This window comes from Flagellimonas profundi, assembly GCF_017313275.1.
Classification (GTDB): Bacteria; Bacteroidota; Bacteroidia; order Flavobacteriales; family Flavobacteriaceae; genus Flagellimonas; species Flagellimonas profundi.
Genome location: NZ_JAFLNM010000002.1, coordinates 1 through 230,686 on the forward strand (window position 1 = coordinate 1; position 230,686 = coordinate 230,686).

The 230,686-nt window shown below is 41.5% G+C and carries 215 protein-coding genes and 1 tRNA gene (1 of these 216 cut by a window edge); 113 read left to right on the forward strand and 103 right to left on the reverse strand.

All coding sequences use genetic code 11. From position 1 onward, the window contains the following. Window positions 1-676: phosphoenolpyruvate carboxykinase (ATP) (locus J0654_RS08915; RefSeq protein WP_207028066.1), on the reverse strand; the 676-nt coding region annotated here is incomplete at its 3' end. A gap of 63 nt (window positions 677-739) precedes the next feature. Next, the gene (locus J0654_RS08920; RefSeq protein WP_207028068.1) at window positions 740-1,132 is read right to left on the reverse strand and encodes a DUF423 domain-containing protein; all 393 of its coding nucleotides are present in this window, start codon (window positions 1,130-1,132) and stop codon (window positions 740-742) included. Between the two features lie 79 nt (window positions 1,133-1,211). Between J0654_RS08920 and J0654_RS08925 the strand changes: the two genes are divergently transcribed. From J0654_RS08925 to J0654_RS08940, 4 genes are all read left to right on the forward strand, one after another. After that, window positions 1,212-2,585 carry a saccharopine dehydrogenase family protein gene (locus J0654_RS08925; protein ID WP_207028071.1) on the forward strand — a complete coding sequence of 458 codons (1,374 nt, stop codon included), beginning with the start codon at window positions 1,212-1,214 and terminating at the stop codon, window positions 2,583-2,585. A gap of 48 nt (window positions 2,586-2,633) precedes the next feature. Beyond that, a complete protein-coding gene (locus J0654_RS08930; protein ID WP_207028072.1) occupies window positions 2,634-3,104 on the forward strand; it encodes an Lrp/AsnC ligand binding domain-containing protein in 471 nt (156 codons plus the stop codon). Window positions 3,105-3,143: 39 nt separating this feature from the next. Continuing rightward, entirely contained in the window at window positions 3,144-3,464 is a 321-nt protein-coding gene (locus tag J0654_RS08935) for a hypothetical protein (protein WP_207028075.1), read from the forward strand. 110 nt (window positions 3,465-3,574) lie between these two features. After that, complete coding sequence (locus J0654_RS08940) at window positions 3,575-4,093, forward strand: ferritin (RefSeq protein WP_207028076.1); 519 nt, start codon at window positions 3,575-3,577, stop codon at window positions 4,091-4,093. 77 nt (window positions 4,094-4,170) lie between these two features. On the opposite strand, the gene J0654_RS08945 is transcribed toward J0654_RS08940, so the two are convergent. The 3 genes from J0654_RS08945 to leuS form a co-directional block, all read right to left on the reverse strand. Next, entirely contained in the window at window positions 4,171-4,872 is a 702-nt protein-coding gene (locus tag J0654_RS08945) for a zinc metallopeptidase (RefSeq protein WP_207028078.1), read from the reverse strand. A gap of 92 nt (window positions 4,873-4,964) precedes the next feature. Next, window positions 4,965-6,065 (reverse strand): alanine dehydrogenase, encoded by a 1,101-nt coding sequence (gene ald / locus J0654_RS08950; RefSeq protein WP_207028080.1) that lies wholly within the window; start codon window positions 6,063-6,065, stop codon window positions 4,965-4,967. A gap of 286 nt (window positions 6,066-6,351) precedes the next feature. Beyond that, complete coding sequence (leuS, locus tag J0654_RS08955) at window positions 6,352-9,210, reverse strand: leucine--tRNA ligase (RefSeq protein WP_207028082.1); 2,859 nt, start codon at window positions 9,208-9,210, stop codon at window positions 6,352-6,354. Window positions 9,211-9,299: 89 nt separating this feature from the next. Here leuS and J0654_RS08960 point away from each other — a divergent pair, with 89 nt between their 5' ends. Genes J0654_RS08960 through J0654_RS08980 form a run of 5 tightly spaced genes read left to right on the forward strand, consistent with a single transcriptional unit; the run spans window position 9,300 to window position 12,752 of the window. Beyond that, window positions 9,300-10,178 carry a cell division protein FtsX gene (locus J0654_RS08960; RefSeq protein WP_207028084.1) on the forward strand — a complete coding sequence of 293 codons (879 nt, stop codon included), beginning with the start codon at window positions 9,300-9,302 and terminating at the stop codon, window positions 10,176-10,178. Window positions 10,179-10,187: 9 nt separating this feature from the next. After that, window positions 10,188-10,454, forward strand: a complete 267-nt coding sequence (locus J0654_RS08965; RefSeq protein ID WP_207028086.1) for a DUF3098 domain-containing protein — start codon at window positions 10,188-10,190, stop codon at window positions 10,452-10,454. Beyond that, complete coding sequence (locus J0654_RS08970) at window positions 10,455-11,249, forward strand: undecaprenyl-diphosphate phosphatase (protein WP_207028089.1); 795 nt, start codon at window positions 10,455-10,457, stop codon at window positions 11,247-11,249. Between the two features lie 30 nt (window positions 11,250-11,279). Continuing rightward, window positions 11,280-11,984, forward strand: coding sequence for a tRNA pseudouridine(55) synthase TruB (gene truB, locus J0654_RS08975; RefSeq protein ID WP_207028091.1), 705 nt, complete (start codon window positions 11,280-11,282; stop codon window positions 11,982-11,984). Window positions 11,985-12,032: 48 nt separating this feature from the next. Then, on the forward strand, window positions 12,033-12,752 hold the full coding sequence (locus J0654_RS08980) for an energy transducer TonB (protein WP_207028093.1): 720 nt from the start codon (window positions 12,033-12,035) through the stop codon (window positions 12,750-12,752). On the opposite strand, the gene J0654_RS08985 is transcribed toward J0654_RS08980, so the two are convergent. The 5 genes from J0654_RS08985 to J0654_RS09005 all read right to left on the reverse strand — a co-directional run bounded on the left by J0654_RS08985 (window position 12,735) and on the right by J0654_RS09005 (window position 18,542). Beyond that, window positions 12,735-13,355, reverse strand: a complete 621-nt coding sequence (locus J0654_RS08985; protein WP_237685943.1) for a thioredoxin family protein — start codon at window positions 13,353-13,355, stop codon at window positions 12,735-12,737. The two genes, J0654_RS08980 and J0654_RS08985, sit on opposite strands and share 18 nt — an antisense overlap. An 80-nt stretch (window positions 13,356-13,435) precedes the next feature. Continuing rightward, window positions 13,436-14,851 (reverse strand): TolC family protein, encoded by a 1,416-nt coding sequence (locus J0654_RS08990; protein WP_207028097.1) that lies wholly within the window; start codon window positions 14,849-14,851, stop codon window positions 13,436-13,438. Continuing rightward, window positions 14,835-16,190 (reverse strand): HlyD family secretion protein, encoded by a 1,356-nt coding sequence (locus tag J0654_RS08995; protein ID WP_207028099.1) that lies wholly within the window; start codon window positions 16,188-16,190, stop codon window positions 14,835-14,837. The genes J0654_RS08990 and J0654_RS08995 overlap by 17 nt, the downstream gene beginning before the upstream one ends. A 5-nt stretch (window positions 16,191-16,195) precedes the next feature. After that, window positions 16,196-17,863 carry a peptidase domain-containing ABC transporter gene (locus J0654_RS09000; protein WP_207028110.1) on the reverse strand — a complete coding sequence of 556 codons (1,668 nt, stop codon included), beginning with the start codon at window positions 17,861-17,863 and terminating at the stop codon, window positions 16,196-16,198. Continuing rightward, window positions 17,856-18,542: a TetR/AcrR family transcriptional regulator gene (locus tag J0654_RS09005; RefSeq protein WP_207028112.1), complete on the reverse strand. Its 687-nt coding sequence runs from the start codon at window positions 18,540-18,542 to the stop codon at window positions 17,856-17,858. The genes J0654_RS09000 and J0654_RS09005 overlap by 8 nt, the downstream gene beginning before the upstream one ends. Before the next feature lie 120 nt (window positions 18,543-18,662). On the opposite strand from J0654_RS09005, the gene J0654_RS09010 reads away from it, so the two are divergent. The 3 genes from J0654_RS09010 to J0654_RS09020 are packed head-to-tail and all read left to right on the forward strand — an operon-like array spanning window position 18,663 to window position 20,467. Next, window positions 18,663-19,226, forward strand: a complete 564-nt coding sequence (locus J0654_RS09010) for a DNA-3-methyladenine glycosylase I (protein WP_207028114.1) — start codon at window positions 18,663-18,665, stop codon at window positions 19,224-19,226. Then, window positions 19,216-19,797 carry a hypothetical protein gene (locus J0654_RS09015; RefSeq protein WP_207028116.1) on the forward strand — a complete coding sequence of 194 codons (582 nt, stop codon included), beginning with the start codon at window positions 19,216-19,218 and terminating at the stop codon, window positions 19,795-19,797. Before J0654_RS09010 ends, J0654_RS09015 begins: the two co-directional genes overlap by 11 nt. Beyond that, complete coding sequence (locus J0654_RS09020) at window positions 19,784-20,467, forward strand: DUF2490 domain-containing protein (protein WP_237685944.1); 684 nt, start codon at window positions 19,784-19,786, stop codon at window positions 20,465-20,467. The genes J0654_RS09015 and J0654_RS09020 overlap by 14 nt, the downstream gene beginning before the upstream one ends. Here the strand turns inward: J0654_RS09020 and aat are convergent. Both aat and J0654_RS09030 read right to left on the reverse strand, forming a co-directional pair. Beyond that, entirely contained in the window at window positions 20,438-21,082 is a 645-nt protein-coding gene (aat, locus tag J0654_RS09025; RefSeq protein WP_237685945.1) for a leucyl/phenylalanyl-tRNA--protein transferase, read from the reverse strand. The two genes, J0654_RS09020 and aat, sit on opposite strands and share 30 nt — an antisense overlap. A 123-nt stretch (window positions 21,083-21,205) precedes the next feature. Next, entirely contained in the window at window positions 21,206-21,586 is a 381-nt protein-coding gene (locus tag J0654_RS09030) for a DUF3127 domain-containing protein (RefSeq protein ID WP_207028120.1), read from the reverse strand. Between the two features lie 123 nt (window positions 21,587-21,709). Here J0654_RS09030 and J0654_RS09035 point away from each other — a divergent pair, with 123 nt between their 5' ends. Then, window positions 21,710-22,855 (forward strand): sensor histidine kinase, encoded by a 1,146-nt coding sequence (locus tag J0654_RS09035; protein ID WP_207028122.1) that lies wholly within the window; start codon window positions 21,710-21,712, stop codon window positions 22,853-22,855. 9 nt (window positions 22,856-22,864) lie between these two features. Beyond that, the gene (locus tag J0654_RS09040) at window positions 22,865-23,209 is read left to right on the forward strand and encodes a hypothetical protein (protein WP_207028125.1); all 345 of its coding nucleotides are present in this window, start codon (window positions 22,865-22,867) and stop codon (window positions 23,207-23,209) included. Here J0654_RS09040 and J0654_RS09045 read toward each other — a convergent pair. After that, a complete protein-coding gene (locus J0654_RS09045) occupies window positions 23,206-23,595 on the reverse strand; it encodes an HIT family protein (RefSeq protein WP_207028128.1) in 390 nt (129 codons plus the stop codon). The genes J0654_RS09040 and J0654_RS09045 overlap by 4 nt on opposite strands. Window positions 23,596-23,663: 68 nt before the next feature. Further along, window positions 23,664-24,140, reverse strand: coding sequence for a transcription elongation factor GreA (greA, locus tag J0654_RS09050; RefSeq protein WP_207028130.1), 477 nt, complete (start codon window positions 24,138-24,140; stop codon window positions 23,664-23,666). A gap of 187 nt (window positions 24,141-24,327) precedes the next feature. Here greA and J0654_RS09055 point away from each other — a divergent pair, with 187 nt between their 5' ends. Together J0654_RS09055 and J0654_RS09060 are read left to right on the forward strand one after the other, a co-directional pair. Then, window positions 24,328-24,762 (forward strand): Rieske (2Fe-2S) protein, encoded by a 435-nt coding sequence (locus J0654_RS09055; protein ID WP_207028132.1) that lies wholly within the window; start codon window positions 24,328-24,330, stop codon window positions 24,760-24,762. Between the two features lie 10 nt (window positions 24,763-24,772). After that, window positions 24,773-25,759 (forward strand): aldo/keto reductase, encoded by a 987-nt coding sequence (locus J0654_RS09060; protein WP_207028134.1) that lies wholly within the window; start codon window positions 24,773-24,775, stop codon window positions 25,757-25,759. A 4-nt stretch (window positions 25,760-25,763) separates the two neighbouring features. Here J0654_RS09060 and J0654_RS09065 read toward each other — a convergent pair whose 3' ends face one another. The 7 genes from J0654_RS09065 to J0654_RS09095 all read right to left on the reverse strand — a co-directional run bounded on the left by J0654_RS09065 (window position 25,764) and on the right by J0654_RS09095 (window position 33,430). Further along, window positions 25,764-26,765 carry a Gfo/Idh/MocA family protein gene (locus J0654_RS09065; RefSeq protein WP_207028136.1) on the reverse strand — a complete coding sequence of 334 codons (1,002 nt, stop codon included), beginning with the start codon at window positions 26,763-26,765 and terminating at the stop codon, window positions 25,764-25,766. 99 nt (window positions 26,766-26,864) lie between these two features. Continuing rightward, window positions 26,865-29,114 (reverse strand): TonB-dependent receptor, encoded by a 2,250-nt coding sequence (locus J0654_RS09070; RefSeq protein WP_237685946.1) that lies wholly within the window; start codon window positions 29,112-29,114, stop codon window positions 26,865-26,867. Window positions 29,115-29,809: 695 nt separating this feature from the next. After that, window positions 29,810-31,345, reverse strand: a complete 1,536-nt coding sequence (locus tag J0654_RS09075) for a DUF4301 family protein (RefSeq protein ID WP_207028138.1) — start codon at window positions 31,343-31,345, stop codon at window positions 29,810-29,812. Continuing rightward, window positions 31,326-31,907, reverse strand: coding sequence for an AAA family ATPase (locus J0654_RS09080; RefSeq protein WP_207028140.1), 582 nt, complete (start codon window positions 31,905-31,907; stop codon window positions 31,326-31,328). The genes J0654_RS09075 and J0654_RS09080 overlap by 20 nt, the downstream gene beginning before the upstream one ends. Then, a complete protein-coding gene (gene pnuC, locus J0654_RS09085; RefSeq protein ID WP_207028142.1) occupies window positions 31,868-32,503 on the reverse strand; it encodes a nicotinamide riboside transporter PnuC in 636 nt (211 codons plus the stop codon). The genes J0654_RS09080 and pnuC overlap by 40 nt, the downstream gene beginning before the upstream one ends. Further along, window positions 32,487-32,747 carry a YkoF family thiamine/hydroxymethylpyrimidine-binding protein gene (locus J0654_RS09090; RefSeq protein ID WP_207028144.1) on the reverse strand — a complete coding sequence of 87 codons (261 nt, stop codon included), beginning with the start codon at window positions 32,745-32,747 and terminating at the stop codon, window positions 32,487-32,489. The genes pnuC and J0654_RS09090 overlap by 17 nt, the downstream gene beginning before the upstream one ends. 41 nt (window positions 32,748-32,788) lie before the next feature. Beyond that, on the reverse strand, window positions 32,789-33,430 hold the full coding sequence (locus J0654_RS09095) for a 4'-phosphopantetheinyl transferase family protein (protein WP_207028146.1): 642 nt from the start codon (window positions 33,428-33,430) through the stop codon (window positions 32,789-32,791). 72 nt (window positions 33,431-33,502) lie between these two features. On the opposite strand from J0654_RS09095, the gene ahcY reads away from it, so the two are divergent. Continuing rightward, window positions 33,503-34,819 carry an adenosylhomocysteinase gene (gene ahcY, locus J0654_RS09100; protein ID WP_207028148.1) on the forward strand — a complete coding sequence of 439 codons (1,317 nt, stop codon included), beginning with the start codon at window positions 33,503-33,505 and terminating at the stop codon, window positions 34,817-34,819. Between the two features lie 70 nt (window positions 34,820-34,889). On the opposite strand, the gene J0654_RS09105 is transcribed toward ahcY, so the two are convergent. Then, window positions 34,890-35,468, reverse strand: a complete 579-nt coding sequence (locus tag J0654_RS09105; protein WP_207028150.1) for a DUF3332 domain-containing protein — start codon at window positions 35,466-35,468, stop codon at window positions 34,890-34,892. 114 nt (window positions 35,469-35,582) lie between these two features. On the opposite strand from J0654_RS09105, the gene J0654_RS09110 reads away from it, so the two are divergent. Further along, a complete protein-coding gene (locus J0654_RS09110) occupies window positions 35,583-36,692 on the forward strand; it encodes a D-TA family PLP-dependent enzyme (protein ID WP_207028152.1) in 1,110 nt (369 codons plus the stop codon). A 123-nt stretch (window positions 36,693-36,815) separates the two neighbouring features. On the opposite strand, the gene rpmA is transcribed toward J0654_RS09110, so the two are convergent. The 3 genes from rpmA to J0654_RS09125 all read right to left on the reverse strand — a co-directional run bounded on the left by rpmA (window position 36,816) and on the right by J0654_RS09125 (window position 38,191). Further along, window positions 36,816-37,076: a 50S ribosomal protein L27 gene (gene rpmA, locus J0654_RS09115; protein WP_207028154.1), complete on the reverse strand. Its 261-nt coding sequence runs from the start codon at window positions 37,074-37,076 to the stop codon at window positions 36,816-36,818. 24 nt (window positions 37,077-37,100) lie between these two features. Continuing rightward, window positions 37,101-37,640, reverse strand: a complete 540-nt coding sequence (gene rplU, locus J0654_RS09120) for a 50S ribosomal protein L21 (protein WP_207028155.1) — start codon at window positions 37,638-37,640, stop codon at window positions 37,101-37,103. 95 nt (window positions 37,641-37,735) lie between these two features. Continuing rightward, window positions 37,736-38,191, reverse strand: coding sequence for a DUF4199 domain-containing protein (locus J0654_RS09125; protein ID WP_207028157.1), 456 nt, complete (start codon window positions 38,189-38,191; stop codon window positions 37,736-37,738). A gap of 184 nt (window positions 38,192-38,375) precedes the next feature. Here J0654_RS09125 and J0654_RS09130 point away from each other — a divergent pair, with 184 nt between their 5' ends. Both J0654_RS09130 and J0654_RS09135 read left to right on the forward strand, forming a co-directional pair. Then, complete coding sequence (locus J0654_RS09130; protein WP_207028159.1) at window positions 38,376-39,698, forward strand: M16 family metallopeptidase; 1,323 nt, start codon at window positions 38,376-38,378, stop codon at window positions 39,696-39,698. Between the two features lies 1 nt (window position 39,699). Next, the gene (locus tag J0654_RS09135; RefSeq protein WP_207028161.1) at window positions 39,700-41,772 is read left to right on the forward strand and encodes a M16 family metallopeptidase; all 2,073 of its coding nucleotides are present in this window, start codon (window positions 39,700-39,702) and stop codon (window positions 41,770-41,772) included. A 65-nt stretch (window positions 41,773-41,837) separates the two neighbouring features. On the opposite strand, the gene J0654_RS09140 is transcribed toward J0654_RS09135, so the two are convergent. Together J0654_RS09140 and J0654_RS09145 are read right to left on the reverse strand one after the other, a co-directional pair. Then, on the reverse strand, window positions 41,838-43,949 hold the full coding sequence (locus tag J0654_RS09140; protein WP_237685947.1) for a TonB-dependent receptor domain-containing protein: 2,112 nt from the start codon (window positions 43,947-43,949) through the stop codon (window positions 41,838-41,840). A 62-nt stretch (window positions 43,950-44,011) separates the two neighbouring features. Next, on the reverse strand, window positions 44,012-44,356 hold the full coding sequence (locus J0654_RS09145) for a hypothetical protein (RefSeq protein ID WP_207028163.1): 345 nt from the start codon (window positions 44,354-44,356) through the stop codon (window positions 44,012-44,014). Window positions 44,357-44,587: 231 nt separating this feature from the next. Here J0654_RS09145 and J0654_RS09150 point away from each other — a divergent pair, with 231 nt between their 5' ends. Beyond that, a complete protein-coding gene (locus J0654_RS09150; protein WP_207028164.1) occupies window positions 44,588-45,034 on the forward strand; it encodes a hypothetical protein in 447 nt (148 codons plus the stop codon). Here J0654_RS09150 and gldD read toward each other — a convergent pair whose 3' ends face one another. The 4 genes from gldD to mutY are packed head-to-tail and all read right to left on the reverse strand — an operon-like array spanning window position 45,035 to window position 48,447. Then, complete coding sequence (gene gldD, locus J0654_RS09155) at window positions 45,035-45,592, reverse strand: gliding motility lipoprotein GldD (RefSeq protein ID WP_207028166.1); 558 nt, start codon at window positions 45,590-45,592, stop codon at window positions 45,035-45,037. Continuing rightward, on the reverse strand, window positions 45,582-46,892 hold the full coding sequence (locus tag J0654_RS09160) for a gliding motility-associated protein GldE (RefSeq protein ID WP_207028168.1): 1,311 nt from the start codon (window positions 46,890-46,892) through the stop codon (window positions 45,582-45,584). The genes gldD and J0654_RS09160 overlap by 11 nt, the downstream gene beginning before the upstream one ends. 28 nt (window positions 46,893-46,920) lie before the next feature. Next, the gene (locus J0654_RS09165) at window positions 46,921-47,385 is read right to left on the reverse strand and encodes a single-stranded DNA-binding protein (RefSeq protein ID WP_207028170.1); all 465 of its coding nucleotides are present in this window, start codon (window positions 47,383-47,385) and stop codon (window positions 46,921-46,923) included. 24 nt (window positions 47,386-47,409) lie between these two features. Next, on the reverse strand, window positions 47,410-48,447 hold the full coding sequence (gene mutY / locus J0654_RS09170) for an A/G-specific adenine glycosylase (protein ID WP_207028172.1): 1,038 nt from the start codon (window positions 48,445-48,447) through the stop codon (window positions 47,410-47,412). 124 nt (window positions 48,448-48,571) lie between these two features. Here mutY and J0654_RS09175 point away from each other — a divergent pair, with 124 nt between their 5' ends. The 4 genes from J0654_RS09175 (at window position 48,572) to J0654_RS09190 (ending at window position 53,636) form a co-directional block, all read left to right on the forward strand. Then, a complete protein-coding gene (locus tag J0654_RS09175) occupies window positions 48,572-48,862 on the forward strand; it encodes an HU family DNA-binding protein (RefSeq protein ID WP_014032385.1) in 291 nt (96 codons plus the stop codon). A gap of 271 nt (window positions 48,863-49,133) precedes the next feature. After that, entirely contained in the window at window positions 49,134-50,684 is a 1,551-nt protein-coding gene (locus J0654_RS09180; RefSeq protein ID WP_207028174.1) for an Rne/Rng family ribonuclease, read from the forward strand. Window positions 50,685-50,855: 171 nt separating this feature from the next. Further along, window positions 50,856-53,144 carry an alpha-L-rhamnosidase-related protein gene (locus tag J0654_RS09185; protein WP_237685949.1) on the forward strand — a complete coding sequence of 763 codons (2,289 nt, stop codon included), beginning with the start codon at window positions 50,856-50,858 and terminating at the stop codon, window positions 53,142-53,144. 6 nt (window positions 53,145-53,150) lie between these two features. Then, window positions 53,151-53,636 carry a regulatory protein RecX gene (locus J0654_RS09190; protein WP_207028178.1) on the forward strand — a complete coding sequence of 162 codons (486 nt, stop codon included), beginning with the start codon at window positions 53,151-53,153 and terminating at the stop codon, window positions 53,634-53,636. A gap of 1 nt (window position 53,637) precedes the next feature. Here J0654_RS09190 and J0654_RS09195 read toward each other — a convergent pair whose 3' ends face one another. Both J0654_RS09195 and J0654_RS09200 read right to left on the reverse strand, forming a co-directional pair. After that, entirely contained in the window at window positions 53,638-54,507 is an 870-nt protein-coding gene (locus tag J0654_RS09195; RefSeq protein WP_207028180.1) for a cupin-like domain-containing protein, read from the reverse strand. 253 nt (window positions 54,508-54,760) lie between these two features. Then, a complete protein-coding gene (locus J0654_RS09200; protein WP_207028182.1) occupies window positions 54,761-56,590 on the reverse strand; it encodes a TonB-dependent receptor plug domain-containing protein in 1,830 nt (609 codons plus the stop codon). 95 nt (window positions 56,591-56,685) lie between these two features. On the opposite strand from J0654_RS09200, the gene J0654_RS09205 reads away from it, so the two are divergent. Continuing rightward, window positions 56,686-58,182, forward strand: a complete 1,497-nt coding sequence (locus J0654_RS09205) for an aminotransferase-like domain-containing protein (protein WP_207028184.1) — start codon at window positions 56,686-56,688, stop codon at window positions 58,180-58,182. Between the two features lie 254 nt (window positions 58,183-58,436). After that, window positions 58,437-59,936 (forward strand): ArnT family glycosyltransferase, encoded by a 1,500-nt coding sequence (locus J0654_RS09210; RefSeq protein ID WP_207028186.1) that lies wholly within the window; start codon window positions 58,437-58,439, stop codon window positions 59,934-59,936. A 157-nt stretch (window positions 59,937-60,093) separates the two neighbouring features. Here the strand turns inward: J0654_RS09210 and J0654_RS09215 are convergent, their stop codons facing one another. Then, window positions 60,094-60,480, reverse strand: a complete 387-nt coding sequence (locus J0654_RS09215) for a putative signal transducing protein (RefSeq protein WP_207028188.1) — start codon at window positions 60,478-60,480, stop codon at window positions 60,094-60,096. A 366-nt stretch (window positions 60,481-60,846) separates the two neighbouring features. Between J0654_RS09215 and J0654_RS09220 the strand changes: the two genes are divergently transcribed. After that, window positions 60,847-62,643: a M61 family metallopeptidase gene (locus tag J0654_RS09220; protein ID WP_207028190.1), complete on the forward strand. Its 1,797-nt coding sequence runs from the start codon at window positions 60,847-60,849 to the stop codon at window positions 62,641-62,643. After that, entirely contained in the window at window positions 62,644-63,174 is a 531-nt protein-coding gene (locus tag J0654_RS09225; RefSeq protein ID WP_207028192.1) for a GNAT family N-acetyltransferase, read from the forward strand. A gap of 53 nt (window positions 63,175-63,227) precedes the next feature. On the opposite strand, the gene J0654_RS09230 is transcribed toward J0654_RS09225, so the two are convergent. From J0654_RS09230 to J0654_RS09255, 6 genes are all read right to left on the reverse strand, one after another. After that, window positions 63,228-63,506, reverse strand: coding sequence for a F0F1 ATP synthase subunit delta/epsilon (locus tag J0654_RS09230; RefSeq protein WP_207028194.1), 279 nt, complete (start codon window positions 63,504-63,506; stop codon window positions 63,228-63,230). Between the two features lie 85 nt (window positions 63,507-63,591). Further along, window positions 63,592-65,100 carry a F0F1 ATP synthase subunit beta gene (gene atpD, locus J0654_RS09235; RefSeq protein ID WP_207028196.1) on the reverse strand — a complete coding sequence of 503 codons (1,509 nt, stop codon included), beginning with the start codon at window positions 65,098-65,100 and terminating at the stop codon, window positions 63,592-63,594. A gap of 162 nt (window positions 65,101-65,262) precedes the next feature. Beyond that, entirely contained in the window at window positions 65,263-68,022 is a 2,760-nt protein-coding gene (locus J0654_RS09240; protein ID WP_207028198.1) for a TonB-dependent receptor, read from the reverse strand. 209 nt (window positions 68,023-68,231) lie between these two features. Further along, the gene (gene glmS / locus J0654_RS09245; protein WP_207028200.1) at window positions 68,232-70,079 is read right to left on the reverse strand and encodes a glutamine--fructose-6-phosphate transaminase (isomerizing); all 1,848 of its coding nucleotides are present in this window, start codon (window positions 70,077-70,079) and stop codon (window positions 68,232-68,234) included. 129 nt (window positions 70,080-70,208) lie between these two features. Further along, window positions 70,209-72,026 (reverse strand): DUF4270 domain-containing protein, encoded by a 1,818-nt coding sequence (locus J0654_RS09250; protein WP_207028201.1) that lies wholly within the window; start codon window positions 72,024-72,026, stop codon window positions 70,209-70,211. Window positions 72,027-72,031: 5 nt separating this feature from the next. Next, entirely contained in the window at window positions 72,032-72,841 is an 810-nt protein-coding gene (locus J0654_RS09255; protein ID WP_207028204.1) for a glycogen/starch synthase, read from the reverse strand. 102 nt (window positions 72,842-72,943) lie between these two features. Here J0654_RS09255 and panC point away from each other — a divergent pair, with 102 nt between their 5' ends. The 6 genes from panC to J0654_RS09285 all read left to right on the forward strand — a co-directional run bounded on the left by panC (window position 72,944) and on the right by J0654_RS09285 (window position 79,982). Further along, window positions 72,944-73,792 (forward strand): pantoate--beta-alanine ligase, encoded by an 849-nt coding sequence (gene panC / locus J0654_RS09260; protein ID WP_207028206.1) that lies wholly within the window; start codon window positions 72,944-72,946, stop codon window positions 73,790-73,792. Between the two features lie 12 nt (window positions 73,793-73,804). Then, window positions 73,805-74,155 carry an aspartate 1-decarboxylase gene (gene panD / locus J0654_RS09265; RefSeq protein WP_207028208.1) on the forward strand — a complete coding sequence of 117 codons (351 nt, stop codon included), beginning with the start codon at window positions 73,805-73,807 and terminating at the stop codon, window positions 74,153-74,155. A gap of 3 nt (window positions 74,156-74,158) precedes the next feature. After that, window positions 74,159-75,124 carry a lysylphosphatidylglycerol synthase transmembrane domain-containing protein gene (locus tag J0654_RS09270; protein ID WP_207028210.1) on the forward strand — a complete coding sequence of 322 codons (966 nt, stop codon included), beginning with the start codon at window positions 74,159-74,161 and terminating at the stop codon, window positions 75,122-75,124. Window positions 75,125-75,149: 25 nt separating this feature from the next. Beyond that, complete coding sequence (locus J0654_RS09275; protein WP_207028212.1) at window positions 75,150-76,292, forward strand: alpha/beta hydrolase; 1,143 nt, start codon at window positions 75,150-75,152, stop codon at window positions 76,290-76,292. A gap of 124 nt (window positions 76,293-76,416) precedes the next feature. Continuing rightward, complete coding sequence (radA, locus tag J0654_RS09280) at window positions 76,417-77,775, forward strand: DNA repair protein RadA (RefSeq protein WP_207028214.1); 1,359 nt, start codon at window positions 76,417-76,419, stop codon at window positions 77,773-77,775. 50 nt (window positions 77,776-77,825) lie between these two features. Next, complete coding sequence (locus J0654_RS09285; RefSeq protein ID WP_207028217.1) at window positions 77,826-79,982, forward strand: outer membrane protein assembly factor BamB family protein; 2,157 nt, start codon at window positions 77,826-77,828, stop codon at window positions 79,980-79,982. On the opposite strand, the gene J0654_RS09290 is transcribed toward J0654_RS09285, so the two are convergent. Both J0654_RS09290 and J0654_RS09295 read right to left on the reverse strand, forming a co-directional pair. Next, complete coding sequence (locus J0654_RS09290; RefSeq protein ID WP_207028219.1) at window positions 79,983-81,023, reverse strand: NADP(H)-dependent aldo-keto reductase; 1,041 nt, start codon at window positions 81,021-81,023, stop codon at window positions 79,983-79,985. It lies immediately after the preceding gene. A gap of 59 nt (window positions 81,024-81,082) precedes the next feature. Then, window positions 81,083-81,847 carry an exodeoxyribonuclease III gene (locus J0654_RS09295; RefSeq protein ID WP_207028220.1) on the reverse strand — a complete coding sequence of 255 codons (765 nt, stop codon included), beginning with the start codon at window positions 81,845-81,847 and terminating at the stop codon, window positions 81,083-81,085. A gap of 140 nt (window positions 81,848-81,987) precedes the next feature. Here J0654_RS09295 and J0654_RS09300 point away from each other — a divergent pair, with 140 nt between their 5' ends. The 6 genes from J0654_RS09300 (at window position 81,988) to J0654_RS09325 (ending at window position 88,044) form a co-directional block, all read left to right on the forward strand. Continuing rightward, complete coding sequence (locus J0654_RS09300; protein ID WP_207028221.1) at window positions 81,988-82,551, forward strand: cysteine hydrolase family protein; 564 nt, start codon at window positions 81,988-81,990, stop codon at window positions 82,549-82,551. After that, a complete protein-coding gene (locus J0654_RS09305; protein WP_207028223.1) occupies window positions 82,548-84,620 on the forward strand; it encodes a TonB-dependent receptor family protein in 2,073 nt (690 codons plus the stop codon). Before J0654_RS09300 ends, J0654_RS09305 begins: the two co-directional genes overlap by 4 nt. A 51-nt stretch (window positions 84,621-84,671) precedes the next feature. Further along, on the forward strand, window positions 84,672-85,019 hold the full coding sequence (locus J0654_RS09310; protein WP_207028225.1) for an iron chaperone: 348 nt from the start codon (window positions 84,672-84,674) through the stop codon (window positions 85,017-85,019). 6 nt (window positions 85,020-85,025) lie between these two features. Continuing rightward, window positions 85,026-85,508, forward strand: coding sequence for a GyrI-like domain-containing protein (locus J0654_RS09315; protein WP_207028227.1), 483 nt, complete (start codon window positions 85,026-85,028; stop codon window positions 85,506-85,508). A 115-nt stretch (window positions 85,509-85,623) separates the two neighbouring features. Next, on the forward strand, window positions 85,624-87,051 hold the full coding sequence (locus tag J0654_RS09320; protein WP_207028229.1) for an amidohydrolase: 1,428 nt from the start codon (window positions 85,624-85,626) through the stop codon (window positions 87,049-87,051). Between the two features lie 3 nt (window positions 87,052-87,054). Beyond that, a complete protein-coding gene (locus J0654_RS09325; protein ID WP_207028231.1) occupies window positions 87,055-88,044 on the forward strand; it encodes a metallophosphoesterase family protein in 990 nt (329 codons plus the stop codon). A 41-nt stretch (window positions 88,045-88,085) separates the two neighbouring features. On the opposite strand, the gene J0654_RS09330 is transcribed toward J0654_RS09325, so the two are convergent. After that, window positions 88,086-88,289 carry a hypothetical protein gene (locus J0654_RS09330; RefSeq protein ID WP_207029627.1) on the reverse strand — a complete coding sequence of 68 codons (204 nt, stop codon included), beginning with the start codon at window positions 88,287-88,289 and terminating at the stop codon, window positions 88,086-88,088. 98 nt (window positions 88,290-88,387) lie between these two features. Between J0654_RS09330 and J0654_RS09335 the strand changes: the two genes are divergently transcribed. The 3 genes from J0654_RS09335 (at window position 88,388) to J0654_RS09345 (ending at window position 90,993) form a co-directional block, all read left to right on the forward strand. Then, window positions 88,388-88,612, forward strand: coding sequence for a helix-turn-helix domain-containing protein (locus J0654_RS09335; RefSeq protein WP_207028233.1), 225 nt, complete (start codon window positions 88,388-88,390; stop codon window positions 88,610-88,612). Window positions 88,613-88,706: 94 nt separating this feature from the next. Continuing rightward, entirely contained in the window at window positions 88,707-89,219 is a 513-nt protein-coding gene (locus J0654_RS09340; protein WP_207028235.1) for a DUF3124 domain-containing protein, read from the forward strand. Between the two features lie 106 nt (window positions 89,220-89,325). Further along, window positions 89,326-90,993 carry a formate--tetrahydrofolate ligase gene (locus J0654_RS09345; protein ID WP_207028237.1) on the forward strand — a complete coding sequence of 556 codons (1,668 nt, stop codon included), beginning with the start codon at window positions 89,326-89,328 and terminating at the stop codon, window positions 90,991-90,993. A 3-nt stretch (window positions 90,994-90,996) separates the two neighbouring features. Here the strand turns inward: J0654_RS09345 and J0654_RS09350 are convergent, their stop codons facing one another. Together J0654_RS09350 and J0654_RS09355 are read right to left on the reverse strand one after the other, a co-directional pair. Then, window positions 90,997-92,538 carry a glycine--tRNA ligase gene (locus J0654_RS09350; protein WP_207028239.1) on the reverse strand — a complete coding sequence of 514 codons (1,542 nt, stop codon included), beginning with the start codon at window positions 92,536-92,538 and terminating at the stop codon, window positions 90,997-90,999. A gap of 36 nt (window positions 92,539-92,574) precedes the next feature. Further along, on the reverse strand, window positions 92,575-93,471 hold the full coding sequence (locus J0654_RS09355) for a coiled-coil domain-containing protein (protein WP_207028241.1): 897 nt from the start codon (window positions 93,469-93,471) through the stop codon (window positions 92,575-92,577). Window positions 93,472-93,519: 48 nt separating this feature from the next. Here J0654_RS09355 and J0654_RS09360 point away from each other — a divergent pair, with 48 nt between their 5' ends. Further along, window positions 93,520-94,218, forward strand: coding sequence for a ComF family protein (locus tag J0654_RS09360; protein WP_237685950.1), 699 nt, complete (start codon window positions 93,520-93,522; stop codon window positions 94,216-94,218). A 116-nt stretch (window positions 94,219-94,334) separates the two neighbouring features. Further along, on the forward strand, window positions 94,335-95,903 hold the full coding sequence (locus J0654_RS09365) for an Ig-like domain-containing protein (RefSeq protein ID WP_237685951.1): 1,569 nt from the start codon (window positions 94,335-94,337) through the stop codon (window positions 95,901-95,903). On the opposite strand, the gene J0654_RS09370 is transcribed toward J0654_RS09365, so the two are convergent. From J0654_RS09370 to katG, 3 genes are all read right to left on the reverse strand, one after another. Next, entirely contained in the window at window positions 95,887-96,663 is a 777-nt protein-coding gene (locus J0654_RS09370; RefSeq protein WP_207028248.1) for a nitrilase family protein, read from the reverse strand. The two genes, J0654_RS09365 and J0654_RS09370, sit on opposite strands and share 17 nt — an antisense overlap. Then, on the reverse strand, window positions 96,664-97,140 hold the full coding sequence (locus J0654_RS09375; RefSeq protein ID WP_207028249.1) for an ankyrin repeat domain-containing protein: 477 nt from the start codon (window positions 97,138-97,140) through the stop codon (window positions 96,664-96,666). Between the two features lie 98 nt (window positions 97,141-97,238). After that, the gene (gene katG / locus J0654_RS09380) at window positions 97,239-99,458 is read right to left on the reverse strand and encodes a catalase/peroxidase HPI (RefSeq protein WP_417948857.1); all 2,220 of its coding nucleotides are present in this window, start codon (window positions 99,456-99,458) and stop codon (window positions 97,239-97,241) included. Between the two features lie 235 nt (window positions 99,459-99,693). On the opposite strand from katG, the gene J0654_RS09385 reads away from it, so the two are divergent. After that, complete coding sequence (locus tag J0654_RS09385; RefSeq protein ID WP_207028252.1) at window positions 99,694-100,224, forward strand: lipid-binding SYLF domain-containing protein; 531 nt, start codon at window positions 99,694-99,696, stop codon at window positions 100,222-100,224. A 53-nt stretch (window positions 100,225-100,277) separates the two neighbouring features. Here J0654_RS09385 and J0654_RS09390 read toward each other — a convergent pair whose 3' ends face one another. The 5 genes from J0654_RS09390 to J0654_RS09410 all read right to left on the reverse strand — a co-directional run bounded on the left by J0654_RS09390 (window position 100,278) and on the right by J0654_RS09410 (window position 107,180). Further along, complete coding sequence (locus J0654_RS09390) at window positions 100,278-100,739, reverse strand: hypothetical protein (RefSeq protein WP_207028253.1); 462 nt, start codon at window positions 100,737-100,739, stop codon at window positions 100,278-100,280. A gap of 69 nt (window positions 100,740-100,808) precedes the next feature. Further along, complete coding sequence (locus J0654_RS09395; protein ID WP_207028255.1) at window positions 100,809-101,246, reverse strand: hypothetical protein; 438 nt, start codon at window positions 101,244-101,246, stop codon at window positions 100,809-100,811. Window positions 101,247-101,257: 11 nt separating this feature from the next. Beyond that, window positions 101,258-102,916, reverse strand: a complete 1,659-nt coding sequence (locus tag J0654_RS09400) for a hypothetical protein (protein WP_207028257.1) — start codon at window positions 102,914-102,916, stop codon at window positions 101,258-101,260. Between the two features lie 157 nt (window positions 102,917-103,073). After that, entirely contained in the window at window positions 103,074-104,438 is a 1,365-nt protein-coding gene (locus tag J0654_RS09405) for a DUF5689 domain-containing protein (RefSeq protein WP_207028259.1), read from the reverse strand. Window positions 104,439-104,447: 9 nt separating this feature from the next. Then, window positions 104,448-107,180, reverse strand: coding sequence for a TonB-dependent receptor (locus J0654_RS09410; protein ID WP_207028261.1), 2,733 nt, complete (start codon window positions 107,178-107,180; stop codon window positions 104,448-104,450). A 99-nt stretch (window positions 107,181-107,279) separates the two neighbouring features. Here J0654_RS09410 and J0654_RS09415 point away from each other — a divergent pair, with 99 nt between their 5' ends. Beyond that, the gene (locus tag J0654_RS09415) at window positions 107,280-108,317 is read left to right on the forward strand and encodes an endonuclease/exonuclease/phosphatase family protein (RefSeq protein WP_207028263.1); all 1,038 of its coding nucleotides are present in this window, start codon (window positions 107,280-107,282) and stop codon (window positions 108,315-108,317) included. Window positions 108,318-108,350: 33 nt separating this feature from the next. Next, a complete protein-coding gene (locus J0654_RS09420) occupies window positions 108,351-108,752 on the forward strand; it encodes a JAB domain-containing protein (RefSeq protein ID WP_207028264.1) in 402 nt (133 codons plus the stop codon). Between the two features lie 163 nt (window positions 108,753-108,915). On the opposite strand, the gene J0654_RS09425 is transcribed toward J0654_RS09420, so the two are convergent. The 8 genes from J0654_RS09425 to uvrC all read right to left on the reverse strand — a co-directional run bounded on the left by J0654_RS09425 (window position 108,916) and on the right by uvrC (window position 121,368). Beyond that, complete coding sequence (locus J0654_RS09425) at window positions 108,916-109,353, reverse strand: hypothetical protein (protein ID WP_207028266.1); 438 nt, start codon at window positions 109,351-109,353, stop codon at window positions 108,916-108,918. 99 nt (window positions 109,354-109,452) lie between these two features. After that, window positions 109,453-112,101 (reverse strand): TonB-dependent receptor, encoded by a 2,649-nt coding sequence (locus J0654_RS09430; RefSeq protein WP_207028268.1) that lies wholly within the window; start codon window positions 112,099-112,101, stop codon window positions 109,453-109,455. A 171-nt stretch (window positions 112,102-112,272) separates the two neighbouring features. Then, complete coding sequence (gene pgi, locus J0654_RS09435; protein WP_207028270.1) at window positions 112,273-113,910, reverse strand: glucose-6-phosphate isomerase; 1,638 nt, start codon at window positions 113,908-113,910, stop codon at window positions 112,273-112,275. After that, complete coding sequence (locus J0654_RS09440) at window positions 113,910-115,190, reverse strand: peptidoglycan DD-metalloendopeptidase family protein (RefSeq protein ID WP_207028272.1); 1,281 nt, start codon at window positions 115,188-115,190, stop codon at window positions 113,910-113,912. The genes pgi and J0654_RS09440 overlap by 1 nt, the downstream gene beginning before the upstream one ends. 19 nt (window positions 115,191-115,209) lie before the next feature. Then, entirely contained in the window at window positions 115,210-116,172 is a 963-nt protein-coding gene (locus tag J0654_RS09445) for a tryptophan 2,3-dioxygenase family protein (protein ID WP_207028274.1), read from the reverse strand. Between the two features lie 11 nt (window positions 116,173-116,183). Beyond that, on the reverse strand, window positions 116,184-116,966 hold the full coding sequence (locus tag J0654_RS09450; RefSeq protein ID WP_207028276.1) for a DUF3108 domain-containing protein: 783 nt from the start codon (window positions 116,964-116,966) through the stop codon (window positions 116,184-116,186). Window positions 116,967-117,303: 337 nt separating this feature from the next. Next, window positions 117,304-119,571 (reverse strand): patatin-like phospholipase family protein, encoded by a 2,268-nt coding sequence (locus tag J0654_RS09455; RefSeq protein WP_207028278.1) that lies wholly within the window; start codon window positions 119,569-119,571, stop codon window positions 117,304-117,306. Between the two features lie 3 nt (window positions 119,572-119,574). Beyond that, window positions 119,575-121,368 carry an excinuclease ABC subunit UvrC gene (gene uvrC / locus J0654_RS09460; protein WP_207028280.1) on the reverse strand — a complete coding sequence of 598 codons (1,794 nt, stop codon included), beginning with the start codon at window positions 121,366-121,368 and terminating at the stop codon, window positions 119,575-119,577. A gap of 481 nt (window positions 121,369-121,849) precedes the next feature. On the opposite strand from uvrC, the gene J0654_RS09465 reads away from it, so the two are divergent. After that, entirely contained in the window at window positions 121,850-122,413 is a 564-nt protein-coding gene (locus tag J0654_RS09465; protein WP_207028282.1) for a 5-formyltetrahydrofolate cyclo-ligase, read from the forward strand. Here the strand turns inward: J0654_RS09465 and J0654_RS09470 are convergent. The 4 genes from J0654_RS09470 to ileS all read right to left on the reverse strand — a co-directional run bounded on the left by J0654_RS09470 (window position 122,401) and on the right by ileS (window position 127,523). After that, on the reverse strand, window positions 122,401-123,051 hold the full coding sequence (locus J0654_RS09470; protein ID WP_207028284.1) for a lipoprotein signal peptidase: 651 nt from the start codon (window positions 123,049-123,051) through the stop codon (window positions 122,401-122,403). The genes J0654_RS09465 and J0654_RS09470 overlap by 13 nt on opposite strands. 33 nt (window positions 123,052-123,084) lie before the next feature. Further along, a complete protein-coding gene (locus J0654_RS09475) occupies window positions 123,085-123,666 on the reverse strand; it encodes a DUF4097 family beta strand repeat-containing protein (RefSeq protein WP_313783608.1) in 582 nt (193 codons plus the stop codon). Between the two features lie 67 nt (window positions 123,667-123,733). Next, window positions 123,734-124,117 carry a TraR/DksA family transcriptional regulator gene (locus J0654_RS09480; RefSeq protein ID WP_207028286.1) on the reverse strand — a complete coding sequence of 128 codons (384 nt, stop codon included), beginning with the start codon at window positions 124,115-124,117 and terminating at the stop codon, window positions 123,734-123,736. Window positions 124,118-124,121: 4 nt separating this feature from the next. Further along, window positions 124,122-127,523 carry an isoleucine--tRNA ligase gene (ileS, locus tag J0654_RS09485; RefSeq protein ID WP_207028288.1) on the reverse strand — a complete coding sequence of 1,134 codons (3,402 nt, stop codon included), beginning with the start codon at window positions 127,521-127,523 and terminating at the stop codon, window positions 124,122-124,124. A gap of 179 nt (window positions 127,524-127,702) precedes the next feature. Here ileS and J0654_RS09490 point away from each other — a divergent pair, with 179 nt between their 5' ends. Continuing rightward, a complete protein-coding gene (locus J0654_RS09490; protein WP_207028289.1) occupies window positions 127,703-128,017 on the forward strand; it encodes an Hsp70 family protein in 315 nt (104 codons plus the stop codon). A gap of 62 nt (window positions 128,018-128,079) precedes the next feature. Here the strand turns inward: J0654_RS09490 and J0654_RS09495 are convergent, their stop codons facing one another. From J0654_RS09495 to J0654_RS09510, 4 genes are all read right to left on the reverse strand, one after another. Further along, complete coding sequence (locus J0654_RS09495) at window positions 128,080-130,500, reverse strand: TonB-dependent receptor (protein WP_207028292.1); 2,421 nt, start codon at window positions 130,498-130,500, stop codon at window positions 128,080-128,082. 2 nt (window positions 130,501-130,502) lie between these two features. Beyond that, window positions 130,503-131,222, reverse strand: a complete 720-nt coding sequence (gene recO / locus J0654_RS09500; RefSeq protein WP_207028294.1) for a DNA repair protein RecO — start codon at window positions 131,220-131,222, stop codon at window positions 130,503-130,505. A gap of 88 nt (window positions 131,223-131,310) precedes the next feature. After that, the gene (gene gdhA / locus J0654_RS09505; protein WP_237685952.1) at window positions 131,311-132,663 is read right to left on the reverse strand and encodes an NADP-specific glutamate dehydrogenase; all 1,353 of its coding nucleotides are present in this window, start codon (window positions 132,661-132,663) and stop codon (window positions 131,311-131,313) included. Window positions 132,664-132,791: 128 nt separating this feature from the next. Further along, the gene (locus J0654_RS09510) at window positions 132,792-133,946 is read right to left on the reverse strand and encodes a cystathionine gamma-synthase (protein ID WP_207028296.1); all 1,155 of its coding nucleotides are present in this window, start codon (window positions 133,944-133,946) and stop codon (window positions 132,792-132,794) included. Between the two features lie 74 nt (window positions 133,947-134,020). Between J0654_RS09510 and J0654_RS09515 the strand changes: the two genes are divergently transcribed. Beyond that, complete coding sequence (locus J0654_RS09515) at window positions 134,021-134,758, forward strand: DUF3298 and DUF4163 domain-containing protein (protein ID WP_207028298.1); 738 nt, start codon at window positions 134,021-134,023, stop codon at window positions 134,756-134,758. Here the strand turns inward: J0654_RS09515 and J0654_RS09520 are convergent. Continuing rightward, window positions 134,755-135,219 carry a DinB family protein gene (locus tag J0654_RS09520; RefSeq protein ID WP_207028300.1) on the reverse strand — a complete coding sequence of 155 codons (465 nt, stop codon included), beginning with the start codon at window positions 135,217-135,219 and terminating at the stop codon, window positions 134,755-134,757. The genes J0654_RS09515 and J0654_RS09520 overlap by 4 nt on opposite strands. 175 nt (window positions 135,220-135,394) lie before the next feature. On the opposite strand from J0654_RS09520, the gene J0654_RS09525 reads away from it, so the two are divergent. The 3 genes from J0654_RS09525 to J0654_RS09535 all read left to right on the forward strand — a co-directional run bounded on the left by J0654_RS09525 (window position 135,395) and on the right by J0654_RS09535 (window position 137,482). Then, complete coding sequence (locus J0654_RS09525) at window positions 135,395-135,748, forward strand: arsenate reductase family protein (protein ID WP_207028302.1); 354 nt, start codon at window positions 135,395-135,397, stop codon at window positions 135,746-135,748. After that, window positions 135,745-136,644, forward strand: coding sequence for a DMT family transporter (locus tag J0654_RS09530; RefSeq protein WP_207028304.1), 900 nt, complete (start codon window positions 135,745-135,747; stop codon window positions 136,642-136,644). Before J0654_RS09525 ends, J0654_RS09530 begins: the two co-directional genes overlap by 4 nt. Window positions 136,645-136,807: 163 nt before the next feature. Further along, a complete protein-coding gene (locus J0654_RS09535) occupies window positions 136,808-137,482 on the forward strand; it encodes an SMI1/KNR4 family protein (protein WP_207028306.1) in 675 nt (224 codons plus the stop codon). 27 nt (window positions 137,483-137,509) lie between these two features. On the opposite strand, the gene J0654_RS09540 is transcribed toward J0654_RS09535, so the two are convergent. After that, a complete protein-coding gene (locus J0654_RS09540) occupies window positions 137,510-137,983 on the reverse strand; it encodes an acyl-CoA thioesterase (protein ID WP_207028309.1) in 474 nt (157 codons plus the stop codon). 117 nt (window positions 137,984-138,100) lie between these two features. Between J0654_RS09540 and J0654_RS09545 the strand changes: the two genes are divergently transcribed. From J0654_RS09545 to J0654_RS09575, 7 genes are all read left to right on the forward strand, one after another. Next, window positions 138,101-139,078, forward strand: a complete 978-nt coding sequence (locus J0654_RS09545; RefSeq protein ID WP_207028311.1) for an NAD(P)H-dependent flavin oxidoreductase — start codon at window positions 138,101-138,103, stop codon at window positions 139,076-139,078. A 3-nt stretch (window positions 139,079-139,081) separates the two neighbouring features. Beyond that, the gene (locus tag J0654_RS09550; protein WP_207028313.1) at window positions 139,082-140,041 is read left to right on the forward strand and encodes a YheT family hydrolase; all 960 of its coding nucleotides are present in this window, start codon (window positions 139,082-139,084) and stop codon (window positions 140,039-140,041) included. Window positions 140,042-140,156: 115 nt separating this feature from the next. Beyond that, entirely contained in the window at window positions 140,157-140,633 is a 477-nt protein-coding gene (locus tag J0654_RS09555) for a c-type cytochrome (protein WP_207028315.1), read from the forward strand. Between the two features lie 83 nt (window positions 140,634-140,716). Beyond that, on the forward strand, window positions 140,717-141,421 hold the full coding sequence (locus J0654_RS09560) for a membrane or secreted protein (protein ID WP_207028316.1): 705 nt from the start codon (window positions 140,717-140,719) through the stop codon (window positions 141,419-141,421). Window positions 141,422-141,519: 98 nt separating this feature from the next. Then, a complete protein-coding gene (locus J0654_RS09565) occupies window positions 141,520-141,939 on the forward strand; it encodes an META domain-containing protein (RefSeq protein WP_207028318.1) in 420 nt (139 codons plus the stop codon). After that, window positions 141,936-142,769: an META domain-containing protein gene (locus J0654_RS09570; protein WP_207028320.1), complete on the forward strand. Its 834-nt coding sequence runs from the start codon at window positions 141,936-141,938 to the stop codon at window positions 142,767-142,769. The genes J0654_RS09565 and J0654_RS09570 overlap by 4 nt, the downstream gene beginning before the upstream one ends. A gap of 2 nt (window positions 142,770-142,771) precedes the next feature. Continuing rightward, window positions 142,772-143,368, forward strand: a complete 597-nt coding sequence (locus J0654_RS09575) for a DinB family protein (protein ID WP_207028322.1) — start codon at window positions 142,772-142,774, stop codon at window positions 143,366-143,368. Between the two features lie 3 nt (window positions 143,369-143,371). Here the strand turns inward: J0654_RS09575 and J0654_RS09580 are convergent, their stop codons facing one another. Together J0654_RS09580 and J0654_RS09585 are read right to left on the reverse strand one after the other, a co-directional pair. Next, window positions 143,372-144,898: a SulP family inorganic anion transporter gene (locus J0654_RS09580; RefSeq protein WP_207028323.1), complete on the reverse strand. Its 1,527-nt coding sequence runs from the start codon at window positions 144,896-144,898 to the stop codon at window positions 143,372-143,374. 82 nt (window positions 144,899-144,980) lie between these two features. Then, window positions 144,981-145,946 carry a phytanoyl-CoA dioxygenase family protein gene (locus J0654_RS09585; RefSeq protein ID WP_207028325.1) on the reverse strand — a complete coding sequence of 322 codons (966 nt, stop codon included), beginning with the start codon at window positions 145,944-145,946 and terminating at the stop codon, window positions 144,981-144,983. A gap of 139 nt (window positions 145,947-146,085) precedes the next feature. On the opposite strand from J0654_RS09585, the gene J0654_RS09590 reads away from it, so the two are divergent. Beyond that, window positions 146,086-146,928: an AraC family transcriptional regulator gene (locus J0654_RS09590; protein ID WP_207028327.1), complete on the forward strand. Its 843-nt coding sequence runs from the start codon at window positions 146,086-146,088 to the stop codon at window positions 146,926-146,928. A gap of 96 nt (window positions 146,929-147,024) precedes the next feature. Here J0654_RS09590 and J0654_RS09595 read toward each other — a convergent pair whose 3' ends face one another. Next, window positions 147,025-147,945 (reverse strand): nicotinic acid mononucleotide adenyltransferase, encoded by a 921-nt coding sequence (locus J0654_RS09595; protein ID WP_207028329.1) that lies wholly within the window; start codon window positions 147,943-147,945, stop codon window positions 147,025-147,027. A 124-nt stretch (window positions 147,946-148,069) separates the two neighbouring features. Here J0654_RS09595 and J0654_RS09600 point away from each other — a divergent pair, with 124 nt between their 5' ends. Then, the gene (locus J0654_RS09600) at window positions 148,070-149,071 is read left to right on the forward strand and encodes an NAD(P)H-dependent glycerol-3-phosphate dehydrogenase (protein ID WP_207028331.1); all 1,002 of its coding nucleotides are present in this window, start codon (window positions 148,070-148,072) and stop codon (window positions 149,069-149,071) included. Window positions 149,072-149,135: 64 nt separating this feature from the next. Here J0654_RS09600 and J0654_RS09605 read toward each other — a convergent pair whose 3' ends face one another. The 10 genes from J0654_RS09605 to J0654_RS09650 form a co-directional block, all read right to left on the reverse strand. After that, window positions 149,136-149,786, reverse strand: coding sequence for a hypothetical protein (locus tag J0654_RS09605; protein WP_207028333.1), 651 nt, complete (start codon window positions 149,784-149,786; stop codon window positions 149,136-149,138). A gap of 6 nt (window positions 149,787-149,792) precedes the next feature. Further along, complete coding sequence (locus tag J0654_RS09610) at window positions 149,793-150,989, reverse strand: hypothetical protein (RefSeq protein ID WP_207028335.1); 1,197 nt, start codon at window positions 150,987-150,989, stop codon at window positions 149,793-149,795. Between the two features lie 179 nt (window positions 150,990-151,168). Then, window positions 151,169-153,841 carry a carboxypeptidase-like regulatory domain-containing protein gene (locus J0654_RS09615; RefSeq protein WP_207028337.1) on the reverse strand — a complete coding sequence of 891 codons (2,673 nt, stop codon included), beginning with the start codon at window positions 153,839-153,841 and terminating at the stop codon, window positions 151,169-151,171. Beyond that, the gene (locus J0654_RS09620) at window positions 153,838-154,557 is read right to left on the reverse strand and encodes a GLPGLI family protein (RefSeq protein WP_207028339.1); all 720 of its coding nucleotides are present in this window, start codon (window positions 154,555-154,557) and stop codon (window positions 153,838-153,840) included. The genes J0654_RS09615 and J0654_RS09620 overlap by 4 nt, the downstream gene beginning before the upstream one ends. Before the next feature lie 54 nt (window positions 154,558-154,611). Continuing rightward, window positions 154,612-154,806 carry a hypothetical protein gene (locus J0654_RS09625; RefSeq protein ID WP_207028341.1) on the reverse strand — a complete coding sequence of 65 codons (195 nt, stop codon included), beginning with the start codon at window positions 154,804-154,806 and terminating at the stop codon, window positions 154,612-154,614. Window positions 154,807-155,046: 240 nt separating this feature from the next. Then, complete coding sequence (locus tag J0654_RS09630; RefSeq protein ID WP_207028343.1) at window positions 155,047-155,784, reverse strand: GLPGLI family protein; 738 nt, start codon at window positions 155,782-155,784, stop codon at window positions 155,047-155,049. A gap of 70 nt (window positions 155,785-155,854) precedes the next feature. After that, window positions 155,855-156,058, reverse strand: coding sequence for a hypothetical protein (locus tag J0654_RS09635; protein ID WP_207028345.1), 204 nt, complete (start codon window positions 156,056-156,058; stop codon window positions 155,855-155,857). Window positions 156,059-156,358: 300 nt separating this feature from the next. Beyond that, window positions 156,359-158,026, reverse strand: coding sequence for a glycerol-3-phosphate dehydrogenase/oxidase (locus J0654_RS09640; RefSeq protein WP_207028347.1), 1,668 nt, complete (start codon window positions 158,024-158,026; stop codon window positions 156,359-156,361). Between the two features lie 4 nt (window positions 158,027-158,030). After that, window positions 158,031-158,339, reverse strand: a complete 309-nt coding sequence (locus J0654_RS09645; RefSeq protein WP_207028349.1) for an antibiotic biosynthesis monooxygenase family protein — start codon at window positions 158,337-158,339, stop codon at window positions 158,031-158,033. Next, window positions 158,340-158,696, reverse strand: coding sequence for a hypothetical protein (locus J0654_RS09650; RefSeq protein WP_207028351.1), 357 nt, complete (start codon window positions 158,694-158,696; stop codon window positions 158,340-158,342). A gap of 60 nt (window positions 158,697-158,756) precedes the next feature. Here J0654_RS09650 and J0654_RS09655 point away from each other — a divergent pair, with 60 nt between their 5' ends. The 6 genes from J0654_RS09655 (at window position 158,757) to J0654_RS09680 (ending at window position 163,556) form a co-directional block, all read left to right on the forward strand. Beyond that, entirely contained in the window at window positions 158,757-159,287 is a 531-nt protein-coding gene (locus J0654_RS09655) for a CvpA family protein (protein ID WP_207028353.1), read from the forward strand. Between the two features lie 190 nt (window positions 159,288-159,477). Further along, window positions 159,478-159,990, forward strand: coding sequence for a CAP domain-containing protein (locus J0654_RS09660; RefSeq protein ID WP_207028355.1), 513 nt, complete (start codon window positions 159,478-159,480; stop codon window positions 159,988-159,990). A gap of 107 nt (window positions 159,991-160,097) precedes the next feature. Beyond that, window positions 160,098-160,640, forward strand: coding sequence for a 3-hydroxyanthranilate 3,4-dioxygenase (locus tag J0654_RS09665; RefSeq protein WP_207028357.1), 543 nt, complete (start codon window positions 160,098-160,100; stop codon window positions 160,638-160,640). Next, the gene (locus J0654_RS09670) at window positions 160,637-161,011 is read left to right on the forward strand and encodes a DUF1304 domain-containing protein (RefSeq protein ID WP_207028359.1); all 375 of its coding nucleotides are present in this window, start codon (window positions 160,637-160,639) and stop codon (window positions 161,009-161,011) included. Before J0654_RS09665 ends, J0654_RS09670 begins: the two co-directional genes overlap by 4 nt. A 69-nt stretch (window positions 161,012-161,080) precedes the next feature. Further along, complete coding sequence (gene amaB / locus J0654_RS09675; RefSeq protein ID WP_207028361.1) at window positions 161,081-162,634, forward strand: L-piperidine-6-carboxylate dehydrogenase; 1,554 nt, start codon at window positions 161,081-161,083, stop codon at window positions 162,632-162,634. A 358-nt stretch (window positions 162,635-162,992) separates the two neighbouring features. After that, the gene (locus J0654_RS09680; RefSeq protein ID WP_207028363.1) at window positions 162,993-163,556 is read left to right on the forward strand and encodes a hypothetical protein; all 564 of its coding nucleotides are present in this window, start codon (window positions 162,993-162,995) and stop codon (window positions 163,554-163,556) included. A 15-nt stretch (window positions 163,557-163,571) separates the two neighbouring features. Here the strand turns inward: J0654_RS09680 and J0654_RS09685 are convergent, their stop codons facing one another. Beyond that, entirely contained in the window at window positions 163,572-164,567 is a 996-nt protein-coding gene (locus J0654_RS09685) for an acyl-ACP desaturase (protein WP_207028365.1), read from the reverse strand. 45 nt (window positions 164,568-164,612) lie between these two features. Beyond that, entirely contained in the window at window positions 164,613-165,338 is a 726-nt protein-coding gene (locus tag J0654_RS09690; protein ID WP_207028367.1) for a metallophosphoesterase family protein, read from the reverse strand. 141 nt (window positions 165,339-165,479) lie between these two features. On the opposite strand from J0654_RS09690, the gene J0654_RS09695 reads away from it, so the two are divergent. After that, a complete protein-coding gene (locus J0654_RS09695; RefSeq protein WP_207028369.1) occupies window positions 165,480-166,424 on the forward strand; it encodes a carbohydrate kinase family protein in 945 nt (314 codons plus the stop codon). Then, a complete protein-coding gene (locus J0654_RS09700; RefSeq protein WP_207028372.1) occupies window positions 166,425-168,344 on the forward strand; it encodes an amylosucrase in 1,920 nt (639 codons plus the stop codon). Here the strand turns inward: J0654_RS09700 and J0654_RS09705 are convergent. The 3 genes from J0654_RS09705 to J0654_RS09715 are packed head-to-tail and all read right to left on the reverse strand — an operon-like array spanning window position 168,341 to window position 171,117. Next, entirely contained in the window at window positions 168,341-169,477 is a 1,137-nt protein-coding gene (locus J0654_RS09705; RefSeq protein ID WP_207028374.1) for an ATP-binding protein, read from the reverse strand. The two genes, J0654_RS09700 and J0654_RS09705, sit on opposite strands and share 4 nt — an antisense overlap. After that, window positions 169,474-170,232 carry an SDR family NAD(P)-dependent oxidoreductase gene (locus J0654_RS09710; RefSeq protein WP_207028376.1) on the reverse strand — a complete coding sequence of 253 codons (759 nt, stop codon included), beginning with the start codon at window positions 170,230-170,232 and terminating at the stop codon, window positions 169,474-169,476. Before J0654_RS09710 ends, J0654_RS09705 begins: the two co-directional genes overlap by 4 nt. 12 nt (window positions 170,233-170,244) lie before the next feature. Further along, entirely contained in the window at window positions 170,245-171,117 is an 873-nt protein-coding gene (locus J0654_RS09715; protein WP_207028378.1) for an aldo/keto reductase, read from the reverse strand. Window positions 171,118-171,276: 159 nt separating this feature from the next. On the opposite strand from J0654_RS09715, the gene J0654_RS09720 reads away from it, so the two are divergent. The 22 genes from J0654_RS09720 to J0654_RS09825 all read left to right on the forward strand — a co-directional run bounded on the left by J0654_RS09720 (window position 171,277) and on the right by J0654_RS09825 (window position 196,012). Continuing rightward, window positions 171,277-172,278: an AAA family ATPase gene (locus J0654_RS09720; RefSeq protein WP_207028380.1), complete on the forward strand. Its 1,002-nt coding sequence runs from the start codon at window positions 171,277-171,279 to the stop codon at window positions 172,276-172,278. 69 nt (window positions 172,279-172,347) lie between these two features. Beyond that, window positions 172,348-173,214, forward strand: a complete 867-nt coding sequence (locus J0654_RS09725) for a DUF58 domain-containing protein (protein ID WP_207028383.1) — start codon at window positions 172,348-172,350, stop codon at window positions 173,212-173,214. A 5-nt stretch (window positions 173,215-173,219) separates the two neighbouring features. Further along, window positions 173,220-174,875, forward strand: coding sequence for a hypothetical protein (locus J0654_RS09730; protein WP_417949073.1), 1,656 nt, complete (start codon window positions 173,220-173,222; stop codon window positions 174,873-174,875). Then, entirely contained in the window at window positions 174,876-175,874 is a 999-nt protein-coding gene (locus J0654_RS09735; protein WP_207028386.1) for a vWA domain-containing protein, read from the forward strand. It abuts the gene before it with no gap. 3 nt (window positions 175,875-175,877) lie between these two features. After that, on the forward strand, window positions 175,878-176,924 hold the full coding sequence (locus J0654_RS09740) for a VWA domain-containing protein (RefSeq protein ID WP_207028388.1): 1,047 nt from the start codon (window positions 175,878-175,880) through the stop codon (window positions 176,922-176,924). Beyond that, window positions 176,917-177,810: a tetratricopeptide repeat protein gene (locus J0654_RS09745; RefSeq protein WP_207029584.1), complete on the forward strand. Its 894-nt coding sequence runs from the start codon at window positions 176,917-176,919 to the stop codon at window positions 177,808-177,810. Before J0654_RS09740 ends, J0654_RS09745 begins: the two co-directional genes overlap by 8 nt. Further along, the gene (locus J0654_RS09750; RefSeq protein WP_207028390.1) at window positions 177,810-179,594 is read left to right on the forward strand and encodes a BatD family protein; all 1,785 of its coding nucleotides are present in this window, start codon (window positions 177,810-177,812) and stop codon (window positions 179,592-179,594) included. Before J0654_RS09745 ends, J0654_RS09750 begins: the two co-directional genes overlap by 1 nt. Continuing rightward, window positions 179,591-180,355, forward strand: coding sequence for an SH3 domain-containing protein (locus tag J0654_RS09755; RefSeq protein WP_207028392.1), 765 nt, complete (start codon window positions 179,591-179,593; stop codon window positions 180,353-180,355). Before J0654_RS09750 ends, J0654_RS09755 begins: the two co-directional genes overlap by 4 nt. A gap of 58 nt (window positions 180,356-180,413) precedes the next feature. After that, a complete protein-coding gene (locus J0654_RS09760) occupies window positions 180,414-180,722 on the forward strand; it encodes a hypothetical protein (protein ID WP_207028394.1) in 309 nt (102 codons plus the stop codon). 82 nt (window positions 180,723-180,804) lie between these two features. Then, window positions 180,805-182,388 (forward strand): SulP family inorganic anion transporter, encoded by a 1,584-nt coding sequence (locus J0654_RS09765; RefSeq protein ID WP_207028396.1) that lies wholly within the window; start codon window positions 180,805-180,807, stop codon window positions 182,386-182,388. A 9-nt stretch (window positions 182,389-182,397) separates the two neighbouring features. Further along, window positions 182,398-183,024 (forward strand): carbonic anhydrase family protein, encoded by a 627-nt coding sequence (locus J0654_RS09770; RefSeq protein ID WP_207028398.1) that lies wholly within the window; start codon window positions 182,398-182,400, stop codon window positions 183,022-183,024. Between the two features lie 122 nt (window positions 183,025-183,146). Then, a complete protein-coding gene (locus J0654_RS09775; RefSeq protein ID WP_207028400.1) occupies window positions 183,147-183,839 on the forward strand; it encodes a hypothetical protein in 693 nt (230 codons plus the stop codon). Continuing rightward, a complete protein-coding gene (gene pheS, locus J0654_RS09780; RefSeq protein WP_207028401.1) occupies window positions 183,832-184,851 on the forward strand; it encodes a phenylalanine--tRNA ligase subunit alpha in 1,020 nt (339 codons plus the stop codon). Before J0654_RS09775 ends, pheS begins: the two co-directional genes overlap by 8 nt. 8 nt (window positions 184,852-184,859) lie before the next feature. Further along, window positions 184,860-185,258 (forward strand): hypothetical protein, encoded by a 399-nt coding sequence (locus J0654_RS09785; protein WP_207028404.1) that lies wholly within the window; start codon window positions 184,860-184,862, stop codon window positions 185,256-185,258. Between the two features lie 104 nt (window positions 185,259-185,362). Continuing rightward, the gene (locus tag J0654_RS09790) at window positions 185,363-185,860 is read left to right on the forward strand and encodes a GbsR/MarR family transcriptional regulator (protein ID WP_207028406.1); all 498 of its coding nucleotides are present in this window, start codon (window positions 185,363-185,365) and stop codon (window positions 185,858-185,860) included. A 22-nt stretch (window positions 185,861-185,882) separates the two neighbouring features. Continuing rightward, window positions 185,883-186,962, forward strand: coding sequence for an efflux RND transporter periplasmic adaptor subunit (locus tag J0654_RS09795; protein WP_207028408.1), 1,080 nt, complete (start codon window positions 185,883-185,885; stop codon window positions 186,960-186,962). A gap of 32 nt (window positions 186,963-186,994) precedes the next feature. Continuing rightward, a complete protein-coding gene (locus J0654_RS09800; protein ID WP_207028410.1) occupies window positions 186,995-190,141 on the forward strand; it encodes an efflux RND transporter permease subunit in 3,147 nt (1,048 codons plus the stop codon). 31 nt (window positions 190,142-190,172) lie between these two features. Beyond that, window positions 190,173-191,573: an efflux transporter outer membrane subunit gene (locus J0654_RS09805; protein ID WP_207029585.1), complete on the forward strand. Its 1,401-nt coding sequence runs from the start codon at window positions 190,173-190,175 to the stop codon at window positions 191,571-191,573. A gap of 4 nt (window positions 191,574-191,577) precedes the next feature. Then, the gene (locus tag J0654_RS09810; protein WP_207028412.1) at window positions 191,578-192,186 is read left to right on the forward strand and encodes a TetR/AcrR family transcriptional regulator; all 609 of its coding nucleotides are present in this window, start codon (window positions 191,578-191,580) and stop codon (window positions 192,184-192,186) included. Between the two features lie 137 nt (window positions 192,187-192,323). Next, a complete protein-coding gene (locus tag J0654_RS09815) occupies window positions 192,324-193,523 on the forward strand; it encodes a pyridoxal phosphate-dependent aminotransferase (protein ID WP_207028414.1) in 1,200 nt (399 codons plus the stop codon). Beyond that, window positions 193,523-194,662, forward strand: a complete 1,140-nt coding sequence (locus tag J0654_RS09820; protein WP_207028416.1) for an AEC family transporter — start codon at window positions 193,523-193,525, stop codon at window positions 194,660-194,662. Before J0654_RS09815 ends, J0654_RS09820 begins: the two co-directional genes overlap by 1 nt. 54 nt (window positions 194,663-194,716) lie before the next feature. Further along, a complete protein-coding gene (locus tag J0654_RS09825) occupies window positions 194,717-196,012 on the forward strand; it encodes a Zn-dependent hydrolase (RefSeq protein WP_207028418.1) in 1,296 nt (431 codons plus the stop codon). Window positions 196,013-196,017: 5 nt separating this feature from the next. Here the strand turns inward: J0654_RS09825 and J0654_RS09830 are convergent, their stop codons facing one another. Next, the gene (locus J0654_RS09830; protein WP_207028420.1) at window positions 196,018-196,692 is read right to left on the reverse strand and encodes a lysoplasmalogenase; all 675 of its coding nucleotides are present in this window, start codon (window positions 196,690-196,692) and stop codon (window positions 196,018-196,020) included. Beyond that, a complete protein-coding gene (locus tag J0654_RS09835) occupies window positions 196,686-197,159 on the reverse strand; it encodes a CYTH domain-containing protein (protein ID WP_207028422.1) in 474 nt (157 codons plus the stop codon). The genes J0654_RS09830 and J0654_RS09835 overlap by 7 nt, the downstream gene beginning before the upstream one ends. 27 nt (window positions 197,160-197,186) lie before the next feature. On the opposite strand from J0654_RS09835, the gene dinB reads away from it, so the two are divergent. Further along, window positions 197,187-198,287, forward strand: coding sequence for a DNA polymerase IV (dinB, locus tag J0654_RS09840; RefSeq protein WP_207028430.1), 1,101 nt, complete (start codon window positions 197,187-197,189; stop codon window positions 198,285-198,287). A gap of 35 nt (window positions 198,288-198,322) precedes the next feature. On the opposite strand, the gene J0654_RS09845 is transcribed toward dinB, so the two are convergent. After that, window positions 198,323-201,103 (reverse strand): M16 family metallopeptidase, encoded by a 2,781-nt coding sequence (locus tag J0654_RS09845; protein WP_207028432.1) that lies wholly within the window; start codon window positions 201,101-201,103, stop codon window positions 198,323-198,325. A 243-nt stretch (window positions 201,104-201,346) separates the two neighbouring features. On the opposite strand from J0654_RS09845, the gene J0654_RS09850 reads away from it, so the two are divergent. Further along, complete coding sequence (locus tag J0654_RS09850; protein ID WP_207028434.1) at window positions 201,347-201,925, forward strand: TetR/AcrR family transcriptional regulator; 579 nt, start codon at window positions 201,347-201,349, stop codon at window positions 201,923-201,925. Between the two features lie 55 nt (window positions 201,926-201,980). Here the strand turns inward: J0654_RS09850 and pyk are convergent, their stop codons facing one another. From pyk to J0654_RS09875, 5 genes are all read right to left on the reverse strand, one after another. After that, complete coding sequence (gene pyk / locus J0654_RS09855; protein WP_207028436.1) at window positions 201,981-203,423, reverse strand: pyruvate kinase; 1,443 nt, start codon at window positions 203,421-203,423, stop codon at window positions 201,981-201,983. Between the two features lie 2 nt (window positions 203,424-203,425). Beyond that, window positions 203,426-203,896, reverse strand: a complete 471-nt coding sequence (locus J0654_RS09860) for an IPExxxVDY family protein (protein ID WP_207028438.1) — start codon at window positions 203,894-203,896, stop codon at window positions 203,426-203,428. A gap of 105 nt (window positions 203,897-204,001) precedes the next feature. Continuing rightward, complete coding sequence (gene rnc, locus J0654_RS09865) at window positions 204,002-204,739, reverse strand: ribonuclease III (RefSeq protein WP_207028440.1); 738 nt, start codon at window positions 204,737-204,739, stop codon at window positions 204,002-204,004. Window positions 204,740-204,748: 9 nt separating this feature from the next. Then, window positions 204,749-205,999: a beta-ketoacyl-ACP synthase II gene (gene fabF, locus J0654_RS09870; RefSeq protein WP_207028443.1), complete on the reverse strand. Its 1,251-nt coding sequence runs from the start codon at window positions 205,997-205,999 to the stop codon at window positions 204,749-204,751. A gap of 101 nt (window positions 206,000-206,100) precedes the next feature. Then, the gene (locus J0654_RS09875; RefSeq protein WP_009778413.1) at window positions 206,101-206,334 is read right to left on the reverse strand and encodes an acyl carrier protein; all 234 of its coding nucleotides are present in this window, start codon (window positions 206,332-206,334) and stop codon (window positions 206,101-206,103) included. 162 nt (window positions 206,335-206,496) lie between these two features. On the opposite strand from J0654_RS09875, the gene purN reads away from it, so the two are divergent. The 6 genes from purN to J0654_RS09905 all read left to right on the forward strand — a co-directional run bounded on the left by purN (window position 206,497) and on the right by J0654_RS09905 (window position 213,104). Continuing rightward, window positions 206,497-207,060 carry a phosphoribosylglycinamide formyltransferase gene (purN, locus tag J0654_RS09880; protein WP_207028445.1) on the forward strand — a complete coding sequence of 188 codons (564 nt, stop codon included), beginning with the start codon at window positions 206,497-206,499 and terminating at the stop codon, window positions 207,058-207,060. Next, entirely contained in the window at window positions 207,060-207,695 is a 636-nt protein-coding gene (locus J0654_RS09885; RefSeq protein WP_207028448.1) for a ribonuclease H1 domain-containing protein, read from the forward strand. Before purN ends, J0654_RS09885 begins: the two co-directional genes overlap by 1 nt. A 179-nt stretch (window positions 207,696-207,874) precedes the next feature. Next, window positions 207,875-208,801: a PfkB family carbohydrate kinase gene (locus tag J0654_RS09890; protein ID WP_207028450.1), complete on the forward strand. Its 927-nt coding sequence runs from the start codon at window positions 207,875-207,877 to the stop codon at window positions 208,799-208,801. Between the two features lie 43 nt (window positions 208,802-208,844). Beyond that, on the forward strand, window positions 208,845-210,743 hold the full coding sequence (locus J0654_RS09895; protein WP_207028452.1) for an amidophosphoribosyltransferase: 1,899 nt from the start codon (window positions 208,845-208,847) through the stop codon (window positions 210,741-210,743). Between the two features lie 433 nt (window positions 210,744-211,176). Further along, window positions 211,177-212,748: a DUF6973 domain-containing protein gene (locus J0654_RS09900; protein WP_207028454.1), complete on the forward strand. Its 1,572-nt coding sequence runs from the start codon at window positions 211,177-211,179 to the stop codon at window positions 212,746-212,748. Between the two features lie 2 nt (window positions 212,749-212,750). Further along, window positions 212,751-213,104 (forward strand): hypothetical protein, encoded by a 354-nt coding sequence (locus J0654_RS09905; RefSeq protein WP_207028456.1) that lies wholly within the window; start codon window positions 212,751-212,753, stop codon window positions 213,102-213,104. Between the two features lie 547 nt (window positions 213,105-213,651). On the opposite strand, the gene J0654_RS09910 is transcribed toward J0654_RS09905, so the two are convergent. After that, entirely contained in the window at window positions 213,652-214,260 is a 609-nt protein-coding gene (locus J0654_RS09910; protein WP_207028458.1) for a superoxide dismutase, read from the reverse strand. Between the two features lie 121 nt (window positions 214,261-214,381). On the opposite strand from J0654_RS09910, the gene J0654_RS09915 reads away from it, so the two are divergent. The 4 genes from J0654_RS09915 to J0654_RS09930 all read left to right on the forward strand — a co-directional run bounded on the left by J0654_RS09915 (window position 214,382) and on the right by J0654_RS09930 (window position 222,994). Next, a complete protein-coding gene (locus J0654_RS09915; RefSeq protein WP_207028460.1) occupies window positions 214,382-217,507 on the forward strand; it encodes a UvrD-helicase domain-containing protein in 3,126 nt (1,041 codons plus the stop codon). Window positions 217,508-217,521: 14 nt separating this feature from the next. Then, window positions 217,522-218,715 (forward strand): glycine C-acetyltransferase, encoded by a 1,194-nt coding sequence (gene kbl, locus J0654_RS09920; RefSeq protein ID WP_207028462.1) that lies wholly within the window; start codon window positions 217,522-217,524, stop codon window positions 218,713-218,715. Window positions 218,716-218,838: 123 nt separating this feature from the next. After that, a complete protein-coding gene (locus J0654_RS09925; RefSeq protein WP_207028464.1) occupies window positions 218,839-220,197 on the forward strand; it encodes an OmpA family protein in 1,359 nt (452 codons plus the stop codon). Between the two features lie 64 nt (window positions 220,198-220,261). Further along, entirely contained in the window at window positions 220,262-222,994 is a 2,733-nt protein-coding gene (locus J0654_RS09930; protein WP_207028466.1) for a PD-(D/E)XK nuclease family protein, read from the forward strand. On the opposite strand, the gene J0654_RS09935 is transcribed toward J0654_RS09930, so the two are convergent. After that, complete coding sequence (locus tag J0654_RS09935; RefSeq protein ID WP_207028468.1) at window positions 222,995-223,705, reverse strand: SDR family oxidoreductase; 711 nt, start codon at window positions 223,703-223,705, stop codon at window positions 222,995-222,997. A 215-nt stretch (window positions 223,706-223,920) separates the two neighbouring features. Between J0654_RS09935 and J0654_RS09940 the strand changes: the two genes are divergently transcribed. The 6 genes from J0654_RS09940 to J0654_RS09965 all read left to right on the forward strand — a co-directional run bounded on the left by J0654_RS09940 (window position 223,921) and on the right by J0654_RS09965 (window position 228,309). Then, window positions 223,921-224,340, forward strand: a complete 420-nt coding sequence (locus J0654_RS09940) for a hypothetical protein (RefSeq protein ID WP_207028470.1) — start codon at window positions 223,921-223,923, stop codon at window positions 224,338-224,340. A 137-nt stretch (window positions 224,341-224,477) separates the two neighbouring features. Beyond that, window positions 224,478-225,275: an RluA family pseudouridine synthase gene (locus J0654_RS09945; RefSeq protein ID WP_313783640.1), complete on the forward strand. Its 798-nt coding sequence runs from the start codon at window positions 224,478-224,480 to the stop codon at window positions 225,273-225,275. A gap of 113 nt (window positions 225,276-225,388) precedes the next feature. Further along, window positions 225,389-225,832, forward strand: coding sequence for a hypothetical protein (locus J0654_RS09950; RefSeq protein WP_207028472.1), 444 nt, complete (start codon window positions 225,389-225,391; stop codon window positions 225,830-225,832). Between the two features lie 111 nt (window positions 225,833-225,943). Then, a complete protein-coding gene (locus tag J0654_RS09955; protein ID WP_207028473.1) occupies window positions 225,944-226,813 on the forward strand; it encodes a HEPN domain-containing protein in 870 nt (289 codons plus the stop codon). 100 nt (window positions 226,814-226,913) lie between these two features. After that, window positions 226,914-227,705, forward strand: a complete 792-nt coding sequence (locus J0654_RS09960; protein WP_207028476.1) for a hypothetical protein — start codon at window positions 226,914-226,916, stop codon at window positions 227,703-227,705. 85 nt (window positions 227,706-227,790) lie between these two features. After that, window positions 227,791-228,309, forward strand: a complete 519-nt coding sequence (locus tag J0654_RS09965) for a DUF4304 domain-containing protein (RefSeq protein WP_207028478.1) — start codon at window positions 227,791-227,793, stop codon at window positions 228,307-228,309. 47 nt (window positions 228,310-228,356) lie between these two features. Here the strand turns inward: J0654_RS09965 and J0654_RS18425 are convergent, their stop codons facing one another. The 4 genes from J0654_RS18425 to J0654_RS09985 form a co-directional block, all read right to left on the reverse strand. Continuing rightward, a complete protein-coding gene (locus J0654_RS18425) occupies window positions 228,357-228,596 on the reverse strand; it encodes a GIY-YIG nuclease family protein (RefSeq protein ID WP_207028479.1) in 240 nt (79 codons plus the stop codon). Window positions 228,597-228,830: 234 nt separating this feature from the next. Next, the gene (locus tag J0654_RS09975) at window positions 228,831-229,085 is read right to left on the reverse strand and encodes a GIY-YIG nuclease family protein (protein WP_207028481.1); all 255 of its coding nucleotides are present in this window, start codon (window positions 229,083-229,085) and stop codon (window positions 228,831-228,833) included. 193 nt (window positions 229,086-229,278) lie between these two features. After that, window positions 229,279-229,352, reverse strand: a tRNA-Ala gene (locus J0654_RS09980). Window positions 229,353-229,409: 57 nt separating this feature from the next. Further along, the gene (locus J0654_RS09985; protein WP_207028491.1) at window positions 229,410-230,207 is read right to left on the reverse strand and encodes a universal stress protein; all 798 of its coding nucleotides are present in this window, start codon (window positions 230,205-230,207) and stop codon (window positions 229,410-229,412) included. Window positions 230,208-230,260: 53 nt separating this feature from the next. Between J0654_RS09985 and J0654_RS09990 the strand changes: the two genes are divergently transcribed. After that, window positions 230,261-230,686, forward strand: partial view of a GNAT family N-acetyltransferase gene (locus J0654_RS09990; protein WP_207028493.1) — the 5' portion only. 75 nt of this gene lie beyond the right edge of the window; only the first 426 of its 501 coding nucleotides appear in the window; it begins with the start codon at window positions 230,261-230,263; the stop codon falls past the right edge of the window.

The window sequence follows — 230,686 nt, forward strand, 5'->3', positions numbered from 1 at the left end:
CATTGGCAGAGCAATGCATGGGCAAGGTGTTTTTGTAAACCGGTAAAATAAAATTGAGTGCGGAGAATATTCCCTTTTTAATCTCGCCCGTATATCCGGTCCCACCGATAAGGGCAATCTTTTTGCTAAAGTTAAGAATGGCAAAGTTATGCTGTCGTGTACCATCCACATTGGGGTCTGCCATAAAACCAGGGGCATTCACCACGGTCCACTCTGGATCAAAGTCATCCAACTCCGCATCGGTAGGGCGAAGGAACATATTGTAGGCGAACATATTCGACCATGGATATTCGTTGATTACCCGAATATTCAGTTTGTAGTCCGGGTCGGCACAGGCATACGAGTCCCTCACATAAAGCTCCTTTTCGTTCAGATAGGCAATGACCTTAGTATACAATGCATCGAACTTGTCACTATCAAAAGGGATATTGATATCGCCCCACCAGACCTTATCCTTGGTAATATCGTCCTTTACGATAAACCGGTCTTTGGGGGACCTGCCGGTGAACTCACCAGTATTGACGGCCAAAGCGCCCGAGGAGGCCTCTTTGCCCATACCTTTTTCAATGGTGATGTCCTGAAGTTCTTCCGGGGATAGTTGATAATGGATGTTGTCGTGGTCAATTCCGTAAGCATTTAACGAAATCGTTTTCGTAACTGAAACAGAATCCTTCATAGTTTAGTTTTTATGTTGGTACAAAACTAGAAAATATTCAGTTTTTGTCCTTTTAAAACCTGCTTAATCGGTCGCTTTTTGGGTTAAAATGTGATATCCCAAACAAATCCAAGCAGCGATCATCAAAACACCTCCTATTGGTGTTAAAAATCCGATAATTTTAAAATCGAAATCAGTCAACGTATTCAAAGCCAATACGTAAATAGAGCATGAAAACAATATAACCCCTAAAAGCACCAAAATAAGAACGGTTCTCTTAGCCTTCGGGTTGACTCCATTCAATATTCCTAAAAAAATAAGAAACAACGCATGGTACATCTGGTACCGAACACCCGTTTCAAAAGTAGCTACCGCTTCGGCATCTACCAATTTTTCAAGTCCATGGGCACCAAAAGCACCTAACATAATCGCCAGCATACCGATTACTATTCCAACTAACAAAATTGTTCTGTTCATAACTTTAGCGAGCTATTTTTTTAAAAATATAACATTTTAATACCTTAGTGATCGTTCAATTCAAAAGTAAATAAAACACATGATTCGTACTATTTTAGTTGTAGGAGCAGGTAAATCAACCTCATACCTTTTAGATTATTTCCTGAAAAAATCAGACGAAGAAAACATACATATAAAAATCGGGGATCTTCATCCCGAGAACATCCCGGATGATTTTGCCAAACATCCCAATTGTACCGTGTTCGAATTGGACATCTTTAATGAAGAGGAAAGGAAAAAAGCTGTTTCGGAAGCATCCATAGTGGTATCCATGCTGCCTGCACGTTTGCATATTAATGTTGCCCGCGATTGTATCGAATTTGAAAAACACTTTATCACTGCTTCTTATGTGAGTGATGAATTAAGGGAACTCGATGCTACAGTTAAAGAAAAAGGCCTTGTTTTTATGAACGAGATAGGCCTAGACCCCGGTATTGATCATATGAGTGCCATGGAGGTCATCGATAGGATCAGGGATGAGGGTGGTAAAATACTGTTGTTCGAATCCTTTACAGGTGGATTGGTAGCTCCGGAAAGCGATACCAATCTTTGGCACTACAAATTCACATGGAACCCAAGAAACGTAGTCTTGGCAGGTCAAGGTGGAGCAGCAAAATTTATACAAGAAGGAACCTATAAGTATATTCCTTATCAAAAACTATTTAGAAGAACAGAATTTTTAGAAATAGAGGATTACGGCTCTTTTGAAGTATATGCCAACAGAGATTCGTTAAAATACCGCGAGGCATACGGTTTGCAAGATGCCCTGACCCTTTACAGAGGTACCATGCGAAGAGTTGGTTTTTCCAAAGCTTGGCAAATGTTCGTAATTCTGGGTATGACGGACGACAGTTACACCATCGAAAATTCTGAAGGTATGTCTTACCGTGAATTCGTGAACCTGTTTCTTCCCTATTCCCCAACGGATTCGGTGGAATTAAAAATGAGACATTACCTAAAGATAGATCAGGACGATATTATGTGGGGAAAACTACTTGATCTGAACATTTTTGATGCTACCAAGAAAATTCCACTGAAAAATGCATCCCCTGCCCAAATGCTGCAATATATTTTAGAGGATAGCTGGACATTGAAAGAAGATGAGAAAGATATGATCGTGATGTACCACAAGTTTGGCTACGAACTGAACGGTGAGAAAAAACAAATTGATGCCAATATGGTGGTAATCGGAGAAAACAGAACCTACACGGCCATGTCCAAAACGGTAGGGTTACCTGTAGCCATGGCCACATTACAAATTCTCAACGGGAAGATTACCACTCCAGGGGTTCAAATTCCAATCAATAAGGAAGTTTACAAACCAATTCTGGATGAGTTAAAAAACAATGGCATTAAATTTAAGGAATATGAAAAGCCTTATTTAGGCTATAATCCCGACTCCGTTGCAGGTTAGTTTCTCTTGTATTTTCAATATCTTTAGCTTCAAATCTAAATCCAAGTTGTGAAAAACGATAACAATTCAGTTAAGATTGATGGGATTGACAAGAAAATCCTAAGATATCTTATGGAAGATGCGCGTAAACCTATCCTTGAAATTGCAAGAAATATCGGGATTTCCGGGGCGGCCATCCATCAAAGGCTGCGTAAACTGGAAAGTTCCGGTCTTATTGCCGGGTCCAAATTTGTTATCAATCCAAGGGTTTTGGGCTATTCCACCATGGCTTACATTGGTATTTATCTGGATAAGGCAATGGCCAACCCAAGGGCGGTAAAACAGCTTGAGCGTATTCCAGAGGTGTTGGAGTGCCATTACACCACAGGAAATTGGTCCATCCTCATAAAAGTACTTTGTAGGGACAACGAGCATTTGATGCAAGTATTGAACAAAAAAATACAGCAAATTGAAGGGGTTTCCCGTACCGAAACCTTTATTTCCCTGAACCAACAAATTGATCGTCAAATACAGATTTGATATTTGTATTAAATCTAAATAAATATTACATTTGACCCCATGAATGTAATATTCCAATCCACATATTACACCCTTTACCAGGCCAATAACGAGCGTTGTTTTTATCTTGATTTTGGTCAGAAAACGGTACGTATGTCCTTGTGCCAATTACTTTCACTACGGCATAAAATAATGGACATCCATATTGAAGACCACTTTGATGGTGATTTGAACAGCCATGGATTCGAGGTTTTGATGCTCTGTAACAAAGAACATCTCTTTATACTGAACACACTAGAAATACTGGACCTTAAAAACCTTATTGAAAATGGTTTTATGGCGATAGGTCTTTCCGCTAAATCCAAAGTGCTTATCCAGTAAGCAACCTTACTTTAATCCAAACTTAGTTGGTTTCTAAATTATGGGACTCCATATGTAAAACAGATTAAATTCTGTAACTTTATAGTACAATCACACTAGATATACACACCATGAAAGATATTGCAAGACAAAGTATGAGCATTAAAGTGGAATCCATGGATTTGCTCAACGGACAAATAAAAATCGAAGCCCATGCCTCTGCCACCTATTTGGCGATGGCCTCTTGGTGCGAACAGAACGGATTTTTTACCAGTGCCAAATTTTTCTTTAAACAAGCAGAAGAGGAGCGCGAGCACATGATGAAGATTTTCAACTTTTTGGTGGATACCGGAGGCAACCCAATTTCACCAGAAGTAACGGATATCAACCACGATTACTCCTCTATTACCGATATTTTTGAATCCACTTTGGAACACGAGGTAAAAGTGACAAAATCCATTCACAATATTGTGAAAAAAGCCAGGCAAGCGGGTGATATAGCAACCGAACGTTTCTTGGACTGGTTTGTTATGGAGCAGGTCGAGGAAGAAAACACCATTAGGGATATTCTGGATATGATCGAAGTTACGGGCACCGAAGGTGTTGGCCTTCAAATGATAGATAACCAAGTTGCCAATTGGATAGAATAGTTTGTTAAGTTTGTTACATGACATAAAATAAGAAAAGGGGCCAAATGGCCCCTTTTTTATATGGTGTCTAAAAAATCTTAGTCTCTACCTCCAAAAACTTGAACCGCCCAATACAATAGTGATGCCAATGCACCCAAGGCTGCCACCAAATAGGTTCTTGCGGCCCATTTCAGTGCGTCTTCCGCACCGGCATATTCTTGTTGGCTTACCATGTTCTTTTGTTTTAGCCAAACCAACGCTCTTTTACTAGCATCGTATTCCACGGGCAGGGTAATAAAACTGAACAAGGTCGCGAAGCCCATCATGATCAATCCAGCTACAGCGATGTAAAAACCAATACCACCTACGACTCCAGTGGCTGCCATAAGCATAATACCACCGAATACTATCCAGGTGGACATACCAGAGGTAACACTTACCACAGGGACCAATTTAGAACGCATGGTCAACCATTCATAAGCCTGCGCATGCTGTACCGCATGCCCGCATTCGTGGGCTGCCACTGCAGCTGCCGAGGCATTTCGTTGATTGTAAACCCCTTCACTAAGGTTTACCGTTTTGTTTTTAGGATTATAATGGTCCGTTAGCATCCCAGGGGTCGAAATTACCTTAACATCCCTAATTCCATGGTCATCAAGCATTTTCTGGGCAATTTCTGCACCGCTCATACCATTTCTTAAATGGACCTTTGAATATTTTTTGAATTTACTCTTCAATCGGTTGCTCACCATCCAACTGACCAGAGCAATTCCACCGATTAATATATAATATGTCATCATAGCATTATCTCTTTAATATAAATATACCACATAAAAGCAAAAACCCCGCCAAATTATGGCAGGGCTCCTTTACTGTCAAAATGTTAGTGTTTTTAGACCAGTACTGGCTCTAGCTTAAAGGTTTCAGCAATTTCTTTGTAAACTATTTCTCCTTCAACCACGTTCAATCCCTTTTCCAAGGATCCATCCAATTTGCAGGCGCTACGCCATCCCATGTTGGCCAATTTTAGCACATAGGGCAGTGTTACATTCGTCAAGGCAACAGTAGAAGTATAAGGCACTGCCCCTGGCATATTGGCTACACAGTAATGGACCACGTCATCAATAATATAAATGGGGTCCTCATGGGTTGTTGGCTTGGTGGTTTCCACGCATCCTCCTTGATCCACCGCTACATCGACTATAACAGTTCCCGGATGCATATCCTTGAGCATGTCCCTTGTGATCAAGTTAGGGGCTTTTGCTCCTTTTAGTAGGACACCACCAATAATCAAATCGTTTGTTTTTATATGCTTTCTGATATTGAACTCATTCGAAAAACCAGTCACCACATGGCTTGGCATAATATCGTTCACATATCTGAGACGTTTCATGTTTACATCCAAAATGGTTACTTGGGCACCCAATCCTGCTGCCATTTTAGCAGCCTGAATACCCACGGTGCCAGCTCCAAGCACCAAAACCCTGCCTGGTGACACTCCGGGAACTCCGCCCAAAAGCACTCCTTTTCCCTTCACAGGTTTCTCCAAGTATTTAGCGCCTTGTTGAATCGCCATTCTGCCAGCCACTTCGGACATTGGTGTTAACAGGGGAAGTGTGCCATCTTCGTCCTCTACGGTTTCATAAGCAATACAAATAGCTTTGCTTTTGATCATGGCATTCGTCAAAGCTTCACTGGATGCAAAATGAAAGTAGGTAAAGACAATTTGCCCTTCCTGTATCAAATTATATTCCTCTGCTATGGGTTCCTTCACCTTTACGATCATATCGCTCATGGCATATACCTGACCAATGGTATCCAAAATTGTGGCCCCGGCCTGTTGGTAATCCTGATTGAAAAATCCACTTCCCTCACCTGCGCCGGATTGCACATATACAGTGTGGTTGTTTTTTACCAATTCAAATACCCCGGCTGGCGTCATGCCAACCCGGCTCTCGTTGTTTTTGATTTCTTTAGGTATACCAACAGTCATAATGTTGTGTTTTTTGGTTTCTGGGGTCAAAGTTGAGCAAAAAAATTAGATTAAAACACAAAAACTCGATAAAAAATAGGGGTGTTGGGTTAAAATATTTATTTTTTAACATTTATACCCCTTTTTATGTAGGGGTTAAATCATTTTTTATTACTTTTTTAATAAGTACCCCTTATTTTTTAAGGGTAAACCTGTGTGAAAATAAAAAAGCATGCCAATCGGCATGCTTTTTTGGGGTATTTCTATAATATTCTTAACTAATTCGCCTAAGAATCCTGTTTTGAGACTATCCTACGATATTCACAATCTTTCCTGGCACCACAATAACTTTTTTAGGTGTTCTTCCTCCCAACTGGGCCTGTGTTTTTTCGTGGGCCAAAACAGCAGCCTCGATTTCATCTTTGCTCATATCCAATGGCAACTCCAATTTAAAACGCATTTTACCATTAAAAGATATCGGATACTCCTTACTGCTCTCTACCAAGTACTTTTCTTCAAACGTTGGGAATGGTGCTTCGGCAATAGAATCTGAATAACCCAAATGACTCCAAAGCTCTTCGGCAATGTGAGGTGCATAAGGCGATACCAAAATGGCCAATGGTTCCAAAACAGCTTTGCTGGTACATTTTTGTGAGGTCAATTCGTTGACACAGATCATAAAGGTGGAAACCGAAGTATTGAACGAGAAGTTCTCGATGTCCTCCTCTACCTTTTTAATGGTCTTGTGCAAAGTTTTCAAATTATCGGCGGTGGGTTCCGCTTCGGCTCCGCTCAGCGACCCATTTGTATACAACTTCCAAAGTTTCTTTAAAAAGGAATGTACACCCGTAATTCCCGCCGTGTTCCAAGGTTTGGATTGCTCCAAAGGACCCAAGAACATTTCGTACAAACGAAGCGAATCCGCCCCGTACTCCTCACAAATGGCATCTGGGTTGACGACATTATATTTGGATTTGGACATTTTTTCAACTTCGCGGCCAACAATGTATTTCCCATCTTCAAGAATGAATTCTGCATCTTTGTATTCTGGTTGCCATTCCTTAAATGCCTCAATATCCAGCTCATCCGATGCATTCACCAAAGAAACATCTGCGTGAATAGGAACAACATTCCTACCAGCAATCAAACCTTTCGAATACAATTTATTGGAATCCAGTTCTCGATACACAAAAGCACTTGTTCCCGTAATCATTCCTTGGTTGATCAACTTCTGGGCAAATTCGTCCTTGGGCACATAACCCATATCGAACATAAACTTCTGCCAAAAGCGGGAATACAACAAGTGGCCCGTAGCGTGCTCGCTACCTCCTATATATAAATCGACATCCTGCCAATAGTTGATGGCTTCTGGAGAGAAGATGGCCTCGTCGTTGCGTGGATCCATATACCTATTAAAGTATTGGGAACTTCCCGCCCAACCCGGCATCGTGTTCAACTCCAAAGGAAATACATTTTCATTATCGATGAGCTCATTGCTAACTACTTCCGCCTTGAGGCGGTCCCAAGCCCAAGTAGTGGCGTTGCCCAATGGTGGCTCGCCCGTTTCCGTGGGAAGGTATTTCTCCACTTCGGGTAGTTTTAAAGGCAAATGTTCCAAATCTATCATTTGCGGCATACCATCCACATAATACACTGGAAAGGGTTCGCCCCAATAACGCTGACGACTAAATACGGCATCGCGTAAACGGTAGTTCACTTTCCCTTCGCCGTGCCCGATTTTTTCCAACTCGTTAATGATTTTCTTCATCGCATCTTTATAAGGTAGACCGTTCAGAAAATCGGAGTTGGCAATTACCGTGGTTTCCTTATCGGCAAAAGCCTCTTCGGAAATATCCACCCCTTCAAAAATGTTGGGGATAGCTATATTGTAATGTTTTGCAAAATCGTAATCGCGTTGGTCTCCACAGGGCACCGCCATTACGGCTCCCGTTCCGTAACTGGCCAAAACATAGTCCCCAATCCAAATGGGAATCGGTTCCTTGGTGAACGGATGCTCTGCATAAGCTCCAGTAAATACACCCGAAATGGTTTTCACATCGGCCATACGGTCACGCTCGGAACGTTTTGCCGTGGCTTCCACGTAAGCTTCTACTTCTGCTTTTTGCTCTGGAGTTGTGATTTTTGCCACCAATTCGTGCTCCGGTGCCAAGGTCATAAAACTTACCCCGAAAATGGTATCGGGACGGGTGGTGAAGACTTCAATTTGATCTGGGTGATTGAGCGAAGTCGAAACCACATCTTCATCGCTTCGACTACGCTCAGCGTCCAATACATTAAAAGTAACCGATGCACCAACGGAACGTCCAATCCAGTTGGTTTGGGAATCTTTTAGTGGCTGTGGCCAATCAATTTTGTCCAATCCGTCCAACAAACGCTGTGCATATGCGGTAATGCGCATACTCCATTGCGTCATTTTTTTACGGACCACGGGATGACCTCCACGCTCGGAAACACCATTCACGATTTCATCATTGGCCAAAACAGTACCTAAAGCAGGACACCAATTTACTTCGGTATCCGCCAAATAGGTCAATCTATATTTTAAGAGGATTTCTTGCTTTTCTGTGTCGGAATAACCATTCCAAGTTGCAGCATCAAAGCTTGGGGTGTCATCATCACAAGAAGCTTCAACATTGGCATTTCCTTCTTTTTCAAAAATGGAAACCAAACTGGAAATATTTTCCGCTTTATCGGATTTCTTATTGTACCATGCATTGAACAATTGGATAAAGATCCATTGTGTCCATTTGTAATATTGTGGATTGGAGGTACGTACTTCGCGGCTCCAATCAAAAGAAAAACCAAGCTGGTCTAATTGCTCACGGTACCTGTTAATGTTGTTTTCCGTGGTAATTGCCGGATGCTGACCCGTTTGAATCGCATATTGCTCCGCTGGCAATCCGAAGGAATCGTAGCCCATGGGATGCAATACATTGAACCCTTTATGTCTTTTGTAACGCGAATAGATGTCCGTGGCAATGTATCCCAGCGGGTGCCCTACGTGCAACCCTGCCCCTGACGGGTAAGGGAACATCGACAATGCATAAAATTTAGGTTTATCCGAATCGTTGGATGCCTTAAAAGTTTCATTTTCTGCCCAATACTTCTGCCATTTGGCCTCAATCTCGCGGAAATCGTAATTCATTGTTAATCTTGTTCAATTTCGTGTGCAAAAATAGGTTTAATCCCCTAAATACAATTTACTTTTCTATTTTTACGTACTGATTCTACTATATGAGCCAATATATTGAACGATATCAGCGTCGAAAACTGATTTCCTCCTACTTTTCCGTGGCTTTGAGCATTGCCTTGGTACTGTTTCTTTTAGGTGTTTTGGGCCTTTTGGTGCTCAACACCAAAAAATTAGCAGATCACTTTAAGGAGCAGATCACCATTTCAGTGTTTTTAAAGGACAATGCAAAACCTGTGGAAATAGATCAATTGCAGAAAAGTTTGGCCCTTGCGGAATACACGAAGTCGGCCGAGTACATTTCCAAAGAAGATGCGGCAGAGCAATACAGTGAGGATATTGGTGAGAATTTTGAAGAGTTTTTGGGCTACAACCCTCTAAAAAATTCCATTGATGTGAATTTGAAGGCAGATTTTGTCTCTTCCCAACAAATTGATGAGATAGCAGAGGAATTGGCAGCCAAGGCCTACGTGGACGAGGTGAGCTACGATAAACCCCTGATTTCACTACTCAACAACAATGCTCGGAAAATCAGTTTGTGGATATTGGTGGCCAGCGCCATTTTTACGGTAATCGCAGTTTTGCTGATCAACAGTTCCATACGACTGTCCATCTATTCCAAAAGGTTTATCATTAAAACCATGCAGATGGTGGGCGCCACCAAAACCTTTATCCGAAGACCTTTTATATGGACCAACATTAAACTGGGCATGGTCGGAGCTGTAGTGGCATTGATCGGACTTGGCGTTTTAGTATACTATATCGATAAAAACTTCCCCGAACTGAATCTTTTGCAAGATTATATTGTTCTCATCATTTTATTCGTTAGCGTATTTGGTTTGGGCGTTATTATTTCCTGGGCCAGCACCCATTTTGCGACACAACGCTTTTTAAACCTGAGAACGGACGATCTTTATTATTAACTTTGCAGCATGAGCAAGAAAAACAACAACGGTCAAAAACCGGCCAAAGAGTTTGTTTTCCAAAAGAAAAACTATCTCTTTCTATTTATAGGTATTGCCTTTATTGCCCTCGGGTTTATTTTGATGAGTGGTGGCGGAAGCGACGACCCAGAAGTATTCAACCCCGAGATATACAATTTTAGAAGAATTCGTCTTGCACCGACCTTGATTCTTATCGGTCTTGGCATTCAGGTTTACGCCATTTTGTTGAATCCCCACAAGAAAAAGAAGGAATAATTGGAATTAATTGACGCCATAATCCTTGGAATTATTCAGGGATTGACCGAATTTTTACCTGTTTCCTCCAGCGGTCACTTGGAATTGGGAAAAGCAATTTTGGGAGCGCAGGCCGTTCCCGAAGAGAGTTTATTGTTCACGGTAGTGCTCCATTTTGCAACCGCGTTAAGTACCTTGGTGGTATTCCGCAAAGATGTTTATGGCATTCTGAAAGGCTTATTTCAGTTTAAATGGAACGAGGAAACCCAATTTTCTTTAAAAATCATCATCTCCATGATTCCTGCTGCTTTGGTAGGTCTTTTTTTGAATGACTTTATAGAAGTGTTTTTTGATGAGGCCATTGTGATTGTTGGAATTATGTTGGTGATCACAGCATTTTTGCTGTATTTGGCAGATTTGGCCAAGACCACCGATAAAAATGTATCGTTCCGCAGTGCTTTTGCCATCGGAATGGCTCAGGCTGTTGCCATATTGCCCGGTATTTCCCGAAGTGGGGCAACCATTTCTGCCGCCGTCCTTTTGGGAGTTGACAAAACAAAATCGGCCCGTTTTTCCTTTTTGATGGTGGTTCCGCTTATCTTGGGCAAAGTGGCCAAAGATTTGATGGGCGGAGAGATTTCTTTTCAAGGGGACCAGGCCGTGGCCATGGGTGCAGGATTTGCTGCTGCCTTTATCGCTGGACTTGCTGCATGTACCTGGATGATCAAACTGGTACGCCAAAGCAAGCTTACCTATTTTGCCATTTACTGTTTGATTGTGGGCCTAATCGCCCTTGCTTGGAGCATTTGGGGATAGATCAGTATATTTGCCCCAAACCCCAAGTTTTTGAACACCAAAGAAGATTTTTTAAACGGTCAAATCCTGTTAATTGACAAACCGCTGGAATGGACTTCGTTCCAAGCGGTGAACGCACTTAAATGGGCCATTCGTAAAAAATTTGACCTCAAAAAGATAAAAATCGGCCATGCAGGAACATTGGACCCCTTGGCCACAGGTCTATTGATAATCTGCACCGGAAAATTCACTAAAAAAATTCCAGAGTTGCAAGGACAGGTAAAAGAATATACCGGAACGTTCACGTTGGGTGCCACTACACCTTCTTATGATTTGGAGACTGAAGTGAACGAGACCTTTCCGACCGAACACATTACGGATGCATCCATCAAAGAAGCCACAACGAAATTCTTGGGCGAAATTGATCAAGTACCTCCCATTTTTTCAGCCCTAAAAAAAGATGGCAAGCGATTGTACGAACTTGCCCGTGAAGGCAAACAAGTCGAAATAAAATCAAGAAAAATAGAAATCCTGGAATTTGAGATTACCCGGACCGAACTCCCCAAAGTGGGCTTTCGGGTCGTGTGCAGTAAAGGGACCTACATCCGTTCCTTAGCGCACGATTTTGGGAAAGCTTTGGGCTCTGGAGCCTATTTATCCGAGCTCCGAAGAACCAAAATAGGGGATTTCAACGTAAATAATGCCACAAGCCCCAATGTTTTCAAGGAAAAGCTTGAAGCAAGTACCTCGACATAGGAAAGTTGGGATAAAATATTTTTGAAAAAAAGCGGTTATAGTAAAACCATGAACTTAAATAAGAGCCAGTTATCACTTTTGATTACTTTCTTCTCTATGTCCATAGTGATTTTATTGTTGTTCAATATTCACTTAGGAGGCATACAAGAGGATGAATACGTCATTGAAATGAGCTTGGCCGATGAAGATATTGAAAAACTTCTAGAAGAGGAAGAGGAACGATTGGAAGAAATGGAGGCCGCCAACGACCCCATTAAGAGCCACATGGCCGTGAATCAAACAGCCAAACCGAGTGTTGGTAATCCCGAACCTTTAAAAACTTTGGAAGAGCTCTTGGAAGAAAGGGCCATGAGCAGCGAAACAGGCGAATATGCCGACAACTCTGCTTTTGAAGAACAATTGAAGCAATTACGGGCCCAACGGGATGAGAAAAAGGAAAAATTGGGCGAACGCGATGCCCAAAAAGAAGAGTTTACCGACTATTTAAAAGACAGGCGCACCAGTATTTCCTATTCCTTAGTGGATAGAAATGCATATTATTTACCACCTCCTATCTACACCTGTATAGAAGGCGGTAAGGTTGTTGTCAATATTTCGGTGGACGACAATGGTTATGTTACCGAAGCAAGCTTTAACGACAAAAGTTCCGGAACGGACAACGGTTGTTTGGTGGACAATGCAATAGCCTATGCTTTAAAGGCGCGTTTTAGTCCAGATTCCAAGGTATCGCAAATTGGAACAATCACCTATTTATTCCAGAGCAAGTAATTTTAGGATATCCTCCAGAATATTTTGCCCTTTGTTTTTATTGTACCAAACTTGAAGCTCTTGTTTGAACTCATCGGTCAATTTACCGTGTTCCCTTTTGCAATCTTCCACCATTTGAGTGGCAATACTTGGTCTTGGGCCCCACTCGCCGATAATTTCATCATCAGCTTTGTCCAAAACAATCATTTTAGGAATGGAACGGGCGCCTTTGGTAAGGAAGGTATCCATCAAATCCAGACTTTCATCCCGCAGAACAACTTTTAGGGTTATGTTCGGGCTTGCTTCTGCAATTTTGTTCATGATGGGCAAACTTGCCGCCGCATCTCCACACCAGCTTTCGGTGAGCACCAAGAACACAAGCTCTCTGTCCAAGGAATCCAACTTTTGTTGTACCTCATCGTTGATTTTAAACGTTTTTTCCCACCGCACCATTCGGCGGTCACCAAGCTTGGTATAATTGACCATAGCTTCAGATTGGTTTGAACCCGTGGACTTACCCATTATCGCCAGTTGACGAACCAATTCAAGGTATTTCGGATAATCCATTGCCTTTGTTATGTACTCCTGTACCAATTCCAACCTGTTGCTCTCCAATACTTCCATAAAATTGTTTTTGCAAAAGTACCCAGGGCAATCTGCCCAATAGGTGACTTTTATCATTGGTAGTTTTTACAAGATATTCCTTACAGTGCTTTTGGGTTTATGGCCAAGCTCTTGAACAACATGGCCTTGGTGTAGAAAAATTTATTCTGCATTTCGTTTTGCTTCAGATAAGCATCGATGAGCTTGCTCTCCCTAGAATTGATCAAAAACAGGGAACTCTCCCCAAAACTGAACTTTCTTTCCTCAGCTTCCAACATCGTGGTATAATCCTTTACAATATTGGTTATCAACTGGTTTTGTTCGGTAAAGGAATCCAATTCATTATAAATGGCGATGACCTTATTCTGTATTTCTATCTGCGCGTTGTCCCTTTCGTATTCGGCATCCCTGAGTTTAAACTTGGCCAATTTTAAATCTCCTCGCTCTTTTCTGAGAAAAATGGGCATCTGCAGACTTAACCCTGCTTTGTAGTTCTCGGTTACAAAAGAGTTGATGTATTCTGGTGTTTCTGTGATAAAATTATATTCGGCCTCCAATTTTGGAAGCAGTTTGTTGGCCTTAAGTCTCTTGTCAACGGTAAGTCCTTCAATTTTATAGTCCAAGGATATGAGTTTAGGATGTGTTTCCAAATTGAAACTATCCAAAGGCACTCCTTCTATCTCCAAGGTCGAGTTGATGTCCATTTCCGGCTCTAAATTAGGGCTTACACCAGGCTGAAGCTCAACGGGCACATCCTCGATCCACAAAAAATTACTGAGTTCCAATGATTTTTTCATCAATTTCACCTTTGCCTGCTGATAGCCCAAATCTCTGTTTCGAACGGCAATTTTTGCCTCTACGGTATCAATCATGGCAATATCCCCTGCCAAGGCGCTCTCCTTTATCCCCTGAAAACGAATTTCCGCATTTTCCAAAAAATCTTTATACACTTCAGCATCCCGATAAGCCTTCAACCAATCAAAATAGGCCAATGATGCATTGTAAAGCACTTGGTTTACCTGTAGGTCTTGATCGGCTTTGGTCTGCTCCCTGAACAATTTGGCTTTTCGTAAAGTGGCCATACGCTCGTTGATCCAAAATCCTTGTAAAACGGACATGGAAACCCCTGCGCTGTACAAACCATCTTGAGGCAAGGTTTCGTCCGGGTTAATGAAAGTTCCTTCATCTTGCTGAAAATTCCCCTTGAACTCTATACCGAACCAGGTCGGAACCTTGAAAGTGGCATTTAATCGGTCCCAATATTGGGTTCCCTTAAACTCCTTTCTATCAAAATCCACTTCAACCTTTGGGTCAAAACCTCCCCTGGCCCTCATAAGTTCCGCCTGCCCTATGGCAATGTTCAACTGGGCCTGTTTGGCAACGGGGTGGTACTTTTTTACATAACCCAGGTACTCCTTAAACCCAAGCACAGAGGAATCTTGCTGAGCGTAAAAAAGGCTTACAGTAAAGAAAAAGAGGGTACAAAATAAAAGTAATCTTCTATTTCTTTGCGCCATCTGCACTATTGTTTTGAGGTTGATAATAATTCGGTGGAAAGCCGTTCAACTGCCTCCACAACTCGTACCAAATGGGAACATCTTCCAAAAGAGCCATTGTACTTGCGCCCGAACCGACTCTAATATCCTTGGGCCATGGTGCTTCTTCCTCATCGGGGGCCAACAGTATTCGGTATTTACCATTTGGGCTGATAAAATTTTCAATTGCGACCACTTTACCGCCAAAAGTTCCATAGGAAACGTTTGGCCATCCACTAAATATGATAGCAGGCCAGCCATCAAATTGAATACGCACCTTCTCATCTACATGAATCAATGGAAGATCAATGGGGTCCACATACGTTTCAACCGCTATATCGTAGTCCGAAGGCATTATCCCCACTAATTGAGCTCCTTCTTTAAAAGTTTCCCCAATTCCGGATTGGATGGCCTTTGTGATATAGCCATTCTGAGGGGCTCGTATATAGAGCATATTATTTCTAATTTCGTAGTTGGTGTACTGATTTTCCAACTTGGTCACCTGAGCCTCAGAATCAAACTGATTGGATTGCGCCGTATATAAGTCACTTTGCGCCTTAGAAATCTTATCGGTGTACTCGGCCTGTACCCTATTGATTTCAACTTGTGCATTGATCACGTCATTTTTACTGGCCAATAATTTATTTTCCTGACTTATTAGTTTTGCCTGTGTTTCTTGAAGTTTTAGGCGTTTTGCTTCCAAATCGGTAACCGCCTTTAAACCTTCTTCCTGGAGTTTTTCGGTACGATCGTACTGCCGTTGTGCAATGGTAATATTGGTCTTGGCAGCTTCCAAATCTATACTGTCGCTCTTGACCTTCAGCTTCGACTGCATTAATTTGTTCTTGGCTTGCTCCAGTTTCAAGCCAAGTTCTTGGTTAAGGGCTTTGATTTGCTGGTTCAAGGCCTTTACCTTCTCTTGATACGAAGTTACGGACATACTCTTTGCCTTGATCTGTTGCCCGGTACGCTCAATAAGATTGGGGTCAAAATATTCACTTTTGACCTCGGATATAAATAAGATGGTATCTCCCTTTTCCACGTAATCCCCTTCTCTTACATACCACTTCTCAATTCTTCCCGGTATTGGGGACTGAACGGTCTGTGGTCGTTGATCTGGGGTTAGAGTTGTTAAGTAACCTCTACCAGAAATATTCTGGGTCCAGGGCAAAAACATCATGAAAAGCACAATGATGGAAAAGGCGGCCAAAAAGCGGTTAAATTGCTTATAGTGCCTTTTATGAAAGACCTTCTTACCTGCTTCATAACCGGTAAGGTCTACCTTAGCGTTCAATTTATTATTTGAAGAAATATTTAGCATGAACTTTATTTTACATTGATCAATCTACCTTTTTCCATCCGGATTGTCTGGTTACAGCGACTTGCCCATTTCGGGTTCTCACTTACAACAACCAGAGCCCATCCATTTGCCGGGTCGGCCAAGAAATCCATCATTCTTTCTGTTCCCTCTTCATCGTATTGTTCCAAAGGATCTTTGAGGATCATAAGTTTAGGTCGTGTCACAACACTCCTGGCCAATACAATCTTTCGAGAAATAAAGTCCGGAATCTTTTTCCCTTCTGGATATAAAATGGTGTTTAGGCCATGGGGCTGCTCTTTTACAAACTCGGTTAAACTCACTTTTTCCAAGGCCCAGTAAACGTCTTCTATTGGAATATCTTTATTGCCGAAGGTAATGTTGTCCAACAAAGTCCCTTCAAAAGGGTACTCTTCGGTTAGCGAGTGCCCTAAATAAGATCGGTACTGACTTAATTTTATTCCCTGTAGTGCCACATTGTTGACATAGATTTTACCCGAATCGGGTTCTAAGATTCCCGCGATCATCCGTAAAAGGGTAGATCTTCCGGAGCCACTTTTACCTTGAACCAACAATCTAGTGCCGGGGTGGATAGCCAATGATACATGATCTATAATCTTTTTATCCAAACCAGGAACTTTATAGACGACATCTTCAAGTTCCACTGTTAAGCCCTCACTATCCTTAAATGGGGTTTCCCCAGTTTGTGGCTCAAGTTCTTTGTCCACAACTTGCCCCATTTTTTCCAGGGAGGTCAAGAGATCATAAAAAGTTTCAAGGCCTAAAATCATTTTCTCAACAGAGCTGATCACCAATAAAATAATGATTTCCGCAGCTACAAACTGACCTATGTTCATTTGTTGATCCAAAACCAGCAATCCACCAATCAACAATAATCCGGCAGTCACCAGAACTTTAAAGCCTATCATCTGGATAAACTGAAGTACCAATATTCTAAAATGGCTTTCCCTGGCCTCCAAATATTCTTCTACCAGTGTATCGTTCTTTTCCAAAGCATGGGATGTTTTGCCCGAAAGTTTAAAACTAACAATGGAGCGGGCAATTTCTTGCACCCAATGGGCAACCCTATACTTGATCTTGGACTCTTCCAAACTGGTATCCAGCCCCTTTTGAGCGGTGAACTTGAACACAATGTAAATAAGCAAGAGCAACAATAGGCCATAGATGATAAAAAATGGGTGATAAAAAGAAAGCAACAATAACCCAAAAACTATTTGCAGCAATGCAGCTGGGAAATCGATAAGTATTTTGGAAAGGGATTTTTGAACTGTAAGGGTATCAAAAAAACGGTTGGCCAACTCTGGCGGATAGTAATACCTAAGCTCACTCATTTTGATTTTTGGAAAACGATATGCAAACTCAAAAGATGACCTGGTAAAAATTTTCTGTTGAAGGTTTTCAATAATCCGTATTTGCATTAATTGAAGAACACCAACAAATGCAACTCCCAAAGTGACCAAGACCACAAGAACGATCCAAGATGTACTGACCCTTGCCCCCTGTATAAGGTTGATAATGGCCTGTATTCCCAATGGAAGGGAAAGGTTTACCACACCAGCAAAAATAGCGTAGTAAAATATTTGAAAGATGTCTTTTTTGTCCAAGGTCAACAGACCCATTAAACGTTGCCAAGCGGTTAGTATGTTTTTAGCCATTAGGTTTAAGGTTTAACGTGCGGAATATTAAGTCCGTAAAAAATTGGGTTGGTGTGATTTTTTGATTACAATCGGTAAGTTTTGGAAAGTGCTCTGCCAGAAAATATTGATGCAGCGTACCTTCCAAAATAGTACTGGCCAAACTCAAAGGATAAGGATAACTGCCATCCACTTCCTGAATCATTTTACTGATACGACTCACAATTCTCTTACTGATTGTAAAGTAACCATCCTTGTTTTCTTGATCAACCTCCTTTACCAAGTAGGATTTAGAATACTCATTGATTATCAATCTATTTAGAACCACCTCGTTCACATGTGAAAACGAACTGTCTTCCTCCACATTTTGTGTCAGCACTTCTATTGCTTTTTTAAGTTTTTTCTCAGGATTGGAAATGCCATTGGTAGCAAAAACCATCCGATACTCCATCCAACCCCAATACCATGAGGCCAAATAGAGCAACAACTTATGCTTGTTCTCAAAATATCGATAAATAGAGCTCTCATTGGATTGAATGCGAACCCCAAGCTTTTTAAACGTAAAGCATTCAAATCCGATTTCATCGATAAGCAGTATACTCTGCTCTACTATTTTCTTTCCCAAATCTGAAGATTCAGGGTCCTTTACATAGAGCTTTCCATTCATTTCCAATTTTACGGACTTCATCAAAATATCCATTCCATCCAATTTTTAAAATAGATTCTCGCGAATATAATAGTATTACTATCAACATATAACACTTTAACTTTCAATTAACGATTTCTTATTTTACTGTACTTTTGATAAAAACGGACAGATATGGATAAACACAGATGTGGTTGGTGTGTTGGCGACAGCCTTTATGAAGCCTATCATGACACCGAATGGGGCGTTCCCGTAAAGGACGACGAAACCTTGTTCGAATTCCTGATATTGGAGACCTTTCAGGCAGGTTTGAGTTGGATCACGGTATTAAGAAAACGTGAAAATTTTAGAAGAGCTTTTGACCATTTTAATTACGAAAAGATTGCAAACTACGACCAAAACAAGATTGACAACCTCTTGCAAGACCCTGGAATCATAAGAAATAAATTGAAAGTGAACGCTACGGTGTCCAATGCAAGGGCATTTATGGAGGTTCAAAAAGAATTTGGTAGTTTCTGTAGCTATATTTGGGATTTTGTGGATGACAAACCGATAAAAAATGCGTGGAAAAACTACAAGAATGCCCCTGCGACCACCGAATTATCGGACACCATTAGCAAAGATTTGAAAAAACGTGGATTCAAGTTTGTAGGAAGTACTGTGATTTATGCCCACATGCAGGCCACGGGCATGGTGAACGACCACGAAGTAAACTGTTTTAGATACCATGAAGTTTAAATACATCTTCTTTTTAATACTTGGAATCGCACAAATTACGTTAGCACAAAACAAGTACGAACAGGAATCTAGAATTGACAAAGACGATTTCCCACGTAATTCCTATCTCTTGATCGAAGATTATTTAGAAGATGCCAAACGTGTTCGCTTTTATCAAGAGTCGGACAGTACCAAGAAAAGCTACGAAGCCAAATTTAAAAAAAGGCGACTGCACTACAGTGTCGAGTTCGATCAAGAAGGGAAACTGGAAGATGTAGAATTCAAAATAAAGGAAAGGGACATCCCGAACGATTCTTGGGAAACCATACAGTTTTATCTGGAAAAAAACCATAAAAAGTACAGGGTAAAGAAAATTCAGCAGCAATACCCTACTCGCAAGGGACAGTCCCATGAAAAGACCTTGCACAACGCCTTCCAAAACTTGATATTGCCCGAAGTAAATTACGAACTGGTCTTTTCTGCCAAAGAAAGTGATGGTTTTCAGGAATACGAGGCGCTATTTGATTCCGAAGGACAACTAAAACGAATCCGTAAATCTTTTCCGCAAAGCTATGACCATGTCCTCTACTAAATGGTTTTTACTTGTTTCGTTTTTATTGTTCATGTTCTCTGTACATAGCCAAGAAAACCTGACAGGATATTGGCAGCCACAATTTGCCGTGAACTATCAAGTTACACGGGGTTATTCCCATAATTTTTCCATAGCCAACCGAAACTATATTTTTGATGATGAAGAATTCACCTTAAAAACGAGACAATTGGATATTGCCCATTTTTCCAAGTGGAATATCAGGGACAACCAAAGTATCGCTATGGGTATTCAATATAGATTCCGAAATAATTTTGAGGACAAAGGGAACGAACTTCGGCTTACCCAGCAGTACAACATTACCAATAAACCGTTTGCTGTTAGATTTGGACATAGGCTCCGTACCGAACAGCGTATCACAAACGCATTGACCATCCACAGGTTCCGATACCGATTTGCGCTGGATTTTCCTTTGGTCGGTGAAAAATTGGACCCTGGAGAACCTTATTTTGTGGGAAGCTTCGAAAACCTTTTGAGTGTAGCCAAACATAACGCTCCGCAATATGATGCGCGTTTAGCGGGACAAGTAGGCTGGCAATTGAATGATAGTATTAAATTTCAGGTGGGTGTGGAGTACCGAATGGAAGACTTTAGCTCGAGTATGCCACAGAACATTTTCCTTTTACTGACGAACGCCCAATTGACCCTGTAGAATTTTCACAAATTCCTTTCTGGGAATCAGCTCGGCGCCCAAGCTTTCCAAATGATCAGTGTGTACTTGACAATCTATAAGCTGATAACCTTTTTCCGCAAGTTCCTTAGCCATTTGTATAAATGCGAATTTTGAGGCATTGGCCCTCAAACTGAACATACTCTCCCCACAGAACACATGGCCAAGATCTACCCCGTACAAACCACCGACCAAATCCCCTTCTTCCCAAACCTCATAGGATTTGGCATACCCTTTTTTATAGAGGTTCATGTAAGCGGTTTTCATTTCGGGAGTGATCCAGGTACCATCTTGGCCTTTGCGCTCAATTTGGGCACAATAGTCCATCACCTGCTCAAAACAGGTGTTATGGGTAAGGGTAAACGAACCATCACGTATTACCTTTCGCATACTTTTGGACACTTTTACCTTTTCTGGAAAAAGCACCATTCGGGGATCGGGGGTCCACCACAAAATCAAAGAATCGTCATTGAACCAAGGGAAAATCCCATTTTTATATGCCAACAATAATCGCTCTGGGGATAGATCGCCACCAACGGCAAGCAGTCCATCTTCACTAGCGGTTTCAACAGGAGGAAATTCCAACCTCTTGTTCAAGAAATGTAAGGGCGTATTTTCCAAGCGCAATTTTTTTCTAAAAATACAAATCGGCCCAAAAACAAGAAAATCTGAACCCAAGGTCCAGATTTTTCCAGTTGATTTTATAAAATGGCTTTTCGTTTAGAACGGTAAATCATCATGGTCTTCCTCGTTAAGGTCATCCGCCGGTTCAAAAGCTTCCATCGGTGGAACAGGAGGCATATTGTCCGAACCAGGCTGTTCAGCCTGAAGGTTTTCGATTCTCCATCCTTGGATTGAGTTAAAGTATTTCGTTTCTCCTTGTGGGTTCACCCACTCTCTTCCTCTCAGGTTGATGCTGATCTTCACCATTTGCCCAACGCTGTAGTTGTTTAGCAAATCGCATTTATCCTGTACAAATTCGACCAATATATGTTGTGGATATTGCTCTTCAGTCGTCACGACCACCTCCCTTTTTCTGAAACCATTGTTGCCATACGTTTTGGTCTCATCTATCAATTTAATTCTTCCCTGAACTTCCATGCAATGTTAATTTTTGTTGAAAATTCAAAAGTACATAAAATGAATTCCATGGGCAGCCGTTATTTAAACTAACTATCAACATGTTTTCCAATTACCTATCTTTAAAACAGAATTCGACTACCAATGAACTTTAGCACCAAACGGAAAACCTCCAATATCATCTTGCTGATATCCGCATTCATCATTGTGAGTCTTATTTTATGGAACACCAATAGTTTTTTTAAAAAATTCAAGGAGGAGGAGCGTTTAAAAATGGAAATTTGGGCCACCGCCCAATTGGAACTCATCCAATCCTCCGTAGATCAAGAACTGGGCAACCTGACCCTAAAAGTGCTTGGAAACAATACCTCTACCCCCATGATCTTGGTGAATGAAGAGGGGTCTTATAAAACGCACAACATCCCAGAAGACAAGATTGCGGATAGTGCGTATATCCAAAAAAAGATAGCTCAGTTCAAAAGTGAGAACCAGCCCATAGAAATTATCCAGGAAGATGAATTACTGGAAACTCTTTACTACGGCAACTCCGAGGTTTTGAATAAATTAAAGTATTACCCCTTGGCATTGCTGCTGATCATTTTTCTGTTTGGAGCGGTAATCTTCTTTTTCTTCCGGACCAACAAAGCATCGGAACAGAACAAGCTTTGGGCGGGCATGGCCAAGGAAACGGCACATCAAATAGGTACACCGCTTACCTCACTCTTGGGTTGGAACGAATTGTTGAAGTCGGAGGACATCAATCCAGAGGTAACCCAAGAAATTGCAAAGGACATTGACCGATTGGAGACCATCACCGAACGTTTTTCCAAGATTGGTTCCGTGCCCGAATTACGGGAACATGATATTGTTTCCGAAACCAAAAAAGCCTATGATTACCTAAAGCAACGTAGCTCCAAATTGGTACATTTTTCTTTCAGCTCCAATGTGGATGAAGCCAAAGTGCTTATGAATCCGCCCTTGTACAACTGGAGCATCGAAAACTTGGTAAAAAATGGTATCGATGCCATGAAGGGCAAAGGGAACATTGCCATTCAAATTGAAAAGAAAGGTCAAAACATCCATATTTTGGTGTCGGACACCGGTCATGGCATACCGAAAAGTAACTTCCAGACCATTTTTAATCCAGGGGTAACTTCCAAACAAAGAGGCTGGGGTTTAGGCCTTTCGTTGGTAAAAAGAATCGTTGAAGAATACCATAAAGGAAAAATTAAAGTATTTTCGTCAAGTAAAGAAGGAACTATCATGCAGATTTCCCTACGCGCACAATAAAATTAAATTATGGCCAAGGAAAAACAACTTGTAATCCAAGAAGCTGATATTACCAACAATTGCCCCAAATGTTTTAATCAGGAACTTAAGATTACGTTCTATCAAAAACACACTTTTAACGCACTTTACCACAGGACAACCGGTGTTGTTACCAACGAGATAAAATGTAAAAAATGTGACTCGGTCATTTATCCGGTGGACTGGACTCCCGATATTGAGCGCGTTTATGACTACTACAACAAATTGGTGAAACCGGACAGGCCAGCTGTTCGTTTCACCATGCTATTCTTTATTATTTTAATTTTGATGTTGTGCCTGGCAGCAGCGGGAGTATACTTTTATCTAGAAAGTTAAAGCTTAGATTTTATGGCTTCGGCAACTTTTTCAAACTCTTCCGGCGTTAAGCTTTCCTTTTGTTGAAAAGTGGCGTTGGCCATACTGTTCAGCGGAATTAGATGTACATGCACATGTGGCACTTCGAGTCCGATCACCGACATTCCCACACGTTTGCAAGGAATAGCTTTTTCAATGGCAAGACCAACCTTTCTGGAAAAGGCCATCAATTTCATATAGGATTCCTCATCAAGGTCCATGATCTTGTCCACTTCTTTCTTGGGCACGCACAAGGTATGGCCTTTGGAGTTAGGGTTGATGTCCAAAAATGCATAGTTATCATCATCCTCCGCGATTTTATAGGAGGGTATTTCCCCGTTTATGATCTTTGTGAAGATACTGGCCATTTTGATTCGGTTTTAAAATAAAAAATCCCGTTGAACAACGGGATTAAATATAACCAATTTAGCTGCTATTACTCTCGAGTAATCTCTAAAATTTCAAATTTAAGGGTACCGTTCGGCACCTTGATCTCTGCCACGTCACCTACCTTTTTGCCCAACAATCCTTTTCCGATAGGAGATGTCACGGAAATCTTGCCTGTTTTCAGGTCTGCTTCGCTTTCTGCCACCAAGGTATACTTCATTTCCATTCCGTTGGCCTGGTTTTTAAGTTTTACGGTGGAAAGCACCAAGATTTTTGATGTATCCAGTTGCGATTCATCTATCAAACGGGCATTGGCCAAGGTTTCTTCCATTTTGGAAATCTTCATTTCCAAAAGGCCTTGGGCTTCTTTGGCAGCATCATATTCCGCGTTCTCGGAAAGATCGCCTTTATCCCTTGCTTCGGCAATGGCCTGAGATGCTTTGGGACGTTCCACATCTTTTAAGTGGTTCAACTCGTCCCTCAACTTCTTCAATCCTTCGGGTGTATAGTATGAAACTTTGCTCATATCGTTAATTTTTAATGCAAAGAGGCACTGAAGAAAATCGAAAAAATTTCCCCAATGTACTCTTCTCTACAAATACAAAAAATCCTCAACGATACCTATGACCTGCACGGTATTTTTGCGAGGATTTAACGCAAATATAGGCAAATTTTCATCAACTTTGTTCAAGAAACGTTTTCAAACATTGACCATGAAGCACTTCTGGACCATTGTAATTCTGGCACTTATTTTATCCTGCAGCTCGGATACTTCGAACCGAAATCCGTATTTACAGGAAGTACGATTTCGATTTGAATTGAACCTTAACCTCCCATTGTACAATAACCTACAAAACATCGGTAATCCTGTTTATGTGGGCAACAATGGGGTTGGTACTAGAGGTGCTTTTGTTATCAATACAGGGTCCAGTTTTATGGCATGGGAGGCCAGTTGCCCCAATCATGTTCCCAATGAATGTTCCACCATGACAATTGATGGGCAGAATGCAGTTTGTAGTTGTGAGGGATATACCTATAATCTATTTACGGGACAACAATTGGACAGGCCCGATGATGGAAACCGATATTACGACCTTCTATTCTACAGGGCCACCCAGAGCGGTAATGTTGTAATTATATCCAATTAATATTTTTTAAATGAAGTATAGAAAACTCGGAAGAACGAGAATAGAAGTATCCGAAATCTCATTGGGCACTTGGCAAGTAGGAGGAAAATGGGGTTCCGGTTTTGACGATGGTCTAGCGGAACATATTATCAATGAGGCTATAGATGAGGGCGTAAACTTTATAGATACCGCCGATGTTTACGAAGCTGGAGCAAGTGAAGCAGCTGTAGGCCGAGTAGTAAAATCCAGGTCGGAAGAGGTTTTTGTGGCCACCAAATGTGGTAGACAGATCAATCCGCATGTGAATGAAGGGTATACGGTGGAGGTACTGCGAAAATATGTGGAGGACAGCTTAAAAAATACTGGGCTGGATTGTTTGGATTTGATTCAACTGCACTGCCCACCTACCGATGTTTATTACAGACCCGAAATTTTTGAATTGTTCGATCGGTTAAAAGATGAAGGCAAGATAAAGAACCTCGGGGTAAGCGTGGAAAAAGTGGAAGAAGGCTTAAAAGCAATCGAATATCCGAATGTGAACACGGTTCAAATTATATTCAACATGTTTAGGCAACGCCCTTCGGAACTGTTTTTTGAACAGGTACGGAAAAAAGATATTGGTGTAATTGTGCGAGTACCGCTGGCCAGCGGATTGCTTACCGGAAAATTTACCCAAGACTCCACTTTTGAAAAAGATGACCATAGATTCTTTAACAGGGAAGGTGCAGCTTTTGATAAGGGCGAGACCTTTAGCGGCGTTCCTTTTGATATAGGTTTGCAAGCCGTGGATGAACTTAAAAAAGTATTCCCAAACAGAGAAAACCTTGCACCAATAGCGCTTCGTTGGATATTGGATTTCCCAGAGGTCAGTTGTATTATTCCGGGAGCATCCAAAGTAGCGCATCTAAAAAGTAATCTGGAAGCTGTGGAATTGCCATCACTCACCGAAGAAGAAAAAGCAGCTGTAAACCAAATTTATAAAAAGCACATAAAAAAGCACGTGCACCAACTTTGGTAAAAGATCATAGCGACCCCAAAATCTTATCCATTACCCAACTGGTATGTAGCCCCGTTTTTCCTGTAGATGGATGTTCCCCATTTCCCATTAAATGGTTTTTGACATTCTGCACATGAAACTCCTGAATATGCTCGGGATGTGGAATTTCAAGCACTTGATGTCCTGATGCGTTTTCAAGCTCAATGGGGGCCTCGTCCAAAACGGCAAATCGGATGCTGCCCTTGCAACCCAATATTTCAACCTTGTCCGTTCGATGATAGGTGCCAAAATTCCAATTTCCAGTTCCTGTGACACCTCCGGTGTGCACCCAATTGGCCGAAACTGCATCAAAAGCAGAATATAGCCCCAGTTGGTTGGCCGCAAAACCTTTCGCCTCAACTATATCGCCTAAAAGAAAGTTGAACAGGTCCAATCCATGACTGGCCAAATCATCAAAATAACCCCCTTTGGCAATAGCTGCATCGGTGCGCCAACTGTATTGTTTGCTCAAATCGATTTCGTTTGGAGCCTTGGTCTTTTGCCAATGTATATGCCTAACCTCGCCTATCCGACCATCATCCAGCCATTGCTTTATTTGTAAAAAACGGGGCAAAGAACGACGGTAGTATGCGACAAACAATGGGATTCCCTTTGCTTCAAATGCTTCATAAATGGCCAAACTGTCTACATAGTTGGGCGCCATTGGCTTTTCCACACAGCAAGGTTTTCCGGCTGCTGCTACCTTTAGTGCATAAAATTTATGGGTATCTGGCGGTGTTGCTATGTAAACGGCATCAATATTGGGATTATTGATTACCTCATCCGCATTGGTAGTCCATTCCGGTATATGGTGCCTTTTGGCATAATCCTCCGCCTTTTCGGAGCTGCGTCGCATTATCATATCCACATGGAATCCGAAATTGTTCTTGTATGCAGGCACACTCTTTTTTTCAGCTACGCTGCCACAACCGATTACACCCCACCGGAGGGGTTGCTCTTCAGAAAAATGAAAACGGGATTCTGCCATTGTGATAAATGTACAGAATCCCGTTAAAAGTTATTGGCCAAAAATACAGTTCCCTATGCAAAACCCTTCTAGGTTTTCCTCGAACTGATGCTTTTTCCTTTAAAAATTAACTGTTGCTCCCAACAAGAAGTTGATTCCTGCTTGAGGATAATATCCGGTACCTTCAATAGTTGTGATGGTTCCCGGATTTGACCAATTGTCATCATAGGTATAAAAATATCCATTAGAAACAATGTCGGCGTTAAAAATGTTGTTCACCAAACCAGATAGTACTATACTTTTTACAAATGAATTGGTGTTGATGGTGTACTGCACATTGAAATCCGTTTGTGTGTAGCTGTCCAAAACAGAGGTCTCGGAATCGATGTTTCCCATATATTGCTTGCCAACAAATTTTGACAGCAATGAGACTTGAAAGTTCTCCTTGGGCATATAAGAAATAACATTGCCCGCAATCAGTTGCGGTGAATAGGCAATATGTGTATTCCCCAAATTTTGAAGTTCTCCATCACGCTCAAAAAAGAAATCAATATTTCTGTTATCGCTCAAGGCAATGTTAGGCCTCCATTGGAACGAATTGGATATGTTCACATTAGCCTCGATTTCCAGACCCAAGCGATAACTGTCGCCCACATTGGACCTTAAAGGGGCACCCACATCGTTTAATTCCCCTGTCAGCACCAATTGATCTTTATAGCGCATGTAGTACACATTGGTGTTCAATTGAAAACTTGGTGAAACATATCTCCAACCCAACTCAAAATCGTTGAGTTTTTCCGGTTTTGGGCTTCCGCTCTCATAATCGTTGCGATTAGGCTCGCGATTGGCCCTTGCATAAGAGAAATAAAAATTGTTGTTACGGTTCAAATCGAAGGTAATACCGGCCTTTGGATTAAAAAAGTTGAACGAATCATCTACCAGTCCCGTGTCATCGCCATTGGCCTGGTAAGTAACCCCACGATATTGCACATCCCCGAACAAAGACCACTGATCCGTTAACTTAAAGTTGGCCTTGGTATACATGTTGAAATCCGTTTTGGTGGAAGTATCATCGTAATACCTGTCCCTGATTTCGCTGTTGCCGGCATACTCGGCCCAAATGATTTCACCAAAGTGATCTCCCTTGTACTCGTTATAACCACCTCCTAAAATCAGTTCCAGGTTGTCACTGTTGTAGGTTGCTGAAAAAATGGTTCCGTAAAAATCATTGTCCAACCATCGGCGACGTATCAAATCCGTGGTTTCCACGAAATCACCGTTTACCGTAATGGGTTCCAAACCATAGGTGGCAAAATCATCATCTTCCCTATATTGCTCAAAAAAGCCCCGACCTCGGGTGTAGTGCACTGCCAAATGGGTATCCCAAGCAGGGTTCCAAGTTTCATACCAATGCAGTTGAAAATGGTCTTGCTTGTAGTTGTCGACTTCGTTGTTGTAAAATTGTGTATTACCGTTATCATCGGTATAGGCCCCTGCCGAATTATAGGTGCGGTCGTTTTCCAATTGATCTGCTGTAATACCGTTCCACGCTTGATAGGTGATCTCGTGTCCTCCAAAAAGCAAAGCTTTAACCAAAGTGTTGTCATCATTATAAACACCTTGAAGAAAATAGCCGTCCAATTCTGAAGATGCCCTGTCCACATAACCATCGGAAGTTACCCGCGACAATCGCCCGGAAAACTCAAAATGGTCGTTCAACAAGCCAGTACTGAACTTTATATTGTTCCGTAACGTATTAAAACTGCCCACCGAAGACGAAATTGTGGCATAAGCCTCTTCTGAAAAGGCATCCGTTAGCATGTTTAAACTTGCCCCGAAGGCTCCTGCCCCATTAGTGGAAGTACCCACCCCACGCTGTAACTGCAAACTTTGTGTAGAGGAGGCAAAATCGGGCATGTTCACCCAAAAGGTTCCCTGCGATTCGGCATCGTTGTAAGGCACACCATTAATGGTCACATTTACCCTTGTGGCGTCGCTACCACGAACCCGAATACTCGTGTAGCCCACTCCTGCACCGGCATCTGAAGTGGTTACTACAGCTGGCATAAAATTCATTAGAATGGGTATATCTTGCCCTAGGTTACGTGGTGCCAGTTCCACCTTGTCCAAATCGGAAAAAGTAATCGGAAAATCCTTGGTCACCCTAACGGCCTGCACCAACACTTCATCAAGCACCACTTTTTCGCCTTCAAGGCTGTCAATGGGTTCTTCTTGTGCGCTGGTAGTCAATGCCACGCCCAACAGCGCCATTGTTGTGCATAAGGTTTTAATGTAATTCCGATGGTTGTTTTGCGTCGGTCGCAATAAGCCAGAAAAGGCTCTTTTTTGAATAATTGAATAGAGTTTCATCCGTAAAAAGGTTACGAATAAAAGGGGTCATTATTCTTTGTTAGTAATTGATTGTTGTTTCTAAAAGAAACATAGAAATTCCAAGATGCGGCTTGCGCATTCCCTTGGCAGCATTACCCGCCCAGGTTCATTGGGTATAATCTCAGCCTTTTTGGTAAAAAGCACCCCTTTGAGATACGACAAATGTAAGGTGCGCTAATTGATTTTCATAAAAAAATACACTAAAAAAAGAAAGGCTGCCGAAGCAGCCCTTCATTATTGCCAATAAATGGTCACAAGGAAAAAAGACCATGGTACAGATTGGCAGAAATGGATAATACGTGGTTAGTGTTTACATAGCATCATCCTGATTTTTTATATTCTTGTTCCTATTTCTGTTTCTCAAGTATGATATTAAAATATAAAGTGCCAATACCAACGATAACAGATTGAAAAACAGGACTATTTTATAAAACATATATATGCTGTTGCCTATCGTTTTCGGACCTTATGAAAAGAAAGCCGTACAAAATGCACGGCCTCTTACCAAATCAACCAACCTAGTTGAGACAACCCGCAAGGATCATCAAAATTTAATCATGTCATCGAAAACAATTCCGAATATACTTGTAAGACACACTTTTTATTAACAGGTCACATTTGGCAATAAAAAAACCCACTTAAGGAAGTGGGTTCAATTTATTGTTTCTTGGTTTTTACGCTTGATGCGTTGGTTTTAAAAGGTCGTTAACCGTTTTTACGGGGTTAAAGGTGACCAAGGGCACTTCCACAAAAATGGTATTCCAAAAAGCCATGGCACCGTTCCACAAACCTGGCAGCTCCAATGCTTTCAGTTCCTTTCCTTCTTTGGTTTTCCCAGTGATGAAACCTTGCTTAGGATCTACATAATCCAAAAGATTGAACTTTTCCCCTTTGTGGTTTCGAACCCCACATACCAAGTCTACAGGATTGAAATGTGTCGCATTTTGCATAATTGCAGCTTGTTCTTTATTGTCCATATCAATCTGTGCGGACTCAATTATTTGAAGGGAAATGTTGCCATCTGCATCTTTGATCCAAAAAGGACCTCCTCCGGGCTCTCCTTCGTTCTTTACCATGCCACAAATGCGAATGGGCCTGTTAATGCTGTCCTTCAAAACCGATTTTTGCTCATCTACACTTAAATCATCGTAATTATTGGGCATGCGCACATTGAGGTCTTTTTCTAAAAATGCCTTTATCTCATCAGCCTTTTCTATAGACACATCGCTTTCTAAAAGCTTGGCATATGCAAAGGCTTTATCCTGGACTTTTTTAAGAACGCCCGCCAACATTTTTTTACTGTTGGACACGGTCTCCAAATTTTTATCGATTACCACATTGTCTATATTCTTGATGAAGATGATATCAGCATCCTGATCGTTCAGGTTTTCAATCAGCGCCCCATGTCCTCCGGGACGGAACAAAATGGAACCATCGCTGTTTTTGAAGGGCTTGTTGTCCATATCCACCGCAATGGTATCGGTGGAAGGTTTTTGATTGGAGTAAGATATGTCGAACTTGGTATCTGTTTTCTTCGATACTTTTGGACCTACCAATGCTTCTTCTTTGGCAAACATCTCATCGTGCTGTTCCGATACGGTAAAATGAAGATTGGCTTTACCCTTTGTTTTGGCATAGAGAGCTGCTTCTTTTAAATGTTCCTCGAACGGGGTTGCCGTACCTGTATCATATTTATGGAATGGCAAAAGGCCTTTGGGATAAAATCCGTAGTTAAGACCGCTCTCCATCAACATTTCCTTTACAAAAAGATAGGCTTCTTCATCCTTGCTGGAGGCTTTGCCCTCTATTCTGGACATGATCAAATCATAAAAGGGAAAATCGGAAAGATTTTCAGTAAACTTTTTCGCATCGGTATCACCCGTGCGTTCTAGGTATTCGGATAGTTTTTCTTTTGATGGGTCATAGCTGTCCAGGAAATTGAACATCGCCTTGAACATCCTGGATGCCGCACCCGAAGCGGGCACAAACTTCAATAATTCAAGGTTTCCCCTATGGTCCTCAAAATATTGGAGAAGATCCAGCTGCTCCTTTTCGGAGAACCGAAGTATACCATTGCCTACCACCGCGGCCTGTGAAAGGGTTACAAAAGGGATACCTTCTTTGAATGTTTGTATTTGATTTTCTACTTTTTCTTTTGAAATTCCTTTGGAATCCAGTTGTTCCAAGTCTTTAGGACTTAATTCGATCATGTTTTTGGAGAAGTTTATCTATGTGTTCTATTGCTGTGGAAAGCCTTGACGCTTTATCCCCCCTTAAATTAATGAATTTCCTGTTATTTTTCTCCAATGCATCCTTGAAATGCGCAAACATTCGTTCTCTTTCGTCTGGTTTGTCGCGTAAATCGTCCGCGACCCAAGGCGTATCAATATAAGTTAAGAAGTATAGATCGTAGGTGTTTTGCAGGGCATATTTTTCTATAAGTGGGTCACAGGTGCTGTCGTAATATGCTTCGGAGTACACCTTGGTCTCCAAAAGATCGGTGTCGCAGATAAGCACTTTATTGGCTTTTTTTGCCAATTGGTTCTCCAACCGCATTTGTCCATAAGCAATGGGCAACAAATCGTTCGGCTCACAGGTTTTTTGCTCCCTATCCCATTTATCCTGAAGGTATTCTCGGGCATATTCGGGTACCCATTCGGTCCGGTAATGTTCCGCCAATTGTTTGGACAATGTTGTCTTGCCAGTTGATTCTGGTCCAAAAAGGACAACTTTTATGAGGTTTGTGGGCTGTTGGCCAAGTTTTTCTTCCATGCTAGATATCCCTGTATAGCTAGAACAGTAAAAATGAGGTATTGTAAAGAGAACATTCCCCATCCTCTATAGGCATACAAAGGTACGGTTATTAAATCACCCAAAATCCAAAGGGTCCAGTTTTCCAATTTTTTATTGGCCATATACCACATCGCCGTAAAGAAAACGCCCGAAGTAAAAATATCCACATAATTGGTAGGACCGATTTCTGCACCAAATGCTTTGTAAACCCCGTAGGTAACCAACATGGTAAGCAGGAAAAAGCCAAGACCCACCCATTTTTCCTTGGTACTGGTTCTTGAAACATGGACTATATGCTCCCTATTGTCTTTTCTTCTGGCCCAATTCCACCATCCGTAAATACTCATGATGGAATAGTAGAAGTTCATCATCATATCGCCGTAAAGGCGGTCCACAAGAAATATATAGGTGGTTATCACCGTAGCGACCAAACCTGTGGGATATACTAAAATATCTTCCCTTTTGGCGTATACTACACTGGCTATCCCGAAGAAGAAAGCCGTGGCCTCAAGAATGATCAGGGATAGTTCCCGGTCTTCGTAGGGACCGAGAAAAAAATCAAAAATGGGGTTCATATTCGCTTCGGTCGGATTTTACCACTTTCATGGTGAGTACCACATGGTCCAAGTTCTCAAAACTTTCTTTGATCTCGGAATTGAGCACTTCCATCACTTTATCGTAATCACCAAAAACCTGTGTGCTCAAGGGATTTTCCAAAATGGTAAGTCCTGAATCGCGCAACTTTTTGATAAAGTCAATAATTGGTGCTTCAAAATCGTCCTGAAGGGGAGACAAAGTAAGTTCAACGGATATTTTCATGGTCGGTTATAATTTCAGGGCAAAACTACGAAAAGGAATCATCATCCTCCCATCATTTTTAAGGCATACACACAAGTAAATCCTTCAAACTCCATGAATTGAACTTCGTAATGCGATTTTTTACCTTGATACATGATTTCCGCCACTGTTCTGGTATCCTCAAAAGAGAAGTCTATTACATTGATGTGCCTTAGAAAACTCAGTCCTCGTTGTGCATAAATCTTGTACAGGGACTCCTTGGCTCCCCAAACAATGGTCAATTTTCGCATCAAGGCCTCGGTATTGGCCAGGGTTTTGTATTCTTGAATCGGCGTAAATTTGTGGGCGATCCTAAGAATTTTATCTCGCTGCATTTCAATATCGATGCCTACCTCATCGGTTTCGCTTATAATTATGCCCGTAAAGTTGTGCGAATGTGTAATGGAAATATATTTCCCATCCTTAAGGTGCGGTTTTCCAAAGTCATCATAATACAAGTCGTGATCTACATAACCCGCCTCTGCCATAAGATGACGGATACTTAAAAAAGCCCTTCGGTGTGCTTCCGATTTCATCCCGTCCATACGGTTTTGACAGTGCTCCGTAAGCTCCACATCCTTAGCAAGTTCAATCTCTGGCTCGGTCACCTTCCAGATATAAACGGAAGTGGTCGGGGAAACTGTTATTGTTTTGTAAACGGGCATCAACAAAAGTTAAGTGAATTCGTATCTTTGTGCACTGTTTAAGCGAAGCTACAAAAGTAAATTATAAAAAGTATGAGCACAAAGACAATTCCGTATGTTCCTTACAAGGTTAAGGATATCTCACTTGCAGATTGGGGAAGGAAAGAAATTGAGCTTGCCGAGGCTGAAATGCCAGGGCTTATGGCCTTACGTGAAGAATACGGTAGCCAACAACCTTTAAAAGGTGCCAGGATTGCCGGTTGTCTTCACATGACCATTCAAACTGCAGTCTTGATCGAGACTTTGGTAGCCCTTGGAGCCGAAGTAACTTGGAGCTCCTGTAATATCTTTTCCACTCAAGACCATGCCGCAGCAGCAATCGCAGCAGCTGGCATTCCAGTCTACGCATGGAAAGGGATGAACGAGGAGGAATTTGATTGGTGTATTGAGCAAACATTGTTCTTTGGAGAGGACAGAAAGCCATTGAACATGATCTTGGACGATGGTGGTGACCTTACCAATATGGTTTTGGACCAATACCCAGAATTGGCAGCGGGCATTAAAGGACTTTCCGAGGAAACCACTACGGGGGTACACCGCTTGTACGAAAGAATGAAGAAAGGAACATTGCCCATGCCGGCCATTAACGTGAACGATTCCGTGACCAAATCCAAGTTTGACAACAAATATGGATGTCGTGAAAGTGCCGTGGATGCCATTCGAAGAGCAACCGATACTATGTTGGCAGGTAAGCGTGTGGTGGTTGCAGGTTATGGGGATGTTGGAAAAGGTACCGCAGCATCATTCCGTGGAGCAGGGGCCATTGTTACCGTTACGGAAATTGATCCTATTTGTGCCCTACAAGCCTGTATGGACGGGTTTGAAGTTAAAAAGTTGGAAACTGTGATCTCCAATGCTGATATTGTCATCACCTCAACAGGGAATAAGGACATTATCCGTGAAGAGCATTTCCGAGCCTTGAAGGATAAAGCCATTGTTTGTAATATCGGTCATTTTGATAATGAAATAGATATGGCTTGGTTGAACGGGAACTATGGCAACACCAAGGACGAAATTAAGCCACAAGTTGATAAATATACCATTGACGGCAAGGACGTAGTGATCTTGGCAGAAGGTAGATTGGTAAATCTTGGTTGTGCTACAGGGCACCCAAGTTTTGTAATGAGCAACTCCTTCACCAACCAGACCTTGGCCCAGATAGAGCTTTGGAACCACAACGAAAAATATGCCAATGAAGTTTATATGTTGCCCAAACATTTGGATGAAAAAGTGGCCAAATTGCACTTGTCGCGTTTAGGTGCCGAGTTGACCGAACTCAAGCAAGAACAAGCTGATTACATCGGAGTAAAAGTCGAAGGCCCTTTTAAGCCTGAGTACTACCGATACTAAGCACAAAGGTTTTAGAAAACAAAAAACCCATGGCCAAAACCATGGGTTTTTTTATTGGATATTAGTTGTATTAGTCGGCCAATAAGGTCTCGCCGTAGTAGCAAGTTTTGCTTTCCTGCAACAAAGCCAACCCTTCTTCCCTTGTACTCATTGGGTCTATTTTCACTTCTTCACCGTTTGGCATGTAAACAATGTAGAACCCTTCTTCAAAAGAGGATAGTTTTATAATTTCTCCATTAGGACGAACTGCATTCCAGGATTTTTCATCTGGTTTATAGACCAAATCTATCTTCTTACCTTTTTTAGGTCCTTCTACTACAGTTACCTGCATTCTGTTCTTGGTAGCGATCATCTCAAAAGTATTGCCATCATGTTCCACCATTTGCGTTTCAGACTCACCATCCTTCATGGCAATTGGATTAGATCCGGACCAGAACTCGATCACATTGAAGATAATCGTATCTCCCAAGAAAAATAATCCGTAAACAGGAACAATGTTAAGTCCCCAAAAAATAAGGTTGTCCAAAAATCTGCTATTCGTAAGCCCTTGGTTCCAATCCTTCAAACTATTGAAGGCGCTAAAAGACCCCAAACAACTTGAAAACAGGATAGAACAAGCCAACAACGAAGAAATAATGATTTTTTTCATGATAAAAGATTTATAGTTAGTGTTTTTAAAGCTACGAAAAAATCCGGTTGCAACTATTTTCAGACTTTTTCCGCTTTGATCACTACCTTTATTCCCGCTTGAATCCCAATAGACATGAAAAACTGGTACGAAATACAAAATATAGAAACGGTTGACTCCCCATCAATTGCTTTATATAAGGAACATGTGTCCTTTAACATCCAAAAGATGATTTCCTTGGTAGATGGCCAAACCAAACGCCTGATGCCACACATCAAAACAAACAAAATGCCCAAGGTAATGGAGCTGTTATTGGCTTCGGGCATCTCAAATTTTAAGGCCTCCACCATTGCCGAAGCAGAAATTGCCGCAGAAGTTGGGGCCAAATCCGTTTTGATCGCCCACCAATTGGTCGGTCCAAAAGTAGAACGATTCCTCGCTCTTGTAAAGCATTATCCCAAAACCCAATTTTCAACTATTTTGGACAATGTAGACAGTGCTGAACTTTTAAATCAAAAAGCATCGGAACTGGGACTTACCGCTGACGTTTATATTGATATCAACAACGGGATGAACCGTTCGGGTATTGAAATAGGCCCTGCGCTCGACGAATTAGTGGTTTATTTAAAAATATGCAAGTCTTTACATTTTAAAGGGTTACATGCATATGATGGACATTTAAGAGATAAGGATTTTACAACTAGACGTGAAAAAATAGAAAGAGGGGTAAAAGATGTAGAAACCTATTTTGAGGCACTAAGAGCGGATTATCCTGCGGCGGAATTGATATGTGGAGGAACTCCTTCCTTTACTTCGCACGCTTTACAGGAAAAAAGGATTACAAGCCCGGGAACCTGTGTACTTTGGGATTGGGGGTATGGTGAAAAGTTAACAGAGCAGGACTTTAAGCACGCCGCCCTTTTGGTTACCCGAATTATTTCCAAACCTACGGAAGGAATCATTACCATTGATTTAGGACATAAATCAGTTGCAGCGGAAAACCCCATTGACAAAAGGGTGAAATTCTTGAATCTTGATGGATATGAACTGCTTTCACAAAGTGAGGAACATGGAGTAATCCAAGTAAAGGAATGGGACAAATATAAAGTTGGCGATGTCCTATATGGCATTCCTTATCATATTTGCCCCACGATTAACCTTCATGATGAAGTTTCGGTAATCGAGAACGGTAAGAAAGTAGATACTTGGGAGATTACCGCCCGAAAACGAAAGCTTACGTTCTAGACCAAGTCCTGGAAAATTATACTCCCTCACTCCAATACCAACATTTATTTATGAAACCATAAAAAAATTGTAACAAAAAAGGCCTCGCAATGCGAGGCCTTTTTTAACTATTGTCGTTATTTATTAAGCTTCATAAGGCTCAATGGAAACAAAAGATTTTCCACCTACTTTCTTTTCAAACTTAACAATACCATCTACCTTGGCGTGCAAAGTATGGTCCTTTCCTGCATATACATTGTCGCCGGCATTGTGCTTGGTACCACGTTGTCTTACAATAATGTTACCAGCAGTTGCTGCCTGACCACCAAAAATCTTAACACCTAAGCGTTTCGATTCTGATTCTCTACCGTTTTTTGAACTACCTACACCTTTCTTGTGAGCCATGATATATAAATTTTAGTTCTTTTCTTATTTGCTTAACGCTTCGATCAACTCGGCTTTCTTCATTGAAGAGTAGCCGGTAATTTCCTTGGCTTTTGCCATTTCCTTCAACTCAGCAACCGTTTTGGAACTCAAATCCTCAGTTGCTTTTGGAGCTTCTTTTTTCGGAGCCGCCGCTTTTTTCTCTGCCTTTTTAGGTTCAGTAGCGGGTTTTGCTTCAGTTTTAGCTTTTGCAGGAGCCGCTTTCTTGGCGCCTTTGGCTACAATACCTTCAACAACAATCTCAGTCAAATATTGTCTGTGACCATTCTTCTTGCGGTAACCTTTACGTCTTTTCTTTTTAAAGACGATTACTTTATCTCCTTTAAGGTGTTTTACAACTTTGGCTTCAACAGCCGCACCTTCTATGACCGGGGCGCCAATAATTACGTTACCACCATCTTCCAAAAGAAGAACCTTATCGAAAGTAACTTTTTTACCTTCATCTTCTTGCAAACGGTGAACGTACACTTTTTGGTCTTTTGCAACTTTAAATTGCTGCCCTGCCATCTCTACAATTGCGTACATAATGCGTTAATTAGATTAAAATTACTGCGCTTTATCAAAATTAGCGGGTGCAAATATACTGCTAAATCCTTAATCTACAAGTATTCCTCCCTGATTTAACCCATTATTTTTTTGGAGTTGTTGCTCGTTTTAAAAAGTTGCATAAAGGATAGGGTCAAAACCAAGGTGGTCGCAAACCCCATAATGGCCACGGTAAAAAAGACAATGCCCTGGAAGTTTTTATAATCACTCGACCATGCGGTGGAAAGTTCATCTAAAAAAGTGGTATCCAATTCTGTCGCGTAAAAAGCAAAGAAAATGGTGAACAGCAATGTAGCGACAAAGCCAGTAGTGATGCCTGCCGTGAATCCCTTTCCATAACTAAAGTTCTTTCCTTGTTTAATTTTGGTATACTTAATGGTCTCGTATATACCAAAGCCGGTAATTACCCCATTAAATAAGCTGTAGAACACATTGGTATGTTTTCCCATCAAGGCCAAAATCAAAAAATACGCTATCAGTACAGCACTGGTGACTATACCGAAACGGATTGGAAGGGTTAAATTTTTCATATTCTCTTTTTTTGGTTTCATTGTATAATTTACTGAATGTTTGTGAATTATCCCATACATTAATTCTAAAGACTTTTTTAAAATTTATCTCTCGTAAGAAAATATTCTATATTTAACGTAACATCAATCGTTAAATCGATACCAACCTCTTAGCAACATCAATTTTTAAATACTGACTATTAACATGAAAAAACATTTGTTTTCTGCATTTGCAATGCTCTTTGGAGTAACGCTGCTTTCGGCACAGGAGGTAGTTTTTGAAGAGTATGATCTGGACAATGGGCTGCACGTGATCCTACACCAGGACAACTCGGCCCCAGTAGTAACCACTTCGGTAATGTACCACGTGGGATCCAAGGACGAAGACCCTGAGAAAACGGGTTTTGCCCACTTTTTTGAACATTTACTCTTCGAGGGGACCAAAAACATTGAACGCGGTGAGTGGGACCAAATTGTAGCTTCCAACGGAGGAAGGCACAATGCCAATACCTTTTTGGACCGCACCTATTATTATGAGGTCTTCCCATCCAATAGCTTGGAAGTTGGACTTTGGTTGGAATCCGAACGTTTGATGCACCCCATAATCGGACAAGTTGGGGTGGACACCCAAAAAGAGGTGGTACAAGAGGAAAAGAGACTTCGGGTAGATAACTCTCCCTACGGTGCCTTTTTTAATGAAATCCTGAAAAATCTATATACCAACCACCCATATCGCTGGGGAGTTATCGGATCTTTTGATCATTTGGCCAGTGCCACTTTGGAAGATTTTAAAAAATTCAACCAAACGTTTTACATGCCCAACAACGCTGTTTTGGTGGTAGCGGGTGACTTTGAAACCGATGGGACCAAGAAAATGATCGAGGATTATTTTGGGCCAATCCCAAGAGGTGCCGAAATAAAAAGACCCGATGTTAAAGAAGAGGCGATCACCAAAACCAAGTTTGCGAAATATTATGATCCCAACATCCAAATTCCTGCAATTCTGTTGGCATACAGAACACCAGGGCAAGGCCAGCGAGATGCTTATGTGATCAATATGATTTCCACCTATCTGAGCAGCGGAGAAAGCTCCAAACTTTACAAAAAATTGGTGGACGAGAAAAAAATGGCCCTGCAAATACTTTCTGTGCCCATCGATGCAGAAGATTACAGCTCTTATATTGTTGGGGGGCTTCCCGTTGGTGACAATTCCATCCAGGACATCAAAAAAGAGATCGACGAAGAAATTTTGAAGCTTCAAATGGAACTGATTTCCGAAAAAGATTACCAAAAGCTTCAAAACAAATTCGAAAACCAATTTGTGAACGCGAATAGCAGTGTAGAGGGTATCGCCAATTCTTTGGCGGAAAACTATATGCTGAAGGATGATACTGACCTCATAAATTCAGAAATAGACATTTACCGTTCTATTACCCGTGAAGAAATCATGGAAGTGGCCAAAAAATATTTGAAGGTGAACCAACGTATCGAATTGGAGTATTTACCAGAACAAAAAGACGCTAATTAAGATGAAAAAGTATTTAGTTTTAGCAGCGCTGTCTTTATTTATGACAGCCACATACGCACAAATAGACCGGAGTACACCGCCAGAACCAGGACCGGCTCCCAAAATCAACTTAAAGGAGCCCGCCCGTTTTGAACTAAAAAACGGTTTGAAGGTACTCGTGGTGGAAAACCACAAATTGCCAAGGGTTCGTATTCAGCTTTCCATTGACAACCCACCTATTTTGGAGGGTGACAAAGCTGGGGTATCCGCCCTTACCGGAAGTATGTTGGGCAAAGGGTCCAAAAACATTCCAAAAGATGAGTTTTACGAGGAAGTGGATTTTCTTGGTGCCAACATCTACATTGGGGAACAAAGTGCTTTTGCCAGTTCTCTGTCCAAATATTTTCCTCGAATTTTAGAGTTAATGGCCGATGCCGCGCTTAACCCTGACTTTCTTCAAGAAGAATTTGAAAAGGAAAAAGAAAAGCTGATCACTGGAATCAAATCCGAAGAAAAAGACGTTTCCGCCATTGCCAATAGAGTTCAAGCAGCCTTGGCCTATGGTAAAAACCACCCTTACGGCGAATTTATGACCGAGGAAACCGTAAATAATGTTTCCCTGCTTGATGTAGAGCAGTTCTACCGCTCTTATTTCGTACCTGCCAATGCTTATTTGGTAGTAATAGGTGACGTTGATTTTGAAACTGTGAAAGAGTTGGTCACCGAAGCCTTTACACCATGGTCCAAGGCAGTGCCTCCATCTATTTCCTACTCTGACCCAAAAGATGTACAGTATACTCAAATCAACTTTGTTGATGTGCCGAACGCTGTGCAATCGGAAGTTGCCGTGGAAAACATCACCAATTTAAAAATGAAGGATGAGGACTACCTGGATGCTCTTTTGGCCAACAGGATCTTAGGTGGTGGCGGACAGGCTCGCTTATTTCAAAATTTAAGAGAAGATAAAGGATATACCTATGGGTCTTACTCTGGAATCAGGGCCAACAAATACAGCCCAATGCGATTTAACGCTTATGCACAGGTAAGAAATGCTGTTACCGATAGCTCTGTGGTGGAAATTTTGAAAGAAATAGACAAGATCACTTCCGAGCCGGTTTCCGATGAAGAATTGGCAAACGCCAAGGCAAAATACGCAGGAAGCTTTGTAATGGCTCTGGAAAAACCCGAAACAGTGGCAAATTATGCCCTAAACATAGAAACGGAAGGCCTTCCAAAAGATTTTTATGAGACGTATTTGGAGCGATTGGATGCCATAACCAAGGAAGATGTACAAAAAGCCGCCCAAAAACACTTTTCCACTACCAATGCCCGTGTGGTGGTAACAGGAAAAGGTAGTGACGTTTTGGAAAACTTGGAAAAGGTCAGTTTCAATGGAAAAGATGTTCCTGTACTTTACTATGACAAGTATGCCAACAAAACGGAGAAACCTGATTATAATGCTGCCGTACCCGAAGGTGTGGACGCAACATCCGTATTGGAAAAATATATTGAGGCCATCGGCGGCAAATCGAAACTTGAAGGTGTGGATTCTTACTCCATGATGGCCGAAGCTGAAATGCAGGGCATGAAATTGGAACTTGAAATGAAGAAAACGTCTCAAGATCAGTTTATGCAAGACGTAAAAGTAATGGGCAACTCCATGCAAAAACAAGTATTGGATGGCGACTCAGGTTATATGGTAGTTCAAGGCCAACGTAAGGACCTTTCTCCTGAAGAGATTGCAAAAATAAAGGAAGAATCTGCCGCTTTCCCGGAACTCAACTACTTGGCAGCAGGAGATATTGCACTTGAAGGCATTGAGCCTGTGGGCGATAAAAAAGCCTATAAGTTGAAAATAAGTGATAGCAAAACTGCATTCTACGATGTGGAAACTGGACTCAAGGTACAGGAAATAAACACCCAAGAAGTTCAAGGCCAACAAATGACCAGCACGTTGGGGTATGGTGACTATCAAGAAGTATCCGGAATTAAATTTCCTTTCAAGTTAATGCAGACCATGGGACCTCAGAACATGGAGTTTATTGTAAAAGAAATCAAGGTTAACGAAGGAGTTGAGGCCTCTGATTTTAAATAATACTATTCTTTTTAAAGCAAAAAAGGCGCTCTAAACGAGCGCCTTTTTTATTGTTCTTCAAATTACTAAAAACTGTATTGTATAAATGCCGATAGATTTCTTCCTGGATCGTTAATGGGTACCCTGCCATAATCCGCTTGGTTCACAAAAGAAAAATTCAAGTGGTTGTTGTAGGTCACATCAAAAATATTGGATGCAGCAACCCCAAGCGTTAAGTGTTCAAAGGGCTTTGCTCCAAAACGCAAATCCATTACCCCATAGCCATCCGTTGTTTGTTCCCCAAAAGAAAGGGCAATATCCGATTGTTCAGAGGTAATGGTGTAGGTGGCCCTGGCCCATATTCTCTCTTTTTCAAAACTGAGGTTAAAACGTGTTACCAAAGGAGGGGTCAATGGAAGGGATTCATCCAAATCCTGATTTTTTGCATACACATAGGACAGTTCTGTTTTAAAGGCAAAATCTTCCAGGAAATCCAGTTCCCCGAATACTTCAAAACCCGTTTTATAGGCTTCATTTAGGTTTGTGAACCTTTTTACATCGGTAGGTTCGGCCATGGGCATGTACTTTTTATCCAATGATGGATCTATCACGGGAACAATGTAATTGTCGTAAATGGAATAATAAATCGACGCTCCATAATCCAGTCCATTGATTGCATAACCATCAAAATCCAAATTTGCCTTTGCCCCCAACTCAAATTGATTGTTCACTTCGGCATCCAAGTAAGGGTTGCCCACATATTCGTAGGGGTCTTGACCCACCGTAAAATGGTTGATGAATCTTTCTATCATGTTGGCAGACCGCACCCCTCTACCATAAGCCAATTCAAACAAAAGATTTGAGGTAGCCATGTATTTTACTGATGCTGTTGTACTAAAATTATGCTCTGTACGAGTATCCAAATCGGGATATTCGGCCACAAAATCATCGGCTGGCGCATCAATTTTTGAATGTACCCTATCGTACCTTGCCCCCACATTCAACAAAAACTTTTGCGATAAGGGGTATTTACCCTCCACAAATGCTCCATAATCATCAATTTGGGAATCTTGCCATACCTCATCCACAAATTCCATTGGGGCAGGCAATTGATCACCGTTCATGTTTCTTTTTACCAGACGTGTTCTATTTCCTGTTCTTCCTACGGAAAAAGCATCCAATCCGGTATACAATTTAAAATTGTCGATAGGTCTCCACTCCAGTTCCACCCTACCTCCAAGGGTTGTTGCATCCACTACGGAAACCGCCTCGGTCATCATAAAAGACGGCCTTAGCTCGTTCGTCATAACATGATCTACTTTGGAGCGATAGACTTTCGCGCTCAAGGTTTTTAATCCATCCGAAATATTGTCCCACTTATAATCTACAGAGAGTACGTTACTGTTATCTTCCTCTGTATCCATGGGCAGACCAGCATGCAGTACATCACGACCAAAAGATTGTCTAAACCCTATCTGGATTCTTTGGTTATCTGTTAGATCATATCCTAACCGAACCCCATAATCGGTGCTTTTAAACGATGACGGTATTTCGTTTCCATCACCATCTTCGTAGTTGCCAAAATCCCGGAATCCGAAATTGAGATTGGCATCAAAATCTTCACCAACATATGTAAGGTTGGCAAAACTAGTGATGGCATTACCGTTGTTCTCACCGCCAAAGTTGACTTTGCCATGATACCCCTTTTCTTGTTTTTCCACTTCTTGGGTCACCAAATTCACAATGCCGCCAAAGGTGGGCCCGTATCTAAAGGTATATGGCCCTTTAACTACTTCCACCCGCTCTATCTCCTCTGGGGTCACATGGGTGGTTATGGGGTCCATACGGTTGGGGCAGGCATGCATTACTTTGGTTCCTCCATTGAACTGAACATTTAACTGTTCGTATTGCGAAGCGCGGAACGAAGGGTCAATAGCATAGTTACCACGTTTGATCAGATTAAAGCCATTAATGTCCTTAAAAAGGTCGGCTACATTTTTGGATTGAACGATTTTCTTCTCCGGTTCACTTTTAAAAGTGGAAAAAACCGGGTCTGATTTACTTTTTCCTTCCACCAGTACCTCATCCAATTGTACCGGTTTTTTTGATAGGGAATCTTGCGCATTCGAAACCTGCGCGAAGGACACAGTGGTCCCAAAAAGCAAAACACAAAGTTTTGCCATTGCACTTTTATTCATTTTTGATGTTATGTTTAAGATTATACTTTAGGCCATGGGTATTGGCCGTTTTCGTGTGAATCTTAAATCATCGGAGGCTTGATAAGGGTACTGCTAAAGCTATAGGAATAAGAGTCTTTATAGTAGAAAGTATTGGTAGTTGCCCCAGTATCGTTGGGCAGGTTATAATCGGGCAAATCCATGAAAAACACCAACACCTCTTCCCAGCCTATCACGGGCATTGGCTCATCGTCCTCCGCTTGTGCACGGAGCATTTGCATTAACATACACTTACCATTACAATTTAGTTCAGGTTTGTCCTTGTTTTCGCAAAGTTGTTCTATAAACCCCTCCCTATCCAAACTGTAATACACGTACATGGACGAAAAACGGAGGTTGCCCACAAGTATCAAAACAATGAACAACAAAGAAAATCCAATTTGTCTACGTAAAGTATTTGAAGGGTTTTTCAATGTAATACTACTTCTAAATTAAATCAACCATCAAATTTAAGGCAGCCAAAATTATTGCTTTGTGACCAAAGTCACTTAAAAACCATCTCTATCGCAATATATTTGACTTTCCATTAATACTTATTAAAGTTCCATTATTGTTCAACTAAACTTTTCCTGTTTATTTTTGTTTTCAAATTAATGATCATGCGAAAAATATTTTCCATACTGCTTTGTACGATTTTGTTCCTAAGTTTTTCTTGTAAACAGAAACAAGATGACAAAGAAACCACTACAGAATCCACTGCCCAGATGGATAAAGTCATGGCAATTCATGACGAGGTGATGCCCAAAATGGGTACTATCGGTAAATTGGTGGGAGAACTGAAGCCTAAGGTGGATTCCACAGAAATGGGACGGCAATATGAAGTGGCGATGAAAGACCTACAAGACGCCAACACAGCGATGATGGATTGGATGAAAGACTTTGGAGACCGATTTAATCACGAAGAAATATTGGAGGGCAAAGCGCTTACCGAGGAAAAACAGCAGTGGCTGGACGAAGAGGAAGAAAAAGTAAAAGTGGTGAAGGAAAAAATCAATGGTAGTATTGCACGTGCCGAAGCACTTCTTGCCAAGGATACTGTACAATAATTACTTTTTCCATCGTAAACTTTCCATAATTCTTCTAATATCGTTCTGCAAGTACATGGCCGCAGGAAGAATGGAATCGTAATTGGGTTTAGCATAGAAATATAAAGAACCCGTCACAAAGTGATCGATGCTATCGGTGACATAAAACTGTGATTGTGATGCTGCATTGCCGCTTACTTCGTAGAACATTCCATAAACACCGTCTTCCTCATTAATAAAGGGCTGCTCCAAAATGTTATCGGCCTTCACCACATGTTCGTAGGATAGTTTTTGGGCATCCACAAGCAGTGTGTCCAAATTACCTTGAACAGGTTTGTAGGTAAGGTAAATGGAACCGTTCATCATCGGGTAATCCAATACCATGGAACAATCGTTGTTTTCTTTGATATTGGATAGTGTGTTCTTGTCAAAAGTATACATGCAGTCTGTCCCGGATTGCACGTACTCCGCTGTTGGATAATCCAATCGCAACATGGCCTTGGGCTTGGGCAAAACTTCATCTTTACAGCTTACTAAAAGTACCGCTACAGCTACGAAAAATACAATCCTATGCTTCATGGGGCAATGTTACTTTTATGCGTTTCAATCTTTTCTTGTCCATGCTTTCCACAATAAATTGATAGTCCTTGAACAATACCTTCTCTCCTATTTTTGGAAAACTCCCGGAGATTTCCAGTACGAACCCTGCAATGGTCTCAGATTCTCCTTTTTGGCCCTCAAACTCGTCCTCTTGTTCAATCTTCACCACACGATAGAAATCCTTTAACGCGGTTTTACCGTCAAATACATAATTATGGTCGTCCAATTTGGAGAAGACCAGGTCTTCGTCATCAAACTCATCGCTAATATCGCCGACAATTTCTTCAATAATGTCCTCCAAAGTGACTATTCCCGATGTACCTCCGTACTCATCCACCACAACGGCCAGGTGATTCTTCTTGTCCTGAAACTCCAACAGCAAATCATCCAACTTCTTGTTTTCTGGCACAAAGTAAGGCTCACGGATGAGCGACATCCAATTAAAACTCTTTCTATCTATATAAGGTAAAAGGTCTTTCACGTAAAGAACGCCCAAAACGTTGTCCATATTTTCCGAAAAAACAGGAATTCGGGAGTATCCATTCTTTTTTATGTCCTGCAACACTTCTGGGAATTTCATTTTTTCGTTTACGGCGAAAATATCTATCCGCGGACGCATCACCTGTTTGGTATCCGTGTTTCCAAAGGTTACGATGCCTTCTAGAATTTTTTGTTCTTCCTTGGTGGTATCCCCTTCCGAGGCCAGTTCAAGAGCTTGTGAAAGGTGATTTATACTCAAGTTGGATTTTTTCTTCCCCAATTTATCCTCCATAAAAAGCGTTACGGCACGCATTGGCGAACTTAAAGGGGAAAACAAATAGTTCAATACTTTTAGCGGAACTGCCATAAAATGCGAAAACTGTACTCGGTTGCGATTGGCGTATATCTTGGGCAAGATTTCCCCGAACATCAAAATCAAAAAGGTGGCTACCACTACTTCCAATAAAAAGCGGAAAGTTCCATCAATCCCTTCAAAAATGGTATTGCCGATTGAACTGAACAAAAGCACAATTCCAATATTGATGGCGTTGTTGGTAATTAGAATGGTTGCCAGCAATTTCTGAGGCTTATCCAGCAATTCCACGATCAACTTGCTGCGCGAAGAATTGTTCTCGTTCATTTCGTTCACGTCGGTCTGTGAAAGGCCAAAAAGAGCCACTTCCGCAGCTGAAATCAGTGCAGAGCAAGCCAGAAGAAGCACTAGCACAACAATTTTTAAAGTGAAGATTCCACTAAAAGTGGTAAGATAAAATGCCAAACAATGGGGCTCGGGATCCAATTTAATATTGCTTTTTAGTCTTTTTTATTTAGAATGGTAGGTCGTCATCCTCTTCCTCCGAATTATCGGTAGGAGCTGCGGGGCTCTCAGCCTTTGGCGGTTCTTGGTAATTGGCGGACGATGACCCCGACGATTGCGCATTGGCCATACTTTCCTTCTTGGTCGTCAAAAAGGTAAAATCCTGTACGTGCACTTCGGTAGTATATCGCATATTGCCATCCTCACCTTGCCATTGCCTGTTTTTTAAACGGCCCTCCACATAGACCTTATCTCCTTTACTGAGGTATTTTTCACAAATTTCAGCAGCTTTGTTGCGCACTACAATATTGTGCCAATCCGTATTGGTCACCCTTTCGCCCGTTTGCCTGTTGGTATAGGTCTCGTTGGTGGCCAAAGGGAATCTACCGATACAATTACCGCCCTCAAAATAGTGCATTTTCACTTCGTCTCCCAAATGCCCGATCAGCATTACTTTGTTCAATGTTCCGCTCATATCTCTCTTAATTAATCAAAAGTACTAAATTTTCAATGTCCTGATAAAATCTGCTATCAAAACTGGTACGGGAAAACCACCGATTTCTTTCCAGGGTGTTCCTTTCTCTAATATATCAGAAGTTTTTAGGATCCAAAATTGTGTGTGCAAATGTTGGTGCGACAGTTTGTGCACAATGGGTTCATTATTATATAATGATAAGGACGCTGTTTCGGGAACAACATCCTTTTTCTTGATCAAAGGTCTTAATTCTTCGGCCTGAAGCTGCTTTTCCGATTCAATAAGTGGAAACTGATATAAATTCCGCCAAATACCCTTGCCCGTTCGCTGTTCCAAAACGGTGTTGCGATCATCGTCAAGCAATACGATATAATTAAAGTATCGGTTCCGTACCTTGGTCTTGTTCAATTTTACAGGAAGTCGGTCTACCTTGTTTTCTTGGAGGGCCACACAACTTTCCTGGAGCGGGCATAATAAACAATATGGTTTTTTAGGCGCACATTGCACAGCCCCGAACTCCATTACCCCTTGATTATAGTCTCTAATGTTCGCAGGGTCCATTACTTCGCGGGCAAGTTCTTTAAAATATTTGATGCCCTGAGTGCTATTGATAGGTGTGTCGACCCCAAAATAACGCGACAAAACACGATATACATTCCCGTCCACAACGGGTTCTGGAATATCAAAACAGAAAGATGCGATGGCACTTGCGGTATAATCGCCCACCCCTTTCAACGATTTTAACTCTTTATAGGTATTGGGGAACTCCCCGTTAAAATCTTCCACTACCATTTTGGCCGTGGTGTGCAAATTGCGTGCCCGGGAATAATAGCCTAGTCCCTGCCACAACTTGAGCACCTGTTCTTCGGGCGCATCCGCCAAATCATAAACTGTGGGAAAAGCTTCCACAAACCTTAAATAATATGGCATTCCCTGGGCAACACGGGTCTGTTGCAGAATAATTTCCGACAGCCAAACTTTGTAGGGATCACGTGTTTCCCTCCAGGGAAGATTACGCTGATGTTCACGGTACCAATTCAGGATTTTAGGGGCAAAATTCATTAAAGAAAGTAATAAAGGTCAAATGTATCAGTTTATATACTTAAAATTAAAGGGTTAAAGGGAAAGATTAATTATAATGTTTATATTTGCAAGCCGAAAAAAATTAGAAAATTAATAAGACGAAATGACGAAAGCAGATATTGTAACTAGGATCTCAGAAAAACTAGGTATCGAAAAAGGAGACGTGCAAGCGACAGTAGAATCCTTTATGGAAGAGGTGAAATCATCCTTGGAGAATGGTGATAATGTTTATTTAAGAGGTTTTGGTAGTTTTATCATCAAGACCAGAGCGGAAAAAACAGGTAGAAACATCTCTAAGAACACTACCATCAAAATTCCTGCGCACAATATTCCTGCATTTAAGCCAGCCAAAGTTTTTGTGGAAGGCGTAAAAACTAATGTACAAGTAAAATAATATAATTAACAACACTAAAGCAAGAGCATATGCCGAGTGGAAAGAAAAGAAAAAGACATAAGGTAGCTACGCACAAGCGTAAGAAGCGCAGAAGAGCAAACCGACACAAGAAAAAGTAGTTGTTTCAACTACTTTTTCGTTTTACCCTATCACGTTCTTTGACATAGAGATTCAAGAAACGAATTTCAATCGGTTCGAAAAATAACCGATTCCATATATTGTTTAATCATTTATCCCAAAATTCATGTGGGATAAATAAAAATCGATTCAGGTGAATAGAGAATTAATCGTAAGATCTACTCCTGATGCAGTCGATTTTGCCTTATTAAAGGATGGAAAATTAGTAGAATTACACAAGGAAGAGGACAACAACAACTTTTCCGTAGGGGATATCTTCCTAGCCAAGATAAGAAAACCCGTTACAGGCCTAAATGCAGCATTTGTCAATGTAGGTTATGAAAAAGATGCATTCCTGCACTATCATGACCTGGGCCCGCAACTGTCCTCCATGTTGAAATTCATTAAACAAGCTAGAACAGGGAAACTAAAAGATTATTCCCTGAGAAATTTTCCGTTTGAAAAAGACATTGACAAGAATGGCAGTATCAACGATGTGTTGAAAGCCAATCAGTCACTACTGGTACAAATAGTAAAAGAACCCATTTCAACAAAGGGACCAAGAATCAGCTCTGAGCTTTCCATAGCCGGGCGCTTTCTGGTCATGGTACCTTTTTCCGATAGAGTCTCGGTATCACAAAAAATAGCGAGCAAGGAAGAAAAGGACAGACTTATTAGACTTGTAAAAAGTATTAAGCCCAAGGGATTTGGAGTAATTATACGTACCGTAGCAGAAGGCAAAAAAGTTGCAGAACTGGATAAAGATCTTCAGAACTTGTTTTCCAAATGGACAAACATGTGCAAGAAATTGCAGAGGGCGTCGCATCCATCCAAAGTTTTGGTGGAACTGAACAGGGCGTCATCCATCCTTAGGGATGTCTTCAACGATTCCTTTACCGGAATACATGTTGATGAAGAAACACTCTACAACCAAATCAAGGATTATTTGCATGAAATTGCACCACAAAAAGAATCCATTGTAAAGTTGTACACCGGTCCGGCACCAATTTTTGAAAAATTTGGGATAGAGCGTCAAATCAAGACCTCTTTTGGCCGAACAGCATCCATGAGCCGCGGGGCCTACCTTGTTATAGAGCATACCGAAGCTTTGCACGTAATAGATGTAAACAGCGGGAACCGCTCCAACAAGGCAAAAAACCAAGAAGATACCGCTTTAGAAGTCAACCTTTTAGCTGCCACCGAAATTGCACGACAATTACGGTTACGCGACATGGGAGGAATCATCGTGGTAGATTTTATTGATATGACCAAAGGCGACCATAGACGTAAATTGTTTGACCACCTTAGGGATGAAATGAAGGACGACCGGGCAAAACACAAAATTTTGCCCCCCAGTAAATTTGGCCTTGTTCAAATTACCAGACAACGTGTTCGTCCCGAAATGAATATCAAAACAAGTGAGGAAAACCCGAATGTATCAGGTGCCGAAGTAGAAGCTCCCATTGTCTTGATCGACAAGATTCAGGTAGATTTGGAGCGAATCCTTAAGCCAGGGCGCAAAAACAACGGTATTGTATTGAATATACACCCGTTTATTGCGGCTTATCTTACCAAGGGATTCCCTTCCATTCGTTCCAAGTGGTTCAAGACCTATAAAAAATGGGTCAAAATACAACCTAGGGATGCCTACAAATACCTTGAATATCACTTTAAGGACAAAGATGGCAAAACAATACGACCATAATAAAAAGCGACCCCGTTTCCGGGGTCGCTTTTTTTGTTTTTACCAGTTGGGTGCAAAGCAGTATTTTTGATCATCAAGCATCCTAAAGTAATGAAAACGACCAGGCTCTTCCTATTTACTATTTTAATCCTCGGGTGTTCCTCGCATGTGGAGAAACCTTTATCAAACCTATTGGAAAAATCTCCAAATATCAGTGGAAAGGAAACCTACTTGAACTCTCCCTATGTCACTGCTGGAAACAGAGTATATATGGTTGGTCACCAGGATGGGACCTTTCCAGAACTGGGGTGGCATATTAAGGGAGAAATGGGAGGGGTTTGGAACCATCCCATAAAACTTATGGATGGTTTTGAAGCAAAAGTAGTGGTCAATGGACAGGTTTTACCATTGAACAAGGCCTCCAAGTTTGTGAACTACCCATATGCAAATAAGCATATATTCGAATTTGAAAAAGAAGGTCTTACCATTGAGCGGATTCAATTTGTTCCTGATAATGCCCAAGGTGTTTTTGTACAGTTCCTTATCAAAAACAACACCCAAGAAAACATTGAGAGCAGTGTGGATTTTGTCGGTCATGCAAACTTGCGCCCAACTTGGTTGGGGGAGCGTTCAAACATGATAGACTCCAAAGATTCAGCCATATTCGAAGAAAAGTATTGGATAGCCAAGGATAGTTTAAATTCTTGGTATACAGTTTTTGGATCTGGCCAAACCCCTATTTCCTTCGAAGCGATAAAAGGGTCGGACAATAAAAACGGTACATCCCATGCACTTAAATATCTTGTTGAAATTCCCGCCAATTCCGAGAAAACACTAAATTTTGCTCTAGCCGGCTCATATATTTCCCGTGAAAATGCGCTTACTGCATACCATAACATTTTAGAGGACCCTGCAAAGTTGGCCAAAGCAAAAAAAGACCGTTACGAACAACTCGCCAACCGGTCCAAACTAACTATTCCCGACAAGCACTTACAAGAAACATTTGAATGGTTAAAATATAATTGTGATTGGCTTGTACGCACCGTACCCGAGATAGGAACAGGCATTGGCGCCGGTATACCGGATTACCCCTGGTGGTTCGGCGTGGACAGTGAATATGCCCTTAAAGGATACATGGCGGTTGGTCAGGAGAATATTGTCAGGAATACCATAAAACTTTTGGACAGTGTTTCTATGGCTGTCAATGGTAATGGTAGGATTCTTCATGAAATGTCCACCAATGGTGTTGTTTTTAATAAAGGAAATATTAATGAAACACCTCAATTTGCATCGTTGATATGGGAAGTTTATAAATGGAACGGGAATAAAGAATTTCTTGAAACATATTTTCCAACGGTCAAAAAAGGCTTAAACTGGCTTTTGGAAAAAAATGATGACAACCAAAACTTATTCCCAGATGGTTTTGGCATGATGGAGATACACGGCCTTGATAGTGAAATGATAGATGTTGCCTCCTATACGCAACGAGCATTTGCCGATGCCGCTCTTATGGCAGCAGAGCTGAACGAATTTGAATTGGCGCAGCGGTATCGAGAATTGGCAGATGAGCTTAGGCAAAAAATAAACACTGAATTTTGGTCCGATACTTTTGAATCCTATGCGGACTTTATTGGTTCTGATGAACAAGCACTGCATTTAATAGAAGACGCCTTGGTAAGGGCAGATACTTTGAACAAACCTTGGGCTATTGAGGAGCTTACAGCCACAAAGCAACAAATTTTACGCAATCCGTCCGATGAACCTAAGCCTTTTGTACTCTATCATAACTGGGTGGTGAATACCCCGATGGAAATGGGCATAGCGGATTCAACGAAAGCAATTTTGGCATTGGATAACGCAAAGAACTTTACAAATCCTTTTGGCGTGTTCGTAACGGGAATTGACCGGGACGAGACCGCCGGTAAAGACGAGGGAACTTTTAAAGGAAGTAAAGTGTTTTCGTATACAGGTGCCGTAATGACATTGCCCACTGGAGTACAGGCAGTCGCAGAAAATAATTATGGACGCCCCGACCAAGCACTTGATTATTTAAAAAGAATGTCACGTTCTTTTAGTTACGCACTGCCCGGAAGTATGTACGAGGTTTCCCCGGACTATGGGATGATGACGCAGGCTTGGAATATTTATGCCTTTGCAGTTCCCATTGTAAACCAGTTTTTCGGTATCCAACCATTGGCTCACAAAAAAACAGTGATTATTGAACCTCAGATGCCCACTGAGTGGAACAATGCCTCGTTGGAAAACGTAAGGATAAGAGATAACGAGATTTCGATATGGCATACAAAATCCGAGGAATCCCATCAAATTAAAGTACAACAACGAAAAAGTGACTGGAAAATTAAACTTATTTTACCTGAAGGCGAATATGAAATAACAGAAGGCACTGCGGAAACTGCAACGGAAAACGGTAAAACCACGCTCACTTTTTCGGATAATCTGATTACGGTAACAAAAAAGTAAACATAGATGGAATCCCGGTTTTCTTCCCAAAAATTTTACTCTGTCCAAGAGGCTACCAAAAAGATGGAACACTACTGTGCCTACCAGGAACGCTGCCACAAGGAAGTCACGGAAAAGTTAAGGGCCATGAACATGATTCCAGAGGCCATAGATCAAATCGTGGGACATCTGATCCAAGAGAATTTCCTTAACGAAGAACGTTTTGCAAAGGCCTTTGCAAGGGGTAAATTCAATATTAAAAAGTGGGGGAGCAATAGAATTACCAGGGAATTAAAGTTTCGTGGCATCTCTACTTACAACATTAAAAGTGCATTGGCGGAAATACAGAATGATGATTACCTAAATACTTTTGACGAACTCGCCAAAAAGAGATTAAGTCAAATAAAAGAGACGAATCCCTTCAAGAAAAAAAAGAAACTGTCCGATTACCTGCTATACCGAGGTTGGGAAAGTCATTTGGTATACGAAAAAACAAATGAACTTATCAAATAACTCAATCGTGCACTAATAGTTTCTGCGTTCGTTCCACAGCCTCTTCGTTTTTCCAATCGATCCATTCTTGTCCTTTGAGTTTGCGCATCAGGTTATCAAAATGGCGCATCACAAAAATATTGTAAACTGCCTTGCCCAGGTTTTTGGGTTTTCTCGCAATGGCCCGTAAACTCATCGAAAAACCAGCTGTTATATACTTCATGTGGTGCCAATACCCTTCGGGTATATAAAGTACATTCCCGTGTTCCAAATGCGTAATGTACCCTTTTGCCCGTTGCAGGGCGGGCCATTTTTGCAAATCGGGATCGGTAAAATCTATGTCTTCCCTAGTAATCAAGGAATGGGGTATCTTATATAAAAACTTGGTCTCGTCCTGTGAAAAAAGAATACATTGTTTTGTTCCTTCAAAATGAAAATGGAAAATATTGGCCAAATCAATATCGTAGTGCATAAACGTATGCGAATCTTTTCCTCCAAAAAACAGCATGGGCAACCCTTTCATAAGCCGTAATCCAAAATCTGGATAAGTATAGTCTTTTTGAAGTTCTGGAATTTCCTTTAAAATGTTCCAAAGAAAAATGCGGTATTTGGTAGGACCACTTTTTAAAAGCTCCACATAGTCCGCCATCTTCATTTTGGCATGCGGTTCGTTGAAGCCTTCATCATGCTTTACGGGGCGGTCATCATATAGGGGTACTTCCTTGTCCCCGGCAATTTCTTTCATGTAATCCAAGTTCCATTTGGAATAGGCTGGCCAATCCTCAATAAAGCGCTCGATTACAACAGGCTTCTGGGGCTTGAAATATTTTTGGATAAACTCCTGCTTCGTCAGGGTTTTCTCCCGAGGTATCTGTTCAAGATTCAGCTTCAAAATTTCAAGGACTTTGAAACCCTAAATTAATAAAAGGTTTTTATATAGTTCCGAAAACTACTCTTTGGCAACCATTTATCTTTCTCCTTGGCGGCCTCGCTTCGCTCTATTTTATGCTCTGGTCTGGAGCATTTTGGTTCTTCCCACAAAAAATTGCACCTGCGTTTGTGGCAACACTATTCAGGATGTGGCCACCATGTGTATCATCTCCAATATTATCCACGGGTTTTTAATATTCCATAGGTTGTTGTGCCTATTTAAAACTATATCGCAAGCCAAATAACACATTACTTGGCGGCATAGGTACAAAACCAGACTCGATGTAATCTGCATCGAAAATATTACTTGCAGTAATGGTAAACTCTGCCTGCTTTACTTTAATAGCCAATGATGCATCCCAAACATTATACGTTTGCCCCGTAGTACGTTCTGCATACTTATAAATTATATTCTGACGCACATTTTTGAACAATTGTGTGCTTAAGCGCGTGGTATATTGGTGTTTTAGGGTATTTAAAGAGTAACGGGATAATTCTTCGTTTTGATCCAAAATATTATCATCTAAAAAAGCATAGCCTACACTTAAGGTTTGCGTAAAGTCTTTGAACTTAAAATTATAAGCAGCATCCAATTCCAGGCCCTTGGTGTTTACCTCGGTGATGTTCGTTGCAACAAACACATCTTCAGAAACATCGTTTCGTACATAATCTATTAGATTATCCGCATCTCTATTAAAAATGGCAATGCTAGCATTAACTTTAGGCGTGGTATACTTTAAACCTAATTCTTGCGCAAAAGCCTCTTCTGGCTCCAAATCTGTGTTACCACTGGTAACTGGGTCGTTATAGAACAAATCCGTATAAGTCGGTATGCGGTAGGTATAACCAATATTACCATATACTTTAAAAGCATTGGTAAGGTTATAACCTATGTCCAATCCAGGAAATGCTTTGAACTTAAAATCGGAAAAATAGGTTAGCGCCACACCTGGAGTAATATCCAACTTATTGTCTGCAATGCTAAAACGATGTTCTAAAAACACATTGGACATAAAACGGTCTCGGTTACCTAAGTTGTTGCTCCTAAGGTATATTTTAGAAAGCTCCACCCCAAAACCAGTAATTCCTAATTTAGAAGCATAAGAGGCATTGGTTTCTACGCCTATTTTGTTAGAGATATGCATATTCCTGTAAAAACCAGGCTCATTTCGCCTCAAGAGAAACAAGTCTTGATTACGTTTCCAATAGATTCTTGGCTGTATTTTTAGCTTGTTTTTCCTAAAGGTGGTAGAAAACGCCAAAAGGCTATTTTGGGTTTCTTCGTACTCATGGAACGTAGGATTGGTAGTGTAAAAATTCTCAGCTCCAAAATTACGCTCCAAGAAAGAAGCTGTCATTTCAATTGGCTGCGCATTTTTATTAAAAATACTTTTTAAAAAGTAATTACCATTATCGTAATCCGAGTTATTTCTATACCCTTCAGATGTCATCCTTCCCACATGTATTATATGAGAGGAGTTTTCCTTATCGACACCTGCAGTTACGCTACCATTTAATTGACCAAAAGAACCCGCTTCTACGTTTAAAGAAATGGAATTATCCAGATTCTTCTTGGTAATGATATTGATGGCCCCAGCAAAAGCATTTTGTCCAAAAACCCGTGCTGCAGGACCTTTTATAATTTCTATCCTTTCTATAACCTCCAATGGCAAAGCTGCATTCATGGTATGGTGACCCGTTTGCGCATCATCCATTTTAACACCATCTATTAATAATAAGGTTTGGTCAAAACCACCTCCTCTTATATACAAATCCGCTTGGCTACCACCGGTACCACGTCTTCTTATATCAATACCCGCAACTTGTTGCAATAAATCCGCTACATTAATCGCTGCACTATTTTTAATATCATTGGAAGTGATGATATTAATGGTTCTCGAATTTTCCTTGAAAGGAAGGTTAATCCGGTTTGCGGTTACTACGACTTCACTTAACGAATCTACCTTAATGGGGTCGTCTTGTTGGGCTTGTAACTGAAAAGCACCAACTAGTAAAATCGCAGAAAATAAAATTGAGTTTTTCATTATATGAACTTGTAAGGTAAGTTTTTAAGTCAATTCATTATATGCTGCAAAAGTCCTAACTTTCCGGACGATTAAACTAGTCCACTTTTAAAACAATGAATAGTCCGGTTTTTGATTTGTTAGTCCAGCTAGTATCCATAGACAAGTCTATTGTGCAGCCTGTTTATGTGCAAGTGGCACAGCAAATCATGAACGCCATACAACGAGGCTATTTGGAAAAAGGCAGCAAACTGCCCGGGACACGGGTTTTAAGTGAGTTATTGAACGTTCACCGTAATACTGCCGTGGCCATCTATGATGAATTGGCCTCGCAAGGATGGGTAAACATTATTCCCAACAAAGGAACTTTTGTGGTGGTTCCGGAAGATTCCGATATAAAAATCAAGGCAAGTACACAGCACATCAATCAGGCATACGAGTATCCAAAAAGTCCAGGGTTCCCCTTTCAGCAATCTTTTAATTTGGCATCTACCAAGGAGGAAACCTCTTCTAAACATGCTATAAGTGATGGTAAGCCCGATTTGCGTTTACATCCTGTGCATCAATTTTCCAGGTGGTATAGTGCTGCAATGAAAAGAAAGTCACTGATTAACAAATGGAACAGAACAAGTGCTTCCATCCCTTCCGTTTTTAGCACGCAACTTTGCAATTACTTAAATGCCACACGAGGATTTCATATAAACCCAACCAATTTATTGAATACACGTAGTACGGAAATGAGCCTATATATCGTTTCACAGGTGCTAATTGATCCGGGCGATTTGGTGCTGGTTGGGCAACTGAGCAATTATGTGGCCAATATGATATTTCAGCAAGCGGGGGCTAAAATAAAAACCGTGCCCTTAGATGAGGAAGGTTTGGATATTGGGTACATAAATGAGCATTTTATACATAAGAACATTCGATGTATATATGTTTGCTCTAACCGGGACTATCCAACAACAATAACTTTAAGCACCAAAAGAAGGTTGCAGTTACTGCAATTGGCCAAAACCCATGGTTTTGCCATAATCGAAGACGATTATGACCACGACTTTCAGTTTGAAGGATCTTCCATGTTACCCATGGCCAGTGCAGATGCCGATGGAAACGTTATTTATTTGGGCAAACTAGGTCAGTCTTTATTCCCGAGTTTTCATACGGGTTTTGTAGTGGCTACAGAACAGGTAATTACTGAAGCCAAAAATTATTTACAATTATTGGATACCCAGGGAGATTTAATACAGGAACAAATGCTTTCTGAATTGATATCCGAAGGCGAAATATACCGCCTCAAGAAAAAAAATATAGTTACCTACAAACAACGTAGAGATGCTTTAAGCACTTTATTAAAACAGCACTTTGCCAATATTCTTGATTGGCAAATACCTTCTGGAGGGCTCGCCATGTGGCTGCAATTTAAAAATCCCGTATCACTGGTAAAACTAGCCGAAAAGGCAGAGCAATTAGATTTATTCCTACCTAAAACAATTCTTTATCAAGATAAAAAGACCTGCGCCATTCGTTTTGGATATGGACATTTAAACAAAGAGGAACTCCAAATAGTAATGGAAAAATTAAAACAAGCTTATCTACAGGTAATAGCTGTATAAAACAAAAAGAGACCATTTAATGATGGTCTCTTTAAAGGGTGTCTTATATAAACTATTCTTCTTCTGAAGTCTCTTGGTCCATTATTTTCCTGCTGTTCCTTGCTAGTCGCCCTTAGTTTTTCTCCTAGCGAAACTGGTCTTATGCTGCATCAAGGTATCTCAAAGGTATCTTTTATCCCTTTCCGATAATTTTCCAGCGGTTACAGAATCTCTCAAAACATTCAAATTTATCTATATTGCAAGGAGGATAATTAATGACCAAAAAGCTGAATACCGCCGTGCTTAAAAAATTACGTCCCCTTAGGTATCATGATCTGGACTGGAAAACGGTCCTCTTTATTTTGGTCGTGCTCTCGGTCTTTATTCGTTTCCCATTCTTTTTTAGGGATTATGTGGATCGCGATGAGAGTACTTTCATCCTTATGGGACAGTCTTGGGTAAACGGGCATTTACCCTACACCCAACTTTGGGACCTTAAACCACCTATTACCTTTCTTTATTTTGCCATCATTATCAAAGTTTTTGGAAAAAGCTTTTTTGCCATTCGATTTTTCGGGGCTCTGACGGTAGCATTGACAAGTTTGTTCACTTATGGCATTGCCACAAAGATCACTTCCAAAAAAATTGCTTTTTGGGTTGGCATTTTCTGTGTCTTTTTTCAAAGCCTGTTCGGGAGCCTACAAGGAGTAATGTCCGAACATATTTGCACCTTCTTTTTTGTTGCTGGACTGTATATTCTGTTTTTGAAGAATGACCGAAAGTGGTTCTTTACTTCTGGTCTCCTTTTGGGACTATCGGTTATGACGAAACTGAACATGGCCTATCCTGTTTTATTTATAGGATGCTACTTTTTATGGCAGGGATTTTATGAAAACCACGCTTGGAAGAACATTAAAAACTTGGTTTTTATGGGCTCAGGTTTTGTCTTGACCATTGCCTTCATCGCATTGCCGTATTACCTCCAAGGAGACCTACAAATTTGGTGGGAATCTATTTTTGAAGCGCCCTTGGCCTATTCTGAGGGAAAGTTCCACTCGCCTCTAAAGACCTTGCCCTTCGCAATCATCATTTTAGGCCTACTGATTACCGGGTTTACACTGAAAATAATTGATTGGAAAGACAAAAAGCTTCAAATTTTAACCGTAGCGGTTTTTGGTATCTTATTATCCTTTATGCAGGCTGGTAAAGTAAACGGGCACTACCTGATTCAACTCTATCCGTTTATATTGATTCCCTTGGGTATGGCAGTGGCCAAGCTTCCACAAATCCACAAAAAATATAGACCTATCATCATTATCCTGCTGATCTTGATTCCCATGGAATCTTATCTGGAATATGGCAATATCATATCCAACAAAACAAAAAAAGGTTCTTTTTATAATGGGGAGGGCGTTGATGTGCCAAGATATATTGAGGAACATGGGCTGGAAACCAAGAATATCTTTTTTACAGAGTATCATATTGGATATTGGGTCCTTGGTGAAACACCTCCTACAAAAGCTGCAACACATCCCAGTAATATTACCCGTGAGGAATTATTCCCATACATGGATAACCCAAGAGAAACAGGTATGGAAGAACTCCAATACATTATGGAAGTTATACAACCCAAAACCTTGGTAGCCAGAAAAGGAAAGGAAATCTTTGATAAAAAACTGGTGGATTACAACACCTACATTGATGAGCACCTAGAAAAGCACTACATTTTGGAAGCTAGCGTGGGGAGAGGACTTATCTACCAACGGTTAGAATGATTTCTTTAGTGGTGCGGTATGCATCACCACTAAAATAATATCGATTCCAACATTCTTTTGCTTAAGTTTTTCCATCGTCAATAAAGTGTGATTGATGCTCCCCAAACAGTGTCGGTATCGCTCAGGGGAACCAATGATCCGGCTGTTACAAATAGTTTTATCTAGAGGGTCTTGTAATAAAATTGCATTGCATGCATTGGTACTTTCTGGGCTCAAAAAAAGGAAACAGTTTATAGAAGACACTGCTTCTGGAATAATAAATTTCCGATTTGGTGGCCTTACAATTTGGGCAGACTACTGGATTACCAAAATCGTCGGTAGCGTAGTTACGAACTTCATCAAAAATTTCCTTGGCTTTTTCCTTATCGGTCGAATACACTTGTAGCTTAACTCCTCCCAATGCTGCACTGATCAGTGGGTCGGAATTGATGGTGGCCTCATCCCTTAAAAAAACAGGGATGCCCTCTGCTTCCAGTTTTCCTTTGATAACCACGGCATCTGCTGGAAACTCAAATGTTCCCAAGGTGTAAAATTCGGTTTTCATGCGTCCAAATATTTATTGAGCAACAGCAACACTTGTTTTATTCCTTCTTTCGTGTTAAAGGCATGCAAACAAAATCGCAATCGTTACTCACCTTCTTTTACGGTGGGTGAAAGAATAGGTTTTACATTAAAACCTTCTTGCTGCAATTGGTTTGCTATTCCTTTTTACTTCATCATTTCCTGAAACTAGCACACATTGGATGTCGGACTTACTCGCAATGAATTTATCAGCTATCTGCAATCGCTCAATTTTTTGTTTAAAATAGTCGATATTTTCAAATAGTTCATGAAAATTTTCTCCATAACACAAATGTAGCACTTACGGTGATTAAACAGTATCTTAGTCGTTCTTAAACCTTTTCCGAAAATGAAATTTACCATTTCCATTTTAGCACTTTTCTCAGGGCTCTTGATCACGGCCCAAACCAATACGTATCAAATTTCTTTTGACAATGCCATCCATCACGAGGCAGTTATTGAAGGGAGTTTTCCCGATTTAACTTCGGATACTGTGGAGTTCAGAATGAGCAGGACTTCTCCCGGACGGTATGCCCTTCACGAATTTGCCAAGAACGTTTATGGTTTTGAAGCTACGGACAGTAAAGGAAACGTTTTAACCGTTACCCGCCCCAATCCTTATGCCTGGAAAGTTAGCGGACACGATGGCACCATCAACATCAAATATATTTTGTTTGCCAACCGGGGCGGGGGAACTTATTCCCAAGTGGATGAAACACATGCCCATTTGAACATTCCCGCAACTTTTATGTTTGCCCCTGAATTGAGCGAGCGTAAAATAAAAGTGACTTTTAACGTTCGCGAAGATTTGGATTGGAAAGTGGCAACGCAACTTCCTTTGGTATCGGGCACCACCTATTCGGCGCCGGACCTTTATTATTTTATGGACAGCCCAACGGAAATCAGCAATTTTATGCTTCGTTCTTTTGAGATAGATGGAAAGACCATCAACCTTGCACTCCATCACAATGGCACAGAAGCGGAAGCCGATGAATATTTTGAAAAAGTAAAAAAAGTGGTGCTGGCCGAAAAAGCGGTCTATGGTGAACTGCCTGATTTTGATTATGGGAACTACACTTTCTTGGCCTGCTACATTCCCAATGCCTCTGGCGATGGTATGGAGCACCGTAATTCTACCATTTTGATGAGTACCCGCAGTTTGGCCAATGGAGGAATGGAACGCAATATCGGTACGGTATCACACGAATTTTTTCATGCGTGGAACGTAGAGCGTATTCGCCCCAAAACGTTGGAGCCATTTGATTTTGAAGCAGCCAATATGAGCGGGGCTCTTTGGTTTGCCGAAGGCTTTACAAGTTACTATACCGGTTTGATTTTATGCCGAGCCGGACTTTCCTCACCAAAAGATTACGTTGAAGGATTGGCCGGAACATTTAACTATGTTTGGAACTCCCCTGCCCGACAATTTTTTAACCCCATAGAAATGAGCTTTCAAGCTCCTTTTGTGGATGCGGCAACCTCCGTGGACCCCGTTAACCGAGAGAATATGTTTATTTCATATTACTCTTATGGAAGTGTTCTGGGCCTGGCCTTAGATCTTTCCCTACGTGAGAATGGATTGACATTGGATGATTTTATGAAGCTCGTTTGGAAAAAATATGGAGCTACAGAAATTCCATATACCCTTCAAAATCTTCATGATGCGTTAAAAGAATACGCAGGTGATACGTTTGGAGATAATTTTTTCAATAATTACATCTATAAAAGCAGTATGCCCGATTACCGAGCATTGGCTAAATCGGTCGGTGTTGTTTTGGAACAGCCTAAAACTTCACCCTATTTCGGGGCCTACGTTTCCATGAGTGCCGATAAATCCGGTTATATGATTCTCAGAAATACGAAAATGGACAGCCCTGCTTACAAGGCCGGTCTGGATAATGGAGATGTGATTCTGAGCATCAATGATAAGCCCTTTTCAGAGGACCAATCTTTTGATGATTACTTGGGGCAATTCAACCTAGGAGAAGCTTTACAGGTAAAATTCAAGAGGTATGGAGCGGAAAAGACCACAGAAATGGTTTTAACACCAAGTCCGGATTATACTTTTAGTTTGATGGAAGATAAGGATCAAAAACCATCAGAAGAGATGCTCCAACAGCGAAAAGAATGGCTTAAGGTGGAATAAATGGTTCTTTACAAACAAGCGGAAAACCTAGAAGAGCTGGAACAAATACTGGATCTTCAGCAACGTAATTTACCTAAAAACATAACTGAAGAAGAAAGCACAAAAGAGGGTTTTGTAACCGTGGAACACACGTTGGATGTACTCAAAGCCATGAACGAGGCGTGTGGACATATTATCGCTGTCGATAAAAATCAAGTTGTGGGTTACGCCCTTTGCATGCATCCCAAATTTGCGGAGTATATTGAAGTGCTGCGTCCTATGTTCCGTGAAATTGATAAAATTTTTGAAGGCAAGTTAAACTATATGGCCATGGGGCAAATTTGTGTGGCCAAAAGTCATCGGGGACAGGGTATTTTCCGAAAGCTATATCAAACAATGCAAGAAAAATTACCCAAAGGTTTTGATGTGATTGTCACGGAAGTGGACGGTAAGAACAAAAGGTCTTTGGCAGCGCATGCTACCATTGGTTTTGAAACATTGACCATATACCATTCAGGTGAAAAGGAATGGCATGTTATTGCTTTGAAATAAAAAAGGGCCGCTCCAATGGAAGCGGCCCTTTTTTGTGAATGAATTCATTTATTTTAATCGGCTAGGACGATTATTTTATTGTCTTTCATCTCCACTGTACCACTTGTAATTGCCAAAACAGTCTCTCCATTGTTTCCTTTGGAAAACTTATCGGCAAAATCCTCGTCAATGGTGATGTTACCTTTCACTTTAACGTTTCCAGCTTGCAATAGGGACACGATAGGTGCGTGGTTCTCCAACATCTGGAACTCACCATTTACTCCTGGCACGGTAACCGAGGTTACATCGCCTGAGAATAAAGTAGCTTCGGGTGATACTATTTCTAAATACATATTTTCTCTTGTCATTCCCGTGTAAACGGAAATATTTTAATTTTGACTTAATTAATAATGGACCCCTGCTTTCGCAGGAATGACATTATGCTTCGGCCAACATTTTTTCTCCAGCCTCGATAGCTTCCTCGATGGTACCTTTAAGGTTAAAGGCAGACTCTGGCAAGTGATCTAGTTCACCGTCCATAATCATGTTAAATCCTTTGATGGTCTCTTTGATATCAACCAATACCCCAGGAATACCAGTAAACTGCTCTGCTACGTGGAAAGGCTGAGACAAGAAACGCTGTACACGTCTTGCTCTACCAACGGCCAATTTATCTTCTTCAGAAAGTTCCTCCATACCCAAGATGGCAATAATATCCTGAAGCTCTTTATAGCGCTGCAACAACTCTTTTACACGTTGTGCACAATCGTAGTGTTCTTTACCCAAAATCTCAGGAGTCAAAATCCTAGAAGTCGAATCCAAAGGATCTACCGCAGGATAAATACCCAACTCGGCAATTTTACGGGAAAGTACGGTAGTTGCATCCAAGTGAGCAAATGTTGTCGCTGGTGCAGGGTCCGTCAAGTCATCCGCAGGTACGTAAACAGCCTGTACAGATGTAATGGAACCTCTTTTTGTTGATGTAATTCTTTCCTGCATGGCACCCATTTCTGTTGCCAATGTTGGTTGATAACCTACCGCAGATGGCATACGACCCAATAGTGCGGACACCTCGGAACCTGCCTGTGTAAAACGGAAAATGTTATCCACGAAGAAAAGAACGTCTTTTCCCTGTCCTTCTCCCGATCCATCACGGAAATACTCTGCAATGGTTAATCCAGACAATGCCACACGGGCACGTGCTCCTGGTGGTTCGTTCATCTGACCGAACACAAAGGTTGCTTTGGATTCCTTCATTGCTTTTTTGTCTACTTTGGACAAGTCCCATCCTCCTTCTTCCATGGAGTGCAAGAAATCATCACCATATTTTATAATACCGGACTCCAACATCTCACGAAGCAAATCGTTTCCTTCACGAGTACGCTCTCCAACACCTGCGAACACGGACAAACCACCGTGACCTTTTGCAATGTTGTTGATCAACTCCTGAATCAATACAGTTTTACCTACCCCGGCACCACCGAACAATCCAATCTTACCCCCTTTTGCATAAGGCTCAATAAGATCAATTACTTTAATACCTGTGAAAAGTACCTCAGTGGAAGTGGAAAGATCTTCGAATTTTGGTGCTTCCCTGTGAATGGGAAGTCCATTGTCTCCAGTTTTAGGCAATTCCTCCAAACCATCGATAGCATCACCGATCACATTGAATAGACGTCCGTAAACATCCTCGCCAATTGGCATTTGAATTGGATTTCCAGTAGCTACTACCTCTACACCTCTACTCAATCCATCGGTAGAGTCCATAGAAATGGTTCTTACGGTATTCTCACCAATGTGTGATTGTACTTCCAAAACCAATCTTGAGCCATCAGCTTTTGCAATTTCAAGGGAGTCATAAATTCTTGGGATCTCTACCCCTGATTCAAACTCAACATCAATGACCGGGCCTATAATTTGGGCAACCTTACCTGTTACTTTAGACATTAGTACGTTTATTTTTAATTGAATACGCGGAAACTAACCGCTATTTTTTCGGCTGCAAAGATATGCTTTTACATTCTTATTCAGAAACCGATTTTCAGTTTTTTTTAAAGAAAAAAGGCGTTGGATTTCCCAACGCCTATGCTTTTTCTTATTTACTGTTGTCTAAGGATTTATGGTCCAAGACAAATAGTAGATTGAACCAATAAAACCAGTTCCTATCGCTGTGTAGTACTCATCTCCCAATAGGTTGGAACCACCCGCCTTGAAAACAGACTTGATGGAAGGAACCGAATAGTTGATCTGTGCATCCAATACGGTGTATGCAGGAATCTCTCCATCAGCAAAAGAAGCTTCCCAGAAATAGCTATCGCTCCATCGGTAGTTTACGTTAAAACCAAAGTTTTTAAATAGTGCCGTATTTCCAAAGGAGGCCTTAACCTTATGCTTTGGTGTATTAAAGTTTGTTCTTACATCTGGATATTTACCTTCATCTATATCCAATTCTGCAAAGGTGTAGTTCACTCCTAAATCAAAGTTTCCAATTTTGGTATCCACACCAACTGTACCACCATAAGAATTAATTTCAGCCTCCGAGTTGGTGTATGTTTGATACACCTGATAATCTCCATTCTGCAATGCCAATAACGATAGACCTCCATCCCCTGCTTCTCCATAAAATGGAACTGCAGTAGTTGTGTTGGCCAAGAAATTAGTGTAACTATTGTAATAGCCACTTAAATCAACGGTAAACTTGCCTACTTGAGCTCTATACCCAGCCTCATAAGCTGTTATCTCTTCAGGCTGTACCAAGGGCGTATTTACTGCTTGAGGTGCTCCAGCTTGCAAAGAGCTTGTGGAATATGCATTTTCATAGGCATCGCGACCCACTAGTTGCACAGTGGATTGTCCGATAAGGGCTTGTCCGCTTTCACTCACATTGAATGTACGCACGTCCCTATCTAAGTTAGCAGGTGCCGAACCTACCAAAATGGCACGTCCTGCATTCAAGCCGATAAACAAATCTTGGGTAGTCGGGTTTCTAAATCCTTGTTGCACCGAAACCCTTAGGTTATGGTTTTTTTCTTCACCCAAGGTATAGGCAAATGAAACTCTTGGAGATACAAATCCATCAAAAAATTCATTTTTATCATAACGTGCAGAACCAGTGAACTTCAAACGATCGTCCAGAAATTTCTTTTGTACCTGAAGGTACACTCCATACTCGTTGTATTTGATCGGACCATCAATATCGGTAAAGATGGTTCCTTGAGAGTTCAACTCATATTCCCTAAATGAACCCCCTATTTGGATATCTGCCCAATCATCGATAAGGTGAGCGATATTGTAGTTACCGTTTACATGACGGAACTTGGTCTTATCAATAAATTTGGCTCCAGTGGTTAAATCCCCATTGTTTATTACGCTGTTAAAGGCCCTTTCAAAACCAGGCGTTCCAGGAACCAATCTTCCTTGGTCTGCTGCTTGTCTACCAGCAATGTGGGCTTGGGCAGAAGCCTGTTCTGGAGTAAGCCCTGCTCCCTGAATCCCTCCCAAATACGTTGGGATGTAAGCAGTGGCATAATCGGTGAACCATTGTGTATCCGATTTCCATGCCCTGTTTACATTAATTGCCGCAAAACGGGTATCATAAGCATCTCCTGAGTTTTCAGAGACAATATATCCTCTGACAAAAAAGTTGTCGTTCTTGATTTCCAATCGATGTTGCTGCATGGTAAACCCAGCTACGGCATAGCGGTTGGCTCCTTGATAGATCGTGGTACCTCTACCTATTCTGCTATTAAGGATAACTTCCAGGTCATTTGCAAATGGCCTGTAGTGCAATGCAAAATCTGCCTTAACACTTTCTGCATTATAGTTGGCCAAATCGGCTTCGTCATAACCAGTTCTAGATATAAAAGCAGAACCAACGGTTCCAGAAGGAAATCCTGCGGCAGCATCAAAATCCAATGTTGTAGCGACCTCATCCCCGTATACGTTTAATCCATCATAGCCTGGGTTAGAACGATCAGCTCCAGGATTGTTCAAATCCACTCGGCTGTTGGCATGCCAATCCTCACCTGTTAAAACAGATAAGTTTGCTTTAACAGCCAACTTATCGCTAAAGGCATGGGCGGCACGAACACCAAAATCTTTGTAAAAGTTGCTTCCAGCGGCATCTTGTGTAGTTACCCCACCTTTGGCATAAGCACTTATCCCTTGGAAATCGAATGGGTTTTTACTGGTCATGAACAAAATACCGTTAAAGGCACCTGCACCGTACAAAGCGGATGAAGCTCCCGGAAGAATCTCTACACTCTGCACATCCAGTTCGGACATCCCCACAAGGTTACCCAACACGAAGTTAAGTCCGGGCGCGGTATTGTCCATACCATCTACCAACTGCAAAAACCTGTTGTTGGCAAAGGTTGCAAAACCTCTTGTATTTATGGATTGAAAAGTTAAACTGTTCGTATTAATATCAACACCTTTCAAATTTTGAAGTCCACCATAAAAAGATTCTGCCGTAGTATTTTTGATTTCCCTCAATCCAAATCTTTCAACAGATACGGGAGATTCAAAAATACGCTCCGGTGTTCTTGACGCTGAAATCACAATTTCGTCCAACATGGTATTGGCTTCCGAAAGTGTTATGGTAAGCGTTTGATTATTTGAAGTCACATTGGCTGTAAAATTAGAGAAACCAATGCTGGAAAATTCTAGCTGAAACGGGGGCTCCTCATCAGTGTTAAAGGTGAAATTTCCATCAAAGTCCGTAGTGGTCCCTTCTGCTTTGCCCACCAATACAACGTTTGCTCCTGGTATGGGCTCATTATTTTCATCAACTACCTTTCCCTGTACGGTGGTCTGACCATAGGTTGCCAAACCCAACAGCATTAGGGAAACAAACATAAGTTTTTTCATTTGCTATGGATTAGAGTTAATTTAGTTTTTGCGCATGTTAAGTATCAGTCGGGAAGATACATTTTTTTTTATTTCAATTATACAAAATTGAAAAAAATTATGCATGCATAATACTTTTTTGATAAAAAATCCCACTCAAATATAAGTTTTCAACAAAAAAGGCACCAAAATTGGTGCCTTTTTTGTTCAATTATATGTTTTATATATCATTATTCTACCGTAACCGACTTTGCCAAGTTTCTTGGTTGATCTACATTACAACCTCTCATTACTGCGATATGGTAGGATAACAATTGTAATGGAATTGTTGTCAATAAAGGGGAAAGACTTTCCGAAGTATCAGGAACCTCGATTACATGGTCCGCCAACTCTTTTACGGTTTCGTCTCCCTCTGTTACCACAGCAATAATTCTACCTTTTCTTGATTTTATTTCTTGGATGTTACTGACCACTTTTTCGTAATGTCCTTTTTTAGTTGCAATTACAACCACAGGCATTTGCTCATCAATCAGTGCAATGGGTCCGTGTTTCATCTCAGCAGCTGGATACCCCTCTGCATGAATGTAGCTTATTTCCTTTAACTTTAGCGCTCCTTCCAAAGCTACCGGGAAATTATATCCTCTCCCCAGGTATAGGCAATTGGACGAATCTTTGTAGGTCTCGGATATTCCCTCCACCAAAGTATTGGACAACAATGCCTTTTCCACTTTGGCAGGAACTGCTTCCAACTCTGCTAAAAATTCTTGATATTTAGATTGGGACAATGTTCCTTTTTCTTGCGCCAATTTTAAGGCTATCAAGGTTAAAACTGTAATCTGTGTTGTAAACGCTTTGGTCGATGCCACCCCAATTTCTGGTCCGGCATGGGTATAAGCACCCGCATGTGTTTCCCTTGCTATGGAAGAACCCACTACATTGCAAACCCCAAATACAAATGCCCCCCTTTCTTTGGCCAGTTTAATAGCTGCAAGCGTATCTGCCGTTTCTCCTGATTGGGAAATAGCTATCAAAACATCATTTTCTGTAATTACCGGGTTTCTATACCTAAATTCCGAGGCATATTCTACCTCCACAGGAATCCTAGCCATATCTTCAAAGATATATTCAGCTACAAGCCCAGCATGCCAAGAAGTACCACAGGCAACAATAATGATTCTATTGGCATTTAAAAATTTTTCCAGGTTTTGATCAATCCCTGCCATTTTTATAATTCCCTTGTCGGCCAACAAACGCCCTCTGTAGGTATCCATAATGGCCTTGGGTTGCTCATATATTTCCTTGAGCATAAAATGATCGTACCCGCCTTTTTCTATCTCTTCCAGATTAAGCTGAAGCTCCAAAATATTCGGGTAGGCAATGGCATCATCCTTTATTTTGCGAAGTTTGATTTCCTTGCCGATTCTTACGATGGCCATTTCCTCATCTTCCAGATAAACTGCATTATTGGTGAACTCTATAAAAGGTGATGCGTCTGAAGCAATAAAATATTCGTTTTCACCTATTCCGATGGCAAGGGGGCTACCTAACTTAGCAACCACGATTTCATCTGGTTTATTTTTATCGAAAACAGCTATCGCATATGCCCCAACAACTTGGTTCAGTGCAATTTGAACAGCTTTACCCAGTTTAACACCTTCTTTGTTCTTAACCTCTTCTATTAGATTTACAAGTACTTCAGTATCGGTATCCGACTCAAAAGTGTATCCTCTTTTTACCAGTGCTTGTTTAATGGATTCATAGTTTTCTATGATTCCATTGTGTATAATTACCAAATCACCTGAATTGGAATAATGTGGATGAGAGTTTACATCATTAGGGACCCCATGGGTTGCCCATCGTGTATGTCCCAAACCTAATTTTCCATTTGTGGGAATGGAGGTCTCTACTTTGCTCTTTAAATCTTCTACCTTTCCCTTGGTTTTGGCAAGATGGATATCCTCTCCATCAAAAAGGGTTACCCCTGCACTATCGTAACCTCGGTATTCGAGTCTTTGCAAGCCTTTAATAATAACCGGGTAGGCATCTCTATGACCAATGTAACCAACTATTCCACACATAAGATACTTTTTTAGTTAAAAACCATTTGGGGGGTTTGGTATTCAAATTTAAAGGCTATAGGTTAAAAAGTGTAGTTATGGTTCTTTAAAACGATAAAAGTTCAAAAAACTACGATAAGTCCACGCTTTCTAGTTGGCCTCGGTATAGTAAATCTCCAATTTGAGTTTTTTCTCTTCTTCCTCACCGCTTACATTGCTTCCATAAAGAACTGTTCCCAATGGACTTACGGCAGCAGCAACTGGATAATCGACTCCTTCAGCATTGCTCCCGATAGCTTCTTGAAGCAGCGTGATACCAATATTTGGTGTTAATGTTAGGCCCAACTTAGCATTTACAGAATCACGAACAATAATATTATTGATATGTTCCGTTATTCGTATGGTATATTTTAAACCTAAGTCACCGTCTTTTTCCAACAACCCATCATGATTTGGAAAATACCTCAATGGGTTGGTTCCTGAATTTGATGTAACGATTTCATTTGAAGCATCGAACAAAGGTCGATTGTTCTCTGCATTGTAAAGGTAAAGTCTAGGTGGTTCAACAACCGAGGCATCCACAGCTTGGCGATCAACATAAAAAACCAAATTAGCTTCATTTACAATCCAGTTTTTCTGTTTTATCTGATTAATGATACCCGAACCACCGTTCTCGGTTTCATCAAAAAGCCTCACCTCCGCAAGAGTGGCCCCTCCTTTCACATAAATTCTAGAAGCATTTTCGTTGTTGTCGATTGCATTTACAACTTCTGGAGGTAACATTTCATTTTCAAAGACATTTACGGCATTGCCCGTAATTCCCGCAGAAGTTCCTACCAAGAAATTTAGGGTGAAATCCCTTTCGGACTTCACCACATCATCGGCCTCTGCATCATAATCATCATACTCGTAGGTAATGGTAATGTTAGCTTGTGTCAAATCCAGAAGGAACATAAGTTCATCCATATCGGTGCCGGACAAATGTATTCCTCTGAAAAAGTTTTTAAAATTGGATTGACTCAGTAATTCTGGCTGCCCTTCTTTATCCAATATGTTTTCTTGGAAAAAATCAGGATTTAATGCAATTCGTATACCTGGATTGAGTCTATTGGTCACTTCTAGGGATTCATCAATATTTTCCGTGTCCGGATCGTCTTCATTCTCCCGGAACAGCAGTTCCTCATCATCAATGGTAACTTCACCATTAAAAAGTGTCTCACCAATAAAACTGGAAAAATCTTGATTGGAATAATATTCCTGGGCTTCTGCAAAATTTGAATTTGGGTCAAGCTCTCGAAGAAAATAATTGGACCTCGAAACAATCAGGTTAAAAGGCTGCGACCTATCACCATAAATACTGTCCAAATCAAACCTGTTTGGGTAGGAATTAGCCACAAAGTCATCTCCGGTTCCATCTTCATCCGGGTCAAAAGGATTGGAGCCTTGGATCCGTTCTTGGTTATCGCTTACGCCATCCCCATCAAAATCCGAATTTGGGTCATTCACATCATCACCGCTTTCGAACTCGTCATCCACACCATCTCCATCGGTATCCGACGAAGGGGGCAATTGGAAGGGAATATACAAATAGACTTCCTTGACCGTTTCGTTCTCTTGAATGGTAGATTCATTATCGTCCGAATCTGCTTCGTCTTCGCTCGACTGTGTTAAATCACCAAAGGTTGGTGAAACACTGGGCAGTGACAATTGGGAAATTATACTTGCCTTCCTTTTTCCATAAATGGGGTCGTTGAAAGTACCCAATTGATATAAGGGTAACCTGTTGGTCTGTACGGCAGTTATTCCTTTATTGTAGGCAAAAACATCATACTCCACCTTGCCGGTCGTAAAGGGCTCTCCTGAAATAACACCTTCACCTATGGTGTCCAATTCGTCTTCACAAGAGGCAAGCAGTAAAAACAAAGTCCCAACCAATGCCGAAACTTTGAAAATCTTGGAAAATCTCATTCAATCTATTTTAAAACCTCTGTATTATAGAAATTTATGTATGCCTCTTCTGCTTCCTGCAGGGAAACGTAAGGCAGTACCGGTACGGAAAGATTATCAATATGACTTTTAAGGTCATCGGACAAATCCTCCGCGGCTAAAATAACGGCATCGGAATGATCTACGGCAACCTTTAACAAATTATTATACTCGGGATGGGCAAGTGAGGAAATCTCTTCTTTATCAATGCCATCAAAAGCAATTTTATCTATCATGGCACTATCCAATTCTCCCTCAAAATCTTTACCATAAACCGAGGTAACTATTTTACTTTCGGAAAACAACGGCTCATCCGCGTAGTATTTTCTCAAATAGAGCGGTACCATGGAGGCCATCCAGCCATGTACATGGATAATATCTGGAGACCAATTTAATTTTTTCACTGTTTCCACCACTCCTTTTGCAAAGAAGATGGCACGCTCGTCATTGTCGGGGAACAAATTCCCATCGGCATCGGCAAATGTGGCCTTTCTTTTAAAATATTCATCGTTGTCTATAAAATAGACTTGGATTCTTTCTTTTGGTATGGATGCCACCTTTATGATCAAGGGCATATCCATGTCGTTGATCACCAGGTTCATCCCCGATAAACGTATTACCTCATGTAATTGATGCCTTCTTTCATTGATGTTTCCGTACCTTGGCATAAATATGCGGATTTGCCCACCGTTACTGTTCACCATTCTAGGCGCTTCGTACGACATTAAGGAAACAGGATTCTCTGGGAGGTAGGGAACTAATTCAGAAGATACAAACAATACCTTTTTACCATTCATAAACACTTTCTTTTGTTTATCTGAAAAACATAGCTGCAAAAGTACAAAAATTATGCTGATTAGCAGTATTTATAGTATTTTTGCACCCTTTTGTACCTGTATATGAAGATATTCGACCGTAAAAAAGAACTTAACAACTTCACTTCGGAGGAGCGTAAAAAAGACCGTACCATTGGTCTGGTGCCCACAATGGGCGCGCTTCACACAGGTCATATCTCCTTGGTAAAAAAAGCACTTTTGGAAAACGACCTGGTCGTAGTGAGCATTTTTGTGAACCCTACCCAATTTGATAAAAAGGACGACCTTGAAAAATATCCGCGCACTTTTGAGAAGGATATTGAACTTTTGAAACAGGTTTCGGACAATATTGTGGTTTTTGCTCCTACAGTTGATGAAATTTATGAGGGGAAACTTGAATCTGAATCCTATGAGTTCGATGGTCTTGACAAAGTAATGGAAGGAGAGTTCAGAACTGGTCATTTTGATGGCGTTGGTACTATTGTGGAGCTATTGTTAAGAACCGTGGCCCCGGACAGAGCCTATTTTGGTGAAAAAGATTTTCAGCAATTGCAGATTATCCGGAAAATGGCCGAAATCAAGAACTTGCCGTATGAAATTATCGGATGTCCAATAGAAAGGGAACCACAGGGTTTGGCCATGAGTTCCCGCAACGAAAGACTCTCTAAAGAAACCCGCAAAAAAGCTGGCTTTATATACGATACACTACAAGCTGCCAAAACCGATTTTGGCACGAAAAGTGCTGCTTATGTAAAGGATTGGGTGAAATCCGAATTTGAACAACATCCTTTGTTTGATCTGGAATATTTCGAAATCGCGGACGAGAACACATTGACTCCTGCTTTAAAAATACAGGACAACCAAAAATACAGGGCGTTTATAGCCGTTTACGCAGACGGCGTACGCTTAATTGATAATCTAAGATTGAATTGATAATTTTGCACCATGCAAGTAGAAGTCGTAAAATCTAAAATTCACCGTGTAAAAGTTACCGGAGCGGATCTTAATTATATAGGTAGCATTACCATAGACGAAGATCTTATGGATGCCGCCAATATTATTAGGGGCGAAAAAGTGCAGATTGTGAACAACAACAACGGTGAGCGATTGGAAACTTATGCCATTCCGGGCCCTAGAGGTTCTGGAGAGCTGACCCTGAACGGTGCCGCCGCCAGAAAAGTGGCCGTCGGAGACGTATTGATCCTGATTACCTACGCCTGGATGGATATCGAAGAGGCAAAATCATTTAATCCAGCATTGGTGTTCCCCAACGAGGAAACCAATCTACTCAAGTAAATTTTGGGCAAATCCCTGAAAAAATTTCTTAAGATATTTGTACCCATCGCTTTTGGGCTGTTTTTGGTTTGGTATTCTTACAACTCCACCACACCGGAAGAACGAAAACAAATCATCCATTATATTTCCAATGCGAGCCCAATATGGGTGACCGTTTCCGTAATCATTGGCATATTGAGTCATATTTCAAGGGCCATACGCTGGAAATATCTTTTGGAACCGATGGGTTATCGCCCCAAAACCATCAACACCATATTTATTGTACTTATATCCTATTTTGCCAACTTGGGGATTCCCCGTTCAGGCGAAATATTAAGGGCAACCGCACTCACCACCTACGAGAAGGTCCCTTTTGAAAAAGGGTTCGGCACCATTGTTACAGAAAGGGTCATAGATCTTTTAATGCTTTTGATCATTATTATGATAACCCTGGTGCTTCAAACTGATTTTATTCTTGGGTTTCTGGAAGAACGGGGAGTAAACATTATCGGTGCCATCGGAATATTACTTTTTGGTATTGTTGGTCTCTTTTTAGGGTCGTACATCATCCGTAAATCCAAATCGCCTTTCGCATTAAAACTAAAAGGGTTCCTCAATGGATTGCAAGACGGTGTTCTGAGCGTTTTCAAAATGAAGAACAAATGGCCCTTCATTCTGCATACCCTATTTATTTGGACTGCCTATTTTGGCATGTTCTGGGTCATAAAATACACCGTGGAGGAAACCATACCACTATCCTTGGGCGAATTATTGGTCGCCTTCGTTGCCGGAGCCTTTGCCATGTCCACTACTAATGGTGGAATTGGTCTTTACCCTATTGCTGTCAGCGCTGCATTGGGAATTTATGGCATCAGCTCCATATCTGGAGATGCATTTGGTTGGATTATGTGGATTGCCCAAACGTTGATGGTGGTGGTTTTCGGTACAATATCCTTCCTTGTTTTACCGTTATTGAACAGAAATCGGTAAGCCCCAGCCGCCTAAATCTTAACCAATGAAAAAATGTCTATTTCTACTGATAGGCTTTACTTGCTTGAACATCAGCGCTCAAGTAACAAAAGAGATTTTTGAATCCTTCAAACTGCAAGAACGCAGGGATGTTTCCTACTATTTTCCCGAAGACTATACCGAAGAAAAATCATATCCATTGATTGTGGTTTTGGACGCCGAATATTTGTTCGACCTGGTTGTCGCCAACGTAAAATTCCAAAGCAAGTTTGATCGTATGCCCGAAGCCATCGTGGTCGGTGTTCATCAACTGCAGAACGATTTGCGCTGGGAAGATTGCGACTACGAGGATGTATCGGGGTTACCCACGGAGAAGGGCAAAATGTTCTACGAATTTTTGGGCACAGAATTGATTCCTTATCTAGAAACCAGCTATAGTATTGCCCCGTTTAAAATGTTCGTAGGTTATGATATCACAGCCAACTTTGGCAACTATTATCTCTTTAAGGACCGTTCCTTGTTCAATTCCTATATCAATATTTCGCCTGTTCTGGCAACCGAAATGGAAAGTAGGGTTCCCACCCGTTTATCCGAATTGGAGCAGACCATTTTTTACAATTTAATCGTGGAAAAACAACCTACGGACGATAGGCAGCGTGTCCTTCAAATGAACCATAGCATCAGCTCCATCACCAAAGAGTCCCTACATTACTTTTTTGATGAATATGAAAGTGCCGACCATACATCCATAGCGGCCTACGGTATAAGCAAAGCTTTTGATAACGTTTTCCGAATCTATAGGCCCATTACTCCTGCAGAATATAAATCCGACATCCTTACTTCCGAAGAACCCGTTTTCAATTATTTGGAGAATCGATACCAAACCATAGAAGACCTGTTCGGGTTTGAAAAACCAGTGGAACTCAACGATATTATGGCCATTTATGCTGCCTGCCTGAAAAAAGAGGACTATGAATCACTGGAACCATTGGCAGACCTTTGCAAAAAGGAATTCCCAGATACCATGATGGGCTTTTATTTCGAGGCGGAATACTATGAGTTCATCGGAGAACCCAAAAAAGCGTTCAAAACATTCGAAAAAGCATTTCAACTTGAAGAAATCGACTTTTTGACCAAGGATATGGCCCTCGAAAAAATTGATGCCCTTAAAGCAGACTTCGGGTATTAGCGGAATGGGTTCCTCGATTATTGGATTATTGGATGATTTCCCTTCTAAAAATCGAACTATCTAATAATCCAAACATCCAATCCATCATCTAAATCCATATCTTTAGGCCCCTCATTTAGTTTGAATGGCCAAGACCAAAACAGCATTTTTTTGTCAAAATTGTGGAGCCCAATTCCCCAAGTGGGTGGGGCAATGTTCCTCTTGCAAGGAATGGAACACCATTGTGGAAGAAGTCGTCCAGAAGGAGGAAAAAAAAAGTTGGAAGGCCGACAAGGTCGCCAGACAGGCCAACAAACCGCTACGGGTTTCCGAGATCACACAAGAAAAAGAACTCCGTTTGGACACATTGGACCAAGAATTCAACCGTGTGTTGGGCGGTGGGCTGGTACCAGGGTCGCTGACCTTATTGGGCGGTGAACCAGGCATTGGGAAAAGTACGTTGCTGCTTCAGATTGCGCTGAAATTACCCTATAAAATCCTATATGTGTCAGGCGAGGAAAGTCAACGGCAGATAAAAATGCGTGCCGATCGCATTCAACCCAATAGCGAAAATTGTTACATCCTTACCGAGACCAAAACTCAAAATATTTTTCAGCAAATCTCAACTATCGAGCCCGATTTGGTCGTAATCGACTCCATTCAGACGCTGCATACGGATTATATCGAATCCACTGCTGGGAGCATTTCTCAAATACGCGAATGCACTGCGGAACTCATCAAATTTGCGAAAGAGAGTCACACTCCCGTTATTTTGGTGGGGCACATCACAAAAGATGGCACCATTGCCGGCCCTAAGATTTTGGAGCATATGGTAGATACCGTCCTACAGTTTGAAGGCGACCGTAATTATGTATACCGTATTCTCCGTTCACTCAAAAACCGTTTTGGTTCAACCGCGGAACTGGGTATTTACGAAATGCAGGGAAGCGGGCTTCGCGAAGTCAACAACCCTTCCGAGGTATTGATTTCTAAAAATGATGAAGACCTCAGCGGCACCGCCATTGCTGCCACCGTGGAAGGCATGCGACCCCTATTGATTGAAATCCAAGCCTTGGTAAGCACCGCCGTTTATGGAACGCCACAACGCTCCGCCACTGGTTTCAATGCCAAAAGATTGAACATGCTCTTGGCCGTTTTGGAAAAACGCGCAGGTTTCAAGTTGGGAGCAAAGGATGTTTTCCTGAATATTACAGGTGGAATCTCCGTGGATGACCCTGCCATTGATTTGGCCGTTATGGCCGCCATTCTATCCAGCAATTCGGACATTGCCATTGAAAAAGGCGTCTGTTTTGCCGCAGAGGTTGGCCTTGCGGGCGAAATTAGGCCTGTGCAACGTGTGGACCAACGTATCCTTGAAGCTGAAAAACTGGGTTTCTCCAAAATCTTTGTTTCCAAAAACAACAAGATTGGATTGAAACAATCGGGCATCCAGATTCAAAAGGTGTCCAAGATTGAAGATGTTGTCGCCCATTTATTCGGATAAACCAGTAATTTCAGGTTTCTTTCTATATTTAGGAAACTTTCAAACTGCACATGAAAAGATATTTCCTTCTTGTTTCCATGGCCATTTTGGCCTCCTGCTCCAAACTAAATCTAAATAAAGCAAACAAAGCCTATTTCAGTACTTGGGAGCATTATTTGGGGGACCCCGAACGAACACATTTCTCCAACCTTGATCAAATCGATACCACCAATGTCTCGCGATTAAAGCTAGCCTGGAGCTATAAAAGCGGAGGGCTTCAGGAAGGAAGAACTACACAGATACAGACGAGTCCCTTAATGGTTGAAAATGTTCTTTACGGTGTAAATGCAGCCATCGAACTGTTCGCCATCAACGCAAAAACAGGAGAGGATATCTGGAAATTTTCACCAAAAACCAAAGATGAATCAGGTTTAGGACTGAACCGTGGATTGAATTATTGGAAATCCGATGGGACGGCCCCAAGCCGTATTTTTTTCTCCTCAGGACCAAAACTGTATGCCATTAATATTGAAACGGGCCAGCCCATTTCCGATTTCGGAAACAACGGCAGCATAGACCTACGAGATGGTTTGGGGAGAGACCCAAGCAAATTATCCGTGGTTTCCAACACCCCGGGAGCAGTTTTTAAAAATATCTTGATCCAAGGCACCCGAGTGGGCGAAGGACCTGGCTCTTCTCCAGGCCACATACGGGCCTACAACGTGCTTACAGGCAAAATCTTATGGACGTTCCACACCATTCCACAACCAGGGGAATTTGGTTACGACACTTGGCCTGCCGAAGCGTACAAAAAAGTGGGCGGTGCCAATAGTTGGCCTGGCATGGCATTGGACAACGAGCAAGGCATTGTTTACATCCCCACAGGTTCAGCGGCTTTTGACTGGTACGGGGGCGACCGTGAAGGAGCCAACCTTTTTGCCAACTCCCTGTTGGCGCTCAATGCGAATACAGGAGAGCGTATTTGGCATTTTCAAATGGTACACCACGATATTTGGGACCGTGATTTGCCCGCACCGCCCAATTTGGTGGACATTGTTCGGGATGGAGAAACCATTCCTGCCGTGGCGCAGGTTACCAAAAGTGGTCATGTATTTGTATTCAACCGAATTACGGGAGAGCCTTTGTTTCCTATTGAAGAAAAAACATACCCTAGCTCCACATTACTTGGAGAAAAAGCGTTCGAGACACAGCCCTTACCATTAAAACCTGCGCCGTTTGCACGCCAGATTTTAACGGAGGAGGATTTATATGCCCCAGACCGTACTGCTTTTGTGGATGATTTGGTACCGGGGAACGAAACCGATAATGCCCCAACCGTACTTGAAAAATTCAACTCCATAACATCCAAAGGGCAATTTATACCGATGGATACCACTGGAGTGATTCTATTTCCAGGTGCCGATGGCGGTGCCGAATGGGGCGGGGCAGCACTCGACCCTCGAAATGGGGTAATGTATGTGAATGCCAACGAAATGGCATGGATCATCAAAATGAAAGAAATTGGTGGCGATGCTGAAAACTCAAGTATTGGACAAAGTTTGGCGCAGATACACTGTGCAAGATGCCATGGTGGTGATTTACAAGGCTTGAACGGAATCCCTGAGCTTCAAAATGTGAAGATGCGATTGGAAATCGACTCCATAAAAAGCATTATCCAAAAAGGTCGTGGTGCCATGCCGGGCATGCCAAATCTTTCCGAAGAAGAAACCAATGCCATTACCGAGTTTTTAATGGATATTGAAGAAGTCAAAGATCATAGGGTGGAGGAAACAAAAATCGATGTGCCCTATTCTATTTCGAGTTTTGCAAGGTTTAAGGATGACAGAGGTTATCCTGTGGTAAAACCGCCATGGGGAACATTGAATGCCATCGACCTTAACTCGGGTGAATATTTATGGACCGTACCCTTAGGGCACGAGGAAAACTTAGAGGACCCCAATGTTCCAGTTTCTGGGCTTGAAAACTATGGGGGACCGGTCGTCACCCAAGGTGGAGTGCTTTTCATTGCAGCAACCAAGGACGAAAAAATCCGGGCGTTTAACATGGAAACGGGTAAACAACTTTGGGAAGATCAACTGCCAGCGGGAGGATATGCCACACCGATTACCTACGAAGTCGATGGCAAACAATATCTGGTGATTTCCTGCGGAGGTGGCAAAATGGGTACGGACTCTGGTGATGAGTACCGCGCCTATGCTTTGGAATAGTTAAGGCGCAGGATTTGGAATAGCTTTGTGAATTTCCTCAATGCCCTCCAACACCTCATCGGACAGGTCCACATCAATACTTTCGATGTTTTCCTTGAGTTGCTCCATGCTGGTCGCGCCAATAATGTTACTCGTTAAAAAAGGTCTGGTATTTACAAAGGCCAATGCCATTTGTGCCAAGCTCAAACCGTGTTCTTTTGCCAATTCGGCATATTTTTTTGTGGCCGCAACCGCAGTATCCCCACTATATCTGTTGTAATTTGGGAATAAGGTCACCCTAGCTTTTCTTGGTGGAATTTCCGTAAGGTATTTTCCACTCAACACTCCAAATCCAAGGGGAGAATATGCCAGTAAACCTATCTGTTCACGCATGGAAATCTCGGACAGACCAACCTCAAAAAGTCGATTTAAAAGACTATATGGGTTTTGAATGGTGCGCATTCGAGGCAGGGACTGGTGTACTTTACTTTCTTCCAAGAAACGCATGGTGCCCCAAGGGGTCTCATTGGACAATCCCACGTGACGAATTTTCCCCTCGGCGATCAAATCCCGTAGCGTTTCCAATACTTGGTGGATATTATCGTCCCAAACATCAACAGCATGAGCATTAAATCCGCGTTGCCCAAAATAATTGGTATTCCGTTCTGGCCAATGGAGTTGAAACAGATCAATATAATCCGTTTGCAATCGCTTTAAGCTACCATCCACTGCATTGATTATGGATTCCTTGCTGAATCCAGTACTTCGGATATGTTTTGCGGCATGACCAGGTCCAGCTATTTTGGATGCCAATACCACTTTGTCCCGATTTCCGGTTTTTTTGAACCAGTTTCCGATAAGTTCTTCGGTAACGGCGTAGAGCTCCTTTTTTGCTGGAACTGGATATAATTCGGCCGTATCGAAAAAGTTTACACCTTGGTCTAGCGCATAGTCCATTTGTTCGTGCGCTTCATCTTCATTGTTCTGGCGACCCCAGGTCATGGTTCCCAAACAAATTTTGGATATTCGGATATCTGTATGTGGAATTCTAGTGTATTTCATTTCAAAAGTTTAGGGCGATCAAAGGTACTTAAACAAAAACATCAGCCTTTATGCCGATGCTATTTTTCGACTTCCAACAAAATGGGACAGTGATCGCTATGTTTTGCCTCCGACAATATCACGGAGCGCTTTAATCTATCTTCCAACGGATCGGCCACCATACCATAATCCAATCGCCATCCCTTATTGTTGGCCCTTGCGTTGGCACGATAACTCCACCAAGTATAGTTGTCCGGTTCTTTATTGAAATGCCTGAAGCTATCAATAAAACCACTTTTCATGAAATTTCCGATCCACTCGCGTTCCACGGGTAAAAATCCTGACACATTTTTATTGCGGACCGGGTCGTGAATATCAATAGCTTCATGACAGATATTGTAATCCCCACAAACTATCAGATTAGGTCGTTCTTTTCTTAGCGCTTCCGAATACTTTTGAAAATCGGCCATATAGGTCAATTTAAAATCCAAACGATCCATATTTGTACCTGATGGTAAATACATACTCATTACAGAAAGGTCACCGAAGTCGGCACGAATGTTTCTCCCCTCATGGTCCATATAATCTATACCTGTTCCGAATTCAATATGATCAGGCTCTTTTTTACAAAGTAAGGCTACACCACTATATCCCTTTTTTTGGGCACTGAACCAATAGTTGTGGGAATACCCCGCATCTTCAAAAACAGAGGTGTCCACTTGTTCCTCCATGGCCTTGGTCTCTTGCAAACAGACCACATCGGGACTTACCGTTTCCAACCACTCCACAAAACCCTTTTTCAGGGCGGCCCTTATTCCATTTACATTGTAGGATACAATTTTCATTCGTTCTAATTTGTTCAAAAATAGCCATTGTAAGCGGCTCCCTAAAATTGAATTTACCAATGGATATATCAATGAAAAGTATCAAAGTGTTCTTTCTTGATGATTTACCTTAATTTTATGAAAAAAAAAAATTCATCCTCATGACTGCACTAATTCTGATTGACACCCAGATCGGACTTCAGGAAACAGGCTTTTATGGCTCCGAACGGAATAATCCCGAAGCAGAAGAAAATTGTGGTAGAGTATTGCAATTTTTTAGACGAAAGCAACTGCCCGTTTTCCATGTGAAACACAATTCCACCAATATTGATTCCCCCCTGCACTCAAGTAAAATGGGAAACAATTTTCACCCAGCGGTAAAACCCTTGATCAATGAACCGGTTTTTGAAAAAACGGTAAATTGTGCTTTTATAGGAACCGATTTGGAAACACGTTTAAAAGTGATGGGCATAACCAATTTGGTAATTGCGGGACTGACCATTGAACACTGCATTTCCACATCGATCCGAATGGCCTCCAACCTCGGTTTCAATGTTGTTTTGGCTTCCGATGCCACCGCAGCCTTTGATAAAATGGGGTATGATGGCAATAAATATCCAGCAGATATTATCTTTCATGCGGAATTGGCCAACTTAAAGGATGAATTTGCAACCATTATGGATACCCACACCTTGTTGGGCGAACTTGATAAATCAATTGAATGAATCTCATACAAAAAGGACTCCCCCTACTTTTTACAATTTTCAATGCGCTTACCATAGTGGCACAGGACATCCAAAAAGATTCCATCACCCAACTGGACGAAGTAGTGCTCACCCAAGAGGCCATACCCAAAAAAGCAACGGGAATCACCTCTTCATCCAAAATAGCAGGTAAGACTTTTGAGCGGTTCAACCCTACGGACATTCCATCGGCCATCAATCAGGTTTCTGGAGTTTACATCCTTTCGGGCGCTATCAACACCAATCGGATAACCGTTCGGGGAATAGGGTCCCGAACGCCTTATGGCACCAATAAGCTCCGTATGTATTTCAACAGCATTCCGGTGACCAATGGTACGGGCTCCTCAACCATCGAGGCCTACGATTTTGAGAACCTAGGTGCAGTGGAAATTATAAAAGGTCCAAAAGCTACAGCCTTTGGTTCCAATCTTGGTGGGGCCATTTTATTGGAAACCAAAGCTTCGGTGGAGGACAAGACACAGCTCATCAATTCATTCACGATGGGGTCCTACAACATGCTCAAGGACAACCTTGGTTTTTCCCATTCGGAAGATGGTTTTAATTTGAGTTTTAGTTACAATCATTTAGAAACCGATGGCTACCGACAGAACAGCCAGTTCCAACGTGATGGATTGCTCTTGAACACCCGGTTCCGGACAGGGCAAAAAAGTAGTATGGCCTTTTTGGTGAATTATATCGATTACACCGCCCAGATTCCAAGCTCCATCAACCAGACCGATTTTGAGGAAGACCCTACCCGAGCAGCATCAAACTGGCTGGCTGCCCAGGGGTACGAGGCCAACAAATATATTTTAACAGGGCTGTCACACACCTATCAATTTTCTGAAAAACTTCAGAATACCACTAGTATTTTCTATAGCTATTTAGATCATTACGAGCCACGTCCCTTCAACATTTTGGACGAATTTACCAACGGCTATGGCTTTAGAAGTCGTTTCGCGGGCAATTGGGGAAAAGCGGATTTCACCTTTGGCGCAGAGTTTTATCGGGACGAATACCGTTGGGGCACTTTTGAGAATCTGTACGAAGAAAATAACGGCAACGGTAGCTTAGAAGGAGCTGTGCTTAGCGACAACACAGAATTCCGCAGGCAGTTCAACCTTTTTGGAACGCTGACCTACCCCATTACGGCCCAACTTTCTGCTCAACTGGGCCTCAACTGGAACAAGACCCACTATGATTTTAGGGACCTGTTTAACCAAGGGGATACCAATGCCTCGGCCAAGCGTAATTTTGATGCCATATTACTTCCCAACTTTGGGCTTAACTACCAATGGAAAAAAGGAAAGCTATACGCAAATATTAGCAGGGGATTTTCCAATCCTAGTTTGGAGGAAACACTGACCCCGGATGGTATCATCAACCCGGATATTGCCCAAGAAACAGGAACAAACTATGAGCTGGGTACTGAATGGATGCTGTTCAAGAAAAGGCTTTCAGCAAATATCACGGTATACCGAATGAACGTAAAAAACCTGTTGGTGGCCCAACGGGTCGGCGAGGACCAGTATATTGGTAGAAATGCGGGGGAAACCCGCCACCAGGGCATGGAGCTCGATTTACACTACAGAGGAAAATTCTCGCCAAGAATTTCCTTTACACCCTATCTCAGTTATACCTTGAACGACCACACCTTTGTGGATTTTGTCGACGGTGACAACGATTATTCGGGCAATCCACTTACTGGGGTTCCAAAACACCGATTGAGCTCAGGAATCGATTTTCGACATACCAATGGCCTACAATTGAACCTCACCCATCAGTTCGTGGACGAAATTCCGATGACGGATACTAATTCCATAAGCAGTGATTCCTTTAATGTGTTCCATGCCAAGTTGGGGTTCCGAAAATCACTTTCATCACAATTTAGTTTGGGAGTTAATGCTGGAATCAACAATATTTTTGATACCAACTATGCCCAGTCCGTATTGATCAACGCTGTGGGATTTGGCGGGGCACAGCCCAGGTATTATTACCCTGGAAATGGTCGGAATTATTTTGGAGGACTTCAATTAAACTATGTTTTTTAACTATGCTTCAAAATAGAAAGGCCTATTTTTAATAATACAAATAGGTTGACTATGAATGAGGTAGACCGATATATTTCAAGGTTTCCGGAAGAAGTTCAACAGCAACTTCAAAAAGTTAGGACCATCATTAAAAAAATGGCGCCAAAGGCTACTGAGCAAATGGCCTATGGCATGCCAGGTTACAAAACAAACGGAAAACCTTTGGTATACTTTGCAGGATATAAAAACCATATTGGGTTTTATGCGACGCCGTCGGGACACGAAGCATTTCAAAAAGAGCTTTCCAACTACAAACAAGGAAAAGGCTCGGTGCAGTTTCCCTTGGTCCAACCCATACCTTTTGAACTTATTGAAAAAATTGTGAGGTTTAGAGTTGAAGAGAATGCTGACCGTAAATAAAATTTAATGACCCCAAGAATACAAACCCTGCCAGCTATGCTATTGGTCGGAAAAAAATCAATCACCTCGTTTGCCAACAACAACACCTTTGAACTCTGGCAAAGTTTTTCTCCTCGGAAAAAGGAAATAAATCATGCCATACATAGTGGTCTCTATGCTGTAGAAATCTATCCGACCACCACATTTTTTCAAAATTTTGACCCCACTCGGGAATTTCAAAAATGGGCAGCCATTTCTGTTTCCAAAATAGATAAAATACCAGAAGGGATGCAAAGCCTTACTGTTCCCGAAGGATTATATGCCGTATTCCCATACAAAGGAAAACCCAGTGAGGCCATGGAAACTTTCAGATATATTTATGGTGATTGGCTCCCAAATTCGGAATACGAAATGGACAGACGACCCTATTTTGCACTAATGGGCGACAAATACAAGGGGGAACATCCCGAATCCGAGGAAGAATTTTGGGTTCCTATCAAGAAAAAGTGAACCAATTTCAGGATCTTACAATAATGCTTTTGGATTGGTTGCTTCGATACATCATCTTGGGTTTAAGTGTTATATTTGAAATAATTGCTATTACCAACCAAAACCAACTGCTACTATGAAACGATCTTTTACACTCAGTTTAGCATTAAGCATTATTTCCACTATCACTTTTGCACAAAAGGACAAGGATAAAATTATTGCCGACCTCGATGCCAAAAAAGACCATTACAAGGAAATTGCCAAAGAACTTTGGACCAATCCTGAATTGGGTTATTTGGAAGAGAACAGTTCTGCCCTTCTTCAATCAGAATTGGAAAAAGAAGGCTTCACCATTAAAAAAGGTGTAGCTGGAATCCCAACAGCTTTCACAGCAACTTATGGTTCCGGAAGTCCAGTAATTGGGGTTCTTGGTGAATTTGATGCCCTTCCTGGCATGTCCCAGGATGCGGTGCCATTCAGAAAACCAAGAGTGGTCGACGCACCTGGTCAGGCTTGCGGTCACCATTTGTTCGGTACGGGCTCCATGGCCGCTGCCATTGCAGCCAAAGACTATTTGAAAGAATCTGGCAAATCGGGTACCATCCGTTTTTATGGAACACCCGCCGAAGAAGGAGGTTCTGGGAAAGTATACATGGTCCGAGCAGGTCTATTTGATGACGTGGATGCTGTGGTTTCTTGGCATGCAGGGGATAAAAACGCATCCAACCCAAGTACCAATTTGGCAACTATTTCTGGTAAGTTCCGGTTTACTGGACAATCATCACATGCCGCGATGGCACCAGAATTGGGTCGATCAGCCTTGGATGGCGTGGAAGGAATGAACGATTTGGTAAATATGCTACGTGAGCATACCACTGAACCCACCCGTATCCATTACGTGATCACCAAAGGTGGAGATGCCCCCAACATTGTTCCCAAAGAAGCTGAAGTGTACTATGTGATTCGCCATTCCAATCGAAAAGAGGTGAAAGCCGTTTGGGATCGTGTGGTAAAAGCTGCGGAAGGAGCAGCTATAGGAACAGAGACCGAAATGACCTATGAAATTATCGGTGGAACCTACGAGAAATTACCAAACGAGCCACTTTCTAAAATAATGCACGACAATATGACTCTTGTTGGTGGTGTTTCGTATTCAGCCGAAGACCTGGAATTTGCCAAAGAAATTCAAAAATCCTTGGGAGCACCAAAGCCCATTGAAAGCGCGGGAGAGATCCAACCCATGGAATTTACCTATGGTAAAGCCTCCGCCGATACGGGAGATGTGAGCTGGAATGCCCCAACGGCAGCCGTAAACACTGCCACATGGGTGCCTGGAACACCTGCGCACAGCTGGCAGGCGGTAGCCGCTGGAGGCACCGATATCGGATTTAAGGGAATGATGGTGGCCGCCAAAACTATCGCCCTCTCCGCAATGGACCTGTTCAAAAACCCTAAACTTTTGGAAGCTGTTAAAGCAGATTTCCAAAAGCGCAGAGGACCAGGTTTTACATATGAAGCATTACTTGGGGATAGGGAACCTGCACTGGATTATAGAAAAAATTAAACCATGAAAACAAACCTTCTTTTTTCTCTTGCCATTTTAAGTGTAATCGGTTGCAAACAAGGTGCACAAACAATTGAAGCCCCAGCCGCAAAGTTTCAGCATGATGTTACTTCAGGGGCAAAACCTTGGACCGGTGAAACATTTGAAACCACGGAGGGTGATTTTACTTTCGCTATTATATCCGACCTCAATGGTGGAGAAAGAGAAGGGGTTTACGCTACCGCCGTTGAGCAATTGAACATGCTCGACCCCACATTTGTGCTCAGTGTTGGAGACTTGATCGATGGCGGCACGGAAGACACCTTGCAACTAAAAAAAGAATGGGACTCCTTTGACGAACGTACGGCAAAACTCAATATGCCATTTTTTCATTTGGGCGGCAACCACGATCTCACCAATCCCGTGATGCGGGAATTCTGGAAAAACCGATTCGGGCCACGTTACTATCATTTTGTATATGAAAACGTACTGTTTTTGATGATGGATTCCGAAGACTACGAGGAAAAACGCATGATCGAAATCTACAATGCACGGGCCAAAGCCCTAAAGATCATTGATGGGGAAATAGAGGGTAAGTATGAGGATTCCGAATACTATCACATGCCCGAAAGACGGATTGGAGGTATGAGCAAGGCCCAATTGGATTATTTTACCGAAGTTTTGAAGGACAATCCCGATGTAAAATGGACCTTTGTGCTCATGCACAAACCCCTTTGGATGCGTGAGGATGAAAAAGGTCTAGGCCCCTTGGAAGATGTGTTGGCCGACAGAGAATATACTGTTATCAACGGGCATTTCCATTCCTTTTCCAATCAAATGCGGAAAGGACATAGCTATACCATTTTAGGCACTACGGGAGGCAGCCAAAACCCACAGGACTCCATGGCCTTTGATCATGTGAGCCTGGTTCGTATGGCCAAAAAGCCGGTGATCACACACCTAAAAATGGAGGGGATTTTGAATGAGCAGGGAGAAGTACCATTAAGAGATTAAGCTTTAAAGTTTGCATAACCACATGAATTGATGAGATTAAATTATACTTGTACCTTTTTATCCAAAATCCTTTTCAACCCTCTCAGTATGGTAACAACATTCTGAATTTCCTGTTGCTCAAAACTGCCTAGCTTCACATAAAATAGCATCTCTACCGCCAAGTCCAAATAATGGCCAAGTATTTCGGGTGTGCCGTAGCAATCATTTACCCAATCAGTCAATTCGGTGATTTGGGTTTCGTTCATAATTAAGACGATTTGGTTATATCTAAAGATATAAAACTATTTTACAATACTACTAATTAGTAGTTACTTATTAATAGCACACTTGATTTCTTTACTTTATGGACAAATCCAAAGAGATTAAGAAATTGGCTGAACGCATCAAATCCTTACGACTTAAAAAAGGCTATTCAAGCTATGAAAGTTTTGCCTATGATCACGGTATCCATCGTGCACAATATGGCCGCTACGAAACAGGCACCGATATTCAATACACCAGTTTGCTAAAAATCGCTCAAGCATTTGATATGACGTTGGAAGAATTTTTTAGTGAGGGGTTTGATTAAAGCGTCACCTTGAATTTAGTTCAGGGTCGCACCTAATTGATTCTAAAGTTTGCCAACAATCCCTATCTTAGTTTACTCATTTTTGAAACGAACTATGAGCAAGCTGTCTTCACTTATTCTTTTTATTTTGATTCTTTCCTGTGCCGAAAAATCCAAGGAAGAAGTAAGTTCGATCGATCCTGTGAACTGGAATAACCGAATGGCTGAAATAGCTAACCTCGATTCCCTTGTCAATGGAACATCTTATCTATCCATATATTCAGAAATTTATAGTGAAACGGAGCATCGAACACACAATCTTACCAGCACGATCAGCATGCGAAACACCAACCTAAAGGATACCGTATATATTAATAAAGCCGAATATTTTGATACCAAGGGCAGCCCGATACGGACATACTTTGATCGGCCCATCTACATTAAACCCATGGAAACCGTGGAAATTGTTATTGATGAGAAAGACAGATCGGGTGGAACAGGTGCCAACTTCCTTTTTCAATGGTCCATTAAACCCAACTCACACGAACCTTATTTTGAAGGAGTTATGATTTCCACATCAGGACAGCAAGGGTTGTCCTTCACTACTCAAGGACAGCGAGTGGAATAGTTCAATTGGACATACAAATGTCATAGTTTTACTCCCCCAATTATAGTATCTTGTCTATCAGTTTTGGGACACATTTGTGGTTCCCATGCACATAAAAAACTACACTATGACCGATTTGCAAATCGCCAAAGGTGTTTCTTTGAAACACATATCTTCCATTGCCGAAAAATTTGGAATAGACCCCGATAACATTGAAATGTTCGGGAAATTTAAGGCCAAACTTCCATTACAAGCCATAAATCGTGAAAAAGCCCAAAAGAGCAATCTTATTTTGGTATCGGCCATTTCCCCAACTCCTGCAGGAGAAGGTAAAACTACCATGTCCATTGGTCTTTCCGAAGGACTGAACCGTTTGGACAAAAAATCGACGGTCGTTTTACGGGAGCCCTCCTTGGGACCTGTTTTTGGTATAAAAGGAGGTGCAACAGGAGGTGGATATTCCCAAGTACTTCCCATGGAGGACATCAACCTACATTTTACGGGGGATTTCGCAGCCATTGAAAAGGCACATAATCTATTATCTGCAATTATTGACAACAATATCCAGAGTAAGACCAATTCTCTACTATTAGACCCTAGAACCATTGGCTGGAAGAGGGTGATGGATATGAACGACCGCTCCTTACGCCATATTATCGTAGGACTTGGTGGAACAACCTCCGGCGTTCCAAGGGAAACTGGTTTTGACATTACCGCAGCTTCCGAGATTATGGCCATTCTATGCTTGGCGGAAAGTCTTACCGATTTAAAAGAACGATTGGGAAATATTTTTGTGGGCTACACCTACGACAAAAAACCCATTTACGCCAAAGACCTAAAGGCCGAGGGGGCCATGGCCGCTTTATTAAAAGATGCCATAAAACCGAATTTGGTACAGACCATCGAAGGAAACCCAGCCATTATCCATGGTGGGCCCTTTGCCAATATTGCACAGGGCACCAACTCCGTAATTGCGACCCTAATGGGCATGTCGCATTCCGATTATACCGTCACCGAAGCAGGATTCGGTTTTGATCTAGGAGCTGAAAAATTCTTCGACATTAAATGCCAAAGTGCGGGTTTAAAGCCAAAGGCCGTAGTACTTACCACTACCATTCGTGCCTTAAAATACCACGGTGGGGTAGATTTAAAATCCTTGACAGAACCCAATGTGGAAGCTTTGAAAAAAGGATTGCCGAATTTGGAAAAACACTTGGAAAACATAACGAAGTTCAAAGTAGTTCCCGTAATAGCCATCAATAAATTTGTATCGGATACAGATGAAGAGATACAAGTAATCATGGAATTGGCCGCTTCGAAAGGTATACGTGTGGCTGTTGCCAATGTTTGGGCCAAAGGGGGCGAAGGTGCTGAAGATTTGGCTAAAAAAGTTATTGAAATCGTTGAATCCGGCACTTCGGCATTCAAACCGCTTTACGATTGGGAATCCAGTGTAAAAGATAAAATTGCGACTATTGCCACGGAAATCTATGGTGCGGAGTATGTCGACTACACCTCAAAAGCCAAAGCCGACCTCAGAAAAATTGCTGATCTAGGTTTGGAACAATTACCGGTTTGTATTGCCAAAACACAAAAATCCCTATCTGACAATCCAAAGCTGTTGGGCAGGCCAAAGGATTTCATCATCACGGTACGGGAAATAGAGATTGCGCTCGGTGCAGGTTTCTTGATTCCGATTACGGGTAATATTATGCGCATGCCAGGGTTACCGGCACATCCAGCATCCGAAGGCATCGACATTAACGACAATGGTGAAATTACGGGCTTGTTTTAAACCTTAGATTTTCTGTAACCAGTAGCGCATGTCCACCTCTTTGGAGATGATTTCTTTCACCTCTGAAAGTTTCACGCGCTTTTGTTCCATGGTATCCCTGTGCCTTATGGTTACCGTATCATCTTCCAATGTCTGATGATCTATGGTTACACAAAAAGGGGTCCCAGCGGCGTCTTGACGACGGTAACGACGACCTACGGCATCCTTTTCATCATAATCCACATTGAAATCCCACTTGAGCTCGTCCACCAACTTTTGGGCAACTTCTGGAAGTCCGTCCCTTTTCAACAATGGAAGAACGGCCACCTTGTTCGGCGCCAAAACAGCTGGAATCTTAAGTACAGTACGCGTGGTACCATTTTCGAGTTCCTCTTCCTGTAGCGAATTGGAAAAAACTGCCAAGAACATACGGTCCAATCCTATGGAAGTTTCCAACACATAAGGAGTATAGCTCTTGTTTTCCTCGTGATCGAAATACTGGAGTTTTTTTCCGGAATATTCTTCATGTTTGCTCAAATCGAAATCGGTACGGGAATGGATTCCTTCCAGTTCCTTGAATCCGAATGGGAACCTAAACTCAATATCAGCGGCAGCATCGGCGTAATGAGCCAATTTTTCATGATCGTGGAAACGGTAGTTGTCCTCTCCCATTCCAAGGGAAAGGTGCCATTTCATTCGTTTTTCCTTCCAGGCTTCGTACCACTCCAATTGGGTTCCAGGCTTTATGAAGAATTGCATCTCCATCTGTTCAAATTCCCTCATACGGAAGATAAACTGACGGGCAACAATCTCGTTACGGAAGGCTTTACCTGTTTGGGCAATCCCGAACGGAATCTTCATCCTTCCGGTTTTCTGAACATTTAAAAAGTTGACGAATATACCTTGTGCGGTTTCTGGACGAAGGTATAGATCCATTGCACTATCGGCAGAAGCTCCCAATTTGGTTCCGAACATTAGGTTGAACTGCTTTACATCAGTCCAGTTTTTTGATCCAGAGAGGGGACACGCTATCTCCAATTCCTCAATCAAGGCTTTTACATCGGCCAAATCTTCATTCTCGAGGGATTTCCCCATTCTTTTTAGAATGGAATCGGCTTTCTCTTGATAGCCCAGCACCCTATTATTGGTAGAAAGGAATTGTTCCTTGTCAAAACTATCACCAAATCGCTTGGCCGCTTTTTTTACCTCTTTTTCAATCTTGGCTTCAATCTTGGCGACATAATCTTCAATCAAAACATCGGCACGGTACCTTTTTTTGGAATCCTTGTTATCTATTAAAGGGTCATTGAAGGCATCAACGTGGCCAGAAGCCTTCCAAGTAGTTGGGTGCATAAATATGGCGGCATCGATGCCCACGATATTCTCATTGAGCTGAACCATGGCCTTCCACCAATATTCGCGAATGTTCTTCTTTAGCTCGGCACCGTTCTGACCGTAGTCGTAAACTGCACTGAGTCCATCATAAATCTCACTGGATTGAAATACATAACCGTACTCCTTTGCGTGGGAGATAACTTTCTTAAAAATGTCTTCCTGATTTGCCATTGGGCAAAAATAGAATTTTACCCAAAAAGTAGTATGCTATTTCAGCTGAAATTCAGTTGAAGCCAACAATCTTTCGTTCTCAAATACATTTAAGGTATAAATTCCTTCGGGCAAAGATCCTTCAGGAACGGTGATGGCATCGCAAATACTGATTTCTTTTCCAGTATAAACGATCTCCACTTTTTTGCTGTACGTGTTTCCGCTTACCGAAATGGTATTGGCATTATCCTCGATTATGGCCATATTGGGGTCCAAGAACTGAAGGTATAGCACTTTGATATCGCCATCGGAATTGGGGTCGCTCAAAATAGTAACACATCCCCTCAGCTTTTCGATCACCGAAGCCTTATTGGTTTTTATGGGCCTGCCTGCCCTTAGTCTAAACCCACTACCCTCGGCATCCTGCAGTTTTAGATAACTTTTGATTCGCAATTCACGAGTAAGTTCCTTATTGGTCTCGCGAAGCAAAGATTCGGTTTGTTGCATGCTACTGGCCCTCCCTCGAAGCTCCTCGAGTTGCTTTAAGGTTTCATCATATTTGCTGGCCAATAAGCTATTGTTATACCTAAGAAAATTATTTTTGAGCTTTAAACTGTCAAATCGCAATTCCAATTTCCGAAGTTCTTTTCTGGTTTCCTTTAATTTGGTGATGCTGAAGTTTAACCTTCCTACCGAATCCAACAATTGCTGAACCCTAAAGCGTGAGGTCTGCAACTCAATTTCATTTACTTCATTCAATCCGGACAAACGGTCAACTTCCGCTCGCATCAAGGTAAGGTCTTTCACCAAAAGTGACTTCTCCTCCTCCAAATAGATCATTTGGTTTTTGGATTGGGCGTAGCTGTAATAAAAGGCAATAAGAATCCCCACAATTACCGCGGCCATTGCGGCAAAGATAATTTTGTAGTTGAAATTGTTATCTTGGGAGTTCATGGGGTTGACAGACTACTCTAAAATGTAAAAGATTTGACACCAAAAAGGTTGGCTAAGATAATAAACGAGATTAACAACATCCTATTGCCAAGGGTATGTTTTGGATGTAATGCCCAATTATTTAGTGGAGAACACATTTTGTGTACCGTTTGTCGACACGATGTGCCGCTCACCGATCATAACTATCTGGAAGAAAATGCAGTGGACCGTATATTTTATGGGAGAACTCCTATAAAAAAGGCGGCTTCTTTTGTTTTTTTCTCAAAAAATGGGCACATAAAAAATATGTTGCACTGGTTGAAATATAAAAATCAGGAACAAATCGGTAGCTTTTTTGGAGAATGGTGCGGCACCCATTTCAAGGAAAATGGACAACTAAAATATATTGATGCTGTGGTACCCGTTCCTTTACATCCAAAAAAATTGAAGAAACGTGGTTACAATCAAGTGGCATTATTTGCCAAAACAATAGCTGACCATATTGGAGCCGAATATTGTGATGATTGGCTGATAAAAGTGAAGAACATAAAAACCCAGACCAAAAAAGGCCGACAAGGTCGTTGGGAAAGTTCCAAAAATGCATTTCAACTCAATGAATCCCAAATTCAAAAAAAATATAACCATATCCTTTTGGTGGACGACGTCATCACTACCGGAGCTACCATCGAATCTTGTGCACACACGCTCCTTCAACAAAATGATTTGGAAATTTCCGTTTTGAGCATGGCCATGGTGCCAGAGGGTTAAAATTTACTAATGCGGGGTTTCATTTTTTAAATTAGTTGTTTCTTTGTTCCACATTATTTTTAGGCATGGTGCACTTAAAAAAATTGTTGGGACTTCTTTTTTTTACTTTTATGGTTATGGCCTTATGGCAATGTGCCAAAAGGGGTTCTCCAAGTGGTGGCCCAAAAGACACTACACCTCCGGAGTTAGTTAGGGCCGAACCTGAAAATTTCACCACAAATTTCAAGGCAAAAAAAATACGTCTTTATTTTGATGAACTCATCAAGTTGGAGGATGTACAAAACCAATTGGTGGTCTCCCCTCCGTTTAAGAACGCAGCGGAAATAACCCCAATGGGTACCCCAAGCAAGTATATTGAGTTGATTATTAAGGATACCCTTAGGGAAAACACAACTTATACCATCAATTTCGGTCAAAGTATTGTGGACAACAACGAAGGGAATCCCAATAGTTTTTTGAGCTATGTGTTCTCAACGGGCGACTATTTGGATTCGCTAACACTTTCGGGTGCCGTAAAAGATGCCGTCAACAGAAAAGCGGATGAGTTTATCAGTGTAATGCTTTATGCTATTGATAGCACTTATAGCGATTCCATCATCTACAAAGAACCGCCTCTGTACATCACAAATACAGGTGATAGTCTTCCTCTTTTTGAATTGCAGAACCTGAAAGCGGGAAAGTATGCCCTATTTGGCCTAAAAGATGTGAACAAGAACAACATGTTCGACCAAGGACAGGATAAAATCGGATTTATTGAAGATACCATTACCATACCAACAGACTCCATCTACTTATTGAACCTGTTCAGGGAAGAGTTAAATTATAAAGCTTCCGTGCCAAGCCTGGTTGCCAAGAACAAGATTATTTTCGGATATCAGGGAGACCATAGGGATATGGACATTCAAACCTTGACTTCGCTACCCGACTCCGTTACAACCACTATTTTAAAAGAATGGGACAAGGACACCTTGAATTATTGGTTCACCCCGACCGAATTGGATTCCATTAATTTTACGGTTGAGAACGAAAAGGCACAGGTGTTGGACACTTTTACCGTAAAAATGAGAGACCTGCCCTTGGATTCCCTAAAACTTACCTCATCCGCTAGCGGAAAGTTTGATTTTGAAGATACATTCAGTGTTTTGGCCAATACGCCCATTGCTACATTGGACACCAGTAACATTTCCTTACTAGTCAGTGACTCCATTCCAGCCAGCTATACCTATACCCTAGATACATTAAAAAATAAGGTGGATTTTGATTTTGAATTGGAGCCCAACCAAAAATATTCCTTTGTCCTTTTACCGGGTGCCATCACCGATTTTTTTGGGGTACAGAACGATTCGCTTGATTACAATATGTCCACAGGGAGTTATGCTGACTATGGTAACCTAAGAATAGTTTTAGGAGGCGATGTAACTTATCCCGTAATAATGCAATTAACCAATGAAAAAGGGGAGGTACAACGAGAAATCATCGCTTCTGAATCCCAAATCTTTGAGTTCAACAATTTGAATCCCGGTAAATACGTGGCCCGAGTAATTTTGGATGAAAACGGAAATGGCAAATTGGATACGGGCAATTATCTAAAAAAGATCCAACCCGAAAGCGTAAGTTATTACCCGGGAGTTATTGATGTCAGGGCCAACTGGGAAATGGAAGAAACCTTTATCCTATCAAATTAAAGCGGTCCCTATCCTCCAAAAACCTCAATTTTTTTCTTGTTGACTCAATATGTTCTTTATCCAAAGTAGCATACAGAATTTTTTCATCTTCAGAAAAAGCCAAGGTTTTGCCCAAAACGTCATAAACTGCGGAATGACCGGGGTATTCAAAATCCAGCCCGTCCGTTCCAGTTCGGTTTACACCAATACAATAAGCCATATTTTCAATAGCCCTTGCCTTTAGAAGTGTATCCCAAGCATTGATTCTTTTTTTGGGCCAATTGGCCACATAGATCAACACATCATAATCCTCCGTATTTCTGGCCCAAACAGGAAAGCGCAGGTCATAACAGATCATAGGGCAAATTTTGAACCCGTTGTATTCAAAAATTAGTTTTTCACGACCCGCCTCGTAAACTTCATCTTCACCAGCTAGGGTAAAGGTGTGTTTTTTATCATAGATTTTGGTATGCCCTTTTGGTGATGTAAAATATAATCGATTGAAAAATTTGCCGTTTTCTTGAAAAACAATGCTTCCTACAAGCGCTTTATTTTGTTGTTGGGCAATTTGTTTCATCCATCTTACCGTACCCTCTCCTTCAGATAGTTGAATGTTTTCAGGTTTCATGGTAAACCCCGTAGTGAACATTTCTGGCAGTACGATCAAATCCACATCATCAGGAATGCTCGCTATTTTCTTTTCAAACATTTTTCGATTGCTTACCGGGTCTTCCCAATATAAATCAGTTTGAATCAAAGCAGTGTTCAAGGTTGCGGGCATCTAGTATTTTTTTAAAAGTTCTTCCAATTCGGTATTTCCTTGCTCCAGAACAAGGTCCATCGCGGTTTTCCCCCTAGCATCTTTTACAGATGTATCTGCACCATGTTTTAAAAGCAGTTCTGCAATATCCTTTCTGTTGAAGGTTACGGCATAAATTAGACAAGTGGCCCCCATCGCATTTTTTTGGCTAACATTGGCCCCTGCTTTGATCAATTTTTCTGCAATATTGGTGTATCCTTTAAAACAAACCCCCATGAGTGCCGTATTACCGGAACCATCCAAGGCGTCCACTTGAGCTCCTTTGTCGAGTAAAAATTGCACCATATCCTCATGGCCATAGTATGCCGCCAACAATAAGGGTGTGGACCCTCTTTGGTCTTGGGCCTCCAAAAACTCAGGGGCCTTCTCCAACAGGTTCTCTACCTCTTTTAAGTTCCCGTTTCTGATGTTATTGAAGAGTTCTTCTTTGTTGCTCATAGCTAATTGAAAGTTATAAAAAAACTGCCACAACCCTGTAGGCCATGGCAGTCTTTGTGATTGATTTTCTTTTTCTGTTTTATGCCTTGTTGGATTAATTAATCCAAATCAAAGCGATCAAGGTTCATAACTTTGGTCCAAGCGGCCACAAAATCATTCACAAACTTTGTTTCTGATCCCGCCTCGGCATAAACTTCGGCTAAAGCCCTTAAAATTGAATTGGAACCAAATACCAAATCCACTCGGGTACCAGACCATTTAAAATCGCCTGTTTTACGGTCAACTCCCTCATAAAGTGATTTTTCGTCGTTCGCAGCCTTCCATTCTGTAGACATATCAAGTAAGTTTACAAAGAAATCGTTGCTCAACACTCCGACATTGTTTGTAAACACTCCGTGTTTTGAACCATCAAAGTTGGCGCCAAGTACACGAAGACCTCCTACAAGAGCAGTCATTTCAGGTGCTGTCAGCGTCAATAATTGCGCTTTATCCACCAACAAATGCTCTGCGGGCACTTTTACGCCTTCAACCACATAATTTCTAAATCCATCATAAGGCGTGTTCAAATAGTCTACTGATTCAATTTCGGTTTGCTCTTGACTTGCATCGTTTCTACCAGGAGTAAAAGGTACTTCAGTAGAAACACCGGCATCGCTAGCTGCTTTTTCAACAGCGGCACTTCCGGCCAAAACTATCATATCGGCCAAGGAGATTTTCTTGCCTCCACCGGCATTGCTATTGAATTCATTTTTTATACCCTCAAGAACCTTAATGGTTTTATCGGTTCCTTTGTTTACTTCCCAACTTTTCATTGGCTCCAAGTTGATACGTGCACCATTGGCACCACCACGCTTATCTCCACCACGGAAAGTAGCCGCAGATGACCAAGCTGTATACACCAAATCAGAAACCGAAAGACCTGAGTCCAATACTTTTGCTTTCAATTCCTTTATGTCTGAAGCATCAACCAAGGTATAATCTACCGCAGGAATTGGATCTTGCCAAATCAGTTCCTCTTTGGGCACCTCTGGTCCAAGATAACGGGAAAGTGGTCCCATATCACGGTGTGTCAACTTAAACCATGCGCGGGCATAAGCATCGGCAAAAGCCTCTGGATCCTCATAGAATTTTCGTGAAATTTTCTCATACGCAGGATCAAAGCGCAACGAAAGGTCTGTGGTCAACATAGTTGGTTTTCTGTTAGGTCCACCAAAAGGATCGGGGATAATGGCCTCCGCATTTGAAGCTACCCATTGGTGTGCACCGGCCGGGCTTTTGGTCAATTCCCATTCATATTCAAACAAAAACTTAAAGAAGTCGTTGCTCCATTTTACCGGGGTAGACGTCCAAATCACTTCCAATCCTGAAGTAAAGGCATCTGAACCTTTTCCGGAACCATTTTTATTGACCCATCCGAAGCCTTGCAATTCCAAATCTGCTGCTTCTGGATCTGCGTCCATCATTACTTTGTCAGCATCACCATTACCGTGAGTTTTACCAATGGTATGACCTCCAGCGATAAGCGCTACAGTTTCTTCATCGTTCATCGCCATACGCTCAAATGTCTCGCGAATGTCATGTGCAGCAGCTACTGGGTCAGGGTTACCGTCCGGTCCTTCTGGGTTCACGTATATTAATCCCATTTGCACAGCTGCCAATGGATTCTCAATTTCACGTTCTTCTTTATTATGCTGATAACGGCTATTTGGCGTATCACTTGTTGCCAACCATTCAGTCTCGTTACCCCAATATACATCTTGGTCTGGCTCCCACACATCTTCACGACCACCTGCAAAACCAAAGGTTTTGAAACCTGTAGATTCCAAAGCAACGTTTCCGGCCAATATCATAAGGTCTGCCCAAGATATTTTTTGACCATATTTTTGTTTGATGGGCCACAACAGACGACGAGCTTTGTCCAGACTCACATTATCTGGCCAAGAATTTAGTGGTGCAAAACGTTGTTGACCACGTCCACCGCCTCCACGACCATCCTGAACACGATAGGTTCCTGCACTATGCCATGCCATACGGATAAACAAGCCGGCATAGCTGCCAAAATCGGCAGGCCACCAATCTTGTGAATCGGTCATAACATCCAAAAGGTCTTTTTTAAGTGCATCGTAGTCCAATTTTTTAAATTCTTCTGCGTAATTGAACTTTTTCCCATTTGGATTTGACTTCTCTGAATGCTGGCTCAAAATTTCCAACTTAAGTCGGTTAGGCCACCAATCTTCATTTTGTGTACCTCCACCGGCAACTTCGTTTAAAAATGGGCACATACTTTCGTCTGCTCCATTTGCCATTTCTTTACTCATGATTATATAGTTGTTTTTAAATAGATTTTCAGAATAATAAAAATACAAAATCACACCTCCTTATCATAGAGGTTTAATATTAAAATACTATTAAAACATAACTGTTCTCTATCGTAGATGGACTCAGTATAGAAAAACCTTAGCTCATATGCTTTTCTTAACAATTATTGGGAAAGCCTATCCTAAAATCCGCGACTAGGTTTTCTAACTTTGAGTAACACCAAAAATAAATAGTATGAAAACGATAAAATCCATCCTAGTGATCAGTTTACTATTACTAGGAACAAGTGCATTTGCACAAAGTAAAAAAGATAGGAAAATTATGGCGGATGCACAAAAGGCAAAAACCACCTTGTTGGAGACAAGTCCAGGTTTGGAGCGCTTTTTTGATGAGTCCGCAGGTTATGTGATTTTTCCGAATGTGGGCAAAGGAGGTTTTATTATCGGCGGAGCATCGGGCAACGGTGTGGTTTACGAAAATGGCAACGCCGTGGGCATGGCCGACCTTAAAAAACTGAACATCGGACTGCAAGCTGGCGGACAGGCCATTATTGAGGTGATTTTCTTTGAAACGGATGTGGACCTACAACGTTTTAAAACCGAAAAATTCCAGTTTGCGGCGGAAACCTCTGCAGTGGCCTTGAAATCTGGGATTGCCTTTGAGGCCAAATACAAAGATGGGGTAGCCGTTTTTGCCTTGCCCAAAGCAGGCCTAATGGCCGATGCCTCGGTGGGTGGACAAAAATTCAAGTATAAGGCTTTTTAAGCATTCTGCCATTGTACGTATAAATGGGAAGTCCCTTTTAAAAGGGGCTTTTTTTATTGCAACTGTAGTGGAACAGGGTTTTGCCATTGTATTTCCCTAATCATTTTGTTCCTTTTTCGCTTTTTCAGATAAGAATTGGCCAACAATGGTATTGATACACTGATTTCCATGGTGCCCAGAGCCATCAATCCTCCTCCAAGAAGAGTTGCACCCATATTTTCACAGAAATCCGTATCATCACAACCACTATCCTGAGAATAAATCAAACTTGCTCCAGTAAGCATTACCAATCCCAAACCTACAAAAGTACTCCCAATGATAAGACTGTTCTTTCGCTTTCGATCCATATCTAAAATTTCGCGCAACTGTTCTTCGTTTGTCTCGCTCTGCTCGATAAGATAGGCATAATTAAGCCCAAATTTTTCTAACCGTTGTTGTTGCTTAAGGGAAAAGTCTTGGGCGTACAAATGCATGGAACACCAAAAGCCAATTGTAAAATAGATTATAGTTTTCATGGTATTATTTTAATTTGTTTAGAAAACCTGCTCCTTTAGGGGTTGGGCATTATAATTGAACTCCTTGCATTAATTACATGTACCATTGCAATCCATAGCATTGTTATAATCCTCTTTTGTAAACACAAAATCCTCTATGAAATCATCCGAATGAATACAATAGTCTATGGGGTTCCTTTTGTTTTGGTTGCACTCTTCTTTGAAAATTGACATTTTCTCATCGGCATAAATAATTACAAGGGAATCATACAAACTACTTCCACTCAAAAAAACCTTGAAACTATACCCACTTGGTGGCAATCCATCCTTAAACACTTTTTCCACTTTTTCATTGACAGCCAGATTGGTAATTTCAGGCTCTGCATCTGGAAAATCAGATCTGTAACTTTTGATCACAATAGGTTTTCCACTTTTATTTTCCATGGAATAGTAATAGACATCCCTCTCGCCAAAATTTTCACCGCATGCAATAAGCAACAGGGCCAATAGAAAGCATATATTCTTCATACTTTTTAAATTTAATCCTTCCAATTGTTAAACAGTTCATCTAAATATTTTTCGGTAGCATTATTATATTTGTTCTTGATATTGTCTCGCCACTGGTTCCATGATTTGGCCCCAACCAAAGCCCCTTCCAATTGTTTTATGGTATATCCTTTAACCCTGTCAATGGGATAAAGTGAACCATAAGTATTTCTTTGGTTGACATCATCGATCATGTCATAACCGGCTGATGTATAATAGGGTTTGTCTAAGATTCTTTGCAATTGCAAGTTTATTTCGCTGTCATAATTATAGTTTGACCTATTGAAGTATTTTCTATATCTGTGCAACACAAACGTAACTTCTACAGCTGATGCCCAGGTTTCCAACAATCTACGACGGTTTGTTCCTGTAGGCCCAGGGTTTTCACAACCATTAGAAGAAGTACAGGGTCCGGACCATGCATCCCAGACCACAGCATTGTATGCATTTCTGTCCACTTCCCTATGTGCCGCATGGGCCAATTCATGAACTATGGTCCCATAAACTTTATCTGATTTTGACTTCCATTCCAATAAGGAAATGTCACTGCCAAACCAAATCCTTCGAGCCTTTACATAGGATGACCTATCATTTTTTTGACGTGCCGCTATTTTCAACTGCCTTTTTAAAATATGGTTACGCGGAGGGGATGTTAACCCAAATCTACTACCGTAATAGTAGTCCATGGCACCTTGGTGAATAAGTGCATAGTACTGTTGTCTATCATTGACCACCTTGCTCAATGAACTTCCCAAATTTACATTCCAATCACCTCGCTTTTTAGGACCATTCAAGATAGCCTGCCCATAAGAGCCTGCCCGTATACTAAATTCGTACCTATCCCATTTGATACTGTAATTGGCTTTTCGTCTAAATCTGCCATTACATGAATACCTGCCATTTTTATCAGTAAACCCCCTTCTTGTGGTAAACCATCTTCTAGCCCTTACTTTGATACCGGAAACACCAACATAAGAATTGGTTATATGATCATAAACCTTAATAATACCTGAGGGTCTCCATTTTCTTTTGGCAGTCAATGCGTCTCCTATTTCATCATCTAAATTACCTGTTAATCGCAAAGATTCGTCAACTAGTTGATATATAGTTTCCTTGGCTGCGAAAGCGGGTTTAGAACCATCATCGGGGTCATTGTCTTCATCTGGAACAAAAAGCTCTTCTAAAACCTCATAATCTATGTTTTCTGGAAGTCCATGATTTATGGGAACAGAAGCGTATTGATATGTAGGTTGATCTGTAGGAATTTCCGGATCATGGTAAAAGTCGCCAGTTTCACTGATTTCAAAATCTAAAGGAATATCATATAATGCCAGAGTAGAATCCGTTTTAAGTGTTGAAAGTTCCCCTTCTGTTTTAGGTTTAAACCTAACATATATGTGGGTTGTTTCAATTTCTCCATCTTTTGATACTTTTGATTTTTCCTTTAAACTTTCCCAAGCCTTCCTCATATTCGCCACCGAATAGGGGTTCTCCAATTTTTTGCCAAGCTTGATCATTTGCAAAGTATCCCTTTCCTCCAGATCAACTTGTTGTGTCTCTTCGGGTATTACCGCCTCTTTTTCGCACGAGGCCAACCAACAAATCACCATGACCATGCATACATTGGCCCAATACATTTTTCTTTGTTCCATACTTAAAAGAATTGAAATGTTCTTGGGGTATGCTGTTCCTTAGATAAGGTAAGGAAATGCAATGCGCAGATCTGGGCCCGATTAACGGATGGCCCTTTTGGGTCGACGGATGCCCATTTTCAATTAATAATGGGGAAGCTATAGGTACAATTGTATCTCAATCCCGAACCCCTGGGGTAAAATCCTCGGGGGCATTTTGGGGCAAATCCGCTGTGCCCGCCCCTCCTGAATCATTATAAATGGTCCACTCACCAAAGGTGAAGGTTGGGTTTCCACATATAATGCCAGGGTTGCGTATGGCCCTACCATCCTCAAACTCGTGATTGGTTCCCGAACCATCCTCCCCAATAACTCCAAATACATCGATCACGGTGCCAAAAGGGTCAACCAATTCCAGATTATCATCTCCATTGGAGTCTGCAGGACTGTTGGTGGACACGCCCAAATCGGGGGCAAATCCATAGACCAGTTCAAATTCCCCGGCATTGGGAGATATAACCAATGTAGCCTCGGCATCAATACTTAAGCCCGACAGATCAATGGAAGAACTTACTTCCGTATTACCATTGGTATACCTGCGAAGGGTCCACAGGTTTAAATCCAACGGTTCGGATGCTGCATTATATAGCTCCACAAAACGGGCGCTGGCATTGTTGTCCGGGTCGGCCAGTTCAGAAATAAAAATTTGGTTGGAAGTGAACTCGGTAATGATTTCCGGGCATCGTTCTTTGGTAAAGTTTACATCATCCAAAGTGCGAATCACCAATTGAGGGGTATCACCATCCTTGATTAAAATCGCCGTGAGCGTTCCATTTGTTTTGGGCAATGGTTCGGATTGGAAATCGGCATAACCACTATTTACAAGCGAAATCTCGTTTTCTTCGCAATCCATTAGCGTTCTTTCTGTTTCTTCTTGGACAACGGCATAAGTTTCCCCCAAGATTTCTTCGGCAAACTCAACACTTTCCAATTGCACTAATATGTTTGATGGTAGCTTATCCAATCCAGGAATGGTTGCAACCACAGGATCAGGGGTCCCTCCATCATCGCACAACACTAAAAGATGGTCAAAAACCTTTCCTTTTGGCAATCTTCCAATGGAAAGGTTTCCAAAAGATGAGAAAACACTCCCTACTCTAATGGTACTTCCTCTTTTGGCGAGATATAGGTCTTTCAGCATTAACAATACCCTGCTCCCCACCGGAAACTGTAAATGGGATTCCCTCAAATCCATTTCCAATTGAATGCCCATTGATGGATTACTGAGTGCATCTTGCAGGTACAGCCGTCCAAAAAAATTCCCAGCTCGATCGGATGAGATGACGTAGCCTTCCAAAATCAGCTCTTCTTGAATCTGAATCACCTCGTCTTGTACCAAGGAATCCAACCCGGCAAAAGTGATGTTGGCCTCCATGTCGGTTGTACAATTCCTTTCATTTTCATCAAATTCCCTTCCATCCACACAACATAAAAGAGACATTAAAATGATGGTTTCAAAAATCTTAAAAATCAAATTTCTCATAAGTAGGTTTTAAAAGCTAATGGCCAAATTCAAGAAATAGGTTCTTCCGTAGCTGTACCAATATTTTGGCGCAAAGGAGGGCGAGCCACTCAGGTTGTCCTGTTTCAACTGACCAAAATTCCCGTTCCTGCTCTGCTCGTACCCACCCGTGCGGAAAACCGCATCAAAAACATTATTGACACTTGCAAAGAAGCTGATGTACTTACCATCGATGAGCCAAGATTTACCACCGACCAGATTGAGCAAGTAAATGTCTTCCAGTTGTTTTTGCTTTAGTAACTTGGCAATATGCTCTTCCGAAGCATCTGGAAATGGTTCGCCCATTTCGGGGTCCATCAAAAAACTGGAAGTTCTGGTGATCGTTGATAGATTGATGTAGTTATTTGTGAGATAATTGGTCGTGCCGCTTATCCACCAGTACTTTGGCGCTCGGTAGGATACTCCCAGCGCAAGTGCGGTTTGTGGACCTTGAGCCAGTTTTAAATCCTTGAGGTCGGCAATACCCAAATCTATATTCCCTTCGGGAGCAATAAGGTCTTCTTCGGGACCTGCCGTATCAAAATTAATCTGAACAGATGGATCGCTAGCATACACATAATGGCCCACATTCCCAGCAGCGGTCAATTTTACGCTGGATGAAGCTTCATACTCAAATCCAAACTCGATGCCCTTATGGAGCTTGTCCAGTCCCGTAATCACTTCCTGAACAAAATCGGAACCCAATCCTGAATCCACAAAAAAGAAATTGATATCGGTAGTATGCTGAAACCTTGAGTAAAACGCACTTATTCGTCCCGTTAAGCTGGGCAAGCGGATAAAATAGCTCAAATCCACACTGCTTACCATCTCCTTCTGAAGCCCTGGAACAGTTTCATTATTTTCTCGCGGGTTGATGAATATATTTTGAATGATGGGCGGTCTTTCCACCATCGCTGCATTTGCCGTGAACCAATGTCTTCCCGTTACGAAATAGGTAAATCCGCCTTTGTATGCCAAACTGGAAAATGCTGTTTTTTCTCCCGTTCCAAAGGAATTTTCCAAATAGCGTTCATTTTTGAAGAAGCCATCACGCTGCACAGTAAAATTGGAGTACGAGGCCGATATAAATCCATCCCATTTCTTGAAGGTCAATTGAACTTGAGCAAAGCCTTCCATTTGGGAAGCTTCCAAATTATAGTGGTAATTGAACTTTTCACCTTCGGTTTTCTGTAATTCCCCATCAACATCGTTCAAGGTATTGGAAAAGGTGTCCATGTCCTGGTGGTATATGGATCCCAACAAATCCTGAATCACTGCATAGTTCTCGGATGTCGTGGTTCTATAATTCCCGCCAAACCCAAGTTGTATCAAATCGCTCACAGTGCAAGTAAAACTGGTAGCGCTAGAAATGGTCGTGTTCTGGGCAACATCACCATAAAGTAAGTAGGATGCTTTTTCGCCATTATTGGCATTGGCTGTATAAAGTTGTTCCCAATCCAATTGAGGATTCGCTAAAAATGCTTCTTTCGCCAAATTTGCATTGATGAAATCCGCCCCAATGGAACTGTTGATGTGATAACTGGGCAAATACCGGTAGTACGTTGGGTCGGGATTCGGCGCATTATAATAGCCAAGTCTACTTCTGGAATTGATCCCTGTTTGATAGGCCACTCCAACATTCCAATTGATTTTTTTCTTCTCCAACGTGTAATTGAGGAGAAACAAAGGCTCAAAAATCTCCCGCTCCCTTGAGTTGCGAATTTTACCATCTTGCTTGCCCCAATACGGATTGTACCGACCTCCCATCAAATCAAAAACCTCTTCGGTCAAAGCAGAGGAACGTCCACGACGGTTACGTGCCAACAATGACGTGAACGTAATACTATTTTGGGGGTTGAATTGATATTCTAGGGCAGCGAAAAACGAGTAGGCATCGTACAAAGTTCCCTTTACAAAACCTTCTTTGGCCCATCGGCGCGAAGCGGATACGGAATAGGCCAACCCGTTTGGTTTTTCTCCGGAATTGTACGTAGCCATCAACCTACCGCGATAAGTACGATTGGATATTGATGAGGACAATTTTAGACCCGGTCGAAAACCAGAAGGTCGGGTATTGATGTTGGTGTTGCCCAAAATTCCACCAAAGGTGTAAGGGTTCAACCTTAGGTTATTGGTAAATTCTTGATTGCGAACAACATCATTAAGTCCACCCCAATTATTCCATTGTGGCCTGCCGTCAAAAAATTTGTTCATTGGAACACCGTTCATCAACACTTGGCCATTTCGTGAATCGTAGCCTCGAACCTTAAAAAAGGCCTGTCCAAAATCAAACGCTGCCCGATTCAGAAATATATCTCGTGTAGATTGCAACAGCCCCATGGAGCTGGAAACAGCTTCAAAATCGTCGGATAGGTCGCCATCGGTAAGTGAAATCAGATTATCGGTTTGTTCACGTGCAATATCCCTTTCCAGATAAATCGATCCTAAATCAATCGGATTTCCCTCCAGATAGACCGAAAACTTCTTTGAAATAAAATCTAAAGTGGATATTTGGAGTATTTGCTCTCCAGTTTGGGTTAGATGGATTTCAAACTCGCCTTTGTTGTTTGCTGGGAATTCTTGAGAAGTGCTTTCCAGGGTAATTATTGCATTCGAAATGGGTATATCCGAACCCTTCTCCATCAATTGCCCTGTAATTCGGGTACTTTGTTGTGCGTACAGCGATGTACAACAAAGCACGGCCACTATTATGGCTAGCCTCATAGCTTATTGTAGGTTAATTAAGAAAAGGGGTTGTAATTGCTGTACAAACTGCAAGAAAGCGAACAATTGTACTTATTTTAGCTTCAAAATCAAAATAAAATGCGATTATTAATATGCCTATTTGTATTAATATCGACCTCACTTTATGGACAAAAGTCCACGACATACACCCTAAGAACGATTGCTTTTTACAACTGTGAAAACCTCTTCGATACGGCAAATGATTCCCTTACTTTTGATGACGACCGTACCCCCGAGGGACGTTACCATTGGACGCAGGAGCGCTACCTACAAAAGGTAAAAAACCTATCCAAGGTTATTTCTCAAATTGGTGCTGAAACCTCCAAAACCTCCCCTGATATCGTGGGACTTTGCGAGGTTGAAAATTTGGCCGTGGTCGAGGATTTGGTGCAACACCCAAATTTACAAGGGAATGATTATGGCATCATTCATTTTGATTCTCCCGATGAGCGCGGAATCGATGTGGCCCTGCTTTACAAAAAGGCTTCGTTTATACCCTCTTCATTTAAGAGCCACAGGCTTTTGTTATTTGATGATATGGGGGAACGCGAATATACCCGTGACCAATTGGTGGTAGGCGGCACTATGGACCGTGAAAACATCTATTTTGTCGTGAACCATTGGCCATCCCGTAGGGGTGGGGCAGCGAAAAGTCAACCTTTGCGTATACGCGCTGCTTTGCTGAACAAGCGAATCATTGATTCGATACAGGAATTGGACCTCCATGCAAAAATCATTGCCATGGGTGACCTAAACGATGACCCTATTGATGACAGTTTGAAAAAAATACTGAAAACAAAAGGTAAAAAACGTCAATTGGATAGTGTGAGCCTTTACAACGCCATGGAAACCATGTTTAAAAAAGGAGTGGGTTCCCTTGCGTACCGAGATAAGTGGAACCTTTTTGATCAGCTTTTTATGACGGCAAACTTGGTAAACCAAGACAGAACAACACTATCATTCTGGAAAGCGGGTATTTTTGCGCCACCATTTATCCGAACGAACAAGGGAAGGTTTAAAGGTTATCCGCTACGGACGTATTCCGGTGGCACATATACCGCCGGGTATAGCGACCACTTTCCTGCGTATTTGTTTTTGTTAAAGGAGATAGAATAATACTACATACAAAACATTTTCTATCTTTAAACCATGACGGTAAGACTACCAAAAGATGAAGACAAACACATATCGGGCACCGACGATATTGCACGCATAATGCAAAAGATGCTCTGGCGACAAAACAAACTCCACAGGCAAAAAGAATATTTCTGGACCATTGGGCTAAATACCGCGAATGATATTGAATATATTGAATTGGTGACTATTGGTTCAGATAATAGAAATATAGTATCTCCAGTGGATGTATTGAGCTTAGCTGTATCGAAGAAGTGTAAAAAAATCATACTCTGTCACAATCATCCTTCAGGAAATTTAGAACCAAGTGATGCAGACCATCGTTTTACTGAACGAATACATGAAGCAGCAGCGATTTTAGGAATACAACTGTTAGATCATATCATAATCACGGAAGTAAACTACATAGCGATATAGCCACTATTGGGTGATTAGGCTTCTCAGGATAAACCACAACCTGATTGTTCTGTCACCTTTCGGCGGAGCCTGTCTTGAGTGAAGACGAAAGGCTCAAGGAGACAAAACATTCAACGCCTTTGCTATGGATTCCTGCCTTCGCAGGAATGACATTCCATTTCTTTTAAGCGAACCATTGGTTCCAAGGGATACGGCTCAAGATCAATAAAAGACCTAGACCGTAGAAAATGGAAATGGTCTTGAACTTTCTATCACTTTCCATAAACTTTTTATGTCTGGACCATCCTATGGTGATCAGTACCAAGGCTATAATATTGATAAATGGGTGCTCTACGGCCAATAAACGTGCGGGAGCATTCAATCCGCCCATACCAAGTGTTTGGATGGCTTTAAGCCCATTGGCAGAAACAAAGTAAAGAACAAGCCCCACCAACAGCTGAATATGGCTCAAAATGAGCGCAAACAAGCTTATGCGAAGGTCTTTGTGCATGGTAAAGTCCTTTTTGCCCAACCAGCCTGCTATGGCGTTGACTACGGCAATTATTAAAACGGCCAGCACCACATAGGCCAAATAAGAGTGTAGGTTCTTGATGATTTCCATTAGGTATAGTTTGTGTGGTCTAAAAATACGGAATTTTGAACATAAAAAAAGCCCCTCGCTCTCGCGAAGGGCTTTTAAGTATATATATTCTAAGTCTTATTAGAATCTGTATGTTACACTTGCATTCCAAGTACGTCCGTTTCCGTAGAATACACCGAACGCATCAGTTTGGTTCAAGTAAGCATTGTTGAACAAGTTGTAAACGTTTGTTCTAATTTCCATTTTGTTCATACCAAAATCAAACGTGTAAGCTGCAGTCATGTCCAGCAAGGTATATGCATCCAATTTAGTTGTTTCGTAAGAGTTGCCTTCTGCAACAACATCGGCTACATCAACAAACTCATACAAGTTTCTAAAGTGGTTCATATCCAAACCTACTTCAAATCCGTTTGCGAAATCGTAATCTGCATTAAGACCCACAGTAAATTGAGGAGCATTGCTGATCTCAACCCCATCCAGGTTAACATTTCCATCAAAGAAGTTTGCTGGAAGTGGATCTCCGTTTTGGTCTGTGTAATCACCTATTTCGGCATTGGTAAAGTATGTGTTGTCTCTAAAGTCCCTTGTTCTGTAAGGAGTGCTTCCAGAGAATACCCAGTCACCATAAGATGTATAAGCACCGATAACCAATCCTTGAGCAGCTCTCCAACGAGCAGTAAGCTCTATACCTTGGTGCAACTGAGTTACATCTGTTTGCTCACGGTTAACATCTACTTCTGCATCTGTAGCGATATCGATGATGGTGTTACCATTGGCAATAAATCTGTTCGCCCATTCAGTTCTGTACAAATCCACTGTGAACTGGAAATCGTAGGTGTTGAATTTATATCCAAGTTCCAAACCAGTGATTTCTTCGTTCTCAACTTCTGGATCGGCCAATTCTGCTGTACCAGAGAAGATATTGTCCAAGAATGGTTGACGTGAATAGAAACCAGCATTGGCATAAACAGCGTTCTTTTCGTCAAAATTATACGCTCCACCACCTTTTAGGTTATACCCAAACTTGTTGGCCTTGTCCGATGTTTCCGTGGTTTGGTTACCATTGACATCAGTTGCAAACCTATCTTCTCTTTGGTAAGATTGGTTGGATATTGCTCCTTGGAAAAATACGGAGAATGCATCCTCTGCGTATTCAATTTGACCGAACATTCCCTGATAGTTGATGTCCTCAGAGTAATCGTAGTTGATTCTCTCATCTTCGTCAGCGAATTTCGTCAATGTGCTCCATGGGTTGATACTGAATGACTCAGTTACCACACGGTCATCGGGTCTATCGTTAGACCATCCGGACAATCCATAAAAATCGGCAACTTGTCTAAAGTGATCCCCTGTGTAGAATCTAAAATCAGCACCAACATTAAAGCTTAGGTTATCGTTAATATCATGGCTAAAGTTAGATACCATTCCGTACCATTGGTGGTTGTTCATGGAAGCACGACGGATGTAACCAGCTCCGTTAGGCGCTCCGTAATCTCCACCTATTCCAACAAGAGCATTGTTTGCTCTGATCCCGGCATAATCAATTTGGCCATCAATACCACCTGCTACTGGGTAATCCGGCAATCTTACTCTTCCGTTACCTCTAGGTCCGGTTCCACCACCACGACCCCAAGAAGCGTAAAGTACGGTTGAAAGGTCTGATTTATCGGAAATATCCCAATCCCAGTTCAAGTTCATTACCGGTTTGTGGTAGAAGTTTGTTCTTTCGGACTCCAACTCACCTTCGTCAAATCCCCAGTGTTGGTTGTATTTTCTTTTGGCTTCAACAACTTCCAAAGGTTGTGACCAACGTTGCATGTGCCATTGTGGTGCACCAAAAATCAAGAAGTTAAAGTTGTGATCCCCGATAAGTTTACCAACAGAGAAGAAATAGTTCTGACCCTGTCCTTTAGTTCCTTCAGCAAACTTTCTTTGACCTTGCCAGTGATCCAACATTACTGAGAATCCCCAGCCATTTTCGTTGATTCCTGAGTCGTAAGAAGCAGTAGTTTTAAAGAAACTATCGTTACCAACCATGAAACGACCGAAACCACCTTCACTTTTTTCAGTAGCTTTGGATACGATGTTCACCGTACCACCCACAGAAGAAATGGCCAATTTAGAAGAACCAAGACCTCTTTGTACCTGAACGGCATTGGCGATATCTGCCATACCTGCCCAGTTGGACCAGTACATTCTTCCATCTTCCATACCGTTGATAGGCTGTCCGTTCAACAGGAAAGCTGTGTTGGTTTGGTCAAAACCTCTCAAGAACATTTGAGAATCACCAAAACCTGTCTGGTTGGAAACATATACGGAAGGTACATTTTTCATTACCTCTGGGAATTCCACGTTACCAGCAGAAACAGCTTGTATCTCGTCTCTTTTAATGGTAGTAACCGCGATTGGAGTACTTCTGTCCTCCTCAAGGTCAATAATACCTGAACCGATTACGACAACTTCTCCCAATTCTTGGGCGTCTGGCATCAATTGAATTGAGCCTAGGTCACCAGTTGAAGTAAATTCAACTTGCTTTCTAATAAAACCGATGTAAGAAATCACCAAGGTGCCAGAGCTTTGGCTTACCTCCAAGGTAAAGTTTCCATCAAAATCTGTAGACGTACCATTTGTAGTACCTTTTACTACCACGCTGGCTCCTGGAAGCGGGCCGCCAAGCTCGCCGTCTACTACAGTACCAGTAAGAGTTCCTTGTGAAAATGCCATCGCGGATACAAAAATAGCCGCAATAGCCAAGTAGATTCTTTTCATTTAATTAGTGTTTAAGTGTTTAATTAGCCCTGCAAATGTGATCCATTTTTGACACACTGCCATTAAGCCAAAGTTAAAATCATGCAAATATACTTAACACTAAATTAACAAAACAAATTATCTGAAAGACAATTGATTAGAGTTTTTGAAGGGTTTTAAACAGTTGGTAATTTACTCCTTAAAAAAATGCAAAAGGTTCAATGTGGAACTGTCGTGTTTACCGATTTCTGAATTTTCGATATCTCCCAAAATATTTTTGGCCAATTGTTTACCCAATTCAACTCCCCATTGATCGTAGCTAAAGATGTTCCAAATTACACCCTGCACAAATATTTTATGCTCGTATAGTGCAATAAGGGCTCCTAAACTTTTTGGTGTCAGTTTATCAATCAATATCGTATTGGTAGGCTTGTTTCCTTCGAAGATTTTAAAAGGAAGCAGTTTTTCCAGCGCGTCACCGGATAGCCCTTGGGATTCCAGTTCTTGTTTTACTTCATCGGCCGTTTTACCGTTCATCAAAGCCTCGGTCTGGGCAAAAAAGTTGGCCATCAATTTATTGTGATGGTCCACATCACCATGCAACGACTTCTTGTAGCCGATAAAATCGGTTGGAATCAATTTAGTTCCCTGGTGGATCAATTGGAAGAAGGCATGCTGGGAATTGGTTCCTGGTTCGCCCCAAATAATGGTGCCGGTTTCGTAACCCACTCTATTTCCAGATCTATCCATACTTTTTCCATTACTTTCCATAATACCTTGTTGTAGGTATGCAGAAAAACGATGCAAGTATTGGGTATATGGAATTATGGCTTCAGTCTCTGCCTTGTAAAAATTATTATACCAAACGCTGATAAGCCCAAGTATTACCGGAATGTTTTTTTCAAACGAAGTTTCTTTAAAATGGGTGTCCATTTCATGGGCCCCATCCAAAAGAGCCTCGAAATTCTCGTAGCCCACAGAAAGGGCAATGGACAAGCCAACCGCGCTCCAAAGCGAGAATCTTCCACCGACCCAATCCCACATGGGGAATACATTTTCGTCTGCAATACCAAACTCCTTGATTTTTTCAAGGTTAGTGGATACTGCTACAAAATGATCGGCCACGTCTTTCTCTGTTCCTGTTTGCAAAAACCATTTTTTAATGGTCAGGGCATTGCTCAAGGTTTCTTGTGTGGTAAAAGATTTGGAAACAATAACGAACAGCGTGGTCTCTGGATCAAGTTCTTTCAAGACTTCATGCACCAAATCACCATCCACATTGCTCACAAAATGGGTTTTTAAATCATTTTGATAGAATTTCAATGCTTCGGTCACCATTACAGGGCCCAAATCCGAACCTCCGATTCCAATATTTACAATATCTGTAAATGCTTTGCCCGTATGCCCTTTTCTTTCGCCTGAGATAATTGCTTCGGAAAAGCTTTTTATTTTTTCTTTGACTTCAAATACCTCATCAACAATATTGACTCCATCCACCAAAACGCTATCCCCTTTTTTGGCCCGCAAAGCGGTATGCAACACAGCCCTACCTTCGGTTTGATTGATGAGTTCCCCTCCAAAGTAACTTTTTATGGCTCTTTTAAGTCCTACTTCTTCGGCCAGTTCCAACAACAGCTTTATGGTTTCATCGGTAACCCTGTTCTTTGAGTAGTCAACTAAAAAATCGTTCCAAAGAAGTGATAAATTTTTCCCTCTATCCTCTTCTTTTGAAAAGAGTTCCCTTAAATGTACACCTTTGGTTTGTTGATAGTGTTGCTGAAGTTTATTCCAGGCATCAGTGGTAGTAGGATTGATTGTGGGTAGCGCCATTACTGGGTATATGATATTAAGGTTTCTTCGGGTTCTGTTGGGGTTGGATCTACAAATTCTATGCAGTCCAATTGTTCTTTTAAAGGAGAAATATGTACTAAATAATCGGTACGCAACGAATCTGCTATGGGTTCTGCTGCAGGCAGTTTTTCTTTTAGAGGGTCCACTTGCCTACCGTTCTTCCAAAAGCGATAGCATACGTGGGGCCCGCCGGTATTTCCGGTCATACCAACCCATCCAATAACGTCGCCTTGTCGCACAAACTCGCCCCTTTTTACCTTTTGGGCTTTCATATGGAGGTATTGTGTGCTGTACGTACCGTTGTGTTTTATCTTCACATATCTTCCATTCCCACCTCTTCGGGTAGATTCTGTTACGGTTCCGTCGGCAGTTGCAACGATTGGTGTACCAATGTCCGCTGCGTAATCCGTTCCTTTGTGGGGCCTTACTTTGTAACCGTAATAAGCTATTCTTCGCTTAAGGTTGTACCTAGAGGACAACCTATAACCAAATTTGATGGGCGCTCTTAAAAAGGTGCTCCTTAAATTATTGGCATCTTGATCAAAGTAATCCAAAATTTGGTTGGTAGTGTCAGCTACATAAGGAAAAGCATATACCGTTCTTCCCTTGTGCTCAAAAAGTGCGGCTTTAATGGGGCCTCTTCCTGCATAAACGGTATCATTGATATAGCGTTCATCAAAGACCACTTTAAACTTGTCTCCTTTTTCCAAACGGAAAAAGTCAATGGTCCACGCATAAATTTCCGATAGACCAATAGTTACACCATAGTCCACGCCCAAATTGTCCATGGCTTCGGAAAGACTACTGTTGATTACTCCGCCAACCTCACGTTCCCTGAGTGTAACTTCTTTTTTATTTTTATAGGCAACTGCAGAGTCGCGTAAATCAACAACTGTATAATTTATCCTATCGTTTTGATAGATAAAAACTTCGGCCACCTCGCTAGTATCCTTGGATTTAAGGATGAGGTATGGCTTGCCCACCATAATTTTGCGAACATCGAAAGTATCGCGATAATTTTCTGAAATGGCAGCGATTTTTGGGTAATCCACCTTGTTTTTGAGCATGAGCTCACCAAAGCTATCGCCCCTCCGAACCGTATCGCGCACTACCTTGAATTCATCTAGATTAAAGCCGTAGTGAAGCTCTGGCAACTTTTCAATAGGTTCTGCCTTTGCTACCTCTTTAACCGGTTCCTTAGTTTGTTTGCATGATGCCAGCACGGCCAGCACCACAATTGCCCCAATAATTTTCCGCATCGTTCTTCTATTCCTTGTTTTATTTTTTGTCGGGATTAAAAACATGGTCTACCCATTGTTTGCCCCATGTATCCAACTCTTCTTTGGTATGCAAAGTTGGGAAAAAAATTATTTTCTGGAAACTTGGCGGTAAATACTCCTTCCAGTTGGTACCCCCAGTTGCCTCAACATCTTTGCCCTCTCTTGCCAAATATCTGTGTGCCGAACCCATATGCATCAACGGCCAATTTACATTAGCGTTCAAATCTAACTCTTTTAACGCTAAAATCAGCTCCTCATTGTTTTTGGATGCATCGGGCAGTTGAAGATATTTTTGATATACGGTACTGTCCTTCACTTGGTTGGCTATTCGTAGCAGTCTTGGCGTATACCTAACCTCAAACTGTTTTAGGGTAAGGGTTTTTTCTCCTGTAGCCAAATCGGTAGCGCCCTTTTTCCAATAAACATGCTCAAATAGTTCTTCTATGTTGCTTTCAGATGAAAATGAATCCCTCTCGGACGGATGTACCATATTTTCCAATGGAGTGGCATAAAATTCTATCATTCTATACTGTACCGATTGAAACCCACTTGCCGGAAGCAATGCCATACGGTACCGCAGGAACTGTTCCCGCTCCATACCCTTGATCATTATACTAAAGGAAGATATAAGCGCCTTGAAATAACTGTTCATGCGACGAACTTTTTCTATAAAAAAGGCAACATCCTGGGATTTATCCTCCACAATCTGTTTTTCTTCGTGTAGGATGAGTTTAAAGTACAGCTCCGTAATTTGGTGGTACATGATGAAGATTTCCTCATCGGGAAAATGTGTCCGTGGCACTTGAAGGCTCAGCAGTGTATCCAAATGGATGTAATCCCAGTAAGTAAGATATCTTTCGTATAGAAGTCCATCCAGATAAGAGCTAAGGTCCTGGCCCGAGTTTTTGTACTTCTCCTCTAGCTTGTTGATTTGGGAAGCGATTTTTGCGTCCTTATCCATTAATGCCGATACTAATTCATTATTATTTTGAACTGGTTCTTTAATCCGTTGTAAGCATCCAAATCCGCCTTTAACGATCCCACGGCCAAATCTGCCTTTACTCGAATAGGTATTTTGTTCCAGTCGTTCGAAACCCAAAGGGTAAGACTCTCTTTCTCCTTGAATACACGGCCGGACTGAACCAAAGGCCTAAATTTAAGACATTCCACCTTTCCAAACTTGGTCCTGAGGATTTCTTTTCCCAAATATTTTAACTGAAATGTGAAAACCCCATCATCATCAAAAAGCATATCCAGGATTATGGATTCCCCTACTTCAAATTTTTCAAGATTATAGTTGCTCCTTAAATAGTAAGACGCAGAAATCAAATCCTGTATTTTGTCGTGGATCGCTATGTCTTTTTCTGTGCCGTTCTTATTATCGATCAATAAAGCTGTATCTTCTTTGTAGTCAAACTCTATTTCTATATCCTTGGTGTATCCACCTTCATCGATCTTTCGAATAAACTTATAAGGTTTGCCATGTTCGGGGTCAAAATAACTTTCATAGGTATCATCGACCTTAAAAAAAATGCTCGCAAAACCTGTTGTCTTGCCCTTTCCCACTACATGATAAACAGGAACCTCATCAAGCTTGCTGGAAGTCAAATGCATGGTTGCATAGCTTGCATTAAGGAAGCCATAGTGAATTCTGAATTTGAGCCATTCCCCCGGTTTAAAGGCCGGTCGTAAACTCTGACCCATTACCGGCATTGCCAATAAAAGCAGAAGTAAGGGCATCAATATCTTTTTCATAAACAATTTTATTGGTATAAAATTAATAAAATCACTTTAGGGGCTATGCTGTTCACATATACTTAAACAAAACTTATTCCAAAATAGTATAAACAAAAAAAAGCCCAGTCTCAAGACTGGGCTTTTCCTAAATAACCAACCAAACTTTAAATTATGAAAAACCAATACTTAAAGTTATAAGGGAACCACCCCTTATGTGGGTCAAAGATAAGGCAAGGTTTTGTGGGTAAAAGTGTTTTTAACGGACTTTAACTAAACCCCAATTAAATTGATTGGTTTTAGCTGTTTTTTTGACAAATTATTAAGAGAATTAACCTTTTGGATATAAAGGTTTTTATTAAAACCAATATCCCAGACTAACGAAAAAGTTTCCATCGTTTGTTTCCGGGGTCCAAGAATAATACAATTGTATCGGACCCAAGAACGATTCAAAACCATATCCAACCCCATACCCAGAAAAACTAGGTTCCTTGAACCAATCCCCGGTCCTAAAAAGATCATCGGCAATATTCGCATAATTTGCCGTAAGGAGTATATGGTGCTTAGGTGCAAAACGGTAATCCAAACGTCCATATGTTTTTATAAAACTATTTCCTGGAAGACTAAGGAAATCATAGCCCATAAAGGGAACAAAATTGTTTACAAAATCGTTGCCAAAACCGCCCAACACAAAGTCGAAAGAGGTTACCGGCGAGGTCCCCAGCTTAACCCCGCCATCAGTCTCCAGCTGCAAAATTAAATTTGGCACTACCGAAAATACCCCTCCCAATTTTGCTTTGGCTATGGCAAACTGACTAAAATTATCGTTGTAATCGGAGGAGAGGCCATAAAAATGAAAGTCGCCGTCGAACAACAATCCTCTAGTGGGAAAATATTTATCGTCATAAGTGTCCAACTTTATTTGGGAGTATGCGTTAAGGTAGTTGGAGTTTTCAAAAGTAGTGCGTTGATTGGAGCTTGAAATATTGGCTTCGATTTCCGATTCTACTTGATTCAATGTTCTGGTACTATAGTTGAGAAATTTGTGTTCCGCTCCTATGATAAAGGCAAATTCTTCCTTTAATACTGTCTGCAGATACACTTGATTGGTCAAATCCGTAACATCCATGTTTATCCTTTGGATGTTGGGGTCTGCAGGAATATTAAAGTTGCTTTGGATCAGTGAAAAATCGGTGTCCGCATCAAAATTTGTCAGTTTTGAGTTTATTCCAAAACTCCAATAATATCCTTTGTCCAGATAATACTGCATGTTATACCTAATGTGATCTCCCAAGATAAAATCGAATGAAGCCACATCATCTTTCATTAAAAAATTTTTCCTGGTGAGATTTATAAGCGCGGCGCTTTTGTAAAGGTCATCATAATGTGCGGACATTTTAATGAACATCTTGGTCGGGTTCTCTTTTAGTTTTAAAATCAAATCCGTACCCAGTCCATTGGACACCAGATCGTATCGAATTGCCTTAAAGTTTCCTGTGGCCGAAAGATTGCTCATTCCCTGTCTTAAATCGTCAAAAGAAATTTTTTCAGCCAAGTTGAACCTTAGTTTTCCTTTGATGTATCCCCTGGTATATTGATCGTTCCCCTCGAGGATCATTCTGTTTATGGTCAAGCTATCCGCCATTTCAACCCTTTTCCTCGGTCTTGACACCCCATTTTGGCTTTTGGCCAACTGTTTTAATTCTTCCAATTTACTTTGGGCCGCTTCTTCACCACTTTTTACGATCTGTGTTCCTTTGTCAAAGGCTATTACAGAAAACTCATCAATATTGGGCCTAATGTAGATGTCGGTTTCCTTTGACTTCTTCTTCATATCGTTCACTGTACGGTAATTGTTGATCTGCAACAATATTTCCGTAGCACTTGATAGCGACTCACGTGTAGCTAAATCGTGTTGCACATCGACCCCGATGATGATGTCCGCCCCCATATTTTTTACTCGATCAATGGGATAATTGTTCACCACACCTCCATCAATCAAAATTTGCCCATCTATCTCTGCCGGTTCAAACAATGAAGGAAATGTTCCGCTGGCCACAATGGCTTCGGGCAGGTAGCCTTTATCCAACAAGATTTCTTCTCCTGTTTCTACATTGGTGGCCATACACAAAAAAGGTATTGGCAATTTTTTAAAATCCTGAATATCCTTTACATGGAAAAGTAATTGCACCAAAAGATTATAGATGTTCTGTCCGCCAGAAATGGCTTGTGGAAAGGATATCTTAAAGTTTTCGAAGGGGAGTGAAAGTGCATATCGCTCAGAATCCTCTTTCTCATAAAATGTTTTGGCGCTTCGTGGCACGTTATCCTGGATCAAATCGGTAAAATCGGTACTTCTGAAAATAGAATCCAATTGCTGTGCAGTATATCCCGAGGCATATAAAGCGCCAACAATGGCCCCCATACTTGTTCCCCCTATATAATCTATTTTCACCCCAGCTTCCTCAATAACCTTTAATGCACCAATATGGGCCAAACCTTTGGCACCACCTCCACTAAGGACCAGTCCCACTTTTGGCGGGCTACCTTCCGAGGTGTTTTGGGCCCTTGCCACCGTACCCAATAAGGTAAATAAGATTGATATGATTATTACGGTATTTCGCATTGCTTATTTGTGAAAGGTCCGATAGATTTTCTTTGCTTTTGATTCTCCCACGGCCGCCGTCAAATTTTCGAGGGACGCTTCTTTTATCCGCTTAACGGATTTAAAACTTTTTAATAACTGTTGGGCGGTCTTTTCACCTATCCCTTCAATATTAACCAATTCTGAACTAATAGCACCTTTACTTCTTTTGTTTCTATGATGTGTAATCCCGAATCGGTGGGCTTCGTTCCGTAGCTGCTGGATTATTTTTAAACTCTCCGATCTTTTGTCCAAATACAAGGGCACCGGATCATCCGGAAAATAAATTTCTTCCAAACGTTTGGCTATGCCCACAATAGCAATTTTTCCCCGAAGTCCCAACAATTCCAAACTCTTTAAAGCTGACGATAATTGTCCTTTCCCGCCATCAATCACGATAAGTTGAGGCAAAGGTTCTTCTTCATTCAGCAACCGTTTGTACCTTCTAAAAACGACTTCTTCCATACTGGCAAAATCATCTGGTCCCTCAACCGTTTTAATGTTAAAATGGCGATAATCCTTTTTGGATGGCTTCCCATCTTTAAAAACAACACATGCTGCAACGGGATTGCTTCCCTGTATATTCGAGTTGTCAAAACACTCTATATGGCGCGGTTCTTTGGACAAGCGCAGATCGGATTTCATTTGGGACATGATTCGCTTGGTATGCCGGTCAGGGTCGGTGATCTTTATTTGCTTTAGCCTATCCTGACGGTAAAACCTGGCATTCCTTTCCGAAAGATCCAAAATCCTACGTTTGTCCCCCAGCTTGGGCAATGTTACCTTTAAGTCTCCATCGACGGTAACGGGAAATGGCAAATAGATTTCTTTGGATGTTGAGTTGAAACGCTGCCTAATCTCGGTAATGCCCAATTGCAGCAATTCCTCATCCGTTTCGTCCAGCTTTTTCTTAATTTCCAAGGTATGTGATCGGATTATGGCTCCGTGGGAAATCTGTAAAAAATTGACATACCCGTATGTTTCATCGGAAATGATCGTAAAGACATCCACATTGTTGATTTTTGGGTTTACCACTGTGGATTTTGCCTGATAATTTTCCAACACGTCGATCTTGTCTTTAACACGTTGAGCCTTTTCAAACTCCATTTCTTCGGCAAAGCCGTTCATTTGTTGCTTAAAGGTCTGTATGGAATTTTTTAAATTCCCTTTGATGATCTGCCTAATGTCCTCGATTTGATCGTGATATTCCTTTTCCGACTGAAACCCCTCGCAAGGCCCTAGGCAATTGCCCAAATGATAATCCAAGCACACTTTATATTTTCCAGCCTCAATTTTTTCCTCGGACAGATCGTAATTACAAGTGCGCAAAGGGTAGAGGCTCTTGATCAGGTCCAAGAGTGTCCGTACCGTTTTCATGCTGGTGTATGGGCCAAAGTATTCGGAACCGTCCTTGATCAACTTGCGGGTCGAGAACACCCTGGGGAACCTTTCGTTTTTTATACATATCCACGGATAGGATTTATCGTCCTTTAGCAAAACATTATATCTGGGCAACAATTTTTTGATCAGATTGTTTTCGAGCAGAAGAGCATCCGACTCAGTAGGCACAACAATATGTTTTATGGAATGTATCTTCTTTACAAGAACACGTGTTTTGCCATACTCCTGCTTTTTGTTAAAATAAGAAGCAACACGCTTTTTAAGGTTTTTGGCTTTGCCCACATACAGAATTTTTCCATCGGCATCATAAAATTGATAAACTCCAGGATTATTGGGAAGGGAACTTAACTGTACTTTTAAGGATACCGATTTGGACATATGAGCTCTAAAAAGTGAACTTTTTTGACTTTACAACAAAGTTATATTTTAATTACCGTGATTATTGTTAAACTTAATCAATTACTTGTTTGATTGGATAAACATGGATAATCATCCAACAATTCTTGCAAGAATACACGAAATCAGAATTTTAAAGTAGTTTTTTAAAGAAATTGAAACCAGGGTTTCTCCATTAAAAAACTACGGAAAACTTGCAAACGAACAGTTAAGAATTGGTCTAAATTGTTAAACGGTTGCTAAAAATTGTGCATTTCATCGATAAAAAGTGCATTTCATGGTATAGTTTTCAATTGTTTTACTTACATTTAACCGTATAAATACAATCCTATGGAAAACTATATTATCGTTTTGGGAATGTACCTGATTTTGATGCTTTTCTTCAAAATCTTTTTCTCCGTGGCAACAAAAGAAGAATAATAGGTCGTTTACCCAAAATAACCCCAAAATCTTCAACAGTAATATGTTGAAACGTGAACTAAGAAAAAAATATAAAAAGCTGAGAGCGGAAATTTCCCCAACAAAAGCCTCAGATTTAAGTTTGATTTTAGTGAACACCTTACTTCAAATCCCAATTTGGGATTTTTTTTATTTCCATACATTTTTGAGCATCGAAGAAAAAAACGAGGTAGATACGTTGCCCTTGATAACCCTATTGCAGGGCAAGGATAAAAATGTGGTTGTCCCCAAAGTAATAGGGGAAAACACCATGGAAAACTATTTGCTCACCGATAACACGTCTTTAAAATTAAGTGATTGGGGGGTTCCGGAACCAGTGGACGGCATTGAAGTTCCAGAATCCAAGATCGATGTAGTTTTTGTGCCACTTTTAGCTTTTGATCTCCAAGGAAATCGTGTAGGCTATGGCAAAGGGTTTTATGACACCTTCTTGAACAAATGCAGAAAAGAAACCGTTAAAATTGGATTGTCGTTCTTCAATGCCGAAGATGAACCTATTTCTGATGTTAATGAAAATGATGTGACATTGGACTACTGCATTACACCAGAAAGGATTTACGAATTCTGATCGGTAACTTCCTCTTTCTTTTCATCTTGCTTTGGAAACGCCTTTTTGTTGAATACGATCAATATACCAACTCCCGTGCTTATTGCAGTGTCGGCGACGTTGAACACTGGTTCAAAAAAGCGAAAACGTTGACCTCCAACGGAAGGAACCCAATCTGGCCACGTAGTATCCACCATAGGAAAGTAGAGCATATCCACTACTTTACCATGAAATAAGCTCCCATAAGTTTCATTGGCAAATAGTGTGGCTACCTGCCCATTGCTGTGATCAAAAATAATCCCGTAGAAAACGGAATCGATAATGTTGCCCACTGCCCCTGCGAAAATCAGGGAAACGGCCAAAATCAATGTTCTCGGCGATTGTTTTCTAATGATATCCCATAACCAATATCCTATTCCAAAGACCGCAAAAATTCGGAAAATGGTCAAAATCAATTTTCCGACAGATTCGGAGATGGGCAAAATATCGCTCAGTTTTGTGCCCCAAGCAGCCCCTTCGTTCTCAATAAAAAGAATTTTGAACCAACTGAACACTTCATGGGCCTCTCCTAGGATAAAACTGGTTTTGATATAAACCTTGCTAATCTGGTCCACAAGCAGGATCAGTATAATGATAATAAGGGACTTCTTTAAATTCATGCTTTTACTAAAAGGATTGCAAAAATATGGATATTATTTTGTTTTCGTCAGGAAGATGTTTCCTTCTATTGTCTTCAGAACAAATTGATTGTAACCAGAAGGGATATTCTCGGTTTCCACTTTTCCATAAACACTCTCGGCTATGATCTCACCGTTAGGGACCGATAGTAAAATGTCTCCTGTTTGTGTAATTACCTCTACAGATTCCGAAACATCCTCCAAGGTACATCGTCCATCAGACAAAGTAACCTTCAAATCTTCATATTTTCCAGTGACATATAAGTTGGTGTTGGTTCCGAACACATCCACACTTTTATATTCCGGAACACTGATTTCCAAGGCAATGGAAACCACTTTATGGGCACTGAGCTTATCGTTGGGGTTTATAAAAAGAGGTTGGAAATCTGCACTTATCATGGCAGTGGTACCGCTTTGCTCTATGGAAATCAATAAATCTTTGGCATACTCGCCCTCCATACTCGCGGAAACCTGAACTTCGTCGGAAGATGAAGTTTTTAAATCAATTCGGTAACAATATTGGGCATCTATTTGAATGGTTTCTGTTCGGGGGCCGATAAAAGCCTTCCTTACTAATTTTTGCGCGTGAAGATTCACGAGCGTAAAAAAAACCAACAAAAACAACAACGCCCTCATAAAGAAAAAACGCCCGAAGGCGTTTTGATTATTTCTGCATGTTCTTCGCCTCAATGCTCAACGTAGCATGGGGCACAAGCTTTAAACGCTCTTTGTTGATGAGCTTTCCGGTTACCCTGCAGATACCGTATGTTTTGTTCTCAATACGCAACAAAGCGTTTTTAAGATCACGAATAAACTTTTCTTGACGGATAGCCAACTGAGTGTTCGCCTCCTTGCTCATGGTCTCGGAGCCTTCTTCGAATGCCTTGAATGTTGGTGAGGTATCATCCGTACCATTGTTACCATCATTCATATAGGAACTTTTTAAAAGTTCTAAATGTTTTTTGGCCTTCTCTATTTTTTCCTCGATCAAGGTTCTGAATTCCGCAAGGTCCTTGTCGGAGTATCTTACTTTTGAATCTTCTGCCATTTTCTTAATGTTTTTGAATAAACAATTTTGTGTTCACCTCATCAAAGGCTATTGCAACACCTTCTTCAAGTTTCTCTTCAAAGTTGAGCTCGGCGGTCAAAGTTTCCGTTTTGATATAGTCCTCGTTACTGGAAACTGCATTTTCCACTAGGCCGTCCTTCAATATTTTAATATCAATTTTATCTGTTACCTCAAACCCTGATTCCTTTCGCAGATTCTGGATTCGGTTCACAAGTTCCCTTGCGATTCCTTCTTTCCTCAAAGTTTCATCAATGGTCACATCCAAAGCAACGGTCAACGCACCAGAGCTGGCCACCAACCAACCTTCGATGTCCTGGGAACTAATCTCTACATCGGTTAACTGTAAATTAACGGTTTTATTTTCCAACTGTAGCAATAATTCTCCCTCACGTTCAATTTTTTGTATGTCTTCTTGACCCAGTTTTGATACTGCCGCCGCGATAGCTTTCATATCCTTACCAAATTTTGGGCCCAAAACCTTAAAGTTGGGTTTAATTTGTTTTACAAGCACTCCGGAAGCATCGTCCAACATTTCGATCTCCTTCACGTTCACCTCGGATTTCACCAAGTTGGAAACTGCTTCAATATCGTTTCTTTGCTGATTGTCCAAAACAGGGATCATGATTTTTTGAAGCGGTTGGCGCACTTTTATTTTCTCCTTCTGACGAATGGAAAGTACCAAAGAAGATATTTTCTGTGCCAACTGCATCTTACGCTCCAAGTCCTTGTTTACCATATTGGAATCAAAAACCGGGAATTCTGCCAAATGCACACTTTCAAAACCTTCCTTTTTAGTGGTGGCGTCCAAATCCCTGTATAATTGATCCATAAAGAACGGAGCAATGGGTGCGGATAATTTGGCCACTGTGGACAAGCAAGTGTAAAGCGTTTGGTACGCGGAAATCTTATCCGTTTGATAGTCACCTTTCCAGAAACGTCTCCTGCTCAATCGAACATACCAGTTACTCAAGTTTTCCTGAACATAATCGGAGATCATTCTAGCGGCACGGGTAGCTTCGTAATCTCCGTAAGCCTCGTCCACATTTTTGATCAAGGTGTGCAGTTCGGACAAGATCCATTGATCTATCTCCGGCCTTTCTTCCAAAGGAATATCTGCTTCGGAATAGTCAAATTCATCAATATTGGCATAAAGTGCCATAAAAGAATAGGTGTTGTAAAGTGTTCCAAAGAACTTTCGTTTCACCTCAACAACTCCTTCTATATCAAACTTTAGGTTATCCCATGGGTTGGCATTGGAAATCATGTACCAACGTGTGGCGTCGGGGCCATGTTCCGGCAATACCTCAAATGGATCGACTGCATTGCCCAATCGCTTGGACATTTTTTTACCTTCCTTGTCTAGAACCAGTCCGTTGGACACTACATTTTTATAAGCAACACTATCAAAAACCATAGTCCCAATGGCGTGCAAGGTATAGAACCAACCACGGGTTTGGTCAACTCCTTCTGCGATAAAATCTGCAGGGAATGCCACTCCATCGTCTATCAGTTCGTTGTTTTCAAAGGGATAGTGCCACTGTGCATAGGGCATGGAGCCACTATCGAACCAAACGTCGATAAGATCTGCCTCACGCTTCATAGGCTGTCCCGATGGGGAAACCAAAGTAATGCCATCCACGATGTTCTTGTGCAAGTCGATTTTGTCGTAGTTTTCCTCGCTCATATCGCCAACCACAAAATCTTCAAAAACGTCCTTGTCCATCACACCGGCCTCAACGGCTTTGGCCATTTCTGACTTCAACTCTTCCACGGAACCTATCATCAGTTCCTCTTTGCCATCTTCGGTACGCCAAATAGGCAAAGGAATGCCCCAATATCTGGATCGGGATAGGTTCCAGTCGTTTGCATTGGCCAACCAATTCCCAAAACGGCCTTCTCCAGTAGATTTTGGCTTCCAGTTGATGGTCTGGTTCAGCTCAAACATACGGTCCTTAACATCGGTTACCTTGATGAACCAAGAGTTCAATGGGTAATAAAGGATAGGTTTGTCCGTACGCCAGCAATTTGGATAGCTGTGCACGTATTTTTCGACCTTAAAGGCCTTGTTCTCTATTTTTAGTTTGATGGCGATCTCTACATCAATCGATTTTTCAGGTGCTTCGCCCTCATCATAATATTCGTTCTTTACGTACTTGCCACCAAACTCTTTCATTTCGGGCCTGAACTTCCCTTGAAGGTCCACCAACGGAACTGGCTTGTCGTTTTCGTCCAAAACCAACATAGGGGGAATCTCTGGCGTAGCTTGTTTTGCCACCAATGCATCGTCCGCACCAAAGGTAGGTGCTGTATGCACGATTCCCGTACCATCTTCAGTGGTCACAAAATCTCCAGAAATTATCCTAAAGGCATTCCCTGGATTTTGGTAGGGCTGTACATAATCTATCAATTGCTCGTACTGGATGCCTACCAAGTCTTTCCCCACAAAGGATTCTCCTACCAAATAAGGAACCTTTTTGTCTCCCTCTTTAAATGATTTCAATTCTTCCTCGGTCTCCACTTGGGTAAACTTTCCAGAAAAATTGTAGCCTACCAAGTTTTTGGCAACTACTACATTGATAGGCTCAAACGTATATTGGTTGTATGATTTAACCCATACATATTCAATTTTTGGGCCTACGGTCAACGCCGTGTTCGATGGAAGGGTCCACGGAGTGGTCGTCCAAGCCAAAAAGTAAATGTTGCCACCGACCTTTTGCAAAAATTCTGGAAGTGAATCCGTTTTGGCCTTGAACTGTGCGGTAACCGTAGTGTCCGTCACATCTTGATACGTTCCTGGCTGGTTCAGCTCGTGCGAACTTAAACCAGTACCCGCTTTTGGAGAATAGGGCTGAATGGTATACCCTTTATATATGAGTCCTTTATCGTAAATCTGTTTGAGCAGCCACCAAACGGACTCCATATACTTGGGCTTGTAGGTAATGTACGGATCGTCCATATCCACCCAATACCCTACTTTCTCGGTCATTTCATTCCAAACATCCGTGTAGCGCATTACCGCTTTTTTACAGGCCGCGTTGTAATCCTCGACCGATATTTTTTTACCGATGTCTTCTTTAGTGATGCCCAGTTCCTTTTCCACCCCGATTTCCACAGGCAGTCCGTGGGTATCCCACCCTGCCTTTCTCTTTACTTGGAAGCCTTTCATGGTTTTGTACCGTGGAAAGATATCTTTGATGGTACGTGCCATTACGTGATGAATCCCTGGCATTCCGTTTGCGGATGGTGGTCCTTCGTAAAACACGTAGCTCTCCTTGCCCTCCCTTGTGGAAACGCTTTTTTCAAAAATTTGTTTGTCTTTCCAAAAGTCAAGAATTTCTTCAGACACTTTTGGCAAATCCAATCCTTTATATTCCGCAAACTTCATATACTGCTTCTTCTACTAGAATTCAAGTTTGCAAAATTATAAATTTAGATGGAATTATACCCTTCATTTTGGCATTAGAATTCACATAATTCCCTTAACCTAAATATGATATGCAGCCTATCACCTGTTTATATGAAATTACCTATCTTCCTTCATTATTAACACTTAACCATTTTACTATGAAAAAAATACTGATTGCCGCAATGGTATTGACCCTTTCCATGTCGGTGCTGACATCCTGCAGGGACACCAAAGACAAAGCAAAAGAGGCTACTGAAGATGCTGCCAATAGCTTAAAGGAAGCTGGCGATGATTTGGAAAAGGCTGCAAAAGATGCTACCGACGCTATGGAAAAAGCGGGCGAAGAAGCCAAAGAAATGGGCGAAAAAGCATTGGACAGCATTAAAAAAGCTGGTGAAGAAACCATGGAAGCCGCAGAAAAAGCTGGCGAGGACATGAAAGAAGCCGCCAAAAAAGCCATTGACAGTATGTAGGTTTCAAAACTTCTATTGAAAAAATCAAAAAAGAAGGTTCGGAATTTTTCCGAGCCTTTATTTTAAAATACGTATCCCAATCCTACAACCAAGTTGGTACCTGGGGCCGTAATTCCCGAGGAATACATACGATACCGTTGATTGGTCATGTTTTCAAGGCTCACGGATGCTTTTAAGGCATTGGTGATCTGATATTGAGACCTAAAGTTTAGTGTGTACCATGATGGCGAATAGGGATTTCCGTTGGCATCAGTGGCATACATGAAAGTTTTGCCCTGTTCGGATAGTGCTAAATCATCATTGCTTACCTCTCCGTTATAATTGACAAAGACATCTGCCTTTAGTTTTTGGTTTTCCCAAATCAAATGTACATCACCAAAGGTGGGCGCGGCGTGGCGCGATGGACTATCCGTACCATCATCATCTTCCTCAATGCCCTCGGTCAAGGTTAGGTTGGAGTTGAGGGACAGGTGATCATTAAAATAAGCTTCCAAACCAAATTCAAACCCGTACACATAAGCCTTGGCCGCATTTTGGATTGCCTGAACATTGCTCGGTTCACCATTGTATTCGATTTCGGTCTGACCTCCGAAGGAAAAATCCCTTCGCACAAGGGCGTCGACCAGATAGGTATAGTAAGCGGCTCCCTTCAGCACAAGGACATCGTTAAAGTTTTTTCTGAGACCCAACTCACCATTATAGGCATACTCCGGTTCCAAATCGGGATTTGGCACCACTACAGACCCCGGTTCAGAATCAAAAATCTTCCCGATATCATCAATATTGGGCGCCCTAAAACCTGTGGACCCGTTCAAGGTTACCTGCAAATCCGATCTCGGGAACCAACTTAGTCCCAAACTCCCTGTGAGCGCTCCCGTAACTATATCGGCCTCATCAAACGGAAAGGGGTAATAGGTGGTCTCAAATGCAGCATCTACCCACACTTGACTGTAGCGAATTCCTGATAGTAAGGAAAGGTTGGGCTTTAATTGGTACTCACCGTTAATATATCCGGCTAATGTTTGCCAAGTGGCTCCATCGGGATACCTAGAAGCTGTTTCCTCAACTTCTTCCGTTTCTATATTGCGCATGCTCCCTTGGGAGTTCACCTTGTTAAAAACATACTCAGCTCCATAGAACAGATTAAGAGCTCCTATTTTTTTGTTTTCAAAATCCAGGTTCACGGATAGGGCATCTACTTTTTCACGGGTCGAATACAGTTCGGCGTCCTGAAATCCTCGGTCGTTCCGGCTTTCTTCAAAAAATTGATAGGCGGTGGTCAATTTTACGCCATCATAGAACTTGTTTTTTCCTTTGTTGGTGATTTGAAAGTTCCCCATAAACCATTTTTGGGGACCGTAGTACCATTCCGCAGAACGAAGCCCATCACCATCCCTACTGGGCCGAATCAATCTATCGTATCTGGGATAATCCGAGGTTTCGGAATAATAGAGTCCCAAATCGTAGTTCCAGGTACTATTGGGTCTGTAGGTGAATTTTTGGAGGAAGTTCACCTGGTCATAACCTGAACTCACTTGTTTTTTGGGGTTATCGTTCGTTACCAGAATATCGGCGCCGTTCTCTCTGATCACATAGTTAGGGCGCAAATAGGATTCTGGACCGTGTTCCCCCATCTTTAGATCTCTAAAACTATTGTAGGTAAAACTGGTATATGAAGCCCATTTTTGCTTGCCAAAATTAAAATCCACATGAGCGGTATTCTCAGAGTTGGCCGATGCAAACCTATAATTCACATTTCCAGAAAATGCTAAACTATCTGCAAATGAAAAACGTGGCTTTTGTGTGTAAAAGTTCATCACGCCTCCTATGGCATCACTACCGTATATTACTGACCCAGGACCAAAGGTTACCTCCGTCTTTTTGATGGTAAATGGGTCTATGGATATCACATTCTGAAGGTTCCCTCCCCTAAAAATGGCATTGTTCATTCTCACGCCGTCCACGGACAATAAAATCCTATTGGTGGCAAACCCTCTGATCATTGGACTACCTCCTCCCAATTGGCTTTTCTGCACAAAAATCTTTCCGCTATTTTGTAGGAGATCGGCCGATGTCTGCGGCGTGGTAAAGGCAATATTGCGGGCATCAAAGGTTTCAATTTTTTGTGGGATATGTTTTTTCTGTTGTTCCCATTTGGAAACCGACATCACCACTTCTTGAAGTTCTTCGGTTTTTAATTGAAGATAAACCCTGTTGCCCCGACGTTCAATCTGCTCTTTGGTAGTAGTATAGGTTTCGTAGCTAATATGTTTAAAGGTAATTCTCTCGTTCGGGAAAAAAATGTCCAACTCGGTTTTACCATTGGCATCGGTAACGGTTGTCTTGGACTGGTCCTTATTAAAGATGGCGATATTGTCCACGGGAATTCCGGTATCCACATCCAAAACGGTTACTTCTTGAGCATAAAAAGTTAGGGTGAATAAAAAGAGTATTAGGGTTAAGGTTGGTTTTAGGTTTTGCATTTTTAGGTAAATACTGCATTTAAAACTGCGAGAGACTTTGGTTCACGAAATCCGTGTACATGCAACCTGTAATACTGAATCACCGTTTTTAAGAGTTCTCGCCGGTTCGACTTAGTTAGTTGTATCGTCTTTAAAGCCTCAAAATTCATGCCCAAAAATTTCTTAAAACTTTCCAAGTTTTCGTTCTGGACCAAGGGGTTAAGTGTGGGGGTTTTACAGAAACTTCCTTCCAACAAATCAAAAAACGGCGAGTTTCGGTAAGATGTGTCCGGATAAAAGCCCAAATACTTGGTCAAATTGAGCAAAAATAAGATGTGAAAGTTTGGCGATAACTGATGAATATCCATCCAATGGAGTGCATATTCCAAGTAATTGAACAGGCTTTCGTCCTGCTCTTGCTCCTGAATGCTGTTGCCCAACATCTCCGCTAAAAAAAGTACGACGCTGTTCTTTACAACATCGGTATGCAAGGTTTGGTAGGGAATGGCAACCTTAACATCCCTTATGCTTTCCAGTGTGCCTTTATTCTTGTGGTTGGCCACAATTTCCAATTGCATCAACGGAAGAAAATAAGCTGGCCTGATCTTAGCCTTTTTGGAGGCAAGTACCCCTTTGAGCAAATATGACTTTACCCCATCGGATTGGGTAAACGCCCTAACAATAAGACTAGTGTCCCCATACTTTATGGAGGAAAGTACTATGGCCTTTGTGGTGATTTGCATGGGCTAATAAAAAAGCAGTTACCAAAAGTGTAAATGTAATCACTCCTTTTGGTAACTGCCAACCAAAAACCATTCTCGATGGTTTATATTATATGACCCCTTGAGCCAACATGGCGTCCGCAACCTTAACAAAGCCAGCAATATTCGCTCCTTTTACATAGTTGCAGTATCCATCCTCGTCACCGTATTGCATACAGGCATCGTGGATATCGGACATAATTCCTTTCAATCTCTTGTCCACTTCTTCCCTGGTCCAGCTAATGCGCAATGAGTTCTGGCTCATCTCCAATCCTGAAGTAGCTACACCCCCTGCATTGGAAGCTTTGCCCGGTGCAAACAATATTTTGGCATCATGAAAAGCGTGTACGGCCTCTGGTGTAGAAGGCATGTTGGCACCCTCTGCCACGGCGATACATCCATTTTTAATCAATGTTTTCGCAGCGTCACCGTCCAATTCGTTTTGGGTGGCACATGGCAATGCAATATCACAGGCTACTTTCCAAGGTGTTTCTCCCTTATGGTATTCTGCTGATGGGTATTTATCGGCATATTCGGAAATTCTTCCTCGTTGATTGTTTTTAAGATCCATAACATAGGCAAGCTTTTCCTTGTCGATGCCATCCTTATCGTAGATAAACCCTCCTGAATCAGAAAGTGTCAACACCTTACCTCCAAGGTGCAATACCTTTTCGGCTGCATATTGGGCCACGTTACCAGAACCTGAAATCACCACTTTTTTGCCTTCAAATGTTTCGTTTTTGGTCTTCAGCATGCTGTCGGCAAAGTATACGGTACCATAACCGGTGGCTTCCGGACGAATCAAGGAACCCCCCCAAGAAAGTCCTTTACCTGTCAGCACCCCGGTAAATTCGTTTCGTATCTTCTTGTACATACCGAACAAGAATCCGATTTCACGGGCACCAACTCCAATATCTCCGGCTGGGATATCGGTGTTTGGACCAATGTGTCGACACAGTTCCGTCATAAAAGCGTGGCAAAAACGCATGATCTCATCATCGGATTTACCTTTTGGGTCAAAGTCGGACCCTCCTTTACCACCACCCATAGGCAGCGTAGTCAAACTGTTTTTGAATACTTGCTCAAATGCGAGGAATTTTAAAACACTCGCATTAACGGTGGGGTGGAAACGAAGCCCGCCCTTGTACGGTCCAATGGCAGAGTTCATTTGTACGCGGTATCCACGGTTTACATGGATTTCTCCATCATCATCTATCCAGGCCACACGGAACGAAATCAATCGTTCTGGCTCTACCATACGTAAAAGGATATTCTTACCATAGTAAATATCATTTTGCGCTATATAAGGTATCACGGTTTCCGCAACTTCTTGTACGGCTTGAATGAATTCGGGCTCATGTCCATTTCTGGAAATCACCTCATCCATGAACACTTTTATTTTGTCTTCTATTCTTTCTTCCATATCTGGGTTAAAATTATTTTTCTTTCCGCTGACGAAAAGCGTTATTTTATTGAATTATGAATTTCAGGGCAAAATTATATTATTTCAATAATTTGAATATTTATTTTTTATAAATTTTTCAAAAAATGTTAATTGAGCGCCTGTTCGAGGTCGGCTATCAAATCTTCCACATCCTCTATGCCGACACTCAGCCTGATGAGCGCGTCAACAACACCGTTTTTTTCTCTTTCTTCCTTTGGAATACTGCCGTGCGACATACTCGCAGGATGTCCTACCAAACTTTCGACACCTCCTAACGATTCTGCCAGGGTAAATATTTGAAGGTTCTCCACAATTTTAATGGCACTCTCGTAGCTTCCGCCCTTGGGCACAAAAGAAATCATGCCGCCAAAACCCGTCATCTGTTTTTTGGCTACTTCGTGGTTCGGGTGGTGTTCAAAGCCAGGCCAGTATACTTTATCGATTTTAGAATGATTCTCCAAATATTTGGCAATGGATTCCCCATTTTCGCAATGCCGTTGCATACGCACATGGAGTGTTTTTATACCGCGAAGAGTCAAAAAACTGTCCATAGGACCACAAATACCTCCGCTGGATTTCTGGATAAAGTACAATTGATCGGCCAGTTCTTGTTGCTTTACCACTAAGGCACCAACCACCACATCGCTATGGCCTGCTAAGTACTTGGTTGCGGAATGCATAATGATATCCGCACCCAGATCCAATGGGCGCTGCAAATAAGGGGTAGCAAACGTATTGTCCACCCCCAGCAATAGTTTATAGTTCTTTGTGATTTTGGCCACTGCTTCTATATCAATAATGTTCATCATAGGGTTGGTGGGGGTTTCCACCCAGACCAACCTTGTGTTTTCGTTGATTTGCGAAACCAGTTCTTGCATATCCACCATCTCCGAAAACCGAAACTTGATTCCATATTTTTCATACACCTTTTTAAAAAGTCGGTAGCTGCCACCGTAGAGGTCACTGGTGCAGATGACCTCATCGCCTGGGTTCAATAATTTCATTACGGCATCAATAGCGGCCATTCCGCTACCAAAAGCCATCCCAAAATGGCCGTTTTCCAAACTGGCCAAGGCATTTTCCAAGGCCGTTCTGGTCGGGTTTGCCCCTCTGGAGTATTCATAACCCTTATGTCCGCCAGGCGTAGGCTGTGCATAAGTGGAGGTTTGATATATAGGTGGCATTACAGCTCCATAAGCCGCATCGGGCTGCTGCCCTCCGTGAATCGCTTTACTATTGAATTTTAACTCTTTTTTGCCCATGCTGAAACTATCTTCATACAAATGTATCGTTATCTTTCCGAAGTATTATTTTTGCTGACCCAAAACCTTGATCCATGAAAAGATACCTTGGCTCTATCCTAATATTATCTTTGTTAAGCTGCCAAACCGAGAGCAAACTCGCTTTTGAACCTATCCAATTACAGGGGGAAATCTGTGAAGATTGCCCCAAAATAGAGATCAATATCCCGAATGCTCTAGAAGACACTCCTGTTTCCGAGGCCATCAACCGTTCCCTGAATGAAGAAATCATCAGTATTTTATCTTTTACCGAAGATAAGAACATTGATACCGCAGAAAAGGCCTTGCAATCCTTTACCGAAAGCTATAAAGAAGTTAAAACCAAATTCCCCGACGAGGTACAATGGGAAACCACAATTGATGCCGAAGTAATTTATGAGGATCGAAATATCATTACCATAATGCTGAACTCCTATTCTTTTACAGGAGGTGCCCACGGTTATGCTTCCACTTCATATCTCAATTTTGATAAAAGACAGGGTGAAGAATTAGAAAACTGGGAACTTTTTGGTGATTTGGACGGATTTGAGGATTTTGCCGAGACCAAGTTCCGCATTCAGGAAAAAATTCCGCAAGATGCCAATATCAACGCCACTGGATTTATGTTCGAGGGCGATTCCTTTCATCTACCGAACAACATTGGCTACACGAAAGATGGGGTAAAATTAATCTATAACCAATATGAAGTGGCCTCCTATGCCGACGGCCCTATTGAGTTGATTTTGCCTTACAATGAAATCAATCTGTACCTAAAACGAAAAGTGAAATTCTAAGCTTGTGCCAAGGCCTTTTTCAGTGCCAAGATGGCACCAAGATGAAGCCCTTCATGAAATACATTAAAGGACAAAGCATCTTCTGGACTGTTTAACCCGATTTTCGGAGTGGTCATATATTCTTGGAAGTTTTTGAACCTGCCATGCTCATAATCCAATTGAATATGCTTTACTGTACTGAACAGGTAGGCGGATATTTTTTCCTGTTCCACTTTTGGAGGTACCCCATCTGGAAAAGTGCCTTTTTTGTATTTGTTGATCAATTCTTCTTCAATGGTAAAATCCAGACCGCTCAATTTGTACATCAAAAGTTGGGGAGTCACAACAACATGGGCAATGTTCCACCAAATATTATTGTTGAACCCTTCGGGAATTTGAAACAAATCCTCTTTGGGCGTATTCTGCAAAAAATCGTGAAGAATTTTTCTGTTCTTTAGAAGAATATCGAACGTCTTTTCCATAAAAACACAATTTGATTGATGTAAAACTAGCCCTAAAATTTGAAACCGCTCACCTTTAACAAGGATTATATCGATCAATAAAAACTAACACCTCCCTTAAAAGCTGTTGATTTTACATGTTGATCATATAATTTGAGGGATTTTTGATTTCCTTTGCTCATCCAACACCATACTTATGAAAAAAATATATTATTTGGGCAGTTGCTCTACCTGTAAACGCATTCTTAAAGAATTGGAACCTTTGGACGGGGTGGAACTGCAAGAAATAAAGTCTGAAGCCATTACTACAGAACAATTGGAGCAAATGGGTGCATTGAGCGGAAGCTATGAATCACTATTTAGCAGAAGGGCTGTACTTTACCGTCAGAGGGGCCTCAATGAAAAAAATATTTCTGAAGGCGATTATAAAGACTTGATCCTAGAACATTACACCTTTTTAAAAAGACCCGTGGTTGTAGTGGATGATCGGATTTTTGTGGGAAATTCCAAAAAAACGGTCGAAGCTGCCAAGCAAGCCTTGCATTCATGAGCAAAAGAACCCTGGCCATTTTGGCCGCTATCGGTGCCACCTTTATTTACGGCATAAACCACACCGTGGCCAAAGGAGTGATGCCCGGGCACGTTAAACCCTTTGGGTTTATATTTTTAAGAGTTGGTGGGGCCGCCATTCTTTTTTGGTTGATTTCCATTTTTGGACCCAAAGAAAAAATTGAAAGAAGAGATTGGGGCAGGATGTTGGTCTGTGCCCTCTTGGGAATGTCCATTAACATGCTTTCCTTTTTTAAGGGGCTGCAACTTTCCACACCCATTAACAGTGCTGTTTTAGTAACGATCATACCTATTATCGTAGTGGTTATTTCGGCCTTGTTTTTAAGTGAGAGAATCACTTTGAACAAAGGGTTGGGAATATTCATGGGATTTGTTGGGGCCATTGGGCTTATCCTTTTTGGAGTAGAAGCCCGTCAAGATGCCCCCAATATACCTTTTGGCAACTTTTTGTTCATTATAAACGCAACTTCTTACGGTGCTTACTTGGTAGTTGTAAAAAAATTGATTGAAAAGTATCACCCCTTCACTTTAATGAAGTGGCTCTTTACCATCGCTATTTTTATTAATCTTCCGCTTACCCTTCCGGAGGCTTTGGAAATTAAATGGTCCACTATGCCCATTTGGGCTTATGGCTCAATAGCTTTTGTGATTATCGGTACCACGTTCCTGACCTATTTGTTCAATATTTTTGCACTTACACAGCTCAAGGCCTCATCTGTGGGCGCATTTGTTTATATGCAACCTTTGGTAGGAATCCTTTTCGCTCTTTTTTCCGGAAAAGATGAGCTTACCCTTGTTAAAGTACTTGCAATGACCTTTGTATTGGTAGGGGTATATTTGGCGAGCAAAAAGCCAAAACGCATTTCTCAATATTGATTTAAACCCTGCTTTAGTCAAAAGGAAAGGGGCATTCATCAATTGGCAATACCTAATTTGAAGTCTAACGCGTATTTTACGTTCTTACCTAATATCCCTTTTGCCCCGATTAAATATATAATGGTTTTAGTTTTTAATTGGATTGGGCAAAAAAATTGTAAAAATGACCGGTCCCTCTTTAGCTGAACAAATCGACCGCATCAAAAAAAAGCTTGTTAAAGCCAAGTTGATTGATAAGGACTGCAGGGTCTTTGGAGCGGGACGTCACAGATATGAATTAAATCCGCCTGCAAGTATTGCCGAAGTCGAAGCATTGGAGAAAAAATACAAAATTGGATTTCCTGAATGTTACAGGTCTTTTGTACTCCAGGTCGGAAATGGAGGAATATCTCACCTGAATTCCGGTGCGGGCCCTTTCTATGGAATATATCCTCTCGGAACCAATATGGATCAGTTGATTTATCAAGGGGCCGTGACGCATCTCAAGAACGCGTGTTTTCTGCATCCAAATATGACCGATATCTTTTGGGATGATTTTATGGATTCCTTATTTGAAAATAATACCTCCGACGATGAGTTGGATGAGGAGTATACCAAAATTTATGGCGGTATCTTGCCTATCGGTTCGCAAGGGTGCTCCTACATTCATGCACTAGTGCTGAACGGACCTTATGAAGGCAAGGTCATAAACATGGACGTATGCGCACAAATGGCTCCCCGTTTTTCTTATGACAACAATTTTTTGGACTGGTACGAGCGTTGGCTGGATGAAAGTATTTCAGGAAAATTGGCAAAGTCCCCAAGCTGGTTTGGCTATTCAAAAAGAAGCCTGGATTAGTACATTGAACTCGCTTGTATAAAATATTTACAAATCCTTTGGAACTTGAACATGTTTCCGCGTATCGGCCCTCGTCAAAATTTTAAAGTCTTCCGATTTTTCCATAGCGCCGAAAGTCTCCAAAAAATCTTTTGGCAATCCTGTTAATTTCCTTTTTTTCAAATCAATCCAGGCACCCATCATCTCGCAACGCGCAAAGTTTTTGCCATTATGGTCGTAAAAGTTGTGTCTAAACTCAAAAAACATTCCGTCCTTGCTCATCCCAACAAATTCCAATGAAACCCTTACAGGTTTGCCGGGAAAAGCTTCCTTAAAATAATAGACGTGCTCATAGAATACCACCGGACCAATATTGTGTGCGGACATACTTTCTTGGTTAAAACCTATCAGTCCCAAATATGCCATTCGGGTATGGCTCATAAAATTGATGTAAGCGGAATTCGCCAAATGTCGGTTAGCGTCTATATCGCTCCACCTAATCTCAAATTCTTTAAAAAACATAAAAGGTTATTTTGTTATGCATGCATAATAATTGTAAAAATACCATAGTTTTGATAACTGATTCCCATAAAGAAGAAGAATTGTTCCTATTTTTAAACATAGTTTAACACGAAACCCATGAGCCAAAAAGCTGAATTCATCAAAAATCTAGCGCTTCCTGTAATTGCAGCCCCGATGTTTTTAATTTCCGGGCCAAAACTGGTAGTGGAATGTTGTAAAAATGGTATTGTAGGTACCTTTCCTGCCTTAAACCAACGAACAAGCGAGGGTTTTGAGGAATGGCTTATCCAGATCAAATCGGAATTAAAGGCTTTTGAAGAGGAAACGGGCAAAAAAGCCGCTCCTTTTGGTGTAAATCTTGTTGTACATCCAACCAACCCAAGGCTAGAGGCCGATGTAAAACTCTGCATTAAACATAAAGTGCCATTGGTAATCACTTCCCTTGGGGCGGTTAGTCAAGTAGTAGATGCCATTCATAGCTACGGAGGATTGGTGTTCCATGATATTATTAAAAAGCGTCATGCGGAAAAAGCCGCGGAAGCCGGGGTAGATGGTCTTATTCTGGTATCGGCGGGTGCGGGGGGCCATGCAGGCACCATAAACCCGATGAGTTTGGTCGCCGAAGTGAAGAAATTTTTCAACAAGACCATTCTTTTATCTGGCTGTATTAGCACGGGAAGGGATGTTGCCTCAGCATTGCAAATGGGAGCCGACCTTGCCTATATGGGCACTCGCTTTATTAACACAGAAGAAAGTAAAGCTACAGAAGAATACCGAAAAATGATTATTGACTCTGGTGCCAGTGATGTCATATATACCGCGGCCATTTCAGGAGTACCTGCCAACTTTTTGGCAGCCAGTTTAAACGCTGCCGGTATATCAGAGGAAGATTTGAAAAAAGGTAGAAAAATAGATTTTGGCAAGGAACTGGATACCGAGGCCAAAGCATGGAAAACAATTTGGTCGGCCGGACAGGGCGTTACTACAATAGACAATGTACTACCGGTATCCCAATTGGTCGATACACTGAAGGGTGAATTTAAAGCTTCCGTTGAAGAACAAGCCCAGTTATTGAAAACATATCCAAAGGAATAACCAATGCCCCAAGTTGCTTCCGAATATACACCGCCCTTTTTGTTTAGAAATGGCCATTTTGCCACTATTTATTCAGGTATAATCAGATCCGTGAACGGGGTAGTTCAAAAACGAGAACGCATCATACTATCTGATGGGGATTTTTTGGATTTGGACTGGAGCAATTCAAAAACCCCTACCAAAAAATTGGTTGTGCTTTTGCATGGATTGGAAGGAGATGCCCAACGCCCATATATTACAGGTAGTGCCAAAATACTAAATCAAAATGGGTACGACGCCTGTGCGGTAAATTACCGTGGATGCAGCGGTGAGCCCAACACAATGTACCGCTCTTATCATTCTGGGGCCACAGAGGATTTAATCGAGGTTCTGGATCACATTCTAAATACCAGGGATTATCCGGAAATTTATTTGAAAGGGTTTAGTCTTGGGGGAAACCTGTTGCTCAAATATTTGGGCGAAGGCAACAATGTTCCAAAAGAACTAAAAGGTGCCGTAGCCGTATCCGTGCCCTGTAACCTTCAAGATTCCTGTAAGCAACTGCTCAGCCCAAAAAATATTTTGTATGCCATTAAGTTCAAAGGAAATTTATTGGATAAGTTAAGGCAAAAGCAACAAATGTTTCCAGGTAAAATCAGTGATGCGGACATTAAAAAAATCAAGACCCTGAAGGATTTTGATGACATCTACACCAGCAAGGCACACAATTTTAAGGACGCTTTGGACTATTATGAAAAATCCAGTTCATTACAGTTTTTACCCAGTATTAAAGTGCCAAGTTTAATCATTAATGCCAAAGATGATTCCTTTTTGGGACCTGAATGCTATCCCGTAAAAGAAACCGATGAGAATTCCCATCTATTTTTGGAAACCCCTAATTATGGTGGCCACGTAGGCTTCTGGGGCAAAAACAACATCACCTATACCGAAAAAAGGGCTTTGGAGTTTTTCAATTCCATTTAAAAACAGCTATGACAGGCCAGTTGTGAGGTACAAAACAAAAAACCCTCCGATTATTAGTCTCTAATTACCTATCTTAGTGGCTACATTTTCAAAAACAAACTTCAATAGAGTCAGAATGAAAAAAATTGTAATGGTCTTGGCCTTGGGTGCCATGATAGCAAGTTGCGGCGATAAAAAGGAAAAGAAAGATGGTTTTGAAGTAAGCCGTACCAAAACTGAAGATACAAAAGCACAAGCTAAAGAAGAAGTTCCTGTTGATATGGACAACAAAGGTGTTGGGCCAATAACCAGTTTAGAATTTCCAGATGAAATCAACGATGAAATGGTTGCACGTGGAAAAGCAAAGTTTGAAGCTATTTGCGTTGCTTGTCACATGGTCGACCAGCGAATGATTGGTCCTGCATTAAAGGGAGTTTATGACAGAAGAAGCCCAGAATGGGTGATGAACATGATTTTGAACCCCGACGGTATGTTGAAAGAAGACCCAATTGCCAAAGCGCTTTTGAAAGAGTATAATAACGCCATTATGCTCAATCAAAATTTGACCGAGGACGAAGCAAGAGATGTTGCAGAATACTTGAGAACACTCTAACAAACCAACGTTATTATATTTTAGAGCTGCTGTTTTGCAATAAAAACAGCAGCTTTTTTTATCTTAATAGCAAACTTTCACCCATGAAAAATATACTGATCACCCTTTGTTTGCTGTTAACTCCGTTATTGCACGGGCAGGACCTTCAAGGCGCTTGGACCACCATCGAATCCGATGGTAAAGGATACCAAGTAGAACATACCCTTATTTTTACTGGGAGTTATTTTTCAGAAGCCATTTTTGAAAAACCAAGTGGAAAGTTTTTGGGTACAAAAGGAGGAAGCTATTCAGTAAGTGAAGATGATTTGAATCTTACTTATGAATATGATTCACGCAGTCCAGGAAATGTAGGTAAAACAAAAAATGATTCCTTCTCCATTACTGAAAATAATTTAGAATTGGGAAAATTGAGTTGGACCCGAATTGATGACGGAACACCTGGCGACCTGTTCGGTGCTTGGTTAATTACAGGGCGAAAAAGAGATGGTGAAATTGTGAAACGTGATACCTCAGGGCCTCGAAAAACCATGAAAATTTTATCCGGCACCCGATTTCAATGGATTGCCTACAACACGGCTACAAAAGAATTTATGGGAACTGGTGGAGGCACCTATACCACTGTAGACGGCAAGTATACCGAAAACATCGGCTTCTTTTCAAGGGATGACTCTAGAGTAGGAGCCAGTTTAGAGTTTAATTATGAGTTGAAAGATGGTGATTGGCACCACTCCGGTTTCAGCAGCAAAGGAAACCCGATTTACGAAGTCTGGAGCAAAAGAACTCAATAGAGTGCCTATTATTTAGCGATCTAACAACCTAATCGATTGAGGAGTTCATCTATTTTTTTAGTATTTTACTACAGCATTAACCATTAATTTCTGTAAAAATGAAAACCTCAATCATCCTGGTTTTTTCCGTCGTACTGCTGGTGGAATCATGTGGTGAGCCAAAAACGAGCGAGGAAGCGCTGTATGGCCCCACTTGGGAACTCGAGTATATTTCCGGATCTCGTATTGCCTTCGAAGGGCTCTTCCCAAAAAAGAAACCACAAATCACTTTCGATAAAGAATCTGGAAAAGTAATGGGCACCGATAGTTGCAACGGCTACTCCGCAGATTACGAGCTGGCCGAAAACACCATAGTTTTTGGTGATCCCGGCCCTACCACCATGATGTTCTGTGGCGGTAGTGAAAGGCAATTTCTCAATATGATGAAAAAAATAGACGGCTACTCCGTGGAGGATGGAAAGCTCAACCTTTTGGTCGGAGATGTACCCATGATGCGATTTAAAAAAGTAAACCCATGAAGAATTCAATCATATTAAGTTGTGCCGTATTGCTGTTTTTTGGATGCGTTGAAAAAAAGAAGGAAGAAACTTCAGAGCCTGAAGCGACCGAAGCATCAGAAGAAATTAAGACAGACACCCTTATAACCGAGGAAAAAAAGCAGGAAATGGAACCCATTGCCATAAAAATTGATGGGAGTTACTTTAAAGCTACCGGTACCGAACCTTTTTGGGGACTTAAAATATATGATGACAAAGTGGAGCTACAGACCATGGAGGATACCATCACCACTCCTCCCTCAGAGGCCATTAAGGCACAGGATGGTAATATCAGCATGTACCGCATTGAGACGGAGGCCACCCAAATGGATGTAATTATTTCCCATAAGGAATGTACCAATGCCATGTCTGGCGAGGTGTTCCCTTATACTGTAACCGTTTCTTACAAAAGTACAGGCGGAGGTGAAACCACAGTTTACGAAGGCTGTGGATCCTACATTACGGATTATAGGCTGCACGATATTTGGGTCTTGGAAGAAATGAAAGGGGCCCCTATCTCCAAAGAAAATTTTGGTGGAAGGGACGTCCCAAGTATGGAAATTAATATCAACAACAATCGCTTTTCTGGTTTTTCGGGGTGTAACCGTATGACGGGGAGCCTTTTTTACGAGCAGGATGTTCTTCGGTTTACACAAGTTGCATCTACCCGAATGGCATGCCCAAATATGGACAAAGAAACCGAGTTCTTGACTGCACTGCAAGGCAGCACAACATATAAAATTGAAAACAACCGACTGTATCTCTCCAATGGATCGGAAGAGCATTTGTTGGTTTTTAAAAAAATTGATTGATTTTGAAAAAACTATGCTTCTTTTCCGTCATTTTTATTTTGATGACCAATCACCAAATTCAAGCACAAGAAATGGAACTTCCTTATAAAGAAATCCCTGACTATCCTTCCGATTACAGCTCTGGTAATCTAATTTCCAGAATGATCGATGGATTGGGATACCGATATTATTGGGCAACCGAAGGATTAACCGAAAAGGATTTGGCTTACAGACCTTCAGAAAGTGGGCGCTCTACTTTGGAAACTTTGGAACACATTTATTCGATGTCCAACAATATTTTGTTGGCACCGGATGCCAAGCCCTATATACGACCAGAAAATCCAACTCCATATTCTTTCGAAGAATTACGTGCCAAAACACTTGAAAACCTTAAAGCGGCCAGCAGCAAAGTTTTGGGCAAGAGTCCTGAAGAGGTGGAAAGCTTCAAGGTGGTTTTTAAGCAAGGTGACCAAACATCGGAATTTCCCTATTGGAACATGATCAACGGAATGATTTCCGACTGCATCCAGCATACAGGTCAAATTGTATTGATGCGCCGGGCCAGCGGTAATCCACAGAACCCAAAGGTGAATGTATTTTTAGGAAAGACCCGAGAATAAAATCTAGTTATCCACCACAACTTTATAGGTTGGGTCTTCCAATACGTTCACTTCTATAATATCGTCGGCATTGGCCAACAATCTTCTACAGTCACGACTCAAGTGCTTCAGGTGTACTTTTTTGCCCACTTTTCGGTAGCGCTCGGTAATCTTGTTCACGGCCTCAATAGCGGACATATCCACCAATCTACTTTCTGCAAAGTCAATTACCACTTCTTTGGGGTCGTTCAACACATCAAACTTTTCGGCAAATAGTGTGGTGCTCCCAAAGAATAACGGACCATAGATCTCGTAATGTTTTACGCCTTCGTCATCAATGCTCTTTCTGGCCCGGATACGTTTTGCATTGTCCCAAGCAAACACCAAAGCGGAGATAATCACCCCTACCAAAACAGCCAAGGCCAAATTATGAAGGAATACGGTCACCAAGGTAACCAATACCATCACCAGAACATCCGATTTTGGCATCCTACGGAAGGTTTTCAAGCTTGCCCACTCAAAGGTTCCCAACGCTACCATGATCATCAGCCCGGTAAGTGCCGCCATGGGTACTTTTTCAATCAAGTTGGAACCGAACATGATGAAGACCAACAACATGAGAGCAGCTACAATCCCTGAAAGACGTGCACGTGCACCATTAGAGGTATTGATCAAACTCTGCCCGATCATGGCACAACCACCCATCCCGGAGAAAAATCCAGAGAGAATGTTCGCCGTGCCTTGAGCAACAGCTTCTTTATTTCCACGACCACGGGTTTCGGTAATCTCATCCACTATGTTCAGGGTCAACAAACTTTCAATCAAACCAACTCCTGCCATGATTGCGGCAAAAGGGAAAATAATCTGTAAGGTTTCCCAAGTAAAAGGAAGATCGGGAATATGAAAAGGAGGAAATGTTCCTTGAATGGAGGCGATATCCCCAATGGTTCGCGTATCCAATCCAAAGAAAAACACAATTCCGAACACCAAAAGAATAGCGGCCAAGGAGGCGGGAATCGCTTTGGTGAGCTTGGGAAGTCCCCAAATAACCACCATGGTCAACAGTACCAGTCCCAAGAAAATATACAAAGTGCTTCCGCTCAGCCATTCGCCATCCACGGTTTTGAACTGGCTCATCTGTGACATGAATATGATTACGGCCAAACCGTTCACAAATCCAAATATTACAGGATGGGGTACCAAGCGCATCAATTTACCTAGTCGAAGAACCCCGGCCAACAATTGTAAAATTCCAGCTAGGACCACAGTGGCAAAAACATATTCCACTCCATATTGCTGTGCCAAAGTAACGATCACAACCGCAACGGCTCCCGTAGCCCCAGAAATCATTCCAGGTCTACCTCCCAAAATGGAAGTGACCAATCCCATAACAAAGGCGGCGTACAAGCCAGTTAGGGGAGATAGGCCCGCAATAAAGGCAAAGGCAATGGCTTCGGGCACCAAGGCAAGTGCAACGGTTAAGCCCGATAAAATTTCTGTGCGATAGTTTACTTTTTGCGAAAAATCAAAAAGATTGAGATACTTTTTCATGGCTTCTTTCTTGAAGCGCGCAAAAGTAGCATTATTAAATGCAAGACCCTAATCGCACGGAAATTTTTAAGGATTTGATAATCTACCAGTTAGTCAGCCCCAATAACTTTTCTCCAAGTGGACTTAATTTGGCGGTTTCGTATTTGGTCTGCTCCCATTTTCGTGGGTCTCCTGGAAACGCATAGCCTTCTGGAGCGATTCTATTTTTCCAAGAATTAATTCTCCATTCACGCATTTGCTCATTGTCCTCCTCTGCAGGCATCATGGAAATGTACTGTGCGATCCGAACCTTGTCCCCGGATTTATTGGGTCGGATTCCGTGGGGTTGGGTACTGTTAAAAATCAAAAGGTCCCCTGCTTCCAGTTTCACTTTCACGATTTTGTCTTCCAAGCCTGTAATATCGGGCTGAAAATGATCTCGGTCTTCGGGCTGTGTCAGTTTCCACGTATCGTAGTTTCGGTACAACCAAGGTATACATTGAAACCCGCCCATATTTTCATCGGTCTGATCGGCAAGGGCCAGTACACCCTGAACATTTTGAGGTTTGGTCTCGGGATCGTAATCCCAATGAATGAACCCTTTTTTGTTCTCTCCCGGACGTTGCGGCATGTTCAAGTTGGCGCGATCTATCGTTACCCATAACTTTTCCGTTCCCCAAATGTCCACAAATGCTTCGTATACTTTTTGCGTTTGTCTGTTGTTCCATAAATGTTGATTGTTATATACTTCTACCATTCCAGTACCCGTGAGTTCTTTCATTTTCATTTCGGCACGGGGAGGAGCATACCAGGTTTCCGGGTCATTCGGGTCTTTTTCATCAAACTCCCATAAAAAATCGGCGGTTGCCTTGGCTTGCTCCTTTGGAACGGCATTTTTGATTACGATATATCCGTTCTCTATCCAGAATGCCCAATCTTCTTCGGACAGTACGCGCAGTGGCTTGCCATTGGACCTATCGTTGAGTTTTGTTTTACTGCTAGTGGCCGTGGATGGGTTACCAGGTATCGCTTCGTGGGCCTTGTTGGCCATTTCCATTTTTTGTTGCATTCTATTTCTGTTTTTTTAGTTGCATGATTCTATACCCCAAAACTATGGGAGCTGCTCAGTGGTTTCCACCCTACTATTGACCAATATTTGAACTATTTTGATTTTTAATGATTATTTTTATAAATATTTGAGCAATACAATGAAAATTCAACTTGAAAACATACAGCCCAACGACAAAAGTTCTTTCCATTTATTGCACAACCCCAAGTTGAACGATCTCTTTTTTTGGCATTTTCATCCCGAGTTTGAACTGGTCTATATTGAAGCTCCCAATGGTAAGCGCCATGTTGGGAGGCATATCTCCAATTTTAAGGGCAGTGACCTCGTTTTGATCGGTTCCAATATTCCCCATTTGAATTTTGACCATGGCATCAAAACCGAATACCATAAAGAGGTCTTGCACATTAGTGCATCTTTTAAAGAGAAAGTATTTACCGAAATCGATGAACTGGAAGATGTGTACGATCTGTTGGACAAATCACAGCACGGTATAGCGTTTTACGGCGAAACGAAGGAAAACGTGGGGGCTATTATGAAACAATTACAAGGTATGGGCAGGTTTGAACAATTTCTTAAAATTTTACAGTTGCTCAAACTTTTGGCCAATAGCGATGATTACACGCTTTTGCACCAAAGCCCGATTATTAACGACAAGGCCAACAAGCAGCAAGAACGTTTACAAAAAGTGTATTCCTATATAGATGAACACTATTCCAGAAAAATAGCCTTGGAGGATATTGCGGCATCCATAAATCTGGGAAAGGAGGCATTTTGCAGGTACTTTAAAAAGAATACGGGGAGTACATTCACCAATTTCTTGAACCAGTACCGCATTACGCAGGCCAAACGTTTATTGCTGACAGGCAGGAACATTGGCGAAACATGTTACGAATGCGGTTTTGAGAGCTTGTCCTATTTTAATCGGACCTTTAAAAAAATCAGTGGCGAAAATCCTTCAGATTATAAAAACAGAAACCGTTAAAAAAAGAACCGCCCCGAGCTTTGTTGCCCAGGGCGATTCTTAACTAAATAACCAACCAAAAAAACTGTTTGTATGGTCGAACAAAATTGTTCTTCCTTACATATTTCGTTGACGGGTAACGTCCATTACAGGGTTGTTGGTCTTTGAACGTTTTTTACCTGTTCCGTCACCTGATTTCAAATATTGTATGTATCCCCTACCTGTAAATTCATAAACCGTTCCACTGGATACATGGTACAACTCTATGGTACTATCATTGATAACGTACAATTCAAAATAATCATTGCCCAAATAATCATAATCCAGCGTTAAAGTTTTCAGGGTTGCATCGTTGACCACATCGTACACTTCATAATCACCTTCATAATCCCATTGTATATTGGTAAGTGGAATGCCTTGTACATCTACCGAAGACCTGAAATATCCGCCGATATCGTCAAAAAACTGCAAGTAGTTTTCTTCATCAAATTCGTTTAGTGCACCCACTTCACTGGTATAGGTTTTCTCCCAAACCTGGTATTCCTGCAAAAAATAATGGATGTTGTCATAAAACACCATATCGTAGTCAAAGCTGTTCCTTTGGTATCCTTCCAAAATATAGGACGTATCCGAACGGGAATCGTACAGTTCCAGCGTATTGTTGTCCAAAGCGAACACTTCCAGCAACCATAGTCCGTCCGCATCGTGATCTATTTCCACTTGACCACTATAAGTAGCGTAAGCACCTACATCTATACCCAATCCGTTGCCTGTTTTGCCCAGACCGGAAAGGTTGTTGTTGGCATACACGATTCCCCTATCAAACGAAATGGTAAAGGCACGCTGTAAAAAAGGAACTTCACCGTTTCCACGTGTCTCGTTGATATCCACATACCAAAGGTCGTACGATTCCAAAACCAAGGCGGTATTGATCGGTGGTTCTATGATCAAATCATCATCCACAATAACCTCGGTATAGCAAGAACTGGCCAAAAGACCTATGAACAAAATTCCTAAAAGTAGTTTTCTATTTTTCATAATCGAGGTTTTAAAGTTCTCTTTACCTAAACCAAGCACTGTGCCAAATTTTTTAATCCTTTAGAAATCAGCTTATAACAGGCTGATGAATTTATTTTTTAGCTTTACGGACTAATTTGGATGCATGAAAGACAAACCTACGTTTGGAGTTTTTGGAGGAGGAAGTTGGGGAACGGCCATTGTAAAAATGTTGACCGAAAACTTAGATCAGGTCAATTGGTACATGCGCAGCGATTCTGCCATTCGCCATATTAAAAAGGAGTGGCACAATCCCAACTATTTGAGTTCGGTGGAGTTTGATGTGGATCAATTGGTGATGAGCCACGATATTAATGAAGTTGCCGAAGCGTCCGACGTGCTCATTTTTGCCATCCCTTCTGCTTTTTTGGATCGGGAACTGCAGAATTTGACGGTTTCCTTGAAGGATAAAATCATTTTTTCGGCCATTAAGGGAATTGTTCCCGAAAGTGGACGGATCGTGGGGGAACATTTTAATGAGAAATACGAAATCCCTTTTGAGAATATTGGTGTGATCACTGGACCCTGCCATGCCGAAGAGGTAGCATTGGAACGTTTATCGTACCTCACCATTGCCTGTGCCGATGCCGACAAGGCCAAAATGGTGGCCAAACATTTAAAGAGCGACTACATCCGCACCAAAATATCGGATGACATTATCGGGACTGAATACGCGGCCATGTTGAAGAATATCTATGCCATTGCTGCGGGCATTGCCCACGGACTTGGTTATGGCGACAACTTCCAAAGTGTGCTGATGAGCAACGCCATTCGGGAAATGAAGCGTTTTATTGATCGCGTGTATAAAATGAAACGCAACATCAATGCTTCTGCTTATTTGGGTGACCTGTTGGTAACGGGCTATTCCGTTTTTAGTAGAAACCGTATGTTCGGGAACATGATCGGCAAGGGCTACACGGTTAAAAGTGCCATGATGGAGATGAATATGGTTGCCGAAGGCTATTATGCCACCAAAAGCGCCCATGACCTGATGGACAAACTGCAAAAGAAGTCCAAAACGCCCATTATCAACGCAGTGTACCAGATACTTTACAAGAACAAAAACCCGAAAAAGGTATTTGAAAAGCTGACGGAGAAGTTGGATTGATTTTTATTCCCGTTTAACGATAACTACTTTCCAATATAACACTTAAACTTTATAAAAGTTTTAGCTATAACCTCGCGAGGTTATAGCTAAAACCAATGTGGGGTATTATAAAAGATGTTGTTTCCTCAAAATAGTCAGTTGTTCTTGACAAGTTCATGCCTAAATAAATTCTACTTTTCGATGATTGAAACCCTATAGAGATTCTATTGGCAAAGAAGCTAAAATCAGAAATATAAAACCCTTCACCATATTCATCAATTTTTTTGACAGAGAAATCTGTATTGGTGTTTAAGAGTGACATTCCAGCACTAACAAAAATATCTCCTTTGGGAAAGACTTTAAAATAATAAGCAAGGTATAGATGGTAATCAACAATAATTTTGTAATCTGCCGTCCCAACATTAATCCCATTATTACCTTCTGGCCTAGGTGCTATTACCATATCGTACCTGAAACTATTGGAAAACCCAACAGACAAATTTCTGGTAATCCCATATTCCAAACCTAGATTCAAGGCAATTCCAGAATTTTGGGCATCCATATTTGTGAAAGTTGAGTTTTCAGATAGTGAACTTATACTGGAATTATAAATAGGCGTAATTCTATATTCTGTTCCTATAATAAATTGTAAAATATTTTTATCATTGTCTGTAATTTCTTGTGCAGTTATAAAGAAAGGGGCCACTGATAGTATCAATAATTTTGCAAACTTCATAAAAGCTTATTTTAAGTTATATTCAATATCAGTATTGTTACGTGATAAATTTCTTCCATTGATTAGATTATAAGGGTTTTGATCGTGAAAATTTGCAGTTAATTCATCGTATGGTGACTGGTAAGATCTATAACCAACCTTTAAAGTTTCTCCATTCAATGTTCTTTCATAAACATGTGTTGGTGCAGGCCAAGAATCATATTCAAAAATTACATAAACGGCTATTTTTGCAAATGCACCTGTTTGAAGAATGCCCATATCCCTATTTATAAGTCTTTTATCGCCAACTTCACTATTATTACAGTGGACCAAAAAACTCCCGTTCCAATAGCATCCTAACCCAGCATTAAATCCGCAATGAGTGCTATATTCCCCAGGGTGTAATGAGTTGGCGGTCACGGCGACAACTTCAAATTTAACATCAGCTTTTTCGAGCCATGATTCTTTTTTATCTTTTATTTTAACATATTCCAGTTTTACCCAACTACTACTAGTGCTTCCACCACCACCTCCATACGACCCGGAATTATCATCCTCTGGTAAAATATACTTTTGTTCCTCTGGGCTAATGCCTATTACATAAACATCATTTCCCAATGCTTCCGGAATGGGATCAGGACCAAAAATGTCTTCTTCGGACAAATCTCTATACTTAAGTTCCAACTGCCCAGTGTCGTTCAATTTGTATCCTTTTACAATTTCTTTCTCTATCTCTGGGTCATAGCTATTAATCAGGTACAAAGATTCGGTTCCTCTTCCCTCTTTAATTTTCTGTACGTATGGATACCAAGACTCCCCCTCCAAATCAGTAAAAGCTTTTAGGGAAAACTGAATACTATCATTTGTTGCCCTTAGTCCTTTCGCTACCAGATCTTTGCTAAGTAAATCATCAAAATAAAAAGTACCCAGACCCTCAATTTTATTTGACTTCTTAACTGACTTTTCATCAAAATCAGGTATTATCCGAAGTGCTTCTTCCATTAATTTTGTAAGATGATAATCTTTGTAGGATAATTTCTCTTTTAATTCTGCCTTCTCGATAGCTTCCTTTTCAAAAAGTAAGGAAATGGATTGATTTTGTTCTAAAGGCATATTTTGTTCTTCTTCATTTTCACAGGAGACTATCAGTAAAGCCAAAACAAATGTTCCGATTGGAAAAAAGGCATTGCAATCGATTGAGAATTTAATTTTAGAGAATTGCATAAAATAGGTTTTATAAATAGAATTAAGAATTTGTTTCCCTTACCCATTTCAGCGCTGAAAATGGTAAGATTGACTTCAATCTATGTGAAAATTATCTTTCAAAATCTTCTAAATTCATAGATGTTTCTTTTGTATTGATGTATGATGGTTTTGAGTTGACGGATTGGCAATTATGAAGATTACAGTTTATATGAAATCTTAAACATCACAATCCTTGGCATTATGGCGGTGGATTGGTCGCTGATCAAATAATCAGAAAAGGAATTCTGCCTTTTAAACCTCACATCAAAAAGATTATTTACAGAGATTTCAAAACCCCAAGAGCTATCTTCTTGTTGATAGAAGAGTGAGGCATTGGCCACATCAAAAATATTGGTCAAGTTTTGGCCCTCGTTGTTGTATTCGGTTCTTTCATAATCCGCTTTCAAATGAAGATCATTGAAAAACACATAATCCAGATTTGCAAAAATGCTCGAATTGGTAAAGGTGTTTTTATTCGTAGATGTGATATAAACTGAAGGTTTGTGTGTATATCCCAGCTCAATATTGGGCCATTCATCGAAAAACGTCTCTACTTTTCCAGTGGCAGAAATGGAACGTGACAGGTTTTTGGAAACATTGCTGTTCACCAATTGGAAAAACTCGTTATAGCTCCCCCTACTTTCAAAGCTAAGTTTTACCTTGTTTATACGTTTTCCAAAGCCAAAATTAGCGTTTAGGGAGTTTTCGGGATGGTTGAACATGGTATAGGCCACAAATTGATTGATACCATCCAATAATACTGTGGCGTTTTTTGCACTTTGGGTTCGTTCATTAAAGGTCAATCCCAGGTTTAGGTTTAAGCCTCGGAACAAACTAAATTTATAATAGCTCAGGGAATAGGAATGGTTTCTTCCATTTTGTAAATCGGGTACGCCCAACCCTACGGAATTAAAGGATCTCAACATAAAATTGATTCCCAATTGATCAATGGTCGGAAATTGCATGCGTTGCCGGTATCGAAATCGTATTTTTTCGCTGCTGTTGAATTCCGCCTCTGCATCAAAAGTTGGCAACAAAACTTGGGTGCTATTGTTTACCGAAAGCTCTTCTTGATCATTGTCCCATATATAGTTGTGATAAAATAGTCCTGATTTCACGGTAAAAATCCCTGCCAAGAATTTATATTCCAGTCCTAAAAAAGTATCATTGAACCTATAATCAATATCGTTTCCAAAGCCATTTTCCGAAAATTCATTTAGGGTTCCATTGGAAAGTCGTTGTCTTTCGTCGCTAATAAAAGCATCAAACTTTGCATTGGTACCGAAAGTTGTGTAGATATGGTTAAAGTTATTGAGCACCCAATAATCCTTCATCAACAAATCAAATGATGTGGAACGGGTCTCTTTTTGTTGAAAAACTTGATAGAAATTATCTTCTTCCAAAGGAATTAAACCTAACAGAAATACTTGGTCTGTTTCCCAGGCATTGTGCGGATTGTTTTTCTGATGGGCTGCGGAAGCCTCTAAACTAAGCGTCTGTGCCCGAGAAAAACGTTTGCTGTACTCCACATTCTGTTTGAATTCGAGGGCTGAAACATCCTGAAGGGTATTGAAAAAGGTATTCTGATTCTCACTTTGGGTCAAAATACTACCTTGTCCTTTATTTTCAGTGAGTTTGATAAATGAATTTAGTGTTACATTCTCCTCTCTATTGGGTTCGTGTTCCACCGTTGCCTTCCCCATCAAAAAGAAATTATCGAAATCATTGACTTCGGTTCTGTCCTCATTAATCAATCCATCAGAGTTGTTGTAGCTATTCAAGGTGTTAGTTTCCGTTTGTGTACTGCTGCTATTGGCAATCACATAACTATTGATATCCGTTTTGGGCGAGACCGTTTGCCTAAGGTTGAAAGCCCCGAAACGGTTGGTATTGGCCTTGAAATCCGTATTGTTCAAGAATTGTGAGAAATCGTCCCTACTCAACGAAAAGTAACCACCGATATCGTCCATGAGCTTGCCAAATCCTCCATTAAACTCCAAATAATCGGAAAAGGAGAAACTTTTGACCCCAATATTGTTCAGGTCCCCAATAAAATTCACGTTGGTCTTGGGGCTGTAGTAAAACAGATTGGGATGCACCAAATATCGGTCTTTGATGCCTCCACCTGCTTCCATATCGCCAAACGTGAATTTCTTTTTGTCCTCCTTTAGTTTGATATTGAGTGCCAGCTCATCGGAATCCTGTAGTCCTTTGAGATATCCGATTTTATTGTAGTTATCCAACACTTGTACTTGATCCACGGCGTCGGCAGGTATGTTGTTTACGGCGAGTTTGCTATTGCCCGTAAAAAAGGTCTTGTCCTCCACGAGGACCTTGGTCACTTTTTTGCCCTGGGCAGTCACATTGCCTTCTCGGTCCACCTCTATGCCGGGCAGTTTTTTAAGTACTTCACGCAGTTTGCGTTCCTCACCGGTAACAAAGGCATCTGTTTGGTACGTAATGGTATCTTCTTTTACTTCTATTGGAATTTTGTATTCCAAGACCACCTCATCGAGGTCGTTGGTTTTGGGCACCATTGACAGATCTTTGATTTCGTCTTGCAAAGCAGTATACTCAAATGAAAGTTTTTGGTAGCCGAGATAGCTTACCTCAATGGAGTAGGAAACTTCTTTTTCCAAGCGCAGAACATACTCCCCCTTATCGTTGGTAATAGCAAATTGGGTGCTCTCGCCATCATTATTTGGGAATGCCAATATATTGGCATTGGCCATTGGTGTGTTGGAATTATCCAAAATAACTCCACTCAGGACGATATTTTGTGCGAACACACTGTTAATACATAAAAAAATCAGAAATGTAAGCTGCTTCAATCACCCTGGTTTATTATAGCATTCATTCTCTCATCCATTCTCTTATAATACCCCTCATAAGACTCTTTAAACACACATTTAGGTTGAATTATTTTTTCCCTTTTATCGAGTGTTATTTTGGATGCGGTGTAAACCACTGATGAAATTCTTAATTCCAATATTACACCTGGTAGACCATTAAACCCAAGAGGTCCAAAACTGTATGGAATATCAGTGGTAAACCATGCTTCTACATCTAATGTTCTTTTACCTTCTTTACGAAGCGTTGTGGCCTTGTAACAATTAAAATCACCTATTTGCTTTTGGTAGGCTTCTATTTCCCATTGGTTTTCCTGATCATAGGTTAAGCATACGGGCTCACCAGAGCCTTGTTCTGCAACAATCTTTGTGTTGTTTCGCTTATCCATATACCACACTTCCTCTCCATCACATGATACAACTGCTATATTGTATATGTATTGTGGTATATCGTCGCTTACCAATTGCTCTTTCATCTTGAACAGAGCTACATCCTTATTAGCCAATAATTCAAATTGAAAATCATCCATTAACAAGATGGTTTCCTTGACAATATTTTGTGCCTCTTCACTTTCTATTTCCTCTATATCCCTTAATGACTTTATGGTGTACTCCACAACAATATCCGATGTTTCTCCACTTTGGGCAAAAACGGTAAAAAACAAAAGACCTATGAATACTTGAATTGCACTTTTCATCTTTATGTGATTAAAATTCGGAGCCCTAAAATTTAAGGCCCCGAAAATTTTTTGTTACAGTCTTCCTTCTATACAACCCACATAGGCCGCTTTGAACAATTTTGAGTCTCCGTTCGCAATTCCTGCAGCAATACTCACACAAGACTTTTGTTCCTTAATAACAGTGTCTTCGACTCCAGTAGTGATGTTTGCATTAACCCCCGATATAAGGGATAACGTAAAAAGAATTCCAAAAAATAAACTTTTCATTTTCTAAAAATTTAATAGGTTAAGAAATAGTTTCTCTTACCCATTTCAGCGCCAAAAATTGTAAGATTGGTGTTAAGCTATGTAAAAATTATCTTTCAATGCCCTAGAAATTCACGGATGCTTCTTTTGGGTTGATGGATGATGGCATTGAGTTTACGAATTGACAAGTTTTGAGTTTTTTGAAAGGAAAAGGCTTTAAAATACTATCGTTTTTTGCTTTTTCATGAGTTCTCTGAACTTCTACCACCCTTCATCCAACCGCGCTTTAACCTTATCCCCTTCCTTTTTGTATTCTTCCTCGGTCATGGTGTCAATATCCTTTGGCCAATCTATTTTTATATCTTTTTTGGGGTTTAGTTCAATTTTGCCAGCAGTGTAGGTGGCTATGGGCAATTTTAGTTCCAAAATAAGGCCAGGCAGGTTGCCCACATAATCCACTGGACCAAAAGAAACCGGGATTTCCGGAGCATACCAAGCTATTATTTCACGGTTTTTTCCTGCGATTTCTTTTACTAAAACAGCTTTATTACAAATAAACTTTTCAAATTCTTTTTTTTCCTTGGTCAATGTCCAATCTTGTTTTGTTATTTCTGACCTTACATTATACTTCCTCCCTTCATAAGAGGTCTGTAATATTTGTTTGCCTTTGGTTAAATTTGTGAAATAGACTCCTTTAGCTATAAGGTACTTTACAAACTCGTCCAATTCTTTAAAATCGGAAATACTGAGTCCTTTTTGATGTTGGAAAATGCTTTGCTCTTGATTGAAGATGAGCTCCAATTGAATATTCTTAGCCGCATCGGCGGTCATTCTATGCATTTTTTCTAACTGTGGAGAAGCCTCTTTTTCTTTTACATTTTTATTGTAATAATCCTCCATACTTACATTATAAAGAATCTTTCCACTAGTAATTTGGGCGAAGATTTGATTCACTCCAAATAGAACAGCAACAATATATATTAGACTATACTTTTTCATAACGAATTTTTTAAGCAGTATGCCTGAAAATTTCAAGCATACTGCCGTTATATGTTTATTGAAGGCATAATTACATCATTTCACATAGAGCTAATGCCACAGTAAATGCTTTTCCTGCTGCAAATCCATCTCCTGTTTGGTCATAAACATGGTCAGCATAATCAAATGCCATCCCTTCACAATCAGTAGGAATCTTAAGTGTTGCGGCATTCAAACTACTAGAGGATAAACCAATAGCAAAAACAATAGTCATTAAAAAAATCACTCTTTTCATTTTCTGAAATTTATAGGTTAAGAATATGTTTCCCTTACCCATTTCAGCGCCGAAAATGTAAGATTGGTGTCAAGCTATGTAGAATTTATCTTTCAAAATTCCCAAAATCCACAGATGCCCCCTTTTGGATTGACGGATAGTGGTTTTGAATTGACGGATAGAGCAATGTTTTGTTAAGACACCACTTTGTTGATGGAGAATTCGCAATGAAGTCCAAAACGGCCATTATGGATGTAGTGTTCCAAGGTCCGCATTAAAACAACCCATAAAAAGCTTTGGGAAGCCAACGGAGAAGTTGGATTACTCCCGCTCCAGCGAAAAATCGGAATGTTCTTTTAATTGCGCATCCAGTTCTTTGGAAAAGGCCTCCATTTCTTGGTCGGAGTAGTTGTACGCATTTTGGAATTCCTCAAAGATAGGTTCCTTGTATTTTCGAACGCTGTCGATATCAAAATAAAGCCGACCTGTTCGTCTAATAAAAAAATCCAATGGATTCAACGCCATTTCGTTGGCAATGGCGAATTGAGCTTCAGCCCTGATCATGCGCTCTTTGGGCTTTTTACCTTTTATCTTGGCATATAGTTCCAAGATGGTTTCGGCTTGTTTGCCATACGTTGTCACCAGATACCACGCATCGTATTTGGCAAATCCATCAGCCTGGAGTTGTTCCTCTAGTTTGGAAATGTATTTTTTTACGTGCTTGAACTTTTTAAACTCGTTCCCACAAAGTGGAATCTTGTCCGTGGTGCAATGTTCCAGTTTTGTACCATGATCTTCCTCCATTTTTTTGGCGATACGGTTCACGGCTCGCTCGGCCATTTTTCGGTATCCTGTGAGCTTCCCCCCTGCAATACTCACCAATCCCGTATCGGAAGTAAAAATTTCATCCTTTCTGGATAATTCAGAAGCTGATTTCCCCTCTTCGTGAATCAACGGTCGCAATCCTGCCCAAGAGGAAATAATATCGTCCAACTCCAATTCAATGTCCGGGAACATGTTGTTTACAGCCGAAATCAAATAGATGGCATCGGCAAGTTCCGTGGTCACATGGTCCTTATCGGAATTGTAATTGGTATCTGTAGTGCCGATGTAGGTTACCTTTCCGCGTGGAATGGCAAACATCATCCGTCCGTCGGGGATATCAAAATAAACCGATTGTTTCACAGGGAGTTTTTCTTTAGGGAACACCAAATGCACCCCCTTGGTCAAATGCAATCGCTTCCCTTTTTTGGATTGATTGACACTTCGGAGTTCGTCCACCCAAGGGCCTGCGGCATTGATCACATATTTTGATGAAACGCTGTACTCATCTCCAAATACCTCGTCCGTAAATTTTACACCCGCAACTTTTTCATGCTCATACATAAAATCGGTGACCTTGGTATAATTGAATATCTCGGCGCCAAATTGAAGACTGGTTTTTAAATTTTCCAAGGTCAATCGGGCATCGTCGGTTCGGTATTCGGCATAATAGCCAGCTCCGTTCAAAATCTTTTTGGGCAAAAGGGGCTCCAACTTCATGGCCTCTTTTTTCTCCAACATCTGTCGTTTATCATCCCCTGAAACTTGGGCCAAAATATCGTAGACCTTCAAACCTATGGACGTCAACCATTTTCCGTAGGAACCACCCTCGATCAATGGGAGCAGCATCTTTTCCGGAAGCACCAAATGTGGGGCGAGTTTATGTACGATGGCCCTTTCGGAACCTACCTCTTTCACCAACCAAAAGTCGAATTGCTTTAAGTAACGCAGTCCACCGTGAATCAATTTGGTGGATTTACTACTGGTACCCGAGGCAAAATCCCCTTTTTCGAGCAATAGCACCTTCATTCCGCGAGACGAAGCATCCAATGCTATACCAGCTCCCGTGATCCCCCCGCCGATTACTACGAGGTCATAGGTGGTTTTGGCCGCTTTTTGCAGTTTGTTCTTTCTGTCAACGTTGGAAAAAGCAATGTTCTCGCCCATATTTCTATTTATTGAATTCGTATTCGCGCTCCACTTTACAAATCCTGACCTTATACCAGGAGTACCATGTTTTTATACCATTTTTCTGGGCCTGTTTATGATCCATATTGGCTTTCCAGTCCGCAATGGCTTCCAAACTTTCCCAGTAGCTCACCGTTATACCTACTCCATCCCGAGCGCTCTCAATATCCAAAAAGCCAGGTTGTTTTCGGGCCAAAGTTTCCATTTTTTCCGCCATTTGAGCATAACCTTTATCCCCATCGGTTCTTAGACTAGAAAAAATCACTGCGTAGTATGGTTTGGCAAGTTCCATTTAAGTGATGTATTCTTTTTCCAAGAAATAATTGACCAGGGCTTCCTTCATTAAAACGGATTGCTCACCGGCCTTTAACGGGGGCAACTGTTCCTTCATGGTATAATGTGGCCATCCGTCGTCATCAAAAAAATCAAAATCATAGTACCCATAAGGCTCCAACAGCCTACAAATGGCAATATGCATCAGGTTGACCTTCTCGTCCTTTTTAAACTTTCGATGAAAATTACCCAGTTCTTGAACCCCTACCAAATAGACAATCCCGTCCAATTCCAGTGGGTCACCATCAGAAAATTGTGCGGAGAGTTTCTCCACCAAAAAATTCCATCGTTCCTTTAATTGATCGTCTCTTGACATGTGAAATGTTATGTGTACCAAAGGTACAAATCAATATTCTATATTTGTTAAAACCCTTGTATGAGCTTTTTGGATATTATCATCGGTATTCTTTTGGTCTGGGGCCTTTTTAAAGGCTTAAAAAACGGCCTTTTTGTTGAGTTGGCTTCGTTGATTGCCCTGATAGCGGGAATATATGGTGCTATCCATTTTTCATACATCACCGGCGATTACCTTGCCGAGCAGTTTGATTGGAGCGATCAACACCTAAAAATTGCTGCATTTCTGATTACCTTCTTTGCCATCATCATTGTAGTAAACTTGGCCGGAAAATTCCTGACCAAGATTGCCGATTTTGCCATGCTCGGGCTTTTGAACAAAATTGCTGGGGGCATTTTTGGAGTGCTAAAAGTTGCCGTAATCCTGGGTGCGTTCCTCATTTTCTTCGAAAAGCTTTCATCTCCCTTAGGACTCATCAACGAGGAAACCAAAAAAGAATCTGTTTTCTACGAACCTATCAAAGAAATTGGTGCATTGGTTTTCTCTTTTGTTTTTGATGAGGAGAAAAATAACCCTTCCGACCCAATGGAGAGCTCTGAAGAAATTATATAAACGGGGCATTTTTACCGATAAGTGGCATTGGGCATTTCCTAAAAAATGTCGTTCATCTCAGCATACTGTATTTCAACGTAATAATATACCCTAACATGGAGATTTTATCCGAATGGAAAAAGTGTCCATTATTTTAGCAACTGAGAACACTAGGGAACTTAGAACACTCCCGAAAAAACACCCCGAAAAAATGAAAAAATTTTCTGGCACTACGCTGGTCATACTCTTTTTATTGGTAATCAGTAGCTGCAGTAAGTCTTCTACAGAAGAACTTGAACAACTATACACCGAAGCCAATCTGGGAAATGAAAAAGTAACCATAGATCCCGTTCAAATGGAAGAAGATTTGGTTCTTTTGATAAATCAGCACCGAAATTCCCTTGGATTAAGTACCTTGGCCAATAGTGCCCCGGCATACAAATATGCAGAAGCGCATACGGATTACATGATTGCGCACAATATCCTTAGCCATGATAATTTTGACTCACGGGCATCCCAAGTTGCAGAGGAGACCAATGCCATAAGTGTTTCGGAAAATGTAGCCAGATATTATATTTCTGCGGAGAAAACCTTGGAAGCATGGGTGGAAAGTGATTCGCACAGGGAGGCGATGGAAGGGGATTTTACCCACACCACCTTGAGTATCCAGCTGGATAAAGATGGAAGACCTTATTTTACCCAGATATTCATCAAAGTACCATAACAAAACAAGACTATACACTTTAAAAAGACCTGCTACCTGGCAGGTCTTTTTTGTTGATTGCTATGTTGCCTGCAAGGTTTTTTTTACCTTTCGTAAAATCTTTGAACATGGCGATACAGGCACCTTTTAATCTTAACAAATGGATTGAGGAAAACCGGGACACCTTAAAACCTCCTGTTGGAAATAGAAATCTTTACAAAGAATCCGGCGATTACATTGTTATGGTCGTGGCCGGACCCAACGCACGAAAAGACTACCATTACAATGAAACCGAAGAACTTTTTTATCAGCTCGAAGGGAATATTGAAGTTCATATCCAGGAAGATGGTCAAAAAAAGACCATGAAGCTCGGGCCTGGCGATATGTACCTTCATCCTGCCAAAGTGCCTCATTCCCCTGCCCGCCAAGAAGGTTCCATTGGACTAGTGGTGGAGCGAAAACGTATGGATCTTGATGCCGAAGATGGACTACTTTGGTTTTGCGACAACTGTAATCATAAATTGTACGAGGTTTATTTTAAACTTAATGATATTGAGAAAGATTTCTTGGGTCATTTTAAGCACTTTTACGGTTCCGAAGAATTGCGTACCTGCGATAAATGTGGCACGGTGATGCCAGTTGATGAACGTTTTGTGGCCAAAGAAGAATGATACTCCTTGTAGCAAAAACCGTCATTGGAATCGTAGCTTTGCTCCACATCTACTTTTTGTGGTTGGAAATGTTTGCTTGGACAACCAAGGCCAAAAAAGTATTCCGGAAATTCCCTGAAGAATTGTTTGAACCCACAAAAACATTGGCGGCCAACCAAGGATTGTACAATGGCTTTTTGGCTGCCGGACTCATTTGGTCCCTGATCATTCAAGATGCAGCATGGCAAATTTATGTAGGGTTGTTCTTTTTGGCATGCGTGGCAACTGCTGGCATCTATGGAGCTGCAACCGCATCAAAAAAAATATTTGCAGTGCAAGGTCTACCGGCAATCTTGGGAATTGTTCTACTATTGATCCATCAATTCCTATAAACCTTTATCCTCTTGGAGAATATTCGTAATATTGTAAAAATATAACAATACACTACTAAAAAGTTATAAATGTCAAAAATTGCAGTTGATTTTGGAATAGAAAAAGCTCTAAAAGAGCTTGGCTTAAACGAAATAAATAATGGTACTTCTACCGGAAAAGATTGGTTTTCCAATGGAGACGTTATTGCATCCTACTCACCTGTTGATGGTGCACTCATTGGAAAGGTGAAAACTACAACCAAGGAAGATTACGAAAAAGTAATTAGTACCGCTCAAAAAGGTTTTAAAAAATGGAGAACCATGCCTGCTCCCCAACGCGGTGAGGTGGTTCGCCAATTTAACGACGAACTTCGCCGTTTAAAAGAACCATTGGGCAAATTGGTATCCTATGAAATGGGGAAAAGCTACCAAGAAGGCCTGGGTGAAGTACAAGAAATGATTGACATCTGTGACTTTGCAGTTGGCTTATCACGCCAATTGCACGGGCTTACCATGCACAGCGAACGACCTGGCCATAGAATGTACGAGCAATATCATCCCCTTGGTGTTGTGGGTATCATTTCCGCCTTCAACTTTCCAGTGGCGGTTTGGTCTTGGAACACTGCCTTGGCCTGGGTTTGTGGCGATGCTTGTATTTGGAAAGGTTCTGAAAAGACACCGATGACCTCGGTGGCCTGTCAAAACATAGCAGCTAGGGTATTTTCTGAAAATGGAGTGCCGGAAGGTATTTCTTGTTTGATAACGGGAGACTATAAAGTAGGTGAATTCATGACCAAGGATGATCGCGTTCCGTTAATTTCGGCCACTGGATCTATTAGAATGGGTAAAATAGTGGCTCAAGCGGTAGCAGCAAGATTGGGAAAATCCCTTTTGGAGCTTGGCGGTAACAACGCAATAATAGTTACCCCGGATGCCAATATCAAAAACACGGTGATCGGTGCAGTTTTTGGTGCGGTAGGCACTTGTGGTCAGCGTTGCACCTCAACACGTCGATTGATCGTGCATGAGGATGTATACGATAAGGTCAAAAATGCCATTGTGGACGCTTATAAGCAAATACGTATTGGAAACCCTTTGGATGAAAACAACCATGTTGGGCCGCTTATCGATAAAGATGCTGTCAAGAACTACTTGAGTGCACTTGAGAAGGTTGAGGCCGAAGGCGGAAAAGTTTTAGTTGAAGGCGGTGTGCTTGAAGGTGAAGGCTACGAAAGCGGATGCTATGTAAAACCCGCTATTGCCGAAGCCGAAAACCACTTTGACATTGTTCAGCATGAAACATTTGGTCCAGTATTATACCTTTTAAAGTACAAAGGTGACCTACAAAATGCCCTGGACATGCAGAATGGTGTAAAACAAGGGCTTTCCTCTGCCATAATGACCAACAACTTACGTGAAGCAGAGCGTTTCCTTTCCGTTGAAGGTTCCGATTGTGGTATTGCCAACGTGAATATTGGTACTTCTGGAGCTGAGATAGGTGGTGCCTTTGGTGGTGAAAAAGAAACCGGGGGTGGTAGAGAAAGTGGTTCTGATGCTTGGAAGATTTACATGCGCAGACAAACCAACACCATTAATTATACTACAGAGCTTCCGTTGGCACAAGGCATCAAGTTCGACCTTTAAAAAGAAAAAGCCGCCCATTTAGACTAAACGCTAAATGGGCAGTCTTTAAAACCAACTTAACTAACTCAAACTTAACTTAAAACCCCATTCCAATGCCGGAACTTTGTCGGGAGAAACAGGGTTCTTTACCTAATATTTGGCCTAAATTTCAAAATATTTTCCCGAGATATTAAATGGTATCTTACGGGTGGTCAAAAAAAGTGTGTGGTTGGTATCTTTTATTCTATTTTCTGTTTTTGATTTTTCCTACAAATCATCCATATTGTCAAATTGAACCACTTCAAGTCCTTTTAATTTAGAGTTTTAAGATTTTTTTAATATTTTAAAGGTGCAGTTTTTGCTGTTCAAATATTTAAATATGGATTGGGAAAGTTCAACTATATGGTATTGGATTATTTTGGCTTTCACAGGAATCATTGCTGGAATCCTTGGTTACTTTTTTGGAAAGTCCGATACGCCCTCTATTCCGCAAAAATCCGTAGAACTGAATGAACTTGAGGTACAAAACGCCAAGCTGAAGTCTGATTTGGAAATCTGCCAAAAACGGCTTGAGTCTTACACTACAAAAGCAAAAGAGCTTAAACCGCATTCAAACATAAATCTTTCGAAAAGCAGGTCTTTCTCCTTTAATGCCCCAGAGGCCAAAGCAGCGTTTGGAAAAAGCATTAAAGAAAACGATTTAAAACTTGTTGAAGGTATTGGCCCAAAAATCGAAGAGTTGTTCCACAATTTTGGCATCAAAACCTGGAAAGCCTTATCCGAAACCTCCGCAGACAAATGTCAAGAAGTACTCGACTCCGGTGGAAAACGTTACCGCATCCACGACCCGGCTTCTTGGCCCATGCAAGCCAAAATGGCTTACGAAGGACACTGGCAGCAGTTGTTCGAGTGGCAGGAAAAACACCGTGCCGGTAAATATTAAGCAGTAAGATTTGCTCTAGAGCCTACCGTTGGCCTCCACCCACTTAAATGTATATTGGTCTTGCGAAAATTGCATTCGCTCGGAAATACGCTGCAATCGTTCTGGAAGTTTCATTAAATAAACCCTTGCTTTATCGGCCTGGTCAGACAATCCCCTGAGGTTTCCGATGTCCCAATAATCGTTCAATTTTTTCAGAATATCGATATAGTCCTGAGCGGTATACACTCCCAATCGTTGTGCACAATTGGAAAACTGCTCAAAAGCTTCGCCAATGGTACCGCCCGACTCTCGTAAAAAATGTGCTGGCATCACAATTTTTTTCTTCATCATATCTGCAAAGGCCAATACCATGCCGTCGGGGTCTTGCCCCATAATTGTTTTAACGAACTCTCGATAAGCCAAATGGTGTCTCATCTCATCTCCAGCGATTATGGTACACATTTTTGCCAAAAGTGGATTTCCCTTCTTCCTGGCCATTTTACCCACCCTTTTATGCGAAATATTGGTAGCCAACTCCTGAAAAGTGGTATATACAAAGTTCTTATATGGGTCTCTATCGGTGCCTATGTCAAATCCATCAGATATCAAATGCTGTGTGGTAATCTCGATTTCGCGCATATTTACGCGGCCCGACAGGTACAAATACTTGTTCAAGACATCGCCATGACGATTCTCCTCGGCGGTCCAGGCCCGCACCCATTTGCTCCAGCCATTTTCCTTTCCGTTGTGTTGGTCTATGCCCTCCACGTCCATCAACCAAGATTCGTAAGTCGGCAAGGCCTCTTCTGTTATGGTATCGGCCACTAGGGTAACCCAAAAATCATAACCTAGTTCTTTGGCTTCGCCGCGGATTTTTTCTACTTCATCAAAAAAATGATCGCTTTGTGAATCCGGCAAAAAATCGGTGGGTTGCCATATTTTTTCTGTTGGTATAAGAAATTCATCAATGAACCCTTCTACCTTGGGTTCAATTGCCTGCATTACTTCCAATCGTACATTCTTGATCGACATATTCGGGGTTTTATTTATAGTTCTTATAAGTTAATGATTTTACCGCTAATTTCTTCCTCTTTCTCCAGGATAAAATGTATGTACGGGATCACTTTGCCAATATTCCTTGGTTTCGACATCCAACATAGTCAATCCTCCCTTAAAAGCAGCTCCTGTATCCACATTCCAAACATTTGCCTTTTTCTGTGGATGTACAAACTCATTTTTGGATAACGGAGTGTGACCTATAAAAACTTCCTTGTAGTGGGTCAATCTTTTTGGAAACTTTGGGTCTGTAGGAGTCAGGTCGGGATCAAGTGCGGTGACCAACTCCCATAAGGTCCGATCCCAGTAAAAGGATTGCTCAAAATATTCATATTCGATACCCTTTAAATTGGTATAACCAGCATGTAGGTACAATCGGTTGTCATTGGTAAGGTGATAGTTTTTTAAATTTTTATAAAACTTAAGATGTATGTCCCATTTGTCCCTGTCCGCATTTAAATAGGATTCCCTTGTCGCCATTCCCCCGTGCGCCAACCATTGTGGATTTTCCTTTTGATCCTCGAGCCAAGCCCTGCAAAGCTCATCGTGATTTCCCCGAATGAACGTACAGGTATACTCACTTTGCAATTGAATTAAAAAATCGATGGTTTCCACCGCTGTACTCCAAGCATCCACATAATCTCCCAAAAAAACAATATGGTCGTTCGGAGTAACCTTCGCCTTCGTCATTAATTGTTCCAACGCCCGTACCCCAGAATGAATGTCGCCCACAACAAGTGTTCGCATAGAAAAGTTTTTCACGAAATTACACACAAATGGTTGGCCTGTGAAAAATCCTAGCGGCTTTATCACGTATTTAACCTAGAATTCAAATAAAACTAACTGATTTTTGGACATGGTATCAATTTCTATGTACCTTAGAATACTATGAAAAAAGTTTACTGTATTGGTGAATTACTGATAGATTTTGTTGCTGAACGACAAGGAAGCGACCTTTCCAAAGCCAATGTGTTTACCAAGAAAGCAGGCGGTGCTCCCGCCAATGTAGCCTGCGCCATTTCCAAATTGGGCGGAAACGGTGTTTTTATCGGATGTGTTGGCGAGGACCCCTTTGGTAAATTCCTTTTGGAAACCCTGAAGAAGGAAGGGGTCGATATTTCACTGGCACAACTATCGAAAACCTTTACTACGCTTGCCTTTGTTTCACTCTCGGAAGATGGAGAACGTGATTTTGTTTTTAGTAGAGGGGCCGATAGGGAACTCAAATACAATCCCGATCTTCGGAAAAATCTTCCTGGGAACATCCTTCATCTTGGCGCAGCCACCGCTCTTTTGGGCGGACCTCTGGAGAAAACGTACACCAAATATCTTTTTGATGGACTTACCAAGGAGATGTTTATCAGTTTCGATCCCAATTTTAGAATTGACCTTTGGAAAGAGGATGAGGAAACCTTTATTAAGAAATGTATGCCGTTTGTGGAGAAATCACACCTATGCAAGTTTAGCTTGGAGGAGGCACAGCTTATCTCTGGAAAAGAAGATTTACATGAGGCTTGTGACGTATTGCACAAGGCAGGGACTAAAATTATTACGGTAACATTGGGCAAGGACGGGACTTTATTGAGTATGAACGGTACCAAAAAAGTGATTCCAAGCGTGAAGGTTGCCCCTGTTGACACTACAGGAGCGGGTGATTCTTTTATTGGGTGCTTGTTGTACCAAATTTCGGACCTCGGCAATTTTGAACCAGTTTTCGAGGATTTTTCACTCGTTGAAAAAATGGTCGCCATGGCCAACAAAGCAGGGGCCATAACCACCACAAATTATGGGGCAATTGTGGCTCTGCCTACAAAAGAAGATCTGGAAAAATAAATGAACCAAGCTAAATTACATAGACTGCTCAGCCAAAAAGACAAGAACGATCAAGAGCTATTTGATCAACGATTGGCCGCCAACCTCACCCTCATTCAAAAACAATTCTTTTCCCTATACCCAGAAGAGCATCACGAAAAAGATTTCCAAAAATTATTGAATTTACTTCCCACTTTGTTTTTGGAGAGACCCGAAATATTGCGGAACCAAGATTTAAATAGATTGCAATCCGGCAATTGGTACCAATCCGAAAAGCTGGTGGGCATGCAGCTTTATGTGGAGCATTTCAACAAAGACCTAGAGGGTCTGCAAGAAAAAATTCCCTATTTCAAAAAACTTGGAATCAACTTTTTGCACCTGATGCCCATTACCCCCAGGCCCAAGGGAGAAAGCGATGGCGGATATGCAGTAAACAACTACTTGGAGGTGGACAAGAAATATGGCTCCAAGGAAGATTTGCTCGAATTGACCAAAGCATTCCGTAAAAACGGCATCTATTTGATGCTCGATTTTGTGGTCAACCACACCTCCAATGAATTTTCTTGGGCAAAAAAAGCCAAGAAAGGAGATAAAAAATACCAGCGGTACTATTACATCTACGAGGATTTTACCATCCCTGCCGAATTTGAAAAAACCTTGCCCGAGGTATTTCCCGAAAGTTCGCCAGGAAATTTTACCTATATCCCCGAAATGGAAAAATGGGTAATGACGGTATTCAATAGCTATCAATGGGACCTTAACTATACCAATCCCCAAGTATTTTTGGAAATGCTCACCAATTTGGTAAAGCTAACGGACATGGGCGTGGATGTGGTCCGTTTTGATGCACTTGCCTTTCTTTGGAAAAAAATAGGGACCATCTCCCAAAACCTACCCGAAGCGCACAATCTTATCTCCCTGTTCCGAATGTGCCTGCAAGTAGTGGCCCCGGGCTCCATTCTTTTGGCAGAAGCCATTGTGGCCCCAACGGACATCATAAAATATTTTGGTGAAGAAGAAAGGCAAGGCAATGAATGTGAGATTGCCTATAACGCATCTTTAATGGCGCTATTATGGAATTCCATCGCCACAAAAAAAACGCAATTGCTCTATAAGAGCTTGATGCATATACCTTCCAAACCCAAGGATTGTACTTGGATCAATTATATCCGTTGCCACGACGATATTGGACTGGGATACGAAAACCACCTCATACAAGAATTGGGGTGGAACCCCGAAATGCACCGAAAGTTTTTGTTGGACTACTTTTGTCAACGATTGGATTGGTCACCTGCCACCGGCATGCTTTTTATGTACAATCCAAAAACAGGTGATGGACGCATCACGGGAAGCGCAGCCTCTTTGTTGGGACTTGAAAAGGCCATCAAAAACAAAGATGAGGACTTATTGCAAGAGTCGGTGCGAAAAATTATTATGCTGCACGGCATCACCTTGGCCTTCGGAGGTATTCCGTTGATCTATGCAGGGGACGAAATAGGAACACTAAACGACTATTCCTTTCAAAACGATCCTGTAAAAAAAGGGGATAACCGATGGGTAAACCGCCCGATACAGGATTGGGAAACCATTTCAAATTTGGACAACAAGGACCTACCCCAATCCAACATATTCGATGCACTTCAAAAACTCATCAAAATAAGAAAGGAAAACACGGTTTTCGCGGACCGCAACAATCTTCAGCTGTGCCACACAGGGAATGATCATATTTTTTCTTTTGAAAGAACCCAAGGTCAAAAAGGGTTGTTGGTCATCTGCAATTTTGATGAGAATGCCCAGGTCATCGATAGTAGCTGGATCAAAAAACTGGGGTATTTCAGTAATGGAGAGCCTTTGGATTTGGTATCCGGTGAAAAAGTGGGTCTGAACAGCGCACTTTTGGAAATAATGCCCTATCAGATGCTCTGGCTGGTGAAACCCTAGGCATACCTGACCTTTCTCAATATCCGTTGCGACTCCTTCAACGATTGGTACACGTGGGAATCGTAGGTCTTGAGCAATGCCCTGGAATTGTCCATTTTATCCTTGGCCTCTTCAAAACCATTTAAATAGCAAATAAGATAGGTGGCAGGCAAATGGGTAATATCCGTATGCTCTGCATCGGTCAATGGAATATGTTTTTCCAGTTTTTTGAGCAATGCATTATTGGTATTGTACACATGATACAACGTTTTTTTATCAAACTGGGGTGGTTCAAATATTAGTTTACTGTTGATGGTGTACTTCCCATTGTCCGAAAATGTGATCGTCATCTCTTCCAAGGGGTAATATTTTTGCTGAGACCCCAATCCCAATTGCACATATTCCAACGTTTTAAAGGAATCATCATCATAATCAATGGTAATTTCATCCAAAGCGGAATAGAACAATTTGACTTGTTCGTTGATCAGTTCAATATCCACCCTGGAATAATAGACCTTCCCTTTGACCTTCTTTTTATTGCCCGCCCAACAGACCACAAATTGTTCTTTGAAAACTTTGTAATCACTTGTTAGATCAGGGTGTCTGGTATTGAAGAAATTGATGACGGCATCCAGCGTATATTCGATATTGTTCCGAGCGTGCTGCTCAATGGTGGCCACCTTTTCGGAATTGATATCCTTCAGTTCAATATCAAAAGCCTTTGGTAGGCTAATGCTCCCTTCGCGAAAGAAAACGGCACCTCCGTAGTACTTCCAAATATTTTTACGCAGGGCACAGACCTTCCCATTGGACCTGATGGTGACCAATCCGACCACCTTGCCTTCGGGCAAATGGGGAAAGGGAATGTTTTCATAGGAAATCAAAGGAGGATTGTCCAAATAGGCATTGACAAGGTTCTGGATCTTACTGTCATCAAAAAAATCGACACCAACAATCGTATTGTCCTCATCCTCTACCCCGATTACGATAAAAGAATTATTTTTTGGGTTGCTATTGGCCAAGGCACAGACATGCTTTAAAAATTTGGCCTTGCCTTCCTTTTCCCCAATGGATATAAAACGCTTTTTGTCGTAAAAACTATTCTCGTCGTTGTGGGCTAAAAGATTTTTTACGAGTAGGCGTTTATTGATCATAGTTCCTTGTTCACAATTGTACTGCTGGCCTGTGCAGTGGGCATTACCACAAGGTCGGCAATATTCACATGGTAGGGTCGGGTAACCACGAACAGGATAATGTCCGCGATATCCTCTGGTTTTAAAGGTTGAAAACCCTTGTACACATTTGATGCCCTTTCCGAGTCTCCTTTGAATCGAACATCGCTGAATTCGGTTTCTACCAAGCCTGGGTTTACAGCCCCAACACGAATACCATAGGCATTTAAATCGATTCGCATACCTTGGTTTATGGCGTCTACAGCATGCTTACTTGCACAATATACATTTCCGTTGGGATAAACTTCTTTACCTGCCGTGGAACCAATATTGATGATATGCCCTGATTTGCGTTCCACCATTTTAGGGATGATGGCCTTGGACATATAGAGCAACCCTTTTACATTGATGTCCAACATGGCATCCCAATCATCTGGATTGCCCTTGTCTATGGGGTCCAGACCGTGGGCATTCCCCGCATTGTTGACCAAAATGTCTATCTCTGAAAATTCCTTGGGTAAACTTTCAATGGCAGAGAATACATCCTCCCTATTTCTCACATCAAAGTTAAGCGTGAAAATGGACGTATCCCTTCCCAACTCATTTTTGAGTTGTTCCAAGCGCTCTTGCCTTCGTCCACAAAGGATTAAATTGATTCCTTGCTTTGCAAAAAGTTCAGCGGTTGCTTTTCCTATTCCGCTCGTTGCTCCTGTTATTAATGCTGTTTTTTTTGACATTCTAAATATATTCTACGGAACATCGTGACCTTGGCCCGCTACCAAAAGGGTGAACCAATCCTGAAGTTCCAATTCCAATTTTATGGCCTCGGCGGCCAACTTTATTCTTTTCTTGTTTGTCGTCCCTATAACCGGGTGAACATGGGCAGGGTGTTTTAAAATCCAGGCTAAAAGGAGCTGGCTTTCGTCTGCATCGTACTTGTCCAATAAAGGGACCATTGCTTCTTTAATCCGTTCAACCTGATCTTCGGTCTCTCTGAAAAAACTTCCCAAAGGGCTCCAGGCCATTGCCATTCTTTTGTTGGCTATGCAATCATCAAAAGCCCCATCGTACATAGGGTCGCGGTGCGTTAAGGAAAATTCGACCTGGTTTCCTTCCACAGGTATCGCTTTTTCCAACATAGCTACTTGAGACGGCGTAAAATTGGACACCCCAAATTGTTTGATCTTTCCGCTTTGCAATAAATGTTGGGCAGCTTCAGCCATCTCTTCGGGTTGCATTAACGGACTTGGTCTGTGCATCAAAAAAAAGTCCAAGTAATCCGTATTCAATTTTTTCAGCGACTCTTCCGCCGACCAGATAATGTAATCTTTATCGTATTGATAATGATTGATTTTGTTGTTCCTACCACGGGTCAATTGAATACCACATTTGGTGATCAACTGGATGTCCTCTCTTTTGATTCCGCTATCCCTGAAGGCAGTTCCAAAATCTCTTTCTGTGGAATAGCTGCCATAAATGTCAGCGTGGTCAAAAGTGGTAAGTCCACAATCAATGCTATGGTGCATCAATCCGATCATTTCATTTTTGGAAAGTTTTTTACCCCAACTTCCCCATGTCATTGCTCCCGATATAATGCGGGAAAATTTGGTTGTCTGTTCCATATGCGCTTAAAGTATAAAATTAAACCCTTAAATCCTTCATAAAACTAGGGGTTTAGCGTTTTTTTTAACCATTAATTAACAGGCAGGTTTTAAATAAATTTTCATTTTGCACACCTTAGTAAAAACCCCGACATTAATACCAAACAATAAAAGTTTAAAATGGAAGAAAACACTACTATTGATATTAGTGCAGTGAATGAAAAAATTGCCCAGGAAAGCGCTTTTATTGACCTTTTAACGGTGGAAATGAACAAAGCAATCGTAGGACAGACCCATATGGTTGAACGTTTGCTTATCGGTCTGCTCGGAAAAGGTCACATTCTACTTGAAGGTGTTCCCGGGCTTGCAAAAACTTTGGCCATCAACACATTGGCGAAAGCGGTTAAAGGAAGTTTTAGCAGAATACAGTTTACACCCGATCTATTGCCCGCTGACGTTATCGGTACACTGATCTACAATATCAAAGAGAACGATTTCTCCATTAAAAAGGGACCAATCTTCGCCAATTTTGTCTTGGCGGATGAGATAAACAGGGCTCCCGCAAAAGTACAATCGGCTCTTCTGGAGGCCATGCAGGAAAAGCAGGTGACCATTGGCGACGAAACATTTATTTTGGACAAACCTTTTTTGGTAATGGCCACACAAAACCCGGTGGAGCAAGAAGGTACTTACCCGCTTCCGGAAGCTCAGGTGGACCGATTTATGCTTAAAACGGTAATCGATTATCCAAAGCTCAACGAGGAGCAGCTCATAATCCGTCAGAACTTAAAAGGTGATACGGAACCCATTAAGCCCGTGGTTTCCCTGGAGCAAATTTTGAGAGCCCAGGAAACGGTTCGTGAGGTTTATATGGACGAAAAAATCGAAAAATATATACTTGACCTCATCTTCGCTACGCGATACCCGGAAAAATACAACTTGGAAAGCTTGAAGCCACTCATCAGTTTTGGTGCTTCTCCAAGAGGTAGTATCAACTTGGCCAATGCATCCAAGTGCTATGCGTTCATCAAACGAAGAGGTTATGTGGTTCCCGAAGACGTAAGGGCGGTAGTCCACGATGTGCTACGTCACAGAATTGGGATCACTTACGAGGCCGAGGCAGAAAATATTACTTCCGAAGAAATCATCAACAAGATTGTAAACGAGGTAGAGGTGCCTTAGCGGTTCAATGTTTATCGGAATAAGTAGCAATACTTTAACCAACCCGAAAACCAATTTTTTTTGAACCAAATGGATACAAAGGAACTACTAAAAAAAGTACGTAAAATTGAAATCAAGACCCGACGGCTCTCCGACCATATTTTTGGTGGGGAATACCACTCTACGTTCAAGGGTCGGGGGATGACCTTCAGTGAGGTTCGCCAGTATCAGTTTGGTGATGACGTACGAAGTATTGACTGGAACGTGACCGCACGCTACAACGAACCCTATGTAAAGGTCTTTGAAGAAGAGCGCGAACTAACTATGATGTTGATGGTGGATGTAAGTGGTTCTGAGCTTTTTGGTACTTCCAACCAATTCAAAAAAGAAATTATCACCGAAATCTCCGCTACGCTGGCCTTTTCCGCGCTTCAGAACAACGATAAAGTCGGGGTGATTCTGTTTTCCGATGAGGTGGAGCTTTTTATCCCGCCTAAAAAAGGAAAAAGCCACGTACTCAGGATTATTAGGGAATTGTTGGAGTTTCACCCAAAAAGTAGCGAAACCAACCTTGCAGAAGCCTTAAAGTTCCTGACCAATGTGATGAAGAAGAAAGCCATTGTTTTTGTGCTTTCGGATTTTATCGCCGACGACTACGACAATACGCTTCGCATTGTGGGCAACAAACATGATGTGACCGGAATACGGGTATATGATAAGCGTGAGGAAACCATACCGAATTTGGGAATGGTGCAAATGCAGGATGCCGAAACAGGCGAGATCCAATTGGTGAACACCCAATCCAAACAGGTGCGGTTGGCCTATGGCGAACACTACCAAGAGAAGGTAGCATATTTTACAAATTCCTTTAATAAGTCAGGATGCGGTGTAATCAATTGCAGGGCGGACGAAAGTTATGTTAAAAAGCTATTGGGATATTTTAAACGAAGGGGATAATGCGAATGTACGGTCAATATAAAACCATAAACATAAAAAAGGTCCGAACCATTTTGGGCGTTTTATTGTTGCTGATGCTTTTGCCTATGGTCGGTTATTCCCAGACCGAGCCCAAGGTCGATGCCGAAGTGGATACCCTGGCCATTAAAATAGGGGAACAGATCAAGTACAAGATCACGGTTGAGGCAGATTCGACCGATGTTGTTTTCTTTCCCGAAGGACAAACCTTTTCCCCACTGGAAACCGTAGAGGCCATTATGGCCGATACCCTAAAAAATGATGATAAGGTCATCCTTCAAAAAATATATTCGCTGACACAGTTTGATAGCGGCTCATATACCATTCCACCACAGCGAATAGCCATTAACGAGCAACCCTTTTTCACAGATTCATTCCAAGTGAAGGTTGCCGATGTGGCCGTGGACACCACCAAACAGAAAATGTACGACATCAAACCTCTTATCGAGGTGGAGCGAAGCACTGCCGATATGTGGCTTACCGCACTTTGGATTCTTTTAGGGCTGATTGTGGTGGGAGGATTGGTCTATTGGTTCTTTTTGCGCAAAAAACCATTGACCGAGGAAGAAAAGGTGGCATTGCTACCACCCTACGACCGAGCTTTGATGGAACTGAAAAAACTGGAAAACTCCAAATACCTCATCCAAGACGAGTATAAACAGTATTATTCGGAGCTCACGAACATTGTCCGTTCATATTTAGAAGAAGATGTGCATGTTTCGGCAATGGAGAGCACTACTTCCGAACTCATCACCAAACTTGAAATGTTGCGGGATGCTGGAGAACTTAAATTGGAGGAAGACACCATTCAGCAATTTCAAAAAATATTACAAACGGCCGATTTGGTGAAGTTTGCAAAAAATAAGCCAGCAACGACCGTTGCAGAACAAGATAGAAAACTGGTCGAAGAAATCGTGACCAAAACCCACGAGGGACTCCCTGAGCCTACAGAAGAGGATTTGTTGTTGGATGAGGAATATCTGGAAGAACTCGCGAGAAAAAAACAACGCAAAAGGATCTACTGGGCCGCGGCCATTTTCGCAGGAATCATTGTTTTGGGCGGTATTGGATCCACCGTTTATTTTGGAACCAAAAAAGTTCGTGATACGATTTTTGGTTATCCCACCAAGGATTTGTTGGAAAGTGAGTGGGTGGCCAGTTCTTACGGTTTTCCACCTATACAATTGGAAACGCCGGAAGTTTTGGTACGCCAAGAACTGGAACTGCCCAAAGAAACCGAAGAACTGATCAAAGAACTTCAGGCATTTTCTTATGGTAGTTATGTCGGCATTTTTTCTGTCAGCACCAGTTCCATCACATTTAAAGAACAGAAAGAGGACCCCCAATTTGATGCTGTAATCGGCTCTACATTGGCCAATTTTGAACAGTTGGGGCTTACCAATATCATAACCAAACAAGAAGAGTTTGTTACCCAATCGGGTGTTAAGGGATTAAAGACCTATGGCACGGGTACATTGGAACGACCCAATGGAGACTCGAAAAGAGCCAAATACAACATTCTCACTTTTGGCGGCAAAGGTTTTATTCAACAGGTGGTAATCACTTGGGAAGAGGACGATGAATATGCAGAACAGATCGTGGACCGAATTTTGAACAGTTTAGACGTAAAAACACAAGCATAAATGTTTGAGAATATAGAATTTGCAAATCCTGAATTTTTCTGGCTGCTCTTGTTGCTTCCATTGGCTTTGCTGTGGTATTTTTTCAAACGAAAAAATGAAATGGCTTCCCTGCGCATCTCGAGCATCAAGGGATTTACCGTTAAAAGTTGGGCGTCAAAATTAAAACCTGTCCTATTCGGAATACGGTTATTGGCCTTGGCTGCGATCATTACTGCATTGGCCAGACCCCAAACAGAAGACATTTCGACCAGGACCAAAACCACGAAGGGTATAGACATCGTAATGGCCATCGATGTATCATCCAGTATGTTGGCCCGTGACCTAAAACCAAATCGATTATCGGCCTTAAAAGAAGTGGCCGCTAACTTTATCGAAGAACGGCCTAACGACCGTATCGGTTTGGTAAGCTATGCAGCCGAAAGTTATACCAAAACACCGATTACCAGTGACAAGGCCATTGTATTAAAGGCGTTGGAAGAAATCACCTATGGTGTATTGGAAGATGGTACGGCCATAGGAATGGGACTGGCCACATCGGTAAACCGCTTAAAAGAAAGCAAAGCGGTAAGTAAAGTTATCATTCTTTTAACGGACGGTGTCAATAATTCTGGCTTTATTGAGCCTAGAACCGCTGCTGACTTAGCAGTGGAATTTGGAATAAAGACATACACTATTGGTCTGGGTACCAACGGAAATGCCCTGTCTCCCATCGGCTATCGTAGGGACGGCTCCTATAGATACGGTATGCGACAAGTGGAGATTGATGAAGAATTGCTGGAAGAGATTGCGGAAGTAACAGGAGGAAAATACTTCCGTGCCACCAACAACGAATCTTTGGAAGAGATTTATGACGAGATCAACAAGTTGGAAAAAACAGAAATAGAAGAATTCAAATATTACAAGTACGAGGAAAAATTCAGGCCGTTGATTTTCTTGGCAGGAATTTTATTGCTGTTGGAATGGGTATTGCGAAATTCCATCTTTAAAAGTTTTATTTAGAAGATGATTCAGTTTGACGAAAAATTATATTTCTACCTCTTGGCCATAATTCCGATTATGGTCCTAGTGTTCTTTTTTCTTCAGATCTGGAAGAAAAAAGCACAAAAGCGTTTTGCCGATTCCAGTCTGTTAAAACGTTTGGCTCCCAATAGATCGAGCTTTAAATCCACGGTAAAATTGGTGTTTTTATTGGGAGGGCTTGCGTTTTTGGTGTTGGGATTGGTAAATCCAAAAATCGGGACCAAGCTGGAAACCGTGAAACGCGAAGGTGTGGATATTGTATTTGCCATCGACGTTTCCAAGAGTATGCTGGCCGAGGATATAGCACCCAATCGCCTGGAAAAATCAAAACGTATTGTTTCGGAAATCATAAACCAATTGGCCAGTGACCGAATCGGGATAATTGCCTACGCAGGTCAAGCATATCCGCAATTGCCCATCACCACGGACTACGGTGCGGCAAAAATGTTCTTGCAGAGCATGAACACCGATATGCTCTCATCACAAGGAACCGCCATTAACGCAGCCATAGATCTGGCAAGCACCTATTATGATGATTCCCAGCAGACAAACAGGGTGCTTTTTATTGTTTCCGATGGAGAAGACCATTCCGAGAGCTCTACCGTCAACGCGGTTGAAAAAGCTACGCAAAACGGTATCCGTATTTACACTATAGGTGTCGGTAAGGCAAAAGGAGCGCCGATTCCCATCAAACGAAATGGAGTTGTGGAAAGCTTAAAAAAGGACAATCAAGGAGAAGTGGTCATTACCAAACTCAACGAAAACGTATTAACGGAGATTGCCGACAGGGGCAATGGTGAATATATTGATGGTTCCAACACGGAAAATGCGGTGGAATACATCAAAGAGGAACTGAACCGAATGGACAAAACGGAATTTGAAGCCAAACAATTTGCCGAGTACAAGGACCAGTTTCAATGGTTCCTCGCCGCTGGCTTTTTATTTTTATTTTTGGACATCTTCGTTTTGGATAGAAAAACACAATGGTTGAAAAAGCTGAATCTTTTTAATGAGCACGATGATGAATAAGATAAAGTTGATGTTTGGACTATTGCTATGTTTTGGCGCAGTCCAAGCGCAGGATGACATTACCGAAAAGGCGATCCAAGAAGCGGAGAAAGCCTTACAAGCCTCAACGGACCTAACGTATGAGGCCAATGAGCAACTGACCTCCAACGATTTTATTACGGCAGAGGCGGATTATAGAAAAGCCATATCCAAAAGCAATAAAAATGCAGTTGCAAGATTTAATCTAGGCAACGCCTATTACAACAGGGAAAGTTTCGGCGAAGCTTTTGGTAGATATAAAGAAGCGGGCGATACCGCAGAAGACAAGGGAGAAAAACACAAAGCCTTTCATAATATGGGCAATGTGTTCATGAAAAACAAAGAGTACAAAAAAGCTGTGGAAGCATACAAACAAGCGTTGCGCAGCAATCCCAACGACGACGAGACACGTTACAATCTTGCCTTGGCCAAAAAAATGCTCGAAAAACAACAGGACGAGCAAAAGAACGACCAAAACAAAGACAACGAAGACAAAAAGGACCAAGAAAACGAGGACAAGGATAAAAACCAAGATCAGAACAACGAGGGCGGGGACAACGAAAAGAAAGACGAAGGAGAACAAAAAGAGGACGAAAATAAAGATAAGGGTGACCAGGGCGATAATGGTGAGGACAAGCCAGAGGAAAACCAAAAAGGAGATGGCGACAAGAAGAAAGAGCAGGAAAAAAAGCCCAATGAAGGTGACCAACCTGAAGATAAAAAACAGCAACCCAGACCCAACCAACTTTCCGAACAGCAGATTCAGAATTTGCTAGAGGCCATGCAGAACGAGGAGAAAAAAGTGCAAGAAAAAATGGAGGCCCGCAAAGTTCGCGGCAAGAAAGTTAAAAACGAGAAGGACTGGTAATGAAACTGTTGAAAGGCAACATATTGCTTTTTTTGGGAATGTTCCTTCTATCGGGACTGTATTCCCATGCCCAAGACGAAACCGAAGGGGTCGAGTTTGTAATGAACCTGAGCAAAGAGGAGTTGGGAATCAACGAACGTCTTCGGGTAGATTTTACCATGAACAAGGATGGTGACAATTTTAAACCCCCACAATTTGAAGGGTTCAATGTAGTGATGGGGCCATCACAATCCATTAGTTCATCTTGGGTAAACGGCAAACGCAGTTTTTCCAAAACCTATTCTTACGTTTTAAAGCCAACCGCAAGAGGAAGTTTCACCATTAATCAAGCTACCATCGAAATTGATGGACAGACCTACAAGACTACACCTCAAAAAGTAGAAGTCACTGCTGCAGTTGACAAACCCAATGCACAGAAAACAGTAGATGATGTAGCAGATGAAAGCCTTCATTTGGTAGCAGAGGTTTCCAAAGGAAGTCCGTACCTCAATGAAGCTGTAACGGTTATTTATAAACTTTACGTTAGTCCAAACATAAGTGTGACGAATTACCGTCCGTTGGACAATCCTACCTACAATAATTTTTGGAGCCAGGATATTCCAGTGACAAAACATACGGCACAAAACGGTACATTCGAAGGAAAACCCTACCGCTATGTAGTTTTGAAACGGGTAGTACTCTATCCCCAAAAACCTGGTCAGTTGGACATTGAGCCACTTTCCTTGGAAATATTTGTGGATGTTCCCACCAATCGTCGGGACTTTTTCGGTGGTCGAATTTATACCCAGACCAGTAAAACCGTTTCCGCAGGCAAAAGGACCATCAATGTAAAACCATTACCCGAAGCAGGAAAACCTGCGAATTTTAGCGGCGCCGTGGGGGATTTTGATTTTGCCGTGACCACAAGTAAGACTCAGTTGAATGCTTCTGAATCGCTTCAGGCCAAAGTGGAGGTTTCGGGTAAGGGAAATTTAAAGCTGTTCCAGCTTCCAGAACCAGAGCTGCCCAGTTCTTTGGAGGTATATGATCCAGAATATGAGGAAGACATTAATACCTATAGCTCGGGCATGCAAGGAAAAGTGGCCAACAATTATACGATAGTACCCTCCTTTAGAGGAAAGTATCCAATTCCGAGCATCTCCTTTAGCTATTTCAACCCTAGTACCGGCAGTTATGAGACCATCAACTCCGAAGAAATCAATATCGAGGTGATCGAAGGGCCTTTGAGCACTGCTGCCAATTCAGCTCCTTCTGCAAACAAACAGACCGTAGTGCCGACCGGGGAACAATTCCTTTTCATCAATATAAACCCAAACTTGAGCCCTATAAAGGTAGAACGTTTCTTTGGTTCAAGACTGTTTTTCATTCTGTTGTTCGCTCCACTATTATTGATTCCAATAGCCATTTTCACCTTCAAGAAAAGAGAGGCAATTGCAAGTGACGTGGTCGGCAACAAAATTAAAAAAGCGAACAAACTGGCCAGAAAGTATCTGTCCACCGCCAAAAAAGAATTGGGCAATAAAGAAGCATTTTATGTTGCCTTGGAAAAAGGATTGCACAACTATCTGAAGGCAAAATTGCACATAGAAACCGCAGAGTTTAGCAAGGATAAAATTACCAGCATCCTATCCGAAAAGAATGTTGAAAAAGGGGATGTCGAAGGTTTTATCGGACTTTTGACAAGTTGTGAAATGGCCCGTTATAGCCCATTCTCCAATGTGCAGATGCAACAGGATTATGAAAAGGCCAGTGAAGTAATTTCTAATTTGGACAAACAGTTATGAGCATAAAAAAGATAACCTTTTTGGTATGTTTTCTTGGCCTTACTTTTGGGTTTGCCCAAAACGAAACGCTGTTCAATGAGGCTACGGAGCTTTATAACAAAGGTGAATACTCCGCTGCGATTGAAAATTATAAGGAAATCCTTGAAAACGGGGAACATTCGGCCTCACTATACTTTAACTTGGGCAATTGCTACTACAAGCTCAATGCTATCGGACCCAGTATCTATTATTACGAAAAAGCTTTGCTTTTAAGTCCGAACAACGAGGAAATCAAAAACAATCTAAGGTTTGCCCAGAACATGAGGTTGGACGCCATTGAGGAAATGCCCAAAACTGAATTGTCCCGAATTTATAGTTCGATTGTTGGTATGTTCGGTTATAATCAATGGGCTTACTTCGCCGTAGTTTTTGTCTTTTTGTTTGTGCTGGCGTATATGGCCTATTACTTTCTCAGACCTGCCAACCAAAAAAGGGCTGCATTTATTTCCAGTATGTTTTTGCTTGCCCTGTGCGTGGCTTGCGTTTTGTTGGCCTATCTCAATCACCAACAGAATAAGAACAATGACCCCGCTATCGTATTTTCCAAAGAAGTGAATGTTAACTCCGAGCCGAACAGCAACAGTAATGCCGTATTTACCATTCATGAAGGCACCAAAGTGAACATTTTGGACGAGCTCGATGACTGGAAGAGAATTCGTATTGCTGATGGTCAAACAGGATGGCTACAGGCGGAAAATGTCAAGAAAATCAAGGACTTTTAGGCAAAAAACCGCTCTCCTTACCCAGAATTCATTACTTTAGTTCAAATTGATGCTGTTTGTGAAGATATTCCTATTTCCTTTTATGTCGTTGTTGCTGATACTTGCCATATCGGCCGCTCCCATTATTCCACTACTGGATAAGGAGTTGGGCGAAACCATGCTAGTTGGTGCAGCGGAAGAGGAAAAAAGCAGCAAGGTCTTTACCATCAAAAAGTTTGATGAGTCCGATATCTACAACAAATATCTTTTGGAATGGGGCATTCATCCATTTCTACAAGAACATTCGTTGGGTTTTCTTAGGTACATTTTCCCAATCTCGGATTATACCGTCGAAATCTTGGACCCTCCCCCCAGAAAATTGGTTTAATACTTAAATTTTATTCAAATCAATTTTTAACCTTCTTCTATGAATTACCTAACCAAATAGAAGAACAAACTTACATATCATTATGTTCAAGCATATCAAAAAAGATTTACCTGCCAGTATTGTGGTCTTTTTCGTGGCTCTCCCCCTATGTTTGGGAATTGCACTGGCAAGCGGCGCACCTTTATTCTCAGGACTTATAGCAGGTATCATAGGCGGTATTGTTGTTGGAGCGCTAAGTGGCTCCCAAATTGGTGTTAGCGGACCGGCCGCTGGACTTGCCGCCATAGTTCTCACTGCCATCGGTACATTGGGCGGCTATCAAAACTTTCTGGTGGCCGTAGTACTGGGAGGAATCATACAGCTCGTTTTCGGATTTCTTAAAGCCGGTATCATAGCTTATTATTTTCCTTCCTCCGTAATCAAGGGAATGCTTACGGGTATTGGTATCATTATCATTTTAAAACAAATTCCCCACTTTTTTGGGTACGATGCCGATCCCGAAGGAGACTGGGCATTCTTTCAAGTGGATGGAGAAAACACCTTTAGTGAGATCATCAACTCTATTAATTATATCAGTCCAGGAGCAACCTTAATCGCGGTAATCGGATTGGCCATCCTTATTTTATGGAGCACGGTATTGACCAAAAAATCAAAAATATTCGAACTTGTTCAAGGACCTCTGGTGGCCGTGGTCATTGGCATAGTCTACTACTCCATTACACAAGGGGATCAAACCTGGGGTATTTCGGCCGAGCATTTGGTCAAGGTACCTGTACCGGATAGTCTTGAGTCCTTCCTAGGCTTTTTTAGTTTTCCAAACTTCGGCGCCATAACCAATACCGAAGTATGGATCACTGGTTTTACTATAGCATTGGTTGCCAGTTTGGAAACTTTGCTCTGTGTAGAGGCCACGGATAAATTAGACCCTGAAAAGCGAACCACGCCCACAAATCGAGAGCTTATCGCGCAAGGTATCGGAAACACCATGTCCGGTCTTATCGGAGGACTTCCGGTTACACAGGTAATTGTCCGTAGTTCCGCCAACATACAATCTGGAGGTAAGACCAAAGCTTCGGCGATCATTCACGGCTTCTTCCTTTTGGGATCGGTAATTTTAATACCTACCCTACTTAATATGATCCCGTTGTCCGTTTTGGCCGCTATCCTATTTATTGTAGGCTATAAACTTGCCAAACCAAGTTTGTTCAAAAGCATGTACCACGCAGGTTGGAAACAATTTGTCCCTTTTGTGGTAACAGTTGTTGGAATTGTGTTCACTGACCTTTTGGTTGGAATCAGTTTAGGTCTTTTGGTAGGAATTGTGGTAGTATTGATCAAAAGCTATCAAAACTCCCACTTTCTTCACATTGAAGAAAAGGATGGAGAATTACATAAGATAAAAATGACCTTGGCCGAAGAGGTAACATTCTTTAACAAAGGAGCCATATTAAAGGAATTGGACAATATTCCAGAAAATTCATACCTCACATTGGATGTGAGAAAAACTCGCTATCTTGACAATGACATCGTTGAAATTCTCGACGATTTTAGAAGTAAGGCGAAAAACAGGAACATCGACATTAAAATTATTTCGGAAAGAGGAGAAGTCGAGAACCCTGAAAGTTATATCGAATTTTTTAATCTAAGACCCAAAAAAACAGCATAACCGATAAATATGAAGGCACATACGAAAGAAACACAATCAACTATGACTCCTGCAAAAGCTATTCAGTTTTTAAAGGAGGGCAATGAGCGTTTCCAACAAAATTTAAAAGCACACCGAAACCTATTGGAACAGGTCAACGATACCAAAGATGGCCAATTCCCATTTGCGACCATTTTAAGTTGTATCGATTCCAGAGTGTCCGCAGAGTTGGTTTTTGATCAAGGTCTAGGAGATATTTTCAGCATAAGGATTGCAGGCAATTTTATCAATCAGGATATTCTGGGGAGTATGGAATTTGCATGCAAACTTGCTGGCACAAAGGCCATTGTGGTTCTCGGCCATACCAGTTGTGGTGCCGTAAAAGGAGCCTGCGACCATGCACGCCTAGGAAATTTGACCAGTTTGATAAATAAGATTGAACCTGCAGTATACGCAGTAAAGGAGCCAAAAGACGAGTCCGAAAGAAATTCACAGAACTTGGATTTTGTGGACGCCGTTGCCGTTAAAAATGTTGAAATGGCCCTTGAAAACATTAGAAGTCAAAGTGTAATCCTGAAAGAAATGGAAGAACATGGTGAAATTGCAATTGTAGGAGCCATGTACGATATTTCAGATGGCCATGTTACTTTTTTGTAATTTTTTTAATGAACAAACATAATCAAAAGGGGGCGATCTTAAGATCGCCCCCTTTTGATTTATAAATTTATACTCAAGATGTTGCCAACAACACCTATCTTGTTATTGATATTTTAATACCCATGTTAGTCACAAAATTCCCTAATGATTCGGGACCCATTTATTTGGAAACCATGGAGGGAAGGTTTCCCGCAGAGCCCTTCAACACATTCAGCAACCTTATATTTCTGGCATTGATCATTTACTGGGGCATCAAGGTCTATCGAAATCCAGGACAACAACGTTTTTTAGCTTGGGTTCTTCCCATTATTGGGATCAGCTATGTAGGGGGTACTGTTTTCCATGCCACGCGCAGCCATGAGTTTTGGCTTCGTTTGGATTGGATGCCCATAATGTTGCTGTGTGCAGCATTGGTCATCTATTTTATTTTTAAACTCGTCAGCATTTGGTGGCAACGAATCATCTGGGTCATAGTCCTGCTCGGAACTTCCTTATTACTACGTATACTTCCTATTCCTGCTGGATTGAGAATCTCTCTCGGCTATGTGATTACCGCGGCAACCATACTTATTCCTATTACGTGGTACTTAATAAAGACCAAGGGCAAGAATATAGGCTTTGTCATTACGGCCTTCTTCATTTTTGCAATCGCTGTTTTCTTTAGGAGCATCGATCAACATCAAAATTTCTTCCCAATGGGTACCCATTGGTTATGGCATTTATTGGGCGGAATCGCAGTACATTTTTTAATTGCCTATATATTCAAGGACAATTTGCTAAATTTGTCCGCCAATAGCGTAAGCAGTCATGATTGATACCATAAAGGAACACATCGCCGAAGTAGAAAGGTTCACTTCGAACTCAATGGAAGAAATTGAAGCTTTCCGAATCAAGTATTTGGGGAAAAAAGGGCTTTTGAACAGTTTCTTTGCCGAATTCAAAAATGTGCCCAACGAGCAAAAGAAAGATTTTGGCAAGGTTGTCAATCAGCTAAAGAGTGCTGCAACCGATAAAGTCAACGAACTCAAGGAAGCCCTGGAAAACCAAACAGAGGCTACCGGCAAGTATGGTGATCTTACCCGCCCGGGTGAACCGGTCGAAATTGGTGCCCGACACCCCATTTCCATTGTAAAGAACCAAATTATAGATATTTTCTCTAGAATTGGTTTCAATGTATCCGAAGGTCCGGAGGTGGAAGACGACTGGCACAACTTTACCGCGTTGAATCTTCCAGAGTACCACCCTGCAAGGGATATGCAGGATACATTTTTCATTCAAACAGACCCGGATATCCTCTTACGTACACATACCTCATCGGTACAGGTACGCTATATGGAAGCCAATAAACCCCCCATCAGGACCATTTCTCCCGGAAGGGTATATCGAAACGAGGCCATTTCTGCACGCTCGCATTGCTTTTTCCATCAAGTGGAAGGTTTGTATGTGGACAAGAACGTTTCCTTCGCGGATTTGAAGCAGACACTTCAATATTTCACTTCCGAAATGTTCGGCAAGTCAAAAATTAGATTGCGCCCGTCCTACTTCCCTTTTACGGAGCCAAGCGCTGAAGTTGATGTATACTGGGGCCTTGAAACCGAAACCGATTACCGTATGACCAAAGGTACAGGTTGGTTGGAAATAATGGGGTGTGGTATGGTAGACCCCAACGTTCTGAAGAATTGCGGTATAGACCCCGAAGTATATTCCGGATTTGCGTTTGGTATGGGAATAGATCGTATTGCCCTTCTTCTCCATCAAATTTCTGATATTCGCCTGCTTAGCGAAAATGATGTTCGTTTCTTGGAGCAGTTCAAAAGCGCATTGTAAACCCTCCCATGAAAAAGGATATTGAAATTCCCGTTGCCAAGGATGTACACATTGCGATAATTCGCGAATGGAACGATGAATTTCTATCCAAAGATTGGAATGCCTATCTCATCAACAACCGAGCGGATGCCATTGAAATGACCATTGTAGTTTCCAAAGGTTTTGATGATGACAAAAAAACCTCGACCATGCGACATGGCATTGGCGTTGTCGAACCAAAGTCCTTTAAAAAAATTGAATTTATTCAAGAGGAGGTATTGGCGCTCAACAATGAATTCTTTGTTACTTTTTTTGCTGAAAACAAGCTATTTGAAAAAAGGTTCCTATTTCCTAAACACTCCATCACGGAAAATCGCCTTACCACAATCCCGATTATAGACAAGGAAGGGATTCTTTCCGAGGGTTGATGGGTATTTATCCGAAGGAAACATTCTTTTAACAAAATTTTAGTTCCCGTTGGTTCGGTTTGTTCCGAACCAATTATAAATTTGTTGCTTCAAAAATCCATTGCATGGAATATACGAAGGAAGAAATTGTTGAAACATTAGGGGTGCATTTGGAGCAGGAGCACAACCTGCCACCATTGGCGGCCCGTATTTATGCCATTTTGATCTTAACGGACCAGGATGGGCTCACCTTTGAGGATTGCTTGGAAAAAAGAGGGGCCAGCAAAAGCTCTACCTCTACCTCTTTGAACCTATTGCTGAATATGGGTGTAATTACCTATTTCACCAAGCCGGGCGATAGGAGAAGATATTTTAAAACGGCAAAGAAGAAAACCTTCTTCCTTTCCAAGCTCCAAGAGAACCTGAACCGTCTTGAAAGCGAAAAGCACATTATCACGCTGGTTATGGGGTATCATAAAAATTACAGTCCAAAAAAGTATGAAGAAGGACAGGAAAGAACCCAGGTTTACTTGGACTACGTCAACGAGAACGAGAAGATGTTAAAAAAATCAATCGAAAAACTAGAATCAATTTTAAAAGAGCAATCACTCCAACAACCATAAACGTAACAAAGCAAGTTCGTACATGAAAACAATCAAATCAATCTTAATATCAACAGGCGCACTTTTGATCCTTTCCTGTGGGGGCAAAAATCAGCAGCAAGCGGCAACGGGTTCCCAAACACCTTCGCTTAAAGTAACTACTTTGCAAAAGGAGGACATCACTATATACAAATCATATTCCACTAATGTTCAAGGGAAACAGAATGTGGAAATATGGCCCAAGGTTTCGGGCTTTGTTCAAAACATTTATGTGGAAGAAGGACAACAGGTAAAGAAAGGGCAGTTATTGTTCAAACTGGAAACGCAGACGCTTTCTCAAGATGCCCAAGCAGCCAAGGCTGCGGTTAATGTTGCCCAAGTAGAAGTGAACAAACTAGTTCCGCTTGTCGAAAAAAACATTATCAGCGAAGTACAATTGGAAACTGCCAAAGCCCAATTGGAACAGGCCAAAAGCAACTACAGTAGTATTAAGGCAAATATTGGATACTCCAACATTGTTAGCCCCGTAAATGGATACATTGGTGAGATTCCATATAAAGTTGGGGCTTTGGTCAGCAGTACCATGGGCGAACCATTAACCGTGGTTTCAGATATAAGTGGTATCCGCGCCTATTTTTCAATGACCGAAAAGGAACTCTTGGAAATGAAAAGTGAGATGACCGAAGATGGCTCAGCGGTTTCGGCAAAGAATGCACCCGAAGTGGAATTGGTAATGATCAATGGTGAAACCTATCCGCAAAAAGGAAAAATCGCAATGGTGAACAACATCATCAACCCGACAACGGGAAGCGTAACCCTCAGGGCGGATTTTGACAATCCCAATTTATTATTGAGTTCGGGAAGTACGGGAACCATTAAGGTTCCATCCACCTACAAAGATGTTTTTGTAATCCCGCAATTTATAACTGTGGATCTGCAAGGCACCAAAATGGTGTATTTGCTGAATGATGATAACACTGTAAAAACACTTCCCTTGAGCATCGTGGCCCAAACTGATAAGGAATTCATTGTAGAGGAAGGTTTGCAGGAAGGGAGCACCATTGTTACCGAAGGGGTATCCAAACTGAAGGATGGACAGACCATCAATCCAGTAAAACAATAATTGCCGTCAATCATTCATAGAACAACTTATATATGTTCCAAAAATTTATAGATCGTCCTGTACTCTCCACAGTAATATCCGTGATCATCGTGATTTTGGGTATTCTTGGGCTGAGTACATTGCCCGTAGAACAATATCCAGAAATTGCACCACCAACGGTACAGGTAAACGCCAATTATACCGGCGCCAATGCAGAAACAGTACTAAAAAGTGTGGTTATTCCGCTGGAAGAACAAATTAACGGTGTGGAGGGCATGACCTACATGACCTCATCAGCCAGTAACGATGGTACGGCCAACATCAGTGTGTTCTTTGAACTTGGTGTTGATCCCGATATTGCAGCGGTAAACGTTCAGAACCGGGTGGCAAGGGCCAATAGCCTGTTGCCACAAGAAGTTATAAACACCGGGGTTACCACCCAGAAAGCACAGAACAGTGCTCTTTTGTACTTCTCCATTTTCTCCGAAAATGAGGATTATGATGCCACCTTTGTGGAAAACTATGCTAAAATCAACCTGGTTCCCCAATTACAACGAATCAAAGGGGTTGGTAACGTAAATGTATTCGGCTCCAAGGATTATTCCATGCGTATCTGGATCTCTCCCGATAAAATGGCGGCCTATGACTTAGTCCCTGCGGATATTCAGGCAGCTCTACGGGAACAGAACAGGGAAGCTGCCACAGGTAAAATAGGGGAGAACGCTGATGGCATTTTTGAATATGTCATGAAATACAAAGGGCGTTTGTCCGAAGTAAAGGAATACGAGAACATTATTCTTAGGACTACGGATGATGGTGGTTTTCTCCGCCTAAAAGATGTAGCTGAAATCGAACTCGGAGCACTGAGCTATGTTAGGAAGAACTCTGGTATGGGAAACCCCGGTGTTGCTGTGGGTGTTTTCCAAACCTCTGGTTCCAATGCAAGGGATATCATCGACGAGATTGAGACCATTTTGGAGGAATCAAAAGCAGATTTCCCAACAGGATTGGATTATGTAATTCCGTTCAACTCCAAAGATTTCCTGGATGCTTCCATAGATCATGTGGTGCAAACCTTGATTGAGGCATTTATCCTGGTATTTATTGTGGTATTCCTTTTCCTTCAGGATTTCAGGTCCACTTTAATTCCGGCTATTGCAGTACCCGTGGCCATTGTAGGTACTTTTTTCTTCCTACAATTGTTCGGCTACTCCATCAATATGTTAACACTTTTCGCCATGATCTTGGCCATTGGTATTGTGGTAGATGATGCCATAGTGGTGGTCGAAGCTGTTCATGCCAAACTGGAGGATGGAGCCGATTCGGCAAAAACCGCCACCAAAAATGCAATGAGCGAAATTTCGGGAGCCATTATCTCCATTACCTTGGTGATGTCAGCCGTATTTATTCCCGTTTCCTTTATTCAAGGTTCCTCGGGAGTATTCTACCAACAGTTTGGTATTACCTTGGCCGTAGCCATTTTGATCTCGGCAGTAAACGCTTTAACCTTGAGTCCCGCGTTAGCGGCATTGTTCTTAAAACCACATGACCATGAAAAAGGCAAAAAGTCAAATGTATTAGCGCGTTTCTTTAGGGCATTTAATACTGGTTTTACGGCAATCACCAATAAATACACGAATTCCATTGGCACTTTGGTGAAGCGTAAATGGATTACACTTGCCCTGCTATTGGGCTTTAGTGCATTGGCCATTTTCTTGTTCCGTTCCACGCCATCCGGTTTTGTGCCAGATGAGGATCGCGGGATGATCTTTGTAAATGTAAGCATGCCCCCGGGCACTACCATTGAAAAAACCGAGGAAACCATTATGAAATTGGATTCCATCTATGAGTCCATGGATATCATCGATGCAAGAATGAGCGTAGCGGGGTTTAGTTTATTGAGCCGTGTAAGTGCAGGGTCCTACGCATTCTCTATTATGAAATTGAAGGACTGGAGCGAGAGGGATACAGATTCCTTATCAGTGGACGCCACCATGCAACGATTGTACGGAATAACGGCAGGTTTCAATGATGCGGAAATCATCTACTTTACCCCACCGAGTATACAAGGGTTTGGTACGAGTTCTGGTTTTGAGGTACAGCTTCAGAGCAAAACTGGTGAAGATTGGAACAGTATCAACGATGTGAAGAATCAGTTTTTGGGAGCCTTAAATGCTAGGCCCGAAGTCCAATACGCCATTTCCCAGTTCGATCCAGGTTTCCCTCAGTACAACTTGGACATCGATATGGAAAAAGTGAAAATGGCCGGGCTGACAGCGACCGATATTTTTAATGCGCTCCAAGGTTATTACGGAGGTATTTATGCGACCGACTTCAATAAGTTTGGTAAGCAATACCGTGTAATGATTCAGGCTAAACCTGAAGACCGCGCCAATGAAAACTCTTTGAACCACATTTTTGTCAGGAACACCAATGGGGAATCTGTTGCGGTGAGCCAGTTTGTGGACCTTAAGAAAATATACGGGCCAGAATTGGTACAACGATTCAACCTGTTGAGTTCCGTAAAAATAACAGGAGTGCCAAATCCAGGCTACAGTACGGGAGATGCCATTACGGCGATTGAGGAAGTGGCCGCGCAGGTATTGCCGAACTCCTATACCTACGATTATTCCGGGTTGACAAGGGAAGAAAGCAACGCAGGTTCGCAGACCATACTCATTTTTATTTTGAGCTTGGTATTCGTTTACTTCCTGTTGAGTGCACAATATGAAAGTTATATTCTTCCTCTTTCCATATTGTTGTCTTTACCCTTTGGTATCGCAGGAGCTATTCTTTTTATCAATGTAGCTGGTTTGCAGAACAACATTTACTTCCAGATTGCCTTGATCATGTTGATTGGTCTGTTGGCCAAAAATGCCATTTTGATTGTGGAGTTTGCATTACAACGTAGACGAGCAGGCTTATCGTTGTTTGATGCAGCTGCGGATGGTGCTCGTGCGAGGCTCCGTCCCATTTTAATGACATCCTTTGCATTCATATTTGGTCTGTTGCCATTGGCGCTTTCTTCTGGGATAGGTGCCATCGGAAACCGTTCCATCGGCGTGAGTGCGGTGGGCGGAATGCTAGTGGGAACCATCTTGGGTGTATTTATTATTCCCGTGCTTTTTGTGGTGTTCCAGGCATTGCAGGAACGCATTTCCGGTAAGCCCGAAAAACTTCAACATATTGACAATGCCTAATTATCCTTTGATCGAACAACGTATATCATCCATGAAAATAAAATCCACATATAAACTGCTCTTGGTACTTACAGCGCCACTGTTGTTGCAATCTTGTTTTGTGGCCAAAAACTACTCAAGACCGGAAGTAGAGACAGAAAATCTATACCGGACCGACAATTTGCCGCAAGACAGCGTATCCATGGCCGATGTATCTTGGAGGGACCTATTCAACGACGAACAACTAAAGTCCTACATTGAGCAAGGTCTGGAGAACAACATAGACATCCGGATTGCGCTACAAAATGTTGTGGCCGCCGAAGCATATGTAAAACAAGGTAAGGCCAGTTACTACCCGACTCTTTCGGGCACGGCCAGTTTCACAAGGACCAAAAACTCTCGAAACAGTCAGTTTGGTAGCTTTTTTACCAGTGCCCTGGAACAATATGAATTGTCCGGAAGCCTATCGTGGGAAGCAGATGTTTGGGGCAAGATCAGAAGTAATAAGCGCGCCTTTAGTGCTTCATATTTGCAGAGTGTTTCGGCACATCAAGCGGTAAAAACCAACTTGATCGCCAACATTGCCTCTACCTACTATCAATTGTTGGCTTTGGACAAACAGTTAGAGGTATCCAAACAAACCTTGGAATCCAGAAAACATAGTTTGGAGACCACCATAGCACTAAAAGACGCTGGCCAGGTTACCGAAGTCGCCGTAAAACAAACAGAAGCCCAAGTGCATACCACGGAAATTATCGTAATCGACCTTGAGAACAACATTAAGCTGTTGGAAAATGCTTTTAGTATTCTATTGGGTGAAGCACCACAAAAAATTCAACGAGGAAGTTTGGACAATCAGGCCATTGACACTGAATTGCGCACAGGTGTTCCTTATTTGTTGTTGGCGAACCGGCCAGATGTGATGCAAGCAGAATATGGTCTTATCAATGCTTTTGAATTAACCAACGTCGCCAAAAGCAGTTTGTACCCTTCATTGAGGTTGTCGGCAGCAGGAGGCTTTCAAAGTTTGGAACTGGAGAATTGGTTGGACGCAAGCTCACTCTTTTCCAATTTAGTGGGATCCTTGACACAACCCATTTTTAACGGAAGACAGCTTCGTACACAAATGGAAGTGGCCAAAGCCCAGCAACAACAAGCTTTGTTAAACTACAAGCAAGCCTTGCTCACCGCCGGCAGGGAAGTAAGTGATGCGCTTTACACCTATGATGCCGAAACCCAGAAGTTGGAGGCCCGTTCCAAAGAACTTAAAGCATATGCCACAGCAGAGGAATATTCAGAAGAATTACTGAACAATGGCTTGGCGAACTATTTGGAAGTGCTGACCGCTCGACAGAATGCACTGAATTCCGAACTGAACTATGTAGATTCCCAATACGCGCAACTGAGTGCCATTATAGAATTGTATAGAGCATTGGGCGGAGGCTGGAAGTAAAAAAATGGCAGAGGATAAAAACGATATATTGGCCTATGCCATAGAAAACTTCACCAAATTTGGAAGCAAGCGGTTCTCTATGGACGAATTGGCGAAAAACCTCGGTATTTCCAAAAAAACACTCTACAAGCATTTTAGTAGCAAAGAAGAATTGGTCAAGGAAAGTTTGACCCATTATCTTGGTAAGATTAAAAGCAATATTGACGATTACATGCTCATCAATCACAATGAAGAGCAGCCGCTTACCACAATAATATATATTTACAAGCAGGGGTTGATCACTTTTCAGGAGATCAACCCCTCCTTTCTTCATGGACTCAACAAATATTACCCCAACGCCTATAAAGTTTATTCCCAGCTAAAAAATGACATTGTTTGGGATATTGTATGTCCACTATTAAAAAAAGCACAAGGCTTGGGACAAGTAAGAAAAAATGTAAAAGTGGAGCTGGTTTGTTCACTTTTTTTGGCCAGAATGGAAGAAACCGTGTATTCAAAGGCCAATTTATTCCGAGAATACAGTATTCACGAACTGCTAGACCATATCATTATCAATAACCTAAGGGGCATTCTCACTTTGGAATATCTTAAAAAAAGCCCCCTTAAATGGTAGTCCCAACTAACAATTTTCTAAAGAAACCCCTTCAATTTTAATAAATTCTTTTATAAACACCTGATTTTTACGTTTTTAGTGTTGTTTTTAGCAAAATGATCACGTAGTTTTAATTTCTTCTAAAAACTAATAAACCAATGGGAACTAAAACTAACATCAACAGACGTGATTGGATCAGAAAAAGTATGCTCACCGCAGGTGGTGCAATGGCACTGCCTTATATCGGATTAGCCGAAAAACCAAAGGCTCCATTAACCTTGGATTCCCAAGGAAATGCAGTTTACAGTCCGTTCTTTAAGGAATACTTGCCAAAACCTGAAGACGCACTTCCAGAATTGGCAGCAAAATTGAATGCCAACGAAAACCCATACGGTCCTTCACCTATGGCCTTAGAGGCTTTCAAAAATTCAGCTGCTGGAGGAAACAGATATGCATGGAAAGAGTTGTTTCAACTGGTAGATAAAATTGCAGATTTTGAAGGCGTTGAGAGTAAAAACGTAATGATGGGACCCGGTTCTTCCGATTTATTGGAAAAAACGGCCATGGTCTTCTTTATGAACGGTGGCAATGTGGTTTCCGCAGACCCAGCTTATATGTCACTTATACAAGTGGCCGAATCCGTTGGTGCAACTTGGAAACCTGTTCCATTGAAAGATGATTGGTCGCACGACCTTAAAGCTATGGAAGAAGCCATTGATGATGAAACCAAATTGGTTTATATATGTAACCCCAACAACCCAACGGGCTCTATGACCGATCACGAAGAATTGGTCGACTTCTGCTCCAGAGTTTCAGAAAAAGTTCCGGTATTTGTAGACGAAGCCTATTTATGGTTCTTGGACGAAGGAGCCAAAAAGAGTATGGTTTCCTTGGTAAATGAAGGCAAAGATGTAATCATTGCGAGAACCTTCTCCAAAATTCACGGTATGGCCGGACTTCGTGTCGGTTATATTGTTGCCCTCGAAGAGACTTTGGGAAGACTACAAAAAATTACACGTGGCGGTATGGGAATTACCTTGCCATCGGTTTACGCTGCTATAGCTGCTATGGATGATGATGCTTTCATTGAAAAATCACGTAACCTAAATGCCGAGTGCAGGGAATACGTGTATAACAGCCTAGAGAAAATGGGTATAACGTCTTATGTGCCCTCTTCAACAAGTTTTATCATATTCCCTATCGAAATGGAGGGTAGAGCATTTTTAGAGCAAATGACTGAGTTAAAGGTGGGGGTTCGTGCTTTCCAGTTTATGGACCAAAACTGGTGCCGTGTCAGTATGGGAACCATGGACGAAATGAAAACATTTACCGCCGCACTCAATAAAGTGTTGGTATAGTGGATGTAGGTATTCAAAAAACCATTGTATTTCTTTTTTTCATCTTCATTGGAATTTTACTCAAAGTAAAGTTTAAGTCCAAGGAGGAGATTACTGGAATAAAAAAGGTGATTCTAAACCTAGCATTGCCAGCAACCATATTTATTGCGCTGCTCGGCATAAAGGTGGAATTGCACCTGTTGATATTGCCCTTTTTGGCCCTTGGGCTTAACCTATTATTGTTTTTTGCCATGCCCTTTATATTGCCCCTTATGGGTATTGGCAAAGGAACCTCGGAGTATAGAACGGCCAAATTGTTGGTGCCTTCATTGGCACCCGGTCTGTCTTCATTTCCATTTATATTGGAATTTTTAGGGGAAGACTTTCTGGCCAAAGCTGCTATGTCGGATTTAGGAAACAAAGTTTTTGTGCTCTTCTTTTTATACTTAGTGGCCATGAACTGGCATTATAGCCTACAATCCAACGAAAAGAAAAATGGTGGAACCAAGTTAAAGCCCTTGATCAAGGCCATGGTTTCTGAGCCTGTAAATGTATTTATTGGCGCAGCTTTGGTGTTGTTGGCCCTAGGTCTTAGCATGGATTCGCTTCCATTTTTTATGAGCGAAACCTTGGAGAAACTAAGTTTGATCATGACGCCTTTGGTGCTCTTATTTATAGGATTGGCCGTAAAAATCAAAAGGAAACAGTTCTTCCAGATTTTTTCTTTGCTGTGTACCCGTGCAGCGTTGGTATTACTGATTTCAGGCATTTTTGTTACCGTTGCAGGTGTCGAGGCCCGAAATGAAATATTGCTCACGATGGCCTTTGGCCTAAGTGCATGTAGTTTTTGGCCGTACGCTCATATAGCAGCGGTAGATAGTATGGAAATGGACAAAAAATCCAAGAAGAGAACATTTAGCAGTGATTTTGGCGTGGCTATACTGGCTCTTTCGTTCCCATTGTCCACCATGTTGATATTAGCAACACTCAATAGCGGTTCTTTCTTTGTAAATCCGTTACATATTTTCTTGATAGCAGTTGTGCTCTTGGCAGTTGGGTTTGCTATTCCTTTGATCAGTGGGGTCAGCAAAAAAAAGTGGTCGGAGCAAAAATTGACCCCTCATGAAATAAATTCTGCTGCTGCGGAAAAAGCTGCCTAGCATTCGTAAGAAAAGTTAGTTCAAAATCCCTATTTTTAAGGAAACTAGGTAATCATGAAACAATCGCTCAACATCGTTCTTTTCATATTTTTTATTGGAAGCCTATCGGCCCAACAAGCCAACCTTCAGGTAAATCAATCCCGTCTTGAAGACAGGATATTTGACCTTGCCGAATTCGGCCTACAAGAGAACGGAGAAACAGAGCGGGTCGCTTTTAGCGATGCAGATATCGACGCTCGAAACTGGGTCATCAAAACACTTAAGGGTTTTGGCATGGAAGTAAAGGTCGATGCCGCAGGAAACATTATCGGAACCAGAAAGGGAACCGATGCCACCAAAAAACCTATTGCTTTTGGCTCCCATATTGACCGCGTTCCCAATGGCGGAAATTATGATGGCTGCGTAGGTTCCATGGCTGCTTTGGAAGTTATTGAAACCCTGAACGAGAACAACATAAAAACGAATCACCCCTTGGAAGTTATTGTTTTCCCGAACGAAGAAGGTGGTGTTATGGGAAGTAGGGCCATGGCAGGAAATTTAGGCAGATCGGCACTTGGTGTGGTCAATTCCACTGGTTACTCCATGGGTGAAGGGATCATGAGAATTGGTGGAGATACTACAAAGCTCAAAGAAGCCAAACGAGAAAAAGGCAGCTTAGCCGCGTTCTTGGAACTTCATATTGAACAGGGTGGCAAACTTGAAAAAGAAAACCTGGACATCGGCATTGTAGAAGGCATTGTTGGCCTTAATTGGTGGGATGTTGTATTCACGGGATTTGCCAACCATGCAGGAACCACTCCAATGGACGCCAGACAAGATGCACTATTGGCCGCTGCCAAATATATCGTAGCAGTAAACGAGATTACCAATAGTTTCGAAGGAACCCAGGTAGGCACCGTAGGGCGAATCAAGGCAGAGCCAGGAGCACCCAACGTAATACCAGGAAAGGTAACCGCCAGTCTGGAAATCCGTGACCTCTCTTCAGAAGTGATTCAAAAAGTATATCATGCTATTAAACAAAAAACAGAGGAGATAGCCGAAGCCTCCAACGTGTCGGTAGAATTCTTGCCATTGGACACCACTGCGGAACCAGCCTTAACGGATACCAGTATCCAAAAAGAAATAGAATCTTCCGCTAAATCCTTAGGGCTAAGCTATCAATATATGCCAAGTGGTGCAGGCCATGATACACAGGATATATCAAGATTTGCCCCGGTGGGGATGATTTTTGTCCCGAGCAAAGAAGGAATCAGTCACTCGCCCAAAGAATTTACATCCGCAGAAGATATGGCCAATGGTGCCAATGTGCTATTGAAAACGGTATTGGCGCTCGATAAAAAACTGGATTGATATTTTTATTGGTCACCAGATAAGATTATACCTCTCGTTGCATTGGCAATAAACGAGATACTCATCCAATATGTGGCCAAAATCAATGCACCCGATAGGTAAAACGGAGTCTTAAATTTAGCAATCGCCAACAAGGTATCTGAAAACATAAAGAACAATACACCCATTGCCATCCAAGCATGCGCATTGTTCATTTCTCTAAAGTACAGACCCACTCCTTGCCATGCCATAAACGTGATGACCAACACATAAATGAAAACGGGTAGCAGCAAATCTCCCAACCCGGGCCTTAGCCATATAAACAATGCACCGGCTATACCAAAGAGAAGCAGAAAGGAAATCCAGTTCTTGTAAAATCCTTTATAAAGGACAAATGATACGGTAAATAGTACATGGGCCACTAAAAACGCCACAAGTCCCAGTAAAAAGTAGTCCTTAAAAAGCAATAGGATATCGCCGAGCAAACAGAAGACCAAGGCAATGGTGACCATCCTTCCTAATTGAACATTGCTCTTTTTTGGAGTAAAGAACAACAAAGTGATCACCAAAATCGTGGTCAATGGCTTGAATATCTTAAAAAGGTTCCCTTCATTATACATCCCAAAGTAGATGGCCAAACATGCGGACACCAATATCAATATATTGATCGTCCATTTTGTTTTAACTATTTTATCTACCATTTATTAAACGGTTTTAAGCTTAACTGCGAATTATAATATTGTACTTGGCCTGTAACTTCCTCGCCTAGCCATTCTGGTTTCTCAAAACGCTCTTCTTCGTGTTTGAGCTCTATTTCTGCAAGAACAAGCCCTTTGTTTTCGCCCAAAAACTCATCCACTTCGAATAAATGATTTCCAAAAGGCACTTCAAATCGCATTTTCTCCAAAATTCCTGCCTCACATAGATCGATCAAATTCGTTGCTTCGGAGGAACTGATTTCGGTCTCCCATTCAAATCGCGTGGTACCCGATTCGTTGCTGGCTCCTTTAACCGTTAAAAAACCTTTGTCACCTTTTATTCTTACCCTCACGGTTCTGTCCGGGTCAGTGTTCAAGAATCCCTGTACGATCCGTGTTTGGGATGTAGCTTTTTGTTTATACCCATCCGACTTGACCAAAAACTTTCGTTCTATTTCCAAATGTTCCATCAAACTAAATATACCCTAAATTTGAAAATGGACTTTGATTTTCCCCTAAGAAAAATTATTCATGTGGATATGGATGCCTTTTATGCCTCCGTGGAACAGCATGATAATCCAGAACTCAAGGGAAAACCGATTGCAGTCGGGGGAGGTTCTAAACGTGGTGTAGTCTCCGCCGCAAGCTACGAGGCACGAAAATTTGGGGTGCGAAGCGCCATGGCAGGTGCCATTGCGCGAAGAAATTGTCCCGATCTCATATTTGTAAAACCCCGCTTTGACCGTTACAAGGAAGTCTCTATGCAGATTCGGAGTATTTTTTTTGAATACACCGACCTAGTGGAACCCCTTTCCTTGGACGAGGCCTATTTGGATGTGACGGAAAACAAAAAAGGAAATCCTTCTGCAACGCTGATCGCAAAAGAAATCCGTCAAAAAATTTTTGATAAAACAGGTTTGACCGCATCTGCTGGAATATCCATAAACAAGTTTATAGCCAAGGTCGCCAGTGATTACAACAAGCCCAATGGACAGAAAACCGTAAACCCAGAGGAAGTCATTGAGTTTTTGGAAAACTTGGACATTCGAAAGTTTTATGGTGTGGGCAAGGTCACCGCCGAAAAGATGTACCGTTTGGGGATTTTTACGGGTAAAAATCTAAAAGAAAAGTCTTTGGAGTTCCTCAACCAGCATTTTGGAAAGAGTGGGAGCCATTATTACAATGTGGTACGAGGAATACATTTGAGCAGCGTAAAACCTGATCGAATTCCCAAATCCGTTGGTTCAGAGCGTACATTTTCCGAGAACCTGAGCAGTGAGATCTTTATGCTGGAAAAATTGGAAAACATTGCCAACGAACTGGAAAGAAGACTTCAAAAATCCAAAATTGCGGGAAAAACTGTGACTTTGAAGATAAAGTACAGTGACTTTACATTACAGACCAGAAGCAAGACCATTCCCTATTTTATAGCCAGTAAAGATTTGATTTTGGAAACGGCTAAAGAACTTTTGTACCAATCCTCTTTGGAAAACTCGGTAAGGTTATTGGGTATTTCGTTGGCCAACCTTAATACAGAAAAGGAAAAAGAAGCGCCTAAAAAGGAGTCCGTGCTGGTTCAGCTCAAGTTTGACTTTTAAAGAAAAAGCCTCCCTTTCGGGAGGCACATTATTATTTAATTCTTGATATCCGTTTCCATGGATTTTACTGCTGGCTTCTTGGGATTGCCATCGGCATCGATTTCTATGATGTTGTCAAAACCAAGTTCATCCAACTTGTTGATGATCTCGGCTCGATCTCCTACCATAAACCAGTTTACCTTTTCTGGCTGTACCACTTCGTTGCTCACTTTTCTGATATCATCCACAGAAAGGTTCCGTACGTTCTGATCGTATTTTTGATAGTAATCGTCCGGCAGGTCGTACCGGATTAAATTCCTTACCGAACTGTTTACCGAACTGTTGGTTTCCCATTGGCCAGGAAGTTTCAGTACCTGATTGGTCTTTACTTTCTCCAGCTCTTCACTGGTTGCAGGCCTTGTGGAAGTGAATTCCGATATTTCCTTTCTGATTTCCGTCACGGATTCTGCTGTTTTGTCAGTTTGCACAGGCGCATAAACAATAAATGGGCGTTCTTCCTTGGAACCCAGTACAAACCCTCCTGCTCCGTAGGACCAGTGTTTATCTTCCCTTAAGTTCATATTGATTCGGGAAGTAAAATCACCCCCAAGAATATTGACCATTTGCTCCAAAGCTATTTCGTTAACATCCCCATACTTCTCGGTCAAATGTCCGGCCAAAATAACTGATTGTTGGGATTCTGGTCGGTTCATTAAATACAGCGTATTCTGAGAATTGGTCTGGGGTTCGTTAAATGCTATGGTGGGCACATCTCCTCTTTTCCATTTACCCAATGTTTTTTCCAACTTGGATTTCAACTCGCTCATCTCCACATCTCCAGTAACAATCAAGGTGGAATTGTTGGGCTTGAACCAAGTATTGTAAAACTCGACCACGTCTTCCCTGGTCAACTTTGAAACCGTATCCTCATAGCCAGTGCCGGTGTAAGGACTGCTGTAAGGGTGGTCTTCCCCGTATAGGTATTTGTTCATAACCCTCAAGGCCATGGTGATGGGTTGGGACTTTTCCTGTTTTATATTGTTGATCTGTTCCTTTTGTAAGCGTTCAAATTCTTTTTCGGGGAATACCGGGTTGAGCAACACGTCCATGAACAGGTCCAGACTGGCATCCAAACTTGGTTTTAAGGTACTCATATACACATTGGATTCATCCTGACTGGAAAAAGTATTCAAGGATGCTCCCAACAACTGAAGTTGCTCGTTTATTTCCAAGGATGTTTTGTCCTTTGTTCCCTCATCCATCAAGTTCATCGCCAAATTCGCCGTTCCAGGACTGGACAGATAATCGGTTTTGTATCCTGCATCGGCCACCAAATTGATGATTACAGTGGGCACTCCTTTACGCTGTGCCAACACAACGTTAAGACCATTGGATAGTTGCATACGCTGCAATTCCGGGAATTTTGAGCTTTTTGGCGCTCCCAATTCCGGTAATTTGCTTCTGTCCACAGAAGATTCAACAACATCATATTCCGGAAATGGTTGGCAGATCAAAATATGCTTTCCTTTCGTAAGCCATTTTTCGGCGGTCTTCCGAAGATCTTCGGCTGTTGCTTCTTCCACAAATTCCAATTTAGTTTTGTAGTATGATGCATCTCCGTGATACGTTTGGTTAGAGGCAAGAATATCCGAGACTCCACCAAATCCACCGATTCTCTCCAAACCTTTAATAAAATTGGCAAAGTAATTTGCCTTTACCCTTTTTAATTCATCCTCTGTAGGTCCTTCTTTGATAAACTTCTCAATTTCCTCCTCAAGTTCCCTTTCCAGTTTTGCCGGGTCTTCTCCCTCTTTAACATTCAAGTATGTAATAAATCGACTTGCAATTTCGCTAGATGCTTGAAAAGAGACCGCAGCACTGGCCGATTGATCTTGATAAATAAATTTTTGGTACAATCTTGAATTTTTTCCACTTGTCAGTATGGCTGAGATCAAGTCAAAATGAAGGTCTTCCTTAAAACCAAATGGCGGTGTATTCCATGCAAATAAAACCCTTGTCTCGGGAACACGGTCCTGGTACTCTTGACGGGAATCATAAATCTTATTGGGAATATTGACCTCTTGGCGTTCCACTGTTGGGCCCGGAGGTATGTCCCCAAAATATTTGATCACTTTTTGATGCACTTCTTCGGCATCTATATCCCCTGCTACGGCAACCACGGCATTGGCAGCACCGTAGTATGATTTGAACCAATCTTGCACATCTTCCAAGGAGGCGGCGTTCAAATCTTCCATTTCGCCGATAACCGTCCAAGAATACGGATGTCCTTTGGGATACATGGCCTTGGTCAAATAATCCCATTGCATGCCGTAAGGTTGGTTTTCCCCTTGTCTTTTTTCATTTTGAACAACCCCTCGTTGCTCGTCCAACTTTTCTTGGTCAATGGCACCCAACAAATGCCCCATCCGGTCGGACTCCAAAAACAGTACTTGGTCCAAGGCAGAAACGGGCACGTTCTGAAAGTAATTGGTCCGATCCGTGTTCGTGGTTCCGTTAAGGTCGGTTCCCCCAATACTTTCCAATGCTTGAAAATAATCAGTGTTGTAATTTTCGCTTCCGTTGAACATCAAATGCTCAAAAAGGTGGGCAAATCCACTTTTCCCTGGTTTTTCATTTTTAGATCCCACGTGGTACCAAACATTCACAGCGGCTATGGGCGCTTTATGATCTTCGTGGACCAGAAGTGTAAGCCCATTTTTAAGGGTGTATTTTTTGTAATCGATGTCAATGTCATCCGCTTTAAACTGAAATCCTTGTCCAAAACCCATGGAACAGGACAAAAGGCCCACGATGGAGGCCAGAAGTAACTTTTTCATTTTGGTAGTGTTTATAATTTGATTGATAAAATTGAATATTACAAGATAGCAAATTGTTTGCAACAAACGCTACTTTAAACAGTTAGCTTAAAAAAAGGATGTCCTACCCAATCGGAAAACCCCAATTATGCGATAAAAGGTCATTTTAGAATCACCTTGGGCCTGGTTTAATTGCTCGACCCAATATTTCTTTATTACTTTGTACTACCATCGACCACCATTAACTATATTCTTACTCATTTTATGCAACGAGATGAATTGCACGAGCACATTATATCCTCAGCGGGAGGTCTTTTCTATTCCCAAGGATATAATTCAACAGGGGTCAACGAAATCATAAAAAAATGTGATATCGCAAAAGCTACGCTGTATAGCCATTTTAAATCCAAAGAGGATATTTGTGTGGCCTATCTGAATCAGCGGCACAAAGCCTTTATGAATAGACTTAAAACCTACGTTGACCAAAGACAGGAAGGAAGGAATCAGCTGATGGCAATTTTTGATCTATTAAGGGATATGTACCTCGAGGAAAATTTTCAAGGTTGTTGGGGACTTAAAACCTTGGGGGAACTGTCTCCTGAACAAACAACCATTCTTAGCGTAATCCAGCAACAGAAAAAAGAACTGCTCTTATATTTAGGCGAGATTGTCGGAGACAATATTTCCAATTTATCCAAAGCGGAAACGGAAAAAATTTCGGGCGGATTATACCTTTTGTACGAAAGTGCCGTTACCGAAAGTCATCTGTTTAAAAACGATTGGCCCATTTTTATGGCAAGAAGCATTGTCCCTTCTTTATTGTCCGATATGGAACTGAAATAAAAAAGGTGCCCATATTTCAATGGGCACCTTTTATTGAGTCATAAATTTGAGGCCATTAAAAATTACAGCTCTCAATCTCGGTTACCCGTAAGGTATTCACCATACCTTTTTCTTTGATCGGCATAGCTGCCAAACTGACCAACATATCCCCAACATCCAAAAAGCCTTTTTGGCAGGCAATTTGGTTTACATCTTCAATGGTTTGGTCCGTGGACACATATTTGTCGTAGTAGAATGCTTTTACGCCCCAAAGCAAATTCAACTGGGTCAAGATTCTTTTATTCGATGTGAACACCAAAATATGAGCTGCTGGTCTCCAAGCTGAAATCTGAAAAGCCGTGTATCCACTATTGGTTAAAGTGGAAATGGCCCTTGCGGAAATTTCATTGGCCATTAATGCAGCATGGTAACATACCGATTTGGTAATGTATCTTTTTGTCCTGATGTGCGGTGGAGTCTGTGGCACTTGAATAAGGCTGGACCCCTCAACACTTGAAACAATACTTGTCATTTTTTCAATAACCTGTACAGGATAATTACCCACTGATGTTTCACCGGAAAGCATAACGGCATCAGCGCCGTCCATCACGGAGTTGGCCACATCGTTCACTTCGGCACGAGTAGGTGTTAAACTGGTGATCATGGTCTCCATCATTTGTGTGGCAATGATCACGGGTATTCTTCCTTTTTTGGCGCTCAGCACCAATTTTTTCTGAACCAATGGGACTTCTTGTGCGGGAATCTCAACACCCAAGTCACCACGCGCCACCATTAATCCATCGGAAGCCTTTACAATCTCTTCTATGTTTTCAAGGGCTTCTGGTTTTTCAATTTTTGAAATCACCGGAATTTTATGTTCAGTATGTTCCTTTATCAGATTATGAAGGTCATATAAGTCTTGTGCATGGCGTACAAAGGACAATGCTATCCAATCCACTTCTTGACCAATGGCAAAAATGGCATCCTTAACGTCCTTCTTCGTAAGGGCAGGTAAAGAAATCTTAGTATTGGGAAGGTTTACTCCCTTTTTTGATTTAAGTGGACCTCCTTGTATTACGGTAGCGACTACCTCATTTTCTCCATTGGTGGACTTTACTTCAAAAATAAGTTTGCCATCATCCAATAGAATACGTTCTCCGGCCTTTACATCTTTGGGGAAGCTTTGATAGTTCATATAAACTCTCTCGGCAGTTCCTTCAAAAGGCTCGCCAGTAACAAAAGTAACTTGATCGCCCGGGGAAACTATGGCTTCGCCGCCCATTACCCCTACTCTTAGTTTGGGGCCTTGCAAATCGGCAAGTATGGCGGTGTTTAATTCCAACTCCTCATTCAGTTCCCTTATCATTTTAATTCGCTCGGCAACATCTTCGTAAGAAGCGTGAGAAAAGTTGATTCTAAAAACATCTACTCCTGCCAGGATCATTTCCTTTAAGGTTTCCTTCTTACTGGTGGCCGGACCCAAGGTTGCTACAATTTTAGTCTTCTTTCTAGTTGGCATTGTTAAAAGATTAAATTTCTTTTTGATTTTAAGTTTTGTGTATCCAATGGATATGCTGTTATCACTTTGGCGATTTGGTTAATGGATCTTATTTTTTGAGCAAACATGGTTTCATCTGCTGTATCCACTTTCAAAAAATAATCCACTTCCTTGCGTTCTTTCACCAAATGATCTGTTCTTGTGGAAGTGTTGTTCCCAAACAATCCCACTGATGGTATCTCTTCCTCCACTTCACATTTGTTTGAAATCAGTGTCCAATACACATCGTTTATCTCATCGTCCCAATCGAAAACGGAGAAAGACATATTTTCATCAAGATGAAGGTCTTTTTTCATCCGTTTTAGATACAGCCCACAACCGGAATTTATGGCATAAGTGATGGCATAATCTTCCAAATTACTGTGAATGGCGATGAGAGAAAAACTATCATCATATAAGTCAGCTGATATCTTGTGCGTTGTTAACATGCCCATAACACGAACGGTAAATATAGGCTTAATCCTAATGAATGCCTAGTTAATACAAAACAATACACTTCTAAAAAGAGCGAAAACGTTTGAGTTTACCATTATTTAAAGTTAGTTATTGTCAATCCTGCTCTGCAATGCAAAATAGGCACGTTTGGATGCTTTCTCTTCTGCTTTTTTCTTGGAAGTGGCCCTGGCCTTTGCCAGCATTCTGTCCCCAATAGTCAGTTTTACGGCAAAATGTTTGAGTTCATCATTCCCTGTATCTTCATAGACATTGTAATGGAACGGCTTCTTTTCCTTTTGGCACCATTCAATAACCAAACTCTTGTAACTGATTACTTTACCCTCAAGTTGTTCAATATCTACATAGGGTTCTATTACTCTTTCATCAATAAATTTTTCGCAATAATTGTACCCTCTATCCAAGTAAATCGCCCCTACCAATGCTTCAAATACATTTCCATAGATGTTTTCTCCAAAATGCTCTTTGGGGATCCTGCTCTCCACATATTTCAACAATCCCAGATCTTTTCCTAATTCATTGAGGTGTTTTCTACTAACGACCTTGGACCTCATTTTGGTCAAATAGCCCTCGTCCCCTTCTGGAACTTCGTTGTACAAATACTTTGATATGATAGTACCCAGCATGGAATCACCCAAAAACTCCAATCGTTCATAGTTCACCGGGTTTCCTTTTTTGTCCTTTTTGTTCATGGACCGATGAAGGAAAGCAGTTTTATAAATTTCTATGTTCTTGGGTTTAAATCCAAGGATACTTTTGATACCCAAAAAAAAATCCCCATCCGTGCTCGGATGGGAATTGAATATTTTGGAGGTGAGTTTCATATTATAAAACTACTCTATTTTTTTGAAAAGTACACATGCATTGTGTCCTCCAAAACCAAATGTATTGCTCATGGCAACCTTTACCTCACGCTCTTGAGCCTTGTTCAGGGTCAAGTTCAATGATGGGTCAATTTGCTCGTCCACTACACTATGGTTAATGGTAGGAGGCACCAAACTATGCTCCATGGCCAAAATAGATGCTATGGCCTCGATGGCTCCTGCTGCACCCAGCAAGTGTCCTGTCATTGACTTGGTTGAGTTAATGTTGATTTCTTTGGCATGATCTCCAAATACTTTAGAAATAGCTTTGAGCTCAGCTACATCACCAAGTGGTGTAGAGGTTCCATGCGTATTGATGGCATCAACATCTTCTGGTTTCAATCCTGCATTTTCCAAGCAGTTTTTCATTACTTGAACTACTCCGATACCTTCTGGATGTGGTGCGGTCATATGGTAAGCATCACTGGATAATCCCCCGCCCACAACTTCGGCATAAATCTTGGCGCCTCTGGCTTTGGCATGTTCATATTCCTCGAGAATCAATGCTCCACCACCTTCACCCAATACAAATCCATCACGTGTTGCATCGAATGGTCTGGAAGCGGTCTCAGGACTTTCATTTCTGGTAGAAAGAGCGTGCATAGCGTTAAATCCACCCATTCCTGCAATGGTTACGGCCGCCTCACTACCACCTGTAACGATTACGTCACAATGTCCCAACCTAATATAGTTGAGTGCATCGATCATGGCGTTTGCCGAAGATGCACAAGCAGAAACCGTGGTGTAGTTAGGCCCCATAAATCCATGTTTTATGGAAATGTTGCCCGGAGCGATATCGGCAATCATTTTAGGAATAAAGAAAGGATTGAAACGTGGTGTACCATCTCCTTGGGCATACCCTATCACTTCATTCTGAAAAGTTTCCAATCCGCCTATTCCTGCTCCCCATACAACACCTACCCTAAACTTGTCCACAACGTTCAAGTCTATTCCAGAGTCCGCTATGGCTTCGTCGGAAGACACCAAGGCATATTGGGCAAACTTGTCCAGTTTCCTGGCTTCCTTACGATCAAAAAAATCGGAAGGGTCGTACCCTTTAAGTTCGCACGCAAACTTTGTTTTAAATTTTTCGGTGTCGAAATAAGTAATGGGGGCAGAACCGCTCTTACCGATTCTTAGTCCTTCCCAATAAGCTTCCAAATTGTTACCTATTGGCGTTAACGCTCCCATTCCGGTAACTACAACTCGCTTTAACTGCATTGAACTATTTTTTTACCCTTTAGACCTAAATTATAAAAAAAATTATCCATGTGATAACCACCACATGGATAATTTGTAATCTTTAGCGATATATCATTTAATTATTTAGCTTCTTCGATGTAGCTAATGGCCTGACCTACAGTGGCAATGTTCTCTGCTTGGTCATCTGGTATTTGGATATCAAATTCTTTCTCAAACTCCATGATAAGTTCAACAGTGTCCAAGGAATCCGCTCCTAAGTCGTTGGTAAAGCTAGCTTCTGCAACTACTTCATTTTCATCTACACCCAGTTTATCAACGATGATAGCCTTTACTCTTGATGCAATGTCTGACATAATTATTGTGGTTTTAAAAATTTAAATCGTTGGCAAAAATATAAAACTTTGGATTAAATACATCATTTGTCGATAAAATGTGCTCCAAATTAAACATCTTAAAATAGTGTGCCTTACTTTAGCCGATGTAATTTAGTCCAAAATCACATCAATTCCTAACGAATGAAACGAATTGTAATCTTCGCATCGGGCAGTGGGTCCAATGCAGAAAATATTATTTCCTTTTTTCGTGAAAAACCGCAAGTGGAAGTCGTCGCCGTGCTCACCAACAAGAGCTCGGCCAAAGTACTGGAGCGTTGCGACCGTCTTAAAGTGCCTGCATTCTATTTCAACAAAACCGCGTTCAAGGATTCCAATGCCGTAATACAGTTTCTTCAGGGGCTACAGACAGATTTGATTGTGTTGGCGGGCTTTCTATGGAAGATTCCATCCAACCTCATCGAAGCATTTCCAGATAAGATCATCAATATTCACCCTGCCTTGTTGCCAAAATATGGAGGAAAGGGCATGTATGGGGAAAGGGTACATCAAGCCGTAAAGGAAAACGATGAAACCGAAACGGGCATTACCATACATTACGTGAACGAAAATTACGATGAGGGAGCCATTATTTTTCAGGCCAAGGTCTCCTTAGAGCCATCGGAAGATGCCGAAGCCATTGCCAAAAAAGTACATCAATTGGAGTATGAACACTTCCCGAAAGTGATAGAAAAACTGCTGTCCTAATGGCCAAGAAACAAAAGTTTTATGTAGTCTGGCAAGGCAAACACCCCGGTATTTTTGAATCCTGGGCAGATTGCAAGGCCCAAATTGACGGGGTAAAAGGGGCACAGTACAAATCGTTCGCCACCTTTGAAGAAGCCAAAAAAGCTTTCAACGGAAATTATTTGGAATATAAAGGAAAATCCAAGGGGAAAAGCGAACTTACCCCAGAAGAACTACTGAAAATTGGTGAGCCCAACTACAATTCCATTGCCGTGGACGCGGCGTCCAGTGGCAACCCTGGAAAAATGGAATATCGAGGGGTGGATACCAAAAGTAAAAGGGTCCTTTTTCATCAAGGCCCGTTCGAGCAGGGAACGAGCAATGTCGGTGAGTTTTTGGCACTGGTACACGGCCTTGCTTTCTTAAAACAGCAAAAAAGTGACCGAATCATTTATTCCGATTCCAGAATAGCCATTGGGTGGGTACGAAAGAAAAAATGTGGCACCAAATTGAACAGAACAGCCAAAAACACTCAGCTTTTTGAACTCATCGAACGTGCCGAAGAGTGGCTCAAAAAGAACCGGTTCAACACTCCCATTGTAAAGTGGGAAACCAAAGCTTGGGGCGAAATTCCCGCCGATTTCGGAAGAAAATAGTTTTAAGAAATTGGATTTGAGACAGAAGATGCAAGACCTGAAAGCGTGCCCGAAACCAACCTTTAATTCCAGCTTGTAATTGAAGGTGAAATACTATTTGCCCACTCTTTTTCTTAAAACCTATGCCAATGATTCCAATATGGCATATCAAACCGTATATTTGCAGCAAAAATTAGGGAATGGGCAAATTGCTGATCGTGGGAACCATGGCTTTTGATGCCATTGAAACACCGTTCGGGAAAACAGGAAAAATATTGGGGGGCGCCGGTACCTTTATCGGTTTGGCAGCTTCACAATTCAAAATAGACGCTGCGATTGTTTCTGTAGTTGGGGACGATTTTCCACAATCCTACATGGATATTCTTAAAAACAAGGACCTAGATCTTTCGGGAGTTGAAATAGTAAAAGGTGGAAAAACCTTTTTTTGGGAAGGAAAGTATCATAACGACCTTAATTCAAGGGACACCTTGGCCACGGAGCTGAATACCTTGGCCGATTTCAATCCTGTTGTGCCCAGCGATTATTCCGATGCGGATATCGTAATGCTTGGCAACCTTCACCCTAATATCCAACTGAGTGTAATTAAGCAGATGGAAAAACGACCAAAACTTATAGTTTTGGATACCATGAATTTTTGGATGGACAATACATGGGATGAATTGATGGCGGTTATTTCCAAAATCGATGTCATTACCATTAACGATGAAGAGGCGCGACAGATGACCGACGAATATTCCTTGGTAAAAGCTGCCGCCAAGATTCAGGAAATGGGACCGGAATATGTGGTGATCAAAAAAGGGGAGCACGGTGCCCTCTTGTTCCACGACGACAATATTTTCTTTGCCCCTGCCCTGCCCTTGGAAGAGGTTTTTGACCCGACGGGAGCAGGAGACACTTTTGCAGGAGGCTTTGCCGGATATTTGACCGAGGCCGGAAACATTTCTTTTGAAAGCATGAAAAACGCCATTATCCATGGATCCAATTTGGCATCGTTCTGTGTGGAACGTTTTGGAACCGAACGCATGGTGGATTTAAAAAAGAGCGAGGTTGAGACCCGCTTGGTACAGTTTAAAGAATTGACGCAGTTCAATATTGAATTAACATAAATGTTTGCCCTGAGATTTTCGGGGCTTTTTTATTTGGTTTGTTATGAGTGATCCCATTAAGCACGAATGCGGAATATCGTTGATCCGTTTGCTTAAACCCTTGGAGTACTATAAAGAAAAGTACGGTACCGCTTTTTACGGTGTAAATAAGATGTACCTAATGATGGAGAAACAGCATAACCGCGGACAGGATGGTGCCGGTTTTGCCAGTATAAAAATGGACATGCAGCCCGGTGAACGTTACATGAGCCGTGTACGGTCTGCCCAGCAGCAGCCCATTCAGGATATTTTTGCCCAGATCAACAACCGTATAAACACTGCCTTGGCCGAACATCCAGAGCACGAGAACGATGTGGACTGGCAAAAAAAGAACATTCCCTACATCGGTGAGCTTTTGATGGGGCACGTACGCTACGGCACCTTCGGAAAAAATAGTATTGAGAACGTACATCCGTTTTTGAGACAAAACAATTGGATGCACCGGAACCTTATTGTAGCCGGCAACTTTAACATGACCAATGTTGATGAGCTTTTTGGCAACCTGGTGGAACTGGGACAGCACCCCAAAGAAAAGGCCGATACCGTTACCGTAATGGAAAAAATCGGTCACTTTCTGGATGATGCCGTGGCCAAGCTTTACAAACAGATCAAAAAAGAAGGGTATACAAAAAGGGAAGCCTCTGCCTTGATCGCGGAACGCCTGAATGTAGCCAAGATTTTGAGAAAGGCCTCTAAAAACTGGGATGGCGGTTATGCCATGAGCGGCCTCATTGGCCATGGTGATGCCTTTGTGATGCGAGATCCTGCAGGTATACGACCCGCGTATTACTACCAAGATGATGAAGTGGTGGTTGTAGCATCGGAGCGACCTGTGATCCAAACGGTTTTCAATGTTGATTTTGATGATGTACATGAACTAGACCCCGGACGCGCCATAATCATTAAGAAAAATGGTTCCATGGCCCTAAAAAAGATATTGGAGCCTACGGAACGTAAAGCTTGTTCTTTTGAACGCATTTATTTCTCTCGTGGTAGTGACAAAGAAATCTATCAAGAAAGAAAAAAATTGGGAAAACTCGTATTTCCCGAAATTTTGAGGTCAATAGACAACGATTTGGAAAACACGGTTTTCTCATATATTCCCAATACCGCGGAAACATCATTCTTTGGAATGGTGAAAGAGGCCCAAAATTACCTCAACAAGAAAAAAGAGGAACAAATTTTAGCTTTGGGCCCTAAAATGACAGCAGAGCAGCTCCATAAAATCTTGAATATTCGACCGCGTATTGAAAAGGTGGCCATTAAGGATGCAAAATTGAGAACCTTTATCACCCAAGATAGCAGTAGGGATGATTTGGTGACCCACGTTTATGATATTTCGTACGGTTCTGTAAAAAGCACGGACAACCTTGTTATTATAGATGACAGTATTGTACGCGGAACAACCTTAAAGCGCAGTATCCTTAAAATATTGGATAGACTATCTCCCAAGAAAATAGTAGTCGTTTCCTCCGCACCGCAGATCCGTTACCCCGATTGCTACGGGATAGATATGGCCAAATTGGAAGACTTTGTTGCCTTTAAAGCCGCCAAAGCTTTGCACGAAGACCATGGGACCACACACTTGATCAAAGAGATCTATGAGAAATGCTTAACGCAGACCGACCCTTCCAATAAAGATGCGGTAAATTATGTGAAGGAGTTTTATGCTCCGTTTTCGGCCAAACAGATTTCGAAGAAAATCGGCGAGATCCTTTGCCCGGATGGCATTAATGCAGAGGTGGAAATTATATATCAAAGCATTGAAGGATTGCACAGTGCCTGTCCTAAAAATTTAGGGGATTGGTACTTTACAGGAAATTACCCAACACCGGGCGGGAACAGAATAGTCAACAAAGCATTCGTCAACTTTTTTGAAGGCAAAAACGAAAGGGCTTATTAATCAATAAGATAGAGAAATAGCACAATCTGTGCACTTTATCGATGAAACTAGCAGAACAGCGGGTTTTTATACAATCAGCTGCCTGCAATCCTACTTTAGTAAGTGCCATAGCATAAGTAGGTTAAGTTCATGGTAAGATTTGGGGCAAAAAAGGTGGAAGCTATTCCACCTTTTTTATTTTCTACACTTTTCACAAATCATTTTTACATATTTCCATGCTATTATAGTTTGAAATTGCGGGAAACACCTAGTTTTTAAGAGTTTCGTCCAATTTTAAGTCAAAAATATTTGTTAGTTTAGTCGCAACACAATTCCCATTACTTGTTAAACGCAGCAAAAATGTACGTGAGAACCGGTCTCACATACCCTACGTTGCGGCAATTTTTTAAAGATTTCCGCCCAAATCTTAGTATAAATTAAAATTGGACAAGTAATGAAACAACTGCGTAACCTATTGCCAGTGATGCTACTGGCCATTCTGGCCAACCAATGTACAACGGAAGAAGTGGAAAACTCCTCAAGGACAGATCCAAAAGTCGAAACCGTTGGGGAGGAACCAGCACTCAATATTGAAGAAATAGAATTCGAATCCTTTGAGCAAGAACCTTTTTACAATGCCCTCAACAATCATTTGGAATTTGAACAAGTGGATGGCAACGCTTCAAAACGGAAGAAAAAGCGCAAGTTCAAGATAAGCAAGAAACACGTTAAAAAAGTTGAGATGGAAAGTGGGGATTATACCTCCTACACCTTCTACATGACGGACGGGGACCTTAGGGACCCCACCATACTACAGAACCTGATGGTGGTAAAACGAAAGGGCGAATTGGAAGTGTACCGGTTTTTATATGGCGGTACCGAAAAAGGGATCTTCCCCAAGGACTATGACATGGCCCGCAACACAACATTTGAAAAACTATTGGATTTTGACATGGACGAAATGGGCGCGCTCACCGGTAAAACGCCTTGTTTATATGACCAACTTGACTGCAATGGTGGCGGGGACAATGACAACGCAGAGGTTTACTGTTACAACGTGGAGGTATACATTGATTATGCCTGCTTCGGCAATGGGGCCACGGGCACGCACTATCACGACAGCGACTGCAACTGTACCGATGGTTACGGCTCTTGTAGTTCACCTTATACCGATTACCAATCCGAAATGTTCTGCACCAGTGATAGCAATTCCAACGGTGCGGCCCAAGAGTATGTGTCCGAGAACCATTTGGGCGGCTCCGATGGGGGCACAAACGTTTCAACGGCCGGGAACGATATACTCATATCTGCCACGATGATGAACAGCATACCGGAAGGTGCCGACCCATTGGCCTTTAAGATAGGACTGAACACCGCCTCGCCGGAATATGATTGGTTCACGGATCCAAAAAACTCGACGTTCTACGAAAGAGTGGGAACTTTTTTGGAAACTATGGGAAACTCAGAAGAAACAATTGCCTTTTGCAATGCGGCCATCGAGGCACGTTACAACAGTGGGGAGGTGGATTTTGAGAATATGTTGATATATGACCCTTCATTGAATGAAATGATCAAAAGTAGAATGTCGCCTACGGAAGTGGTCTTGTTCAATAATCTATCACAATTACAAAAGAAGGGGTATCTCATGGCAGCTGTTCAATCTTACATCTACGCAGAAACCCACTTTCCAAGACCTGTGAGGAACAGAAAAGGGGATGCGTTCAAACATACATTTTGGAATGCCTTAAGTACCGTATATATAGGAGAAGATTTAACTTCACAACTGACTACGGCACATGAAAACATTGAATATGATCCTGATTATCCCAACCATCACAAAGAGACTCAAATGGACTTGTACAATAATGCCAAGGGTAGGCAAATAGCATACGAGGCAGGAAAATTGTATCAATTGGTACATGAGGCTATGGACAATGGCGCTTTGAGATATCTGAATAATCTAGTATATCAAGACGGCTTTTGGAATGCAACAAATAGTTCTCAATTAATTCCTACAAATCAATGATTATGAATGCTCGAATTTTATTAATATTTCCGATTTCCCTTTTGTGTTTACTTCTGGCTTCTTGTGGTAAGGATGACGAAACATTAGAAATTAACGATTTTACCAGAAAAAAGACCATTATACTGGAGCCCTATAAGAACTACCCGTACTCTATGATGAACATTTGGGTAAAAGGTCAAGTGAACGATACTATTTTGATAAGACTCAATTCATTGGATAGCAAACCTATTTTAAAGCTTTCCGGTAAAGTTGATGAGCGATGGTACACGGATTATTATGGAGGAGGTTCAAAAACTATAATTTTTGACCCGTACAAAGCAACAAAAGGGAGTTTGGAAATTAAAGCACAGTTGTAAAAAGTGTTTTCTTGGTAAATGCCCAAACAGGGTCTAAAAAGTTGGAATGGCTTCCACCTTTTTTATTTTCCACACCTTTCCCTAAACCTTAAAAAGTACAGTTTTCTTGATATTTATCAATCCATCATCCATGATGTACACTTTAACCAATTAAAGGGGGTTTCATCTAAAAGGTTATGGACAAAAACAATGCTTGGCTTACATTTGGAAGACCATAGCATAAGTAGGTTAAGTTCATGGTAAGATTTGGGGAAAGAAGGCGGAGCGTGCTCCGCCTTCTTTATATTTGACTACCAAGGTTTTATCCATTTTATCGATGAACTGCACGTTTTCTTTTTCTTCCAAAACGCAAAATATTTTTTAAAACCCTTTGTTATTTCTCACAATACCAGTATTTTAGTCTCGCCATAGCATAAGTAGGTTAAGTTTATGGTAAGATTTGGGACGAAAAGGGTGAGGGCTTCCTCACCCTTTTCTATTTAAAAAAATTAAAACAAAAAAGCCGTGCACTCAGTGCACGGCTTTTTATAGTATAAAAGGCTAGTTATTATTTACTAGCTGCATAGTTTTCAGAAACTTTATCCCAGTTGATCACACTGAAAAATTCTGAAATGTATTCAGGTCTCCTATTTTGATAGTGCAAATAGTAAGCGTGCTCCCAAACATCCAATCCTAAAATTGGATATCCTCCGCAACCTACGCCAGGCATAATGGGATTGTCTTGGTTTGGGGTTGAGCAAATTTCAACTTTGCCTCCTTTGTGAACACAAAGCCAAGCCCATCCAGATCCAAATCTGGAAGCTGCAGCTGCACTGAATTTTTCTTTAAAGGCATCGAAAGAACCAAAAGCCTCATCGATTGCGGAAGCCAACTCACCAGATGGAGTTCCTCCTCCGTTCGGTGACATAACTTCCCAAAAAAGACTGTGGTTAAAAAATCCTCCACCGTTGTTTCTAACTGCAGTATTGGACATATCCAAATTAGATAGGATATCCACAATTTCTTTACCTGCCAAATCAGTCCCTTCGATTGCGGCATTCAACTTAGTAGTATAGCCATTGTGGTGCTTGGTATGGTGGATTTCCATGGTCCTTGCATCTATATGAGGTTCCAATGCATCGTATGCATAGGGTAATTTAGGTAATTCAAAAGCCATAATATTATGTTTTTTTAGGTTATTAATCAATTTACGTAAAAATAAGAGTTTTAACATTTATATTCCGCTAAAACCATGTTAACATCAGGTAAGGAATCCTTATTTTGCATGAAAAAGGTTTTTGGAGGGCTCCAATTTTAAAATATACAGTGCATCTGCAGGTTCGGGCAAGACCTATGCCCTTGCCAAAACCTACCTTACCTTATTGCTTTCCAATGATTCTGCGATAAAATTCCGCCAGATTTTGGCCATAACGTTCACCAATAAGGCAGTGGACGAAATGAAGACCAGAATATTGGAAAACCTGTTCGCTTTTGGTCAGGACCAGGTTCCCGAAAAGCAGAAAAGTCTGTTCCAATCCCTTTGCGATGAACTCTCCCTTACCGAAGAGCAATTGCGACAACGGTCCCAACTTATTCTAAAGCGAATTCTGCACAACTATTCCTTTTTTGAGATTTCGACCATTGATAAGTTCAACCACAAAATCATAAAAACTTTTGCCCGCGATCTTCACCTATCCCAAAATTTTGAGGTGGAGCTCAATCTCGACCTATTATTGGAAGAAGCCGTGGGAAGATTACTGGAGCGAGCCGGCAACGATGAAAAGCTCACCGAAGTACTGATTGCCTTTTCGCTCGAAAAAATTGATGATGACAAAAGCTGGAACATTACTTATGACCTTATAGAAATAGGAAAACTCCTCTTCCAAGAAAATCATGCAGCGCACATAAACCCATTGCGGGAAAAATCTATCGGAGATTTTCAGGACATCCAAAAACAGATAGCATCAGAAAGCAAGGCCATTGAGGAAAAAGTGGTACAACTAGCTCAAAATGTGCTCCAGGAAATACAGCAACAAGGGTTTGATTTTGCCGATTTTCCCAGAAAAACCTTGCCCAATCATTTTAAAAAAATGGTTGATGGGGAGTTCAGTCCGAAAAACCTATATACAAGCAAAACCCTGGAACCCAACTTGGTCGATGGTAAATTGCTCAAGGCAAGCGACAAAAGGGACATTACCACATTGGCAACAACTATTTTGGAAAACTATCTCTCCATAAAACGACTTGTTTATCGACATGCCTACCTCCAAAATATGTACGGCAATATGGTGCCAATGACGGTCTTGAACGAAATCGCCAAGGAAATCAAGAACATTGAATTGGACAGGGACATTATTCCTATTTCTTCCCTGAACGCGATTCTCTCCAAGGAAATCAAAAATCAACCGGTACCTTTCATTTATGAACGCATGGGCGAAAAATACCGGCATTATTTTATTGATGAGTTCCAGGATACCTCCAAAATGCAATGGGAAAACCTAGTGCCGCTTATAGGGAATGCCCTGGAAAGCGAGGATGAAAAGCATGAGCGTGGCTCCCTCTTTTTGGTAGGTGATGTAAAACAGGCCATTTATCGCTGGCGTGGAGGACGTGCCGAACAGTTCCTGGACTTGATCAATGGAAAATCGCACCCATTTGTGGTGGAACCGAGCACCTATTCGTTGGATACCAACTGGAGGAGTTGTGATGAAATCGTGGACTTCAACAATAGTTTTTTCACGGAAATGGCGCCTGTGCTCGGCAATGAGGATTATCGCAACCTTTTTTTAAAAGATTCCCATCAAAAAACAAACAACAAGCCTGGAGGTTATATTCAAATGTCCTTTTTGGATGCAGATGCAGAAGATAAGGATGACGTCTACTGCGATGAAACCTTGAAAGCAGTTCAGCATATTGTTTCGGAAAACTATGCTTATTCAGATATCTGTGTATTAGTGCGGGACAATAAAAAAGGAATGCTGCTGGCAGATTTTTTGGCGCAGCAGAACATTCCCATCATTTCTTCGGATGCACTTTTATTGGCAAAGAATGAGAAAGTCATCTTTTTGGTATCGATTCTCCGAGTTTTTGAAAATGTAAAAGATAGGGAGGCAGCATACCATATATTAATGTATCTGTCCCCCAATGAAAATGGCAAGCACAGCTTCATCAACAAACATTTGGATGACATTGAAACTTTCTTGGCCTCGGAATACAACTTCCATATAAATGAACTGAAAGGAGCGCCTGTATTGACCATCATGGAAACCGCCATTGTGCAATTTGAGCTTTATCATGGCTCCGTGGCACACATCTCATTTTTGATGGACGAAGTGCTTGATCTGGAAAAAAGAGAAGGACCCAGCGTATATGCCTTCCTTACTTATTGGGAGGTAAAAAAGGAATCCCTGTCCATTGCCGCTCCCGATGGTGTGGATGCCGTAAAAATCATGACCATTCACAAAGCCAAGGGCCTTGAGTTTCCTTTTGTGATTTTCCCTTTTGCCAATGCCGTTCTGGACGATAAACGGAAGAAGAAGAAAACTTGGGTTCCGGCCACCACCAAGGATGAGGCTTTGGGGTTGGATGAGTTCCTGATCAACAACAATAAGGATATGTTGGAATACAACGAGGTGGCCCAACAAAAATATATGGCCGAAGAGCAAAAAACCTTGCTGGATTCCATGAACGTGCTCTATGTGGCGCTGACCCGTCCCGTTAAAGGGCTCTTTATAATTACCGAAAAACCCAAGAAAGATATTGCTGCCGTTGAGGCAGCTGCATCCTACTCGGACCTTTTCCAATGGTACGTGCAGCAAAAGAAGATTTCCGAAAACGAAAGTGGGACTTACACCGTTGGAACTTTTCCATCAAAAGAGGTGGCGATCTCTTCTTCGGAATCAACCCAGAACTACATATACTATGTTACCCGACCCAAAGATGATGAAGGATTCAGGATTTCCACAAAATCCGGCCGCTTGTGGGACGATGAACGGATTGAAGCCATTGAAATGGGAAATGTAATCCACTTTGCTTTGAGCCAAATTGAAACCATAAACGACGTTAATGCCGTTTTGGAACGTTTGGAAATTGAGGGGCATTTTCCACAAGAAGCGGCCAGCGACATCAAACAAAAAATAATGGCTGTTGTGAACCATCCCAAATTGAAGGATTTGTTCTTGGAAGACCTTCAAGTATTGAATGAAAGGGAAATCTTGACCACGGATGGGCATTCCCTTCGTCCCGATAGAATTGTTATTTCAGGAAATGAAGCCACCATCATTGATTACAAAACAGGAAAACCATCGCCCAAGCACAAGGAACAGATTACCAACTACGCCGATATTTTAAGAGATATGGATTTTCAAATCAAACAATCGGTTATTGTTTATATTGACCAAAAAATAGACCCTATTTTTGTATAAAGTTATTTAAAGATATGTACGGAAAAATAAAAGAGCATTTGGCCCAAGAACTGGAAGCGATCAAAGAAGCTGGCCTATTTAAAAAAGAACGAATTATCACCTCCCCACAAGGGGCGGTCATAAAAATCTCCACGGGAGAGGAAGTGATCAATTTTTGTGCCAACAACTATCTGGGACTGTCTTCCCATCCAGATGTGATCCAAGCCGCCAAAGACACCATGGACACTCATGGCTTTGGAATGTCTTCGGTACGCTTTATTTGTGGAACCCAGGACATTCATAAAGAATTAGAAAAGAAAATCGCCGACTTCTACGGAACGGAGGATACCATATTATACGCGGCAGCCTTTGATGCCAACGGAGGGGTTTTTGAGCCATTGCTCACTGCAGAAGATGCCATTATCTCCGATTCCTTGAACCATGCCTCCATTATTGACGGCGTTCGTTTGTGCAAAGCAAAGCGCTACAGATACGCCAACAACGATATGGCCGACCTTGAGGAAAAACTCAAACAAAGTAATACCGATGGTGCACGATTCAAAATAATCGTGACCGATGGTGTGTTCTCCATGGACGGCTTGTTGGCTCCTTTGGACAACATATGTGACCTAGCGGATAAATATGATGCCATGGTTATGATCGACGAATGCCATGCCGCCGGTTTTATTGGCGAAACAGGTCGCGGAACATTGGAAGAAAAAGATGTTATGGGCCGAATCGATATTATCACCGGTACATTGGGTAAAGCACTGGGCGGCGCCATGGGCGGTTATACTACAGGTAAAAAAGAAATTATCGAGATGTTACGCCAACGCTCCAGACCTTATTTGTTCTCCAACTCGTTGGCACCTGCCATCGTTGGTGCATCCATCAAGGTTTTTGACATGCTTGATACGGACACGACTTTGAGGGATAAGTTGGAAAGCAACACGGAATACTTCAAAAAAGGAATGAAAGAGGCTGGCTTTGACATTATTGACGGTGATTCCGCCATAGTACCAGTAATGCTCTACGATGCGAAGCTTTCACAAAACATGGCGGATATGCTTTTGGAGGAAGGGATCTACGTGATTGGATTCTTCTATCCGGTAGTCCCAAAAGACAAAGCAAGAATCAGGGTACAGCTTTCAGCAGCCCACGAAAAGGAACATTTAGACCGAGCAATAAAAGCCTTCGTTAAAGTAGGAAAATCGTTAAATGTCATCTAAATTCGATGAAATGCAGTAATTCTTCTGGCAAATGAGTCAAAAAAAAAGAAATTTAGATTTTGTTAATAAGTCTTAACAACTTACATTTGCTGCTGATAAACACTTAAACTTAAAATTTTGAGCATGAAACATCTTAGCAAATTATTGGTTGTTGCTCTTGTATTTGTAGGGTTCAACAGCATACAAGCGCAAGACGAAAATAATCCCTGGCAAGTTAGCATTGGGGTGAATGCGATAGACACTTATCCTACTAACGATAGTAACAACCCTCTTTCAAGTACTACATTGTTCGATGAGTACTTTAACGTATCAGATCACTGGAACATTTTGCCTTCTGTATCCTATGTAGGCGTTTCCAAGTACATCGGAGATGGTTTTTCTGTTGGAGCTAGAGGTTCCTTGAACAGAATCGAAAAAATAGGAGATGCATCTGTTGATGATTTGTCTCACTACGCCATTGATGGTACAATTAAGTACAACTTCCTTAAAAACACTACAATCGATCCTTTCGTAGAAGTAGGTGGTGGTTATACTTGGATAGACGAAATTGGTGCCGGTACCGTAAATGGTGGTGTTGGTGTTAACCTTTGGTTTTCTGACAACCTAGGTTTCACACTTCAAACACAATACAAGCACGCTTTCGAAGATTACTTGGTTAAGCATTTCCAACATATGGCTGGTATCAGCATTAAGTTTGGTGGTACTGACACTGATGGTGACGGTATCTACGACAAAGACGATGCTTGTCCAGAAGTTGCTGGTCTAGAGGCATTTAACGGATGTCCTGATTCTGACGGTGACGGTATCGAAGATGCTAAAGATGCTTGTCCTAACGAAGCTGGTTCTAAAGAAATGAACGGATGTCCTGATGCTGACGGTGACGGTGTTGCCGATAAAGATGACGCTTGTCCAAGCACTCCAGGTCTTCCTGCTCTAGCTGGTTGTCCTGATGCTGACGGTGACGGTGTTGCTGATAAAGATGATGAGTGTCCTAACGAAGCTGGTCCTGCTGAAAACGACGGATGCCCTTGGCCTGATGGTGATGGCGACGGAGTTCTTGACAAAGACGATCAGTGTCCAGAAATTGCTGGTACTGTTGCTAACAACGGTTGTCCAGAAGTAACTGAAGAAGTTCAAAAACAATTGAACGATTACGCTAGAACTATCTTGTTCGATACTGGTAAGTCTTCTATCAAAGCAGAGTCTACTTCTGTAATGGTTGACATCATCCAAATCTTGAACGAGTATCCTAACGCTAAGTTTACTGTTGAAGGTCACACTGACAGCGTAGGTAGCGAAAGCTTGAACCAGAAACTTTCTGAAGAAAGAGCTAACTCTGTTAGAGATTTCTTGATCGACAAAGGAATCGATGCTGATAGACTTTCTGCTATCGGTTACGGTGAGGCTAAGCCAATCGCCACTAACAACACAAGAGCTGGTAGAGCACAAAACAGACGAGTTGAAATCAACTTGATCAAATAATAAAAGAAACAAAGTTTTCTTTAAAAAGGCTCCGCAAATGCGGGGCCTTTTTTATTTTTAATCCATGCACGATACTTTCCTTGAATATGTACTGGATGACCTCCTTAAAAAGAAGCTGGATATTACCCAATGCACCTTTGTACTGCCCAGTAAACGATCGGGGACCTTTTTAAAAAAACATATCGCCAATAGGCTGGAGAAAAACATATTTAGTCCAGAAGTAGTATCCATTCAGGAATTCATCGGAAAATTATCAGATTTAAATCAGGCCTCCAATATTGATTTGTTGCTCCTTCTCTTTAAGGTTTACAAACAATCCGAGATAAAGGAATCAGATGATTTTGCGTCCTTTATCACTTGGGGACAAACCTTGTTGCAAGACTTCAATGAAATTGATGGCTATCTGATACCGGCCACCGATATTTTGAATTATTTATCCGCTATCAAGGAAATCAACCATTGGTCCACTAGCAAGGAAAAATCAGAGCTAGTAGAGAACTATCTACAACTTTGGAAAAACCTGGAAACCATATACAATGATTTTTATGATGCCCTGCTCGAACAAAAAAGAGGCTATCAAGGATTGATCCAACGGGAAGCCGTCAAGGTTATTCAAAGTGGTGATTACAAAGAAACAAGTGCCAACCCAATTGTATTTATTGGTTTCAACGCCTTGAACGCCGCAGAATCCACTATTGTTCAATATTATCTAGAACAGGGCAACTCCCACATCTATTGGGACATCGATTCCTATTTTTTAAACGATCCTTTGCACGATGCGGGTTTATTTATCAGGGATTACCAATACAATTGGCCTTACTACAAGCACGGGCACAACATAGAGCCACAGGACAATTTTCTTCAAAATAAGAATATCACAATCACTGGGGTCCCTAAAAGTATCTCACAGACCAAATATGTGGGTCAACTGTTGCAAGAAATAGGGGAGAAAGAAGAAATCGATCTTAGCAAAACCGCTTTGGTCCTAGCTGATGAAACCTTGCTGAACCCTATGCTCAATGGAATTCCAAGCAGCATACCTGAAGTTAACATTACTATGGGAATGCCATTGAACAAAACGGTGCTGTATTCCTTTTTTATGAACTTTTTGGAACTGCACCTCAACGTTTCTGAGCGAGGCTGGTTTTTTAAGCGGGTATTGGAATTTATCTCCAACCCCTACACACTCACCCTGTCCAACGAAGCGCAAGAAAACTTTGCGCAACGTATGTCCAAGGATATTAAAGAAGCCAACCTGCTTTACATCAATTCAGAAACGCTCGAAAAATATCCAAAGGCAAAAGCATTGTTGTCGATTATTTTTCCTGAAGGAACCATCAGCCCATTGGATTGGATAAACAACTGTCTGTTGCTCATAGAACGATTGAAAATCATCTATCAAGAAGAAAAAAATACGCTGGAACTGGAATATCTATATCGATTCTATGCGCTCTTCAACCAGTTGGGCCAATATTTGGACAAGGTCGATTTTATGGGCGAGCTTAAATCCATCAAAAATCTATTCAAACAATTGGCCCATATGGAAACACTGGATTTTATTGGCCAGCCATTAACGGGCTTTCAAATTATGGGAATGTTGGAGAGTAGAAACCTGGATTTTGAAACGGTGATCATTACCTCCGTGAACGAGGGGATTCTCCCTTCTGGAAAATCCAACAATTCCTTTATTCCGTTTGATGTAAAACGCGATTATGGCCTTCCCACTTACAAAGAAAAGGATGCCATCTATGTGTACCATTTTTATAGACTGATCCAGAGAGCGAAGAATATCTTCATCACCTATAACACCGAACCCGATGTACTGGAAGGTGGGGAAAAGAGCCGATTGATCACACAGTTGCTGACGGATAAAAACCTAAAAAACAACATTACCCATACCATAGCCACACCCAAGATTTCCATTGACCCCAAACCACTTATCCAAATTGAAAAGGACGGCCAGTTTATGGAAGATTTAAAAGCATTTGCGCAAAAAGGTTTTTCTCCCACCTCATTGACCAATTACATCAAAAACCCGATTGATTTCTACATCAGGAATATGCTTAAGATCAACGATTTGGAGGAAGTGGAGGAAAATATTGCGGCCAATACCTTCGGGACCATTATTCACGATAGTTTGGAGCAACTGTACAGCTCCTTCATTGACCATCTGTTGACGGAAGAAAACATCAAATCCCTAAAAAAACAAGTCCCCGAAGTGGTGCAACATCATTTTACCGAGAAACTTTCCGGGGTAGATGTTTCCAAGGGAAAATTCTTGTTGGTGTACAATGTTATCCTGAAATACCTTACTAACTTTTTGGACGATGAGCTCCAACAGCTGAAGCACCACGAAATCAAAATATTGGCGCTCGAGGAACGCTACGAAGAATTTATTACAGTGCCCGGGATTGACTTTCCCATCAAATTAAAGGGCACTTTGGACCGCGTGGACGAATTTGACGGCACCGTACGCATTATTGACTACAAAACGGGCAAGGTAGAGGCCAAAAATGTAAAAATAACGGATTGGGAAGCCCTCATCACGGATTATGATAAGAGCAAAGCCTTTCAATTGCTCTGTTACGCCTACCTCTATTCCAAAAAATATGGTACTAGCGACGTACAGGCAGGAATCATCTCATTTAAACATTTGGGCAAAGGATTGTTTCCCTTTTCAGAGGACAAGGATACCCGAATACATGCGGATACCCTTGCAACCTTTGAAAATTTTTTGTTCCGATTGATAAGTGAAATCTGCAATGAAGCAGTTCCCCTAACTGAAAAAATAGATTGATTATTTCAAATCCGGACGTGTGGGGCGCACCTCTATCTTACTTGGCAAGGTACGTGGGTGCATCGTGAGCAGATCAATGACCAATTTACCAATATCCTCCGGCTGAATCTTCCATGCATCCTTATCCGATGGTTCGTTGTTGTTGAAATGACTTGCCACCGAACCGGGCATAATGGTGGTAACTTTAATGTTGTACTGTCTCAAATCCAGCATAGCGGCCTGCGTAAAACCGACCACACCAAACTTCGTGGCGTTGTAACCCGCTGCGGTAGGGAAAAAGTTGGTTCCCGCCAAGCTGGCCAAGGTCATATAGTACCCTTCGGATTTTTTCAAGGCATCCACGGAGGCTTTTAGCGTGTGGTATACCCCGTTCAAGTTGGTATCGATCATTTGATGCCATTTCTCGTCTTCCAATTCATCTATCGGGGCAAAATGCCCTACGCCCGCATTGGCCATTACCACATCCAACTGTCCCCATTTATCGAGAATGGCGGCTACGGCCTTTTTCTCATCTTCCAATTTGGACACGTCGGACACCAATCCCAATACATTGTCTGGATTGTTCAAGCCTTTTACGGCGGCATCGGCACTTTCTTGACTACGTCCACTAACGGCCACCTTCATGCCCTGTTCCAACAAGCTTTCGGCAATTCCGTATCCAATGCCTTTTGTTCCTCCTGTGATGTATGCTACTTTTCCTTCTAGTTTCATGTTGATTTTGTTTTGAAGTAAAGTTCAAAAAAGCAGTGGCCAAATACAAAAAATCCATCCTAAAGGATGGTTAATGTTTAAGGGTTGTTCAAACTATTATTGCCTTTCTTGAAAAATGGTACATTTATGATAAATGATGCTAGAAAAAGGAAGGGCTCCTTGGGTCCAGAGGTGATTTAAGATATAAATTGAGGAATAGCGTACAAACAACTAAAATGGGCGTCAGCAATAATCAAAACCAAAGAACCCGAACACGTATTGGAGTTGCGATTCTATTGACGATTGCCGCAATCCATGCATTTAGGGTTGGAAGTTATTTGTCTGGGAACGCATATAAGTATTATTATAGTTTTGCCTCGGACATCATGATACCTTTCGCAGCTTATTTTTCGCTGTGGATGAACGAAATTCAATTCCGGTTTCTTAGAAAATGGTATATAAAGGTAATTATCTGTTTTTGTGTGATGACCTTTAGTGAAATCATGCAATATTTTGGTATTTACTTTTTTGGTTCAACGTTTGATTGGATTGATATTCTTATGTATGCATTGGGCTCGTTAACTGCTGCTTTTTTGGACAAACAGATTTTAGAAAGATTAATGCCATTTTTAAAATATGATACTTTAGATAACTAAATTTAGCCTTCAGATGTTTTAACCCACTTTGATATTCTTGTATCCTAGGCCAATAAAAAATCAAACAATTCATCAACCCCACCGAAACCCATATCGTCCCGAACATTGCCACTCCCCAGCGGTTACAGGAATATGGCGTGGGAATTTTTGAGGCCATACCTACCAAATCTGCCCTTAAAAAAGCGCTAAAGAAAAAGCACATTACCGTAGATGGGGTTATTGCCTCCACAGCAACCTTGATCAACGGTGGAGAACACATCACGCTCCGTATTCCAACAGAAACAAAGCCAAAAAAGCAGCTCGATTTTCCGTTAAAAGTCTTGTTTGAGGACGAATATCTCGCGGCCGTGCACAAACCTGCCGGTATCGAAGTAAGTGGCAACAAGTTCAAGACCTTGGCCAATGCCCTGCCACAAAACCTGGGGCCCAGTCAGCTTTCGGGCGCTACAACACCACAACCTGTTCACCGATTGGATTATGCCACAACGGGCATTGTGTTGGTAGGCAAAACCAACAGCAGCATCCGCGCTTTGAACAAAATGTTCGAGGATAAGTTTATTTCTAAAACCTACTACGCGGTTACTATTGAGAATATGAAGCAAAGCGGAACCATCACTGCCGAAATAGACGGGAAACCATCCCATTCGGAATATAAAGTACTCGAGTCCGTGCCCTCGCAACGTTTCGGGACACTGAATTTGGTGGAATTACACCCAAAAACAGGCAGAAGACACCAATTGCGAAAGCATTTGCACGGTTTGGGAAATCCCATTCTCGGAGATAAGGATTATGCTTTGGAGGGCTTGCTTTTAAAAGGCAAAGGTTTGTACCTGCATGCCTATGCACTGGAATTTGAGCATCCTTTTACCAACGAGCACATCCATATAACGGATGAATTACCAAGGAAGTTCAAGAAGATATTTTCAACATATTAGCACTTACATTGAAGTATCTCCAACTGCCGCAAGTTGATATCCTATAAAGAAGTATATTTAAGGGATATAAGGAAAGTTCCATCTTCCCATGATTAAGTAAGTTATAAGCACAAATGATCAAGCTTTTTTCAATAAACAAAAAAAATAAAATTCATCATTTAATAGAAGTTGATAATGAGTTCATTATACAAGAAGATGAATTCCTTAGATTGGAGTTCGGGAATGGATTCGATTGGATAAAACATAGTTTTACTTGTGTCGATTGTAAAGCCTTTCTTGAATCGTTAATGGACCCTAGCACTGCTTTTAATTGGTATTTGAAATCTGAACAAGGAGTTTATGTGCTTGATTCCTCTGTTTTCAAAAAAAAGGAACAATTTGAAAACATCTTTGAAAGTCGGGTTTCCAAGGAATTTACGGGAGTTAGATTAAAGCTCAGGAAAATACCTGATAACCGAGTTGAGTTAATAAAACTAATGGCTAATAAAGAGAAGGAACAAGAATTTAAGCATTGTGCTGAGCTTAAAGATGCTGCAAAAATTGCCGAACGTCAGTAATTAATAGGTTGCATGGTTAACTGTACAATCATTTTACTCTACTTAAACTCCCCTAGAATTCATTAACAACCTCTCACACCCAACAACCAAATTATTTCTTACTTTGCATGGGTGAACAAATCTTTAGACCATCTGCCCCCATCCAAACAAAAGGAACTGGGCCTCCTGACCACCCTACTATCCTCCTTCAAGGAAGTGGAAATGGTGCTGCTCTTTGGCAGCTACGCACGGGGCAATTGGGTGGAGGACACCTATGTGGAAAAAGGCATCACCTACGAGTACCGGAGCGACTACGACATTTTGGTAGTGCTCACCCATGAGGACCTGAAACAAAAGTTTCGGATAGAGGACAAGGTAAAGCAAGAACTGATCACCACCGGAAAGATAAGCACACCTGTAAACATCATATTCCACGGCATAAAACACCTGAACCAAGCCCTGCGCCTTGGCAATTACTTTTTTAAGGACATTAAAAAAGAGGGGGTTGTGCTGTACAACTCGGAAAAGTTTGAGCTGGCCACGCCCAAGGTATTGACGCCACAAGAGAGCCAACAAAAGGCACAGGAACATTTTGACCAGTGGTTTACGAGTGCCAGTGATTTTCTAATAGATTTTAAGCATGCCTTTGATAGAAAAAGTCTTCATAAAGCAGCTTTTTACCTGCATCAAGCCACTGAACAGTTTTACACCACCATATTATTGGTGTTCACGGATTACCGCCCCAAAGACCACAATTTGGAGACCTTGGGCATAAAAGTGGACATGTGTGACCAAAGGTTTGCCGTTTTTCCAAAACAGACCGAAGAAGAACAAAGGTTGTTTGAGCTGTTGAAGCGCGCCTACATAGATGCCCGCTACAAAATGGAGGAATACCACGTTACTCGAGCCGATCTGGAGTATTTATCGGCCAAGGTAGCGGAGTTACAACACCTGACCGAGGGCATCTGCCTTGAAAAAATCAAGGAGATCGGGGAGGGGTGAAAGTACAGCGAAAAAAATTACCATACTTGGGCCTAGCCTACCCTTGTGATGGTATATGCCGAGGAAAGTTGATTAAATAAACAGGTTGGCAACAATTTGAATGAACCGAACACTGAATTTCATATTACTTCTTTTGATTCCAGTTTTTTCTTTTGGACAAGAAAAAGATTTCTATGATTTGGATAATTCGTACCACAAAATTTTTGAGAATAATAAAGTAAAGTCATTAAAAGTTTTTACAAAGGAATTTGACAAAAATGGAGATATTAAAGAAGACTATGTTGAGCTAATTCAAAACTTCGCAAAAAATGGAGATATAGTCTGGGAAAAAGAATTTTATGATGACTCAACAGCAGCTTGGGAAGTCAATTATAAATATAATGACAACCATCAAACTATTCGAACTGAATGGACTTGGCTAGACGAAAATGACCAAGACCTTACAGAATACGAATATGATTCTGACTATAGACTTATAAAAAGTCGGGACTATTATAAAAGTTCAAACTCAACTGAGTTTTTATTAGAAGAATCTCAAAACTACCATTACGAAAACAATCGAGTAAGTAAGGTCACTAACCTTGACAACGAAATAGAGTTTTTCTATAAAAAGAAAGGGGAAATGATATTTGGATTTACAGCTAATAACGAACTAAAGTACAAGTATAAAAATGGTGAATTTGTTTATCAAAGTCTGGATTCAATCATTTTTCAATATGAACGAAACAAAATAGGTCAGATTTTGAAAACCATAAAGACTGACAAAAAAGGAATTGTGCTCAGCCAAAGTTTTTACGAATATTCTAATGGACTTTTAATGAAAGTTATTTCTAAAGATAGAGATGGAAATTTGATATGGAAAAAAGAATATCAATATGAATATTATGAATAAAAAACTTTTGCCAACAATGTGTAACCGCCATTGCTAGTGATTATTAATCCAATGAAAAGGATTACAAAAAACTATATATTTATAATTGAAAAAGCTTAAACCGAAAAGCTCGCAACTGCGGTTATACGGTATCGTTGTAGGCAATGTTGAAAAAATGACAAACGCGGAATTCAAATCTGAAATTAACCGACTTTTGAAACCTCTCGGATTCAAAAAAAAGGGAAATAAATGGATATCGCAAACAGAAGAGTTAGAGAAAATTATTGAGCTTCAAAAATCCAATTACAGTAACAGCTACTACCTAAATTATGGATTTAATTTTAAGGACTTGGACTATAAAAAAGTTACAATGCACATTTGGAATCGATTGGACTCTTTTAAACGGAAGGAAAACGACCTGTTGATAAGGACATTAGATTTAGAAAACTCACTTGAATCAATCGAACGGTACCAAAATCTAGAGCATTTCATTAACAACTTGCTTTTGCCTAAAATTAACGGAATTAATCAAAAAGAAGACGTTATAAAGGAACTGAAAACAAGAAAACACCTGAATGACATATTCTTACCAGTAAAACGACATTTGAATTTAAATACGGAATAATAAACACTGCCTACAACACTAGCTAAAATTCATTGTTTCCTCCTGCCTTAAGCTAAATTCCCTACTTTTAAGAAAACAAGCAACCAAAAGGAATGCCTTCGGAACGCTCTAGCCTTACCCCTAGTAGAAAAACTCTCGATATACTTTACTTCCCAATCCATTGCGATTTTTGTGTATTTGGACCTGCCACCATTGTGTCGGCTTATTCTATCTTCCAAATTCTGACAATGTCCAACATAAAACTTATCGATGGATTGGCTATATAATATGTAAACAAAATATTCCATAAAAAAAGCACCCCTTTTATGAGGTGCTTTTAAGAATTTAGTGGAGAATACCGGATTCGAACCGGTGGCCTTTCCGAATGCCTTCGGAACGCTCTAGCCATTGATTTCCCCAAACGCAACAACCTCAACAAAAAAAGCACCCCGTTTATGAGGTGCTTTTAAGAATTTAGTGGAGAATACCGTCCCGATATATATCGGGAGAACGGTGGCTTTTCCGAATGCCTTCGGAACGCTCTAGCCTTTATCTTCAGAAATGAGAAATTCAATGTACTTTCTACTTTTTTTTCTTTTGATCTCCCTTTCCCTCTCCATAGCTCTGCCCCTTGTAGAAAAACTCTCGGTATACTTTACTTCCCAATCCATAGCGATTTTTGTGTATTTGGACCTGCCACCATTGTGTCGGTTTATTCTATCTTCCAAATTCTGACAATGTCCAACATAAAATTTATCGATGGATTGGCTATATAATATGTAAACAAAATATTCCATAAAAAAAGCACCCCAAATGAGGTGCTTTTATTCGTTTTAAACGCAATACCTTGCGCTTGATCGTGGAGAATACCGGATTCGAACCGGTGGCCTTTCCGAATGCCTTCGGAACGCTCTATCCTTTGATTTCCCCCAAATACAACAACCTCAACAAAAAAAGCACCCCGTTTATGAGGTGCTTTTAAGAGTTTAGTGGAGAATACCGGATTCGAACCGGTGGCCTCTTGCCTGCCAGGCAAGCGCTCTAGCCAACTGAGCTAATCCCCCAAAGTGAGCGCAAAATAACTACTTTTTTCCGAAAGTATCAAAAATTGCGCCGCTTCCTTAATCTTTTTTAACGCTAAGTACCAGTACGGGTATCTTTACAAAGAATTCCGACTTTGGTATCGTGTTCTTTTCCCATAGTTTTTTAAAGAACCCACGCTTTCTACGGAATACGCACAACATATCCGGGTGTTCCTTTTGGAAATATTCCGTTACTCCCAAATACGTGGTTCCGTTTTCGGTAATGGACAAATGTGAGCTTAAATCCATTAGAGCCGTGTTCACCTTAAGATCGTCCTCCGTATATCCAGGTCTCTTTACCAACAACAGACTTACTTCTGACCTAAATTTGTTTTTGATCATAACCAATGGGGTCAAAATACTGCTTCGCTTTAAGATTCCAGACCCAAACGCGGTCAATATCTTTTTTATAGGTGTAAAAGTTGTTCCCTTGGGGACAATCAATGTAGGTATCTCGGTTTGTTTTATGATCCTGCCCGAAGTATTGCCCAAGTAAAGTTCTTCTTGAATATCGTTACTTCTGGGTGCAATAATGATCAGGTCTATTCCAAGTTCCTTGTTGATGCTCTTTAGACCATCAATGATATCACCATTGTACGTGGCCATTTTTATCTGCACCCCTTTGGTGTCCACTTGGTCTATCACCTCTTTTAAGTGTTCCTTGCTGCTCTTGGCCACCTTTTCTTCAACATTGGCCAAGCTTCCTACGGCCGTAGTTACATTAAACACATCCATTACATAGACCTGCGCTCCAAAATTTGAGGCAAAGTCAACAGCGTATTGCAATGTTTGGGAAGAATCTGGAGAAGTTCCAATGGGTACAAGTATATTGTTCATGGTTTGGTGATTACGATTAAACCTTAAATTTACAATTTAATTGAAACGAATCAATGATAAGACGTGCAAAGATATCTGAAATACCCGATATCTTGACCATAACCCAGGCTTGTGCCAAAAAAATGCAGGAGAACGGTATTTTTCAATGGAACGAGCACTATCCGTCCGAAGAGGCGTTCATCAAAGACATTGAACGGGATGAACTTTTTGTGATAGAAGAAAATAACGCCGTTCAGGGTACCATCGTCATTTCCACTGTAATGGATGAAGAATACAAGCCCATACAATGGCTGACCCCAAACGGGAACAGCACCTATATCCACCGCCTTTCGGTTCACCCAGACCTTCAAGGCAAGGGACTGGCCCAACAACTTATGGATTTTGCCGAAAACTTTTCCAAAGAGAAAGGTTTTATCTCTGTGCGCTTGGACACTTTTTCGCAGAACAAAAGAAACCAACGTTTTTACGAACAAAGAGGG

Coding starts and splice junctions, on each gene's coding strand:
- J0654_RS08920 (WP_207028068.1), bottom strand. CDS start 1,132: ATGAACAGAACAATTTTGTTAGTTGGAATAGTAATCGGTATGCTGGCG.
- J0654_RS09520 (WP_207028300.1), bottom strand. CDS start 135,219: ATGGAAAAGACGTTCGATATTCTTCTAAAGAACAGAAAAATTCTTCAC.
- radA (WP_207028214.1), top strand. CDS start 76,417: ATGGCCAAGACCAAAACAGCATTTTTTTGTCAAAATTGTGGAGCCCAA.
- panC (WP_207028206.1), top strand. CDS start 72,944: ATGAAGATATTCGACCGTAAAAAAGAACTTAACAACTTCACTTCGGAG.
- J0654_RS09770 (WP_207028398.1), top strand. CDS start 182,398: ATGAAGGCACATACGAAAGAAACACAATCAACTATGACTCCTGCAAAA.
- J0654_RS09150 (WP_207028164.1), top strand. CDS start 44,588: ATGCGAAAAATATTTTCCATACTGCTTTGTACGATTTTGTTCCTAAGT.
- J0654_RS09225 (WP_207028192.1), top strand. CDS start 62,644: ATGGTTCTTTACAAACAAGCGGAAAACCTAGAAGAGCTGGAACAAATA.
- J0654_RS09515 (WP_207028298.1), top strand. CDS start 134,021: ATGAAAAGATACCTTGGCTCTATCCTAATATTATCTTTGTTAAGCTGC.
- J0654_RS09805 (WP_207029585.1), top strand. CDS start 190,173: ATGAAAATAAAATCCACATATAAACTGCTCTTGGTACTTACAGCGCCA.
- J0654_RS09935 (WP_207028468.1), bottom strand. CDS start 223,705: ATGAAACTAGAAGGAAAAGTAGCATACATCACAGGAGGAACAAAAGGC.
- rplU (WP_207028155.1), bottom strand. CDS start 37,640: ATGTACGCAATTGTAGAGATGGCAGGGCAGCAATTTAAAGTTGCAAAA.
- J0654_RS09850 (WP_207028434.1), top strand. CDS start 201,347: ATGCAACGAGATGAATTGCACGAGCACATTATATCCTCAGCGGGAGGT.
- J0654_RS09420 (WP_207028264.1), top strand. CDS start 108,351: ATGACGGTAAGACTACCAAAAGATGAAGACAAACACATATCGGGCACC.
- J0654_RS09455 (WP_207028278.1), bottom strand. CDS start 119,571: ATGCGAAATACCGTAATAATCATATCAATCTTATTTACCTTATTGGGT.
- J0654_RS09885 (WP_207028448.1), top strand. CDS start 207,060: ATGGCCAAGAAACAAAAGTTTTATGTAGTCTGGCAAGGCAAACACCCC.
- J0654_RS09845 (WP_207028432.1), bottom strand. CDS start 201,103: ATGAAAAAGTTACTTCTGGCCTCCATCGTGGGCCTTTTGTCCTGTTCC.
- J0654_RS09465 (WP_207028282.1), top strand. CDS start 121,850: ATGTTGAAACGTGAACTAAGAAAAAAATATAAAAAGCTGAGAGCGGAA.
- J0654_RS09275 (WP_207028212.1), top strand. CDS start 75,150: ATGAAAAAATGTCTATTTCTACTGATAGGCTTTACTTGCTTGAACATC.
- J0654_RS09390 (WP_207028253.1), bottom strand. CDS start 100,739: ATGAAAACTATAATCTATTTTACAATTGGCTTTTGGTGTTCCATGCAT.
- J0654_RS09975 (WP_207028481.1), bottom strand. CDS start 229,085: ATGGAATATTTTGTTTACATATTATATAGCCAATCCATCGATAAATTT.
- J0654_RS09860 (WP_207028438.1), bottom strand. CDS start 203,896: ATGGGCATGTTAACAACGCACAAGATATCAGCTGACTTATATGATGAT.
- greA (WP_207028130.1), bottom strand. CDS start 24,140: ATGAGCAAAGTTTCATACTATACACCCGAAGGATTGAAGAAGTTGAGG.
- J0654_RS09080 (WP_207028140.1), bottom strand. CDS start 31,907: ATGGAAGAAAAACTTGGCCAACAGCCCACAAACCTCATAAAAGTTGTC.
- J0654_RS09045 (WP_207028128.1), bottom strand. CDS start 23,595: ATGGCCAGTATCTTCACAAAGATCATAAACGGGGAAATACCCTCCTAT.
- J0654_RS09320 (WP_207028229.1), top strand. CDS start 85,624: ATGAAACGATCTTTTACACTCAGTTTAGCATTAAGCATTATTTCCACT.
- J0654_RS09825 (WP_207028418.1), top strand. CDS start 194,717: ATGAAACAATCGCTCAACATCGTTCTTTTCATATTTTTTATTGGAAGC.
- J0654_RS09165 (WP_207028170.1), bottom strand. CDS start 47,385: ATGAGCGGAACATTGAACAAAGTAATGCTGATCGGGCATTTGGGAGAC.
- J0654_RS09775 (WP_207028400.1), top strand. CDS start 183,147: ATGTTAGTCACAAAATTCCCTAATGATTCGGGACCCATTTATTTGGAA.
- J0654_RS09630 (WP_207028343.1), bottom strand. CDS start 155,784: ATGAAAAAGTATAGTCTAATATATATTGTTGCTGTTCTATTTGGAGTG.
- J0654_RS09330 (WP_207029627.1), bottom strand. CDS start 88,289: ATGAACGAAACCCAAATCACCGAATTGACTGATTGGGTAAATGATTGC.
- J0654_RS09010 (WP_207028114.1), top strand. CDS start 18,663: ATGGATAAACACAGATGTGGTTGGTGTGTTGGCGACAGCCTTTATGAA.
- J0654_RS09430 (WP_207028268.1), bottom strand. CDS start 112,101: ATGAAAAGAATCTACTTGGCTATTGCGGCTATTTTTGTATCCGCGATG.
- J0654_RS09535 (WP_207028306.1), top strand. CDS start 136,808: ATGACCGGTCCCTCTTTAGCTGAACAAATCGACCGCATCAAAAAAAAG.
- J0654_RS09640 (WP_207028347.1), bottom strand. CDS start 158,026: ATGGGCGAGAACATTGCTTTTTCCAACGTTGACAGAAAGAACAAACTG.
- J0654_RS09940 (WP_207028470.1), top strand. CDS start 223,921: ATGGGCGTCAGCAATAATCAAAACCAAAGAACCCGAACACGTATTGGA.
- J0654_RS09415 (WP_207028263.1), top strand. CDS start 107,280: ATGCGATTATTAATATGCCTATTTGTATTAATATCGACCTCACTTTAT.
- glmS (WP_207028200.1), bottom strand. CDS start 70,079: ATGTGTGGAATAGTTGGTTACATTGGTCATAGAGATGCCTACCCGGTT.
- J0654_RS09755 (WP_207028392.1), top strand. CDS start 179,591: ATGAGCATAAAAAAGATAACCTTTTTGGTATGTTTTCTTGGCCTTACT.
- J0654_RS09340 (WP_207028235.1), top strand. CDS start 88,707: ATGAGCAAGCTGTCTTCACTTATTCTTTTTATTTTGATTCTTTCCTGT.
- J0654_RS09545 (WP_207028311.1), top strand. CDS start 138,101: ATGAGCCAAAAAGCTGAATTCATCAAAAATCTAGCGCTTCCTGTAATT.
- J0654_RS09000 (WP_207028110.1), bottom strand. CDS start 17,863: ATGGCTAAAAACATACTAACCGCTTGGCAACGTTTAATGGGTCTGTTG.
- J0654_RS09590 (WP_207028327.1), top strand. CDS start 146,086: ATGAAAATTCAACTTGAAAACATACAGCCCAACGACAAAAGTTCTTTC.
- J0654_RS08990 (WP_207028097.1), bottom strand. CDS start 14,851: ATGGCGCAAAGAAATAGAAGATTACTTTTATTTTGTACCCTCTTTTTC.
- J0654_RS08960 (WP_207028084.1), top strand. CDS start 9,300: ATGAGCCAATATATTGAACGATATCAGCGTCGAAAACTGATTTCCTCC.
- J0654_RS09295 (WP_207028220.1), bottom strand. CDS start 81,847: ATGAAAATTGTATCCTACAATGTAAATGGAATAAGGGCCGCCCTGAAA.
- J0654_RS09040 (WP_207028125.1), top strand. CDS start 22,865: ATGGCCAAGGAAAAACAACTTGTAATCCAAGAAGCTGATATTACCAAC.
- J0654_RS09395 (WP_207028255.1), bottom strand. CDS start 101,246: ATGAAGAATATATGCTTTCTATTGGCCCTGTTGCTTATTGCATGCGGT.
- J0654_RS09585 (WP_207028325.1), bottom strand. CDS start 145,946: ATGCAACAAAAAATGGAAATGGCCAACAAGGCCCACGAAGCGATACCT.
- J0654_RS08985 (WP_237685943.1), bottom strand. CDS start 13,355: ATGGAAGTATTGGAGAGCAACAGGTTGGAATTGGTACAGGAGTACATA.
- J0654_RS09670 (WP_207028359.1), top strand. CDS start 160,637: ATGATACTCCTTGTAGCAAAAACCGTCATTGGAATCGTAGCTTTGCTC.
- J0654_RS09610 (WP_207028335.1), bottom strand. CDS start 150,989: ATGCAATTCTCTAAAATTAAATTCTCAATCGATTGCAATGCCTTTTTT.
- J0654_RS09255 (WP_207028204.1), bottom strand. CDS start 72,841: ATGAATGGTAAAAAGGTATTGTTTGTATCTTCTGAATTAGTTCCCTAC.
- J0654_RS09890 (WP_207028450.1), top strand. CDS start 207,875: ATGGGCAAATTGCTGATCGTGGGAACCATGGCTTTTGATGCCATTGAA.
- J0654_RS09055 (WP_207028132.1), top strand. CDS start 24,328: ATGAAGCACTTCTGGACCATTGTAATTCTGGCACTTATTTTATCCTGC.
- gldD (WP_207028166.1), bottom strand. CDS start 45,592: ATGAAGCATAGGATTGTATTTTTCGTAGCTGTAGCGGTACTTTTAGTA.
- J0654_RS09385 (WP_207028252.1), top strand. CDS start 99,694: ATGAAAACGATAAAATCCATCCTAGTGATCAGTTTACTATTACTAGGA.
- J0654_RS09900 (WP_207028454.1), top strand. CDS start 211,177: ATGAAACAACTGCGTAACCTATTGCCAGTGATGCTACTGGCCATTCTG.
- J0654_RS09480 (WP_207028286.1), bottom strand. CDS start 124,117: ATGGCAGAAGATTCAAAAGTAAGATACTCCGACAAGGACCTTGCGGAA.
- J0654_RS09810 (WP_207028412.1), top strand. CDS start 191,578: ATGGCAGAGGATAAAAACGATATATTGGCCTATGCCATAGAAAACTTC.
- J0654_RS09595 (WP_207028329.1), bottom strand. CDS start 147,945: ATGAAAAATAGAAAACTACTTTTAGGAATTTTGTTCATAGGTCTTTTG.
- J0654_RS09665 (WP_207028357.1), top strand. CDS start 160,098: ATGGCGATACAGGCACCTTTTAATCTTAACAAATGGATTGAGGAAAAC.
- ahcY (WP_207028148.1), top strand. CDS start 33,503: ATGAGCACAAAGACAATTCCGTATGTTCCTTACAAGGTTAAGGATATC.
- J0654_RS08945 (WP_207028078.1), bottom strand. CDS start 4,872: ATGATGACATATTATATATTAATCGGTGGAATTGCTCTGGTCAGTTGG.
- J0654_RS09715 (WP_207028378.1), bottom strand. CDS start 171,117: ATGGAACAGACAACCAAATTTTCCCGCATTATATCGGGAGCAATGACA.
- dinB (WP_207028430.1), top strand. CDS start 197,187: ATGGACTTTGATTTTCCCCTAAGAAAAATTATTCATGTGGATATGGAT.
- J0654_RS09190 (WP_207028178.1), top strand. CDS start 53,151: ATGGAATCCCGGTTTTCTTCCCAAAAATTTTACTCTGTCCAAGAGGCT.
- kbl (WP_207028462.1), top strand. CDS start 217,522: ATGTACGGAAAAATAAAAGAGCATTTGGCCCAAGAACTGGAAGCGATC.
- J0654_RS09830 (WP_207028420.1), bottom strand. CDS start 196,692: ATGGTAGATAAAATAGTTAAAACAAAATGGACGATCAATATATTGATA.
- J0654_RS09905 (WP_207028456.1), top strand. CDS start 212,751: ATGAATGCTCGAATTTTATTAATATTTCCGATTTCCCTTTTGTGTTTA.
- J0654_RS09785 (WP_207028404.1), top strand. CDS start 184,860: ATGAAAAAGGATATTGAAATTCCCGTTGCCAAGGATGTACACATTGCG.
- J0654_RS08965 (WP_207028086.1), top strand. CDS start 10,188: ATGAGCAAGAAAAACAACAACGGTCAAAAACCGGCCAAAGAGTTTGTT.
- J0654_RS09555 (WP_207028315.1), top strand. CDS start 140,157: ATGAAAAAAATTGTAATGGTCTTGGCCTTGGGTGCCATGATAGCAAGT.
- J0654_RS09175 (WP_014032385.1), top strand. CDS start 48,572: ATGACGAAAGCAGATATTGTAACTAGGATCTCAGAAAAACTAGGTATC.
- J0654_RS09895 (WP_207028452.1), top strand. CDS start 208,845: ATGAGTGATCCCATTAAGCACGAATGCGGAATATCGTTGATCCGTTTG.
- J0654_RS09795 (WP_207028408.1), top strand. CDS start 185,883: ATGAAAACAATCAAATCAATCTTAATATCAACAGGCGCACTTTTGATC.
- rpmA (WP_207028154.1), bottom strand. CDS start 37,076: ATGGCTCACAAGAAAGGTGTAGGTAGTTCAAAAAACGGTAGAGAATCA.
- J0654_RS09285 (WP_207028217.1), top strand. CDS start 77,826: ATGAAAAGATATTTCCTTCTTGTTTCCATGGCCATTTTGGCCTCCTGC.
- J0654_RS09140 (WP_237685947.1), bottom strand. CDS start 43,949: ATGAATAAAAGTGCAATGGCAAAACTTTGTGTTTTGCTTTTTGGGACC.
- J0654_RS09065 (WP_207028136.1), bottom strand. CDS start 26,765: ATGGCAGAATCCCGTTTTCATTTTTCTGAAGAGCAACCCCTCCGGTGG.
- J0654_RS09125 (WP_207028157.1), bottom strand. CDS start 38,191: ATGAAAAATTTAACCCTTCCAATCCGTTTCGGTATAGTCACCAGTGCT.
- J0654_RS09315 (WP_207028227.1), top strand. CDS start 85,026: ATGACCCCAAGAATACAAACCCTGCCAGCTATGCTATTGGTCGGAAAA.
- J0654_RS09495 (WP_207028292.1), bottom strand. CDS start 130,500: ATGCAAAACCTAAAACCAACCTTAACCCTAATACTCTTTTTATTCACC.
- J0654_RS09345 (WP_207028237.1), top strand. CDS start 89,326: ATGACCGATTTGCAAATCGCCAAAGGTGTTTCTTTGAAACACATATCT.
- panD (WP_207028208.1), top strand. CDS start 73,805: ATGCAAGTAGAAGTCGTAAAATCTAAAATTCACCGTGTAAAAGTTACC.
- J0654_RS09350 (WP_207028239.1), bottom strand. CDS start 92,538: ATGGCAAATCAGGAAGACATTTTTAAGAAAGTTATCTCCCACGCAAAG.
- pyk (WP_207028436.1), bottom strand. CDS start 203,423: ATGCCAACTAGAAAGAAGACTAAAATTGTAGCAACCTTGGGTCCGGCC.
- J0654_RS09930 (WP_207028466.1), top strand. CDS start 220,262: ATGCACGATACTTTCCTTGAATATGTACTGGATGACCTCCTTAAAAAG.
- J0654_RS09740 (WP_207028388.1), top strand. CDS start 175,878: ATGATTCAGTTTGACGAAAAATTATATTTCTACCTCTTGGCCATAATT.
- J0654_RS09445 (WP_207028274.1), bottom strand. CDS start 116,172: ATGGATAAGGACGCAAAAATCGCTTCCCAAATCAACAAGCTAGAGGAG.
- J0654_RS08935 (WP_207028075.1), top strand. CDS start 3,144: ATGAATGTAATATTCCAATCCACATATTACACCCTTTACCAGGCCAAT.
- pnuC (WP_207028142.1), bottom strand. CDS start 32,503: ATGAACCCCATTTTTGATTTTTTTCTCGGTCCCTACGAAGACCGGGAA.
- J0654_RS09720 (WP_207028380.1), top strand. CDS start 171,277: ATGGAAGAAAACACTACTATTGATATTAGTGCAGTGAATGAAAAAATT.
- J0654_RS09250 (WP_207028201.1), bottom strand. CDS start 72,026: ATGAGATTTTCCAAGATTTTCAAAGTTTCGGCATTGGTTGGGACTTTG.
- J0654_RS09135 (WP_207028161.1), top strand. CDS start 39,700: ATGAAAAAGTATTTAGTTTTAGCAGCGCTGTCTTTATTTATGACAGCC.
- J0654_RS09695 (WP_207028369.1), top strand. CDS start 165,480: ATGAAAAAAGTTTACTGTATTGGTGAATTACTGATAGATTTTGTTGCT.
- J0654_RS09035 (WP_207028122.1), top strand. CDS start 21,710: ATGAACTTTAGCACCAAACGGAAAACCTCCAATATCATCTTGCTGATA.
- J0654_RS09405 (WP_207028259.1), bottom strand. CDS start 104,438: ATGAGAAATTTGATTTTTAAGATTTTTGAAACCATCATTTTAATGTCT.
- J0654_RS09365 (WP_237685951.1), top strand. CDS start 94,335: ATGGCCTTATGGCAATGTGCCAAAAGGGGTTCTCCAAGTGGTGGCCCA.
- J0654_RS09020 (WP_237685944.1), top strand. CDS start 19,784: ATGTCCTCTACTAAATGGTTTTTACTTGTTTCGTTTTTATTGTTCATG.
- J0654_RS09705 (WP_207028374.1), bottom strand. CDS start 169,477: ATGATCAATAAACGCCTACTCGTAAAAAATCTTTTAGCCCACAACGAC.
- atpD (WP_207028196.1), bottom strand. CDS start 65,100: ATGTCTAAAGTAACAGGTAAGGTTGCCCAAATTATAGGCCCGGTCATT.
- katG (WP_417948857.1), bottom strand. CDS start 99,458: ATGAGTAAAGAAATGGCAAATGGAGCAGACGAAAGTATGTGCCCATTT.
- J0654_RS09605 (WP_207028333.1), bottom strand. CDS start 149,786: ATGAAGTTTGCAAAATTATTGATACTATCAGTGGCCCCTTTCTTTATA.
- J0654_RS09355 (WP_207028241.1), bottom strand. CDS start 93,471: ATGAACTCCCAAGATAACAATTTCAACTACAAAATTATCTTTGCCGCA.
- J0654_RS09130 (WP_207028159.1), top strand. CDS start 38,376: ATGAAAAAACATTTGTTTTCTGCATTTGCAATGCTCTTTGGAGTAACG.
- J0654_RS09070 (WP_237685946.1), bottom strand. CDS start 29,114: ATGAAACTCTATTCAATTATTCAAAAAAGAGCCTTTTCTGGCTTATTG.
- J0654_RS09200 (WP_207028182.1), bottom strand. CDS start 56,590: ATGAAAAACTCAATTTTATTTTCTGCGATTTTACTAGTTGGTGCTTTT.
- J0654_RS09660 (WP_207028355.1), top strand. CDS start 159,478: ATGAAAAAATTTTCTGGCACTACGCTGGTCATACTCTTTTTATTGGTA.
- J0654_RS09570 (WP_207028320.1), top strand. CDS start 141,936: ATGAAGAATTCAATCATATTAAGTTGTGCCGTATTGCTGTTTTTTGGA.
- J0654_RS18425 (WP_207028479.1), bottom strand. CDS start 228,596: ATGGAATATTTTGTTTACATATTATATAGCCAATCCATCGATAAGTTT.
- J0654_RS09105 (WP_207028150.1), bottom strand. CDS start 35,468: ATGAAAAAAATCATTATTTCTTCGTTGTTGGCTTGTTCTATCCTGTTT.
- J0654_RS09625 (WP_207028341.1), bottom strand. CDS start 154,806: ATGAAAAGTTTATTTTTTGGAATTCTTTTTACGTTATCCCTTATATCG.
- J0654_RS08980 (WP_207028093.1), top strand. CDS start 12,033: ATGAACTTAAATAAGAGCCAGTTATCACTTTTGATTACTTTCTTCTCT.
- J0654_RS09745 (WP_207029584.1), top strand. CDS start 176,917: ATGAATAAGATAAAGTTGATGTTTGGACTATTGCTATGTTTTGGCGCA.
- J0654_RS09290 (WP_207028219.1), bottom strand. CDS start 81,023: ATGAAATACACTAGAATTCCACATACAGATATCCGAATATCCAAAATT.
- J0654_RS09300 (WP_207028221.1), top strand. CDS start 81,988: ATGACTGCACTAATTCTGATTGACACCCAGATCGGACTTCAGGAAACA.
- J0654_RS09005 (WP_207028112.1), bottom strand. CDS start 18,542: ATGGATATTTTGATGAAGTCCGTAAAATTGGAAATGAATGGAAAGCTC.
- J0654_RS09210 (WP_207028186.1), top strand. CDS start 58,437: ATGACCAAAAAGCTGAATACCGCCGTGCTTAAAAAATTACGTCCCCTT.
- J0654_RS09690 (WP_207028367.1), bottom strand. CDS start 165,338: ATGCGAACACTTGTTGTGGGCGACATTCATTCTGGGGTACGGGCGTTG.
- J0654_RS09220 (WP_207028190.1), top strand. CDS start 60,847: ATGAAATTTACCATTTCCATTTTAGCACTTTTCTCAGGGCTCTTGATC.
- J0654_RS09950 (WP_207028472.1), top strand. CDS start 225,389: ATGATCAAGCTTTTTTCAATAAACAAAAAAAATAAAATTCATCATTTA.
- J0654_RS09925 (WP_207028464.1), top strand. CDS start 218,839: ATGAAACATCTTAGCAAATTATTGGTTGTTGCTCTTGTATTTGTAGGG.
- J0654_RS09600 (WP_207028331.1), top strand. CDS start 148,070: ATGAAAGACAAACCTACGTTTGGAGTTTTTGGAGGAGGAAGTTGGGGA.
- J0654_RS09655 (WP_207028353.1), top strand. CDS start 158,757: ATGAGCTTTTTGGATATTATCATCGGTATTCTTTTGGTCTGGGGCCTT.
- rnc (WP_207028440.1), bottom strand. CDS start 204,739: ATGAAACTCACCTCCAAAATATTCAATTCCCATCCGAGCACGGATGGG.
- J0654_RS09075 (WP_207028138.1), bottom strand. CDS start 31,345: ATGATCGAATTAAGTCCTAAAGACTTGGAACAACTGGATTCCAAAGGA.
- J0654_RS09490 (WP_207028289.1), top strand. CDS start 127,703: ATGAAAAAAATACTGATTGCCGCAATGGTATTGACCCTTTCCATGTCG.
- J0654_RS09375 (WP_207028249.1), bottom strand. CDS start 97,140: ATGAGCAACAAAGAAGAACTCTTCAATAACATCAGAAACGGGAACTTA.
- J0654_RS09015 (WP_207028116.1), top strand. CDS start 19,216: ATGAAGTTTAAATACATCTTCTTTTTAATACTTGGAATCGCACAAATT.
- J0654_RS09305 (WP_207028223.1), top strand. CDS start 82,548: ATGAATCTCATACAAAAAGGACTCCCCCTACTTTTTACAATTTTCAAT.
- J0654_RS09985 (WP_207028491.1), bottom strand. CDS start 230,207: ATGAACAATATACTTGTACCCATTGGAACTTCTCCAGATTCTTCCCAA.
- J0654_RS09960 (WP_207028476.1), top strand. CDS start 226,914: ATGAACCGAACACTGAATTTCATATTACTTCTTTTGATTCCAGTTTTT.
- J0654_RS09815 (WP_207028414.1), top strand. CDS start 192,324: ATGGGAACTAAAACTAACATCAACAGACGTGATTGGATCAGAAAAAGT.
- J0654_RS09735 (WP_207028386.1), top strand. CDS start 174,876: ATGTTTGAGAATATAGAATTTGCAAATCCTGAATTTTTCTGGCTGCTC.
- J0654_RS09875 (WP_009778413.1), bottom strand. CDS start 206,334: ATGTCAGACATTGCATCAAGAGTAAAGGCTATCATCGTTGATAAACTG.
- J0654_RS09835 (WP_207028422.1), bottom strand. CDS start 197,159: ATGGAACATTTGGAAATAGAACGAAAGTTTTTGGTCAAGTCGGATGGG.
- gdhA (WP_237685952.1), bottom strand. CDS start 132,663: ATGGAAGAAAGAATAGAAGACAAAATAAAAGTGTTCATGGATGAGGTG.
- J0654_RS09645 (WP_207028349.1), bottom strand. CDS start 158,339: ATGGAACTTGCCAAACCATACTACGCAGTGATTTTTTCTAGTCTAAGA.
- J0654_RS09700 (WP_207028372.1), top strand. CDS start 166,425: ATGAACCAAGCTAAATTACATAGACTGCTCAGCCAAAAAGACAAGAAC.
- ald (WP_207028080.1), bottom strand. CDS start 6,065: ATGACTGTTGGTATACCTAAAGAAATCAAAAACAACGAGAGCCGGGTT.
- J0654_RS09230 (WP_207028194.1), bottom strand. CDS start 63,506: ATGTATTTAGAAATAGTATCACCCGAAGCTACTTTATTCTCAGGCGAT.
- J0654_RS09060 (WP_207028134.1), top strand. CDS start 24,773: ATGAAGTATAGAAAACTCGGAAGAACGAGAATAGAAGTATCCGAAATC.
- pgi (WP_207028270.1), bottom strand. CDS start 113,910: ATGGCGCTACCCACAATCAATCCTACTACCACTGATGCCTGGAATAAA.
- J0654_RS09450 (WP_207028276.1), bottom strand. CDS start 116,966: ATGAAAAAGATATTGATGCCCTTACTTCTGCTTTTATTGGCAATGCCG.
- J0654_RS09325 (WP_207028231.1), top strand. CDS start 87,055: ATGAAAACAAACCTTCTTTTTTCTCTTGCCATTTTAAGTGTAATCGGT.
- J0654_RS09530 (WP_207028304.1), top strand. CDS start 135,745: ATGAGCAAAAGAACCCTGGCCATTTTGGCCGCTATCGGTGCCACCTTT.
- J0654_RS09110 (WP_207028152.1), top strand. CDS start 35,583: ATGAAAAACTGGTACGAAATACAAAATATAGAAACGGTTGACTCCCCA.
- J0654_RS09525 (WP_207028302.1), top strand. CDS start 135,395: ATGAAAAAAATATATTATTTGGGCAGTTGCTCTACCTGTAAACGCATT.
- J0654_RS09215 (WP_207028188.1), bottom strand. CDS start 60,480: ATGAAAACCGAATTTTACACCTTGGGAACATTTGAGTTTCCAGCAGAT.
- J0654_RS09730 (WP_417949073.1), top strand. CDS start 173,220: ATGTACGGTCAATATAAAACCATAAACATAAAAAAGGTCCGAACCATT.
- J0654_RS09540 (WP_207028309.1), bottom strand. CDS start 137,983: ATGTTTTTTAAAGAATTTGAGATTAGGTGGAGCGATATAGACGCTAAC.
- J0654_RS09425 (WP_207028266.1), bottom strand. CDS start 109,353: ATGGAAATCATCAAGAACCTACACTCTTATTTGGCCTATGTGGTGCTG.
- uvrC (WP_207028280.1), bottom strand. CDS start 121,368: ATGTCCAAATCGGTATCCTTAAAAGTACAGTTAAGTTCCCTTCCCAAT.
- J0654_RS09710 (WP_207028376.1), bottom strand. CDS start 170,232: ATGTCAAAAAAAACAGCATTAATAACAGGAGCAACGAGCGGAATAGGA.
- J0654_RS09580 (WP_207028323.1), bottom strand. CDS start 144,898: ATGAAAAAGTATCTCAATCTTTTTGATTTTTCGCAAAAAGTAAACTAT.
- J0654_RS08925 (WP_207028071.1), top strand. CDS start 1,212: ATGATTCGTACTATTTTAGTTGTAGGAGCAGGTAAATCAACCTCATAC.
- J0654_RS09680 (WP_207028363.1), top strand. CDS start 162,993: ATGGATTGGGAAAGTTCAACTATATGGTATTGGATTATTTTGGCTTTC.
- J0654_RS09790 (WP_207028406.1), top strand. CDS start 185,363: ATGGAATATACGAAGGAAGAAATTGTTGAAACATTAGGGGTGCATTTG.
- J0654_RS09510 (WP_207028296.1), bottom strand. CDS start 133,946: ATGGGCAAAAAAGAGTTAAAATTCAATAGTAAAGCGATTCACGGAGGG.
- J0654_RS09095 (WP_207028146.1), bottom strand. CDS start 33,430: ATGCCCGTTTACAAAACAATAACAGTTTCCCCGACCACTTCCGTTTAT.
- J0654_RS09685 (WP_207028365.1), bottom strand. CDS start 164,567: ATGTCGATCAAGAATGTACGATTGGAAGTAATGCAGGCAATTGAACCC.
- J0654_RS09470 (WP_207028284.1), bottom strand. CDS start 123,051: ATGAATTTAAAGAAGTCCCTTATTATCATTATACTGATCCTGCTTGTG.
- J0654_RS09635 (WP_207028345.1), bottom strand. CDS start 156,058: ATGAAAAGAGTGATTTTTTTAATGACTATTGTTTTTGCTATTGGTTTA.
- J0654_RS09800 (WP_207028410.1), top strand. CDS start 186,995: ATGTTCCAAAAATTTATAGATCGTCCTGTACTCTCCACAGTAATATCC.
- J0654_RS09620 (WP_207028339.1), bottom strand. CDS start 154,557: ATGAAAAGTGCAATTCAAGTATTCATAGGTCTTTTGTTTTTTACCGTT.
- J0654_RS09910 (WP_207028458.1), bottom strand. CDS start 214,260: ATGGCTTTTGAATTACCTAAATTACCCTATGCATACGATGCATTGGAA.
- pheS (WP_207028401.1), top strand. CDS start 183,832: ATGATTGATACCATAAAGGAACACATCGCCGAAGTAGAAAGGTTCACT.
- J0654_RS09550 (WP_207028313.1), top strand. CDS start 139,082: ATGCCCCAAGTTGCTTCCGAATATACACCGCCCTTTTTGTTTAGAAAT.
- leuS (WP_207028082.1), bottom strand. CDS start 9,210: ATGAATTACGATTTCCGCGAGATTGAGGCCAAATGGCAGAAGTATTGG.
- J0654_RS09650 (WP_207028351.1), bottom strand. CDS start 158,696: ATGTCAAGAGACGATCAATTAAAGGAACGATGGAATTTTTTGGTGGAG.
- J0654_RS09560 (WP_207028316.1), top strand. CDS start 140,717: ATGAAAAATATACTGATCACCCTTTGTTTGCTGTTAACTCCGTTATTG.
- J0654_RS09240 (WP_207028198.1), bottom strand. CDS start 68,022: ATGAAAAAACTTATGTTTGTTTCCCTAATGCTGTTGGGTTTGGCAACC.
- J0654_RS09440 (WP_207028272.1), bottom strand. CDS start 115,190: ATGCGGAAAATTATTGGGGCAATTGTGGTGCTGGCCGTGCTGGCATCA.
- J0654_RS09030 (WP_207028120.1), bottom strand. CDS start 21,586: ATGGAAGTTCAGGGAAGAATTAAATTGATAGATGAGACCAAAACGTAT.
- J0654_RS09335 (WP_207028233.1), top strand. CDS start 88,388: ATGGACAAATCCAAAGAGATTAAGAAATTGGCTGAACGCATCAAATCC.
- J0654_RS09310 (WP_207028225.1), top strand. CDS start 84,672: ATGAATGAGGTAGACCGATATATTTCAAGGTTTCCGGAAGAAGTTCAA.
- J0654_RS09565 (WP_207028318.1), top strand. CDS start 141,520: ATGAAAACCTCAATCATCCTGGTTTTTTCCGTCGTACTGCTGGTGGAA.
- J0654_RS09400 (WP_207028257.1), bottom strand. CDS start 102,916: ATGGAACAAAGAAAAATGTATTGGGCCAATGTATGCATGGTCATGGTG.
- J0654_RS09370 (WP_207028248.1), bottom strand. CDS start 96,663: ATGCCCGCAACCTTGAACACTGCTTTGATTCAAACTGATTTATATTGG.
- mutY (WP_207028172.1), bottom strand. CDS start 48,447: ATGAATTTTGCCCCTAAAATCCTGAATTGGTACCGTGAACATCAGCGT.
- J0654_RS09725 (WP_207028383.1), top strand. CDS start 172,348: ATGGATACAAAGGAACTACTAAAAAAAGTACGTAAAATTGAAATCAAG.
- purN (WP_207028445.1), top strand. CDS start 206,497: ATGAAACGAATTGTAATCTTCGCATCGGGCAGTGGGTCCAATGCAGAA.
- J0654_RS09410 (WP_207028261.1), bottom strand. CDS start 107,180: ATGAGGCTAGCCATAATAGTGGCCGTGCTTTGTTGTACATCGCTGTAC.
- fabF (WP_207028443.1), bottom strand. CDS start 205,999: ATGCAGTTAAAGCGAGTTGTAGTTACCGGAATGGGAGCGTTAACGCCA.
- J0654_RS09750 (WP_207028390.1), top strand. CDS start 177,810: ATGAAACTGTTGAAAGGCAACATATTGCTTTTTTTGGGAATGTTCCTT.
- J0654_RS08995 (WP_207028099.1), bottom strand. CDS start 16,190: ATGCTAAATATTTCTTCAAATAATAAATTGAACGCTAAGGTAGACCTT.
- ileS (WP_207028288.1), bottom strand. CDS start 127,523: ATGAAGTTTGCGGAATATAAAGGATTGGATTTGCCAAAAGTGTCTGAA.
- J0654_RS09765 (WP_207028396.1), top strand. CDS start 180,805: ATGTTCAAGCATATCAAAAAAGATTTACCTGCCAGTATTGTGGTCTTT.
- amaB (WP_207028361.1), top strand. CDS start 161,081: ATGTCAAAAATTGCAGTTGATTTTGGAATAGAAAAAGCTCTAAAAGAG.
- J0654_RS08940 (WP_207028076.1), top strand. CDS start 3,575: ATGAAAGATATTGCAAGACAAAGTATGAGCATTAAAGTGGAATCCATG.
- J0654_RS09090 (WP_207028144.1), bottom strand. CDS start 32,747: ATGAAAATATCCGTTGAACTTACTTTGTCTCCCCTTCAGGACGATTTT.
- recO (WP_207028294.1), bottom strand. CDS start 131,222: ATGCAAATCACCACAAAGGCCATAGTACTTTCCTCCATAAAGTATGGG.
- J0654_RS09205 (WP_207028184.1), top strand. CDS start 56,686: ATGAATAGTCCGGTTTTTGATTTGTTAGTCCAGCTAGTATCCATAGAC.